General features: G+C 73.3%; 220 protein-coding genes, 1 tRNA gene, 3 rRNA genes and 1 pseudogene (2 of these 225 cut by a window edge). 149 read left to right on the top strand and 76 right to left on the bottom strand.

All coding sequences use genetic code 11. The features are described from left to right. The 3 genes from QDR37_RS13765 to QDR37_RS13755 all read left to right on the top strand — a co-directional run. Positions 1-817, top strand: the final stretch of a protein-coding gene (locus tag QDR37_RS13765) for a polyribonucleotide nucleotidyltransferase (RefSeq protein WP_279714354.1). The gene continues 1,397 nt to the left of window position 1, outside the view; 817 of the gene's 2,214 nt are visible here — the last part of the coding sequence; the start codon falls outside the window, past its left edge; its stop codon occupies positions 815-817. Positions 818-942: 125 nt separating this feature from the next. Further along, complete coding sequence (locus QDR37_RS13760; protein WP_279714353.1) at positions 943-1,887, top strand: aldo/keto reductase; 945 nt, start codon at positions 943-945, stop codon at positions 1,885-1,887. A gap of 276 nt (positions 1,888-2,163) precedes the next feature. Further along, positions 2,164-3,156, top strand: coding sequence for an aldo/keto reductase (locus QDR37_RS13755; RefSeq protein WP_279714352.1), 993 nt, complete (start codon positions 2,164-2,166; stop codon positions 3,154-3,156). Here the strand turns inward: QDR37_RS13755 and QDR37_RS13750 are convergent. After that, positions 3,153-3,740 carry a TetR/AcrR family transcriptional regulator gene (locus tag QDR37_RS13750; RefSeq protein ID WP_279714351.1) on the bottom strand — a complete coding sequence of 196 codons (588 nt, stop codon included), beginning with the start codon at positions 3,738-3,740 and terminating at the stop codon, positions 3,153-3,155. The two genes, QDR37_RS13755 and QDR37_RS13750, sit on opposite strands and share 4 nt — an antisense overlap. A gap of 142 nt (positions 3,741-3,882) precedes the next feature. On the opposite strand from QDR37_RS13750, the gene QDR37_RS13745 reads away from it, so the two are divergent. Further along, positions 3,883-4,485 (top strand): histidine phosphatase family protein, encoded by a 603-nt coding sequence (locus tag QDR37_RS13745; RefSeq protein ID WP_279714350.1) that lies wholly within the window; start codon positions 3,883-3,885, stop codon positions 4,483-4,485. Between the two features lie 9 nt (positions 4,486-4,494). Here the strand turns inward: QDR37_RS13745 and QDR37_RS13740 are convergent, their stop codons facing one another. Further along, positions 4,495-4,971: a GNAT family N-acetyltransferase gene (locus QDR37_RS13740; RefSeq protein WP_279714349.1), complete on the bottom strand. Its 477-nt coding sequence runs from the start codon at positions 4,969-4,971 to the stop codon at positions 4,495-4,497. 38 nt (positions 4,972-5,009) lie between these two features. On the opposite strand from QDR37_RS13740, the gene dapB reads away from it, so the two are divergent. Next, entirely contained in the window at positions 5,010-5,744 is a 735-nt protein-coding gene (gene dapB / locus QDR37_RS13735) for a 4-hydroxy-tetrahydrodipicolinate reductase (RefSeq protein ID WP_279714348.1), read from the top strand. Between the two features lie 28 nt (positions 5,745-5,772). Further along, a complete protein-coding gene (locus tag QDR37_RS13730) occupies positions 5,773-6,186 on the top strand; it encodes a hypothetical protein (protein ID WP_279714877.1) in 414 nt (137 codons plus the stop codon). Here QDR37_RS13730 and QDR37_RS13725 read toward each other — a convergent pair. Beyond that, the gene (locus QDR37_RS13725; protein ID WP_279714347.1) at positions 6,164-7,186 is read right to left on the bottom strand and encodes a TIGR01777 family oxidoreductase; all 1,023 of its coding nucleotides are present in this window, start codon (positions 7,184-7,186) and stop codon (positions 6,164-6,166) included. The two genes, QDR37_RS13730 and QDR37_RS13725, sit on opposite strands and share 23 nt — an antisense overlap. Positions 7,187-7,209: 23 nt before the next feature. Next, the gene (locus QDR37_RS13720; RefSeq protein ID WP_279714346.1) at positions 7,210-7,629 is read right to left on the bottom strand and encodes a thioredoxin family protein; all 420 of its coding nucleotides are present in this window, start codon (positions 7,627-7,629) and stop codon (positions 7,210-7,212) included. A 67-nt stretch (positions 7,630-7,696) separates the two neighbouring features. Between QDR37_RS13720 and thyX the strand changes: the two genes are divergently transcribed. The 6 genes from thyX to QDR37_RS13690 all read left to right on the top strand — a co-directional run bounded on the left by thyX (position 7,697) and on the right by QDR37_RS13690 (position 15,337). Continuing rightward, on the top strand, positions 7,697-8,434 hold the full coding sequence (thyX, locus tag QDR37_RS13715; protein WP_279714345.1) for an FAD-dependent thymidylate synthase: 738 nt from the start codon (positions 7,697-7,699) through the stop codon (positions 8,432-8,434). A gap of 145 nt (positions 8,435-8,579) precedes the next feature. Further along, entirely contained in the window at positions 8,580-9,551 is a 972-nt protein-coding gene (dapA, locus tag QDR37_RS13710; protein ID WP_279714344.1) for a 4-hydroxy-tetrahydrodipicolinate synthase, read from the top strand. Beyond that, a complete protein-coding gene (locus tag QDR37_RS13705) occupies positions 9,551-11,227 on the top strand; it encodes a ribonuclease J (RefSeq protein WP_279714343.1) in 1,677 nt (558 codons plus the stop codon). The genes dapA and QDR37_RS13705 overlap by 1 nt, the downstream gene beginning before the upstream one ends. A gap of 57 nt (positions 11,228-11,284) precedes the next feature. After that, positions 11,285-11,647 carry a metalloregulator ArsR/SmtB family transcription factor gene (locus QDR37_RS13700; protein ID WP_279714342.1) on the top strand — a complete coding sequence of 121 codons (363 nt, stop codon included), beginning with the start codon at positions 11,285-11,287 and terminating at the stop codon, positions 11,645-11,647. Between the two features lie 2 nt (positions 11,648-11,649). Continuing rightward, positions 11,650-12,153 (top strand): SRPBCC domain-containing protein, encoded by a 504-nt coding sequence (locus tag QDR37_RS13695; RefSeq protein WP_279714341.1) that lies wholly within the window; start codon positions 11,650-11,652, stop codon positions 12,151-12,153. Positions 12,154-12,604: 451 nt separating this feature from the next. Further along, on the top strand, positions 12,605-15,337 hold the full coding sequence (locus tag QDR37_RS13690; RefSeq protein WP_279714876.1) for a DNA translocase FtsK: 2,733 nt from the start codon (positions 12,605-12,607) through the stop codon (positions 15,335-15,337). A gap of 32 nt (positions 15,338-15,369) precedes the next feature. On the opposite strand, the gene QDR37_RS13685 is transcribed toward QDR37_RS13690, so the two are convergent. Next, on the bottom strand, positions 15,370-16,497 hold the full coding sequence (locus tag QDR37_RS13685) for a nucleotide disphospho-sugar-binding domain-containing protein (RefSeq protein ID WP_279714340.1): 1,128 nt from the start codon (positions 16,495-16,497) through the stop codon (positions 15,370-15,372). Then, positions 16,494-17,108: a TetR/AcrR family transcriptional regulator gene (locus QDR37_RS13680; RefSeq protein WP_279714339.1), complete on the bottom strand. Its 615-nt coding sequence runs from the start codon at positions 17,106-17,108 to the stop codon at positions 16,494-16,496. The genes QDR37_RS13685 and QDR37_RS13680 overlap by 4 nt, the downstream gene beginning before the upstream one ends. A gap of 113 nt (positions 17,109-17,221) precedes the next feature. Here QDR37_RS13680 and pgsA point away from each other — a divergent pair, with 113 nt between their 5' ends. The 9 genes from pgsA to dapF all read left to right on the top strand — a co-directional run bounded on the left by pgsA (position 17,222) and on the right by dapF (position 24,429). Next, positions 17,222-17,824 carry a CDP-diacylglycerol--glycerol-3-phosphate 3-phosphatidyltransferase gene (pgsA, locus tag QDR37_RS13675; protein ID WP_279714338.1) on the top strand — a complete coding sequence of 201 codons (603 nt, stop codon included), beginning with the start codon at positions 17,222-17,224 and terminating at the stop codon, positions 17,822-17,824. After that, the gene (locus tag QDR37_RS13670; RefSeq protein ID WP_279714337.1) at positions 17,821-18,303 is read left to right on the top strand and encodes a nicotinamide-nucleotide amidohydrolase family protein; all 483 of its coding nucleotides are present in this window, start codon (positions 17,821-17,823) and stop codon (positions 18,301-18,303) included. The genes pgsA and QDR37_RS13670 overlap by 4 nt, the downstream gene beginning before the upstream one ends. A gap of 167 nt (positions 18,304-18,470) precedes the next feature. Continuing rightward, entirely contained in the window at positions 18,471-18,803 is a 333-nt protein-coding gene (locus tag QDR37_RS13665; RefSeq protein WP_279714336.1) for a helix-turn-helix transcriptional regulator, read from the top strand. A 16-nt stretch (positions 18,804-18,819) separates the two neighbouring features. Further along, positions 18,820-19,044, top strand: coding sequence for a DUF3046 domain-containing protein (locus QDR37_RS13660; protein ID WP_279714335.1), 225 nt, complete (start codon positions 18,820-18,822; stop codon positions 19,042-19,044). 257 nt (positions 19,045-19,301) lie between these two features. Then, positions 19,302-20,378 (top strand): recombinase RecA, encoded by a 1,077-nt coding sequence (recA, locus tag QDR37_RS13655; RefSeq protein ID WP_279714334.1) that lies wholly within the window; start codon positions 19,302-19,304, stop codon positions 20,376-20,378. Between the two features lie 5 nt (positions 20,379-20,383). After that, positions 20,384-21,028: a regulatory protein RecX gene (locus QDR37_RS13650; RefSeq protein WP_279714333.1), complete on the top strand. Its 645-nt coding sequence runs from the start codon at positions 20,384-20,386 to the stop codon at positions 21,026-21,028. Between the two features lie 28 nt (positions 21,029-21,056). Next, positions 21,057-22,568, top strand: coding sequence for a tRNA (N6-isopentenyl adenosine(37)-C2)-methylthiotransferase MiaB (gene miaB / locus QDR37_RS13645; RefSeq protein WP_279714332.1), 1,512 nt, complete (start codon positions 21,057-21,059; stop codon positions 22,566-22,568). Continuing rightward, entirely contained in the window at positions 22,565-23,530 is a 966-nt protein-coding gene (gene miaA, locus QDR37_RS13640) for a tRNA (adenosine(37)-N6)-dimethylallyltransferase MiaA (protein WP_279714331.1), read from the top strand. The genes miaB and miaA overlap by 4 nt, the downstream gene beginning before the upstream one ends. Then, entirely contained in the window at positions 23,527-24,429 is a 903-nt protein-coding gene (gene dapF / locus QDR37_RS13635; protein WP_279714330.1) for a diaminopimelate epimerase, read from the top strand. The genes miaA and dapF overlap by 4 nt, the downstream gene beginning before the upstream one ends. On the opposite strand, the gene QDR37_RS13630 is transcribed toward dapF, so the two are convergent. After that, positions 24,378-25,007, bottom strand: coding sequence for a methyltransferase (locus QDR37_RS13630; RefSeq protein ID WP_279714329.1), 630 nt, complete (start codon positions 25,005-25,007; stop codon positions 24,378-24,380). The two genes, dapF and QDR37_RS13630, sit on opposite strands and share 52 nt — an antisense overlap. A 69-nt stretch (positions 25,008-25,076) precedes the next feature. On the opposite strand from QDR37_RS13630, the gene hflX reads away from it, so the two are divergent. Both hflX and QDR37_RS13620 read left to right on the top strand, forming a co-directional pair. Next, positions 25,077-26,501, top strand: coding sequence for a GTPase HflX (hflX, locus tag QDR37_RS13625; protein ID WP_279714328.1), 1,425 nt, complete (start codon positions 25,077-25,079; stop codon positions 26,499-26,501). After that, positions 26,502-27,395, top strand: coding sequence for an AlkA N-terminal domain-containing protein (locus tag QDR37_RS13620; RefSeq protein ID WP_279714327.1), 894 nt, complete (start codon positions 26,502-26,504; stop codon positions 27,393-27,395). Between the two features lie 72 nt (positions 27,396-27,467). On the opposite strand, the gene lexA is transcribed toward QDR37_RS13620, so the two are convergent. Then, positions 27,468-28,142, bottom strand: a complete 675-nt coding sequence (gene lexA, locus QDR37_RS13615; protein ID WP_279714326.1) for a transcriptional repressor LexA — start codon at positions 28,140-28,142, stop codon at positions 27,468-27,470. Positions 28,143-28,335: 193 nt separating this feature from the next. Here lexA and QDR37_RS13610 point away from each other — a divergent pair, with 193 nt between their 5' ends. The 6 genes from QDR37_RS13610 to QDR37_RS13585 all read left to right on the top strand — a co-directional run bounded on the left by QDR37_RS13610 (position 28,336) and on the right by QDR37_RS13585 (position 32,783). Next, positions 28,336-28,878: a LysM peptidoglycan-binding domain-containing protein gene (locus tag QDR37_RS13610; protein ID WP_279714325.1), complete on the top strand. Its 543-nt coding sequence runs from the start codon at positions 28,336-28,338 to the stop codon at positions 28,876-28,878. A gap of 66 nt (positions 28,879-28,944) precedes the next feature. Further along, positions 28,945-30,042, top strand: a complete 1,098-nt coding sequence (locus QDR37_RS13605) for a histidinol-phosphate transaminase (protein WP_279714324.1) — start codon at positions 28,945-28,947, stop codon at positions 30,040-30,042. Continuing rightward, on the top strand, positions 30,039-30,638 hold the full coding sequence (gene hisB / locus QDR37_RS13600; RefSeq protein ID WP_279714323.1) for an imidazoleglycerol-phosphate dehydratase HisB: 600 nt from the start codon (positions 30,039-30,041) through the stop codon (positions 30,636-30,638). Before QDR37_RS13605 ends, hisB begins: the two co-directional genes overlap by 4 nt. Continuing rightward, on the top strand, positions 30,635-31,276 hold the full coding sequence (gene hisH / locus QDR37_RS13595; RefSeq protein WP_279714322.1) for an imidazole glycerol phosphate synthase subunit HisH: 642 nt from the start codon (positions 30,635-30,637) through the stop codon (positions 31,274-31,276). The genes hisB and hisH overlap by 4 nt, the downstream gene beginning before the upstream one ends. Continuing rightward, positions 31,273-32,019, top strand: coding sequence for a bifunctional 1-(5-phosphoribosyl)-5-((5-phosphoribosylamino)methylideneamino)imidazole-4-carboxamide isomerase/phosphoribosylanthranilate isomerase PriA (gene priA / locus QDR37_RS13590; RefSeq protein ID WP_279714321.1), 747 nt, complete (start codon positions 31,273-31,275; stop codon positions 32,017-32,019). The genes hisH and priA overlap by 4 nt, the downstream gene beginning before the upstream one ends. 5 nt (positions 32,020-32,024) lie before the next feature. Then, a complete protein-coding gene (locus tag QDR37_RS13585; protein WP_279714320.1) occupies positions 32,025-32,783 on the top strand; it encodes an SseB family protein in 759 nt (252 codons plus the stop codon). Here QDR37_RS13585 and QDR37_RS13580 read toward each other — a convergent pair. Beyond that, entirely contained in the window at positions 32,682-33,251 is a 570-nt protein-coding gene (locus tag QDR37_RS13580) for a MarR family winged helix-turn-helix transcriptional regulator (protein ID WP_279714319.1), read from the bottom strand. The two genes, QDR37_RS13585 and QDR37_RS13580, sit on opposite strands and share 102 nt — an antisense overlap. After that, complete coding sequence (locus QDR37_RS13575) at positions 33,248-35,077, bottom strand: MFS transporter (protein WP_279714318.1); 1,830 nt, start codon at positions 35,075-35,077, stop codon at positions 33,248-33,250. The genes QDR37_RS13580 and QDR37_RS13575 overlap by 4 nt, the downstream gene beginning before the upstream one ends. A gap of 185 nt (positions 35,078-35,262) precedes the next feature. On the opposite strand from QDR37_RS13575, the gene QDR37_RS13570 reads away from it, so the two are divergent. Next, the gene (locus QDR37_RS13570; protein WP_279714317.1) at positions 35,263-36,039 is read left to right on the top strand and encodes an SDR family NAD(P)-dependent oxidoreductase; all 777 of its coding nucleotides are present in this window, start codon (positions 35,263-35,265) and stop codon (positions 36,037-36,039) included. Positions 36,040-36,048: 9 nt separating this feature from the next. Here QDR37_RS13570 and QDR37_RS13565 read toward each other — a convergent pair whose 3' ends face one another. Next, the gene (locus tag QDR37_RS13565) at positions 36,049-36,708 is read right to left on the bottom strand and encodes a pentapeptide repeat-containing protein (RefSeq protein WP_279714316.1); all 660 of its coding nucleotides are present in this window, start codon (positions 36,706-36,708) and stop codon (positions 36,049-36,051) included. A gap of 191 nt (positions 36,709-36,899) precedes the next feature. On the opposite strand from QDR37_RS13565, the gene QDR37_RS13560 reads away from it, so the two are divergent. The 5 genes from QDR37_RS13560 (at position 36,900) to QDR37_RS13540 (ending at position 40,495) form a co-directional block, all read left to right on the top strand. Beyond that, positions 36,900-37,844, top strand: coding sequence for a ferritin-like domain-containing protein (locus QDR37_RS13560; RefSeq protein WP_279714315.1), 945 nt, complete (start codon positions 36,900-36,902; stop codon positions 37,842-37,844). 255 nt (positions 37,845-38,099) lie between these two features. After that, complete coding sequence (locus QDR37_RS13555; protein WP_279714314.1) at positions 38,100-39,029, top strand: ferritin-like domain-containing protein; 930 nt, start codon at positions 38,100-38,102, stop codon at positions 39,027-39,029. A gap of 107 nt (positions 39,030-39,136) precedes the next feature. Beyond that, positions 39,137-39,340: a twin-arginine translocase TatA/TatE family subunit gene (locus QDR37_RS13550; protein ID WP_279714313.1), complete on the top strand. Its 204-nt coding sequence runs from the start codon at positions 39,137-39,139 to the stop codon at positions 39,338-39,340. A gap of 4 nt (positions 39,341-39,344) precedes the next feature. Beyond that, positions 39,345-40,160 (top strand): twin-arginine translocase subunit TatC, encoded by an 816-nt coding sequence (tatC, locus tag QDR37_RS13545; RefSeq protein ID WP_279714312.1) that lies wholly within the window; start codon positions 39,345-39,347, stop codon positions 40,158-40,160. Continuing rightward, positions 40,157-40,495 carry a twin-arginine translocase TatA/TatE family subunit gene (locus QDR37_RS13540; protein ID WP_279714311.1) on the top strand — a complete coding sequence of 113 codons (339 nt, stop codon included), beginning with the start codon at positions 40,157-40,159 and terminating at the stop codon, positions 40,493-40,495. The genes tatC and QDR37_RS13540 overlap by 4 nt, the downstream gene beginning before the upstream one ends. Positions 40,496-40,499: 4 nt before the next feature. On the opposite strand, the gene QDR37_RS13535 is transcribed toward QDR37_RS13540, so the two are convergent. Beyond that, positions 40,500-41,069 carry a dihydrofolate reductase family protein gene (locus QDR37_RS13535; protein ID WP_279714310.1) on the bottom strand — a complete coding sequence of 190 codons (570 nt, stop codon included), beginning with the start codon at positions 41,067-41,069 and terminating at the stop codon, positions 40,500-40,502. Positions 41,070-41,085: 16 nt separating this feature from the next. Further along, complete coding sequence (locus QDR37_RS13530; RefSeq protein WP_279714875.1) at positions 41,086-41,457, bottom strand: DUF1844 domain-containing protein; 372 nt, start codon at positions 41,455-41,457, stop codon at positions 41,086-41,088. Positions 41,458-41,796: 339 nt separating this feature from the next. Between QDR37_RS13530 and infC the strand changes: the two genes are divergently transcribed. From infC to QDR37_RS13455, 15 genes are all read left to right on the top strand, one after another. Continuing rightward, complete coding sequence (infC, locus tag QDR37_RS13525) at positions 41,797-42,417, top strand: translation initiation factor IF-3 (RefSeq protein ID WP_279714874.1); 621 nt, start codon at positions 41,797-41,799, stop codon at positions 42,415-42,417. Further along, entirely contained in the window at positions 42,417-42,611 is a 195-nt protein-coding gene (gene rpmI, locus QDR37_RS13520; protein WP_279714309.1) for a 50S ribosomal protein L35, read from the top strand. Before infC ends, rpmI begins: the two co-directional genes overlap by 1 nt. Positions 42,612-42,646: 35 nt before the next feature. After that, complete coding sequence (gene rplT / locus QDR37_RS13515; RefSeq protein WP_279714308.1) at positions 42,647-43,039, top strand: 50S ribosomal protein L20; 393 nt, start codon at positions 42,647-42,649, stop codon at positions 43,037-43,039. Further along, positions 43,040-43,834: an RNA methyltransferase gene (locus tag QDR37_RS13510; protein ID WP_279714307.1), complete on the top strand. Its 795-nt coding sequence runs from the start codon at positions 43,040-43,042 to the stop codon at positions 43,832-43,834. A gap of 184 nt (positions 43,835-44,018) precedes the next feature. Further along, positions 44,019-45,062 carry a phenylalanine--tRNA ligase subunit alpha gene (pheS, locus tag QDR37_RS13505; RefSeq protein ID WP_279714306.1) on the top strand — a complete coding sequence of 348 codons (1,044 nt, stop codon included), beginning with the start codon at positions 44,019-44,021 and terminating at the stop codon, positions 45,060-45,062. Then, entirely contained in the window at positions 45,059-47,566 is a 2,508-nt protein-coding gene (gene pheT / locus QDR37_RS13500) for a phenylalanine--tRNA ligase subunit beta (RefSeq protein ID WP_279714305.1), read from the top strand. The genes pheS and pheT overlap by 4 nt, the downstream gene beginning before the upstream one ends. 41 nt (positions 47,567-47,607) lie before the next feature. Next, positions 47,608-48,651 (top strand): N-acetyl-gamma-glutamyl-phosphate reductase, encoded by a 1,044-nt coding sequence (argC, locus tag QDR37_RS13495; RefSeq protein ID WP_279714304.1) that lies wholly within the window; start codon positions 47,608-47,610, stop codon positions 48,649-48,651. Next, the gene (gene argJ, locus QDR37_RS13490; protein WP_279714303.1) at positions 48,648-49,799 is read left to right on the top strand and encodes a bifunctional glutamate N-acetyltransferase/amino-acid acetyltransferase ArgJ; all 1,152 of its coding nucleotides are present in this window, start codon (positions 48,648-48,650) and stop codon (positions 49,797-49,799) included. The genes argC and argJ overlap by 4 nt, the downstream gene beginning before the upstream one ends. A 26-nt stretch (positions 49,800-49,825) precedes the next feature. Beyond that, positions 49,826-50,722, top strand: a complete 897-nt coding sequence (gene argB, locus QDR37_RS13485) for an acetylglutamate kinase (RefSeq protein ID WP_279714873.1) — start codon at positions 49,826-49,828, stop codon at positions 50,720-50,722. Further along, positions 50,719-51,933: an acetylornithine transaminase gene (locus QDR37_RS13480; protein WP_279714302.1), complete on the top strand. Its 1,215-nt coding sequence runs from the start codon at positions 50,719-50,721 to the stop codon at positions 51,931-51,933. Before argB ends, QDR37_RS13480 begins: the two co-directional genes overlap by 4 nt. A 29-nt stretch (positions 51,934-51,962) precedes the next feature. Further along, positions 51,963-52,541: a hypothetical protein gene (locus QDR37_RS13475; RefSeq protein ID WP_279714301.1), complete on the top strand. Its 579-nt coding sequence runs from the start codon at positions 51,963-51,965 to the stop codon at positions 52,539-52,541. 38 nt (positions 52,542-52,579) lie between these two features. After that, positions 52,580-53,503: an ornithine carbamoyltransferase gene (argF, locus tag QDR37_RS13470; protein ID WP_279714300.1), complete on the top strand. Its 924-nt coding sequence runs from the start codon at positions 52,580-52,582 to the stop codon at positions 53,501-53,503. A 52-nt stretch (positions 53,504-53,555) separates the two neighbouring features. Beyond that, positions 53,556-54,983 carry an argininosuccinate lyase gene (gene argH, locus QDR37_RS13465; protein ID WP_279714299.1) on the top strand — a complete coding sequence of 476 codons (1,428 nt, stop codon included), beginning with the start codon at positions 53,556-53,558 and terminating at the stop codon, positions 54,981-54,983. After that, positions 54,976-55,104 carry a hypothetical protein gene (locus QDR37_RS13460; RefSeq protein WP_279714298.1) on the top strand — a complete coding sequence of 43 codons (129 nt, stop codon included), beginning with the start codon at positions 54,976-54,978 and terminating at the stop codon, positions 55,102-55,104. The genes argH and QDR37_RS13460 overlap by 8 nt, the downstream gene beginning before the upstream one ends. Beyond that, positions 55,104-55,730 carry a DNA-3-methyladenine glycosylase gene (locus QDR37_RS13455; protein WP_279714872.1) on the top strand — a complete coding sequence of 209 codons (627 nt, stop codon included), beginning with the start codon at positions 55,104-55,106 and terminating at the stop codon, positions 55,728-55,730. Before QDR37_RS13460 ends, QDR37_RS13455 begins: the two co-directional genes overlap by 1 nt. Positions 55,731-55,775: 45 nt before the next feature. On the opposite strand, the gene QDR37_RS13450 is transcribed toward QDR37_RS13455, so the two are convergent. Together QDR37_RS13450 and QDR37_RS13445 are read right to left on the bottom strand one after the other, a co-directional pair. After that, on the bottom strand, positions 55,776-56,342 hold the full coding sequence (locus QDR37_RS13450) for a hypothetical protein (RefSeq protein WP_279714297.1): 567 nt from the start codon (positions 56,340-56,342) through the stop codon (positions 55,776-55,778). 9 nt (positions 56,343-56,351) lie between these two features. Next, positions 56,352-56,963, bottom strand: a complete 612-nt coding sequence (locus QDR37_RS13445) for a helix-turn-helix transcriptional regulator (RefSeq protein ID WP_279714296.1) — start codon at positions 56,961-56,963, stop codon at positions 56,352-56,354. Positions 56,964-57,054: 91 nt separating this feature from the next. On the opposite strand from QDR37_RS13445, the gene tyrS reads away from it, so the two are divergent. The 21 genes from tyrS to der all read left to right on the top strand — a co-directional run bounded on the left by tyrS (position 57,055) and on the right by der (position 81,577). Then, entirely contained in the window at positions 57,055-58,350 is a 1,296-nt protein-coding gene (gene tyrS / locus QDR37_RS13440) for a tyrosine--tRNA ligase (RefSeq protein WP_279714295.1), read from the top strand. A gap of 1 nt (position 58,351) precedes the next feature. Then, positions 58,352-59,122, top strand: coding sequence for a DUF4184 family protein (locus QDR37_RS13435; RefSeq protein ID WP_279714294.1), 771 nt, complete (start codon positions 58,352-58,354; stop codon positions 59,120-59,122). 376 nt (positions 59,123-59,498) lie between these two features. After that, positions 59,499-61,017, top strand: a 16S ribosomal RNA gene (locus QDR37_RS13430). Between the two features lie 446 nt (positions 61,018-61,463). Beyond that, positions 61,464-64,572 (top strand): 23S ribosomal RNA (locus tag QDR37_RS13425). Between the two features lie 93 nt (positions 64,573-64,665). Beyond that, positions 64,666-64,782: ribosomal RNA gene (rrf, locus tag QDR37_RS13420) — 5S ribosomal RNA — on the top strand. Together the 16S, 23S and 5S rRNA genes form the textbook arrangement of a ribosomal RNA operon. Before the next feature lie 1,293 nt (positions 64,783-66,075). Beyond that, positions 66,076-66,927: a hypothetical protein gene (locus QDR37_RS13415; RefSeq protein WP_279714293.1), complete on the top strand. Its 852-nt coding sequence runs from the start codon at positions 66,076-66,078 to the stop codon at positions 66,925-66,927. Beyond that, positions 66,927-67,946, top strand: coding sequence for an HAD-IIA family hydrolase (locus tag QDR37_RS13410; RefSeq protein WP_279714292.1), 1,020 nt, complete (start codon positions 66,927-66,929; stop codon positions 67,944-67,946). The genes QDR37_RS13415 and QDR37_RS13410 overlap by 1 nt, the downstream gene beginning before the upstream one ends. A gap of 5 nt (positions 67,947-67,951) precedes the next feature. Further along, complete coding sequence (locus tag QDR37_RS13405) at positions 67,952-68,083, top strand: hypothetical protein (RefSeq protein ID WP_279714291.1); 132 nt, start codon at positions 67,952-67,954, stop codon at positions 68,081-68,083. Further along, positions 68,080-68,889, top strand: a complete 810-nt coding sequence (locus QDR37_RS13400; RefSeq protein WP_279714290.1) for a TlyA family RNA methyltransferase — start codon at positions 68,080-68,082, stop codon at positions 68,887-68,889. The genes QDR37_RS13405 and QDR37_RS13400 overlap by 4 nt, the downstream gene beginning before the upstream one ends. Then, a complete protein-coding gene (locus tag QDR37_RS13395; RefSeq protein WP_279714289.1) occupies positions 68,886-69,815 on the top strand; it encodes an NAD kinase in 930 nt (309 codons plus the stop codon). The genes QDR37_RS13400 and QDR37_RS13395 overlap by 4 nt, the downstream gene beginning before the upstream one ends. Beyond that, complete coding sequence (gene recN / locus QDR37_RS13390; RefSeq protein WP_279714288.1) at positions 69,812-71,542, top strand: DNA repair protein RecN; 1,731 nt, start codon at positions 69,812-69,814, stop codon at positions 71,540-71,542. The genes QDR37_RS13395 and recN overlap by 4 nt, the downstream gene beginning before the upstream one ends. Before the next feature lie 49 nt (positions 71,543-71,591). Further along, the gene (locus QDR37_RS13385) at positions 71,592-73,307 is read left to right on the top strand and encodes a CTP synthase (RefSeq protein WP_279714287.1); all 1,716 of its coding nucleotides are present in this window, start codon (positions 71,592-71,594) and stop codon (positions 73,305-73,307) included. Continuing rightward, the gene (locus tag QDR37_RS13380; RefSeq protein ID WP_279714286.1) at positions 73,300-73,998 is read left to right on the top strand and encodes an NUDIX hydrolase; all 699 of its coding nucleotides are present in this window, start codon (positions 73,300-73,302) and stop codon (positions 73,996-73,998) included. The genes QDR37_RS13385 and QDR37_RS13380 overlap by 8 nt, the downstream gene beginning before the upstream one ends. A gap of 21 nt (positions 73,999-74,019) precedes the next feature. Continuing rightward, a complete protein-coding gene (xerD, locus tag QDR37_RS13375) occupies positions 74,020-74,919 on the top strand; it encodes a site-specific tyrosine recombinase XerD (RefSeq protein WP_279714285.1) in 900 nt (299 codons plus the stop codon). 161 nt (positions 74,920-75,080) lie between these two features. After that, positions 75,081-75,971 (top strand): ParA family protein, encoded by an 891-nt coding sequence (locus QDR37_RS13370; protein WP_279714284.1) that lies wholly within the window; start codon positions 75,081-75,083, stop codon positions 75,969-75,971. Between the two features lie 49 nt (positions 75,972-76,020). Further along, complete coding sequence (locus tag QDR37_RS13365; RefSeq protein WP_279714283.1) at positions 76,021-76,824, top strand: segregation/condensation protein A; 804 nt, start codon at positions 76,021-76,023, stop codon at positions 76,822-76,824. Then, a complete protein-coding gene (gene scpB / locus QDR37_RS13360; RefSeq protein WP_279714282.1) occupies positions 76,817-77,494 on the top strand; it encodes an SMC-Scp complex subunit ScpB in 678 nt (225 codons plus the stop codon). The genes QDR37_RS13365 and scpB overlap by 8 nt, the downstream gene beginning before the upstream one ends. Then, a complete protein-coding gene (locus QDR37_RS13355) occupies positions 77,484-78,299 on the top strand; it encodes a pseudouridine synthase (protein ID WP_279714281.1) in 816 nt (271 codons plus the stop codon). Before scpB ends, QDR37_RS13355 begins: the two co-directional genes overlap by 11 nt. A 37-nt stretch (positions 78,300-78,336) precedes the next feature. Next, positions 78,337-79,422, top strand: coding sequence for a prephenate dehydrogenase (locus QDR37_RS13350; RefSeq protein ID WP_279714280.1), 1,086 nt, complete (start codon positions 78,337-78,339; stop codon positions 79,420-79,422). Then, positions 79,398-80,078: a (d)CMP kinase gene (cmk, locus tag QDR37_RS13345; RefSeq protein ID WP_279714279.1), complete on the top strand. Its 681-nt coding sequence runs from the start codon at positions 79,398-79,400 to the stop codon at positions 80,076-80,078. The genes QDR37_RS13350 and cmk overlap by 25 nt, the downstream gene beginning before the upstream one ends. Beyond that, positions 80,075-81,577, top strand: coding sequence for a ribosome biogenesis GTPase Der (der, locus tag QDR37_RS13340; protein WP_279714278.1), 1,503 nt, complete (start codon positions 80,075-80,077; stop codon positions 81,575-81,577). Before cmk ends, der begins: the two co-directional genes overlap by 4 nt. Before the next feature lie 137 nt (positions 81,578-81,714). On the opposite strand, the gene QDR37_RS13335 is transcribed toward der, so the two are convergent. Genes QDR37_RS13335 through QDR37_RS13325 form a run of 3 tightly spaced genes read right to left on the bottom strand, consistent with a single transcriptional unit; the run spans position 81,715 to position 84,497 of the window. Next, positions 81,715-82,938: an MFS transporter gene (locus tag QDR37_RS13335; protein WP_279714277.1), complete on the bottom strand. Its 1,224-nt coding sequence runs from the start codon at positions 82,936-82,938 to the stop codon at positions 81,715-81,717. Further along, complete coding sequence (locus QDR37_RS13330; protein WP_279714276.1) at positions 82,931-83,560, bottom strand: helix-turn-helix domain-containing protein; 630 nt, start codon at positions 83,558-83,560, stop codon at positions 82,931-82,933. Before QDR37_RS13330 ends, QDR37_RS13335 begins: the two co-directional genes overlap by 8 nt. 58 nt (positions 83,561-83,618) lie before the next feature. Next, entirely contained in the window at positions 83,619-84,497 is an 879-nt protein-coding gene (locus QDR37_RS13325; protein WP_279714275.1) for a Rieske 2Fe-2S domain-containing protein, read from the bottom strand. Positions 84,498-84,655: 158 nt separating this feature from the next. On the opposite strand from QDR37_RS13325, the gene QDR37_RS13320 reads away from it, so the two are divergent. Further along, positions 84,656-85,408 carry an SDR family oxidoreductase gene (locus QDR37_RS13320; protein ID WP_279714274.1) on the top strand — a complete coding sequence of 251 codons (753 nt, stop codon included), beginning with the start codon at positions 84,656-84,658 and terminating at the stop codon, positions 85,406-85,408. 8 nt (positions 85,409-85,416) lie between these two features. Here QDR37_RS13320 and QDR37_RS13315 read toward each other — a convergent pair whose 3' ends face one another. Genes QDR37_RS13315 through QDR37_RS13305 form a run of 3 tightly spaced genes read right to left on the bottom strand, consistent with a single transcriptional unit; the run spans position 85,417 to position 88,114 of the window. Continuing rightward, positions 85,417-87,015, bottom strand: a complete 1,599-nt coding sequence (locus QDR37_RS13315) for a long-chain fatty acid--CoA ligase (protein ID WP_279714273.1) — start codon at positions 87,013-87,015, stop codon at positions 85,417-85,419. Further along, on the bottom strand, positions 87,012-87,461 hold the full coding sequence (locus tag QDR37_RS13310) for an acyl-ACP thioesterase domain-containing protein (protein ID WP_279714272.1): 450 nt from the start codon (positions 87,459-87,461) through the stop codon (positions 87,012-87,014). The genes QDR37_RS13315 and QDR37_RS13310 overlap by 4 nt, the downstream gene beginning before the upstream one ends. Then, the gene (locus tag QDR37_RS13305) at positions 87,458-88,114 is read right to left on the bottom strand and encodes a QsdR family transcriptional regulator (RefSeq protein WP_279714271.1); all 657 of its coding nucleotides are present in this window, start codon (positions 88,112-88,114) and stop codon (positions 87,458-87,460) included. The genes QDR37_RS13310 and QDR37_RS13305 overlap by 4 nt, the downstream gene beginning before the upstream one ends. A gap of 152 nt (positions 88,115-88,266) precedes the next feature. Here QDR37_RS13305 and QDR37_RS13300 point away from each other — a divergent pair, with 152 nt between their 5' ends. Both QDR37_RS13300 and QDR37_RS13295 read left to right on the top strand, forming a co-directional pair. Next, positions 88,267-89,433, top strand: a complete 1,167-nt coding sequence (locus tag QDR37_RS13300) for an acyl-CoA dehydrogenase family protein (RefSeq protein ID WP_279714871.1) — start codon at positions 88,267-88,269, stop codon at positions 89,431-89,433. Positions 89,434-89,588: 155 nt separating this feature from the next. Next, positions 89,589-90,821 carry an acetyl-CoA C-acetyltransferase gene (locus tag QDR37_RS13295; protein WP_279714270.1) on the top strand — a complete coding sequence of 411 codons (1,233 nt, stop codon included), beginning with the start codon at positions 89,589-89,591 and terminating at the stop codon, positions 90,819-90,821. A 5-nt stretch (positions 90,822-90,826) separates the two neighbouring features. Here the strand turns inward: QDR37_RS13295 and QDR37_RS13290 are convergent, their stop codons facing one another. Genes QDR37_RS13290 through QDR37_RS13275 form a run of 4 tightly spaced genes read right to left on the bottom strand, consistent with a single transcriptional unit; the run spans position 90,827 to position 94,097 of the window. Beyond that, on the bottom strand, positions 90,827-91,693 hold the full coding sequence (locus QDR37_RS13290; protein ID WP_279714269.1) for an LLM class F420-dependent oxidoreductase: 867 nt from the start codon (positions 91,691-91,693) through the stop codon (positions 90,827-90,829). 35 nt (positions 91,694-91,728) lie between these two features. Then, positions 91,729-92,184, bottom strand: coding sequence for a MaoC family dehydratase (locus tag QDR37_RS13285; protein ID WP_279714268.1), 456 nt, complete (start codon positions 92,182-92,184; stop codon positions 91,729-91,731). After that, on the bottom strand, positions 92,181-92,942 hold the full coding sequence (locus QDR37_RS13280; protein WP_279714267.1) for an SDR family oxidoreductase: 762 nt from the start codon (positions 92,940-92,942) through the stop codon (positions 92,181-92,183). Before QDR37_RS13280 ends, QDR37_RS13285 begins: the two co-directional genes overlap by 4 nt. 54 nt (positions 92,943-92,996) lie before the next feature. After that, positions 92,997-94,097 (bottom strand): alcohol dehydrogenase catalytic domain-containing protein, encoded by a 1,101-nt coding sequence (locus QDR37_RS13275; RefSeq protein ID WP_279714266.1) that lies wholly within the window; start codon positions 94,095-94,097, stop codon positions 92,997-92,999. Positions 94,098-94,248: 151 nt separating this feature from the next. Between QDR37_RS13275 and QDR37_RS13270 the strand changes: the two genes are divergently transcribed. Then, a complete protein-coding gene (locus QDR37_RS13270) occupies positions 94,249-95,736 on the top strand; it encodes an aspartate ammonia-lyase (RefSeq protein ID WP_279714265.1) in 1,488 nt (495 codons plus the stop codon). Between the two features lie 64 nt (positions 95,737-95,800). On the opposite strand, the gene QDR37_RS13265 is transcribed toward QDR37_RS13270, so the two are convergent. Then, positions 95,801-96,559, bottom strand: a complete 759-nt coding sequence (locus QDR37_RS13265) for a hypothetical protein (protein WP_279714264.1) — start codon at positions 96,557-96,559, stop codon at positions 95,801-95,803. 99 nt (positions 96,560-96,658) lie between these two features. Between QDR37_RS13265 and QDR37_RS13260 the strand changes: the two genes are divergently transcribed. The 5 genes from QDR37_RS13260 to QDR37_RS13240 all read left to right on the top strand — a co-directional run bounded on the left by QDR37_RS13260 (position 96,659) and on the right by QDR37_RS13240 (position 101,601). Continuing rightward, positions 96,659-97,240 carry a GNAT family protein gene (locus QDR37_RS13260; protein WP_279714263.1) on the top strand — a complete coding sequence of 194 codons (582 nt, stop codon included), beginning with the start codon at positions 96,659-96,661 and terminating at the stop codon, positions 97,238-97,240. Next, the gene (locus tag QDR37_RS13255) at positions 97,237-97,761 is read left to right on the top strand and encodes a GNAT family N-acetyltransferase (protein WP_279714262.1); all 525 of its coding nucleotides are present in this window, start codon (positions 97,237-97,239) and stop codon (positions 97,759-97,761) included. The genes QDR37_RS13260 and QDR37_RS13255 overlap by 4 nt, the downstream gene beginning before the upstream one ends. Positions 97,762-97,869: 108 nt before the next feature. Beyond that, a complete protein-coding gene (locus QDR37_RS13250; protein WP_279714261.1) occupies positions 97,870-99,555 on the top strand; it encodes an alpha-glucosidase in 1,686 nt (561 codons plus the stop codon). A gap of 178 nt (positions 99,556-99,733) precedes the next feature. Continuing rightward, complete coding sequence (locus tag QDR37_RS13245) at positions 99,734-100,630, top strand: SDR family oxidoreductase (RefSeq protein ID WP_279714260.1); 897 nt, start codon at positions 99,734-99,736, stop codon at positions 100,628-100,630. A 5-nt stretch (positions 100,631-100,635) separates the two neighbouring features. Next, complete coding sequence (locus QDR37_RS13240; RefSeq protein ID WP_279714259.1) at positions 100,636-101,601, top strand: NAD-dependent epimerase/dehydratase family protein; 966 nt, start codon at positions 100,636-100,638, stop codon at positions 101,599-101,601. Here QDR37_RS13240 and QDR37_RS13235 read toward each other — a convergent pair. Continuing rightward, positions 101,598-102,251, bottom strand: coding sequence for a peroxiredoxin-like family protein (locus tag QDR37_RS13235; RefSeq protein ID WP_279714258.1), 654 nt, complete (start codon positions 102,249-102,251; stop codon positions 101,598-101,600). The genes QDR37_RS13240 and QDR37_RS13235 overlap by 4 nt on opposite strands. Positions 102,252-102,471: 220 nt before the next feature. Next, positions 102,472-103,128: an SDR family oxidoreductase gene (locus tag QDR37_RS13230; RefSeq protein ID WP_279714257.1), complete on the bottom strand. Its 657-nt coding sequence runs from the start codon at positions 103,126-103,128 to the stop codon at positions 102,472-102,474. A 73-nt stretch (positions 103,129-103,201) separates the two neighbouring features. Here QDR37_RS13230 and trxA point away from each other — a divergent pair, with 73 nt between their 5' ends. Next, positions 103,202-103,582, top strand: a complete 381-nt coding sequence (trxA, locus tag QDR37_RS13225) for a thioredoxin (RefSeq protein ID WP_279714256.1) — start codon at positions 103,202-103,204, stop codon at positions 103,580-103,582. A 151-nt stretch (positions 103,583-103,733) separates the two neighbouring features. Next, a complete protein-coding gene (locus QDR37_RS13220; protein WP_279714255.1) occupies positions 103,734-104,600 on the top strand; it encodes an aldo/keto reductase in 867 nt (288 codons plus the stop codon). A gap of 70 nt (positions 104,601-104,670) precedes the next feature. Here QDR37_RS13220 and QDR37_RS13215 read toward each other — a convergent pair whose 3' ends face one another. Continuing rightward, positions 104,671-105,933 carry an FAD-dependent oxidoreductase gene (locus tag QDR37_RS13215; protein WP_279714254.1) on the bottom strand — a complete coding sequence of 421 codons (1,263 nt, stop codon included), beginning with the start codon at positions 105,931-105,933 and terminating at the stop codon, positions 104,671-104,673. A gap of 59 nt (positions 105,934-105,992) precedes the next feature. Here QDR37_RS13215 and QDR37_RS13210 point away from each other — a divergent pair, with 59 nt between their 5' ends. The 4 genes from QDR37_RS13210 to QDR37_RS13195 all read left to right on the top strand — a co-directional run bounded on the left by QDR37_RS13210 (position 105,993) and on the right by QDR37_RS13195 (position 109,274). Then, on the top strand, positions 105,993-106,742 hold the full coding sequence (locus QDR37_RS13210) for an NAD(P)H-binding protein (protein ID WP_279714253.1): 750 nt from the start codon (positions 105,993-105,995) through the stop codon (positions 106,740-106,742). A 77-nt stretch (positions 106,743-106,819) separates the two neighbouring features. Further along, the gene (locus tag QDR37_RS13205) at positions 106,820-107,743 is read left to right on the top strand and encodes an alkaline phosphatase family protein (RefSeq protein WP_279714252.1); all 924 of its coding nucleotides are present in this window, start codon (positions 106,820-106,822) and stop codon (positions 107,741-107,743) included. 69 nt (positions 107,744-107,812) lie between these two features. Further along, a tRNA-Pro gene (locus QDR37_RS13200) sits at positions 107,813-107,886 on the top strand. 236 nt (positions 107,887-108,122) lie between these two features. Next, entirely contained in the window at positions 108,123-109,274 is a 1,152-nt protein-coding gene (locus QDR37_RS13195; protein WP_279714251.1) for an AGE family epimerase/isomerase, read from the top strand. A gap of 86 nt (positions 109,275-109,360) precedes the next feature. Here QDR37_RS13195 and QDR37_RS13190 read toward each other — a convergent pair whose 3' ends face one another. Next, complete coding sequence (locus QDR37_RS13190) at positions 109,361-110,020, bottom strand: TetR/AcrR family transcriptional regulator (RefSeq protein WP_279714250.1); 660 nt, start codon at positions 110,018-110,020, stop codon at positions 109,361-109,363. Positions 110,021-110,116: 96 nt separating this feature from the next. On the opposite strand from QDR37_RS13190, the gene QDR37_RS13185 reads away from it, so the two are divergent. Together QDR37_RS13185 and QDR37_RS13180 are read left to right on the top strand one after the other, a co-directional pair. After that, positions 110,117-110,569, top strand: a complete 453-nt coding sequence (locus QDR37_RS13185; protein WP_279714249.1) for a nuclear transport factor 2 family protein — start codon at positions 110,117-110,119, stop codon at positions 110,567-110,569. Beyond that, positions 110,566-111,465, top strand: coding sequence for an NAD(P)H-binding protein (locus QDR37_RS13180; RefSeq protein ID WP_279714248.1), 900 nt, complete (start codon positions 110,566-110,568; stop codon positions 111,463-111,465). The genes QDR37_RS13185 and QDR37_RS13180 overlap by 4 nt, the downstream gene beginning before the upstream one ends. Before the next feature lie 154 nt (positions 111,466-111,619). Here the strand turns inward: QDR37_RS13180 and QDR37_RS13175 are convergent, their stop codons facing one another. After that, positions 111,620-112,843 carry an MFS transporter gene (locus QDR37_RS13175; protein ID WP_279714247.1) on the bottom strand — a complete coding sequence of 408 codons (1,224 nt, stop codon included), beginning with the start codon at positions 112,841-112,843 and terminating at the stop codon, positions 111,620-111,622. Positions 112,844-113,036: 193 nt separating this feature from the next. On the opposite strand from QDR37_RS13175, the gene QDR37_RS13170 reads away from it, so the two are divergent. The 4 genes from QDR37_RS13170 (at position 113,037) to QDR37_RS13155 (ending at position 117,837) form a co-directional block, all read left to right on the top strand. Next, positions 113,037-113,591, top strand: a complete 555-nt coding sequence (locus QDR37_RS13170) for a sugar O-acetyltransferase (protein WP_279714870.1) — start codon at positions 113,037-113,039, stop codon at positions 113,589-113,591. Beyond that, positions 113,588-114,148, top strand: coding sequence for a TetR family transcriptional regulator (locus tag QDR37_RS13165; RefSeq protein ID WP_279714246.1), 561 nt, complete (start codon positions 113,588-113,590; stop codon positions 114,146-114,148). Before QDR37_RS13170 ends, QDR37_RS13165 begins: the two co-directional genes overlap by 4 nt. A gap of 132 nt (positions 114,149-114,280) precedes the next feature. Continuing rightward, positions 114,281-115,780, top strand: coding sequence for an NAD(P)/FAD-dependent oxidoreductase (locus tag QDR37_RS13160; RefSeq protein ID WP_279714245.1), 1,500 nt, complete (start codon positions 114,281-114,283; stop codon positions 115,778-115,780). Between the two features lie 56 nt (positions 115,781-115,836). Then, positions 115,837-117,837 (top strand): aldo/keto reductase, encoded by a 2,001-nt coding sequence (locus QDR37_RS13155; protein WP_279714244.1) that lies wholly within the window; start codon positions 115,837-115,839, stop codon positions 117,835-117,837. Positions 117,838-118,033: 196 nt separating this feature from the next. Here QDR37_RS13155 and sfnG read toward each other — a convergent pair whose 3' ends face one another. Both sfnG and QDR37_RS13145 read right to left on the bottom strand, forming a co-directional pair. After that, the gene (sfnG, locus tag QDR37_RS13150) at positions 118,034-119,173 is read right to left on the bottom strand and encodes a dimethylsulfone monooxygenase SfnG (protein WP_279714243.1); all 1,140 of its coding nucleotides are present in this window, start codon (positions 119,171-119,173) and stop codon (positions 118,034-118,036) included. Positions 119,174-119,303: 130 nt separating this feature from the next. Then, a pseudogene (locus tag QDR37_RS13145) lies at positions 119,304-119,540 on the bottom strand (FMN reductase); the annotation flags it as partial. 54 nt (positions 119,541-119,594) lie between these two features. Between QDR37_RS13145 and QDR37_RS13140 the strand changes: the two are divergent. Beyond that, a complete protein-coding gene (locus QDR37_RS13140) occupies positions 119,595-120,314 on the top strand; it encodes an ABC transporter ATP-binding protein (protein ID WP_279714241.1) in 720 nt (239 codons plus the stop codon). After that, entirely contained in the window at positions 120,311-121,042 is a 732-nt protein-coding gene (locus QDR37_RS13135; protein ID WP_279714240.1) for an ABC transporter permease, read from the top strand. Before QDR37_RS13140 ends, QDR37_RS13135 begins: the two co-directional genes overlap by 4 nt. A gap of 13 nt (positions 121,043-121,055) precedes the next feature. Here QDR37_RS13135 and QDR37_RS13130 read toward each other — a convergent pair whose 3' ends face one another. Further along, positions 121,056-122,159, bottom strand: a complete 1,104-nt coding sequence (locus tag QDR37_RS13130) for a transaldolase family protein (protein WP_279714239.1) — start codon at positions 122,157-122,159, stop codon at positions 121,056-121,058. Between the two features lie 318 nt (positions 122,160-122,477). Here QDR37_RS13130 and QDR37_RS13125 point away from each other — a divergent pair, with 318 nt between their 5' ends. The 6 genes from QDR37_RS13125 (at position 122,478) to QDR37_RS13100 (ending at position 130,085) form a co-directional block, all read left to right on the top strand. Further along, positions 122,478-124,010, top strand: a complete 1,533-nt coding sequence (locus QDR37_RS13125) for a CoA-acylating methylmalonate-semialdehyde dehydrogenase (protein WP_279714238.1) — start codon at positions 122,478-122,480, stop codon at positions 124,008-124,010. Positions 124,011-124,067: 57 nt separating this feature from the next. Then, the gene (gene iolB, locus QDR37_RS13120; protein ID WP_279714237.1) at positions 124,068-124,955 is read left to right on the top strand and encodes a 5-deoxy-glucuronate isomerase; all 888 of its coding nucleotides are present in this window, start codon (positions 124,068-124,070) and stop codon (positions 124,953-124,955) included. Next, a complete protein-coding gene (iolD, locus tag QDR37_RS13115) occupies positions 124,952-126,892 on the top strand; it encodes a 3D-(3,5/4)-trihydroxycyclohexane-1,2-dione acylhydrolase (decyclizing) (RefSeq protein WP_279714236.1) in 1,941 nt (646 codons plus the stop codon). The genes iolB and iolD overlap by 4 nt, the downstream gene beginning before the upstream one ends. 85 nt (positions 126,893-126,977) lie before the next feature. Further along, positions 126,978-127,967: a Gfo/Idh/MocA family oxidoreductase gene (locus QDR37_RS13110; protein WP_279714235.1), complete on the top strand. Its 990-nt coding sequence runs from the start codon at positions 126,978-126,980 to the stop codon at positions 127,965-127,967. 22 nt (positions 127,968-127,989) lie between these two features. Continuing rightward, a complete protein-coding gene (locus QDR37_RS13105) occupies positions 127,990-128,904 on the top strand; it encodes a TIM barrel protein (protein ID WP_279714234.1) in 915 nt (304 codons plus the stop codon). Next, positions 128,901-130,085 (top strand): Gfo/Idh/MocA family oxidoreductase, encoded by a 1,185-nt coding sequence (locus tag QDR37_RS13100; RefSeq protein WP_279714233.1) that lies wholly within the window; start codon positions 128,901-128,903, stop codon positions 130,083-130,085. The genes QDR37_RS13105 and QDR37_RS13100 overlap by 4 nt, the downstream gene beginning before the upstream one ends. 43 nt (positions 130,086-130,128) lie before the next feature. Here the strand turns inward: QDR37_RS13100 and QDR37_RS13095 are convergent, their stop codons facing one another. Further along, the gene (locus QDR37_RS13095) at positions 130,129-130,695 is read right to left on the bottom strand and encodes a dihydrofolate reductase family protein (RefSeq protein ID WP_279714232.1); all 567 of its coding nucleotides are present in this window, start codon (positions 130,693-130,695) and stop codon (positions 130,129-130,131) included. A 73-nt stretch (positions 130,696-130,768) separates the two neighbouring features. Continuing rightward, positions 130,769-131,536: an SDR family oxidoreductase gene (locus QDR37_RS13090; protein ID WP_347882109.1), complete on the bottom strand. Its 768-nt coding sequence runs from the start codon at positions 131,534-131,536 to the stop codon at positions 130,769-130,771. A gap of 118 nt (positions 131,537-131,654) precedes the next feature. On the opposite strand from QDR37_RS13090, the gene QDR37_RS13085 reads away from it, so the two are divergent. After that, positions 131,655-132,590 (top strand): LysR family transcriptional regulator, encoded by a 936-nt coding sequence (locus tag QDR37_RS13085; protein WP_279714231.1) that lies wholly within the window; start codon positions 131,655-131,657, stop codon positions 132,588-132,590. Positions 132,591-132,592: 2 nt separating this feature from the next. Here QDR37_RS13085 and QDR37_RS13080 read toward each other — a convergent pair whose 3' ends face one another. From QDR37_RS13080 to QDR37_RS13060, 5 genes are read right to left on the bottom strand one after another with little or no spacing between them, the layout of a single operon-like run. Then, positions 132,593-133,594, bottom strand: a complete 1,002-nt coding sequence (locus QDR37_RS13080; protein WP_279714230.1) for a fumarylacetoacetate hydrolase family protein — start codon at positions 133,592-133,594, stop codon at positions 132,593-132,595. Then, positions 133,594-134,610, bottom strand: a complete 1,017-nt coding sequence (locus QDR37_RS13075; protein ID WP_279714229.1) for an amidohydrolase family protein — start codon at positions 134,608-134,610, stop codon at positions 133,594-133,596. The genes QDR37_RS13080 and QDR37_RS13075 overlap by 1 nt, the downstream gene beginning before the upstream one ends. Next, positions 134,607-135,749 (bottom strand): FAD-dependent monooxygenase, encoded by a 1,143-nt coding sequence (locus QDR37_RS13070; protein ID WP_279714228.1) that lies wholly within the window; start codon positions 135,747-135,749, stop codon positions 134,607-134,609. Before QDR37_RS13070 ends, QDR37_RS13075 begins: the two co-directional genes overlap by 4 nt. A 25-nt stretch (positions 135,750-135,774) precedes the next feature. Continuing rightward, the gene (locus QDR37_RS13065; protein ID WP_279714227.1) at positions 135,775-136,770 is read right to left on the bottom strand and encodes a cyclase family protein; all 996 of its coding nucleotides are present in this window, start codon (positions 136,768-136,770) and stop codon (positions 135,775-135,777) included. Continuing rightward, positions 136,767-137,744: a fumarylacetoacetate hydrolase family protein gene (locus QDR37_RS13060; protein WP_279714226.1), complete on the bottom strand. Its 978-nt coding sequence runs from the start codon at positions 137,742-137,744 to the stop codon at positions 136,767-136,769. The genes QDR37_RS13065 and QDR37_RS13060 overlap by 4 nt, the downstream gene beginning before the upstream one ends. A 232-nt stretch (positions 137,745-137,976) precedes the next feature. On the opposite strand from QDR37_RS13060, the gene QDR37_RS13055 reads away from it, so the two are divergent. Continuing rightward, positions 137,977-138,993 (top strand): VOC family protein, encoded by a 1,017-nt coding sequence (locus QDR37_RS13055; protein ID WP_279714225.1) that lies wholly within the window; start codon positions 137,977-137,979, stop codon positions 138,991-138,993. Between the two features lie 84 nt (positions 138,994-139,077). On the opposite strand, the gene QDR37_RS13050 is transcribed toward QDR37_RS13055, so the two are convergent. Continuing rightward, on the bottom strand, positions 139,078-139,299 hold the full coding sequence (locus tag QDR37_RS13050; protein WP_279714224.1) for a fibronectin type III-like domain-contianing protein: 222 nt from the start codon (positions 139,297-139,299) through the stop codon (positions 139,078-139,080). Between the two features lie 325 nt (positions 139,300-139,624). Between QDR37_RS13050 and QDR37_RS13045 the strand changes: the two genes are divergently transcribed. From QDR37_RS13045 to QDR37_RS13020, 6 genes are all read left to right on the top strand, one after another. Continuing rightward, positions 139,625-141,175: a GMC oxidoreductase gene (locus QDR37_RS13045; protein WP_279714223.1), complete on the top strand. Its 1,551-nt coding sequence runs from the start codon at positions 139,625-139,627 to the stop codon at positions 141,173-141,175. After that, entirely contained in the window at positions 141,172-142,071 is a 900-nt protein-coding gene (locus tag QDR37_RS13040; RefSeq protein ID WP_279714222.1) for an alpha/beta hydrolase fold domain-containing protein, read from the top strand. Before QDR37_RS13045 ends, QDR37_RS13040 begins: the two co-directional genes overlap by 4 nt. After that, positions 142,071-142,457 carry a DUF6379 domain-containing protein gene (locus QDR37_RS13035; protein WP_279714221.1) on the top strand — a complete coding sequence of 129 codons (387 nt, stop codon included), beginning with the start codon at positions 142,071-142,073 and terminating at the stop codon, positions 142,455-142,457. The genes QDR37_RS13040 and QDR37_RS13035 overlap by 1 nt, the downstream gene beginning before the upstream one ends. Further along, positions 142,454-143,344, top strand: a complete 891-nt coding sequence (locus QDR37_RS13030) for a TIM barrel protein (protein ID WP_279714220.1) — start codon at positions 142,454-142,456, stop codon at positions 143,342-143,344. Before QDR37_RS13035 ends, QDR37_RS13030 begins: the two co-directional genes overlap by 4 nt. A 124-nt stretch (positions 143,345-143,468) precedes the next feature. Beyond that, positions 143,469-144,431: a TIM barrel protein gene (locus QDR37_RS13025; protein WP_279714219.1), complete on the top strand. Its 963-nt coding sequence runs from the start codon at positions 143,469-143,471 to the stop codon at positions 144,429-144,431. After that, positions 144,428-145,402, top strand: a complete 975-nt coding sequence (locus tag QDR37_RS13020; RefSeq protein ID WP_279714218.1) for a sugar phosphate isomerase/epimerase — start codon at positions 144,428-144,430, stop codon at positions 145,400-145,402. Before QDR37_RS13025 ends, QDR37_RS13020 begins: the two co-directional genes overlap by 4 nt. Positions 145,403-145,430: 28 nt before the next feature. Here the strand turns inward: QDR37_RS13020 and QDR37_RS13015 are convergent, their stop codons facing one another. The 6 genes from QDR37_RS13015 to QDR37_RS12990 all read right to left on the bottom strand — a co-directional run bounded on the left by QDR37_RS13015 (position 145,431) and on the right by QDR37_RS12990 (position 151,649). Then, positions 145,431-146,726: an ROK family protein gene (locus tag QDR37_RS13015; protein ID WP_279714217.1), complete on the bottom strand. Its 1,296-nt coding sequence runs from the start codon at positions 146,724-146,726 to the stop codon at positions 145,431-145,433. Then, positions 146,723-147,883: a Gfo/Idh/MocA family oxidoreductase gene (locus QDR37_RS13010; RefSeq protein WP_279714216.1), complete on the bottom strand. Its 1,161-nt coding sequence runs from the start codon at positions 147,881-147,883 to the stop codon at positions 146,723-146,725. Before QDR37_RS13010 ends, QDR37_RS13015 begins: the two co-directional genes overlap by 4 nt. Next, positions 147,867-148,709 (bottom strand): carbohydrate ABC transporter permease, encoded by an 843-nt coding sequence (locus QDR37_RS13005; RefSeq protein WP_279714215.1) that lies wholly within the window; start codon positions 148,707-148,709, stop codon positions 147,867-147,869. The genes QDR37_RS13010 and QDR37_RS13005 overlap by 17 nt, the downstream gene beginning before the upstream one ends. A gap of 6 nt (positions 148,710-148,715) precedes the next feature. Beyond that, entirely contained in the window at positions 148,716-149,666 is a 951-nt protein-coding gene (locus tag QDR37_RS13000; RefSeq protein ID WP_279714214.1) for a sugar ABC transporter permease, read from the bottom strand. Positions 149,667-149,749: 83 nt separating this feature from the next. Further along, positions 149,750-151,060: an extracellular solute-binding protein gene (locus QDR37_RS12995; protein WP_279714213.1), complete on the bottom strand. Its 1,311-nt coding sequence runs from the start codon at positions 151,058-151,060 to the stop codon at positions 149,750-149,752. A gap of 220 nt (positions 151,061-151,280) precedes the next feature. Continuing rightward, positions 151,281-151,649, bottom strand: a complete 369-nt coding sequence (locus QDR37_RS12990) for a nuclear transport factor 2 family protein (protein ID WP_279714212.1) — start codon at positions 151,647-151,649, stop codon at positions 151,281-151,283. Positions 151,650-151,832: 183 nt separating this feature from the next. Between QDR37_RS12990 and QDR37_RS12985 the strand changes: the two genes are divergently transcribed. The 12 genes from QDR37_RS12985 to QDR37_RS12930 all read left to right on the top strand — a co-directional run bounded on the left by QDR37_RS12985 (position 151,833) and on the right by QDR37_RS12930 (position 163,400). Further along, on the top strand, positions 151,833-152,222 hold the full coding sequence (locus QDR37_RS12985; RefSeq protein WP_279714211.1) for a hypothetical protein: 390 nt from the start codon (positions 151,833-151,835) through the stop codon (positions 152,220-152,222). After that, a complete protein-coding gene (locus QDR37_RS12980) occupies positions 152,219-153,232 on the top strand; it encodes a hypothetical protein (RefSeq protein ID WP_279714210.1) in 1,014 nt (337 codons plus the stop codon). Before QDR37_RS12985 ends, QDR37_RS12980 begins: the two co-directional genes overlap by 4 nt. Positions 153,233-153,295: 63 nt before the next feature. Next, the gene (locus QDR37_RS12975) at positions 153,296-154,771 is read left to right on the top strand and encodes a DUF6379 domain-containing protein (protein WP_279714209.1); all 1,476 of its coding nucleotides are present in this window, start codon (positions 153,296-153,298) and stop codon (positions 154,769-154,771) included. 24 nt (positions 154,772-154,795) lie between these two features. Further along, positions 154,796-155,590 (top strand): TIM barrel protein, encoded by a 795-nt coding sequence (locus QDR37_RS12970; RefSeq protein ID WP_279714208.1) that lies wholly within the window; start codon positions 154,796-154,798, stop codon positions 155,588-155,590. A 31-nt stretch (positions 155,591-155,621) separates the two neighbouring features. Continuing rightward, entirely contained in the window at positions 155,622-156,032 is a 411-nt protein-coding gene (locus tag QDR37_RS12965; RefSeq protein ID WP_279714207.1) for a DUF6379 domain-containing protein, read from the top strand. Further along, the gene (locus QDR37_RS12960; RefSeq protein WP_279714206.1) at positions 156,029-157,129 is read left to right on the top strand and encodes a TIM barrel protein; all 1,101 of its coding nucleotides are present in this window, start codon (positions 156,029-156,031) and stop codon (positions 157,127-157,129) included. The genes QDR37_RS12965 and QDR37_RS12960 overlap by 4 nt, the downstream gene beginning before the upstream one ends. A 14-nt stretch (positions 157,130-157,143) precedes the next feature. Next, the gene (locus tag QDR37_RS12955; RefSeq protein ID WP_279714205.1) at positions 157,144-158,181 is read left to right on the top strand and encodes a TIM barrel protein; all 1,038 of its coding nucleotides are present in this window, start codon (positions 157,144-157,146) and stop codon (positions 158,179-158,181) included. A 118-nt stretch (positions 158,182-158,299) separates the two neighbouring features. Then, entirely contained in the window at positions 158,300-159,463 is a 1,164-nt protein-coding gene (locus QDR37_RS12950; RefSeq protein WP_279714204.1) for an FAD-dependent monooxygenase, read from the top strand. Positions 159,464-159,499: 36 nt separating this feature from the next. After that, positions 159,500-161,026, top strand: coding sequence for a hypothetical protein (locus tag QDR37_RS12945; RefSeq protein WP_279714203.1), 1,527 nt, complete (start codon positions 159,500-159,502; stop codon positions 161,024-161,026). 30 nt (positions 161,027-161,056) lie between these two features. Then, positions 161,057-161,830 (top strand): nuclear transport factor 2 family protein, encoded by a 774-nt coding sequence (locus QDR37_RS12940; RefSeq protein ID WP_279714202.1) that lies wholly within the window; start codon positions 161,057-161,059, stop codon positions 161,828-161,830. Positions 161,831-161,838: 8 nt separating this feature from the next. Beyond that, positions 161,839-162,237 carry a DUF6379 domain-containing protein gene (locus QDR37_RS12935; protein WP_279714201.1) on the top strand — a complete coding sequence of 133 codons (399 nt, stop codon included), beginning with the start codon at positions 161,839-161,841 and terminating at the stop codon, positions 162,235-162,237. Next, positions 162,234-163,400 carry a Gfo/Idh/MocA family oxidoreductase gene (locus tag QDR37_RS12930; RefSeq protein WP_279714200.1) on the top strand — a complete coding sequence of 389 codons (1,167 nt, stop codon included), beginning with the start codon at positions 162,234-162,236 and terminating at the stop codon, positions 163,398-163,400. Before QDR37_RS12935 ends, QDR37_RS12930 begins: the two co-directional genes overlap by 4 nt. A gap of 26 nt (positions 163,401-163,426) precedes the next feature. On the opposite strand, the gene QDR37_RS12925 is transcribed toward QDR37_RS12930, so the two are convergent. Beyond that, on the bottom strand, positions 163,427-164,680 hold the full coding sequence (locus QDR37_RS12925) for an ROK family protein (RefSeq protein WP_279714199.1): 1,254 nt from the start codon (positions 164,678-164,680) through the stop codon (positions 163,427-163,429). Positions 164,681-164,843: 163 nt separating this feature from the next. On the opposite strand from QDR37_RS12925, the gene QDR37_RS12920 reads away from it, so the two are divergent. From QDR37_RS12920 to QDR37_RS12910, 3 genes are read left to right on the top strand one after another with little or no spacing between them, the layout of a single operon-like run. Next, a complete protein-coding gene (locus tag QDR37_RS12920) occupies positions 164,844-166,349 on the top strand; it encodes an MFS transporter (RefSeq protein WP_279714198.1) in 1,506 nt (501 codons plus the stop codon). Positions 166,350-166,371: 22 nt separating this feature from the next. Further along, positions 166,372-167,958: a GMC oxidoreductase gene (locus tag QDR37_RS12915; protein WP_279714197.1), complete on the top strand. Its 1,587-nt coding sequence runs from the start codon at positions 166,372-166,374 to the stop codon at positions 167,956-167,958. Continuing rightward, positions 167,955-168,824, top strand: a complete 870-nt coding sequence (locus QDR37_RS12910; protein WP_279714196.1) for a ThuA domain-containing protein — start codon at positions 167,955-167,957, stop codon at positions 168,822-168,824. The genes QDR37_RS12915 and QDR37_RS12910 overlap by 4 nt, the downstream gene beginning before the upstream one ends. Here the strand turns inward: QDR37_RS12910 and QDR37_RS12905 are convergent. Continuing rightward, positions 168,806-169,450 carry a TetR family transcriptional regulator gene (locus QDR37_RS12905; protein WP_279714195.1) on the bottom strand — a complete coding sequence of 215 codons (645 nt, stop codon included), beginning with the start codon at positions 169,448-169,450 and terminating at the stop codon, positions 168,806-168,808. The genes QDR37_RS12910 and QDR37_RS12905 overlap by 19 nt on opposite strands. Positions 169,451-169,538: 88 nt before the next feature. On the opposite strand from QDR37_RS12905, the gene QDR37_RS12900 reads away from it, so the two are divergent. Next, a complete protein-coding gene (locus QDR37_RS12900) occupies positions 169,539-172,355 on the top strand; it encodes an alpha-L-rhamnosidase (protein WP_279714194.1) in 2,817 nt (938 codons plus the stop codon). 78 nt (positions 172,356-172,433) lie between these two features. Here the strand turns inward: QDR37_RS12900 and QDR37_RS12895 are convergent, their stop codons facing one another. The 5 genes from QDR37_RS12895 to QDR37_RS12875 form a co-directional block, all read right to left on the bottom strand. Continuing rightward, positions 172,434-172,916: a heme-degrading domain-containing protein gene (locus QDR37_RS12895; RefSeq protein WP_279714193.1), complete on the bottom strand. Its 483-nt coding sequence runs from the start codon at positions 172,914-172,916 to the stop codon at positions 172,434-172,436. 87 nt (positions 172,917-173,003) lie between these two features. Then, entirely contained in the window at positions 173,004-173,723 is a 720-nt protein-coding gene (locus tag QDR37_RS12890; RefSeq protein WP_279714192.1) for a peptidase E, read from the bottom strand. 82 nt (positions 173,724-173,805) lie between these two features. Continuing rightward, positions 173,806-175,821, bottom strand: coding sequence for a TetM/TetW/TetO/TetS family tetracycline resistance ribosomal protection protein (locus tag QDR37_RS12885; RefSeq protein WP_279714191.1), 2,016 nt, complete (start codon positions 175,819-175,821; stop codon positions 173,806-173,808). Between the two features lie 158 nt (positions 175,822-175,979). Next, on the bottom strand, positions 175,980-176,570 hold the full coding sequence (locus QDR37_RS12880) for a putative glycolipid-binding domain-containing protein (protein ID WP_279714190.1): 591 nt from the start codon (positions 176,568-176,570) through the stop codon (positions 175,980-175,982). Further along, positions 176,567-177,616, bottom strand: coding sequence for a LacI family DNA-binding transcriptional regulator (locus tag QDR37_RS12875; protein ID WP_279714189.1), 1,050 nt, complete (start codon positions 177,614-177,616; stop codon positions 176,567-176,569). Before QDR37_RS12875 ends, QDR37_RS12880 begins: the two co-directional genes overlap by 4 nt. 243 nt (positions 177,617-177,859) lie before the next feature. Between QDR37_RS12875 and QDR37_RS12870 the strand changes: the two genes are divergently transcribed. The 8 genes from QDR37_RS12870 to metE all read left to right on the top strand — a co-directional run bounded on the left by QDR37_RS12870 (position 177,860) and on the right by metE (position 187,543). Beyond that, positions 177,860-179,020 carry a substrate-binding domain-containing protein gene (locus tag QDR37_RS12870; protein WP_279714188.1) on the top strand — a complete coding sequence of 387 codons (1,161 nt, stop codon included), beginning with the start codon at positions 177,860-177,862 and terminating at the stop codon, positions 179,018-179,020. A 59-nt stretch (positions 179,021-179,079) separates the two neighbouring features. Further along, positions 179,080-180,588 carry a sugar ABC transporter ATP-binding protein gene (locus QDR37_RS12865; RefSeq protein ID WP_279714187.1) on the top strand — a complete coding sequence of 503 codons (1,509 nt, stop codon included), beginning with the start codon at positions 179,080-179,082 and terminating at the stop codon, positions 180,586-180,588. Further along, on the top strand, positions 180,585-181,571 hold the full coding sequence (locus tag QDR37_RS12860; RefSeq protein WP_279714186.1) for an ABC transporter permease: 987 nt from the start codon (positions 180,585-180,587) through the stop codon (positions 181,569-181,571). The genes QDR37_RS12865 and QDR37_RS12860 overlap by 4 nt, the downstream gene beginning before the upstream one ends. Positions 181,572-181,668: 97 nt before the next feature. Beyond that, positions 181,669-182,496, top strand: coding sequence for a sugar phosphate isomerase/epimerase (locus tag QDR37_RS12855; RefSeq protein WP_279714185.1), 828 nt, complete (start codon positions 181,669-181,671; stop codon positions 182,494-182,496). 61 nt (positions 182,497-182,557) lie between these two features. Then, complete coding sequence (locus QDR37_RS12850) at positions 182,558-183,757, top strand: Gfo/Idh/MocA family oxidoreductase (RefSeq protein WP_279714184.1); 1,200 nt, start codon at positions 182,558-182,560, stop codon at positions 183,755-183,757. After that, positions 183,754-184,053 carry a putative quinol monooxygenase gene (locus tag QDR37_RS12845; RefSeq protein ID WP_279714183.1) on the top strand — a complete coding sequence of 100 codons (300 nt, stop codon included), beginning with the start codon at positions 183,754-183,756 and terminating at the stop codon, positions 184,051-184,053. The genes QDR37_RS12850 and QDR37_RS12845 overlap by 4 nt, the downstream gene beginning before the upstream one ends. Before the next feature lie 239 nt (positions 184,054-184,292). Beyond that, positions 184,293-185,225, top strand: a complete 933-nt coding sequence (locus QDR37_RS12840) for a methylenetetrahydrofolate reductase (protein WP_279714182.1) — start codon at positions 184,293-184,295, stop codon at positions 185,223-185,225. Further along, positions 185,222-187,543: a 5-methyltetrahydropteroyltriglutamate--homocysteine S-methyltransferase gene (gene metE, locus QDR37_RS12835; RefSeq protein ID WP_279714181.1), complete on the top strand. Its 2,322-nt coding sequence runs from the start codon at positions 185,222-185,224 to the stop codon at positions 187,541-187,543. The genes QDR37_RS12840 and metE overlap by 4 nt, the downstream gene beginning before the upstream one ends. A 46-nt stretch (positions 187,544-187,589) precedes the next feature. On the opposite strand, the gene QDR37_RS12830 is transcribed toward metE, so the two are convergent. Genes QDR37_RS12830 through QDR37_RS12820 form a run of 3 tightly spaced genes read right to left on the bottom strand, consistent with a single transcriptional unit; the run spans position 187,590 to position 191,001 of the window. Continuing rightward, on the bottom strand, positions 187,590-188,435 hold the full coding sequence (locus QDR37_RS12830) for a transglutaminase family protein (protein WP_279714180.1): 846 nt from the start codon (positions 188,433-188,435) through the stop codon (positions 187,590-187,592). A gap of 14 nt (positions 188,436-188,449) precedes the next feature. Continuing rightward, positions 188,450-189,376 (bottom strand): alpha-E domain-containing protein, encoded by a 927-nt coding sequence (locus QDR37_RS12825; RefSeq protein ID WP_279714179.1) that lies wholly within the window; start codon positions 189,374-189,376, stop codon positions 188,450-188,452. Then, the gene (locus QDR37_RS12820) at positions 189,370-191,001 is read right to left on the bottom strand and encodes a circularly permuted type 2 ATP-grasp protein (protein ID WP_279714178.1); all 1,632 of its coding nucleotides are present in this window, start codon (positions 190,999-191,001) and stop codon (positions 189,370-189,372) included. Before QDR37_RS12820 ends, QDR37_RS12825 begins: the two co-directional genes overlap by 7 nt. 116 nt (positions 191,002-191,117) lie before the next feature. Here QDR37_RS12820 and QDR37_RS12815 point away from each other — a divergent pair, with 116 nt between their 5' ends. Beyond that, entirely contained in the window at positions 191,118-192,362 is a 1,245-nt protein-coding gene (locus tag QDR37_RS12815) for a cysteine desulfurase-like protein (protein ID WP_279714177.1), read from the top strand. A 164-nt stretch (positions 192,363-192,526) separates the two neighbouring features. On the opposite strand, the gene QDR37_RS12810 is transcribed toward QDR37_RS12815, so the two are convergent. Beyond that, positions 192,527-193,495: an acyl-CoA thioesterase gene (locus tag QDR37_RS12810; protein ID WP_279714176.1), complete on the bottom strand. Its 969-nt coding sequence runs from the start codon at positions 193,493-193,495 to the stop codon at positions 192,527-192,529. A gap of 118 nt (positions 193,496-193,613) precedes the next feature. Between QDR37_RS12810 and QDR37_RS12805 the strand changes: the two genes are divergently transcribed. Beyond that, entirely contained in the window at positions 193,614-194,690 is a 1,077-nt protein-coding gene (locus QDR37_RS12805) for a DNA polymerase IV (protein ID WP_279714175.1), read from the top strand. Between the two features lie 9 nt (positions 194,691-194,699). Here QDR37_RS12805 and QDR37_RS12800 read toward each other — a convergent pair whose 3' ends face one another. Further along, complete coding sequence (locus QDR37_RS12800; RefSeq protein WP_279714174.1) at positions 194,700-196,418, bottom strand: dihydroxy-acid dehydratase; 1,719 nt, start codon at positions 196,416-196,418, stop codon at positions 194,700-194,702. Between the two features lie 177 nt (positions 196,419-196,595). On the opposite strand from QDR37_RS12800, the gene QDR37_RS12795 reads away from it, so the two are divergent. The 3 genes from QDR37_RS12795 (at position 196,596) to QDR37_RS12785 (ending at position 198,793) form a co-directional block, all read left to right on the top strand. Next, positions 196,596-197,621 carry an alcohol dehydrogenase catalytic domain-containing protein gene (locus QDR37_RS12795; protein ID WP_279714173.1) on the top strand — a complete coding sequence of 342 codons (1,026 nt, stop codon included), beginning with the start codon at positions 196,596-196,598 and terminating at the stop codon, positions 197,619-197,621. Further along, positions 197,618-198,385 carry an SDR family NAD(P)-dependent oxidoreductase gene (locus tag QDR37_RS12790; RefSeq protein ID WP_279714172.1) on the top strand — a complete coding sequence of 256 codons (768 nt, stop codon included), beginning with the start codon at positions 197,618-197,620 and terminating at the stop codon, positions 198,383-198,385. The genes QDR37_RS12795 and QDR37_RS12790 overlap by 4 nt, the downstream gene beginning before the upstream one ends. Positions 198,386-198,472: 87 nt before the next feature. Beyond that, complete coding sequence (locus tag QDR37_RS12785) at positions 198,473-198,793, top strand: hypothetical protein (protein ID WP_279714171.1); 321 nt, start codon at positions 198,473-198,475, stop codon at positions 198,791-198,793. Here QDR37_RS12785 and QDR37_RS12780 read toward each other — a convergent pair. The 3 genes from QDR37_RS12780 to QDR37_RS12770 all read right to left on the bottom strand — a co-directional run bounded on the left by QDR37_RS12780 (position 198,721) and on the right by QDR37_RS12770 (position 202,855). Then, a complete protein-coding gene (locus QDR37_RS12780; RefSeq protein ID WP_279714170.1) occupies positions 198,721-199,317 on the bottom strand; it encodes a dienelactone hydrolase family protein in 597 nt (198 codons plus the stop codon). The two genes, QDR37_RS12785 and QDR37_RS12780, sit on opposite strands and share 73 nt — an antisense overlap. A 33-nt stretch (positions 199,318-199,350) precedes the next feature. Continuing rightward, a complete protein-coding gene (locus tag QDR37_RS12775) occupies positions 199,351-201,189 on the bottom strand; it encodes a serine/threonine-protein kinase (RefSeq protein ID WP_279714169.1) in 1,839 nt (612 codons plus the stop codon). Between the two features lie 193 nt (positions 201,190-201,382). After that, positions 201,383-202,855 carry a sugar porter family MFS transporter gene (locus QDR37_RS12770; protein WP_279714168.1) on the bottom strand — a complete coding sequence of 491 codons (1,473 nt, stop codon included), beginning with the start codon at positions 202,853-202,855 and terminating at the stop codon, positions 201,383-201,385. Positions 202,856-203,018: 163 nt separating this feature from the next. Between QDR37_RS12770 and QDR37_RS12765 the strand changes: the two genes are divergently transcribed. Both QDR37_RS12765 and QDR37_RS12760 read left to right on the top strand, forming a co-directional pair. Continuing rightward, positions 203,019-203,201, top strand: coding sequence for a hypothetical protein (locus QDR37_RS12765; RefSeq protein ID WP_279714167.1), 183 nt, complete (start codon positions 203,019-203,021; stop codon positions 203,199-203,201). A gap of 337 nt (positions 203,202-203,538) precedes the next feature. Further along, a complete protein-coding gene (locus QDR37_RS12760) occupies positions 203,539-204,459 on the top strand; it encodes a patatin-like phospholipase family protein (RefSeq protein WP_279714166.1) in 921 nt (306 codons plus the stop codon). Between the two features lie 76 nt (positions 204,460-204,535). On the opposite strand, the gene QDR37_RS12755 is transcribed toward QDR37_RS12760, so the two are convergent. Together QDR37_RS12755 and QDR37_RS12750 are read right to left on the bottom strand one after the other, a co-directional pair. Further along, positions 204,536-205,660: a Gfo/Idh/MocA family oxidoreductase gene (locus QDR37_RS12755; RefSeq protein WP_279714165.1), complete on the bottom strand. Its 1,125-nt coding sequence runs from the start codon at positions 205,658-205,660 to the stop codon at positions 204,536-204,538. Further along, a complete protein-coding gene (locus QDR37_RS12750; RefSeq protein ID WP_279714164.1) occupies positions 205,657-206,481 on the bottom strand; it encodes a sugar phosphate isomerase/epimerase in 825 nt (274 codons plus the stop codon). Before QDR37_RS12750 ends, QDR37_RS12755 begins: the two co-directional genes overlap by 4 nt. A gap of 110 nt (positions 206,482-206,591) precedes the next feature. Here QDR37_RS12750 and QDR37_RS12745 point away from each other — a divergent pair, with 110 nt between their 5' ends. The 3 genes from QDR37_RS12745 to QDR37_RS12735 are packed head-to-tail and all read left to right on the top strand — an operon-like array spanning position 206,592 to position 208,434. Next, on the top strand, positions 206,592-207,206 hold the full coding sequence (locus tag QDR37_RS12745; protein ID WP_279714163.1) for a TetR/AcrR family transcriptional regulator: 615 nt from the start codon (positions 206,592-206,594) through the stop codon (positions 207,204-207,206). 58 nt (positions 207,207-207,264) lie between these two features. Beyond that, positions 207,265-207,879 carry a dihydrofolate reductase family protein gene (locus QDR37_RS12740; protein WP_279714162.1) on the top strand — a complete coding sequence of 205 codons (615 nt, stop codon included), beginning with the start codon at positions 207,265-207,267 and terminating at the stop codon, positions 207,877-207,879. Between the two features lie 6 nt (positions 207,880-207,885). After that, positions 207,886-208,434, top strand: coding sequence for an AAA family ATPase (locus tag QDR37_RS12735; protein WP_279714161.1), 549 nt, complete (start codon positions 207,886-207,888; stop codon positions 208,432-208,434). Positions 208,435-208,455: 21 nt separating this feature from the next. Here QDR37_RS12735 and QDR37_RS12730 read toward each other — a convergent pair whose 3' ends face one another. Further along, complete coding sequence (locus QDR37_RS12730) at positions 208,456-209,286, bottom strand: oxidoreductase (protein ID WP_279714160.1); 831 nt, start codon at positions 209,284-209,286, stop codon at positions 208,456-208,458. Between the two features lie 358 nt (positions 209,287-209,644). Between QDR37_RS12730 and QDR37_RS12725 the strand changes: the two genes are divergently transcribed. Beyond that, the gene (locus tag QDR37_RS12725; RefSeq protein ID WP_279714159.1) at positions 209,645-211,048 is read left to right on the top strand and encodes an HNH endonuclease signature motif containing protein; all 1,404 of its coding nucleotides are present in this window, start codon (positions 209,645-209,647) and stop codon (positions 211,046-211,048) included. A gap of 39 nt (positions 211,049-211,087) precedes the next feature. Here the strand turns inward: QDR37_RS12725 and QDR37_RS12720 are convergent, their stop codons facing one another. The 5 genes from QDR37_RS12720 to QDR37_RS12700 form a co-directional block, all read right to left on the bottom strand. Then, positions 211,088-211,810, bottom strand: a complete 723-nt coding sequence (locus QDR37_RS12720; RefSeq protein ID WP_279714158.1) for a 2-phosphosulfolactate phosphatase — start codon at positions 211,808-211,810, stop codon at positions 211,088-211,090. A gap of 8 nt (positions 211,811-211,818) precedes the next feature. Further along, positions 211,819-212,646: an ammonia-dependent NAD(+) synthetase gene (nadE, locus tag QDR37_RS12715; RefSeq protein WP_279714157.1), complete on the bottom strand. Its 828-nt coding sequence runs from the start codon at positions 212,644-212,646 to the stop codon at positions 211,819-211,821. A gap of 106 nt (positions 212,647-212,752) precedes the next feature. Then, complete coding sequence (locus tag QDR37_RS12710) at positions 212,753-213,634, bottom strand: biopolymer transporter Tol (protein ID WP_279714155.1); 882 nt, start codon at positions 213,632-213,634, stop codon at positions 212,753-212,755. 11 nt (positions 213,635-213,645) lie between these two features. Next, complete coding sequence (locus QDR37_RS12705; protein ID WP_279714153.1) at positions 213,646-215,607, bottom strand: beta-galactosidase; 1,962 nt, start codon at positions 215,605-215,607, stop codon at positions 213,646-213,648. A gap of 217 nt (positions 215,608-215,824) precedes the next feature. Then, positions 215,825-216,385, bottom strand: a complete 561-nt coding sequence (locus QDR37_RS12700) for a hypothetical protein (RefSeq protein WP_279714151.1) — start codon at positions 216,383-216,385, stop codon at positions 215,825-215,827. A 420-nt stretch (positions 216,386-216,805) separates the two neighbouring features. Between QDR37_RS12700 and QDR37_RS12695 the strand changes: the two genes are divergently transcribed. Next, on the top strand, positions 216,806-216,967 hold the full coding sequence (locus tag QDR37_RS12695) for a hypothetical protein (RefSeq protein WP_279714149.1): 162 nt from the start codon (positions 216,806-216,808) through the stop codon (positions 216,965-216,967). Between the two features lie 20 nt (positions 216,968-216,987). Here QDR37_RS12695 and QDR37_RS12690 read toward each other — a convergent pair whose 3' ends face one another. Further along, positions 216,988-217,188 (bottom strand): hypothetical protein, encoded by a 201-nt coding sequence (locus QDR37_RS12690; protein WP_279714147.1) that lies wholly within the window; start codon positions 217,186-217,188, stop codon positions 216,988-216,990. Positions 217,189-217,666: 478 nt separating this feature from the next. Between QDR37_RS12690 and QDR37_RS12685 the strand changes: the two genes are divergently transcribed. Beyond that, positions 217,667-217,990: a hypothetical protein gene (locus QDR37_RS12685; protein ID WP_279714146.1), complete on the top strand. Its 324-nt coding sequence runs from the start codon at positions 217,667-217,669 to the stop codon at positions 217,988-217,990. Here the strand turns inward: QDR37_RS12685 and QDR37_RS12680 are convergent. Further along, positions 217,987-218,817: an alpha/beta hydrolase gene (locus tag QDR37_RS12680; protein ID WP_279714144.1), complete on the bottom strand. Its 831-nt coding sequence runs from the start codon at positions 218,815-218,817 to the stop codon at positions 217,987-217,989. The two genes, QDR37_RS12685 and QDR37_RS12680, sit on opposite strands and share 4 nt — an antisense overlap. A gap of 663 nt (positions 218,818-219,480) precedes the next feature. Between QDR37_RS12680 and QDR37_RS12675 the strand changes: the two genes are divergently transcribed. After that, positions 219,481-220,152, top strand: coding sequence for a phosphatase PAP2 family protein (locus tag QDR37_RS12675; RefSeq protein ID WP_279714143.1), 672 nt, complete (start codon positions 219,481-219,483; stop codon positions 220,150-220,152). 193 nt (positions 220,153-220,345) lie between these two features. Then, positions 220,346-220,531 carry a hypothetical protein gene (locus QDR37_RS12670; protein WP_279714142.1) on the top strand — a complete coding sequence of 62 codons (186 nt, stop codon included), beginning with the start codon at positions 220,346-220,348 and terminating at the stop codon, positions 220,529-220,531. Positions 220,532-220,552: 21 nt separating this feature from the next. Here QDR37_RS12670 and QDR37_RS12665 read toward each other — a convergent pair whose 3' ends face one another. Next, complete coding sequence (locus QDR37_RS12665) at positions 220,553-220,846, bottom strand: hypothetical protein (RefSeq protein ID WP_279714141.1); 294 nt, start codon at positions 220,844-220,846, stop codon at positions 220,553-220,555. Positions 220,847-220,913: 67 nt separating this feature from the next. Between QDR37_RS12665 and QDR37_RS12660 the strand changes: the two genes are divergently transcribed. Beyond that, the gene (locus QDR37_RS12660; RefSeq protein ID WP_279714140.1) at positions 220,914-221,366 is read left to right on the top strand and encodes a YdeI/OmpD-associated family protein; all 453 of its coding nucleotides are present in this window, start codon (positions 220,914-220,916) and stop codon (positions 221,364-221,366) included. Positions 221,367-221,429: 63 nt separating this feature from the next. Next, complete coding sequence (locus QDR37_RS12655) at positions 221,430-221,723, top strand: hypothetical protein (RefSeq protein ID WP_279714139.1); 294 nt, start codon at positions 221,430-221,432, stop codon at positions 221,721-221,723. Positions 221,724-221,846: 123 nt separating this feature from the next. On the opposite strand, the gene QDR37_RS12650 is transcribed toward QDR37_RS12655, so the two are convergent. Together QDR37_RS12650 and QDR37_RS12645 are read right to left on the bottom strand one after the other, a co-directional pair. Then, positions 221,847-223,883 carry a GMC oxidoreductase gene (locus QDR37_RS12650; protein ID WP_279714138.1) on the bottom strand — a complete coding sequence of 679 codons (2,037 nt, stop codon included), beginning with the start codon at positions 223,881-223,883 and terminating at the stop codon, positions 221,847-221,849. Further along, on the bottom strand, positions 223,880-223,894 hold the 3' portion of the coding sequence (locus tag QDR37_RS12645; RefSeq protein ID WP_279714136.1) for a carbohydrate ABC transporter permease. The gene runs 882 nt beyond the window's last position; the window shows 15 of its 897 coding nt (coding positions 883-897); its start codon lies beyond the right edge, outside the window — the gene reads right to left on this strand; the stop codon is at positions 223,880-223,882. The genes QDR37_RS12650 and QDR37_RS12645 overlap by 4 nt, the downstream gene beginning before the upstream one ends.

Raw genomic sequence — 223,894 nt, 5'->3', positions numbered from 1 at the left:
CGGCTCGACCTCGATGGGGTCGGTCTGCGCGTCGACGCTCGCCCTGCTGAACGCGGGCGTGCCGCTCAAGGCGCCGGTCGCGGGCATCGCGATGGGCCTCGTCTCCGACACCGTCGACGGCGAGACCCGCTACGCGACCCTGACCGACATCCTGGGCGCGGAGGACGCGCTCGGCGACATGGACTTCAAGGTCGCGGGCACCGCCGAGTTCGTGACGGCGATCCAGCTCGACACGAAGCTCGACGGCATCCCGTCGTCGGTGCTCGACGGCGCGCTGCAGCAGGCGCGTGAGGCCCGCCTCACGATCCTCTCCGTGCTGAACCAGGCGATCGACGGCCCGGACGAGATGGCTCCGACCGCGCCGCGCGTGATCTCGGTGCAGATCCCGGTCGACAAGATCGGCGAGCTGATCGGCCCCAAGGGCAAGACGATCAACCAGATCCAGGACGACACGGGCGCCGACATCTCGATCGAGGAGGACGGCACCGTCTACATCGGCGCCGTCGACGGCCCGTCCGCCGAGGCCGCGCGCAGCGCGGTCAACGCGATCGCGAACCCGCACAACCCCGAGGTGGGCGAGCGGTTCCTCGGCACCGTGGTGAAGCTCGCCGCGTTCGGCGCCTTCGTGTCGCTGCTGCCCGGCAAGGACGGCCTGCTGCACATCTCTGAGGTGCGCAAGCTCGCGGGCGGCAAGCGGGTCGAGAACGTCGAGGACGTGCTCGCCGTCGGGCAGAAGGTCCAGGTCGAGATCACCAAGGTCGACGACCGCGGCAAGCTGTCGCTCACGCCGGTGATGGAGGAGCCCGCGGCGGTCTGACCGACCCCGTTTCCAGAGGGAGGACCGCGAACAGGACCGCGCGGTCCTCCCTTTGTCAAGATCGATTCGCAGCATTCCTGGGAGTGGGATACTGCCCGGGTTCAGATTCCTGTGATGGGAGAGCGGTGACGAGTCTCGCTGCAGGTCCGGTGTCGCGCCGCGTCGGCGACACGGGCATGGCGGTCTTCCCGATCGCTCTGGACGGCAGCGTCTTCGGCTGGGCGGCCGACGCCAAGGCCACCGCGAGCATGCTCGACCTCTTCTACGCCGCAGGCGGTGACCTCATCAGCACGGCCGACCACTACGCGGGCGGCCGCAGCGAGGTCATGATCGGCGGCTGGCTCGCCCGGCACCACTACCGCGAGCGCCTCGTCATCGCGACGAAGATCGGCAAGCACCCGGACAACCCCGGGCTGGCGCCCGACTCGATCAGGCGCGCGGTCGACGCCTCGCTCGAGCGGCTCGGCACCGACTACATCGACCTGCTCAGCTTCGACGGCGAGGACCCGTCGACGCCGATCGAGGCGAGCCTCACCGCCGCCACCGAGCTCGTCCGCGCGGGCAAGGTCGCGCACCTCTCGGCCTCCACGTTCAGCCCCGCTGGGCTTCGCGAGGCCGTCGCCGTCGCGCGCCGGCTCGAGATCCCGGGCATCAGCACCCTGCTGCAGGAGTACAACCTGCTCGAGCGCGAGCCCTACGAGACCGACATCGCCCCGATCGCCTTCGCGCAGGACCTCGGCGTGCTCGCCCGCATGCCGCTCGCCTCCGGCTACCTGCGCGGCGACTTCCGCTCGAAGCACGACCGGCCCGCCTCCCCGCTGTTCACCGGCGCGCTCCGGTACGTGAACCGCCGCGGGCAGGCCGTGCTCTCGGTCCTCGACCAGATCGCCTTCGAGGTGGGGCACCACGTCGGCCGTGTCGCACTCGCCTGGCTGCTCGCGAAGCCGATGGTCACCGCGCCGCTCGTGCGGGTGCCGAACGCCCGCGGGCTCGCCGACCTGATGCCGGCGGCCTCGCTCGTGCTGACGCCCGAGCAGGTCGCTCGGCTCGACGCGGTCTCCGACCGCTGACGCCCCCCGAACTGGTCCTGACGCTTCCTGGGGCACCGGCCGTAGGCTGACCGCGAGCCGGATCGGTACGGGTGCTGAGAAGCCCCACCGCTGGGGGGCGGACATCGCCGGCTCACCTGTCGCCGCTGGGGGGCGTCGACACATCTCTTCGGGGAGACCCGGGGGCTGCCGCCGGCATCGGATCCGCTGCGGCAGCCCCCGGCCCCGAGGTTCTCGGGACGCCGCCGCCGCGTCGACGGAGGCCGCCCGTAGGATCTCCCGACAGGAGGCCCTTCGATGACGGTCGACCCGGAGGCCCGGAGCGGTGCCCGTCGCACCGGCGGCGAGGCCGCGGTCGCCGAGGCGCTCGGCGTCGTCACGCGCGCGCAGCGCGACCTCGCGGCCCGAGAGACCCGGCCGCTGCTCGATCCGCCGTCGCCGCCGTTCCGGCTGCGGCCGCTCGGCGACACCGGGCTCGCCTTCCACCCCGTGCTGCTGTCGTCCGCAGCGTTCCCGGATCCCGTCGCCGCCGCGTCCGTGATCGACGGCTACCTGGCGGCGGGCGGCAACGCGCTCGACGTCGCCGACGGCGACGACGAGACCCTGCGCCGTCTCGGCGGCCTGCTCGATGCGGGCGGCCGGCGCGAGCGTCTGCTGCTCTCCGCCGAGATCGGCGCCGCGTCGCTGCCCGCCGCGCGGCTGCCCGCCGCCGTCGACCGCCTGCTGCGCCTGCTCGGCGTCGATCGCATCGACGTGCTCGGCTTCGCCCAGCACGAGCGCGGCGTGCCGATCGAGGAGACCCTCGTCGCCGCCGGCGCGCTCGTCGCGGCGGGCAAGGTCCGGGTGCTCGCGGGCGGCGGCCACGGCGGCGACCGGCTGCTCGAGGCCCGCATCACGGCCGCCCAGCGCGGTCTGCCGCGGTTCGAGGCCGTGCGGCCCGTGTACAGCCTCGTCGAGCGGTCCGGCTACGAGCGGGGCGTGGCACCGATCGCGGTCGGGCAGCGGCTCGGCGTCTTCCCGCGGCTGCCGGTGCCGGCCGCGCTCGCGGGCAGCCGTCGCGGCCTGCCGCGGCGCGTCGTGCGCACGCTGGCGGCGGTCGACGTCGTCGCTACGGAGCGGGCCGTCGCGCCGGCGACCGTGGCGCTGGCCTGGCTGCTCACGAAGCCGCAGGTCGTGGCGCCGGTGGTCCCGGTGCGCGACCCGGCCGGGCTCGCGGCGGCGGTCGCCGCCGCCGGGGTCCACCTCACGAGGTCGGAGGCGACCGCGCTCGACCGCGCCTCGGACGACTAGCGGGACGCCTCGGCGATGATCCGGCCGGCGCCGCGCACGAACGCGCTCGTCGCGGCGATGACGTCGCCCGCGTACGCGCCCGACATCGCGCCGTCGCGCAGCAGGTAGAACTCGTCGGCGGCGGCGCCCGGCTGCGGGTGGCCCGCCCCGCGCAGCTGCTCCTCGAGGAAGCCGGTGAACCAGTCGCGGTGCTCGGCGACGACGAGCCGCACGGGATGCGACGGCTGCGGGAACTCGGCCGCCGCGTGCAGGAACGGGTCGCCGCGGAAGTTGGGGCGCGCGGTGTCGGCCACGACGGCGTCGACGAGGGCGGCGAGCACGCTGCCGGCATCGGGGGAGTCGTCGGCGAGGTCTTCGAGCGCCGTGCGGATCTGCCGGTCGCGACCGCCGACGTACTCGAGGATCAGCGCGTCCTTCGAGCCGTACTGCTTGTAGAACGTCGCCTTCGTGACGCCGGCCTCCGCGATGATCCGGTCGATGCCGACCGCGTTGATGCCGTCGGTGTAGAAGAGCTCGTCGGCGACCTCGAGCAGGCGCACGCGCGCGGTGGAGGGCCGGCGGGCGGTCTGAGGAGGCGTGCTCACGTGTGTCCCCTTCCGCGGTGCAGCCCCAGCACGCTATCAGCGGAGTGGACCGAACGGTCTGTCCTACCCCTTCAGGGGGACGCCCCAGTCCGGGGGCGTCGCGCGCTCCTGCTCAGGACCGCCGCCTACGATCGATGCCGCGATGTCGCAATACCTGTACCTCGTGCGCCACGGTGAGCACCGGGACGCCGAGCACGGCGTGACCGACGGTCCGCTGTCCCCGCGGGGCCGGCGGCAGGCAGAGCTCCTCGCGGCGCGGCTCGGCGGCCTGCCGCTGACGGGCGCCTGGTACGCGCCGACCCGCAGCGCGACCGAGACCGCGTCGATCCTCGGGGCGATGCTCCCGGCGGTCGAGCCGAAGGCGTCCGCGCTGCTCTTCGACTGCGTGCCGTCGGGCCCGAGCCCCGAGTCGCCGCGCGCCTTCGACTCGTGGTTCGCCGCGATCACGCCGGAGGAGATCGAGGCCGGGCGCGCGCAGATGGCCGACGCGGTCGGCGAGTTCTTCCAGCCCGGGGCGCATGAGCGGCACGACCTGCTCATCACCCACAACTTCGTGATCGCCTGGTTCGTGCGCCAGGTCTTCGACGCGCCGGACTGGCGCTGGCTCGGGGTGAACCAGGCGCACTGCGGGCTCACGGTCCTCCGGGTGCGGTCCGGGCGGCCGCCGGTGCTCGTGACGCACAACGACCTCGCGCACCTGCCGTTCGAGCTGCGGACGGGCCTGCCCGACGTGCCGCTCGTCTAGCGGACGCGCTCAGGACCCGGCGACGAGGCGCTTGCCGTACCAGTCGGTCGCGTTGGGGTTGTCGTTGTACGGCGGCACCGGGACGAAGCCGGCGCTGCGGTAGAGGCCGCCGGCGGCCTCGAGCGACCGGTTCGTGTCGAGCACGAGGGTCGCGACGCCCGCCGCGCGGGCGCGGGCCTCGAGCTCGGCGAGCAGCCGCCTGCCGAGGCCGCGACCGCGCGCCCCGGGGACGACGTAGAGGTGCTTCACCTCGCTCCGCGGCCCCGCGTCGTCGTCGGCGAGCGGGCGCATCCCGCCGCAGCCGACGGGGGCGCCGTCGTCCTCGAGCACGAGGAAGACCCCGCGGGGCGGTGCGAAGACGGCCGGGTCGGGTCGTGCCGGCCGGTAGGGGCCGGGCCCCGGGAAGCCGGCCGCCCGCTCGGCGAAGTAGGCGTCGAGCAGGGCCGCGGGTCGCGGGTCGGTGGGGGAGACCTCGCGCAGCTGCACGGAGCAGAGCCTAGGCAGCCTCGGTAGGCTCGCCGCCCGTGACGCTCGCCATCGCCCTGGTCGGTGCGACGGGCCGGATGGGCCGGCTCGTCGCGGACGTCGTCGAGGGGATGGACGGGTACGAGATCGGTCTCGGCCTGCACGCCGGCGACGACCTCGCGCGCGTCGCCGAGGCCGACCTCGTCGTCGACCTGACGCTGCCGCAGGTGTCGCCGCGCGTCGCGCAGGCGGCGGTGGAGGCCCGGCGCCCGCTGCTCGTGGGCACGAGCGGCTGGTCGCGCGACCGGGTCTCCGCCCTCCGCGCGACGCTGCCGCCCGACGCGCCAGGCATCCTGATCGTCCCGAACTTCTCGGTCGGGGCGGTGCTCGGCGGCGTGTTCGCCGAGCAGGCGGCGCGCTGGTTCGACTCGATCGAGATCGTGGAGGCGCACCACGAGGCGAAGGCCGACTCGCCGTCCGGCACCGCGGTGGCGACGGCCGAGCGGATGAACGCGGCGCGCGCCGAGCTCGGTCCCGTGTCGGCGCCGCACACCGACCAGCGGGCACGCGGGCAGCAGGTGGGGAGCATCCCCGTGCACTCGCTGCGCCTCGCGGGCGTGCTCGCTCGGCAGGAGGTGCTGCTCGGCGGCCAGGGGGAGCTGCTCACGATCCGGACCGAGACGACGTCGCCAGTGGCGTACGCGCCGGGCATCCGGATCGCGCTGCAGGCGCTGCCGCGCATCGCCGGGGTCGTCGTCGGCCTCGAGCGGCTGCTGCTGCCGCCGGCGGACTGACGTGCGCGGCTTCGGCGGCGCGCTCCTCATGGGGGCGCTGCTCGCGCTCTACCTCGTGCTCGTCGGGCAGCGGGCGGTCTCCTTCCTCGCGAGCGGCAGCGCCGTGGGGATCGGCATCGGCGTCGCGCTGGCGCTGCTCGCGGTGCTCGGCGCCTGGGCGCTCGTCCGCGAGTTCCGGTTCGGCGCCGCGGCGAACCGCCTCGTGCGCCGGCTCGCGGCCGAGGAGCCGCTGCCGTTCGCCGACCTGCCCCGGCGCCCCAGCGGGCGCGTCGACCGGGGGGCCGCCGACCGCCGCTTCGACACGTACCGGGAGGCGGCGGAGGCGCGGCCGGACGACTGGCGCGCCTGGCTGCGCCTCGGGCTCGCCTACGACGCGAGCGGTGACCGCCGCCGCGCCCGGGCGGCGGTGCGCCGGGCGATCAGCCTCGGCCCGGCGCGGTGACCGCGTCGATCGCCTCGTCGCTCGTGCGGTGCCGCCAGACGAAGCCGTCGGCCTCGAGCCGCTCGGGCACGACCTTCTGACTCGGCAGCAGCAGCTCGCGGCCGAGGTCGCCCATGCCCAGCTCGACGACGCGGCCGGGCAGCCGCAGCGCGTGCGGCCGGTGCAGGTCGCGCGCGAGCCGCCTCGTGATGTCGTCCGCGGTCGCGGGGACCGGCCCGACGAGGTTCACCGGGCCCTCGAGCCCGCTCGTCAGCAGGTGCACGATCGCGCCGACCTCGTCGTGCAGCGAGATCCACGCCCAGTGCTGGCGTCCGGAGCCGACCCCGGCGCCGAGCCCGACCGAGGTGGCGAGGCGCAGCGGCTTCAGCGCCCCGTCGCCCTCGCCGAGGACGACGCCCGTGCGGAGCAGCACCGTGCGGGTCCGCTGCGGCGCGAGCCGCGCCGCGGCCTCCCATGCCTCGACGACGTCGGCGAGGAAGCCCTGCCCCCGCGGCGACTCCTCGGTGAGCGCCAGGCCGGGCCGGTCGCCGTAGTACCCGACCGCGGAGGCGGAGAGGAACACCGGCGGCGGCGACGAGGTCATCTGCATCGCCTCGACGAGCGCCTCGGTCGAGCGCACGCGCGAGCGGAGGATCTGCGCCTTGTACCTCGTCGTCCACGGCACGTGGTTCAGCGAGGCCCCGGAGAGGTTGATCACCGCGTCGACGTTCTCGAGCAGCCGGAAGTCGAGGATCTTCGCGTCGGGCGCCCAGCTGAACTCGTTCTCGGCGCGCGGCGGCCGGCGGACCAGCTTCTGGACGGCGTGCCCGGCATCGGCGAGCCGGCGCTGCAGCTCGACGCCGATCATCCCGGAGGCGCCGCTGATGAGCACGCGCAGGCTGCTGTCCTTCGAGAGCGGCCGGCGCGGCACCGGCCGCGGGACCCGGGCGGTGGGCGGCGCGGCGGCCGCCGGCGTCGGAGCCGGCCTGGCGGGCGGCACCGGGACGCGCTTGCTCGCCATGGCGGCAGCGTAGTCGGCGCGCCTCAGGTGGGCGGCGCCGTCCGGGCGAGCGCCTCGGTGAGCGTCGTGGGCGTCGGCAGCCCCTTCAGACGCGCGCGGAGGCGGCCGTCGCCGTCGAGGACGAACACGGTCGGCGTGAGGGTGACGGCGTAGCGGCCCGCGAGGTCGCCGCGAGCGCCGAGGTCGACCTCCGCCACCGCGATGCCCGGCCGCTCGGCGGCGGCGTGGGCGAGCACCGCGCGGGCACGGTCGCGCTGCACGTCCTGCGGCGACGTGAAGAGCAGCAGGGTGCCGCGGCGGCCGTACGCATCACCCGGCAGCGCCACCTCGGCAGGGCGGATGCGCTCGCCGGAGCCGCGGCGCAGGCCCTGCCCGCGCTGCCACAGCAGGCCGAGGACGACGGCGGCGACCACCCCGAGCAGCAGGCCGATCCAGGCGGTCACGAAGGGCAAGGGTAGGGGGCGTTCCCTGTCCGATCGGGCGTCGGCGCACCCCAATAGGCTCGGATCCATGGACGAGTCCGAGGCCGAGTTCCGCAGCGACATGACCGTCGAGCTCGTCCGCGCGAGCGCCGCCGACAGCGACGTGCTGTTCGCGGCACGGGTCTCGACGCAGGGCGAGCAGACGCTCGAGGCGGCGCAGGGCGCGGCGGGCGACGCGGCCGAGCGCCGCGATCGAGGGCTCATCAACTACCTCATGCGCGACCGGCACGGATCCCCGTTCGAGCACAACTCGATGACCTTCTACGTGCAGGCGCCGATCTTCGTGTTCCGCGAGTTCATGCGGCACCGCATCGCCTCCTACAACGAGGAGTCGGGGCGCTACCGCGAGCTGCGGCCCGTGTTCTACGTGCCCGCCGAGTCGCGGCCGCTCATCCAGGTCGGCAAGCCGGGCGCCTACTCGTTCGAGCCCGGCACCGCGGAGCAGCACGCCCTCGTCGACGCGGCCTCGCGCGAGCAGAGCCTCGCGGCCTACGCGGCGTACCGGCGCATGCTCGAGGCGGGCGTCGCGCGCGAGGTGGCGCGCATCGTGCTGCCGCTCAACCTCTACTCGTCGATGTACGTGACCATGAACGCCCGCAGCCTCATGAACTTCCTCTCGCTGCGCACGAAGCACCCCGAGTCGACGTTCCCCTCCTTCCCGCAGCGCGAGATCGAGCTCGTCGCCGAGCAGATGGAGCAGCACTGGGCGGGCCTCATGCCGCACACCGCGGCCGCGTTCACGGCGAACGGCCGCGTCGCCCCCTGACCTTCGCGGTCCCGGTGTCGTGCCGTCGGCCGTCCGGGACATCCGTCCGCGCTCGTCCGGCCGCAGATGTCCCGAGGGCATACCCATCTGGCCCGCGAGCGGACACCGCCGGGACGCGCCGAGGTGGGGCCGGTAGGCTCCTCGGGTGCCCGAGAACCCCTTCGGCCAGGTGCTCGTCGCCCTGGTGACGCCGTTCACCGCCGACGGCGAGGTGGCGTGGGACGACGTCGAGCGGCACATCGACTCCTGCATCAGCGCGGGCGCCGACGGCGTCGTCGTCTCGGGCACGACGGGGGAGACGAGCACCCTCACCGACCCCGAGAAGGTGCGGCTCGTCGAGGTCGCGAAGGACGTCTCGGGCGGCCGCGCGAAGGTGATCCAGGGCGGCGGCTCGAACGAGACCGCGCACGCCATCGAGCTCTACAAGAAGTCGGCGGCGGCGGGCGCCGACGGCGTGATGATCGTCACGCCGTACTACAACAAGCCGACGCAGGCCGGCCTGCTCACGCACTTCCGCATGGTCGCGGACGCCACGGACCTGCCCGTCATCCTCTACGACATCCCCGGACGCACCGGGGTGCCGATCCGCTACGAGACGATCCTCCGCGCCGCGAAGCATCCGAACATCGTGGCGGTGAAGGACGCGAAGGGCGACTTCAGCGAGGTCAGCCGCGTGCTGAACCAGACCGACCTCCTCTACTTCTCCGGCGACGACGCGAACGTGCTGCCGCACCTCGCGATCGGCGCCTCCGGGCTCATCGGGGTGACCGCGAACATCGCGGCCGCGCCCTACCGCCGCATCGTCGACGCCGTGAACGGCAACGACCTCGCCGCCGCGACCGCCCAGCACCGGCTCCTCGAGCCGCTCGTGCGCGCGGTCATGACGCACGTGCCCGGCACCGTCGCCGCGAAGTACGTGCTCCACGGCCTCGGCCGCATCTCGTCGCCGCGCGTGCGGCTACCCCTGGTCGGACCTGAGGAATCGGAGGCCGCTGTGATCGAGGACGACCTCGCGCTCGTGCGCGACGTGACGGGAGCGGACTTCCGCAACTTCCGTCCGGACCGGAACGCGGCCGCCGGCGGCGCGCTGCCCAAGGTCGCCGGGACGACCCGCTGATGCGCGGCGAGATCGTCGAGCCGCCCGCCCTGCAGCGCGGCACGCTCCGCATCGTTCCGCTCGGCGGCCTCGGCGAGGTCGGGCGCAACATGACCGTCTTCGAGATCGACGGCAAGCTGCTGATCGTCGACGTCGGCGTGCTCTTCCCCGAGACGGAGCAGCCGGGCGTCGACCTGATCCTCCCCGACTTCGCGCCGATCCGGGACCGGCTCGACGACGTCGTCGGGGTCGTGCTGACGCACGGTCACGAGGACCACATCGGCGCGGTGCCGTACCTGCTGCGCCTCCGCCGCGACATCCCGCTGCTCGGTTCGGGCCTCACCCTCGCGCTCATCGAGGCGAAGCTCCAGGAGCACCGCATCAAGCCGTACACGCTGACGGTGAAGGAGGGGCAGGTCGAGCGCCTCGGCCCCTTCGAGCTCGAGTTCGTCGCCGTGAACCACTCGATCCCCGACGCCCTCGCCGTCGCGATCCGCACGACCGCCGGCACGGTGCTCCACACCGGCGACTTCAAGATGGACCAGCTGCCGCTCGACGACCGGCTCACCGACCTGCGGGCCTTCGCCCGTCTCGGCGAGGCGGGCGTCGACCTGTTCCTCGCCGACTCGACGAACGCCGACGTGCCGGGCTTCACCCCGCTCGAGCGCTCCATCGGGCCCGTGCTCGACGAGGTCATCGCGAAGGCGCCGCGCCGCGTCATCGTCGCGAGCTTCTCGAGCCACGTGCACCGCGTGCAGCAGGTGCTCGACGCCGCGTACGCGCACGACCGCAAGGTGGCGCTCATCGGTCGCAGCATGGTGCGGAACATGGGCATCGCCGCCGAGCTCGGCTACCTGAAGGTGCCGGGCGACGTGCTCATCGACGCGAAGCGCGCCGCGACCCTGCCCGACGACCGCATCGTCTACATGAGCACCGGGTCGCAGGGCGAGCCCATGGCCGTGCTGTCGCGCATGGCGAACCTCGAGCACTCGATCGAGATCGGCGAGGGCGACACCGTGATCCTCGCCTCGAGCCTCATCCCGGGCAACGAGAACGCCGTCTACCGCGTGATCAACGGCCTCACCCGGCTCGGCGCGAACGTCGTGCACAAGGGCAACGCCCGCGTCCACGTCTCCGGGCACGCGTCCGCCGGGGAGCTCATGTACGCGTACAACATCCTGAAGCCGAAGGGCGCCATGCCGGTGCACGGCGAGGCCCGGCACCAGGTGGCGAACGCGAAGATCGCGACCGAGACCGGCGTGCCCGAGGACCGCGTGATCATCGCGGACAACGGCACCGTCGTCGACCTGAAGGACGGCCTCGCGACGGTGACCGGGCAGCTCGACCTCGGTTTCGTCTACGTCGACGGCTCGAGCGTCGGCGAGCTCACCGACGCCGACCTGAAGGACCGCCGCATCCTCGCGGAGGAGGGCTTCATCTCGATCTTCGTGGCCCTCGACCCCGCGACGGGCCGGGTCATCGTCGGGCCCGAGATCCAGGCTCGAGGCTTCGCGGAGGACGACGAGGTGTTCGACGTCGTGCGCCCGCAGATCCTCGAGGCGCTCGCCGACGCCGCCCGGAACGGCGCGCGCGACCTGCACTCGTACAGCCAGGTGGTGCGCCGCACGGTGGGCCGCTGGGTGAACACGAAGCACCGACGTCGCCCGATGATCATCCCCGTGGTGGTCAGCGCGTAGCACCGCCGCGCGGCCGCCTCTTGCGGCCGATGACGTCTGGGTCTAACGTGCAACCAAATGGTTGTACAAATCGATGCGGAGCCGTCGCAGGAGGAGATCGACCGGATCTTCCAGGCGCTCGCCGACGCCACCCGGCGCGACATCCTCGTCCGGGTGATCGAGCGCGAGCAGTCCGTGTCCGCCCTCGCGGGGGCGTACCGGATGAGCCTGCCCGCCGTGCAGAAGCACGTCGCCGTGCTCGAGCGGGCGGGACTCGTCGGCAAGACGCGGCACGGCCGCGAGCAGCGCGTGCACGCCGAGCCCGAGCGGCTCGCGCGCGCACGCGGGGTGCTCGACGCCTTCGAGGCGCTCTGGCGGCACCGCATCGATTCGATGGACGCCCTCCTCGCGGAGGGTCCGACGAAGGAACCCAAGGAGTAGCGATGCCCGTCCTCGACGTCGAGAAGGACCTCGACCAGCAGACCATGACCGTCACGGCGGAGTTCGCCGCCGACGTCGCGCGCGTCTGGGCGCTCTACGCCGACCCGCGCCGCCTCGAGCGCCACTGGGGCCCTCCCGGCTGGCCTGCCACGTTCGTGCGCCACGAGCTCGTTCCCGGCGCCCGCTCGCACTACTTCATGACCGGACCGGACGGCGAGCGCGCCCACGGCATGTGGATCGTCCGCGAGGTCGACGAGCCGCGCTCGTTCACCGTCGACGACGCGTTCGCCGACGACTCCGGCGAGCCCGACCCCGCCATGGGCTTCACGCGCATGCACGCCGAGTTCGAGCCGGCGGGGGAGCGGACCCGGGTGCGGTTCGTCAGCACGTTCGAGTCGGTGGAGCAGCTGCAGAAGATGCTCGACATGGGCATGGAGGAGGGCCTCAAGCAGGCCATGGGCCAGATCGACGCGCTGCTCGCGGAGCAGCAGCCGGCGACCGCCTGACCCGCTTCCGTGCGGCGGCACGACCGATACCGCGTGCAGGTGCTCCGTCCCCGTGTCGGTGCAGATCGTCCTTCTGCGCCGACACGGGGTGGACCGCCTGCACGCGGTTCCATGTCCCCTCGGCGGCGCCGGTGATACCACCGCCTGAGCGCCGGCTGCCGATCCGTCCGGGCGCGCGGCCCCGCCGCGCCGCGCCGCCGGAAGCGGAGCGCCTGGTCGACGGGACGTTCGGCTCCGCGAGCCCACGGCCCCCGTGCCCCCCGGAAGAGGGGTGCCCGCTTCGTCGATCCGTGTCCCCCGTCGGCCTACCCTGACCCGCATGGCTGCAAGCACCAGGGGAGGCGCTGCCCGCGCGACCGCTGCGCGGAGCGGCGCGACGACGACCCGCTCGAGGACCACCACCTCGAGTCGGGCGAAGAGCGCCAACGGCACGAAGGCGTACCCGGCGGGGATGGCGCAGGAGACCGTCGCGACGAAGGCATGGCTCGGCGCCGCGCACGTCGCGGGCGGCGCCGCGCGCGCGTTCGGGCCCGAGACGCTCGAGCGGGAGCAGCGCCGGGACGGCCTGCCGTTCCTGCTGCTGATCCTCGCCGTGCTCGGCGGGGCCGCCGAGTGGTTCCTCCGCACGAACGCGATCGTCCGCGGCATCGAGCAGTTCACCTTCGGCGGGCTCTTCGGTCAGGCCGCCTTCGCGCTGCCCGTGTTCTTCGCGCTGCTCGCGCTCTGGCTGTTCCGGCACCCCTCGTCGGTGCACGACAACGGGCGCATCGGCGTCGGCAGCGGCATGCTCGTCGTCTCGAGCTCCGCCATCTGCCAGGTCGCGGGTGGGAACCCGCAGCCGGAGCAGGGCGTCGCGGCGATCCGGGCGGGCGGCGGGGTGGCCGGCTGGCTGCTCGCGTCGCCGCTGCTCAGCGTCGGCAACGCGCCGCTCGCGATCGCGGTCGCGGTGGTGCTGCTCGTCCTCAGCCTCTTCGTGCTCACCCGGACGCCGCCGAACAGGCTCCCCGAGCGGCTCGGCGACCTCTACCGCTACCTCTTCGGGCTGCCGCCGCGGGTCGCGCAGGACGCGCCCGAGGGCGAGGCCGAGCCCGCGCCGAAGAAGCGGCGCGGCGCGAAGGCCGACCAGGAGCCCGAGCCCGACGCCGTCGCGGACGGCGTCCACGCGGGCGACCTCGCGAGCTTCGGGCTGCACGAGAGCGACGTGCCGCAGGGCGACCACGTGCCGTGGTGGCGCCGTGGCCTGCGCCGCCCGGACCCGGCCTACGACACCCCGATCGTCGACGGCGCCGAGGTCGAGGCCGACCCCGTCGGGGCCCTCGGCCTCGACCTCGGTCCGGCGCCCGAGCACGCGCCGCTCGCCGCGCCGCTCTCGCCGGTGGACGCCGGTCTGCCGGACGTGACGCCGGACCCCGGCGACGAGCAGGAGTTCTCCTTCGCCTCGTTCGAGGAGCTCGTCGCCGACCCCGAGCGGTCGGCCGTGTCCGTCCCGACTCCGGCGCCCGCCCCCGCGACCGCGTCGATCGCCGCGCCGGCACCCGTCGCGGCGCCCGTCGACGCCGAGGAGGACCCCGAGTCGGAGTACGCCGCGCAGTCGCCCGTCGGGGAGGACGGCTACACGCTGCCGCAGCCGACGGTGCTCGCCGCCGGCGATCCGCCCAAGGCGCGCTCCGAGGCGAACGACCAGATCGTCGGGGCGATCACCGACGTGCTCGCGCAGTTCAAGGTCGAGGCGAAGGTCAGCGGCTACTCGCGCGGCCCGACGGTGACGCGGTACGAGGTCGAGCTCGGCCCCGGCGTCAAGGTCGAGAAGGTCACCGCGCTGTCGAAGAACCTCGCCTACGCGGTCGCGTCGAACGAGGTGCGCATCCTCTCGCCGATCCCCGGCAAGAGCGCCATCGGCATCGAGATCCCGAACGCCGACAAGGAGATCGTCACCCTCGGCGACGTGCTCCGGTCGCAGGCGGCGGTGAAGAGCTCCCACCCGATGACCATCGGCATCGGCAAGGACGTCGAGGGCGGCCACGTCGTGGCGAACCTCGCGAAGATGCCGCACCTCCTCGTCGCGGGTGCCACCGGCGCCGGCAAGTCGTCCTTCGTGAACTCGATGGTGACGAGCCTGCTCATGCGCGCGAAGCCGAGCGAGGTCCGCATGGTCCTCATCGACCCGAAGCGCGTCGAGCTCACGGCCTACCAGGGCGTGCCGCACCTCATCACCCCCATCATCACGAACCCGAAGAAGGCGTCCGAGGCGCTGCAGTGGGTCGTGAAGGAGATGGACATGCGGTACGACGACCTCGAGTCGTTCGGCTTCCGCCACATCGACGACTTCAACCGGGCGGTCGCGAACAACGAGATCGTGCTGCCGGCAGGGTCGCACCGGAAGCTCGCGCCGTACCCGTACCTGCTCGTGGTCGTCGACGAGCTCGCGGACCTGATGATGGTCGCGCCGCGCGACGTGGAGGACTCGATCGTCCGCATCACGCAGCTGGCCCGCGCCTCGGGCATCCACCTGGTGCTCGCCACGCAGCGCCCGAGCGTCGACGTCGTGACGGGCCTCATCAAGGCGAACGTGCCGAGCCGCCTCGCCTTCGCGGTGAGCTCCTCGACCGACAGCCGCGTCATCCTCGACCAGGTCGGCGCCGACAAGCTGCTCGGCCAGGGCGACGGGCTGTTCCTGCCGATGGGCGCCTCGAAGCCGATGCGCATCCAGGGCGCGTGGGTGAACGAGTCCGAGATCGCCCAGGTCGTCGAGCACGTGAAGAACCAGGCGCGGCCCGACTACCGGCAGGACGTGTCGGAGGAGGCCCCGAAGCGCGAGATCGACGGCGACGTCGGCGACGACATGGAGCTGCTGCTCGCCGCGGCGGAGCTCGTCATCAACTCGCAGTTCGGCTCCACCTCGATGCTGCAGCGCAAGCTCCGCGTCGGCTTCGCGAAGGCGGGTCGGCTCATGGACCTCATGGAGTCCCGCGAGATCGTCGGGCCCTCGGAGGGGTCGAAGGCGCGCGAGGTGCTCGTGCAGCCGGACGGGCTGCAGGACGCGCTCGCCCGCATCCGCGGCCTCCCGGCGAACGGGGCCGCCTCGGGCGGCGGGGGAGCGGCGGCGCCGGTGGCGCTGGACTTCTACGACGAGCCCGACGCCGAGGCGTCCGAGGACGCCTGGGCGCTCACCGGCCGCGACTAGCGCGACGGTCCGCGGACGGCGGGTCGCCTCCCTCAGGAGGCGGCCCGCCGTTCCGTGCGTGCAGCCGCGGTCCGCGCGACGCGCTCGACCTCGTCCGCGGCACGGCGCCGACCGTCGGCCGCGACGAGCTCCGCGCCGAGCCGCCCTGCCGCCTCCGCGAACGCCGGTTCCCCGAGCAGCCGGCGCAGCGCCTCGCGGATGCGGTCGGCGGACGCCGACTTCGGCACGGCGAGCCCGGCACCGGCGGCCACGACCGCCTTCGCGATGCGGGGCTGATCCATCATCGGGTGCATCGGCACGAGGAGCAGGGGCAGCCCGTGCGCGAGCGCTCGCACCGTCGTCGCGTGGCCGCCGTGCGTCACGACGACCGAGGCGGAGGGCATCAGCGCCCCGTGGTCGACGAGCGGCTCGAGCGTCGTGTTCGCTCCCGGGCGCAGCGCCTCGGCCGGGACCGCGCGACCCGTGCCCGCCCGCACGTCCGCCGGGAGCGCGGCTGCCGCGTCGAGCACGCGCTGGAACGCCTCCCGCTGGCCGGGGAAGGCGACCGTGCTCAGCGAGACGAGCGCGAGGGGTCGCGCCGGCCGCGCCGCCGGTGTCGGCACCTCCTGCAGCACGGGCCCGATCACGAGCGCGTTGGCCGGCATCGGGAACGGGCGGCCGAGCCGTGGCGAGCTCGCGACGAGCACGCGATCCGCGGCGGCGAGGGTGCGGGCGGGATCGACCCCGCGCACCTTCAGCAGCGCGCCGATCGGACCGCCGAACCAGCTCCGCACGCCCTCCCAGGTGGAGTGCACGACGACGACGGTGCGGATCCCCGCGGCCTCGAGCTCGGCGAGCGCGCCGACGAGCAGCACGTCGACCACGGCGACCTCGGCGCCGATGCGGCGCGCGAGGGCGACCGCGTCCCGCCCGCGGGCGCGGTCGGCCCAGAAGGCCGGGATGTCGCGGAGCGCCTGCAGCAGCGTGCGGTCCTCCGCCGCGTCGTAGGCGACGCCGGCAGCCTGCTCGAAGCGCAGGCCGTGCGCCTGCGCGCGGCTTCGGACGCGGTCGTCGGCGTGCACGACGACGTCCCAGCCGCGCGCGACGAGCTCGGCGCCGACGCCGAGCAGCGGCGGCAGGTTGCCGCCCATGTCGGTGGTGACGATCAGTGCAGTGCTCATGACCCGTCCTTCTTCCTCGAGGGCGCGCGGCTCCCGGCGAGCAGCGCGTCGGTCATCGCCCGCATCCGGGCGTGCACCGCGGCGACCGGGAGACGCCGGTCGCGGCGGAGGAGCTTCCAGGCGTAGACGTCGGTCGCGACGACCAGCAGGTCGAGCAGCGCGTCGCGGGACGCGCCCTCGGGCGGCAGCGCGTCCGCGAAGACCTCCGCCACCCAGCGGCGGTGCACGACCTTGCCGGCGCTCGTGATGAGCGCGACGCCCGGGTCGTCGTCCTCGCGGGCGAGCATGGCGAGCGTGAAGGCGCCGCGCAGCTCGTAGTGCTGCAGCAGCGCCCGCAGGGCGGCGTCCGCGCCTCCCGCCGCAGGCCGGCGCTCCTCGACGATCTCCGAGCGGGCCGTCTCGCGCGCCTGCTCGAGCAGCGCCTGCCGCGAGACGAAGTGCCGGAGGACCGTCTGCACGCTCACCCCGGCGCGGCTCGCCACCCGTTCGAGCGTGGGGTCGAAGTCGAGCTGCTCGTAGGCGAGATCGCGGACCGCGGCGAGGATGCGCGCGCGGGTGGCCTGCACCGCCTCCTGGCGGGCCGCCATGCGATACGGGCGGGTGGTGCTCATCGTGCGGCCCGGTGTACTCCGAAGCCGTTTCCGTGTCAATGAGCATTCACACGAATACGGGTTCCCGGGCGCCGAGCAGCGGATCCGCCTAACGTGGAGGCCGGGAGGATCGGATGTCGGAAGTGGCACGGCCCCGGATGCTCCGCGCGGGCGACGGACCGGTCAGCACCTGGAACGTGCCGAACCTCATCACGATCGCCCGCATCGTGCTCGTGCCGGTGTTCGTCGTGCTGCTCGCCGCGGACGGCGGCCGTGACGGGGCGCTCCGCTGGGCGGCGGCGGTGCTCTTCGTCGTCGCGATCGCCACGGACGGCATCGACGGCCACATCGCCCGCAGCCGCGGGCTCGTCACCGACCTCGGCAAGATCCTCGACCCCATCGCCGACAAGGCCCTCACCGGCGCGGCGCTCGTGATGCTCAGCGTGCTCGGCGAGCTGCCGGTGTGGGTGACGGCGCTGATCCTCCTCCGCGAGGTCGGCATCACCGTGTTCCGGTTCGCGGTGCTGCGCACACGGGTGATCCCCGCGAGCCGCGGCGGCAAGCTGAAGACGGTGCTGCAGTCCGTCGCGATCACGCTCGCGCTGCTGCCGCTCGCGACCCTCGTCGGCTCGTGGATCGACGTGGTGGACGTCGTGCTCATGGCGGCCGCCCTCGTCGTCACCGTGGTGACCGGCGTGCAGTACCTGATCGACGACCGCCGGGCGAACCGGTCGTGACGCTCGCGGCCGGCGTGCTCGCGCTGCTGCGCGAGCGGGGGCTGACCCTCGCCGTCGCCGAGTCGCTCACCGGCGGGGCGCTCTGCGACGCGTTCGTCTCCGTGCCCGGCGCCTCCTCGGTGCTGCGCGGCGCGGTGGTCGCCTACGCGACCCCGCTGAAGGCGTCCGTGCTCGGTGTCGACGCCGCCCTGCTCGAGCGGGAGGGGCCGGTGCACCCCGACGTGGCGAGAGCCATGGCGGACGGCGTGCGGCGTGCCCTCGCAGTGGAGGGCCGGCCGGCCGACGTCGGCGTTGCGACGACGGGCGTCGCCGGCCCGGAGCCGCAGGGCGGCAGACCGGTCGGCACCGTCTTCGCAGGGGTCGCTGTGGGGGATCGCGTCGTGGCGGTCGAAGGCCGCTTCCCGGGCGACCGCGCCGCCGTCCGGGCGGCCGCGGTGGCGCTCGCGCTCGGCGCGCTGCGCGACACGCTGGCGGAATAGCTTCCGTTTCGATCCCGTTACAGGTCGCGGGTCGCGCGCCCGGTGTCGCCCCCGAGGCATACCGTGGAGCACGAACGCACGGGGTATGGTGTCCCTCCGCTTCGGAGGATGCACCAGTCGCCGAGCGGACCGGCTTCGAACACCACCACGGAGACGAAGGAGGGGACATGGTTCTCGTTCGGCAAGAACTCGGCGACGTGCTGCGGGACTTCCGGCTGCAGAAGGGCCGCACCCTCCGTCAGGTGGCGAGCAAGGCGTCCGTCGCGCTCGGCTACCTGAGCGAGGTCGAGCGGGGCCAGAAGGAGGCCTCGTCCGAGATCCTCGCGTCCGTCGCCGACGCGCTCGACACCCCGGTGTCCGTCATCATGCGCGAGGTCGGCGACCGGCTCGCGGTCCTCGAGGGCATCGACGTCCCCGACACGCTGCCCGCCGACTTCGGTGAGCGCTTCGGCCGCCGTGCCGCCGTGGCCGCCGACCCCTCGGACCTCGTCGTCTCCTGAGCGCGAGGCGCCGCCCGTGAAGGTCAGCGAGTTCCGTCGCGCCGTCGACGAGGAGTTCGGTGAGGCGCAGGGTCGCGTGCTCACGAACGAGCTCGTGATCGACGACCTCGGCGGGCGCACCGCGCAGCAGGCGCTCGACGCCGGCGTGCCCACGGCGCAGGTCTGGCTCGCCCTGTGCGACGCGAACGACGTGCCCGAGGAGCGCCGGCACGGTCGCGGCCTGCCCGCGCGCTCCCGCTGACGGCTCGAACCCGTCTTCGCACGCGTCCGGCGCGTCGCTCGAAGACGCGTTCGAACGGGCGTATCGTCCCTCGGCAGGCGACGCCGTCCGGCCCCCGGACGGCGACGCCGACGCAGTGCCGGAACCACTGTCGGTGGCCGTTCCTAGAGTCGGTCTCGACGGCGGACCTCCCGCCAGCCCTGTCGATCCGGGCCTCGGACGACAGCCGATGGGCAGCCGACGCGCATCTCAAGCGCACACCAGCGAGGAGACTCGAAATGCCAACCACCACCGACCGCGAGAAGGCCCTCGAGACCGCGCTCGCCCAGATCGACCGCCAGTTCGGCAAGGGCTCGGTCATGCGCCTCGGCAGCGACGAGCGCGCGCCCGTCGAGGTCATCCCGACCGGCTCCATCGCCCTCGACGTCGCTCTCGGCGTCGGCGGCCTCCCGCGCGGCCGCATCGTCGAGATCTACGGCCCGGAGTCGTCGGGCAAGACCACGCTCACGCTCCACGCCATCGCCAACGCGCAGCGCGCCGGCGGCATCGCCGCCTTCATCGACGCCGAGCACGCGCTCGACCCCGAGTACGCGAAGAAGCTCGGGGTCGACATCGACGCGATGCTCGTCTCGCAGCCCGACACCGGTGAGCAGGCGCTCGAGATCGCCGACATGCTCATCCGCTCCGGCTCCATCGACCTCATCGTCATCGACTCCGTCGCGGCGCTCGTGCCCCGCGCCGAGATCGAGGGCGAGATGGGCGACAGCCACGTCGGCCTCCAGGCCCGCCTCATGTCGCAGGCGCTCCGCAAGCTGACCGGTGGTCTCAACCAGACGAAGACCACCGCCATCTTCATCAACCAGCTCCGCGAGAAGATCGGCGTGTTCTTCGGCAGCCCCGAGACCACGGCGGGCGGCAAGGCGCTCAAGTTCTACGCCTCGGTCCGGCTCGACATCCGGCGCATCGAGACCCTGAAGGACGGGTCCGAGGCCGTCGGCAACCGCACCCGCGTCAAGGTCGTGAAGAACAAGATGGCCCCGCCGTTCAAGCAGGCCGAGTTCGACATCCTCTACGGCGTCGGCATCTCCCGCGAGGGCAGCCTCATCGACTACGGCGTGGAGCAGGGCATCGTCAAGAAGTCCGGCGCCTGGTACACGTACGAGGGCGACCAGCTCGGCCAGGGCAAGGAGAAGGCGCGCGACTTCCTCCTCAACAACCCCGACGTCGCCGAGGAGATCGAGCGCAAGATCCTCGTGAAGCTCGGCATCGGCCAGAAGGGTCAGGCGCCGCAGCAGGCGCCCGCCGCGGTCGAGTCGCTCGAGCCCAAGCTGCAGTCGCGCCGGGTCGGCGCCTGACGCCGATGGGCGTCCTGCGCTACTTCCCGGGCAGCGAGCCGCCCGAGCAGCGCACCTCGCCGGAGCCGGAGCAGTCCGGCTCCGGCGAGGCCGCCTGGGCGGTGCCCGTGCTCGGCCCCGATGGTGGAGGCGGTGCCGACGAGGCGGCGCACCCCGCTCCTGGAGCGGCCCGAGCCACCCGGCGCGCCGAGAACGTCGCGCTCGCGGCACTCACCCGCCACGACGCCTCCGAGGCCGAGCTGCGGTCGAGGCTGCTCGCGAAGGGGCTCGACGACGACGAGGTCGAGGCCGAGCTCGACCGGCTGAAGGCGGTCGGCCTCGTCGACGACCACGCGCTCGCCGAGCGGCTCGTGCGCTCGCTGCGCGAGCGCAAGGGCCTGGGCGACGGCGCGCTGCGTCCGGCGCTCAGGGCGCGCCACCTGCCGCAGCCGGTCATCGATGCGGCGCTCGCCGAGAGCACGGAGGACGACGAGGTCGTCGCCGAGCGCCTCCAGGACGTCGCCGACGACCGTGCGCGCCGGCTCGTCTCGCTGCCCGACGACGTCGCCGAGCGCCGACTGATGTCGTACCTCATGCGGCGCGGCTACAGCGGCTCCAGCCTGCGCTCCGCGGCCCGCGAGGCGCTCGAGCGAGCGCGTGGGCGGGCCTGAGCCCGTCCCGGTTCCTACACTTCTCGGCATGACCCTGACCGCTGAAGGCCGTCCGGACGTCGTCGTCGCCCCCCGCACCTACGAGGTGCGCACGTACGGCTGCCAGATGAACGTGCACGACTCCGAGCGCCTCTCCGGCTCGCTCGAGGCCGCGGGCTACGTGGCGGCGCTGCCCGGCGACCAGGCCGACGTCGTCGTCCTGAACACCTGCGCGGTGCGCGAGAACGCGGACAACCGCCTCTACGGCAACCTCGGTCACCTCGCCGCCGCGAAGCGGGCGCACGCCGGGCTGCAGATCGCGGTCGGCGGCTGCCTCGCGCAGAAGGACAAGGCGGTGATCCTCGAGCGCGCCCCGTGGGTCGACGTCGTCTTCGGCACCCACAACATGGGCTCGCTGCCGAGCCTGCTCGAGCGCGCGCGCCACAACGACGAGGCGCAGGTCGAGATCCTCGAGTCGCTCGAGGTCTTCCCCTCCACCCTGCCGACGAAGCGCGAGTCGACCTACAGCGGCTGGGTGTCGATCTCGGTCGGCTGCAACAACACCTGCACCTTCTGCATCGTGCCGTCGCTCCGCGGCAAGGAGCAGGACCGGCGCCCCGGCGACGTGCTCGCCGAGGTCCAGGCGCTCGTCGCCGACGGGGCGATCGAGGTCACGCTGCTCGGGCAGAACGTGAACTCCTATGGCGTGCAGTTCGGCGACCGGCAGGCGTTCGGCAAGCTGCTGCGCGCCACCGGTGGCATCGAGGGGCTCCGCCGGGTCCGCTTCACGAGCCCGCACCCGGCGGCGTTCACCGACGACGTGATCGACGCGATGGCCGAGACGCCGAACGTCATGCCGCAGCTGCACATGCCGCTGCAGTCGGGCTCGGATCGGGTCCTGAAGGCGATGCGCCGCTCGTACCGGTCCGACCGGTTCCTCCGCATCCTCGACGCCGTGCGCGACCGGATCCCCGATGCCGCCATCACCACCGACCTCATCGTCGGGTTCCCCGGTGAGTCCGAGCACGACTTCGCGGACACGCTTCGCGTCGTCGAGCAGGCGCGCTTCGCCTCCGCGTTCACGTTCCAGTACTCGATCCGGCCGGGGACGCCCGCCGCGACGATGCCGGACCAGGTGCCGAAGGCCGTGGTGCAGGAGCGCTACGAGCGGCTGCTCGCCCTGCAGGAGCGGATCTCGGAGCAGGGCAACCGAGACCTCGTCGGTCGCGAGGTCGAGGTGCTGATCGGCACCGGCGAGGGCCGCAAGGACGCGGCCACGCGCCGCCTGTCGGGCCGTGCGCGCGACAACCGGCTCGTGCACGTCGGGCTCCCCGAGGGCGCACCCGTGCCGAGACCGGGCGACCTCGTCACCGCGCGGGTCACCGTTGCCGCACCGGCGTTCCTCGTGGCCGACGTGCCCCCGGGCGCGCCGCTGCGGATCGAGCGCACCCGTGCGGGCGACGCATGGGACGCCCGCGAGGCGGCGGCGTGCGCCGTGCCCGTGACCACCGGTGTCCGCCCGGCGGTGTCGCTCGGGCTGCCGGCGTTGCGGCCGCGATGAGCGTCCAGGGCGACGGGACGACGGCCGGGTGGCCGCCGATCGTCGTCCTCGCCGGCGCCACCGGCACGGGCAAGACCGCGCTCTCGCTCGACGTCGCCGCCGCGCTCGCCGCACAGGGCGTTCCCGCGGAGGTGGTGAACGCCGACGCCATGCAGCTGTACCGCGGCATGGAGGTCGGCACGGCGAAGCTCCCGGCCGGCGAGCGCCGGGGCGTGCCGCACCACCTGCTCGACCTGTGGGAGGTGCACGAGGCCGCCTCCGTGGCGCTCTACCGCGACGCGGCCCGGGCGGCGATCGAGCGCATCCGCCGGCGGGGCGCGGTGCCGCTGCTCGTCGGCGGGTCGGGGCTCTACGTCGAGGCGGTGCTCCGCGAGCTCGACTTCCCGGCGACGGATCCCGAGCTGCGCGCCGAGCTCGAGCGGCAGGCCGAGGCGCTCGGCCCGGACGCCCTCTGGCGACGGCTCGCCGAGGAGGACCCCGCCGCGGCCCAGCGGATCCCGTCCGGCAACCTCCGGCGGGTGGTCCGCGCGCTCGAGGTCGTCACGCTCACGGGGAGGCCGTACGCCGCGTCGTTGCCGGATCGGGCGGCGTTCTGGCGGCCCGCGCTCCGCTTCGTGGTCGAGGCGGCGAAGGACGAGCTCGCCGCCCGGCTCGACCGGCGCGCGCGCACGATGTGGTCGGGCGGCCTGCTGGACGAGGTCCGCGGTCTGCTCCCGCGGGGGCTCGCCGACGGCCCCACGGCGTCCCGCGCCATCGGCTACGCGCAGGCGATCGCCGTGCTCGGCGGCCGGATGACCGTCGACGACGGCACCGAGGAGACGATCCGCCTCACCTGGAGGATGGTGCGCCGCCAGCGCGCCTGGTTCGGCCGTGACGAGGGCGCGGTGCGGCTCGAGGGCGGGAACGCCGTGGCGACGGTGCTCGGGGCCCTCGCCGGTGCGCCCGGTAGCCTCGCCCGATGACCGAGCTGCGCTTCACGAAGGGGCACGGCACCGGCAACGACTTCGTGCTCGTCGCCGATCCCGACGGCCGGCGTCCGCTCGCGCCGAGCGAGGTGGCGCGGCTCTGCGACCGGCGCTTCGGCATCGGCGCCGACGGGCTGCTCCGGGCGGTCCGGACCGACGCCGACCCCGAGGGCCAGGCGCGAGCGGATGGCGATGACCAGGTCGTCTGGTTCATGGACTACCGGAACGCCGACGGGTCGGTGGCCGAGATGTGCGGCAACGGCATCCGGGTGTTCACCGCCTTCCTGCTCGCGGAGGGACTCGCGGAGCTGCCGCCGGGCGGCTCGCTGCCGATCGCGACCCGCGGCGGGGTGGTCGTCGTCCAGCGCGTGGCCGCCGGCTTCGCGGCCGACCTCGGTCGCTGGAGCCTCGAGCCCGTCGAGACCACCGTGCGGGTACGCGCGCTCGAGGTCGCACGTCCGGGGCTCTCGATCACCGTGCCGAACCCCCACGTCGTCGTCGCGCTCGCGACCGCGGCGGAGCTCGACGGGGCGGACCTCTCGGCGGCGCCCGAGCTCGACCCGGTGCCCGCCGCGGGCGCGAACGTCGAGCTCGTCCACCCGGCCGACCCGTTGGTGGCCGACGGCGTCGGCCGCATCCGCATGCGGGTGCACGAGCGCGGCAGCGGCGAGACGCTCTCCTGCGGCACCGGCGCCGCCGCCGCGGCCCTGGCGGCGCGGTTCTGGGCGGGGCCGTCCGCACCCTCGGAGTGGCGCGTCACCGTGCCGGGCGGCGAGCTCGGCGTGCGCATGTTCCCCGCCGAGGACGGCGAGCACGTCGCGCTGTCCGGGCCCGCCGAGCTCGTCTACTCCGGCGTCGTCGCGCTGCCCGACGCCTCGACCGCGAGCACGCGGTAGCCGCGGTCGGTGGCGGTGCGGCGCACGGTGAGCCCGTCGGCGGCGAAGCGCTCGGCGATCCACCGCTGCAGCGAGTCGCCGCCCAGCTGCTTCGCCACGACGAGCCACGCCGTGCCGCCGGGTTCGAGCCGGGGCAGCCAGCGCTCGAGCAGCGCGTGCAGCGCGTCCTTCCCGATACGGATCGGCGGATTCGACCAGATGGTGGCGAACCGCACCCCGTCCGGAATATCGTCGGGGTGTGAAGCATTGACTCCGACGCCGGCGATCCGGGCATTCGCGGCGGCGAGCGTGAGGGCGCGCTCGTTCACATCCACGGCCCACACCTCCGCCAGAGGAGACTCCCGCGCCAACGCGATCGCGATCGCTCCCCATCCGCACCCCAGGTCGAGCAGTGCTCCGGCCTCCGGCGGTGAGGGCACGCGATCGAGCAGCACGGCGGTTCCCGCATCCAGCCGGTCCGGGCTGAACACGCCCCCTGCCGTCTCGAGCTCGAACGTCGCCCCCCGCAGATCCACCCGGATCCGCCGGAGCCGCTCCTCGCTCGACGGGCTGGCGCTGAAGTAGTGCTCTCCCGTCACGATCAGTCATTGAACCAACGATTCGGATCCGACGAACACCTCGGATCCATCCACGACGAAAGGTCCCGCGTGACCGACACCTTCCGCCCCACGTCCGACCTCGACGCCGACCTCGGCCCCGAGGACTTCGACGGGGAGCAGTTCGACCTCGAGGAGCGCCAGGCGCTCCGCCGGGTGACCGGGCTCTCGACCGAGCTCGAGGACGTCACCGAGGTCGAGTACCGGCAGCTGCGCCTCGAGCGGGTCGTGCTCATCGGGGTCTACTCGAGGAACCAGGTCGAGGCCGAGAACTCGCTCCGCGAGCTCGCGGCCCTCGCCGAGACCGCGGGCGCCGTCGTGCTCGACGGGCTGCTCCAGCGCCGCCCGCATCCCGACCCCTCGACCTACTTCGGCAAGGGCAAGGCCGAGGAGCTGCGCGACGTCGTCCGCATCGCGGGCGCCGACACGGTGATCGCCGACACCGAGCTCGCCCCGAGCCAGCGGCGTGCGCTCGAGGACGTCGTCAAGGTCAAGGTCATCGACCGCACCGCAGTGATCCTCGACATCTTCAGCCAGCACGCGAAGAGCCGGGAGGGCAAGGCGCAGGTCGAGCTCGCACAGCTGCAGTACCTGCTGCCGCGCCTCCGCGGCTGGGGCGAGTCGATGTCCCGCCAGGCCGGTGGCCAGGTCGGGTCGGCCGGTGCCGGCATGGGCTCCCGCGGACCCGGTGAGACGAAGATCGAGCTCGACCGCCGCCGCATCCACAGCCGCATGGCGCGGCTTCGGCGCCAGATCGCCGAGATGGCGCCGGCGCGCGCCGTGAAGCGGCAGGGCCGCACCCGCAACGAGGTGCCGTCGGTGGCGATCGCCGGCTACACGAACGCGGGCAAGTCGAGCCTGCTGAACCGCATCACGCGGGCCGGCGCGCTCGTCGAGAACGCGCTGTTCGCCACCCTCGACACGACCGTGCGCCGCACCGAGACGCCCGACGGCCGCCCGTACACGCTCACCGACACGGTCGGCTTCGTGCGGAACCTGCCCCACCAGCTCGTCGAGGCGTTCCGGTCGACCCTCGAGGAGGTCGAGGCCGCGGACCTCGTGCTGCACGTCGTCGACGCCTCGCACCCGGACCCGGCCGGCCAGCTCGCCACGGTTCGTCAGGTCATCGCCGAGGTGGGGGCCGCGGACGTGCCCGAGCTCGTCGTGTTCAACAAGGCGGACCTCGCCGACGAGGCGACCCGCCTCGTGCTGCGCGGCCTCGAGCCCACGGCGGCCTTCGTCTCCGCCCGCACGGGCGAGGGCGTCGCGCAGCTGCAGCAGACGATCGCCGCGCTGCTGCCCCTGCCGCAGCACGAGGTCACGGCGCTCGTGCCCTTCGACCGCGGCGACCTCGTCTCGCTCGTGCACGCCCGGGGCCGGGTGCTCGCGACCGTGTACGAGCAGGGTGGGACCCGCATCAACGCGCTCGTCGGCGACGGCGAGCGGGCGGCGCTCGAGCCCTACCTCGTGGGCTGAGTGCGGCTCCGCCGGGCCGTCCGGCTGCCCTTCGTCCCGCCGCTCCTCCCCGACAACCTGTACGGGCACCTCGCCGCCACGGCGGTGCCCGGGGTGGAGGAGTGGCGGGACGGCGCGTACCGGGCCGCGGTCGCCCTGCCGCACGGGCCGGCGATCCTCACCGCCGGGCTGCCGGACGGCGACGCGGTGCCCGCCGTCCTGCTGCTGTCCGACGAGCGCGACGAGCCGGAGGCGCTGCGCCGGATCCGGCAGCTGCTCGACCTCGACCGCGACCCGGGCACGGCCGATGACCTGCTGGCGCGCGACCCGGCGCTCGCGCCGCTCGTCGCCGCCGCGCCCGGCCGGCGCGTGCCCGGCAGCCCGGACGCGCCTTCGATGGTGCTGAAGGCCGTGCTCGGTCAGCAGGTCTCGACCGCCGCTGCCCGCACGCACGCCGGCCGGCTCGCGGAGGCGCTCGGGACGCCCGTCGTCGATCCGGAGGGCCGCCTCTCCCGGCTGTTCCCGGCGCCCCGCGCGCTCGCGGAGCAGCCGGAGCGCGCGGCCGAGGCGCTGCGGATGCCCGCGTCGCGGCGGGGCACCGTGCTCGGCGTCGCCGCCGCGCTCGCCGCCGGCCGCGTGGACCTCACCGATCCGGCCGGCGCCCGGCAGTCGCTGCTCGCCCTCCCCGGCGTCGGCCCGTGGACCGTCGAGACGGTCGCGATGCGGGCGCTCGGCGACCTCGACGCCTTCCCGGCGTCCGACCTCGGCGTGCTCGCCGCGGTGAGACGGCTCGGGCTGCCCGACGGCGGGCGGGCGCTGCTCGCGCACGCCAGAGGCTGGTCCCCGATGCGCGCCGTCGCGGTGCAGCACCTCTGGGCGACGGGGGAGCACCCCGTCAACGCGCTGCCGCGTTGAGCCGGGTCAGCACGGACGCGGGCCTCCGACCGTGGAAGCAGGCGTTCCCGCTGAACGAGGGGAGCGGCCGGCTCAGACCGCGCGGAGGACGGCGACGACCTTGCCGAGCACCTGCGCGCTGTCGCCGAGGATCGGCTCGAAGGCGGTGTTGCGCGGCAGCAGCCAGGTGTGGCCGTCGCGCTGGCGGAACACCTTGACGGTGGCCTCGCCGTCGAGCATGGCCGCGACGATCTCGCCGTTGTCGGCGGTCTGCTGCGACCGCACGACCACCCAGTCGCCGTCGCAGATGGCGGCGTCGATCATCGACTCGCCGACGACCTTGAGCATGAAGAGCTCGCCACGACCGACGAGCTGCCGGGGGAGCGGGAAGACCTCGTCGATCTGCTGCTCGGCGGTGATGGGCACGCCGGCGGCGATGCGACCGACGAGCGGCACCATGGCCGCGTCGTCCACGGTGGCCGCACCCTCGGCGCCGGACGCCGGTGCGCCGCCGCCCACGACCTCGAGCGCCCGCGGACGCTTCGGGTCACGACGGAGGTTGCCCGACAGCTCGAGCTGCTTGAGCTGGTGCGTGACGCTCGAGAGCGAGGCGAGCCCCACCGCGTCGCCGATCTCGCGCATGCTCGGCGGGTAGCCGCGCGAGGCCACCGAGCGCTGGATGAACTCGAGGATGGCCTGCTGCTTCTCGCTGAGCGGCCGCGGGCGGCGGGTGCGCCCCTCCGGTCGGGTCTGCTGCTGCTCGGCCATGGGTTCCCTCCAACGGCGTTCCGCGGCAGGACGGTCCGGCGAAAGCCACTCGATGGTACCGGGCGAGCACGCAGGAAGGCAAACACGTGTTCGACGTTCTCGGCCAGGGAGTGTCGGAGGCGTGTTCGATGCTGCTCTTGCTCGAGCCGGTCTTCGAAAGTATGTTCGAGCACGAGCCGGAGGGGGATTCTCGATGATCACGGTGCAGAACGACTGGATCGAGTACGACGTGCCCGAGCGTCCCGTGCCGGTCCGGGCCGTGGCGGTCCGCGGTGGCGCCGCCTGCGCGCGCCGCGCCCCGATCGCCCCCGTCCGCCCTGTCAGCGCGGCGCCCGCCGTCCGGTCGGTCGTCGCGGTCCGGGCCGTCCCGGCAGGCCCGACGCCCGCGCTTCCCGCCGTGCCGCGGCCCGCGCCGGCCGCCCGCGCGCCGAAGTCGCGCCTGCGGCTCACCCGGCGCGGGCGCTTCGTGCTCGTCGTGCTGCCCGCGCTGCTCGTGGCGACCACGGCACTCGTCACGGTCGCCGGTCCGCTCGCGCAGGCCGCTCCCGAGCGGCAGCCGGCCGCCCGCACCGTCGTCGTGCATGCAGGCGACTCGCTCTGGTCGATCGCGCAGCGCGTCGCGCCGACGCGCGACCCCCGCGACGTCGTCGCGACGCTCGAGCGCGTCAACGCGCTGCCCGACGCCGGCATCCGGGCCGGTCAGGCGATCGCCGTGCCCGCCGACCTGCTGCCCTAGCCCGGGCTGGGTCCGGCTGAGCCACCGCAGGACGCGGGCACGGAGGGGTCTGCGAGAATCACCGGTGTGACGAACCTCGCCGACCTGCCGCTGCGGCCGGACCTCGTCGGGCGCTCGCCCTACGGGGCGCCCCAGCTGAGCGTGCCCGTCGCGCTCAACGTCAACGAGAACACGCACCCGGTGCCCCCCGAGGTCGCCGACGACATCCTGCGCCGCGTCGGTGCCGCCCTCACCGAGGTGAACCGGTACCCCGACCGCGAGTTCACGGCGCTCCGCGAGGCCCTCGCGGGCTACCTCGGTCACGGCCTCGGCGCCGAGTCGATCTGGGCGGCGAACGGCTCCAACGAGGTGATCCAGCACGTGCTGCAGGCCTTCGGCGGTCCCGGCAGGCGGGTGCTCGGGTTCCCGCCGACCTACAGCATGCACGCGATCATCGCGGCCTCGACCGCGACCGAGTGGGTCCCTGCCGAGCGCGACGACGACTTCCGCATCTCACCTGAGACCGCGGTCGCGGCCATCGAGCGCACCGACCCGGACCTCGTGTTCCTCTGCGCCCCGAACAACCCGACCGGCACCCCGGTGGGGCTCGACACGATCGCCGCGGCCTACGACGCGACCGACGGCATCGTCTTCGTCGACGAGGCGTACGGCGAGTTCATGCCCGACGACGCCCCGTCGGCGCTCACGCTGCTGCCCGGGCGGCCGCGGCTGATCGTCTCACGCACGATGAGCAAGGCGTTCGCGTTCGCGGGCGCCCGCGTCGGCTACCTCGCCGCCGACCCCGCGGTCGCCGACGCGCTCCGCCTCGTCCGGCTGCCGTACCACCTCTCCGCGCTCACCCAGGCCGCGGCGCTGGGTGCGCTGGCGCACGCGCCGACGATGCTCGGCATGGTCGACGACATCCGTGAGCAGCGCGACCGGATGGCGGCCGGCATCGAGGGGTTCGGCTACCGGGTGTGGCCCAGCTGGACGAACTTCCTGCTGTTCGGCGGCGTCGCCGACCCGAAGGGCCTCTGGCGGGCGCTGCTCGAGCGGGGCGTGCTCATCCGCGATCTCGCGATCCCCGGCACGCTGCGGGTCTCCGCCGGCACCCCGGCCGAGACCGACGCCTTCCTCGACGCGCTCGCCGCCGTCAGCGCGGCGCCGGTGGGGGTGCGGGCATGAGCCGGGCGGCGCAGCGCTCGCGCACGACGAGCGAGTCGACCGTCGAGCTGTCGCTCGACCTCGACGGCACGGGCGAGTCGCGCATCGCGACGAGCGTGCCGTTCCTCGACCACCTGCTCACCGCGTTCGCGCGGCACTCGCTCACGGACCTCACGATCACCGCGAGCGGCGACACCGACATCGACGTGCACCACACGGCGGAGGACGTCGGCATCGTGCTCGGCGACGCGATCCGCGAGGCCCTCGGCGACAAGCGCGGCCTCGCGCGCTTCGGCGACGCGACCGTGCCTCTCGACGAGGCCCTCACTCGCGCCGCGGTCGACCTCTCCGGTCGCCCGTACCTCGTGCACGGCGGCGAGCCCGCGGGCTTCGAGCTGCACCGCATCGGCGGGCACTTCACCGGCTCGATGGTGCGGCACGTGTTCGAGGCGATCGTGCTGAACGCCCGGATGACCGCGCACGTGCAGGTGCTCGCCGGGCGCGATCCGCACCACATCGCCGAGAGCGAGTTCAAGGCCTTCGCCCGGGCGTTCCGCGCGGCGAAGGCGGTCGATCCGCAGGTGACGGGCGTGCCGTCGACGAAGGGCGCGCTGTGAGCGAAGCCGCCCGGCCCGTCGTCGCGCTGCTCGACTACGGCAGCGGCAACGTGCACTCGGCGGCGAAGGCGCTGCAGCTCGCGGGTGCCGATGTACGGCTCACCGCCGAGCGGAGCGCCGTGATGTCCGCCGACGGCCTGCTCGTGCCGGGCGTCGGCGCGTTCGGCGCCGTGATGCGGGGCCTCGAGGCGGTGCGCGGGCCCGAGCTCATCGAGCGGCGGCTCGCCGGCGGCCTGCCCGTGCTCGGCATCTGCGTCGGCATGCAGGTGCTGTTCGAGCGCGGCGTCGAGGGCCAGGACGAGACCGAGGGCCTCGGCGAGTGGCCCGGCGCGGTCGACCGGCTCGAGGCCGACGTGCTGCCGCACATGGGCTGGGACGAGGTCCGGGTCCCCGACGGCTCCGTGCTGCTCGCCGGCCTCGAGCGCGAGCGCTTCTACTTCGTGCACTCCTACGGCGTGCGCGACTGGACGATGCTGCCGCACGACCGGATCCCTGCGCCGCTCGTCACGTGGGGTGAGCACGGCGGCCCGTTCGTCGCCGCGGTCGAGAACGGACCGCTGTCGGCGACGCAGTTCCACCCTGAGAAGTCCGGCGCCGCCGGCATCCGTCTGCTGTCGAACTGGTTGGAGACCCTGTGACCGACGCCCTGCTCCGACGCCCGCTCGAGCTGCTGCCCGCGGTCGACGTCGCGGGCGGGCTCGCCGTGCGGCTCGTGCAGGGCGAGGCCGGCAGCGCCATCGGCTACGGCGACCCCGTCGAGGCGGCCCTCGACTGGGCGCGGCAGGGGGCGGCCTGGATCCACCTCGTCGACCTCGACGCCGCGTTCGGGCGCGGCGACAACGCCGCCGTTCTCCAGGCCGTGATCGACCGCGTGCCCGAGGTGCGCGTCGAGCTCTCCGGCGGGATCCGCGACGAGGCGTCGCTCGAGCGGGCCCTCGGTACAGGCGCGCAGCGGGTGAACATCGGCACCGCGGCGCTCGAGGACCCGGAGTGGACCGCCGAGGCCATCGCGGTGTACGGCGACCGCATCGCCGTCGGCCTCGACGTGCGCGGCACGACGCTCGCGGCGCGGGGCTGGACCCGTGAGGGCGGCGACCTCTGGGAGGTGCTCGACCGGCTCGAGCACGCCGGCTGCGCCCGCTACGTGGTGACCGACGTCAACAAGGACGGCACGCTCGCGGGTCCGAACCTCGAGCTGCTGCGCGAGGTGCTGCGCCGCACCGGCAAGCCGGTCGTCGCCTCCGGCGGCGTCTCGAGCCTCGACGACCTGGCGGCGCTCCGCGCGCTCACCGACGAGGGGCTCGAGGGCGCGATCGTCGGCAAGGCGCTCTACGAGCGCGCCTTCACCCTCTCCGAGGCGCTCGCCGTCGCGACGGACTGACGCCGGTGAGCGGCACCGACTCCGCCGGTCGGCCCTGGGCGGGGCGATCGTTCGAGGCGAGCCCTTGGGGCGCCGACGACGGCAGCGCGCCGCCCGGGTTCCTCGCGGCCTCCGACGCCTTCCGCGCCGGGCAGGTCGGCCCGGAGGCGGTCGTCGACGCGCTCCGCGACGCGCGGCTGCTCGTGCCGTTGCTCGCGGGGCTCGCGGAGGCGGGCGAGGGGCACGGCGGCCACGTGCTGGACAAGAAGGCGGAGCTCGCGCTCGTCACGGTCGCCGGTCCCGACGGCCGGAACGTGCTGCCGGCGTTCTCGTCGGCCGAGGCGATGCAGCGCTGGAACCCCGCCGCGCGGCCCGTTCCAGCGCCCGCCCGGCAGGTGGCGCTCGCCGCCGCCGCCGACGGCACCGAGCTCGTCATCGTCGATCCTGCGTCGGCGACGCAGTTCGGGCTGCGCCGTCCCGCCCTCGAGGCGCTCGCTCGCGACCTGCCGTGGCTGCCCGCCCCCCGGGATCCGGAGGTCGCGCGGGCCCTGCGGTCCGCAGCCGCGGGGGAGGACGCCGTGACGGCGGTGCGGGTGACGACCGACGACCCGGCCGCGACGCTCGAGGGCGCGGAGGTCCGGGTCGTCGTCGTGCTGCACTCGCTGCTGACCCAGGAGGCGCTGTCAGCGCTGCTCGGTCGGCTCCAGGAGCGCTGGCGCGCCGACCCGGTCGTCCAGCGCCGGGTCGACTCCCTGGCGGTGGGCATCGAAGCCGCGCTCTGCTGACGGGCTCGCGGCCGAGCTCGGGCCGCGCGCCTCGATCCCGCGCCGCGCGAGGGCGGCCTCGAGCACGACGAGCGCCTCGGACACGGTCGCCAGGTCGTGGTCGTCGCACTCGCGGAGCAGGTCGCCGACGGAGGCGGCGCGAGCCGCGCGGGCCTCGAGCAGGGCGCGCTCGCCGGCCTCCGACAGCCGGATGCGGGTGGAGCGCCGGTCGTCGGGGTCGTCGTCGCGGCGCACGAGGCCGCGGGACTCGAGCTCGGCGACGAGCCGGGTCATCCCCGGCGCCGCGATGCCCTCGACGCGGGCGAGGTCGCCCGGGCGGATGCTGCCGGCCGACTGGATCGAGCTGAGGGCCGAGGTGGCCACGTGGCTCAGCGCGTCGGCGGGCGGCCGGAGCCGCCGGTTGATCCGCCCGACCACCCATGCCAGGCGTCCGGCGATCTCCCGGCGCTGCGGCGACCCGGTGCTCATCGAGTCGGCTGCGGCTCGTCGACCGGGTCCGCGGCACGGGCACCGCGCGCGGCGTGGGCGACCGCCACGTGGTGGGCGTGGTCCTCTCCCCGCGCGACGAGCCGCCCCGGGTCCTCGACCTCGTCGGCGAAGACGAACCGCTTGCCGCCGATGAAGGACGCCACCGCGGCGACGACCGACATGATCGCGGCCGCGAGGAACACGATCACGAGGCCGTCGTGGAACGGTAGGGAGATCAGGTTCGGGAAGAACTCCTTGCCGGTGAGGGCGGCGGAGTCGGCCTTGGGCAGCTGCCCCAGGATGCCCGTCGGGCCGAGCAGCGTCTGGATGGGGTTGTAGCCGAGGAACGCCGCGAACAGGCTGCCGACGGGCGGCACGTTCGCGATCGTGTCCGCTGCCGCTGCGGGCACGTGATGGCTCGTCAGGCCGTGGCCGAGTGCGGCGGGCAGCGAGCTCGCGAGGCCCGCGGCCATCAGCGAGAAGAAGATGCCGATGGAGAGGGACGACCCGGCGTTCAGCACGGTGCCCGCCATGCCGGAGGCGGCGCCGCGCTGGTTCGCGGGCACGCTGTTCATGATCGTGGCGCGGTTCGGGGCGCCGAACATGCCCGAGCCGACGCCGTTCAGGAACGTGATCACCGCGAAGGTCCAGTAGTCGAAGTCCACCGGGATGAGCAGCAGGGCGACGAAGGTCGCAGCCGTGAGCACGAGGCCACCGGTCGCGAGCGCGCGGGCGCCCCAGCGGTCCGACAGCGTGCCGGCGACGGGACCGGAGATCAGGAAGCCGACCGTGAGCGGCAGCAGGTAGATGCCGGCCCAGAGCGGGGTCTCCTCGTAGGAGTAGCCGTGCAGCGGCAGCCAGATGCCCTGCAGCCAGATGATCAGCATGAACTGCAGGCCGCCGCGGCCGATCGAGCCGAGGAGGCCGGCGAAGATGGCGGAGGCGAAGCTGCGGATCCTGAACAGCCGCAGCTCGAACATCGGTGCCTCCACCTTCAGCTCGATCCACACGAACGCCACCAGCAGGAGGAGGCCGGCGATCAGCGCGCCGTCGACCCAGGGGTTGAGCCAGCCCGTCGACGAGTCGCCGTAGGGCTGGATGCCGTAGGTGATGCCGGTGAGCAGCGATGTGAGCCCGAGCAGGAAGGCGAGGTTGCCGGGGATGTCGAGCCCGCCCGGGTTGCGGGTCCCGACCTCGTGGAGCGACTTGTACGACCAGATCGTGCCGAGGATGCCGACCGGGACGCTGACGATGAAGACGGCCCGCCAGTCGATGACGGCGAGCACGCCGCCGAGGATCAGGCCGATGAACGACCCGGCGATGGCGGCGATCTGGTTGATGCCGAGGGCCATGCCGCGGCGGTGGGTCGGGAAGGCGTCCGTGAGGATCGCGGTCGAGTTCGCGAAGAGCATCGCGCCGCCGACGCCCTGCGCCACCCGCCAGAGGATCAGCCACATCGCGCCGGCGCCGCTCGTGAAGGGGTCGAGCGACAGGGCGATGGCGGCGAGCGTGAAGATCACGAAGCCGAGGTTGTAGATCTTCACGCGGCCGACCATGTCGCCGAGACGGCCGAAGCCGACGACGAGCACGGCGGTCACGAGCATGAAGCCCATGAGCATCCAGAGCAGGTAGCTCGTGTTGCCCGCGTCGAGCGGGTTCAAGTGGATGCCCTTGAAGATCGCGGGCAGCGAGATGAGCACGATCGAGCTGTTGATCGTGGCCATCAGCATGCCGAGCGTGGTGTTGGAGAGGGCGACCCAGCGGTAGTGCGGGTGGTCCTTGTCGAACATCCCGGTGCGGGTCCGGGCGTCCTTGGTGGCGGTCATCGTGCTCCGGTGGCGGCTGGGATCGGTATCGGACGCCCTCGGCCGATTCGTTGCTTATCGATAAGCAACTTTAGACCCGAGGTGCGTGCTCCCGCCCCTCGACGGGCGCGTGTCCAGACCACATGGAGCGTCACCCGGGGGAGAGGGGCGAGGATCCCGCAGGCGACTCGGGGGAGGAGACGGCGATGACGGGCAACCGGTACGCGTTCGAGGGCAGGACGGTGCTCGTCACCGGCGGGGGCAGCGGCATCGGCGCGGCGATCGCGCGGGCCTTCCTCACGAACGGCGCGTCCGTCGTCGTGGCGGGGCGGCGCGAGCACGCGCTGCACGACACCATCGAGGGCGCGCCGGAGGGCCGAGCGCTCGCCGTGGCGGGCGACGTGGGCCTGCGGAAGGACGCGCAGCGGATGGTGCGAGCGGCCGTCGACCGCTTCGGCCGCCTGGACGTCGTCGTCAGCAACGCGGCCGCCTACGCCTCGGGCGAGCTGACGGAGCTCGGCGACGACGAGTGGGAGCGGCTGCGCTCGACGAACGTCGACGGCTTCCTCCATCTGGCGCAGGCGGCGCTGCCCGAGCTCGAGCGCTCCGCGGGCAACCTCGTCGCGGTGTCGAGCGTGTCGGGCTCCGCCGGCGACTGGGGGCAGGCCGCGTACAACGCGACGAAGCACGCGGTCACCGGCTTCGTGCGCTCCCTGGCGCTCGACTGGGGCGCCCGCGGTGTGCGGCTGAACGCGGTCGCGCCGGCGTTCACGCTCACCGAGATGACCTCGGGGGTCGGCCGCAGCGACGAGGACCTCGCACCGTTCGTGAACCGTGTCGCGCTCGGGCGCCCGGGTCTGCCGACGGACGTGGCGCCCGCCGTGCTCTTCCTCGCGAGCGACGACGCGGCCTACATCACGGGCGCGGTCCTCGCCGTCGACGGCGGCACCTCCGCGAGCACGGGCCAGCCGCACCTCGACTGAGGCTCGGCCTCAGCCCTCGACGACGAGACCGATCGCGGCGGCGAGCAGCGGTGCGAGGCGGTCGAGCTGCGCCCCGTCGACGATCGCGCCGCGGAGGTGCTCGGCGCCGTCGACGCCCTCGAGCTCGGCGCCCCGCAGGTCGGCGTCGGTGAGCGTGGCACCCGCGATCGAGAGCGTGCCGATCCGGCAGCCGGGCAGCGCGAGCCTCGTGATGGTCGAGGCCCGCAGGTCGAGATCGCCGAGCACGCAGTCGGTGAACCGCACGTCCTGCAGCGTCGCGCCGGAGAGGTTCAGGTAGTCGATCCGGCAGCCCGAGACGTCGACCCGCGTCCAGTCCGCGTCGAACAGCTCGGCCGCACCCATCCGGCTCCCCGCCAGCTCGACGTCGCGCCAGGTCGAGCGCGCGGCTCGGAGGCGCGCGGCCGCGATCCGCTCGAGCCGGGTGCCGAGGATCCGGGCGCCGTCGAGCGCCGCGCCGTCCGCGTCGAGTCCGAGCACCGCGCAGTCGTCGAGGACGAGTCCGCCGAGGTCACCGGCGGCCGCGCCGCCCTCGATCCGCACGGCCTCGAGGCGCGCGCCCGCACGCAGGTCGGCTGCCTCGGCGTCCTCGAGCGGCGGCAGGGCGAGTGCCTGCAGACGGGGGCCACGGGCGCGCTGCTGCCGGCTCACCGCACCACCGTACGTGTTCGGGGCTGTTTCTCAGGATCGATGCCCATCGTTCGCAGCGAGCGCACCGAAGCCCAGTCGACCGCCCCGCCCTGGACCCACCACGGCGCTGCGGAGCACCACCCCGGTGCGAGACGACTGCGTGGTCGAGCCGAGGGCCGACGCCGTCCACCCCCCTTCGGCAGGAGATCCACGTGTTCGACAAGCAGTTCATCGCGGGCGCCATCGCGCGCTCCAGCGAGACGGCGCTCGACCGGCGCCGCATGCTCACCCTGACCGGCCTCGCCGGCGCCGGCGCCGCCGCTGCCGCAGTGGCCGGACCGGCCGCCGCGAACGCGGCGCCCGCGAGCGGCGGTGTCAGCGACGCCACCGTCCTGAACTTCGCCCTGAACCTCGAGTACCTCGAGGCGGAGTTCTACCACCGCGCCGTCTACGGCACGGGCCTGCCCGAGAACCTGACGACCGGCACCGGCCGTCGGGGCGGGGTCTACGGCGGCCGCAAGGTGAACTTCACCAACCGCCGGTTCTACGAGTACGCCCGCGAGATCGCCGGCGACGAGTACCACCACGTCCAGTTCCTGCGCGCGGCGCTCGGCAGCGCGGCCGTCGCGCGGCCGACCATCTCCCTCGACTCGGCGTTCAAGGCCGCGGCGAAGGCGGCGGGCCTCGGCGACGGCTTCGACCCCTACGCGAGCGATGTGAACTTCCTGCTCGCCGCGTTCGTGTTCGAGGACGTCGGGGTCACGGCGTACAAGGGCGCATCGCCGCTCATCACGAACAAGACCTACCTCGAGGCCGCCGCCGGCATCCTCGCGGTCGAGGCCTACCACGCGGCCACGATCCGGTCGTCGCTCTACGAGCTCGGTTCGACCGCCTGGAGCGCGGCCGGCAAGATCTCCGACGCGCGCGACAGCCTCGACGGCCGCACCGACCTCGACCAGGGCATCGTCGACCGCGGCACGGGCACGGCGCTGAACGACCCGAACATCGTGCCGACCGACAAGTACGGCGTCGCCTTCAGCCGGACCCCGGGCCAGGTGCTGAACGTCGTGTACCTGAACCCCGGCGCGGTCAGCAAGGGCGGCTTCTTCCCGGCCGGCGTGAACGGCGCGGTGCGCACCTCCACCCAGGAGTCCTGAGCCCGCAGCGCGCGCACGCACCGTGCCCCCGTCCGGCGTTCCGGGCGGGGGCACGGTGCTGCCGGGGGTGCTGCGCGCACCCGGGTCGGAATCCCGTCGGATCCGCACCCATCCGATCCGTCCCGAGGTCCGAACCATTCTCGAGCGGCCTGCGATCCTTCCGAAGCGGAGGAGGCCGAGGCACCGCCCGGTGCCAGCGACGCCGTCGTCGAGCCGAGGACGCCGGCGTCAGTCCCCCTTCGGCAGGAGATCCACGTGTTCGATAAGCAGTTCATCGCGGGCGCCATCGAGCGTTCCAGCGAGACGGCGCTCGACCGGCGCCGCATGCTCACCCTGACGGGCCTCGCGGGTGCGGGCGCCGCGGCCGCCGCGATCGCCGCGCCCGGCGCCGCGAACGCCGCCACGACCACGGGCGGCGTGAGCGACGCCACGGTCCTGAACTTCGCGCTGAACCTCGAGTACCTCGAGGCGGAGTTCTACCACCGCGCCGTCTACGGCACCGGCCTGCCGGACAGCCTCACCACCGGCACGGGTACCCGCGGCGGCGTCTACGGCGGCCGGAAGGTCAACTTCCAGAGCAAGCGGATCTACGAGTACGCCCGTGAGATCGCCGGCGACGAGTACCACCACGTGCAGTTCCTCCGCGCCGCCCTGGGCAGCTCGGCGGTGTCGCGTCCGACGATCTCGCTCAGCACCGCGTTCAAGACCGCGGCGAAGGCGGCCGGGCTCGGCGACAACTTCGACCCGTACGCGAACGACACGAACTTCCTGCTCGCCGCGTTCGTGTTCGAGGACGTCGGGGTCACGGCGTACAAGGGCGCGGCGCCGCTCATCACGAACAAGACCTACCTCGAGGCCGCCGCCGGCATCCTCGCGGTCGAGGCCTACCACGCCGCGACCATCCGCTCGTCGCTCTACGAGATCGGCGGCGCCGCGATCACGGCGGCCGGCGCCATCTCGAACGCCCGCGACAGCCTCGACGGCACGACGGACCTCGACCAGGGCCTGAAGGACTCGTCGGGCAACGCGAACATCGTGCCGACCGACAAGTACGGCGTCGCGTTCAGCCGCACGCCCGGCCAGGTGCTGAACGTCGTGTACCTGAACTCGGGCGCCGTCAGCAAGGGCGGCTTCTTCCCGGCCGGCGTCCACGGCGCCGTCCGCACGTCCACCAAGGAGTCCTGAGCCTCACAGCTCATCGGTGCCGTCCCCGGCACCACCTCCCGGCCGGTCCCGTCGGCCGGCCGGGAGGACCCCCGAACCGCGCGCTCGCGCAAGAGAAGAAGGACCTCATGATCGCCGGACTCACCGGGATGCACCTGCTGATCATCGTGGCGGTCGTCGCCCTGATCTTCGGCGGCGCCAAGCTGCCCGCCCTCGCGCGGAACCTCGGCCAGTCGGCGCGCATCCTGAAGCGCGAGGTGCGCTCGCTGCACGAGGACGACGACGCGCCGGCACCCGTCGCCGAGCCGTCGCGCACCGACGCGCGCTCCTGACCCGATGACGACCGCGACGCGCCTGCCGGGGGCCCGGATGCCGCTGATCGGGCACCTGCTCGAGCTGCGGCGCCGGCTCCTCGTCGCGACGGCGGCGGTCGTGCTCGCCGGCGTCGCCGGCTGGTTCGTCGCCGTCCCCGTGCTCGACGCGCTCCGCGCACCGCTCGTCCGCTTCGCCACGGAGCACCACACCCTCGCGACGCTCAACTACGACAGCATCGGCGGGGCGTTCGACCTGCGGTTCCGGATCGCCCTCTACCTCGCCCTCGTGCTCGCGAGCCCCGTCTGGCTCTACGAGATCTGGGCCTTCGTCGTGCCGGCGCTCACCGGCCGCGAGCGCCGGGTGACCGTCGGGTTCCTCGGCACGGCGGTGCCGCTCTTCCTCGCCGGCTGCGCCTCCGGGTGGCTCGTGGTGCCGCACATGGTGCTGCTGCTCGCGTCGTTCGCGCCGTCCGGCAGCGCCACCCTCGTCTCGGCGTCCGGCTACTTCGACTTCGTGATGAAGCTCGTGCTCGCCCTCGGCGCCGCGTTCGTGCTGCCGGTGCTGCTCGTCCTGCTGAACCGCGTCGGCGTGCTGCCGGGCCGCGCGATCCTCAGGTCCTGGCGCGTCGCGGTGCTCGCCGTCGCGCTGTTCACCGCACTCGTGACGCCGGCGGCCGACCTCCTGTCGATGGGCCTGCTCGCCCTGCCGCTGCTCGCCCTCTACTTCGGTGCGGCCGGCATCGCGGTCGTGCACGACCGACGCCTCGCCCGCCGGACCGCCGCCGCGCTCGAGGAGCGCGAACCCGTGCTGCTCGCCCTCGACGAACCGGAGGCATGATGTTCGACCTGTCGTTCGAGAAGCTGCTCGTGATCGGCGTGCTCGCGCTCTTCCTCGTGGGACCGCAGCGGCTGCCGCAGATCGCGGCGCAGCTCGCCCGCTGGGTGAAGGTCGCGCAGGCCATGACCCGCGACGCCAAGGAGCGGCTGCGCGAGGAGGTCGGCGACGACATCGACCTCGAGGCCCTCGACCCTCGCCGGTACGACCCGCGGCGCATCATCCGGGAGGCGCTGCTCGACGAGCCCGAGCTCGCCCCGATCCCCACCGCCGCGCCGGAGGAGCCGCGCGACCCCGCCCTGCAGCGGGCGCGGACCTTCGACGACGAGGCGACCTGACCGGTCAGCCCCTCGGGCTCGGGCGCACCGTGTAGCGGAGCAGCACCGAGCCGCGCTCGAAGCGGCGCGACTCCTGCAGGTCGAGCGCGAGCCCGAGGCCGTCCGGCAGCGCCCGGGTGCCGCCGCCGACGGTGAGCGGCAGGAGCAGCAGCCACAGGTCGTCGACGAGCCCGGCCGCGAGGGCCGCCGCGGCGAGCGTCGGGCCGCCGATCGAGATCCGGCCGCTCGCCGCCTCCTTCTCGCTGCGCACGGCGTCGACGTCGAAGCGGCGTTCCAGCCGCGTGCGCGGCGTCGTCACCTCGGGGAGCGAGGACGAGTACACGACCTTGTCGGCACCCCGCCAGACGCGCTGGTAGTCGAGCGCGACGGGGTCCTCGTCCTCCGCCATCGGCTGGTCCCAGAACCGCATCACCTCGTACATCCGACGGCCGTAGAGGTACGTCTCCACGTCGCGCTCGAGGTCGTTCACCGCGGCGTGCTCCGCCGCGTCGGGCGCGGCCCACTCGAAGCGCCCGTCGACGCCGTTCGTGTAGCCGTCGAGCGAGCAGATCGCGGAGTAGACGAGGCGGCCCATGCGGGCACGCTACGCGTCAGGTGACGGGGCCGGTCCAGCGCTCGCCGGGACCCTGGCCGATCGGATCCGGGATCACGGACGCCTCGCGGAAGGCGAGCTGCAGCGACCGCAGCCCGTCGCGGAGCGGCCGCGCGTGCGAGTCGCTGATCTCGGGGGCGGCCGCGGTGAGCAGGCCGGCGAGCGCGGTGATGAGCTTGCGGGCCTCGTCGAGGTCGGTCTGGTGCTCGGGGTCGTCGGCGAGGCCGCACTTCACCGCAGCCGCGCTCATGAGATGCACGGCCGCGGTGCTGATGATCTCGACCGCCGGCACCTCGGCGATGTCCCGCGTCGCCTCGGCGATGTCGTCGAGGACGTCGGGGGAGTCCGCCGCCTCGGCCTCGCCGGGGATCTCGTCGGGACCGGGGACGTCGATCGCTGCCACGGCACCATTCTCCCGTTCCCGCGGGACAGGCTCGGGCGTATCCGTCGTGCCCGTCCTGCCGCCTCTGGTACGCTGCTGCGGTTCCGGGCTCGGCCCGGCGGTCAAGTGGAGCGATCCCACCTGCGCACCCGACTCTCGAGGGTGCACGGGTCGAGCGCACTCCCTCCCGGTCTCGGGAGCGTCGGGTGCGGTGCCGGTGCGCGCGTGCGGCCGGCACGAAGGAATCGTCCTGCCTGCTCGTCGGTTGATCCCCGGGAGCGCACGGGAGAGCCGTGCCACCAGCATCCACCGAACAAGGAGCAACGCATCAGCGATCCCCGTACCAACGACAAGATCCGCGTCCCGGAGGTCCGACTCGTCGGACCCGCCGGAGAGCAGGTCGGTGTCGTCCCCATCGAGGTGGCCCAGCGGCTCGCCCAGGAGGCCGATCTCGACCTCGTCGAGGTCGCGCCGAACTCGCGCCCGCCGGTGGTCAAGATCATGGACTACGGGAAGTTCAAGTACGAGACGGCGCAGAAGGCCAAGGAGGCGCGGCGCAACCAGGCGAACACGATCCTCAAGGAGATCCGGTTCCGCCTGAAGATCGACGACCACGACTACGAGACCAAGCGCAAGCGTGCCGAGGGCTTCCTCAAGGCCGGCGACAAGGTGAAGGCGATGATCCTCTTCCGCGGTCGCGAGCAGTCGCGCCCGGACCAGGGCGTCCGCCTGCTGCGCCGGTTCGCCGAGGACATCCACGAGTTCGGCACCGTCGAGTCGAACCCCACGATCGACGGCCGGAACATGGTGATGGTGATCGGTCCCCTGAAGAGCAAGGTCGACGCGAAGGCGGAGCAGAACGCCCGCCGCGCCGCGGCCCGTACCACCCCCGCATCCGCCGATGCCGGGGACGCACCCGCAGCCGAGGCTGCGCCGAAGGAGCAGTAATGCCGAAGCAGAAGACCCATTCCGGTGCCAAGAAGCGCTTCAAGATCACCGGCAGCGGCAAGGTCATGAAGCAGCAGGCCGGCATGCGGCACAACCTCGAGAGCAAGTCGAGCGTGCGCACCCGTCGCCTCAACCAGGAGGCCACGCTGTCGAACGCCGACGCCAAGAACATCAAGAAGCTGCTCGGCAAGTAGTCCGCGCCTCACTTCAGACCATCAGGAGATAAGACATGGCCAGGGTCAAGCGCGCCGTCAACGCGCACAAGAAGCGTCGGGTCGTCCTCGAGCGCGCCGAGGGGTACCGCGGTCAGCGGTCCCGCCTGTACCGCAAGGCGAAGGAGCAGGTCACCCACTCCCTCGTCTACGCCTACCGCGACCGTCGCGCCCGCAAGGGCGACTTCCGTCGCCTGTGGATCCAGCGCATCAACGCCGGCGCCCGCGCGAACGGCCTCACCTACAACCGGTTCATCCAGGGCCTCGGGCTCGCCGGCATCGAGGTGGACCGCCGCATCCTCGCCGAGCTCGCGGTGAACGAGCCCGCCGTGTTCGCGGGCCTCGTCGAGTCCGCGAAGGCCGCGCTGCCCGCCGACACGTCGGCGCCCGCGGCGACCTCCGCCGCGTAGGTGATCGACAGCCCGCGCAACCCCGCCGTCAAGCGGGTCGCGGGCCTCAAGCAGAAGCGAGCCCGGTCCGAGACCGGGCTCGCTCTGTTGGAGGGCCCGCAGGTGGTGCGCGAGGTGCTCGCCCACCGGCCGGACCTCGTCACCGAGCTCTACCTGACCCCGGACGCCGCTGAGCGGCACGCCGCGCTCGCCGACGCCGCCGACCGGGCGGGCGTCGACGTCGTGCTCGCGAGCGAGCCCGCGCTCGCCGCGATGGCCGACACCCAGACCCCGCAGGGGGTCGTGGCGGTCGCGCGCCAGGCGCCGGTCCGGCTGCGGGACGCGATCGAGCCCGGCACCCGGCTCGTCGCCGTGCTCGACGAGGTCCGCGACCCGGGGAACGCCGGCACGATCATCCGCGCAGCCGACGCCGCGGGCGCCGACGCCGTGATCCTCACCGGCTCGTCGGTGGACCCCTACAACCCCAAGGTCGTGCGGGCGACGACGGGATCGCTGTTCCACCTCCGGGTGACCACCGGGGTGGCACTCGCCGACGCCGTCGCCGCGGTGCACGCCGCCGGGCTCGCGGTGCTCGCCGCCGACATGGCGGGTGAGCCGCTGCCCGCGCTCGGCGCCGCGCTCGCCGAGCCGACCGCCTGGCTGCTCGGCAACGAGGCGCACGGGCTCTCCGCCGAGGCACGGGCGCTCGCCGACCGCACCGTCGCGGTGCCGATCTACGGCGACGCCGAGTCGCTGAACCTCGCGACGGCGGCCGCCGTCTGCCTCTACGCCTCCGCCTTCGCGCAGCGCGCCTGACCCCGCCCGGTCTCGCGGATCCGGATGTCCCTCGCGGATCCGGAGATCCTCGACGACACGCCGCAGCGCGAGGCATCGGCACGGCGTGTCGGCGAGCCCTTCCGGAACGGCGCGAGAAGTCCGGATCCGCGTGGGTGCGCGGGCGGGGGAGGGGGCCGCGGCGCCTTCCCTAGACTTGGGGACCGTGTCCGGCGCCCCCTCCATCGATCAGGCCGAGGTCGACGCCGCCGTCGACGCCGCGCTGCAGGCGGTCGCCGCCGCGGCGACGAGCGCCGACCTGAAGGCGGCCCGCATCGCCCACACCGGCGAGGCCTCCCCGCTGGCGCGGCTGAACGCGCGCCTCCGCGACCTGCCCGGCCCCGAGAAGCCGGCCGCCGGCAAGCTCGTCGGCGGGGCCCGAGGCCGGGTCAACGGCGCCGTCGCCGCGCGCGAGGCGCAGCTGCTCGAGGTCGAGCGCGCGGCGCGCCTCGAGGCGGAGCGCGTCGACGTGACCGCGGCGCCCGTCCGGCACCGGCCGGGTGCCCGGCACCCGCTCACGCTCGTCCGCGAGCGCGTGGAGGACGTCTTCGTCGCGATGGGCTGGGAGATCGCGGAGGGCCCCGAGCTCGAGCACGAGTGGTTCAACTTCGACGCGCTGAACATCGACCCGGACCACCCCGCGCGCAGCCCCCAGGACACGCTCTTCGTCGAGCCCGAGGGCGCGCACCTCGTGATGCGCACGCAGACGTCGCCGGTGCAGGTGCGCTCGCTGCTCGACCGCGGCGCTCCGCTCTACGTGCTCGGTCCGGGCCGCGTGTACCGCACCGACGAGATCGATGCGACGCACCTGCCCGTCTTCAACCAGTTCGAGGGCATCGCGATCGACCGCGGCCTGACGATGGCGCACCTCCGCGGCACGCTCGAGCACCTCGCGCGGCTGCTCTTCGGCGAGGCCGCCCGCATCCGGCTTCGCCCGAACTTCTTCCCGTTCACCGAGCCGTCCGCCGAGATGGACGTCTGGCACCCGACCATCAAGGGCGGCGCGCGGTGGATCGAGTGGGGTGGCTGCGGCATGGTCCACCCGAACGTGCTCCGCGCGGCCGGCCTCGACCCGGAGGAGTTCCAGGGCTTCGCGTTCGGCCTCGGCATCGAGCGCACCCTGCAGTTCGCGGAGGGGCTGACCGACATGCGCGACATGATCGAGGGCGACGTGCGGTTCAGCCGCCAGTGGGGGTTGACGGTCAAGTGAGGATCCCGCTGTCCTGGCTCCGCGAGTGGGCCGACCTCCCCGCCGACGCGACCCCCGAGGCGCTCCACGCGGCGCTCGTGCGCGTCGGGTTCGAGGAGGAGACCGTCCACGGCGGCGACCTCTCCGGCCCCGTCGTGGTCGGCGAGGTGCTCGAGCTGGCCGAGGAGCCGCAGAAGAACGGCAAGACCATCCGCTGGTGCTCGGTGCGCGTCGCGCCCGACGGGCAGCGGGCCGCCGACGGCGGCGAGGCGGTGCGCGGCATCGTCTGCGGCGCCCGCAACTTCCTCGTCGGCGACAAGGTCGTCGTCACCCTGCCCGGCACCGTGCTGCCCGGCCCGTTCCCGATCGCGGCGCGGAAGACCTACGGGCACGTCTCCGACGGCATGATCGCGTCGGGCCGCGAGCTCGGCCTCTCCGACGAGCACGAGGGCATCCTGCGGCTCACCGAGCTCGGGCTCGATCCCGAGGTCGGCACCGACGCCATCCGCCTGCTCGGCCTCGACGACGCCGCCGTCGAGATCAACGTGACGCCCGACCGCGGCTACGCGCTCTCGATCCGCGGCATCGCGCGCGAGTACGGCGCCTCGACCGGTGCCGCCTTCCGCGACCCCGCCGACGCCGTCACACCGCCGGACGAGACGGACACGGGCAGCGTGCCGGTCACGCTCGAGGACGCGGCGCCGATCCGCGGCCGCGACGGGTGCGCCGTGTTCGTCACCCGCGTCGTGCGCGGCATCGACCCCGCGGCACGGGTGCCCGGCTGGCTCGCCGCGCGCCTGCGGCTCGCCGGCATCCGCAGCATCTCGCTCGCGGTCGACATCACGAACTACGTGATGCTCGAGCTCGGTCAGCCGCTGCACGGCTACGACCTCGCCCGCCTCGACGGCGGCCTCGCCGTGCGCCGAGCGAAGCCGGGGGAGCGGCTCGTCACCCTCGACGGCCAGGAGCGCCTGCTCGACCCCGAGGACCTCGTGATCGCCGACGGCGCCGGTGCTGTCGGCCTCGCCGGCGTCATGGGCGGCGAGCGCACCGAGCTCTCCACCGGCACGACCGACGTCGTGATCGAGGCCGCGAACTTCGACCCCGTCTCGATCGGCCGCACCGCGAGGCGCCACCGGCTGCCGAGCGAGGCGAGCCGCCGCTTCGAGCGCGGCGTCGACCCCGCCGTCGCCCGCGCCGCCGCCGAGCGCGCCGTGCAGCTGCTCGTCGAGCTCGCCGGGGGCACGGCCGAGCCGGGGCAGACCTGGATCGACCGGTCCCTGCCGCCAGCACCGGTCGACCTGCCCGCCGGGGCGGTCCTCGCCCGCACCGGCGCCGCGATCTCCGACGCCGAGACGCATCAGGCGCTCACGGTGCTCGGCTGCCGCCTCGAGCGGAACGGCTCCGACCTCGTCGTCACCCCGCCCACCTGGCGCCCGGACCTCAAGGAGCGCGTCGACCTCGTCGAGGAGGTCGTCCGCGTGGTCGGCTACGACCGCATCCCCTCGGTGCTCCCGGTGGCGCCCGCCGGTCGCGGGCTGACCCGTGCCCAGCGGCTCCGACGCGGAGTCGGCCTCGTGCTCGCCGCGAACGGCGGTGTCGAGGTGCAGTCGTACCCGGTCGTCAGCGCGGAGCAGCAGGACGCCTTCGCACCGGGCCCGTCGATGCGCATCGCGAACCCGCTCGACGCGACCGCGCCCCTGCTGCGGCGCAGCGTGCTGCCCGGCCTGCTCGACGCGCTCCGCCGCAACCGCGGTCGCGGCCTCGTCGACCTCGCGCTCTACGAGCACGGCATCGTGTTCCGGCCCCTCGACGGCGCGCAGCACGGCACCGCCGAGCTGCCCCCGATCGCCCAGCGCCCGCCCGCCGAGCTGCTCGCCCGGCTCCGCGACGACCTTCCGGCCCAGCCGTGGTCCGTGGGTGCGGTGCTCGCCGGCGAACGGGTGGCGAAGCAGCCGGGCGCACCCGCCGTGCCGACCGACTGGACGGACGCGATCGAGGCCGCCCGCTGGATCGCCGCCGCCGTCGGTGCCGAGCTCCGCACCCGGCAGGCCGTGCACCCGGGGTTCCACCCGGGACGCACCGCCGAGCTGCTCGTCGAGGGCGTGTCCGTCGGCGTGGCCGGCGAGCTGCACCCCGACCTCACCGCCGACGTCCCCGGCCGGGTCGCGGCGGTCGAGATCGACCTCGACGCCCTGATCGCCGCCGCGCCGGCCTCGATCACCGCGCGGCCCATCCCGTCGGTGCCCGCCGCCACGCAGGACCTCTCGCTCGTCGTCGCCGAGGCCGTGGCTGCGGGCGACGTGCTCGACGCCGTGCGCGAGGGCGCCGGGCCGCTGCTCGAGGCGATCGACCTCGTCGACGACTACCGCGGACCCGGGCTCCCCGAGGGCACGAAGTCGCTCACGTTCGCCCTGCGGTTCCGGGCCGAGGACCGCACGCTCACCGCCGCCGAGGCGACCGCGGCGAAGGAGCAGGGCGTGCTGCTCGCGACCGCCCGCACGGGCGCACGCCTGCGGGAGTAGGGCCGGAAAGGCGCCCGACGCCGCCTCGGTAGGGTGGTGCGATGGGGTTCCGGGTCGCGGTCGCGGGCGCCAGCGGCTACGCCGGTGGCGAGCTGCTGCGGCTGCTCGCGCGGCATCCGGACCTCTCGGTGACCGCGGTGACCGGGCACTCGAGCGCCGGCAGGCGCCTCGGCGAGGTGCAGCCGCACCTCCGCACCTACGCCGACCTCGTGCTGCAGGAGACGACGCCCGAGGCGCTCCGCGACGCCGACGTCGTGCTGCTCGCGCTGCCGCACGGGCAGTCCGGCGCGCTCGCGGACGCGCTGCCCGACGTCCGCCTCGTCGTCGACGCGGGCGCCGACCACCGGCTCATCGACGAGACCGACTGGCGCGCCTTCTACAAAGGCGAGTGGTTCGGCGCGTGGCCCTACGGCGTGCCCGAGCTGCTCACGAAGGACGGCAAGCAGCGCGACGCGCTGCGCGGCGCGAACCGGATCGCGGCGCCGGGCTGCAACGCCTCGACCGTGAGCCTCGCCCTCGCTCCCGCGGTCGCCGCGGGGCTCGTCGAGCCGGACGACCTCGGCGCGGTCCTCGCCGTCGGGCCGTCGGGCGCCGGGCGGACCTTCCGCACGGACCTGCTCGCCGCCGAGCTGCTCGGCTCCGCCTCCGCCTACGCGGTCGGCGGCACGCACCGCCACGTGCCCGAGATCCTGCAGAACCTCGCACTCGTCAGCGGGCACCGCGGCACGATCTCGTTCACCCCGGTGCTCGTGCCGATGGCGCGGGGCATCCTCGCCACCTGCACCGCCCGGCTCGCCCCCGGTGCGACCGAGCAGGCGATCCGCGCGGCGTACGAGGCCGCCTACGGCGACGAGCCCTTCGTCACCGTGCTCCCGGCGGGCGCGTTCCCCGCGGTCGAGCACACGATCGGCGCGAACACGCTGCTGCTCGGCCTCGCGGTCGACGCCGCCGCCCGGCGCCTCGTCGTGGTCGCGGCGCTCGACAACCTCGGCAAGGGCACCGCGGGCGCGGTGATCCAGTCCGCGAACATCGCCCTCGGGCTCGACGAGTCCGCCGGGCTCCCGATCGACGGAGTCGCCCCATGAGCGTGACCGCACCCGCCGGCTTCGAGGCCACCGGGGTCGAGGCCGGCCTCCGCAGCGGTGAGGGACCCGACGTGGCCCTCGTCGTGAACCGCGGCCCGTCGGCCGCCGCCGCCGCGGTGTTCACGAGCAACCGCTGCACCGCGAACCCGATCATCTGGAGCAAGCAGGCGATCAAGGACGGCGTGGTCTCCGCGGTCGTGCTGAACTCCGGCGGCGCGAACTGCTACACCGGCATGCTCGGCTTCCAGACGGTGCACGCCACCGCCGAGGCCGCGGGCGAGGCGCTCGGCATCTCGCCCGGCGACGTGCTCGTCTGCTCCACAGGGCTGATCGGCGAGCAGCTCGACACCTCGAAGGTCGTCGACGGCGTCACCCGGGCCGCGGCCGCGCTCGCCGCCGACGGCGGACCGGTCGCCGCCCGCGCCATCATGACCACCGACACCAGGCCGAAGCAGGCCGTCGTGACCGGCTCCGGCTGGACGATCGGCGGCATGGCGAAGGGCGCCGGCATGCTCGCGCCCGGTCTCGCGACGATGCTCGTCGTGCTCACGACCGACGCCGACGTCGAGTCCGCCGAGCTCGACGCCGCACTCCGCGCGGCGACCCGCGTCACGTTCGACCGCCTCGACTCCGACGGCTGCATGTCGACGAACGACCAGGTCACCCTGCTCGCGAGCGGCGCCTCCGGCGTCGTGCCCGATCTCGACGAGTTCACGGAGCGGCTCACCGCGCTCTGCCTCGACCTCGCGCTGCAGCTCCAGGCCGACGCGGAGGGCGCCGGGCACGACATCGCCATCGAGACGGTGCACGCCGCGAACGAGGACGACGCGGTCGCGGTCGGCCGGGCCGTCGCCCGCAACAACCTCTTCAAGGCCGCCGTCTTCGGCAACGATCCGAACTGGGGACGCGTGCTCGCCGCCGTCGGCACCACCGACGCCGAGTTCGACCCCTTCGGCATCGACGTGACGATGAACGGCATCCGCGTGTGCTCGGCCGGCCAGCCGGACCAGCCGCGCGACCTCGTCGACCTCACCGATCGCGCGGTGTCCGTCGTCATCGACCTGCACGCCGGCGACGCCCGCGCCACCGTCTGGACGAACGACCTCACGCACGACTACGTGCACGAGAACAGCGCGTACAGCTCGTGACGGATCCCGCCGCGTCGCCCCGACCCCTGCCGGTGCAGACGACGACGCCCGAGCAGGCGAAGGCGAAGGCCGCCGTGCTGCTCGAGTCGCTGCCGTGGATCGCGCGGTACGCGGGGCGCGTCCTCGTCGTGAAGTTCGGGGGCAACGCGATGGTCGACGACGAGCTGATCGCGGCGTTCGCCGAGGACGTCGTCTACCTCCGCACCGTCGGCGTGCGGCCCGTCGTCGTGCACGGCGGCGGTCCGCAGATCTCCCGGATGCTCGCGCGCCTCGGCATCGAGAGCGAGTTCCGCGGCGGCTACCGCGTGACCACCCCCGAGGTCATGGACGTCGTGCGCATGGTGCTCACCGGCCAGGTGAGCCGCGACCTCGTCACGAGCATCAACCGGCACGGCCCGCTCGCCGCCGCGGTCTCCGGCGAGGACGCCGGCCTCTTCGGCGGTCGCCGGCGCTCGGGACTCGTCGACGGGCGCCCGGTCGACCTCGGGCAGGTCGGGGACGTCGTCGAGGTCGACCCCGCCGTGGTGCTCGCGCAGCTCGACGCCGGCGGCATCCCCGTCGTGTCGACGATCGCGCCGGACCTCGACCGGCCGGGGGAGTCGCTCAACGTGAACGCGGACAGCGCCGCCGCGGCGCTCGCCGTCGCGCTCGGCGCCGAGAAGCTCGTCGTGCTCACCGACGTCCCCGGCCTCTACGCCGACTGGCCGAACCGCGACTCCCTCGTCAGCTCCCTCACCACCGACGAGCTGCGGGCGATGCTGCCCGCGCTCGAGTCCGGGATGATCCCCAAGATGACGGCCTGCCTCGAGGCCGTCGAGGGCGGCGTCCCGCGAGCGGCCATCATCGACGGGCGCACCCCCCACTCGGTGCTCCTCGAGGTGTTCACGGGCAGCGGCATCGGCACGGAGGTGGTCCCGGCATGACGGACACGACGGAGACGACGGGAACGGGGACGACCGGCCGCACCTGGCGGGAACGTCAGGCCGAGGACCTCATGGCGAGCTACGCCCCCGCCCTCCGGCTGCTCGTGAAGGGCGAGGGCTGCTGGGTCGAGGACGACGAGGGCACCCGGTACCTCGACTTCCTCGGCGGCATCGCGGTCAACTCGCTCGGGCACGCGCATCCCGCGCTCGTCGCCGCCGCCGGCCGGCAGGCGGCGCTGCTCGTGCATGTCTCGAACTACTTCGCGACGCCGTCGCAGCTCGAGCTCGCCGAGCGCTTGAAGCGCATCACCGGGGCCGGTGCCGAGGGCCGTGTCTACTTCGCGAACTCGGGTGCGGAGGCGAACGAGGCGGCCTTCAAGCTGGCTCGCCGCAACGGCGACTCCCGGCGCAACCGCATCCTGGCGCTGAGGAACGCCTTCCACGGCCGCACGATGGGTGCGCTCGCCCTCACCGGGAAGCCGGCGCTGCAGGCGCCCTTCGAGCCGATGGTGCCGGGCGTGGAGCACCTCGAACCCACCGTCGCCGCCCTCGAGCAGGCCATGCGCGACGACGTCGCGGCGCTGATCGTCGAGCCGATCCAGGGTGAGACCGGCGTCGTGCCGCTGCCCGACGGCTACCTGACGGAGGCGCGGCGGCTCACCGAGGAGCACGGGGCGCTGCTGATCGTCGACGAGATCCAGACCGGCATCGGCCGGACCGGCCGCTGGTTCGACCACCAGCGCGAGGGCATCGTGCCCGATGCGGTCTCGATCGCGAAGGGCATCGCGGGCGGCGTGCCGCTCGGCGCGCTCGTCACGTTCGGCCGGGCGAGCCGGCTGCTGCAGCGCGGCGACCACGGCAGCACCTTCGGCGGCAACCCGTTCGCGACCACCATCGCGAACGCGGTGCTCGACGAGATCGAGCGCGCCGACCTGCTGTCGAACGCCGCCCGGCGGGGCGAGCAGATCCGCGACGTCGTGCTCGGGATGCGGTCGGACCTCGTCACCGAGGTGCGGGGTCGCGGCCTGCTGATCGGCGTCGGCACCACCGCCGACGCGGCGCCCGCGATCGGCGCCGCAGCGCTCGAGCACGGCCTCATCGTGAACGCCATCAACCCGACCTCGATCCGTCTCGCGCCGCCGCTCATCGTCGGCGACGCCGAGATCGACGCCTTCCGCGAGCGCTTCGCGGCCGCCCTCGCCGCCGCCTGAGGCGGCGGCGAACGAGAGATGGCGTTCCGATGAGGGCATCCGAAGGGGCCGGCTGGCGGGTCGCCGTGAACGCGCCCCGCGCGCTCGCGGTCGCCCTTCACCTGCGCGACCTCGCGGGCGTGACGCACGAGGCGTCTCCAGCTCTCCCTCCGGCGGCGCCGTCGGTCGAGCGTGACCACCACGTGCGCGGCGGCGCCGAGCTCGACGCCGAGTGGAACGCATGGTGGGGTGCCATGCTGCCGCGGAGTGCGGAGGCGCTGAATCCGCTGCACCTGCATGAGGCGATGCCCCCTGCTGACGCCCCGGCGCTCCGGACGCTGCTCACGACGCAGGGTGAGCGGGCGCGGGCTTGGGCGGGGGAGCGCATGCGGGCTCATGTCGAGGCGATGATGCGACAGCCCCTGCCCGTCCTCGAGATCGTGCAGGCCGTCGAGCGCGAGCAGGGACGGCCGACGAGGCCGTTCACGGTCCGGGTCGACGAGGTACCCGTCGCAGGCATCGGCGCCTGGGCCGTCAATTCCACCCACCTGCTGGTGTCGTCGGACCTGCTCCGGAACCGCGAGGGGTTCGTCGAGGCGCTGCTGCCCGTCGTCGAGCGGCTCGCGTGAGCCGCCGTGACCCGCAGCCCGAACAACGAAGGACGAGCATGACCCGACACCTCCTCCGCGACGACGACCTGAGCCCCGCCGAGCAGCGCGAGGTGCTCGACCTCGCCAAGCGCATGAAGGCCGACCGGTGGGGCGCGCAGCCCCTCGCCGGTCCGCAGACCGTCGCGGTGATCTTCGACAAGTCCTCGACCCGCACCCGCGTGAGCTTCGCGGTCGGCATCGCCGATCTCGGCGGCAGCCCGCTCATCATCTCGACCGCGAACAGCCAGCTCGGCGGCAAGGAGACCCCGAGCGACACGGCCCGCGTGCTCGAGCGGATGGTCTCGGCGATCGTCTGGCGCACCTACGCCCAGGCCGGCCTCGATGAGATGGCCGCGGGCACCCGCGTGCCCGTCATCAACGCGCTCTCCGACGACTTCCACCCGTGCCAGCTGCTCGCCGACCTGCTCACCATCGAGGAGCACAAGGGCCGTCTCGCGGGCCTGACCGTCGCGTTCGTCGGCGACGGCGCGGACAACATGGTCCACTCCTACCTGCTCGCGGGCGCGACCGCCGGGATGCACGTGCGCATCGGCCACCCCGAGCGGTACGCGCCGGACCCGAAGATCGTCGACGACGCGCGCCGCATCGCGGAGGGCACGGGTGGCTCGGTCACGCTCGAGCACGACCCGACCGCCGCCGTCCGCGGCGCCGACGTCGTCGTCACCGACACGTGGGTGTCGATGGGCCGGGAGGAGGAGAAGGAGCAGCGCGTCGCCGCGCTCGCCGCCTACAAGGTGACGCCCGCGCTCATGGCGGAGGCGGCGCCCGACGCGGTCTTCCTGCACTGCCTGCCCGCCGACCGCGGCTACGAGGTCGAGCCCGAGGTCATCGACGGTCCGCAGTCCGTCATCTGGGATGAGGCGGAGAACCGCCTCCATGCCCAGAAGGCGCTGCTCACCTGGCTGCTCGCGCGCGCTTGAGCCCTCCCCGCATGCCGGAAGCAGGAGGAGTGCCGTCGCTAGGCTTGGCCGTATGAGCGAGGGGACCGAGGGCACGGTCGCCGGCGCGCTCTGGGGTGGCCGCTTCGCCGCCGGTCCGTCCGACGAGCTCACCGCCCTCAGCCGCTCGACGCACTTCGACTGGGCGCTCGCGCCCTACGACATCGCCGGCTCGAAGGCGCACGCGAACGCGCTCGCCGCCGCGGGTCATCTCGCCGAGGACGACCTGGCGCGGCTGCAGGCGGGGCTGGATCGCCTCGCCGACCGCGTGGCCGACGGCTCCCTGCAGCCGGACCCCGGCGACGAGGACGTGCACGCAGCGCTCGAGCAGGCCCTGCTCGCCGAGGTCGGGCAGGAGCTCGGCGGCCGCCTCCGCGCCGGTCGCAGCCGCAACGACCAGATCGCCACGCTCATCCGTCTCTACCTGAAGGACGCCGCCCGCGCGGTCGCGCTCGGGCTCGTCGACCTCGTCGATGCGCTCGCGAGCCAGGCGGACGCGCACTTCGACGCGGTGCTGCCCGGCCGCACGCACCTCCAGCACGCGCAGCCGGTGCTGCTCGCGCACCACCTGCTCGCGCACGCCTGGCCTCTCGTGCGTGACCTGGAGCGCCTGGGCGACTGGCACCGCCGCGCCGACCGCTCGCCCTACGGCTCCGGTGCCCTCGCGGGCTCGAGCCTCGGCCTCGACGCGGGCGAGGTGGCCCGCGAGCTCGGCTTCTCCGGCGTCGTCGAGAACTCGATCGACGGCGTGAGCGCCCGCGACGTGGTCGCGGAGTTCGCCTTCGTCGCCGCGATGATCGGCGTCGACCTGTCGCGGCTCGCCGAGGACGTGATCCTCTGGTGCACCCGCGACGTCGGGTTCGCCCGGCTGCACGACTCGTGGTCGACCGGGTCGTCGATCATGCCGCAGAAGAAGAACCCCGACATCCCCGAGCTCGCGCGCGGCAAGGCCGGACGCCTCATCGGCGACCTGACGGGTCTGCTGACCACGCTGAAGGGCCTCCCGCTCGCCTACAACCGCGACCTGCAGGAGGACAAGGAGCCGGTCTTCGACCAGGTCGTGACGCTGCAGCTGCTGCTGCCGGCGATGACGGGGCTCGTCGCGACGCTCCGCTTCGACATCGACGCGATGGCGGCGTCCGCGCCGCTCGGCTACTCGCTCGCGACCGACGTCGCCGAGTGGCTCGTGAAGCAGGGTGTGCCGTTCCGCGAGGCGCACGAGATCACGGGATCCCTCGTGCAGGCGGCGGAGCAGCGCGGGCTGCCGCTCGAGGGGCTGTCGGACGACGAGCTCGCCGCGGTGTCGCCGCGCCTCACCCCGGCCGTGCGCGACGTGCTCACCGTGCAGGGGTCGGTCGCCTCGCGCTCCGGGGTCGGTGGCACCGCTCCGGACCGGGTCCGCGAGCAGCTCGCCGCGCTCACGGAGCACGTGCGCCGCGCGAAGCAGGTCCTCGATGGCTGACCCCCGCCGGCCCGAACGACGCCCGGAGCGGCCCTGGGTGATGCGCACGATCGTGGTGCTCGCCGCCGTCGTCGTGCTCGGCGGCGTCGTCTGGGCCTCGATGCTCGGACACCTGTTCTGATCCCCGATCGCGCCGCGTTCGCCCGCCCGGCACCGGAGGTCGCGCCGCTGCTGCTCGGTGCGCGGCTCACCCATCGCACGCCGGACGGCGCGGTCACCGTGCGCCTCACCGAGGTCGAGGCCTATCAGGGGCAGGGCGAGGACCCGGGCTCGCACGCGCACCGTGGCCGCACCGCCCGCAACGCGGTGATGTTCGGCGAGCCCGGCCACCTGTACACGTACTTCACCTACGGCATGCACACCTGCGCGAACGTCGTCTGCCTCCCGCCCGGCTCGGCCGGAGGAGTGCTGCTGCGGGGCGCCGAGGTGCTCGACGGGCTCGAGCTCGCACGCAGCCGCCGGACGACGAGCCGCGGCGACGCCGATCTCGCTCGCGGTCCGGCCCGCCTCGCCCTCGCGCTCGGCATCACGCTCGACGACGGGGGCGCCGACCTGCTCGCCGGCGACGCCTTCACCCTCGATCTCGCGGACGAGCCCGTCGGTACGGTGCGGACGGGCCCGCGCACCGGCGTCTCCGGCCCGGGCGGCGATGCCGCTGCCTATCCGTGGCGGTTCTGGCTCGAGGGCGACCCGACGGTGTCCTCGTACCGGTCCGCGGTGGCACGGCGTCGGGTGGCGAAGGCCTGACGGCTCGTCGTCCGCACCGCGCCGGATGAGGGGCGCGGGCGGAGGTCAGGACCGGACGAGGAGCACGATGCCGGCCGCCGCCGCGGCCCACACCCAGCTCACGAGCGTGCCGACGATGAACCGCTCGCGCACGGCACCCGTCTCGAGCTCGGTGAAGCGCCCGACGCCCTTGATCGCGATGACCACCGCCAGCGCCTCCGGGAACCCGGCGACGATCGCGCCCGCGACGGCCAGCCGCTCGAGCAGACCGATGACCTCGCCGCCGCGCAGCAGCTCGCGGCCGTCGGCGGCGAGCAGCCCGCCGTGCTCGCCCTCGGTCTGGTCGAAGTCGACGCGGTCGAGCAGGTGCCGGGTGACGGGGCTGCCGCCGGCGACCGCGAGCACGAGCGCTCCGACGGTCACGAGCGCCGCGACCGGCGCCGGAGCCGGGGACGCGGGGAACGCGGCGATGAGCAGCGTGAGCGCGGTGACGCCGGCGGTGACGATGGTGAGGGGACGCCGTGGACGCCGCCAGGCGACGACGGCGAGGACGGCGGCGGCCGCGACGCAGAGCACGACGGCGGTCCAGCCCAGCACGGAGAGCAGGACCACGAGCGGCGACACGACGAGCACGCCCGAAGGCTATGCGGGGGCGGCGACGTCGAGCGCCGCGACCAGCCGCACGAGCGCGGGCCGGGCGCGCTGCTCGAGCCGCACGCCGGCGGCGCGGGCGCGGAGGCTCACGGCCTGCGGGGTGATGCCGAGCTCGGCGGCGATGTCGGCCTGCGTGCGGCCGGCCTCGAGGCGGTCGGCGACCTCCCAGCCCTCGGGCGTGCGCCGATCGCGCAGGTCGAGCAGCAGGTCGACGAGCGCCGCGACCCCCGCGGCTCCGACGAGCGCGTCGCCGCCGGTCGCGGCCAGCGCGAAGCGGAGCGGACGTCGCTTCGCCTCGTCGATCGCCGCGCGGGCCGCGATGAACGCGTCGCCCTGTGCCTCACGGGTCGTCGCGGGCAGCGGGGCCCGCACGGGGCCGATGCCGAGACCCACGCTCCAGCCGCCGTCGCGGTGGAGGTCGAGGGCGATGCCGAGGGCGTCGTCGGCCGTGCCGAGGACGACCTGGAACTCGTCACCGGCGGTCCGGTCCGGCCCGAGGACCAGTGCGGGGCCGTGCCGCGCCTCGATGCGAGCCGTGATCTCCGGGACGCGATCGGCGCCGCGGCGGCTCGCCACCTGGTCGACGGTGAGCACGAACACGCACCAAGTCTGCAGGCTTGATCCGAGGAAGTCAAGTCGAGCGGCTTGATCGCCGTGGCTCGTGCCCGAGCCTCACTGGTAGCGTGGCGTGGTGCCGACGCCCGTGCTCTCGCGCCAGCGCAACGACCCCACCTTCGCATCGATCTGGGACGAGCTGCAGTGGCGCGGTCTCGTCCACGTGTCGACCGACCAGGACGCGCTCGCGGCAGCGCTCAGGGCCGGACCGGTGACGGCGTACTGCGGCTTCGATCCCACCGCGCCGAGCCTCCATCTCGGGCACCTCACCCAGCTGCTCGTCCTGCGACGCCTCCAGCTGGCCGGGCACCGGCCGCTCGGACTCGTCGGCGGCTCGACGGGGCTCATCGGCGATCCGCGCCCGACCGCGGAGCGCACGCTCAACAGCCCCGAGACGGTCGCGTCGTGGGTGGCCCTGCTCCGCGAGCAGGTCGAGCGGTTCCTCGACTTCGAGGGCGAGGCCGCCGCGCGCATGGTGAACAACCTCGACTGGACGGCACCGCTGTCGGCGATCGACTTCCTCCGCGACATCGGCAAGCACTACCGCGTCGGCACGATGCTCAAGAAGGACGCGGTGGCGGCGCGCCTCAACTCCGAGGCGGGCATCAGCTACACGGAGTTCAGCTACCAGATCCTGCAGGGCTACGACTTCCTCGAGCTCTACCGCCAGCACGGCTGCACCCTGCAGACCGGAGGCAGCGACCAGTGGGGCAACCTGACGAGCGGCATCGACCTCATCCGCCGCGTCGAAGGTGTCGCGGTGCACGCGATCGGCACGCCGCTCGTCACCGACAGCGAGGGCCGCAAGTTCAGCAAGAGCGAGGGCACCGCGGTCTGGCTCGACCCCGGGCAGACGAGCCCGTACGCCTTCTACCAGTTCTGGTTGAACAGCGCGGACGCCGACGTGGTCTCCCGCCTCAAGGTCTTCACGTTCCTGTCTCGGGCCGAGATCGAGGAGCTCGAGCGCGCCACCGTCGAGCGGCCCGGTGCGCGCGAGGCGCAGCGACGGCTCGCTCTCGAGGTGACCGCGACGGTGCACGGCGACGAGGCGGCCGAGGCGGCGCGGGACGCGTCGGTCGCGCTCTTCGGCGGCGGCGACCTCGCGGCGCTCGACGAGGCCACACTCGGCTCCGCGCTCGCCGAGCTGCCGAGCACCGAGGGCGCGCCCGAGGATCCCGTCGCCGGGCTGCTCGTGGCGACCGGGCTGACGTCGTCGCTGGGGGAGTCGCGGCGCGCGATCGCCCAGGGCGGGGTGTACGTGAACAACGAGCGGGTGCCCGACCAGGAGGCCCGGCTCGGTCCGCTGCTGCACGGTCGGTACGCGGTGCTCCGTCGTGGCAAGCGGACCCTTGCGGCGGTCGTCGCCCCCTGACATGCCGTACACCCCTGCGCACGCCGTGGTCGCTCTGCTGGCGCGCAGGGCCGGGCTGCCTCCCGCCGCCGTGGCGGCCGGGGCGATGGCGCCGGACCTGCCGCTCTTCGTGATGGCCCGCCGCCAGCGGCAGACACACGAGGCGTGGGCGGTGCTCACCCTCGACCCGGCACTCGCGCTCGGGCTCCTCGCCGGGTGGGAGCTGCTCATCCGGCCGGCGCTCGTCGCGCTCGCGCCGGACGCGGTCCGCGCACGGCTCCCGCAGGCCGCGGGACGGCCGGCCCTTCCGCGATTCTCGGGTCGGCTCCTCGCAGGACTCGTCGCCGGAACCGCCAGCCACGTCGTCTGGGACTCCTTCACGCACCCCGGGCGCCGCGGCACCCGGCTCGTCCCCCTGCTCGAGCGATCGATGGCCCGACGACCTGTCGCGGCGTGGCTGCAGGAGGCGAGCTCGGCGGTGGGGCTCGCCGTGCTCGCGGGCGCGGCGATCCGCGGTCGAGGGAGCACACCGCTGGGTCCGGCGGCGTCATCGCCCCTGGGCGTCGCGCGACGTCCCCTCGTCCTCGTCGCGGTCCTGCTCGTCGCGCTGTCCGGGGTGCGCTCGGCGTGGGGGAGCGGCGACCGCGTGGTCCGCACCCTGACCGTGCCGCTCTCGGCCGGCACGGTGCTGCTGGCCGCGATCGGGGCCGTGCTGCCCGTCCTCGAGCGGCGCCGCTCGCGCGACACGCCCGGGACGTCGCCCGCGCTTGCACCGAGCGCCGGATCCACGTAACTTCTCCTCTCGCCCCCAAGCGGTGCGGATGAGCGGAAGCTCTCCGGCCCCAGGTGGGAAGCCCCTTCTGCAGATCGCGGAACCGACGGCGTCAGCCGGCGGAGCGAGAGCGTCGGGACGATCGAGGTGCCCCAGGTCGCCGGAGTGGAAGCTTCGGTGGGTGGTGTGCGGTCGATCTTTGAGAACTCAACAGCGTGCACAATTGTCAATGCCAATAAACCTCGTCGGCCAGGCTCTGTCTGGTCGGGAGATTCCTTTGGATTGATGGATGTCAGTAGACATCCGACAGTCATGATTGAACTCGTAGTCCGCCGGTCGGTTCCCGTCTGGTGGCTGCATCCTGGTTTCCGTTGCTTTCGGGTGGCGGGTCTAGACCTTTATGGAGAGTTTGATCCTGGCTCAGGACGAACGCTGGCGGCGTGCTTAACACATGCAAGTCGAACGGTGATGCGGAGCTTGCTCCGCTGATCAGTGGCGAACGGGTGAGTAACACGTGAGTAACCTGCCCCGGACTCTGGGATAAGCGTTGGAAACGACGTCTAATACTGGATATGACTTGGAACGGCATCGTTCCGGGTGGAAAGAATTTCGGTTCGGGATGGACTCGCGGCCTATCAGCTTGTTGGTGGGGTGATGGCCTACCAAGGCGACGACGGGTAGCCGGCCTGAGAGGGTGACCGGCCACACTGGGACTGAGACACGGCCCAGACTCCTACGGGAGGCAGCAGTGGGGAATATTGCACAATGGGCGCAAGCCTGATGCAGCAACGCCGCGTGAGGGATGACGGCCTTCGGGTTGTAAACCTCTTTTGGCAGGGAAGAAGCGAGAGTGACGGTACCTGCAGAAAAAGCACCGGCTAACTACGTGCCAGCAGCCGCGGTAATACGTAGGGTGCAAGCGTTGTCCGGAATTATTGGGCGTAAAGAGCTCGTAGGCGGTTTGTCGCGTCTGCTGTGAAAACGCGAGGCTCAACCTCGCGCCTGCAGTGGGTACGGGCAGACTGGAGTGCGGTAGGGGAGATTGGAATTCCTGGTGTAGCGGTGGAATGCGCAGATATCAGGAGGAACACCGATGGCGAAGGCAGATCTCTGGGCCGTAACTGACGCTGAGGAGCGAAAGCGTGGGGAGCGAACAGGATTAGATACCCTGGTAGTCCACGCCGTAAACGTTGGGCGCTAGATGTGGGGGCCATTCCACGGTTCCCGTGTCGCAGCTAACGCATTAAGCGCCCCGCCTGGGGAGTACGGCCGCAAGGCTAAAACTCAAAGGAATTGACGGGGGCCCGCACAAGCGGCGGAGCATGCGGATTAATTCGATGCAACGCGAAGAACCTTACCAAGGCTTGACATGCACTCGAAACGGCCAGAGATGGTCGCCCCGCAAGGCGGGTGCACAGGTGGTGCATGGTTGTCGTCAGCTCGTGTCGTGAGATGTTGGGTTAAGTCCCGCAACGAGCGCAACCCTCGTTCTATGTTGCCAGCGGGTCATGCCGGGAACTCATAGGAGACTGCCGGGGTCAACTCGGAGGAAGGTGGGGATGACGTCAAATCATCATGCCCCTTATGTCTTGGGCTTCACGCATGCTACAATGGCCGGTACAAAGGGCTGCAATACCGTGAGGTGGAGCGAATCCCAAAAAGCCGGTCTCAGTTCGGATTGAGGTCTGCAACTCGACCTCATGAAGTCGGAGTCGCTAGTAATCGCAGATCAGCAACGCTGCGGTGAATACGTTCCCGGGCCTTGTACACACCGCCCGTCAAGTCATGAAAGTCGGTAACACCCGAAGCCGGTGGCCCAACCCTTGTGGAGGGAGCCGTCGAAGGTGGGATCGGTGATTAGGACTAAGTCGTAACAAGGTAGCCGTACCGGAAGGTGCGGCTGGATCACCTCCTTTCTAAGGAGCACCTGCACGTCCGCCTCCGGGTGGTCGTGCCAGGCAGGCCACTGCCGAGCCGTTCGTGCTCGGGTGGCTGCTCAAGGGTGGAACATTGACGATGAGTCGCCGGGATGCCGGCGTCCTGCCAGTACGAGCCGCTTCGGTGGTTCTGGAAGAGAGGGCGCTGCTGTCGTGGTGGCGTGTGCACGCTGTTGGGTCCTGAGGGATCGACGCCGCTGGAGCTCGGGAACGGGTGCGGGCGGTTCGGGACCTCGGACCTCGTCTGGTCCGGCTTCGGCCGGGTCCGGGTGGGGTGCCGACCGTAGGTTGAGAACTACATAGTGGACGCGAGCATCTGAACCCGCGCGGCGCTTCTTCGGGAGTGGTGTGGCGGGTTCGAACAGCAATTTTGGTCGAGCTCGGATCTCGTCTTCGGACGGGGTTCGGGCACGATTCTCATGCGTGGTCAAGTTTTCAAGAGCAAACGGTGGATGCCTTGGCATCTGGAGCCGAAGAAGGACGTAGCAATCTGCGATAAGCCTCGGGGAGCCGATAAGCGGGCTTCGATCCGAGGATGTCCGAATGGGGAAACCCCGCCAGGTGCAGCGATGTGACCTGGTGACTCCCGCCTGAATGTATAGGGCGGGTAGAGGGAACGTGGGGAAGTGAAACATCTCAGTACCCACAGGAAGAGAAAACAACAGTGATTCCGTGAGTAGTGGCGAGCGAAACCGGAAGAGGCTAAACCGAGTCACGTGTCAAGCCGGCAGGCGTTGCGTGTCCGGGGTTGTGGGACTCCGCTTGATGGTCTGCTGAGCCGTCGGGCGTATGTGGTGCGGTGTAGACGAACGGTCTTGAACGGCCGATCAGAGAGGGTGTCAATCCCGTAGTCGAAACATCGCTCCCGCGTCGTGGAGCACCCGAGTAGCACGGGGCCCGAGAAATCCCGTGTGAATCTGCCAGGACCACCTGGTAAGCCTAAATACTCCCAGATGACCGATAGCGGACAAGTACCGTGAGGGAAAGGTGAAAAGCACCCCGGGAGGGGAGTGAAATAGTTCCTGAAACCGTTTGCTTACAAACCGTCGGAGCGATCCTTGTGGTTGTGACGGCGTGCCTTTTGAAGAATGAGCCTGCGAGTTAGCGATATGTGGCGAGGTTAACCCGTGAGGGGGAGCCGGAGCGAAAGCGAGTCCGAACAGGGCGAGTGAGTCGCATGTCCTAGACCCGAAGCGAAGTGATCTACCCATGGCCAGGTTGAAGCGACGGTAAGACGTCGTGGAGGACCGAACCCACCAGGGTTGAAAACCTGGGGGATGAGCTGTGGGTAGGGGTGAAAGGCCAATCAAACTTCGTGATAGCTGGTTCTCTCCGAAATGCATTTAGGTGCAGCGTTGCGTGTTTCTTGCCGGAGGTAGAGCTACTGGATGGCCGATGGGCCCTACAAGGTTACTGACGTCAGCCAAACTCCGAATGCCGGTAAGTGAGAGCGCAGCAGTGAGACGGTGGGGGATAAGCTTCATCGTCGAGAGGGAAACAACCCAGACCACCGACTAAGGCCCCTAAGCGTGTGCTAAGTGGGAAAGGATGTGGAGTTGCATAGACAACCAGGAGGTTGGCTTAGAAGCAGCCACCCTTGAAAGAGTGCGTAATAGCTCACTGGTCAAGTGATTCCGCGCCGACAATGTAACGGGGCTCAAGCACACCGCCGAAGTCGTGGGATTCGCATTAGTGACAGGCCTTCGTGGTCCAGTCGTGCGGATCGGTAGGAGAGCGTCGTGTGGCGGGTGAAGCGGCGGAGGAATCCAGCCGTGGACGCCACACGAGTGAGAATGCAGGCATGAGTAGCGAAAGACGGGTGAGAAACCCGTCCTCCGGAAGACCAAGGGTTCCAGGGCCAGGCTAATCCGCCCTGGGTAAGTCGGGACCTAAGGCGAGGCCGACAGGCGTAGTCGATGGACAACGGGTTGATATTCCCGTACCGGCGAAGAACCGCCCCAGTCAATCCAGTGATGCTAAGAGTCCGAAGCCTCCGGTGCCCCTTGTGGGTGCTGGGGGTGGAGCACTCGACCCGAACTGGTGCGGCTAGCGTATTAACAGGTGTGACGCAGGAAGGTAGCCGAGCCGGGCGATGGTTGTCCCGGTCCAAGGGTGTAGGGCGAGGCATTGGCAAATCCGTGCCTCATACAGCCTGAGACCTGATGGGTACCCCTCACGGGGGAAATCGGTGATCCTATGCTGCCGAGAAAAGCATCGACGCGAGGTTCCAGCCGCCCGTACCCCAAACCGACTCAGGTGGTCAGGTAGAGAATACCGAGGAGATCGAGAGAATCGTGGTTAAGGAACTCGGCAAAATGCCCCCGTAACTTCGGGAGAAGGGGGGCCGGAGCCGTGAACGGACTTGCTCCGGGAGCGGTGATGGCCGCAGAGACCAGTGGGAAGCGACTGTTTACTAAAAACACAGGTCCGTGCGAAGTCGCAAGACGATGTATACGGACTGACGCCTGCCCGGTGCTGGAAGGTTACGAGGAGGGGTCAGCCGCAAGGCGAAGCTCTGAATTTAAGCCCCAGTAAACGGCGGTGGTAACTATAACCATCCTAAGGTAGCGAAATTCCTTGTCGGGTAAGTTCCGACCTGCACGAATGGCGTAACGACTTCCCAACTGTCTCAACCACGAACTCGGCGAAATTGCACTACGAGTAAAGATGCTCGTTACGCGCAGCAGGACGGAAAGACCCCGTGACCTTCACTACAGCTTGGTATTGGTGTTCGGTGTGGCTTGTGTAGGATAGGTGGGAGACTGTGAAGCGGGCACGCCAGTGTCCGTGGAGTCGTTGTTGAAATACCACTCTGGTCATTCTGGATGTCTAACCTCGGACCGTGATCCGGTTCAGGAACAGTGCCTGGTGGGTAGTTTAACTGGGGCGGTTGCCTCCTAAAGAGTAACGGAGGCGCCCAAAGGTTCCCTCAACCTGGTTGGCAATCAGGTGTCGAGTGTAAGTGCACAAGGGAGCTTGACTGTGAGACTGACAGGTCGAGCAGGGACGAAAGTCGGGACTAGTGATCCGGCAGTGGCTTGTGGAAGCGCTGTCGCTCAACGGATAAAAGGTACCTCGGGGATAACAGGCTGATCTTGCCCAAGAGTCCATATCGACGGCATGGTTTGGCACCTCGATGTCGGCTCGTCGCATCCTGGGGCTGGAGTAGGTCCCAAGGGTTGGGCTGTTCGCCCATTAAAGCGGTACGCGAGCTGGGTTTAGAACGTCGTGAGACAGTTCGGTCCCTATCCGCTGCGCGCGTTGGAAGTTTGAGAAGATCTATCCCTAGTACGAGAGGACCGGGATGGACGAACCTCTGGTGTGTCAGTTGTTCCGCCAGGAGCACCGCTGATTGGCTACGTTCGGACCGGATAACCGCTGAAAGCATCTAAGCGGGAAGCCGTCTTCAAGATGAGACTTCCATGCCCCTCGAGGGTGTGAGGCTCCCAGTAGACGACTGGGTTGATAGGCCGGATGTGGAAGCACCGCAAGGTGTGGAGCTGACCGGTACTAATACGCCGACGACTTCACCACACATGGTTCAAGAAAGCTGTTGTGTGCTCGCGTCCACTCTGTGGTTCCCGACCGACGGTCACGCACGTGATCCCGTCACAGGGTCGAGAGCGTTACGGCGGCCATAGCGAGAGGGAAACGCCCGGTCACATTCCGAACCCGGAAGCTAAGACTCTCAGCGCCGATGGTACTGCGGGGGCGACCCCGTGGGAGAGTAGGACACCGCCGGACATCATTCAACGACGAGGCCGACTTCGATTCCGAAGCCGGCCTCGTCGTGTTTTCCCACCAGAACAGTGCTTGCGGAGGCGGAACGTGGCCGACGACGACGACCAGCAGCCGGATCGGCCGCGCCGGAACGAGCGCGGCGACCGTCCCGACGACCGCCGACCCCGGCGCGACGACCGAGGCAGCAGCGACCGGGGCGCGTCAGGCGGCGCGCGAGGTGGCTCATCAGGTGACCGTCGCCCGTACTCCGGCAGCTCCGGTCGCCCCACCGGCGGCTTCCGCGATGACGTCCGCCCCGGCGAGCGACGCCGCTTCGGTGACGAGCGTCCCGGCGGCCCGCGCGAAGGCGGCGAGCGGCCGCGACGCGACGCGTTCCGCCCTCGTGACGACCGCGGTGAGGGCTCCCGGCCCGGCGGCGATCGGGGTGGGCGCCAGGGGTACCGCCCACGTGACGATCGCGGCGGGCAGGAGGGCTACCGACCCCGTGATGACCGCGGCGAGGGCTCCCGGTCCGGCGGTGACAGGGGATCCCGCGAGGGTTTCCGTCCGCGCGACGACCGCGGGGCCCGAGAGGGCTTCCGACCGCGCGATGAGCGTGGTGGGCGTGAGGGGTTCCGTCCGCGTGACGACCGCGGACCGCGCGAGGGCTACCGCGGCCGTGATGACCGCGGCGAGGGCTCGCGGCCCGGCTCCGAGCGGGGTCCGCGCGCGGGCTTCCGTCCCCGGGACGACCGGGGCTCTCGAGAGGGCTTCCGTCCCCGGGACGACCGGGGGTCCCGTGAAGGGTTCCGTCCGCGTGACGACCGAGGCGGACGTGAGGGGTACCGCCCCCGTGATGAGCGGAGCCCGCGCGATGAGCGTGGTCCTCGCGAGGGCTACCGTCCGCGCGACGAGCGTGGTGGGGGTGAGGGGTTCCGGCCCCGGGACGAGCGCGGCGGGCGCGAGGGGTTCCGTCCGCGCGACGACCGCGGGCAGCGCGAGGGATTCCGTCCGCGGAACGGTGCCGACCGGGGACGACCTGACCGCGAGGGTCGTTCGGGGGAGGGCTTCCGGCCGCGTGAGGGACGCTCGGACTCGCGCTTCCCGCGAGACGATCGAGGCGCCGGGGCGCCGCGGGAGGCCTTCCGCCCTCGTGACGACCGCCGCTCCGGAGGGTTCGACGGGCCGCGTCGGGACAACGGCAGCCGGCACGTCGCGCGTCCCCGTGACGACGAGCGCCGGGCCGCCTTCGGTTCGGGGCCTGCGCACCGCGAGGACCACGGTCCGCGTCGCGACGAACCGCCGCTGCCCGAGGACGTGCGTGCGGACGACCTCGAACGCTCCGCCCGCGGCGAGCTGCGCACCCTGACGAAGGAGAACGCCGAGGTCGTCGCCCGGCACCTCGTGATGGCCGCCCGCATGCTCGAGGTCGACCCGGCGCTCGCGCACCGGCATGCGATGGCCGCAGCCGGACGCGCCGGCCGGGTCGCGGTGGTGCGCGAGGCCGTCGCCCTGACCGCCTACGGCGTGGGCGACTTCGCGCTGGCGCTGCGCGAGCTGCGCACCTTCCGCCGCATCTCCGGCTCCGACGACCAGATCGCGCTCATGGTGGACAGCGAGCGCGGCGTGGGGCGGCCGGATCGCGCCCTCGAGCTGGGCCGCTCCGTCGATCGCGGCACGCTGCCCGTCGAGGCCCAGGTGGGGCTCGCGATCGCGATGTCCGGCGCACGCCTCGACCAGGGCGACCCGCAGGCCGCGCTCGTCGAGCTGGAGCGGGCGCCGTTCGACCTCAACCGGGTGTTCGTCTGGACCCCGGCGCTGTACGCCGCGTTCGCCACGGTGCACGAGGAGCTCGGCGAGGCGTCCGAGGCCGAGCGCTGGCAGGCCCGTGCCGATCGTGCCGCCGAGGTCCTCGACGAGGCCGAGGCGGAGTCGGACGCCGTCGAGGTGCTCACCGAGCGCATCGAGGAGGCCGAGTCGGACGAGGACGAGCCCGACCTGGCCGAGACCGGTGACGAGGCCGTCGGCGGTCCCGCCGTGGGCGTCACGCCGGACGTCGCGGGCTCGGCCGAGGCCGAGGGGACCACGCCCGAGCCGACGGCCGCCGAGCTGCCGGACGACGGGAACGAGCCGCAGCCCGAGGCGGTCCCGCGGCCCGAGGAGGGCTGATGGTTGCCTTCGGGCGACGGCGCGAGCAGCGGGCGCCGCTCGACGGCGCCGACGTGCTGCTGCTCGACCTCGACGGTGTCGTCTACCGCGGGAAGCACGCGATCCCGCACGCGGTCGACGCCCTCACCGCCATCGCCGCCGACGGCACGCGCGTCGGGTACATCACGAACAACGCGTCACGGCGTCCCGAGACGGTCGCGGAGCAGCTCCGCGGGTACGGGCTGCAGGTCGGGACGGACCAGGTCGTCACGTCGCCGCAGGCCGCCGTCCGCATGCTCGGGGAGCGGCTGCCGGCGGGCGCGCGCGTGCTCGTGATCGGCGGGGACGGGCTCACCACCGCCGTCGAGGGCGCGGGCTTCGCTGTCGTGACCTCCGCGGACGACGCCCCGGACGCGGTCGTGCAGGGCTTCTCGCCCGACCTCGGCTGGAAGGACCTCGCCGAGGCCTCGTTCGCCCTGGCCGACCCGGACCGTCTGTGGGTGGCGACGAACACCGACTGGACCATCCCGGTGGAGCGCGGGATCGCGCCCGGGAACGGCACGCTCGTCTCCGCGGTGCACTCGGCGGTCGGCCGGCTGCCGGTCGTCGCGGGCAAGCCCGAGCGGCCCCTCTTCGACACAGCCGTCGAGCGCTTCGGAGCGGGATCGCCGTTCTTCGTCGGCGACCGTCTCGACACCGACATCGCGGGCGCGAACGCGGCGGGCATGCCGTCCGCGCTCGTGCTCACCGGCATCGACGGGCCGAAGCAGCTGCTCGCGGCGCCCGAGCAGGCCCGCCCGCCGTTCGTGCTCGCCGACCTCCGGGGGCTCACCGAGCCCTACCCGGAGGTCCGGGAGACGCGCGACGGGCATCGCGTCGGCGACGCGGTGGTGCGCGTCCGAGGGCGGGCCGTCGAGATCGCCCGCGACGGCGATCCGCTCGACGTGCTCCGCGCCGCCGCGCTCGCGGTCTGGGGCTCGGGCACCACCGCGTACGCGCTCGACATCCCCGGCGCCCTGCTCGAGCCGCCGGTACGCTGACGCCCGTGGCCGACCCCGTCCTCCCGGTGCCGGCGATCGAGGCCCTCCCGGTCCGCGAGCGCGCCACCGCCTACCTCGCCGTCCACGACGCGCTGCTCGGTCGCCTGCAGGACGACGAGGACGACCCGCGCGGATGACGAGCCGTCTCGACGTCGCCCTCGTCGCGCGCGGCCTCGCCCGCTCGAGGAACGCGGCCGCCAGGGCGATCGCCGAGGGGCGCGTCACCGTCACCGGCACCGTCGTCACGCGACCGTCGGCCCCGGTCGCGGACGACGACGACCTCGCGCTCGACGGGGCGCTGCCCGTCAGCCGCGCGTCCGGCAAGCTCGAGGCCGCGCTCGACGCCTTCCGGCTCGATGTCACCGACCGGCTCGCGCTCGACCTCGGCGCGTCGACCGGCGGCTTCACCGCGGTCCTGCTCGCGCGCGGCGCCCGCCGTGTGGTCGCGCTCGACGTCGGCCGCGACCAGCTCGTGCCCGAGCTCCGCGCCGACCCCCGCGTCACCGTGATCGAGGGGGAGAACGCCCGCGATCTGACCGCGGAGCGGCTCGCCGTCCTCACCGCCTCGAGCGAGCAGCCCGGCGTCGTGGTCGCCGACCTGTCGTTCATCTCCCTCACGCAGGTGCTTCCCGCGATCCGCCGCACCGCGCCGGACGCCGAGGTCGTGCTGCTCGTCAAGCCGCAGTTCGAGGTCGGGCGCACGGGTGTCCAGGCCGGCGTCGTCCGCGACCCCGCCGCCCGGACCCGCGCCGTCCGCGCCGTGCTCGACGCCGCCTGGACGCTCGGCCTCGGCACCGCCGGCATCCTGCCCTCCCCGGTCGTGGGGATGCACGGCAACCGGGAGGTGCTGGTGCTCCTGCAGCCGGGGTCCGGACGGCATCCCGCAGAATGGGAGGGCCCTCTCGCCCGTGCGACGGGCGAGGAGGACGGGAGGCACTCGTGACGCATGAGCCCCGGCACGTCCTCGTGATCGCGCACACGGGCCGTGCCGAGTCGCTCGACGCCGCCCGCACGGTGCTCGAGCTGCTCGTGTCGGGCGGCGTCACCGTCGTGCTGCCCGAGCGCGAGCGGCACGACCTCGGCGCGGTCGCACCGCAGGCGTCGTCCGCGGTGCTGCTCGGCGCCGACGTCGCCGTGCGCGATCTCGAGCTCGTCGTCGTCCTCGGTGGCGACGGCACGATCCTGCGCGCCGCCGAGCTCGTCCGCGGCACGGCCGTGCCCGTGCTCGGCGTCAACCTCGGCCACGTCGGGTTCCTGGCCGAAGCCGAGCGCGACGACCTGCGCGACACCATCCGCCGCGTCGTCCAGCGCGAGTGGGACGTCGAGGAGCGCCTCGCGCTCGAGGTGCGCGCGCTCGAGGACGGCCGGATCGTGCACACCGACTGGGCGCTGAACGAGGTGACGGTCGAGAAGGCGTCGCGCGAGCGCATGCTCGAGGTCGTGGTCGAGATCGACGGGCGCCCCCTCACGAGCTTCGGCTGCGACGGCATGGTGGTCTCGACGCCGACGGGGTCCACCGCGTACGCGTTCTCCGCCGGCGGTCCCGTGATGTGGCCGACGGTCGACGCCATCCTCACCGCGCCGCTCTCCGCGCACGCCCTGTTCGCCCGTCCCGTCGTCGTGCCGCCCACCTCCGTGGTCGCCATCGAGGTGCTCCGTCGTACCGAAGGCAGCGGCGTGCTCTGGTGCGACGGCCGGCGCATGCACGACCTGAAGCCCGGCGCGCGCGTCGAGGTGTCCGCCTCGGATGTGCCGGTGCGGCTCGCCCGCCTGCACAGGGACACCGATCGCTTCACAGATCGACTCGTGCGCAAGTTCGACCTGCCGGTCTCCGGCTGGCGCGGGCCCGCGGAGGACCGCCAACGATGATCGAGGAGATCGGCATCCGCGGCATCGGCGTCATCGAGCGCGCGACCCTGCCGCTCGGCCCCGGCTTCACCGCGCTCACCGGCGAGACGGGCGCGGGCAAGACGATGGTCATCACGGCGCTCGGGCTGCTGCTCGGTGGCCGTGCCGACTCGGGCATGCTCCGGCGCGGCGCCGCGAACGCCGTGGCGGAGGCCCGCTGGCTCGTCCCGTCGGGCGGCTCGCTCGCCGCCCGCGTCGACGAGCTCGGCGGCGAGCTCGAGCCGGTCGACGACGGCCGCGCCGAGCTGCTCGTCAGCCGCACCGTCACCGCCGAGGGCCGCAGCCGCGCGAACGTCGGCGGACGGGGCGTCCCGGTCGGCGTGCTGCAGGAGCTCGCCGACGACCTCGTGGCCGTGCACGGGCAGTCCGAGCAGCTGCGCCTCAAGTCACCCGCCGCGCAGCGCGAGATGCTCGACCGCTTCGCGGGGCCGCAGGTCGCCGACCTGCTCGAGCGCTACACGGGCGTGCACCGGCGCTTCCAGGAGGACCGGGCCGAGCTCGAGCTGCTCACCGCCGAGCGCGACCAGCGCGCCGCCGAGGCCGATGAGCTGCGGGCCGCGCTCGCCGAGATCGAGGGCGTCGCGCCGCAGCCGGGCGAGGATGAGGAGCTCGCCGCGCTCGCGGAGCGGCTGAGCGCGCAGGACGAGCTGCGGCTCGCCGCCGCCACCGCGCACGAGGCGCTCTCGAGCGAGGACATCGGCGCGCTCGATGCGCTGAGCCTCCTCGTCGAGGCCCGCCGAGCGCTCGAGCGCCACGCGGACCTCGACCCTGAACTGGCCCGCATCGCCGAGTCGGTGGCCGAGGTCGCGACCCTCGCCGCCGACGCCTCGGCCGAGCTCGCCTCGTACCTCGGCGGCCTCGATCCCGACGCGCCCGGCCGCCTCGAGCTCACCCAGCAGCGCATCAACGAGCTCGCCGTGCTGCTGCGCCGCTACGGCCCGACGCTCGACGACGTGCTCGCCTACGCCGAGACCGGATCCGTCCGCCTGCTCGAGCTGGACCAGGACAGCGACCGCATCGAGGGCCTCGGCGAGCAGGTCGCCGAGGACGAGCGGCTCGCGAACGACCTCGCCGACCGCCTCTCCGCCGCCCGGCAGGAGGCCGCCGCGCGCCTCGGTGAGGCGGTCACCGCCGAGCTCGGCGACCTCGCCATGGGGAACGCGGCGGTGCTCGTCGACGTGCAGAGCCGCGAGGAGCTCACGTCGACCGGTCGCGACGCGGTGCAGCTGCTGCTGCAGTCCTACCCGGGCGCCGAGCCGCGGCCGATCGCGCGCGGGGCGTCGGGCGGCGAGCTCTCGCGGGTCATGCTCGCGCTCGAGGTCGTGCTCGCGGGCGCCGACCCGGTTCCCACGTTCGTCTTCGACGAGGTCGACTCGGGCATCGGCGGCGCCGCCGCCATCGAGGTCGGCAAGCGCCTCGCCCGGCTCGCCCGCTCGTCGCAGGTGATCGCCGTGACGCACCTCGCGCAGGTGGCCGCCTTCGCGACGAACCACCTGCGGGTGCTGAAGGACGCCGATGGCGGGGTCACCGCCTCGACCGTGGAGCAGCTCGCCGGCGACGCCCGCGTGGCCGAGATGGCACGCCTGCTCTCGGGACTCACGACGAGCGAGTCGGCGCTCGCGCACGCGCAGGAGCTGCTCGACCTCGCCGACGAGGCGGCGCGTCCAGCACCTCGCACCGGCCACTGAGGGTCGTCGCGGCCTGGCGGTGTCCGTGGCGCCGGTACAGTGGAGATCCGTGGTCGACGCCCCAGCATCAGCGCCCGGCAGGACGACGAAGCACATCTTCGTCACCGGAGGAGTCGTCTCCTCCCTCGGGAAGGGGCTGACGGCCGCGAGCCTCGGCAACCTGCTCACGTCGCGGGGTCTCCGTGTCGTGATGCAGAAGCTCGACCCGTACCTCAACGTGGATCCGGGCACGATGAACCCGTTCCAGCACGGCGAGGTGTTCGTCACCGACGACGGCGCCGAGACCGACCTCGACATCGGGCACTACGAGCGGTTCCTCGACATCAACCTGAGCCAGGCCGCGAACGTCACGACCGGGCAGATCTACAGCCAGGTGATCGCGAAGGAGCGCCGGGGCGAGTACCTCGGCGACACGGTGCAGGTCATCCCGCACATCACCGACGAGATCAAGCGCCGCATGCGGCTGCAGGCGAACGACGACCCGCAGCCCGACGTGATCATCACGGAGATCGGCGGCACCGTCGGCGACATCGAGAGCCAGCCGTTCCTCGAGTCCGCGCGCCAGGTGCGGCACGAGCTCGGGCGCACGAACGTGTTCTTCGTCCACGTCTCGCTGGTGCCCTACCTGCCGACATCGGGGGAGCAGAAGTCGAAGCCGACGCAGCACTCCGTGGCCGCGCTGCGCTCCATCGGCATCCAGCCCGACGCGCTCGTGCTGCGCTCCGACCGGCCGGTGTCCGAGGCGAACAAGCGCAAGATCGCGCTCATGTGCGACGTCGACGAGGAGGCGGTGGTGAACGCCACCGACGCCCCGTCGATCTACGACATCCCGATGATGCTGCACGAGCAGGGCCTCGACGACACCATCGTCGAGGCGCTCCGGCTCGAGGCGGGCCCCGTCGACTGGACGCGCTGGAGCACCGTCGTCCGGGCCGTCCACGAGCCGCGGCACGAGGTCGTCATCGGCCTCGTCGGCAAGTACATCGACCTGCCCGACGCCTACCTGTCGGTCACCGAGGCGCTCCGCGCCGGCGGCTTCGCCCAGGAGACGACCGTGCGGCTGAAGTGGGTCACGAGCGACGACTGCGAGACGCCCGAGGGAGCCGCGCGCCTGCTCGGCGACGTCGACGGCATCTGCGTGCCCGGCGGGTTCGGCGTGCGCGGCATCGAGGGCAAGCTCGGCGCGCTCCGCTTCGCCCGCGAGAACGGCATCCCCGCCCTCGGGCTCTGCCTCGGCCTGCAGTGCATGGTCATCGAGTACGCGCGCAACGAGGCCGGGCTGCCGGACGCCTCGTCGACCGAGTTCGACCCGGACACCCCGTTCCCGGTCATCGCGACGATGGCCGAGCAGGTCGCCATCCTGTCGGGCGGCGACCTCGGCGGCACGATGCGGCTGGGGCTGTACCGCGCCGACCTCGAGGAGGGCTCGCTCGCCCGCGACCTCTACGGAAGCGCGGCGATCGACGAGCGGCACCGCCACCGCTACGAGGTGAACAACCACTACCGCGACCGGCTCGCGGGCGCCGGGCTCGTCTTCTCCGGCACCTCGCCGGACCACCGGCTCGTCGAGTTCGTCGAGCTGCCCCGCGACGTGCACCCGTTCTACATCGGCACGCAGGCGCACCCCGAGCTGCGCAGCCGCCCCACGCGAGCGCATCCGCTGTTCCGCGGGCTCGTCGGCGCCGCCCTCGAACGGCAGCGCGCGAGCCGGCTGTTCGAGGACGAGGCGGCCGAGACGCTCGAGCGGGTGGCCGCGGATGCCTGAGACGGGTACGAGCGATCCGACGGCGGTCGCTCCCGTCGAGACCGGGCCCATCGCGGACGTCCCCGAGCACCCGCGCGTGGTCGAGCGGAGGACGCTGCACTCGGGCCGCGTCTGGGACGTCGTCGCCGAGACCTTCGAGTACAACGGCGCCACGATCACCCGCGAGGTGCTCGTGCACCCCGGCGCCGTCGCCGTGCTCGCCCTCGACGACGAGGAACGGGTGCTGCTCATCCGCCAGTACCGGCACCCCGTCCGCGCCCGCGAGTGGGAGATCCCGGCCGGCCTGCTCGACGTCGACGGCGAGCCGCCGCTCGAGGCCGCGCAGCGCGAGCTCGCCGAGGAGGCCGACCTCGCCGCCGAGCGCTGGGACGTGCTCGCCGACTTCCTCAACTCGCCGGGCGGCAGCGACGAGACGATCCGCATCTACCTCGCCCGCGCCGTCTCCGCCGTGCCCGCGTTCGAGCGGACCGAGGAGGAGGCCGACATCGAGGTGCGGTGGGTGCCGCTCGACGAGGCGCTCGACGCCGTGCTCGCGCGCCGCGTGCAGGCACCGTCGCTCGTCGTCGGCGTGCTCGCGGCCGCCGCGTCGCGCGCCCGGGGCTGGGACACGCTCGCGCCCGGCGACGAGCCCTGGCTCAGGCACCCCAAGGCCGGCGGCCCGCCCTGGGTGCTGCAGGACGACCCGTCCTGACCCGACGGTGCTGACACGACCGTGCTGATCGGCACCGCCGCCTCGCGGTTCCTGCGGCACGTCGCCGTCGAGCGCGGCCTCGCCGACAACACGCTCGCGGCGTACCGGCGCGACCTCGCCCGCTACGAGGCGCACCTCGCCGACCTCGGGCGCACCGACATCGAGCAGGTCACGGACGAGGACGTCTCGGGGTTCCTCGCCGCGGTCCGTCGCGACGACGGGATGGCCGCGACGTCGGCGGCGCGGATGCTCTCGACCGTCCGCGGGCTGCACCGCTTCCTCGCCGAGGACGGCGTGGTGCGGGAGGACGTCGCCCGCGAGACCGCGCCACCGAAGCAGCCGATGCGGCTGCCCAAGGCGATCACCATCGACGAGATGGCGCGCCTCATCGCCGCGACCGACGGTGACGACCCCGTGCTGATCCGCGACAAGGCGCTGCTCGAGCTGCTCTACGCGACCGGCACCCGGGTCAGCGAGGCGGTCGGCCTCGACGTCGACGACCTCAGCACCGGCGAGCTCGTCCGGGTGCTCGGCAAGGGCGGCAAGCAGCGGCTCGTGCCGCTCGGCAGCTACGCCCGCACCGCCGTCGAGGGCTACCTGACGCGTGTGCGGCCGGTGTTCGCCGCCCGCGGCGCCGCGACGCCGGCGCTGTTCCTCGGTCCGCGGGGCGCCCGCCTCTCACGGCAGGGCGCCTGGCTCGTCATCCAGGCCGCGGCGGAGCGCTCGGGCCTCACGGCGCACGTGTCGCCGCACACGTTCCGGCACAGCTTCGCCACCCACCTGCTGCAGGGCGGCGCCGACGTGCGCGTCGTGCAGGAGCTGCTCGGGCACGCGTCCGTCGCGACGACGCAGCTCTACACGCTCGTCACCGCCGACACGCTCCGCGACGTGTACACGACCTCGCACCCCCGGGCGCGCTGACCGCGCGGGAGGGCGGCGAAGGGAGCCGAACGGGCGGGTCTACCAGAGCCGTTGCGGCGGGTCGCGGCGCCGCGCGGCGAGCCTCCCCGAACGGGGGGCGAAGGACTCCTAGTGTCGTTCCCCGATCGAGCCGCCCAGAAGAAGACCAAGGACGTCGGGACATGACGCACGCACCCACCCTCGAGCCCGTACGGCTCGCCGTCGACACCGACCAGCCGCTCGGCCCCACCGGGCGCCCGAAGCGCGAGTTCCCGACCCCGCCGGCGCTGCGCGCGCACGGCCCCGCCCGCGTCATCGCTCTCTGCAACCAGAAGGGCGGCGTCGGCAAGACGACCTCGACCGTCAACCTCGGCGCCGCGCTCGCCGACTACGGCCGCAGCGTGCTGCTCATCGACTTCGACCCGCAGGGCGCGCTGTCCGCGAACCTCAAGGTCGAGACCGAGGACGTGCCGACGATCTACGACCTGCTCGTCGGCTCCGAGCGCGACCCGTCGCTCGCCATCCAGCAGACGCAGATCCCCGGCCTTGACATCATCCCGGCGAACATCGACCTGTCGGCCGCCGAGGTCTACCTCGTCAACGAGGTCGCCCGCGAGCACGCCCTCTCGCGCGTGCTGCGCCACGTGGTCGACCGCTACGACGTCGTGCTCATCGACTGCCAGCCGTCCCTCGGGCTGCTCACCGTGAACGCGCTCACCACCGCGCACGGCGTGCTCATCCCGCTCGCCTGCGAGTACTTCGCCCTGCGCGGCGTCTCGCTGCTCGTCGACACGATCGACAAGGTGCGCGATCGCCTGAACCCGCACATCGCCCTCGACGGCATCGTCGGCACGATGTACGACCCGCGCACCCTCCACTCGCGCGAGGTGCTCGACCGCGTCGTCGAGGCGTTCCAGGGCGATGTGCTCGAGACCGTGATCAGCCGCACGGTGAAGTTCCCGGACGCCTCCGTCGCGCGGGAGCCGATCCTCGAGTACGCGCCGGAGCACAGCGCGGCGCACGCGTACCGGCAGCTGGCCTGCGAGCTGGTGGCGCGGGGGTCGGTCGTCTGAACCGCTGCTCCGGCGCGCGGTCGTCCGACCCGGGCGGTAGGAACGTCGTATGAGAAGCGGCGGGGACCAGGAGGTCCCCGCCGCGTTCCGTGTCCGGGTGGGCGGCTTCGACGGTCCCTTCGACCTGCTGCTCGACCTGCTCGGCCGACACGAGCTCGAGGTGACCGAGCTGTCGCTGTCGCAGGTCACCGACGAGTTCCTCGCGCACCTCGGGACGCTCACGGACGGGGACCTCGACGAGGCGAGCAGCTTCCTCGTCGTCGGCGCCACGCTGCTCGACCTGAAGATCGCGGGGCTGCTGCCCGCCGGGGAGGTCGTCGACGCCGAGGGCGCCGCGCTGCTCGAGGCGCGCGACCTGCTGTTCGCCCGGCTGCTGCAGTACCGCGCGTACCGCGAGGCGACGACCTGGTTCGCCGACGCGCTCGCGGTCGAGGCCGCTCGCCATCCACGACCCGGGGGGCTCGACGAGCGGTTCCGGCCGCCTCCGCCTCCCGCCGACCTGCCCGTCGACGTCGCCGCCTTCGCGGCGCTCGCCGCCGCCGCGCTCGCCGAGCGGCCGGTGCCGCAGGTCGCGCTCACCCACCTGCACGCAGCGCCCGTGAGCCTCCGCGCGCAGGCCGCGGAGGTCGTCGCGGCCCTGCGCCGAGCTGGCAGCGTCTCGTTCCCCGAGCTCGTCGCGGGGGAGGAGACGCCGGTCGTCGTCGCCCGCTTCCTCGTCGTGCTCGAGCTGCACCGGCTCGCCGCGCTCTCGTTCGAGCAGCTGGAGCCCCTCGGGCCCCTCCTGCTGCGCTGGAGCGCGCCAGACTGGGACGACACGGTGCTGATGCGGCTGGGAGGCGCGGACGATGACTGAGCGGAGGATCCCGCAGGAGCCGGTCGCCCTGCTGCTCGCGGGGCTGCTCGCCCCCGAGCCGCCTGCGACGCCTGCCCTCGACGGCCCGGGGGATCGGCAGCCCGTCCAGCGGCCGCACCTCGCCGAGGTCGACGCCCGTATCGAGGCGGTCCTCGCCGTCGCCGACGAGCCCCTGCCGCTGCCGTCCCTCGCCGCGGCCGTCGACCGGCCGGTCGCCGTCGTGCGCCAGGCCGTCGAGCGGCTCCGCGACGACTACGACGGCCGCGGCGGCGGCCGCCGCCGCGGCTTCGAGCTGCGCGAGGTGGCGGGCGGCTGGCGGCTCTACGCCCGGCCCGAGCACGACGAGACGATCCGCGCCCTCGCCGACGCCGAGGCGCCCGCCCGACTGAGCCAGGCCGCGCTCGAGACGCTCGCGGTCATCGCCTACCGGCAGCCGGTCACCCGTGGCCAGGTCGCGGCGATCCGCGCCGTCTCGGTCGACTCGGTGCTGCGGACGCTCGTCGCGCGCGGCCTCGTCACCGAGGTGGGCCGGTCGGAGGAGACCGGCGCCGTGCTCTACGGCACGACCGGCGCGCTGCTCGAGGCGCTCGGCATCCGCTCGATCGGCGAGCTGCCCCCGCTCGCCCCGCTGCTCGCCGGTGCGGAGGCGGCGCACGCGCATGCCGGCTGAGGACGAGGGCGTGCGGCTGCAGAAGGTGCTCTCCGCGGCGGGGGTCGCATCGCGGCGCGCGGCGGAGCTGCTGATCGTCGCGGGACGGGTGCAGGTCAACGGCCGCGTCGTCACGGAGCTCGGCACCCGCGTCGACCCGGCCGTCGACCACGTCGCCGTCGACGGCACCGCGGTCGAGGTCGATCCGAGCCGCCGCACCGTCATGCTGAACAAGCCGACGGGTGTCGTCAGCTCGCTCGCCGACGAGCAGGGCCGGCCCGACCTGCGCCGGTTCACGTCCGCGTACGAGGAACGGCTGTTCAACGTCGGCCGCCTCGACGCCGACACCTCCGGGCTGCTGCTGCTCACGAACGACGGCGAGCTCGCCCACGTGCTCGCGCATCCGTCGTTCGGGGTCGAGAAGACCTACGTCGCGCTCGTTCGCGGGCAGGTGCAGCCGCGCACCCTCGCCCGGCTGACGGCGGGCGTCGAGCTCGCGGACGGCCCGATCGCGGCCGACCGGGCCCGCATCCTGCCGGGCGGCAGCCGCCCGGGCGCGACGCTGCTCGAGGTGACGCTGCACTCCGGGCGCAACCGCGTCGTGCGCCGCATGCTCGACGAGGTCGGGCATCCCGTCGAGGAGCTCGTGCGGCGCCGGTTCGGTCCGCTCTCGCTCGGCGACCTGCCCGTCGGACGCACCCGCGACCTCACCCGCGACGAGCTCGGCGCGCTGCTCACGCTCGCCCGGCAGGCGCCGCACGAGGGCGGCCGTCCGGCGCCGGGAGAGCGCCGTCCTCCGCGGAAGCCGGGGCGGACGAGGCCCTGACCGGCCGGAACGCGCGCTGCCGATAGGATCGTCGCTCGTGTCCGCCCGTACCACGGGGCAGGTCCGCGTCGTCGGTTCGGGGCTGCTCGGCACGAGCATCGGGCTCGGCCTCCGTGCCGCCGACGTCGACGTCGTCCTCGACGACGCCTCGCCCTCGACCCTCGCGCTCGCCGTCGACTACGGCGCCGGCCGTCGTGCCCTGCCCGACGACGCCCCAGCGCTCGTCGTCGTCGCCGTGCCGCCGGACCGCACGGCCGAGGTCGTCGCCGCCGAGCTCGCGCGGAACCCCGACGCGCTCGTGACCGACGTCGCGAGCGTGAAGGCCGGCCCGCTCGCCGAGCTGGCGGCCGCCGGCGCACCGGTCGAGCGCTACCTCGGCTCCCACCCGATGGCGGGACGCGAGCGCAGCGGGCCCATCGCCGCCCGCGCCGACCTGTTCCTGGGGCGTCCGTGGGTGATCACCCCGCACGGCCGCAGCACCGACGAGCAGGCCGCACGCCTCGAGGCGCTCGCCCTCGACCTCGGCGCGACGCCCGTCCGCCTGCCCGCTGACCGGCACGACGACGCGGTCGCGGTGGTCTCGCACGCGCCGCAGCTCGTCGCGAGCCTGCTCGCGGCCCGGCTCGTCGACGCGCCCGCGCACGCGACCGACCTCGCCGGGCAGGGGCTCCGCGACACGACGCGGATCGCCGCGAGCGATCCCGCGCTCTGGGTGCAGATCCTCACCGCGAACGCCGAGCGCATCGCGCCCGTGCTCGAGGACCTCCGCGACGACCTCGACGCGGTGCTCACGGCACTCGAGGCGCCGTCCGCGCCGGGCGCGCCGCGCGCGCTCGCCGACCTGCTCGCCGCCGGCAACGCGGGCGTCGCGCGCATCCCCGGCAAGCACGGCACCGACCTGAAGCTCGCCTCCCTCACGGTGCTCATCGACGACACCCCGGGACAGCTCGCGCGCCTGCTCACCGAGATCGGCGAGCTCGGCGTGAACCTCGAGGACCTCCGGCTGGAGCACTCGCCGGGGGCCCCGCTCGGCGTCGTCGAGCTGCAGGTCGCGCCCGAAGCGGCGAGCGAGCTCGTGGCGGACCTCAAGCAGCGCGGATGGCGGGTGGCGGAATGGGCGTGATCGTGGCGGTGGACGGACCGGCGGGCAGCGGCAAGTCGAGCGTGAGCCGGGCGGCCGCGCGCCGGCTCGGCTACGGCTTCCTCGACACCGGTGCCGCGTACCGGGCCCTGGCCTGGGCGGTGCTCGACCGCGGCGAGGACCCGGACGACCCCGCTGCCGTGGAGCGCGTCCTCAGCGCGATCGACGTCGACACCGCCATCGACCCGGACGAGCGCTGGGTGCGGGTCGACGGGATCGACGTCACCGGGGAGATCCGCGAGTCGCGCGTGACCGGCGCCGTGAGCGGCATCGCCCGCGTGCAGGCGGTGCGGCAGCGGCTCAACGAGGGCTTCCGCGCCCGCCTCGCGGCCGCGGAGCCCGGAGTCGTCGTGGAGGGTCGCGACATCACGACGGTCGTCGCCCCCGACGCCGACGTGCGCGTGCTGCTCACCGCCGACCCCGAGGTGCGCGCCGCGCGCCGGGCGCGGGAGCTGCCGGGGGAGCGGCGGCAGGACGTCGCCCGCGCCATCGCGGAGCGCGACGCGAAGGACTCCCGCGTCGTCGACTTCCTCGAGGCGGCCGACGGCGTCGCGACCCTCGACTCCACAGAACTCGACTTCGACGGCACGGTCGACGCCCTCGTCGGCCTCGTGCGGGAAGGGGCCACGGCCCGATGACGGACGAGCGCTACGACGGCGACGACGACCTCGAGGACCGCCTCGCGGACCTCGACGACGAGGCGGCCGAGCGCCGGGCGACGACCCTGCGCGCCGGCCTCGACGACTACGAGCTCGACGACGAGGACCGCGTCCTCCTCACCGAGGGCGACCTCGAGGACGCGCAGGCCGGCCCCGGTCCGGCGCTGCCCGTGCTCGCGATCGTCGGACGCCCCAACGTGGGCAAGTCGGCGCTCGTCAACCGAATCCTCGGCCGCCGCGCCGCGGTCGTCGAGGACACCCCCGGCGTCACCCGCGACCGCGTGACCTACCGCGCCGAGTGGGAGGGTCGCGACTTCACGCTCGTCGACACGGGCGGCTGGGAGCCCGACGCGGCCGGACTCGACGCGGCGGTCGCCGCGCAGGCCGAGATCGCCGTCGACCTCGCCGACGCCGTGCTGTTCGTCGTCGACGCGACCGTCGGCGCGACGAGCACCGACGAGCGGGTCGTCCGGATGCTCCGCAGCAGCGGCAAGCCCGTGCTCCTCGTCGCGAACAAGGTCGACGACGCGCGCCTCGAGCCGCTCGTCGCCGAGCTGTGGAGCCTCGGCCTCGGGGAGCCGTGGCCGGTGTCCGCGCTGCACGGCCGCGGTGTCGCCGACCTGCTCGACCACTCGCTGAAGGTGCTGCCGCTCGAGTCGGCGGTCGCCCGTCCCGAGGCGGGCGGACCGCGTCGCGTCGCGCTGCTCGGCCGGCCGAACGTCGGCAAGTCGAGCCTGCTGAACAAGGCCGCCGGCGAGGAGCGCGTCGTCGTCGCCGAGCTCGCGGGCACCACCCGCGACCCGGTCGACGAGCAGATCGAGCTCGCCGGCCGCGTGTGGCGGTTCGTCGACACCGCCGGCATCCGCCGCCGCACGCATCTCTCGCAGGGCGCGGACTTCTACGCCTCGCTGCGCACCCAGGCCGCGCTCGAGCGCGCCGAGGTCGCCGTCGTGCTGCTCGACGTGACGCAGCCGATCAGCGAGCAGGACGTGCGGATCATCGACCTCGTGCTCGAGTCGGGCCGCGCGCTCGTGCTCGCCTACAACAAGTGGGACCTGCTCGACGACGAGCGCCGCCGCTACCTCGAGCGCGAGATCGAGCAGGACCTCGCGCACGTCTCCTGGGCGCCGCGGGTGAACATCTCGGCCCGCACCGGGCGCCACCTCGAGAAGCTCGTGCCCGCGCTCGAGCTCGCGCTCGACAGCTGGGACACCCGCATCCCGACCGGCAAGTTCAACGCCTTCCTCGCCGAGCTCACCGCCGCGCACCCGCACCCGGTGCGCGGCGGCAAGCAGCCGCGCATCCTGTTCGGCACGCAGGCGGCCACGCGGCCGCCGACGTTCGTGCTCTTCACGACCGGCTTCCTCGACCCCGGCTACCGCCGGTTCGTGCAGCGCCGCCTGCGCGAGCTCTACGGCCTCGAGGGCACCCCGATCGTGCTCAACATGCGCGTCCGGGAGCGCCGCGCCCGGACCTGACAGGCACAGTCGGGACCGCCGCGCCCGGACCTGACAGGCGCAGTCGGGACCGCCGCCAGCGCGAGCCGCTCGGGCTGCTCCGGATCCGTGCCGCTGCGCGCGGGGCGGAGCGGCACGGATCCGGAGCAGGGCGGTGGTCAGGCGGGCGCCGGCGCCGGCTCGCGGTCCATCGCCCGCCAGCTGCGGCGGACGAACGGGTCGAGCGTCACGACGAGGTAGAGCAGCGCGAAGCCGGTGAGCGTCGGCACGAGCCCGACCCGCTCGACGACCAGGCCCGCGACCAGGGCCCCGAGCGGGATCCCGGCCCAGGCGACGGCGTTCACGGCGGCGAGGGCGCGGGCGAGCAGGTGCTCGGGGATCGCGCTGTACTGCGCCGTCGCCAGCAGCGGGTTCAGCGCGCCGGCGAAGAGGCCGCCCACGCCCCAGACGACGAGGACCGTCCAGAACGGCAGCGGCAGCGCGAGGGCGAGCAGGCGCGGGGCGCCGGCGACGAGGAACGCGACGGCGAACGTGCGCCGGCGCGGTAGACGGGCGCCGATCGCCGCGAAGGCGGTGGCGCCGGCGACCGCGCCGATGCCGAAGACCGCGGACACGATCCCGAGCCCCGGGGTCCCCACGCCGGTGGCGCGCGCCCAGACGAGCAGCAGCAGGCCGCCGACCGCGGCGTCGGCGAAGTTCGTGAAGAGCACCATCCCCGCGACCGAGCGCGTGAGCGGGTGCGCGGCGACGAAGCGCAGGCCCTCGCCGACGTCCCGCAGGTACCCGCGGACCCCGGCACCTCCGGCGACCGCGTCCACCCGGGGCACGGCGAGCAGGAGCAGGGCGCCGACACCGAAGCTGACGGCGTCGATGGTCACGACCGGCGCGGCGCCGAGCACCGCGATGAGTGCACCGGCGAGCGCCGCGCCGAGCACCCCGGCGAGGCGTTCGGCGCCGTCGACGAGGCCGGTCGCGCGCTCGAGCGGGGTGCCGGACCGACGCGCGGTCGCCGGGATCAGCACCTGCGTCGCCGCGTCGGCCGGCCCTCTCGCCGCGCCGGCCACGAGCACGAGGCCGAGCAGCAGCGGCACGGGCAGGGCGGCCATGGCGTGCAGCAGGGGGATCAGGCCCATCGCGGCGCCCGCGACGAGGTTCCCGGCGAGCGCCACCCGCCGGGCGCCGAGCCGGTCGACGACCGGGGCGCCGAGCGCCTGCAGCACGACGTAGGGCGTGATCTCGGCGGTGCCGACGAGCCCCGTCAGCACCGCGTCGTGCGTCGACGTGAGCACGAGCCACGGCACCGCGATCTGCGACACCCGGGTGCCCGCGGTCGAGACGACGGCCGCGCCGAGCAGCGCAGGCAGCCCCGCGCGCTCACGCATCAGCGGGAGGCGTCTGCCGCGCCTCGGGGAAGAGCTGGTACTGGACGCTGACGATCGCGCCGCCCTCGGGCAGCGGCACCGCGGGGTCGTGCCGGCGGTAGCGGCCGAGCACCCCGCTGATCTCCCGGTCGAGCCGCCGCGCCTCGTCGGGCGTGAGGGCGAGCTGCACGTCGCTGAAGTCGTCGAGCTCCTGCCACGCGACGGGCCACTCCGGCTCGACGTCGAGCCAGGTGCGCGCGTTGGCGAAGCAGGCCTCGAGGACCACCGCGAGGTAGTCGCGCACGATGGCGTCCGCGGCGTCGCCCGCCCGCGTCGGCTCGACGAGGGTGGATCGCGCCGCCGCCCGCCACCAGCGCTCCCGGCCGCCGCGGCGCTGCTCAGCAGGCACCTCCTCGTCGGCGTCCTCGACGAAGCCGCCCGCGTGCAGCTGCCGGAGGTGGTAGCTCGCGAGGGCCGACGAGACGTGCAGCACCTCCGCGAGCCGGGTGGCCGTGGCCGGCCCGTGCCGCCGCAGCTGTCCGAGCAGCTGCAGCCGCAGCGGGTGGACGAGCGCCTGCAACGCCGCCGGGTCGGTGGCGCGGACACCGGGGTCGGTCAGCGGGTGGTGCTCGTCCTCGGCCATGCCGGGACGCTAACGGATGCAAGGATCCTTTGCAAGGAATCCTTCGATAGGGCAGTCTTCAGCCCGCGTTCGGCAGGAGCACCTCGACGACGTCGCCCGTGACCCGCGCTCGGAACACCGGCTGCGGGCTCGTCGCGGGGCCCTGCAGCACCTCGCCGTTCTCGATCGAGAAGACGCTGCCGTGCCAGGGGCACTCGACGCAGGGACCCGCCGCCTGGTCCTGGCCGAGGGTGCCCTCGTGCAGCGGCCCGGAGAGGTGCGAGCAGACGTTCGAGAGCACGTCGACGCGGCGGCCGCGCCGGAACACGAGCAGCGGCTGCCCCTCCACGGTGCGCTCGGCGAGCTGCCGCTCGGGCAGGTCCTCGAGCGCGCCGAGCGGCTGCCAGCCGGACGGGAAGCGGTGCGGCACGTCCTCCGTGTGGTTCGCCCCGGAGGCCTGCCGGTAGCTGAGGTGGCCCCCGAGGTAGCCGCCGGCGCTGATCGCGCCGAGCCCCGCGAAGGCGAGCAGCTTGCCGAAGCCCTGGTTGCCGGCGCGCCGCGCGAACCAGGAGCCCGAGTAGAGCGCGACGCCCGTCACGTTCAGTGCGGCGTGGACGATGCCGACCCGCTGCTGCTGGATGTGGAGCCGAGCCCAGTCGGTCTCACCCGTGAGCGCCGTCGGCACCGCCGTGAGGACGCCGAACCCGGTGAGCAGCCGCGCGGCACGCTCGGCGCCCGGGACGAGGTCGAGCACCGCGACAGAGGCCCATGCCCCCGTCGGGAAGAGCACGAGCAGCGGATGGATCGGGTGGCCGAACGGCACGCCGTGGAGGACGTCCTCGAGCGCACGGGGCTTCACGACCGCGAGCACGATCGACTTCGCCACGTCCACGATCGGGTCGAGCGCGGCGATGTCCTCGAGCTTCGCGATCGGCTTCAGGATCCGGAGTTCTTTCATGGCTGTCCCCTCGGCTCGGCCGCGCTCCGCCGTCGGAGCCGGTGCTCCCAGGGCATCCCTCCGAGCGGGACCCGTGCAACTCCAGCGGGGAAGTCGGAGGGTTTCCGCAGCCGATGCGCGGCGGAGGCGGGACGGCGCCGATCGCTACGCTCGCCGACGTGGAGCGCTTCGAGGGACGGACGGCGATCGTCACCGGGGCGAGCCGCGGCATCGGGCGCGCGATCGCCGCACGGCTCGTCGCGGAGGGCGCGCGGGTCGTGATCACCGCGCGCAAGGAGCCCGCGCTCGCCGAGGCGGCGGAGCGGCTCGGCGGGCCCGACCGGGTCCGGTTCGCGCCGGGTCGCGCGGACGACCCCGAGGCGCGGGCCGCCGCCTTCGGGCTCGCCGAGGCGGCGTTCGGCCCGGTCGACCTGCTCGTGAACAACACCGGGATCAACCCCGCCTACGGGCCGGCCCTCGAGATCGAGGAGGGCGCGGTGCGGAAGATGTTCGAGGTGAACGTGCTCGGCGCGTTCGGCTGGGCCCGCGAGGCGGTGGCGCGCGGCATGGGGGAGCGCGGCGGCGCGATCGTGAACGTCGCCTCCATCGCCGGGGTCGGTGCGAGCCCCCGCATCGCGTTCTACGGGGTGACGAAGGCGGCGCTCATCTCGCTGACGCAGCAGCTGGCGGTCGAGCTCGCCCCGCGCATCCGGGTGAACGCGGTCGCGCCGGCGGTCGTTCGGACGGCGTTCGCCCGGCCGCTCTACGAGGGCCGCGAGGCGGAGGTGGCGCGGGCGTACCCGCTCGGCAGGCTCGGGGAGCCCGAGGACGTCGCCGGGCCCGTCGCGTTCCTGCTGTCGGACGACGCCGCGTGGGTGACGGGCCGCACCCTCGTGATCGACGGCGGCGGCTCGCTCCCGATGCCCGCCTGACTCCGCGCTCAGGACTGCGGCGAGAACTCGCGGGTGAGCTCGCGCTTCAGCACCTTGCCGGACGGCCCGAGCGGCAGCTCCGGCACGAAGTGCACGACGCGCGGGAACTTGTAGGCGGCGATCCGCTCCTTGACGAAGTCGATGATCTCCTGCTCGGTGGCCTGCGCGCCCTGCTTCAGCACCACGGCCGCGGCGATCTCCTGTCCGTGCACCTCGTGCGGCACCCCGAACACGGCTGCGGTCTGCACCGCCTCGTGCCGCACGAGCACGTTCTCGACCTCCGTCGGGTACACGTTGTAGCCGTTGCGCAGGATCATGTCCTTCTTGCGGTCGACGATCGTGATGAGGTCGTCCTCGTCCATCGTCGCGAGGTCGCCGGTGCGGAACCAGCCGTCGACCACGACGGCCGCGGTCGCGTCCGGCTTGCCGAGGTACCCGGTGAAGAGGTTGTGGCCGCGCACCACGAGCTCGCCGATCTCGCCCCGGGGGAGCACGACGATCGCGTCCTCGCGGTCCGCGTCGGCGATCTCGACATCGACCCCCCAGATGCGCCGGCCGATCGTGCCCGGGTGGATCTCCTCGCCGACGCGGTTGAACGACACGACCGGTGAGGTCTCGGTGAGGCCGTAGCCCTCGTGCACCGAGGCGCCGAACGTCTCCTCGAACGCCTCGAGCACGGCGAGCGGCAGCGGGGCGCCGCCCGAGATCGCGTAGCGCAGCTGCGGGGTCGGCGCACCCGCGGCCGCCGCCTGGAGCAGCGCGACGTACATCGTCGGCACCGCGGTGAAGATGTCCACGCGGTGCTCGACCATCGCGTTCAGCGCCGCGACCGGCTCGAACTTCGGCAGCAGCACGATGGTCGCGCCGCGGCGGAACGCGGTGTTGAGCACGCAGGTCTGGCCGAACGTGTGGAACAGCGGCAGGCCGCCGAAGACCACGTCGTCGTGGTGCATGTCGAACGAGTCGAGCAGCGACACGTTCACGTTCTCGACGATGGCGAGGTGGCTCGCGACCGCGCCCTTGGGTGTGCCGGTCGTGCCGGACGTGTAGAGCAGGGTCGCGGGGGCGAGCGGGTTCGTGGCGACGTGCCGCTCGATCGGCGCCGACTCCCCGGACGCGACGAGGTCCTCGAGGCGGGGGATCGGCACGAGGTCGCGGGTGGCCTCCGGCAGCAGCACCGAGATCGCGTCGACGCCGGTCGCGGCGGCCGCGGGCAGCGCCTCCCCGAGCGAGGGCGCGGCGATGACCGCGAGCTTCGCGCCGCTGTCTCGGAGGACGTGCTGCACCTCCTCGTTCTTGAACAGCAGGTGGATCGGCACGACGACGGCGCCGAGCGACAGCACCGCGTAGTAGACCCTCGGGAACATCGGCACGTTCGGCACCAGCATCGCCACGCGGTCGCCGGGGCCGATGCCGCGGTCGCGGAGCACCCCCGCGATCGCCTTCGTCTGCGTCCACAGGTCGCCGTACGTGACGCGGGACTCGGGACCGGTCTGGCCCGCCCAGATGACGGCGGTGGCGTCGGGGTACCGCCACGCGGCGTCCGCGAGGATCGAGGCCACCGAGAGGGTGGCGTTGCCGGAGCTGCGGAGAACGTCGTCGTTCACGTGAGGTCCTTCTCGGGTTCGGGGAGGGCGAGCTCTCGCTCGATATGCGAGTGAGCGCGTGAAGCGGAGGCCGTCTCTGGCCTCCGCGCGCTCAGCTCGCCCGGGGCCGACCCGGCCCCGGGGTACGCGTGAGCATGTCTCGTCAGGGTCAGGCGAGCCGACTGGTGCGGCGCAGGGAGGCGCCCGGCGAGGATCGGACGGAGAGCGAGACCGTGATCGGACCTGCGCGCGGTCTCCGGTGGCAAGGCATGGCTGCGCGTCGAGCGAGCGCCGAGACGGCCCTCGGCGAGCTGGCCGCGCGGAGGCGAGAAATCGCCTCCGCCCGAGCGGCCACTCGCGTAGTAGATCGTGTTGTTCACGTGACCGAAGACGTCGATGTCGTGCCAGCGCGTGGGGAACGGCCGCGTCCAGCGGTAGCGCTCGAGCGTCTCGGTCGCGTCGCTCATGCCGCCGCCTCCCGCGTCGGTGCGAGGACGAGCGCGAGCGCCGCGGCCGCCCGCTCGGCGCTCGGAGGCTCGCCGGCGATGACGTCGGCGTAGGTGAAGGACTCGACGACGCGCACGAGCACGTAGGCGAGGTCGTGGACGGGCAGCGGCGTCGCCATGCGGCCGGCGTCGAGCTCCTCGTGGAGCAGCCGCTCGGTGACCGCGATGAACCGTCGCTGCACCGGGCTCGACCGCGTGGTGAGGATGCGCAGCGCCCGCCCGGGCTCGCGGGTGATCCAGTCGCGGAAGTAGTCCGCGGCGATGAGGTCGCTGACGACGCGGATGAGCACCTGCTCGACCCGGTCGGCGCCGGTCGCGTCGACGGCGCCCTCGGTCGCGTCGAACGTGGGCACGGCGAGGGACCACAGCACCTCGGCGAGGAGGGCGTCGCGGTTGCCGACCCAGCGGAAGAGGGAGGTGCGATCGACGCCGAGCTCGGCCGCCAGCGCGCCCATGTCGATGCGCTCGCCGGCGAGGAACCGATGGCGCGCGGAGCGGAAGGCCCTGGCGGCGTCCGGGTGGTCCGGCAGGCGCGCGGACAGGGCGCTCGGCACGAGCACCGCACCGAGGCTGCCGAGGCCCGCTCGTCGCGGGGCCGTGTCGACGCCGACCATCGGAATGGATGCTAGCCGCGCGGCATCCCGCTGCTGCAACACATCGCGGAATGATGCGTACACTGCTCGCGCAACGCCGCGGACGAAGCATTGGAGCAGCCGTGACCCTCACCGCCGACGACCCCACGACGACCGAGGCCGCCTCGCTCGAGATGCTGACGGGCGACTTCTACCGCTTCCAGGAGAAGCTCACCGCGGAGGAGCGCGAGCACGTCGCGCGGATCCGGAGGTTCTTCGAGGCCGAGGTGCGGCCCATCGCGAACGAGTACTGGTCGCGCGCCGAGTTCCCGATGCAGCTGATCCCGGGGCTCGCCGATCTCGGCGTGCTCGGGTCGTTCGTGCCCGAGGTGCGGCAGTTCGAGAACAGCGCCGTCTACCGCGGCTGGGTCGCGCTCGAGATGGGCCGCGTCGACGCCGGCGTCGCCACCTTCGTCGGCGTGCAGAGCGGCCTCGCGATGGGCGCGATCGACATCGGCGGCTCGCCCGAGCAGCGCGCGGAATGGCTGCCGAGGCTCGGCACGGCCGAGGTGCTCGGCGCCTTCGGGCTCACCGAGCCCTACTCCGGCTCCGACTCCGCGCGCGGCCTGCGGACCACCGCCCGCCGCGAGGGCGACGGGTGGGTGCTGAACGGCGCGAAGCGGTGGATCGGCAACGCCACCTTCGCCGACGTCGTCGTCGTGATGGCGCGCGACGAGGCCGACGACCAGGTCAAGGCGTTCCTCGTGACCTCCGACAGCCCCGGCTTCACCGCGACGAAGATCGAGGACAAGGTCGCGCTCCGCTCCGTGCAGAACGCCGACATCGTGCTCGACGGCGTCCAGGTGCCGGAGTCGCGGCGCCTCCAGAACATCCGCTCGTTCCGCGACGTCGCGACCGTGCTGCGCCTGACCCGCTGCGAGGTCGCCTGGCAGGCGGTCGGCATCGCGGTCGGGGCGTACGAGGCCGCGCTCGCCTACGCGAAGGAGCGGACGCAGTTCGGCAAGCCCATCGCGTCGCACCAGCTCGTCCAGGACCTGCTCGTCAAGAGCCTCGGCAACATCACCGCCTCCATCGCGCTCTGCATGCGGGCCAGCGAGCTGCAGGACGCCGGCGAGCAGCACGACCAGCACTCCGCGCTCGCGAAGGCCTACGCGACGGCCCGGATGCGCGAGGCCGTCGGCTGGTGCCGCGAGATCCTCGGCGGCAACGGCATCGTGCTCGACAAGGGCGTCGCCCGCTTCTTCGCCGACGCGGAGGCGATCTACTCCTACGAGGGCACCCGCGAGATGAACACCCTCATCGTCGGCCGCTCGATCACCGGATCCGCCGCCTTCGTCTGAGTCCATGGTCTTCGAAGCGCGAGCGCTTCGAAGACGTCGTGGGCAGTCCTGCCCCGGCCCGCGCGAGGGCCGGGCCTCCCGTACCCAGATCGGCTCGCCGGTCCACCACATGCCGAGGCACTGACGCCTCGCTGAAGAGAGAGAGGCTCCTGAAGATGCCTGAAGCCGTCATCGTCGCTGCGAAGCGCTCGCCCATCGGGCGGGCGAACAAGGGCTCGCTCGTGTCGTTCCGGCCCGACGACCTCGCCGCCCTGATGGTGCAGGAGGCGCTCGGTGCGGTTCCCGCGCTCGACCCCGCCCGGCTCGACGACCTGATCCTCGGCTGCGGCATGCCCGGCGGCGAGCAGGGCATGAACATGGCGCGGATCCTCGCCGTGAAGCTCGGCTACGACCTCCTGCCCGGCACCACGGTGAACCGGTACTGCTCGTCGAGCCTGCAGACCACGCGGATGGCGTTCCACGCGATCAAGGCCGGCGAGGGCGAGGCGTTCGTCTCGGCGGGCGTCGAGTCGGTCACGCACTTCGCGAACGGCAGCGCCGACCACATCCCCGGCCAGGACCCGCAGCGGATCCTCAACCCGGTGTTCGCCGAGGCGGGGGAGCGCACGAAGCGCCGCGCGGCCGAGGGCGGCGACTGGACCGACCCGCGCGAGGAGGGTCTCCTACCCGACGCCTACATCGCGATGGGCCAGACCGCCGAGAACGTCGCGAGCCTGAAGCAGGTGAGCCGGCGGCGGCAGGACGAGTACGCGGCACTCAGCCAGAACCGTGCGGAGGCCGCGCTCGCCGCCGGTGTCTTCGAGCGCGAGATCACCCCCGTCACGACGCCGGACGGCCGCACCGTGACGGCCGACGACGGCCCCCGCGCCGGCGTGACCGTCGAGACGCTCAGCGGGCTGCAGCCCGTGTTCCGCAAGGATGGCACCGTCACCGCGGGCAACGCCTGCCCGCTGAACGACGGCGCGGCCGCCCTCGTCATCGTCTCGGACGCGCTCGCGAAGGACCTCGGGCTGACGCCGCTCGCCCGGATCGTCTCGACCGGCGTCACCGCCCTGTCGCCCGAGATCATGGGCCTCGGGCCCGTCGAGGCGAGCCGTCAGGCGCTCCGCCGTGCCGGGATGACGATCGACGACGTCGACCTCGTCGAGATCAACGAGGCGTTCGCGGCCCAGGTCGTGCCCTCCGCCGACGACCTCGGCGTCGACTGGGAGAAGCTGAACGTGCACGGCGGCGCGATCGCCCTCGGGCACCCCTTCGGCATGACCGGCGCGCGGATCACCACGACGCTCCTCAACGCGCTCGCGACGAAGGACAAGACCATCGGGCTCGAGACGATGTGCGTCGGTGGCGGCCAGGGCATGGCGATGGTGATCGAGCGCCTCAGCTGACCGGGCTAGAGCTCCGCGAGGCGCGGCACCAGACGCTCGCCGACGCGCCTCGCGGCGGCCGCCGGGTCCGGCGCGAGGGCCCGCACCCAGACCTGGTCGATCCCCAGCGCGGCGTACTGCCCCATCCGGGAGAGGAACTCGTCGGACTCGGCGTCGTCGCCGGGCGTCGTGAGGGTCTTCCGGATGGTGCCGTAGTCGCGGCCGACGTCGTCGCAGTGCTGCCGCAGCACGTCGAGCTTGTGGCCGACCTCCTCCGGCCCCAGGTCGAACAGGTTGCAGGCGTCGCCGTGCTCGGCGACGAGCCGTAGCGTCTTCCGCTCGCCGCCGCCACCGATGAGGATCGGGGGCCGCGGGCGCTGCAGCGGCCTCGGGTTGCAGATCGTCTCGGCGAGCTCGTAGTACTGCCCGCGGTAGGGGCCGTCGTCGTCGCTCCACATCTGCTCGCAGATCTCGAGCGTCTCGCGCAGCCGCTCGAACCGCTCCTTGAGCGGCGGGAACGGCACCCCGTACGCCGCGTGCTCCTGCTCGTACCAGGCGGCGCCGACGCCGAGCATCGCCCGGCCCTCCGAGAGCACGTCGAGGGTGGCGACGATCTTCGCGAGCAGCCCCGGGTACCGGTACGTGACGCCCGTGACGAGCGTGCCGAGCTCGAGTCGCTCGGTGACCGCCGCGAGGTAGCCGAGCGTCGTGTAGCCCTCGAGCATCGGCTCGGCCGAGCCGCCGAGCGGGACCATCTGGAACCAGTGGTCCATGACGGTCATCGTCGAGAACCCGGCGTCCTCGGCCGCGCGGGCGGTGTCGGCGAGGGTGCGGGCGAGGGAGCCCGGGGCCCCGGGCATGGAGAAGTTCGGGAAGTGCAGGGCCAGCTTCATGAGCCGTACCCTGCACCCCGCCGCTGAGGGGGCCGTCAGGCGGGCGCGAACACCATCAGCGTCTCGGCGACGAGCGCCGGCCGCTCCGTCCCCTCGATCTCGACCGTCACGGCGGTCCGCACCCGGACGCCGGACGGGATCCGCTCGGCGCCCGAGATCGTGGCCGCCGCGCGGATGCGCGAGCCGACCCGCACGGGGGAGAGGAACCGCACCCGGTCGGATCCCGCGTTGATGACGAGCCCGGTGCCGTCGACCTGCAGCAGCTCGAACAGGAACGGCGCGAGCAGCGACAGCGACAGGTAGCCGTGCGCGATCGGTGCCCCGAACGGCCCCGCCGCCGCCCGCTCCGGGTCGATGTGGATCCACTGGTGGTCGTCGGTCGCGTCGGCGAACAGGTCGATGCGCCGCTGGTCGATCTCGACCCACGCGCTCGTGCCGAGGTCGGTGCCGACCGCGTCGAGGAGCGCCTCGGGGGACGCGAACCGGGTCATGCGCGGGGCCCGCCCGCCACGTAGAGCACCTGCCCGGAGACGAAGGAGGAGGCCTCGGCGCAGAAGAAGCTCGCCGCGTTCGCGATGTCCTCCGGCTGCCCGACCCGGCCGACCGGGACGTCCTTGGTCGCGGCGGCGAGGTAGTCCTCGAACGGGACGCCGACGCGCTCGGCGGTCTGCCGCAGCATGTCCGTGGCGATGATGCCGGGCGCGATCGCGTTCGCGGTGATGTTGTAGCGGCCGAGTTCGATCGCGAGGGTCTTCGTGAAGCCCTGCAGGCCCGCCTTGACCGCGGCGTAGTTCGCCTGCCCGCGGTTGCCGAGCGCGCTCGTCGACGAGAGGCTCACGATGCGGCCCCACCTCGCCTCGACCTGGTGGCGCTGCACGGCTCGGGTCATGAGGAAGGCGCCGCGGAGGTGCACCCGCACGACCTGGTCGAAGTCGTCGTCCGTCATCTTGAAGATGAGGTTGTCGCGGAGGATGCCCGCGTTGTTCACGAGCACGGTCGGTGCGCCGAGCTCGTCGGCGACGCGGGCGACCGCGGCCTCGACCTGCCCGGTGTCGGCCACGTCGGCTCCGATGCCGATGGCGCGGCCGCCCGCGTCCGTGATCGCGGCGACGGTGCTCCCGGTCGCGCTCTCCTGCAGGTCGACCACGCCGACGGCCATGCCGTCGGCGGCGAGCCGCTTCGCGATGGCGGCGCCGATGCCGCGGGCGGCGCCCGTGACGATCGCGATGCGCTGCGGTGCGTCGGTCAAGGTGGTGGTCCTCTCTGTCGGGGTGGGGCGGGATGGGCGGGGAGATCCGGGCCGTCAGAAGGCGATGAGCTGGCGCAGCGCGCCGCCCTGGGCGAGGACGTCCAGCGCCCCGTTCAGGTCGTCGAGGCCGATCCGGTCGGACACCAGCCGTTCGACGGGCAGCCGGCCGCTGCGCCAGAGGTCGGCGTACACGGGCACGTCGCGGGCGGGCACGGACGAGCCGAGGTAGCTGCCGACGACGGTCCGTGCCTCGGCGGTGAGCACGAGCGGGGGGATGGCGGCGCGGGCGGCCGGGTTCGGCAGCCCGACGGTCACCGTGCGGCCGCCCGGAGCGGTCGCGGCGAACGCGGTCTCGAAGGCGCGGGCGGACCCGGCGGCCTCGATCACGACCGGGGCGCGGACCCCGGCGGCGCGCAGGTCGTCGGGCAGGTACGCCTCGTCCGCGCCGAGGGCGACCGCGGCCTCGAGCTTCGCGGGCAGCGCGTCGACGGCGACCACCGGGTGCCCGAGCGCGACCGCGACGAGCACCGCGGCGAGGCCGACGCCGCCGAGGCCGACGACCATCACGGGTTCGCCCGGCGCGACGGCCGCGGCGTTCCGCACGGCGCCGCCGCCCGTGAGCACCGCGCAGCCGAGCAGCGCCGCGACCTCCGGCGGCACGTCCTGCGCCACGGGGACGATGGAGCGGCGGTCGACGACGGCATGGGTCGCGAAGGCCGAGGCCCCGAGGTGGTGCGCGACGGGATGCCCGTCGCGGGCGAGCCGCGTGCCGCCGCCGAGCAGCTCGCCCGCGCCGTTCGCGGCGCTGCCCGGCTCGCACGGCAGGCGGCCCTCGGTGCGGCAGGCGGCGCACTCGCCGCAGCGCGGGAGGAAGGTGAGCACGACGCGCTCGCCGATCGCGACGTCCGTCACCGCGCTCCCCGTCGCCTCCACGATGCCCGCGGCCTCGTGGCCGAGCAGCATCGGCACGGGCCGGGGCCGGTCGCCGTTCACGACGGAGAGGTCGGAGTGGCAGAGGCCCGCGGCCTCGATGCGGACGAGCAGCTCGGTGGAGCCCGGTGCGGCGAGCTCGAGCTCGGAGACGGTGAGCGGGCGGCTGTCGCGGTACGGCGAGGGGTGCCCCGACTCCTCGAGCACGGCTCCCGTGATCCGCATGCCGCCACTCCTCGTCGTGCGCCGTCGCGACGCCATCCTAGGCAGCAGGTCTGCATCGTTCTCCGGAACGTTGCAGGCCCGCGGGCGCCGACGCGGCGAAGCGACGGCGCTTCCGCGAACCCTTGCGCGGATGCAGGCATAGCGTGGAGGCGTGACCGATGTCGTTCCCACCGCCCTCAGCCGTCTCGAGACCGACAGCCTCGGCGCCGTCGAGATCCCCGCGGACGCCTACTGGGGTGCGCACACGGCCCGAGCGCTCGAGAACTTCGCGATCTCCGGGCGGCCGATCTCGATCCACCCGCGCCTCGTCGACGCGCTCGCGATCGTGAAGCAGGCGGCCGCCCGGGCGAACCGGGACCTCGGCGCGATCGAGCCGCACAAGGCCGAGATGATCGAGCAGGCGTGCCTCGCGCTGCGCGCCGGGCGGTACCACGACCAGTTCGTCGTCGACGTGATCCAGGGCGGCGCCGGCACCTCGACGAACATGAACGCGAACGAGGTCATCGCGAATGTCGCGCTCGAGCTCGCGGGCCACGAGCTCGGCGACTACGGCGTGCTGAACCCGATCGACGACGTGAACCGCAGCCAGAGCACGAACGACGTCTACCCGACCGCCGCGAAGATCTCGATCGCGATGGCGCTCGAGGACTTCCTCGTCGAGCACGAGGCGCTGCGCGAGTCGTTCGCGAGGAAGGGCGAGGAGTTCCACGACATCCTCAAGGTCGGGCGCACCCAGCTGCAGGACGCCGTGCCGATGACGCTCGGGCAGGAGTTCCACGGGTTCGCCACGACGCTCGGCGAGGACGTGGAGCGCATCCGCGACGTGCTGCCGCTGCTGCGCGAGATCAACCTCGGCGCCACCGCGATCGGCACCGGCATCACGGCGGACCCCCGCTACGCGGGCACCGTGCGGCAGCACCTGTCGGACCTGCTCGGCGAGGAGTACGTGACGGCCGGCGACCTCGTCGAGGCGACGAGCGACACGGGTGTCTTCATGCAGATGTCGGGCGTGCTGAAGCGCGCGGCGATCAAGCTGAGCAAGATCTGCAACGACCTGCGGCTGCTCTCGAGCGGCCCGCAGGCGGGCCTCGGCGAGATCACCCTGCCGCCGCGGCAGGCGGGCTCGTCGATCATGCCCGGCAAGGTGAACCCGGTGATCCCCGAGGTCGTGAACCAGGTCGCGTTCGCGGTCGTCGGGCACGACGTCTCGGTGACGATGGCCGCGGAGGGCGGCCAGCTGCAGCTGAACGCGTTCGAGCCGCTCATCCTGCACTCGATCCTCACCAACGTCTCGTGGCTGCGGGCCGCGTGCCGCACGCTGCGGGTGCACTGCGTCGACGGCATCCAGGCGAACGTCGACCGGCTCGACTCGATGGTGCGGACCTCGGTCGGCGTCGTCACCGCGCTCACTCCGTACATCGGCTACGCCGCGGCGTCGGCGCTCGCGAAGACCGCGCTGCTCACGGGCCGGAGCGTGGCCGACCTCGTGGTCGAGGCCGGCCTCATGGACCGGGAGCGCGTCGAGTTCCTCACGTCGCCCGCGCGGCTCTCGGGGGTCGAGTCGGGCCCGCTGCCCGTGGTCGGGCCGGAGGGCGCCGCGAAGGCGATCGTGACCCCGAGCGAGGCCGACTCGATCTGACCCGCCTCGTTCCCCGGTCGTCGAGGAGCGCCTGCAGGAAGCGTCTCGAGACCCTGCCGGCTCGTCAACCGCCGGAGGGGGAGTGCACTCCGCGGCGCGTCGTGCCGGTCGACCGGAGGCCCGCCGCGTAGCCCTGGCCGCGCCCGTAGCCGGAGAACGAGCGGCGATCGGTGCGGGTGCGGAGCCGCACGTTGTCGTCGACCCAGCCGCGCACCTCGGCCTCGCGCGACGCGACGACGAGCGCGGTGCCGGTGGTGGCCACCGCCTCGTCCCTCGCGGTGCGGAGCCGCGCGGCGGCGCCGTCGCCGAACGACTGCACGAACGCGCACCGGGCGAGGTGCGCGTCCCAGCGCGGCACGAGCCGGTGCCGCGCATCGCCGCGCCACCACGCGCGCATCGCGAGCACGGCCTGCGTGTGGAGCGACTCGAGCAGCGGCAGCGCGAGCGCGACGTCGGAGCGGAAGCCGCTGACGCTGAGCCGCACGTGCGGGGTGCCCTCGGGATCCCACGGGTCCGGCGTGCGGCGGTCGGAGAAGTACGGCACCAGACCGAGCGCCGTCGCGACGCGGCTGAGGCCGAGCACGACGTCGAGGGCGACGGTGCCGCGGCCGCCGTGCACCACGAGCACGCCGGTCTCGATGGGCTCGCGCTGCGCCCGCTTCGCGCCCTCGACGTCGAGGGTGAGCCGGTCGATGGCGTGCTTCGCGAGCAGGCGCTCGGCCTGCTGCCCGGCGGTGTCGCGCTCGGCCTGCGTGGCGCCGGGGTCCTGCGACAGGCGTAGGAAGTGCGCGATGCGCTGCTCGACGGTCATGCTCTCGGCCATGCGTCCTCCTGATCGGGGTGGGCACGGGCGACGGCAAGGTGACCACGGGCCTCCGACAGCGCGGGACGTGGGACACGCCGAGGCCCTAGCGTGAGCGTCGTGGACGTGCCACGGGACGCCGCAGCGGCGCAGCAGTACGGCCGGTCGATCCTCGAGGGCGAGCGGGTGCGGCTGCGGCCGCTCGCCGAGTCCGACCTGCCGCATCTCGAGCGCTGGTGGGCCGACCCCGAGTGGCAGGCGCTGCAGCAGATCGTCGTCCGTCCGCGTCCGGAGGGGACGACGATCGACATGTTCCGCCGCTGGAGCGTCAACGACTCGCCCTCGGGCGCCGGCTTCAGCGTCGAGGAGCGGGAGACCGGCGGCTTCGCCGGCCACGTGACGGTGTGGGGCGCGACGCTGCCGGAGCGCGCGGCGACCCTCGCGATCGTGCTCGGTCCGGACTTCGTCGGCCGCGGTCTCGGCACCGATGCCGTGCGGGTCATGGTGCGCTACGGCTTCCTCGTGATGGGGCTGAACCGCATCGAGCTGCGAGTGCTCGCCATGAACGACCGCGCCCGCCGTGCGTACGCGAAGGCCGGCTTCGTCGAGGAGGGGGTGCGCCGCGAGGCGGTGTTCCTCGGCGGCGGCTTCGGCGACGAGGTCGTGATGAGCGTGCTCCGCGCCGAATGGACGGACGCGTGACGGTCCGCCCCGCCACCGTCGACGACGCGGCGGCGCTCGCCGACCTCGCCGCCGCCACCTTCCCGCTCGCCTGCCCGCCGAGCGTGACGCCCGAGGCGATCGCCGCCTTCGTCGCCGCGAACCTCACCGAGGAGCGCTTCGCCGCGTACGCCGTGGATCCCGATCGCGTCCTGGTCGTCGACGACATCGACGGGCGCCTCGACGGGTACGCGCTGCTCGTGCACGGCGAGCCGGCGGATCCCGAGGTGGCTGCGGCCGTCCCCGTGCGGCCGACGGCCGAACTCAGCAAGCTCTACGTGCGTCCTGCCGGGCACGGCACCGGCGTCGCGGGAGCCCTGCTGGCGGCGGTCCTCGACGCGGCACGGCCCGTCGCGGCGGGCGTCTGGCTCGGGACGAACCAGGCGAACGCCCGCGCGCTGCGCTTCTACGAGAAGCACGGCTTCGCCCGGGTCGGCACCCGGCGCTTCCTCGTCGGCGGCGCGCTCGAGTCCGACTTCGTGCTGCATCTCCCGCTCAGCTGACCGTCCGACGGAGATCCGGCGTCCGGGACGCCTGGATCGCCGCGACCGGGGCCGCCGACGACCGATGCTCCGTCGTCGCGTGAGGGACCGGCACGCCAGGATGAAGCCATGAGCTCCGGCGCCTGGTGGAAGTCCGCGGTCGTGTACCAGATCTATCCGCGCAGCTTCGCCGACGCGAACGGCGACGGCATGGGCGACCTCGCCGGCATCCTCGAGCACCTCGACCACCTGCAGGCGCTCGGCGTCGACGTGGTCTGGCTGTCGCCGATCTACCGCTCGCCCCAGGCCGACAACGGCTACGACATCAGCGACTACCAGGACGTCGACCCGCTGTTCGGCACGCTCGAGCAGCTCGACGCGATCATCGCGGGCCTCCACGAGCGCGGCATGAAGCTGCTCATGGACCTCGTCGTGAACCACACCTCCGACGAGCACCCCTGGTTCGTCGCCTCCCGCTCGAGCCGCCACGACCCGAAGCGCGACTGGTACATCTGGCGGGACGGCCGCGACGGCGCCGAGCCGAACAACTGGGGCTCGCTCTTCTCCGGCTCCGCCTGGCAGCTCGACGAGGCGACGGGCCAGTACTACCTGCACCTCTTCGCCACGAAGCAGCCGGACCTGAACTGGGAGAACCCGGCGGTGCGGCAGGCGGTCTACGCGATGATGCGCTGGTGGCTCGACCGCGGGGTCGACGGCTTCCGGATGGACGTCATCAACTTCATCTCGAAGCAGCCCGGCCTGCCCGACGCGCCCGCCGTCGCCGGGCAGCGGTTCGTGAGCGCCTTCCAGCTGTTCGCCGACGGCCCGCGCATCCATGAGTTCCTCGCCGAGATGCACCGTGAGGTGTTCGACGGGCGCGAGGGCACGTTCCTCACCGTCGGCGAGATGCCGGGCGTGACGACCGAGGAGGCGGTGCGCTACACGGACCCCGCGCGTCGCGAGGTCGACATGGTGTTCCAGTTCGAGCACGTGAGCATCGACCACGGCGCCTCGAAGTGGAACCTGCTGCCGCTCGACCTGGTCGCGCTGAAGCAGTCGCTCAACCGCTGGCAGGTCGCCCTCGCCGAGCGGGGCTGGAACAGCCTCTACTGGGACAACCACGACCAGCCGCGCGCCGTGTCGCGCTTCGGCGACGACGACCCCGAGGTGTGGGCCGCGTCGGCCAAGGCGCTCGGCACGATCCTGCACGGCATGCGCGGCACGCCGTACGTCTACCAGGGCGAGGAGCTCGGGATGACGAACTTCCCGTGGCGGACGGCGGCCCAGTTCCAGGACGTCGAGTCGGTGAACCACTGGCACGACGTGCTCGCGGGCGGCCAGGACCAGGAGGAGGCGTTCCGGGCGCTCGCCGCGGTGAGCCGCGACAACGCCCGCACGCCGATGCAGTGGGACGGCAGCGGCACCGCCGGCTTCACGACCGGCACCCCATGGCTGCCGGTGAACCCGAACGCCTCCTGGCTGAACGCCGCCGCGCAGGTCGACGACCCCGACTCCGTCTTCGCGCACTACGCCGCGCTCATCCGCCTGCGGCACGAGCAGCCGGTGCTCGCCGAGGGCGACTTCGCCGCGCTGCTCGAGAACGATCCGGAGATCTGGGCCTACACCCGGTCGACGGCGACGCAGCGGCTGCTCGTGCTCGCGAACTGCAGCCGGCACGAGCGCGAGCTCGAGCTCGGCGACGGCTGGATCGGCGCGCGGCTGCTGCTCGGCAACCTCCCCGGCACCGAGGAGGCCCTGACCGGCGGCGCCGTGACCCTGGCGCCGTGGGACGCCCGCATGTACCTGCTCGGCTGAGCGCCGGCCGCGATCCCCGGATGCAGGGGATCCACCGGGATGCAGGGGCCGTTCCGGCGATCGGACCTGCAACCGGGTGGATCCCCTGCGTTCCGCGCCGGTGCGGCGGAGCGTCGCGCACAGCCGCTGTCCAGCGGACGCTCGAGGTGCGGGAGTGCGCGCTCCCTAACCTCGACGCATGGCGGACCAGTACACGTTCCAGGACCCGGTGAAGCAGTACCCGAAGCCCGACGACTCCTGGAAGCAGGAGCAGCCCGGTGCGGGACTCGAGGGCCGGATGCACCCGACGCCCGACGCGGGGGAGAAGACGTACCGCGGCACCGGGCGGCTCGAGGGCCGCAAGGCGGTCGTCACCGGCGCCGACAGCGGCATCGGCCGGGCCGTCGCGATCGCGTTCGCGCGCGAGGGCGCCGACGTCGTGCTCTCGTACCTCCCCGAGGAGGAGGACGACGCGAAGCAGGTCGTGCAGCTCGTGTCGCAGGCGGGCCGCAAGGCCGTCGCCTGCCCCGGCGACCTGAAGGACGAGGAGTACTGCGAGCGCCTCATCCGCACCGCGGTCGACGAGCTCGGGGGCCTCGACCTGCTCGCGAACGTCGCCGGCAAGCAGCAGAATCAGGAGTCGATCGCCGACATCACGACCGGCCAGTTCGACGAGACGTACCGCACGAACGTCTACTCGATGTTCTGGCTCTGCAAGGCCGCCGCGGCCGTCATGCCGCCGGGGAGCGCGATCATCAACACCACCTCGATCCAGGCCTACGAGCCGAGCCCGATCCTCGTCGACTACGCGAGCACGAAGGCCGCGATCAACGGCTTCACGAAGGGCCTCGCGGGGCAGCTCGCGCCGAAGGGCATCCGGGTCAACGCCATCGCACCCGGCCCGATCTGGACGCCGCTGCAGCAGGCGGGCGGGCAGCCGGAGGAGGCGCTGTCGTCGTTCGGCACCCAGACGCCGCTCGGGCGCCCCGGGCAGCCGGTCGAGCTCGCGCCCGCGTACGTGTTCCTCGCGAGCGCCGAGTCGAGCTACGTGATCGGCGAGACGCTCGCCGTCACCGGCGGCATGCCGACCCCCTGACGGCCATGCGGATCGTCCTGATCGGGCCCACCGGCCACATCGGCGGCTACCTCGTGCCGCGGCTCGTCGAAGCGGGCCACGAGGTCGTCGCGATCAGCCGCGGCCAGCAGCGGCTCTACCGAGACGACCCGGCCTGGGCATCGGTCGAGCGGGTGACCGCCGACCGGGTCGCGGAGGACGCCGCGGGCGTCTTCGGCAAGCGGATCGCGGACCTCGAGCCCGACGCGGTGATCGACCTCGTCTGCTTCACCGCGGAGTCCGCCGAGCAGCTGCTCGGCGCGTTGGCCGGCAGCGGTGTCCCGCTGCTCGAGTGCGGGTCGATCTGGGTGCACGGCGTGCTGCACGCGGTGCCGGCGCGCGAGACGGACCCGCGGGAGCCGTGGGGCGACTACGGCCTCGGGAAGCTCGCGATCGAGCGGCTCGTGCTCGCCGCGACGGAGCGCGGGGACGTCCGAGGCGCCGTGCTGCATCCCGGGCACATCAGCGGGCCCGGCTGGCCGGTCATCAACCCGGCCGGCAACCTCGACCCGGCCGTCTGGGAGCGGCTCGCTGCGGGGGAGCGCACGGTGCTGCCCGGCAGCGGCACGGAGACGCTCCACCACGTGCACGCGGACGACGTCGCGCAGGCGTTCCAGCTCGCCCTCGAGCGCATCGATGCGGCGGCGGGCCGCGCCTTCCACGTGGTCAGCGAGCGCGCGCTGACGCTCCGCGGCTACGCCGAGGCGGTCGCGGGCTGGTTCGGTGGCGAGCCCCACCTCGAGTTCGTGCCGCTCGACGAGTTCGCCCGGACCACCTCTCCCGAGCACGCGGAGGCGTCCGCCGAGCACCTCCGGCACAGCCCTGCCGCGAGCATCGAGGCGGCGCGCGAGGCGCTCGGCTACGCCCCCCGCTTCACCTCGCTCGAGGCGGCGCGGGAGGCCGTCGAGGCCCTCGCCGCAGCCGGTCGGGTGCGGCTGCCGGCCTTCGCCTAGGCCGCGTCGACCGCCGCGAGGATCGTCGGCACCTCGGTGCGCGTCGTGTAGTCGACGTGCACGTCGGCGAAGCGCACCGCGCGGTCCGCGTCGACGACGAGCACGGTCGGGTACGGCACGTCGCCGGTCTCATCCGCGTTGTAGTCGGCGACGTCGAAGCCGAGGTCGGTGTGCGCCGAGCGGGCCTCGGCGCTCGGCTCGGTGCGGATGCCGTGGGTCCGCACGAGCGCGTTGCCCGGGTCGGACAGCACCGGGAAGCCGAGCTCGGCGGCCTCGGCGATCTCCTGCGAGCGCTCCGGCTTCTGCGGGCTGATCGCGACGAGCGCGACGCCGCGACGGTCGAGCTCGGGCAGCAGCTCGCGCTGGTAGGTGCGCAGCGCGATGTTGCAGTAGGGGCACCACGCGCCGCGGTAGAACACGAGCACGGCCGGACGGCCGGCGAGCACCGCCGAGAGCGTCGTCGTGGTGCCCTCGGGGGTGAGGAGCGTCGAGTCGGGCACGACGTCGCCGACCGAGACGGCGCCGGCGGGCACGCCGCCCTCGACGAGATCCTGCTGCTCGCGGGCGAAGACGTCCGCGAGGCGGGGGCCGATCTGGTCGTTGAAGCCGACGTTGAACTCGTCGACCTGCTCGGCGATGGTCTGCGGCATGCGGCCCTCCTCGATGGCTGTGCCGCGAGCGTACGGACGCCGGCAGTGCCGTCCCTGCGGCGCCGTCACGGGACGAAACGCCGGGCGGGGCGGCAGCGCCCGCTGCCACGGCCCCCGCCACGGATTCGGTCCAGCCGCGGCGTCGCCACGGATCCGGGCCAGGGGCCGGATCCGCTGCCGCCGACCGAATCGGTGGCGGTCGGGTATGCGCCGCCGGGCGCTAGCGCAGCGACGCGAGCGCCGCCGAGATCGTGGTGTCGCCCCGGGTCACCTCGAACTGCGCGCCGATCGTCGAGTCGTCCTCGAGCACCGCGACGAGCAGCGCGGCGACGTCGGCCCTGGCGATGTCGCCCGAGGGCAGTCGCTCGCCGATCTCGACCGCGTCGGTCGCGGGGCCGTCGGTGAGGCGCCCGGGGCGCACGATCGTCCAGTCGAGCCCGCTGTCGCGGAGCGCCGCGTCCGCGTCGCGCTTCGCCTCCACGTAGGCCCGCCACACCGGCTCGGTGTCGTCGGGCAGCGGCTCGTCGACGCCCATCGCCGAGACCTGCACGAAGCGCCGGATCCCGGCGCGCTCCGCCGCCTCGATCGACTTGAGCGACCCCTCCAGGTCGACGGTGCGCTTGCGCTCCGCGTTGCCGTCCGCGCCGCCCCCGGCGCTGAACACGACCGCGTCGGCACGGCCGAACGCGTCGGCGAAGTCGCCGACGTCGCTGCCCTCGATGTCGAGCAGGAAGGGCACCGCGCCCGCGTGCTCGACGTCGGCGCCCTGCTCCGTGCGGCGGATCAGGGACCGGACGCGGTGGCCCTGCCGGCTCAGCGCCTGCGCCAGCAGGAGCGCGACCTTGCCGTGGCCGCCGACGATCGCGATGGTGCTCATGCCGGGCACGATAGCCACCGGGTGCGGCGCATCCGCCGGGAACAACGTCCGCGGGAGCGCGGTTGTTGGTGACATGGCAACGACGACGCTGACGATCGAGAACCACAACGACACGGTCGCCGAGGGCACCGTGCTCATCGACTTCTGGGCGGCCTGGTGCGGTCCGTGCCGCCAGTTCGCGCCGGTCTTCGAGCAGTCGAGCGAGCAGCACCCCGACATCACGTTCGCGAAGGTCGACACCGAGGACCAGCAGCAGCTGTCCGCGATGTACGGCATCACCTCGATCCCGACCCTCGTGGTGTACCGCGACGGCATCCCCGTGTTCGGCCAGCCCGGCGCCCTCCCCGGCCAGGCCCTCGAGTCGCTGATCGAGCAGGTGCAGGCCCTCGACATGGACCAGGTGCGCGAGCAGTGGGCCGCGCAGCAGGCGCAGGCCGAGGTCGCGCAGGCCTGACGGCTCTCGTCCGGGACGAGCGCCGGTGGTACCCGCCACCGGCGCTCCTCCCGTGTCCCGGGCGGTCTCGCCGTCCGGCCGACGCTCAGCACTCGGGCTCCGTCCAGCCGGTGACGCGTCAACTCGGAGCACCACCCGTGGAGGAGGAACCATGACCGACACCACCACCCTCGCTGCCGCATCCGGCACGTTCACGCTCGGCGGCGACCTCACCGTTCACCGGCTCGGCTTCGGCAGCATGCAGCTCACCGGCAAGGGCGTGTGGGGCTCGCCGAAGGATCCCGACGAGGCCCGCCGCGTGCTGCGCCGCGCCGTCGAGCTCGGCGTGAACCTGATCGACACCGCCGACTCCTACGGCCCGTACGTCGCCGAGGAGCTCATCGCCGAGGCGCTGCACCCGTACCGGGACGGCCTCGTCATCGCGACGAAGGCCGGCCTCACGCGCACCGGCCCGAATGTCTGGCCGCCGCTCGGCCGTCCCGAGTACCTGCGCCAGGAGGCCCTCATGAGCCTCCGCCGCCTGAAGCTCGACACGATCGACCTGTTCCAGCTGCACCGCATCGACCCGCAGGTGCCGCTCGAGGACCAGGTCGGCGAGCTGAAGAAGCTGCAGGACGAGGGCAAGATCCGCCACATCGGCCTCTCCGAGGTGTCCGTCGAGCAGCTGCAGGCGGCGCAGGCGATCGCGACGATCGTCTCGGTGCAGAACCTCTACAACCTCGCCAAGCGCGACGCGGAGCCGCTGCTCGACTACTCGGAGCAGCAGGGCATCGCCTTCATCCCGTGGTTCCCGCTCGCGACCGGTGGCCTCGCGAAGCCCGGCGGCAGGCTCGACGAGCTCGCGACCAAGCACCACGCGTCGCCGTCGCAGCTCGCGCTCGCGTGGCTGCTGCGCCGCTCACCGGTGATGCTGCCGATCCCCGGCACCTCGAGCGTCGCGCACCTCGAGGACAACATGCGGGCCGCCGAGCTCGACCTGTCGGACGACGAGGTCGCGGAGCTCGAGCGCGCCGTCTGAGTCGCACCCGTGCTGAGGGGAGGGGCGCCGGCCTTCCGGTGCCCCTCCCGTCGGCGCAGCCCGTGTCGGCTCAGGCGGCGATGCGCTCCGGTCGCAGGCCGTAGACGAACACCGTCGGCAGCAGCCGCGTGATCGGGCTGCGCAGCAGCGCCCGCACCGGCGCGGGCGGCGAGAGCGGGCGAGCCGAAGGCTTCAGGGTGAGGGCGAGCACCCGGTCCTGCCCGAACGCCTGGATGCGTTGCGTCAGCACGGTCGCCCACTCGCGGCGGCGCTGCACGCGGTCGAGCAGCGCCGGGTTCAGGGTCCTCGCGAAGCGGTCCGGGTCGGCCTGGGCCTCGAGCAGCGGCAGGCCGAGCAGGTTCGCGGTCGCGACCGCGTCGCCGACGGCGAGGTTGATGCCGATGCCGCCCATCGGCGACATGGTGTGCGCGGCGTCGCCGATCGCGAGGATCCCGGGCGCCGACCACTCGCGGAGCCGCTCGATCGTGACCGAGAGCAGCTTCACCTCGTCCCAGTCGCCGATCGCGTCGAGCCGGTCGCGCATCCACGGCGCGATACCGCCCACCCGCTCACGGAACGCGGGCAGCCCCGCCGCCCGGATCGCGGCGTCGGAGCCCTTCGCGACGATCAGCGCGACCTGCCAGTAGTCCCGCCGGTTGATCGCGACGACCGCCCCGCCGCGGCCGAGCACACCCCGCAGGTCGCTGGGGTCGCCCTCATGGCGGGCGATGCGGAACCAGAGCACGTCGATGGGGGAGCCGAGCTCGACGATCCCGCCCGGCAGCTCGGAGCGGAGCACGGAGTGGCGGCCCTCGGCGTCGACCGTGAGCACCGCCCGCAGCTCGTGCTCCGCGCCGTCCTTGCGGTAGCGCAGGCCGCGCACGCCGCCGCGATCGCGGACCACCCTTGTCGTCTCCGCCTCCATCAGCAGCGTGAACGCGGGGTACTGCCGCGCGTGCCGCACGAGGAGGTCGAGCAGATCCCACTGCGGCGCGAGCGCGACCGTGTGGAACGGGTGACGCCGGTTCACCTCGGCGAGCTCCTGATGCACGAGGGGCCCCTCGGACGTGCCGAAGTCGATCGCCGACATCCTGCCCCGCACGAGCGCGTCGAACTCGTCGAGCAGCCCGAGCTGCTGCAGCACGACCTGCGTCGACGGGTGCACGGTGTCGCCGCGGAAGTCGCGGAGGAAGTCGGCGTGCTTCTCGAGCACCACGACCTCGACGCCGGCCCGCGCGAGCAGCAGCCCGAGCATGACCCCGGCCGGCCCACCGCCCGAGATCGCCACCGTCGTCGAGTCCGGCGCCGCGCCCGCTTCCGTCGTCGCGTCCATGGGACCTCCTCGTCCGTCGCCATCCTCCCGCCGATCCGCCCTTCTGGGAGCATCGGTCCATGCGGATCTGCGTGCTGGGCGGGACGGGGACGATCGGGCGGCTCGTCGTGGCGGAGCTGCGGGAGCGGCAGCACGCCGCAGCACCCCTGTCGCGGAAGGGCGGCGTCGACGCGCTCACCGGCGCCGGCCTCGTCGAGGCGATCGCCGGTGCCGACGCCGTGGTCTCCTGCCTGAACATCCCGACGGTGTCCGCGGGGAAGGCGATCACGTTCTTCTCGGCCACGGCCCGGAACGCCGCGCGCGCGGTGCTCGAGGCCCGCGTGCCGCATCTCGTCGACCTGTCGATCCTCGGCGTGGAGCGACCGGACGTGCAGGCGGGCTACGGCTACTACCGCGGCAAGGCCGCGGAGGAGCGGACGCTCTCGGCCTCCGGCGCCCCGGTGACGCTCGTGAAGACGGCGCAGTGGTTCGAGCTGACCGAGACGCTGCTCGCGGCGCGCGTCGGCACCCTCTCGGTCGTGCCCCGGTTCCCGTCGCAGCCGATGGCGGCGGCCGCGGCCGCGGCGGTCCTCGCGGACGTCGTCGAGGCCGGACCGGGCGGCCCGACACGACTCGCGGCCGGTCCCGAGCCACGCGACCTCGCGGACCTCGCGGCGACCGTCGGCGCCCGCCGCATCCCGCGGCAGCGGGTGCTCAGGGTGCAGCTGCGCGGCGCAGCCGGCCGGATGCTCCGCTCCGGCGCGCTGCTGCCCGGGCCCGACGTGCCGCGGCTCGGCCCGACGTTCGAGGAGTGGCTCGAGCACCGCTGACCCGGTCGGCCCGGTCCTTCCGACGGGGCCGGAGGTCCTGCACCGCAAGCGGCCGCGGCGCGCGTACCGTCGGTCCGATGACCGCCCCTCTGCGTCGTCGCATCGCGCGGCGCTCCGTGCTGACCACGATGGGCGTCGCCGCCGTGGCCGCTGCGCTGGTCGGGTGCGCCCCGTCCGCCGCGGCCCCGGCACGGACGTCCGCTGCGGTGGCGAAGCCGTCCGCCGCTCCCGTCTCGACGCTCGCGCCGCGCACGAGCCCCGTGCCGCGACCCGCGCACGTCGTGATCGTGATCGAGGAGAACAAGGCGTACGACGAGGTCGCGTCGCAGTCGTTCCTCGCGCGCGCCGCGAAGCTCGGCGTCACGTTCACCGACTTCCGCGCGACCCGGCACCCGAGCGAACCGAACTACGTCGCGATGTGGTCCGGCTCGACCCACGGCATCGACTCGGACGCCTGCCCGGTCGACCTCGGGTCCGCGCCGTCCTTCGGCTCGCAGCTGCTCGACGCCGGACGCAGCGTCGCCATCTACTCCGAGGACCTGCCGAACCCGGGCTACCTCGGCTGCACCGCCGGCGCGTACGCCCGCAAGCACAACCCGCTCGCCGACTTCTCCGCCACCGCGGGCGCCGCGCACAACCTCCCGTTCTCCGCGTTCCCGACCGACTACGCGACGCTGCCCGACGTCGCCGTCGTCGTTCCGAACCTCGACGACGACATGCATGACGGCTCGGTCTCGGCCGGCAACGCGTGGCTCGAGCAGCACCTGAGCGGCTACCTGGACTGGGCGCGTACGCACGACTCGCTGCTCGTCACCACGTTCGACGAGGACGACAAGACGGCGAACAACCGCATCTACACCTCGATCGTCGGCCAGCGGGTGCAGCCGGGCACCGACGGGACGCCCATGACGCACTACCGGCTGCTGCACACGCTCGAGGCGGCGTTCGGCCTGCCGCCGCTCGGCGAGCCCGGAGCGGTGGTCACGGGCATCTGGCGCTGAAGCGGGGGGAGCCCGGCGGTCGCTACACTGTCGGAGGCTCGTCGCGGCATCACCCGGGACGCGTCGCCACGGGCTGTGGCGCAGCTTGGTAGCGCACTTGACTGGGGGTCAAGGGGTCGCAGGTTCAAATCCTGTCAGCCCGACCGTGCAGGGCCTGATCAGAAGAGGGTTTCACTCTCGCTGGTCGGGCCCTTTCGCTGTCCGAGGGGCGTTCGGTGCGTCGTGAGTGCACCGGTTCTCGCGGACACTTCCGGCACAGCCTCTGAAGCGTCTGCCTGTCAGCGTCGTCGAGCAGGCTCGCGACGCGCCGGCGGTCCGGCGGCCATGAGTGCACGCCGGACGGGCGCGCGATGTGAACGGCCCGAAGAAGGGACCACGCATGGACGTGAACAACGTCGCCTGGTGCGCGCAGGAGGAGCAGCGCCTGCTGGCGTTCCCTCGCGCGCTCGTGAGGCCCGACGGGGACGCGGTCGTGCTGGACTTCGACGGCAGTGACACCGGGCGATCGGCTCCGACGTACCTCACCGGCCGGACCGCCCATGTCGCCGCGCTCGCCGGCTATCGGGGCTCGCCGACCGCGGCGCGCGACGCTCACCGGCTGCGGCTCCGCCTGATCGAGCAGGGACCGCACGGGTGGACCGATGACCCGCCGGTCGGGGAGGCGCCCTGGTCGCTCTACGCGCTGAGCTTCGTCATCCTCGCCGCTGCGACCGGTACCGGGTCGGGTTCACCGGAGGCGTCGACGCTGCTCCAGCTCGCGCTGAACCGGCTCGAGAACGACTTCTGGGACACCGACCGCGGGCTCCCCGTCGACCGCGTGCGCCGTGATGGCAGCCAGACCGACTACCGCGGGCTGAACGGGGCCATGCACCTGACCGAAGCGCTCTTCGCCGCGTGGGCGGCGACCGGGGACGACCGGTACCGCGATCGCGCGATCGGGATGTGTCGGTTCGTCATCGACAGCGCTCGATCGCGGGCGTGGCGGATCTGCGAGCACTACGACGACCGCTGGAACCCGCAGCCCGACTTCAACCGCGACGCGCCGGACCATGCGTTCCTGCCGTTCGGCTCGACACCGGGACACGGGTTCGAATGGGCCCGCCTCATCGCCCAGTCCACCGATCTACCAGGCACAGAGGGGTTCCACGACGCCGCGGAAGCGCTCTACCGCCGTGCCGTCGTGGACGGCTGGCACCGGCTCGGCAGCGGCGGGTTCGTCTACACCGTGGACTGGAGCGGCTCGCCCTGCAGCACGCGGGAGCTGCATTGGGTGGCCGCCGAAGCGTTGGCGGCGGCCTCTGTGCTCGAGCGCGTGCTCGGGACGGCATCGAGCGTGGCCGGGGACGCGGACCGGTGGCTCGATCACATCCGGAACCGCTTCGTCGATGAGCGGCACGGCTCATGGACGCAGGAGATCGGGCGAGCGCCGGCGCCGAAGCCCGACCTGTACCACGCCGTGCAGGCGATGCTGATCCCACAGCTGCCGGTCGCGCCGAGCCTGCTCGCGGCGGTCCAGGAACGGCGCGGTTGATCGCAGCGGTTCGCCTTCCGAACGCACGGTTCGAGAGCGTGAAGGCGACCTCCGTGTGCCGTGCTCCGCCTCGAACAGGAACCGGGTCAGAGCAGGTTCGCGATGAGGGTTCGGGCGATGAACCGGCCGTACTCCTCGGGGCTTCGGCCGCGCTTGCCGACCAGGCTCTCGTACAGCTCGGCGGTCGTGCAGGCGAACATCACGTCGGCGGCCTCGCTGGGTGTCAGTCCCGGACGGAGGAGTCGCTTGGCGATCAGCTGCCGCGCGTTGTGCAGCATCCGCCGATACCGCGCGTCGTCGACCTCGCGCAGCAGGGCGGCCATGTCCGCATCGCCGCTCGCTGCGGCATCGCGGATGAGCAGCACGATCGGGGCGTCCAGCGGGCCGACCTCCGCGGCGAAGCGGCCGAACTGCTCCATGAGCGCGACCGCATCGGTGGCCGTCGTCTGGGCGAGGTCGGAACGCTGCTCCGCGGGGAGGGTGCCCACGCCGAGCAGGCTCTGCTCCTGGATCGCCCGCACCAAGCCGGCCTTGCCGCCGAAGTTCTTGTACACCGACTCGGCGGACACACCGGCAGCCCGCGCGATCTGCGCGATCGTCGTCCCCCCGAACCCCTGAGAGAGGAACAGCTCTCGGGCATGCGCGAGCACCCTGCCGCGCGACTCCTCGGCGAGCTCCCGCCGCCGCCGCCCGTCGTAGGGCCGCCTCCCACTCGGCGCCGCTTCACCGTTGACCTCGCCGATCACGCAGATGTAGCCTCCAATCAATACAGCCTACTGTAATGAAGACGGACCTCAGCAGGCTGAGGGTCCCGTCGTCGAAGGCGCGAAGGGGTCCTCACCGTGGTCGAGCTCCCAGATCTGAACCGGGTTCCAGACGGCCCGGTGCGGCGCATGTTCGCCGCTGCCCGACGCCACGACCTCGACGCGATGGTCGCCGAGTTCGCCGAGGACTACGTCAACATCACCCCCAACCATCCCGGTCGGGACTTCGTCGGACGTGATCAGGTCCGATCCAACTGGTCCGCGCTCTTCGCCGGGATCCCCGATCTCGCTGTGGAGGTCAGAGACGCGGTGGCGGCTCCCGACGGCACGGTCTGGGTCGAGTGGACGTCCCGGGGAACGCGACGCGACGGCGTGCCGGTCGAGCAGGCCGGCGTCGGCATCTTCACGCTGCGCGAGGGCCGGCTCGCTGCCGTGCGCTTCTACCTCGAGCCCGTCGAGCGGGACTCCGGGGACGTTGCCAGGGCCGTCCAGAGCGTGGTCGGTGCCGATGGGCGCGACGCGCCGTCATGATCCTCGTCGTCGGCGGGACCGGTGACCTCGGCGGCCGTGTCGTCCAGCGGCTGCGCGCGGAGGCGCGGCAGGTGCGCTGCCTTCTGCGGTCCGGCAGTGACGACACCGGGCTCCGTGCGCTCGGGGCGCAGGTCGTTCGCGGTGACCTCACCGAGCGCGCCACCCTCGCCGCTGCGTGCGAGGGGATCGACACGGTGATCGCGACGGCGACCGCGATCACGAGGCGCCTCACCGGGAGGAGCTCGGCGACGGTGCGCGCCGTCGACGAGGAGGGCATGCTCGCACTGGTGGACGCCGCCGAGGAGGCCGGGGTGGCCCGCTTCGTCTACGTCTCCTTCGCGGGTGCCGGTACCGGTGGCGGCGTCAGCACGCCCCTGGAGCGGGCAAAGGTGGAAGTCGAGCGGCGCATGGCTCGTTCAGCGATGCGGCCGGTCGTCGTCCGGCCGGACGGCTTTCAGGAGGTGCAGCTGTCGCCCGTAGGTCGGTTCGATGTGGCTTCGGGGAAGGTGGCGCTCATCGGCAAGGGCGAGACGACGCGGCGCTGGGTGGCGACGGAGGACGTCGCCGCGCTCCTCGTAGCGCTCGCCTTCGAGCCGGACCCGCCGAGCTCGATCGAGTTCGGTGGACCCGAGAGCCTCACGATGAACGAGGCGGTCGCGATCGCCTCCGAAGCCGCCCGCCGTGCGATGACGGTGCAGCATCTGCCGCGCCCGGTCGCACGCCTCCTCGTGCGCGTGCTGGCCCGGCCCAACGACGCGCTCGCATCAGCACTCGGAGCCGGGCTGCTCGCCGATCTCCGCGAGGCCACCTGGGACGACGGGGCCCTGCGCGTGCGGGGCATCGACCCCACCCCGGCGAGTCGGTTCATCCGGGGGCAGGTGCGCACGGCGGTCTAGCGGCGGGTCCGTCCCCTGGTCGGGCGGTCGTCGACAGCCGCATGTCGTCGAGGGAGCGGTGATCCGGCGGTCCGCTGCTCCTGGCGCGGATCGGCGCGTCGTGCCGGCCCGCACGGGGTGTGGCACGACCCCTGCCGGCCCCGCGCCTGCTTCCTCACTCCGTCGTCGGCGTCCGGATGGCTTTCGCCCCCGGTGCGTGGCGTGCCGCGCCGGCGAAGACGACGGTGACGAGCGCGGTGGCGAGGACGACGAGCAGGGCGTTCCGGATGCCGACCGCGCTGCCCAGGAAGCCCAGCACGGGCGGCCCGATGAGCGAGGCGGCGTAGCCGGCGGCGGCCACCGCGCTGGCCCGACGGGCGGCATGGCGCGGGTCGTCGCCGGCCGCGGACATCGCGACGGGGAAGCCGAGCGCGGTGCCGATGCCCCAGAGCAGCACGCCGAGCGCGCCCGCCACGATGTTCGGGGCGAGGACCACGGCGAGGATGCCGGCCGCGGCGAGCAGGATGCTGACGCGGAGGACGGGGGCGCGGCCGAACCGGTCGATGAACCGTCCGCCGCTGAAGCGCCCGATCGCCATCGCGAGCCCGAACAGGGCGTAGACGATCGAGCCGATCGCCGCGGTGCCCCGGAAGCCGTCGACGACGATCAGCGGGAGCCAGTCGTTGGCCGAGCCCTCCGCGAGGGCCATCCCCAGGATGACGACCATCAGCGCGACGACGCGCGCGTCCATCCAGCCGGCTGCGGTCCCCGGGGTGGCGCTGTGCGGCGATGCGTCCAGCGCGGCGACGACGCCGCTGTCCGCGGGCAGCTGACGCACGAGCCAGAGGGACGCGCCCGCCCCCAGGGCCACGACGACGCCGAGGTGCAGCAGGACGGGGACCTGCGCCGCGTTGCAGAGCAGCCCGATCGCGCCGCCCAGGAAGACGCCGAAGCTGTAGCAGCCGTGCAGCCCGGGCACGATCGAGCGACCCGCCCGCGCCTCGAGCGCGACGGCTTCGATGTTCTGGCCGATCTCGCCGGACCCCATGCCGTAGCCGAAAATCGCGAGGCCCAGCGCAATGAGGGGCCCGAGGGCGATCACCGCGCCGACCGCGACCACGACCAGGCCACCGAGGATGAGCCCCATCCCCAGCGCCACGAGCGCCCGCGCGCCGATGCGCGAGACCAGGAGCCCACCGAACGAGATGCCGAGGACCGCGCCGATCGACAGGCCGAAGATGATCAGCCCCATCTCCGCCGTCGAGGCGTGCAAGCCGTCCCGCATCGCCGGCGTCCTCGAGACCCAGCTCGCCATGCCGATCCCCGTGATGAGGAAGGCGGCCGCCAAGGCGAGGTGCAGGCGCCGGAGGGAGGCTGCAGCAGGGGTCGGAGCGCTCATTGGATTGGTCCTCGAGTAGGTTCCCGGCCGCGTGCACGGGGTGTGTACGATCGTACACTGCGGCGTGTACGATCGTACGCATGAAGGGTACGGCATGACGGAGCAGCAGCCCACCGGCGCGACGACCGAAGAGAACACGGAGACGACCCTGTTGGACACCGAGAAGGACTGGTTCGAGGGCGACACCCGCACGATGCGTGAGCGGATGCTCGCCGGCGACCTCTACATCGGCGGCACCGACCCCGAGAGCGCTCGGGTCGCGCAACGCGGCGCGCAGCTCGCGCACGCCTACCACCAGGCTGCCATCGCCGACGAGCGCCTCGCCCGACCGCTGCTCGAGGCACTGCTCGGCACCCTCGGCGAGGACGCCTTCGTCAAGCCGCCGATCTACGTCGACTACGGCGAGAACATCCATCTCGGCGCCCGCAGCTTCATCAACTCCAGCTGCACCGCGCTCGACGTCGCGCCCATCACCATCGGTGAGGACTGCATGATCGGACCCGACGTGCAGCTGCTCACCCCCACCCACCCCATCGACCCGGCGCCGCGCAGGGCGCACCTCGAGGCCGCCCTGCCGATCACCATCGGGAACAACGTGTGGCTCGGCGGCGGTGTCATCGTCTGCCCCGGCGTGACCATCGGCGACAACAGCGTCATCGGTGCCGGCTCCGTGGTCACGCGCGACATCCCGGCGAACGTGATCGCCGTCGGCAGCCCGGCGCGCGTGATCCGCAGCATCGACGGATGAGCGCCGTCCCGCCGCCCGCCAGGCGCACCGATCCCGAGCGCCGCGACCGCATCATCGACGCGGCGCTCGAGGTGATCGCCCGGGACGGTGTCGCCGGCACCTCGCATCGCAGGGTCGCCGCCGCGGCCGACGTCCCGCTCGGCTCGATGACCTACCACTTCACCGGGATGGACGAGCTGCTCGACGAGGCGTTCACGCGATTCGCGGACCGAGCCGCTGACGGCTTCGCCGACCGATTCGGCGCAGCCACGTCTCGGGAGGAGGCGGTCGAGGCCGTCGTGGCGCTGCTCGAGCAGGACCCCCTGGCCGACGCCCACGACCTCGTGCTCACCCACGAGCTCTACACCCTCGCCGCCCGCGACCCGCGGTACCGGCGCATCACCGAGCACTGGCTCGAACGCAACCACACGACGCTCACCCGCCACTTCGACCCGACGACGGCCCGGATCGTCGACGCCCTCATCGAGGGCGTGACGCTCCACCGAGCGCTCGGCGCACCCCGCTCCCGGACGACCGAGGCGGTCGAGGCCGTCCGGCGAGCGACCAGAGCGGGCTGAACGACGGCAGCAGGCGAGGGCACCTCGACGACGGTGCCGTCACCCAGAGCACGGGCCTCCCGCGGCGTTCACCCTTCGGTGACGGGGCACCCGTGCAGGTCGAGGGCCACTCGCGACCGATAGCGTCGCGGCATGGAGCCTGTCGACGTCGCGATCGTGGGCGGCGGGCACAACGGCCTCGTCGCCGCCGCCTATCTCGCCCGGGCCGGGTTGTCGGTGACCGTCTTCGAGCGGCTCGAGCACACGGGCGGCGCAGCGGTCTCCGAGCGCGTGTTCGCCGGCGTCGACGCGCGGCTGTCGCGCTACTCCTACCTCGTGAGCCTGCTGCCCGACCGGATCCGGCACGATCTGGATCTCGCGGTGCCACTCGTGCGGCGCCGGTACTCCTCCTACACCCCGGTCGGGAGCACGGGGCTGCTGATCGACACGGCGGATGAGGAAGCGACCGCGGCGTCGTTCGCGCGGATCGGGGCGGCCGGCGACGTGCGCGCCTTCCGGCACTGGCAGGAGGACATGGCAGCGGTCGCCGCAGCCGTCTGGCCGACCCTGACGGAGCCGCTGCTCTCCCAGGACGCTCTTCGGGACCGGGTGGGCGAGCGGCTATGGCACGACGTCTTCGCCCGACCGATCGGCGAGACGCTGCGGGAGCGATTCGACAGCGACGTCCTCCGAGGCGTGCTCGCGACCGACGCGCTGATCGGCACCTTCGCCTCCCTCGACGACCCGACGCTCGTCCAGAACGCGTGCCTGCTCTACCACGTGGTCGGCGGCGGCACGGGGGACTGGGACGTCCCGGTGCACGGCATGGGCGCGGTCACCGACGCGCTCGCGGAGGCAGCGAGGAGCGCGGGCGCCCGGATCGTGACCGGCGCGGACGTGCTCGCGATCGACCCGGACGGCACCGTCGAGACCGCCGACCGGGCGGTCCGGGCAGGCCGCGTGCTCGTGAACGCGGCGCCCGCCGAGCTCTCGCGGCTGCTCGGCGAGTCCAGCGGCCAGGCGCCCGAGGGGGCGCAGATCAAGGTGAACATGCTGCTGCGGCGCCTCCCGCGCCTTCGCGATCGCACGGTCACGCCGGAGGAGGCGTTCGCCGGTACCTTCCACGTCCACGAGACGCTGTCGGAGCTGGAGTCGGCGCATGCGGCCGCCGTCGCGGGCAGGCTGCCCGACCCGGTTCCGGTGGAGCTCTACTGCCACACGCTCTCGGACCGCTCCATACTCGGCCCGGAGCTGGCCGCGTCGGACGCCCAGACGCTCACCGCGTTCGCGCTGCAGGTGCCGCACCGGCTCGGCGTCGACCGCGCGACGGCCCAGGCGGCGGTGCTCGCGTCCCTCGACTCCGTGATCGCCGAGCCGATCGAGGCGCTCCTGCTGCCCGGCGAACACGGCGAGCCGTGCATCGAGACCCGCACCACCGCCGACCTCGAGGCCGAGCTCCGACTGCCGGGCGGCAACATCTTCCACGCCCCGCTGGCGTTCCCGCACCGATCGGCCTCCGGCGCCGAGGGCGAGTGGGGCGTCCGCACCGCGCACGAGCGGATCCTCCTCTGCGGCGCGGGCTCGACTCGCGGCGGCGGCGTCTCGGGGCTCGGCGGCTTCGCGGCGGCGCAGGAGGTGCTCACCTCCCGGTGAGCGGACGGCGTGGAGCGAGGGAGCAGCAGGGCGATGGAGGCAGGGGAGACGTGGTCGTGAATGGACAGCTGCGCTGGGGGATCCTCGGCACGGGCCGCATCGCCCACACCTTCGCCGCCGCGCTCGGTGAGACGGACACGGGCGTGCTCACGGCGGTGGCGAGTCGGCGGCAGGCTGATGCGGACCGGTTCGGCGACGAGTTCGCCGTCCCCAGCCGGCACGGGTCGTACGAATCGCTGCTCGCGGACCCCGAGGTCGACGCGGTCTACATCGCGCCCCCGCATCCCCTCCACGCGGAGTGGGCGATCCGAGCCGCGGAGGCGGGCAAGCACATCCTGTGCGAGAAGCCGCTCACCCTGAACCACCCCACGTCCATGGCGGTGGTCCAGGCGGCGCAGCGCAACGACGTCTTCCTGATGGAAGCGTTCATGTACCGCTGCCATCCCCAGACGCAGCGACTCGTCGACCTCATCCGAGACGGGGCGATCGGGCAGGTGCGGCTCATCGAGGCGACCTTCAGCTTCCGAGCGCCCAGCGCGCCGGGATCACGGCTCTACAGCAGCGCACTCGGGGGCGGCGGGATCCTCGACGTCGGGGGCTACTGCACCTCCATGGCGCGGCTCATCGCCGGTGCAGCGAGCGGTGCGGCGGCGTCAGCGGATCCCATCGAGGTGCACGCCGCGGGGCACCTCGGGGAGACCGGCGTCGACGAGTACGCAGCAGCGCTGCTCACCTTCCCGGGCGACATCATCGCCCGGGTCTCCACCGGTGTCGCGGTGAACCAGGAGAACGTGGTCCGGGTCTACGGCACCGAGGGGGACATCCTGCTGCCGTCGCCGTGGTTCGCCGGCGGCGAGCGGGAGAGCGTGCTGCACGTCACTCGGGCCGGGCAGACGCAGGTGGTCACCGAGCAGCACGCCAAGAGCGCGTACGCGTTCGAAGCCGACGTCGTGGCGAGGAGCATCGAGGCGCGGCAGGCGCCGTGGCCTGCGATGACGCTCGCGGACTCCCTCGGGAACATGAGGACCCTGGACCGGTGGCGTCACGCGATCGGCCTCGAGTACCCGCAGGAGCAGCTGCAGCACCAGACGGCGCCCACGAGCGGACGCCCGCTCCGGCGCCGTCACGGCAGCACCATGCCCTACGGCCGGATCGACGGGGTGGAGAAGCCCGTCTCGCGTCTCGCGATGGGGACGATGATCGAGGACGCCGAGCTCCCCGCGGTGCAGGGGCCGGTGCTCTTCGACGGCTTCTTCGAGGCCGGCGGCACCTGCTTCGACACCGCCCACCTGTACCGGGGCGGGCAGTCGGAGGAGGTGTTCGGGCAGTGGATGCGGAGCCGCGGCGTCCGCGACGACGTGGTGGTGCTCGGCAAGGGTGCGGCGACGCCGTACTGCGATCCCGAGAACCTGACCCGGCAGCTGCTGCTGAGCCTCGAGCGGATGCAGACCGACTACGTCGACCTGTACATGATGCATCGCGACAACGAGGCCATCCCCGTCGGAGAGTTCGTCGACGTGCTGAACGAGCATCGCCAGGCCGGCCGGATGCGCGCCTTCGGCGTCTCGAACTGGTCGCTCGCCCGCGTCGAGGAGGCGAACAGGTATGCCGCGGCGCACGGGCTCACCGGCTTCGCGGCGCTCAGCAACAACTTCAGCCTCGCGCGCCTCGTCGAGCCGATCTGGCCCGGCAGCATCGCGACCAACGACGCAAAGTCCCGCGCCTGGTTCACGAGGACCCAGACGCCGCTGTTCCCGTGGTCGAGCCAGGCCCGGGGCTTCTTCGCCAACGGCTCCCGCGACGACACGAGCGACCCCGAGCTCGTGCGCTGCTGGTACTCGGACGACAACTTCGAGCGCCTCGATCGCGTCCGCGTGCTCGCCGAGCAGCGGGGCGTGCGCCCGATCACCATCGCGCTCGCCTACGTGCTCGCCCAGCCGTTCCCGACCTTCCCCCTCATCGGGCCACGGTCGTTGCACGAGCTGGAGACCTCGCTCCCGGCGCTCGGCGTCGAGCTGACTCCGGACGAGGTGGCGTGGCTCAACCTGGAGGGCTGACAGCGCGGCCGGTCGCCGTGGCGCCGCCTGCCGCCCCGCTGCGACGATGGCCGCACTCCGCCTGAGGCAGATGCGGGAGCTCGCGGGGGGACCGCTCTTCCCTCGGCCGCCCGCCTGATCGCGAGCGGTTCGAGGCGTTCGCGATCACTGCCGGGACCGCAGCAGGCGAGGTCGGCCTTCCCCTTCAACCGGCGCGTCAGGCCGGCTGCAGGCTCCCGGTGCGGACCGCTTCGGCCTCGAGCTCGCGGACGATGGGCAGCACCGTCGCCCCGAAGTGCTCGATGTCGTCGATGAAGTGGAGGAATCCGAGCAGGAAGAGGTCGACGCCGTGCCGCTTGTACTCGACGATGCGGCGCGCGATCTGCTCGGGCGTCCCGATCAGGCCGGTGCGGAAGCCGTCGTTGTACTGGACCAGGTCGCGGAAGGTCGAGTCCGCCCACATCCCTCGCCCGTCGCCGGTCGACCGTCCCGCCTGCCGGACGGCTTCGCGGAACCCTTCGACGGCGTCCGGGTTCGCCTTGGCGATGATCTCCTCGAGGACGTCCTGCGCCTCGCTCTCGGTGTCGCGGGCGACGACGAACGCGTTCAGGCCGAACCGCACCCGGCCCGCGCGGCCCGCGCGCTCGGCCTCCGCGGTGACCTCGCGGTACTGCTCGTCGAAGCCGTCGAAGTCCTTGCCGTTGCTGAAGTACCAGTCCGCGACGCGGCCGCCCATGCCGCGCGCATCCGTGGAGTTGCCGCCCATGAAGATCTCCGGGTGCGGGCGCCCTTCGACCGGCCACGGCTTCGGCTGCATGTTGAAGTCGTGCACCCGGTAGAAGTCCCCGTTGAACTCCACGCGCTCCCTGGTCCACAGGTCGCGCACGACCCGGATGAACTCCTCGCTGCGGCGGTACCGCTCGCCGTGCTCGAGCCACGGCTCGCCGAGACCGGTGAACTCGCCCTTGAACCAGCCGGAGACGACGTTGATGGCTGCTCTGCCGTGCGACAGGTGGTCCGCGGTCGTGATCCACTTCGCCAGCACCGCCGGGTGCCACAGCCCCGGATGGATCGCGGAGATGACCTTCAGCCGCTCCGTGTTCAGCAGCAGACCGAGCGAGAAGGAGGTCGACTCGTGCTGCTGGTCCGCGCCGTAGGAGGCGGTGTACCGCACCTGCGACAGCGCGTAGTCGAAGCCGTTGCGCTCGGCGGCCTGCGCGAGCCGGACGTTGTAGTCGAAGCCCCAGTCGGTCCGCTGCTCGATGTCCGAGGTGACGAGGCCTCCGGAGACGTTGGGGACCCAGTAGGCGAACCGCAGCTGGTCGTCGGTCGTGGCCTGCAGCGATGCATCCGTCATGACGCGACACCGTAGAGGCGGCGTCCCGGGTCGCGCCGGATTGTTTCGACTCGTGACCCCGCCCGGCGACGATGCGGCCGAGGCGGAGGCCACGTGAGATCCGCCGTCGAGCGAGGGAAGCCCGCTTCCCTCAGAACGTGTCCGGCCTCCCGACCGCGACGAGCGGCGGGCGCGGCCGGAGGTGCGCGGCGAGCATCGGTGCGGTGCGGTCCGCCGCGGTGTCGATGCGTTCCCGCAGCGCCGGGGCGCGGATGCCGGAGGCGTCGAGGTCGCCGGCGTTGGCGAAGATGCCGAGCGGCAGGGTGAGGGACTGGAAGAAGGCGAACAGCGGTCGCATCTGGTGCTCGACGACGAGGGCGTGCCGGTCGAGCGCGTCCAGCACGGTCTTGACGGCGGTACGTCCGGCTGCTTTCTTCCAAGCATGGTGAACGCGCTCGCAGTGGAGGCGCGGGGGCTGACCGTGGTCCGCGGGCGGCGGGAGGTGCTGCACGACCTCTCGCTGGGGGTTCCAGCGGGCTCGGTGGTCGGGCTGCTCGGGCCGAGCGGCAGCGGGAAGACCACGCTGATGCGGTCCGTCGCAGGGAGCCAGCGGATCCGGAGCGGCACCCTGCGGGTCCTCGGGCTCACGGCTGGTTCGCGCTCGCTCCGGGCGCGGGTCGGGTACGCGACGCAGGCGGGCAGCGTCTACGACGATCTGACCGTCGAGCAGAACCTTCGGTACTTCGCCCGCGTGCTCGGCGCCCCGGCCGGGGATCCGTCCCGGGTGCTGGCGGAGGTCGACCTCGAGGACCACGCGAACCGGATGGTGGGCCGGCTGAGCGGCGGCCAGCGCAGCCGCGTGTCCCTCGGGGTCGCGCTGCTCGGGACGCCGGAGCTGCTCGTGCTCGACGAGCCGACCGTCGGGCTGGACCCCGTCCTGCGGGCGGACCTCTGGTCGCTGTTCCGGCGACTCGCCGACCGCGGGGTGACGCTCCTCGTGAGCAGTCACGTGATGGACGAGGCCCGCCGGTGCGACCGGATCCTGATCCTCCGCGAGGGGGCGCTGCTCGCCGATGAGACCCCCGAGGGGCTGCTCGCCCTCACCGGCACCGAGGACGCCGAGGACGCCTTCCTCGCCCTCGCGGGAGGGAAGGTCGCATGAACCCACGGCTGACAGCGGCGACGACACGGCGTGTGCTCGAGCAGATCCGGCACGACCCGCGCACGGTCGGGCTGCTGCTCGTGGTCCCGAGCCTGCTGATCGGTCTGATGGCCTGGATCTTCAACGACGGGCGGCTGTTCAGCGCGGTGGGTCCGGACCTGCTCGGTCTCTTCCCCTTCATCATCATGTTCCTCATCACCAGCATCACCACGCTGCGCGAGCGGCGCTCAGGGACGCTCGAACGCCTGATGACGACACCGCTCGGCAGGTTCGACTTCATCGTCGGCTACGCGATCGCCTTCGGACTGCTGGCGGTGGTGCAGTCCCTCATCGCCGTCGGCTTCGCCGTCTGGGTGTGCGGGCTGAGCGTGCAGGGGAACGCCTGGCTGCTCGTGCTCGTCGCGGTCGCCAACGCGCTGCTCGGCACGACCCTCGGGCTCTTCGCCAGCGCCTTCGCCGCCACGGAGTTCCAGGTCGTGCAGTTCATGCCGCTGCTCGTGTTCCCGCAGGCGCTGCTCGGGGGGATCTTCGTGCCGCGCGACCGCATGCCCGACGTGCTCCGCGCCATCTCCGACTGGCTCCCGCTCACCCACGCCATCGAGGCGTTCCAGCACGCAGCAGGCACCACGGACTCCGGGTCCGTGCTGCGCGAGGTCGCGGTCGTGCTCGCCTGGGCGGTCGCCTTCACGGCCCTCGGCTCCGTCACGTTGCGTCGCCGGACGGCGTGACGGAGGGGCGAGGTCACACCGCCGGGATGAGGATGTCGCGCACCAGGGCGTCGAGCTGCGCGTCGGCCTCGAGGAACTGCCGCAGCGTTCTGACGGTGGCGCCGAAGCGTTCGAACTCCGCGATCGTCATCCCGTCCTCGTCGTAGGCGCGGACGAACTCGGGCACCCGCTCCCGCAGGGTGGCGATGATCTCGGGGTCGACCGGCTCGTCGATGGCGTGCGGGCGGACCGGGATGCGGTTCTCGTTGATGCGCGCCTGCCAGTCGAACGGCGGGGACACCACGAGGTCGCCGCCCTGCAGCTCGCTCCACTGCAGGCTGTTCCGGAAGGCCGCGCAGAGGAGGCGGACCCGGTAGCCGCGTTCCTGGTAGAGGCGGTACGCCTTCTTCAGCGCGGCGACCCCCGCCCATTCGAAGTAGCCCGGCTCGATCAGCACGCGCTTCTTCGCGGCCCAGGCCTTCAGCCAGTCGTCCAGGCGGCCGGCCATGATCGTGCAGACGGAGCCGAACTCGTGCATCGGCAGTCCCTCGGCCTCGCGGCGGGCGAAGCCGCGCTCGATCGCTTCGGCGACCTGCACGGCCTGCGCGACGGTGAAGGACACGGTCGCGTTGATGCTGACGCCGCGGTAGGTGGCCTCCTCGATGGCTTCGATGCCGGTCCTCGTGGCGGGGATCTTCACGATGATGTTCGGTGCCAGCCCGGAGAAGCGGACCGCCTGCTCGGTCAGCGCTGCGGCGTCCCGGTGCAGCCGTGGATCGGTCTGCACGGACAGCCGCCCGTTGCGCCCGCCGCTCGCCTCGAACGCGGGCTCGAGCAGCTTCGCCGCCTGCACGGAGAGCGCCTCGACCGCACGCCAGCCGAGCTCGGACTCACCGGCGGTCGGATGCTCGTCCGCGAGCCGCCGGATCCGGGGTCCCCACTCGTCGAGGTGGGCGGTGATCGCCGTGCAGGCGATGACCGGGTTGCAGGTCGCGCCGACCGCGCCGAAGGCGATGGACTGCTCGAGCTCGACCGGATCCGCGGAGTCGTTCCAGAGCGCCGTGGGCGTCGTGTCGGCGGCGAGGCGGAGCGGGAGCGTGTCGGTCCGGTCAGGTCCCGGGTGCGTGGAGAGCGTCATCGTTCCTCCGGTGTACCAGGTGGACGAGCACGTCCGCCGGGCGCCCGACCCCTCGACGAGGCGGATCGGGGCGTCGCCCGCCGGGACCGTACGCTCGTCCCTGTCACGACATCCAATCCGAAGCCGGCCCTCGAGGCCGTCCCCGCGCGACGAGGCGAGTACACCGAGGTATGACCGACCTTCCCTTCAGCGCGCGCGACGTCGAGCCGGCCGCCACCCGCGGGGGCGGGCTCGCGCCCCTCGGCGGCCTCGACACGGGCGATGTCCGCCCGCTCGCCCGCTGACCCCCGCGCCCGATCCCGATCAGGAGACACCCTCATGACCGTCACGCAGCCGGACCTCCTTCCCGGCGGCACCGCCGCCCTCCCGACGGTGCCCCACTGGATCGGTGGCAGGACGGTGGAGAGCACCGGCGAGCGCACCGCCGACGTCTACGACCCCGCGCTCGGGACGGTCACGAAGCGGGTCGCGCTCGCCGGCGAGGGCGACATCGCGGCGGCCGTCGCGGCGGCGAAGGCCGCGTTCCCCGCCTGGCGCGACACGTCGCTCGCCAAGCGGCAGGCCGTCGTCTTCCGCTTCCGCGAGCTGCTCGAGTCCCGCAAGGGGGAGCTCGCGGAGATCATCACCGCCGAGCACGGCAAGGTCGTCTCCGACGCGCTCGGCGAGATCACCCGGGGGCAGGAGGTCGTCGAGTTCGCCACCGGGCTCGCGCACCACCTCAAGGGCGAGTTCTCGGAGCAGGTCTCGACCGGGGTGGACGCCTACTCCATCCGCCAGCCGCTCGGGGTGGTCGGCATCATCTCGCCGTTCAACTTCCCGGCGATGGTGCCGATGTGGTTCTTCCCGATCGCGATCGCGGCCGGGAACACCGTGATCCTGAAGCCGAGCGAGAAGGACCCCTCCGCGGCGAACTGGCTCGGGGCGCTGTGGACGGAGGCGGGTCTGCCGGACGGCGTCTTCAACGTGCTGCACGGCGACAAGGTGGCCGTCGACGGGCTGCTCGCGCACGAGGACGTCCGGTCGATCTCGTTCGTCGGGTCCACCCCGATCGCGCGGTACATCTACGAGACGGCGGCGAAGCACGGGAAGCGGGTGCAGGCCCTCGGTGGCGCGAAGAACCACATGCTCGTGCTGCCCGACGCCGACCTCGACCTCGTCGCCGACTCCGCGATCAACGCCGGCTTCGGCTCCGCGGGGGAGCGGTGCATGGCGATCTCCGTCGTCGTCGCCGTCGAGCCGGTCGCCGACGAGCTGGTCGCCAGGATCCGCGAGCGCATGAGCACCCTGCGGATCGGGGACGGCCGGCGGTCGTGCGACATGGGGCCGCTCGTGACGAAGCAGCACCGCGACAAGGTCGCCTCGTACGTCGACATCGCGATCGAGGACGGGGCCGACGTCGTCGTCGACGGGCGCGACGTGCAGGCCGACGGCGACCCGAACGGGTTCTGGTTCGGCCCGACGCTGCTCGATCGGGTGCCGACCACCTCGCGCGTCTACCGCGAGGAGATCTTCGGGCCCGTCCTCTCGGTCGTCCGCGTGGCCTCGTACGAGGACGGCGTCGCGCTCATCAACGCCGGCGCCTTCGGCAACGGCACCGCGATCTTCACGAACGATGGCGGCGCCGCCCGGCGGTTCCAGCACGAGGTGGAGGTCGGCATGATCGGGGTGAACGTGCCCATCCCCGTCCCCGTGGCGACGTTCTCCTTCGGCGGCTGGAAGGACTCGTTCTTCGGCGACACGAAGGCCCACGGTGCGGAGGGCGTGAAGTTCTTCACGCAGCAGAAGGCGATCACCTCCCGATGGCTCGACCCGAGCCATGGCGGCGTCGACCTCGGCTTCCCGCAGAACTGACAGGGCCGCGGCACGGACCGGACGCCGGTCCGTGCCGGCGCATCCGGAAGGACGTCGATGACGGTGAACGAGTGGCTGTTCCCACGAGGCTCGCTGGCGCGCGACGGCTGGGAGTCGGTGGTGGACGGCTCGCTGCCCGGCTGGCAGCACACCGGGCTGCGCGTCGCGCAGCTGGACGGCACGATCGCGCTGCCGGCGGCGCCCGTCGAACGCATGGTCGTGCCCCTCGCCGGTTCGTTCACCGTCACCGCCGATGCGCACCGCTGGACGCTCGCCGGCCGGGCCTCCGTGTTCGACGGGCCGACGGACGTGCTCTACCTCGGCGTCGGCACCGGCGCCCGCATCGAGGGTGAGGGCCGGGTCGCGGTCGCCGAGGCTGCCGCGACCGCGGTGCTGCCGGCCGTCCACCTGCCGCGGCGCGACGTCCCGGTCGAGATCCGCGGCGCGGGCAGGTCCACCCGGCAGGTGCACAACTTCGGTACCCCTGGCGCGCTGCCGGCCGAGAAGCTGATCGTCTGCGAGGTCGTGACGCCCGCCGAGAACTGGTCGTCGTACCCGCCCCACAAGCACGACGAGGCCACGCCCGGCGAGAGCCGGCTCGAGGAGATCTACTACTTCGAGGCCGCCGTCAGCCGCGGGGTGGCGGCGCCGCGAAGCGCCGCGCCCTTCGGGCTCTTCGCCGCCTACTCGTCGCCCGCCGGCGAGATCGACACCGATGCCGTGGTGACCACCGGCGACATCGCGCTCGTGCCGTTCGGCTACCACGGCCCGGCCGCCGCGGCGCCCGGGTACGACCTGTACTACTTGAACGTGATGGCGGGACCGGACCCCGAGCGCGCCTGGCGGATCAGCGACGACCCCGCGCACGGGTGGGTCCGCGACACCTGGCTCGGCCAGCGGTCCGACCCCCGCCTCCCGTACCTCCCGAAGGAGCACGACGCATGACGAGCACGCTGCCCACCGCGACCGGCGCGGACGACGCGCCCCGGACCCGCACGATGACCGTCGCGCAGGCGCTCGTGGAGTTCCTCGCGAACCAGTGGACCGTCGACGGCGACGTCCGCGAGCGCACGATCGCCGGCACGCTCGGCATCTTCGGCCACGGCAACGTCGCCGGCCTCGGCCAGGCGCTGCTGCAGTCGCACCTCGCGCAGCCCGGCCTCATGCCGTACCACCAGGCGCGCAACGAGCAGGCGATGGTGCACCAGGCGGTCGGCTACGCCCGCATGCACCGCCGGCGCGGCACCCTCGCCGCCGCCGCGTCCGTCGGTCCCGGCGCCGCGAACATGCTGACGGGCGCGGCGCTCGCCACCGCGAACCGGCTGCCGGTGCTGCTGCTGCCGAGCGACACGTTCGCGACCCGGGTCGCCGACCCCGTGCTGCAGCAGCTCGAGCACCCCCACGACCTCGGGCTGCAGGTCACCGACGCGTTCCGTCCCGTGTCCCGCTTCTTCGACCGCGTGCAGCGGCCCGAGCAGCTGTTCTCCATCGCGCTCGCAGCGATGCGGGTGCTCACCGATCCCGCCGAGACGGGTGCCGTGACGATCGCGCTGCCCGAGGACGTGCAGGCCGAGCGGCTCGAGGTGCCCGTCGAGTTCCTCGAACCGCGTGAGTGGCATCTCCGCCGCCCCGTGCCGGAGCCCGGTGAGCTGGCCCGCGCCGTCGCGGCCGTCCGCGCTGCCCGGGCGCCGATCGTCGTCGCCGGCGGCGGCGTGCTCTACTCGGGCGCCGAGCAGGAGCTCGCCGCCTTCGTCGAGGCGACCGGCATCCCCGTCGGGGCGACCCAGGCCGGGGTCGGATCGCTGCCGTGGGACCACCCGCAGTACCTCGGCGGGATCGGCGCGACCGGCTCGACCGCCGCCAACCGCATCGCGGCGAGCGCCGACCTCGTGGTCGGCGTCGGGACGCGCTACAGCGACTTCACGACCGCGAGCCGGACGGCGTTCCAGCGGCAGGGCGTGCGGTTCGTCAACATCAACGTCGCCCCGTTCGACGCCTACAAGCACGGCACGCGGCTGCCCGTCGTCGCCGACGCGCGCAGCGCGCTCGAGGCGCTGACGGCAGCGCTCCAGGGCTACGAGGTCGCGGCCGGTCACGCCGAGCGGGTCGCGTCGGAGAAGGCCTCCTGGGACGCGGTGGTCGACCGGGCGCTCGCCCCGAGCGGCGCCGAGCTGCCCGGCCAGCCCGAGGTGATCGGCGCCGTGCTCGCCGCGAGCGACCCGACCGACGTGCTCGTCCAGGCCGCCGGGTCCCTGCCCGGCGACCTGCACAAGCTGTGGCGGGTGCGCGACCCGCTCGGCTACCACGTCGAGTACGCCTTCTCCACGATGGGCTACGAGATCGCCGGTGGCATCGGCGTCCGCCGCGGCGCACCCGACCGCGACGTGCTCGTGATGGTCGGCGACGGCTCCTACCTGATGCTGCACACCGAGCTCCTCACCGCCGTCGCGGAGGGCATCAAGATCGTCGTCGTGCTCGTGCAGAACCACGGCTACGCCTCCATCGGGAACCTCTCCGAATCCGTCGGCTCGAACCGCTTCGGCACGAGGTACCGCACCCAGGACCCCGTGACCTTCGATTTCCTCGACGAGCAGTACCTCCCGGTCGACCTCGCGGCGAACGCGCGCTCCTACGGCGTCGACGTGCTCGAGGTCCCGCGCGGTCCCGGTGCGGCGGAGCGGCTGACCGAGGCCGTGCGCGCGGCCAAGGCGGCCGACCGCATCACCCTCGTGCACGTCGAGACCGACCCGCTCGTCCCCGCACCGGACGGCGAGGGCTGGTGGGACGTCCCCGTGGCCGCGATCTCGGAGCTGCCGAGCACCACCGATGCGCGGACCGCCTACGAGCGCGGGGTCGCGCGGCAGAAGCCGCTGCTCGGCTGAACGACGTCGCAGCTCCCCGGCACCGCGTCGGCCCGGCCGGGCCGCCGGCGGGAGCACACGGTCGGTACGTCCCAGGAGGAGGACCATGATCAGCTTCGCCATGATCGGCGCCGGACGGATCGGCGCGGTGCACGCCCGTTCCATCGCGGCGCACCCCGACGCACGCCTCGTCGTCGTCGCGGATCCGATGGAGGACGCCGCGCAGCGCATCGCCGCCGGGCACGGCGCCCGGGTCGTCGCCGACGCCGGCGCGGTGTTCGACGACCCGTCGGTCGACGCGGTCGTGGTGGGCTCGCCGACCCGCTTCCACGTCGACCACGTGCTCGCCGCTGTGGAGGCCGGCAAGGCCGTGTTCGTGGAGAAGCCGATCGACCTCGACCTCGCGCGGGCCGACCGCTGCATCGCGGCGGTGGGCGACCGGGCCTCGCGGGTGATGGTGGGCTTCAACCGGCGGTTCGACCCCGCGACGGCCGACCTCCGTGGCCGGGTGCTCGCGGGCGAGATCGGGCCGCTCGAGCAGCTCACCATCGTGAGCCGCGACCCCGCGCCCGCCCCCGCCGCCTACCTCGCGGGGTCGGGCGGGATCTTCAAGGACATGACGATCCACGACCTCGACACGGCCCGCAGCATGCTGGGCGAGGTCGCCGAGGTGAGCGCGGTCGGCCAGCACCTCGACAGGTCCGTCGAGGACGAGTGGGACGCCGCGGTCGTCACGCTGCACGGCGTCTCGGGGGCCGTCGCCACGATCATCAACTCCCGGCACTCCGCCACGGGGTACGACCAGCGCATCGAGGCGTTCGGGCGCGACGGGTCCCTGCGCCAGGAGAACGTGGTCGAGACCGCGGTCCAGGCCTTCACCGCCGCGAGCGCCGGGGCGACGAGGCCCTACCTGCACGACTTCCTCGAGCGGTACGCCGCGGCATACGCGGCGGAGCTGGACGCGTTCATCACCGCGATCGAGGCGGGCGTCGCACCCTCGCCGACCCTGCTCGACGGCCGCGAGGCGCTGGCCCTGGCGGAGGCGGCGACGGAGGCCGCCCGGACCGGCCGCCGCGTCCGCGTGCAGAGCCGCTGACCCTTCACGAACGGATCGACACATGACCATCGACATCGCCGGCGCGCCGGTCAGCTTCGGCGTCTTCGAGCTGACGGACCCCGCGGCCATGGCCTCCCTGCCCGGTCCCGACCGGGTCTGCGAGGTCCTCGCGGGTGCCGGCTACACCGGCATCGACCTCGGACCCGTCGGCTTCCTCGGCACCGGAGCCGAGCTGGAGGAGCGCCTGCGCCGGTTCGGCCTCGGCCTCGCCGGCGGCTGGATCGACCTCCCGTTCAGCGACGACGAGCGCTTCGCGGCAGCGCTGCCCCTGCTCGACGTCGCCCTCGCCGCGTTCGCCGCGGGCGCCGCGGCCCCGTCCCCCCGGCCGCCGAAGCCGACCCTGGCCGACTCCGGCGACGCGTCGCGGAAGGCGAGCCCCGGGGGCGGAGCCGGTCTGTCGCTCACGGGCGAGCGGCTCGAGCGGTTCGCCGGCAACGTCCGGACCGCCGCGGCGCGCATCCGTGCCGCCGGCTTCGAGCCCACGTTCCACCACCACGTGGGCACCTACGTCGAGACGCCGGACGAGATCGACGCCTTCCTCGCCGCGACGGACGTCGACCTCACCTTCGACACCGGGCACCTGCTGCTCGGCGGCGGGGACGCGCTCGCCGGATGGCGGCGCTGGGCCTCCCGGATCAACCACCTGCATCTCAAGGACGTCGACCTGTCGGTGCTCCAGGCCGTGCAGGCGCGGCACGGCGACATGGTCGACGTCTGGGCGTCCCGCGCGTTCGTCCCCGTCGGCGACGGCGACCTCGACGTCGGCGCGATCGTCGACGCCGTCCTCGCCGACGGGTTCGACGGCTGGCTCGTCATCGAGCAGGACGTGCTGCCGTCCGCGTCCATCCGAGTCGCCACGCTCGAGCAGGACCAGGTCCTCAACCTGCAGCGCCTCTCGGCCCTCCTCGCGCGATGAGCACGAGGATCGGCGTCGGTCTCATCGGCGTCGGCTGGATGGGCCGCCTGCACGCGCGCGCCTACCGCGCCGTGTCGGAGCACTACCCGGAGCTCGACGCCCTGCCGGTGCTCGTGTCCGCCGCGGACGAGGTGCAGGCGAACGTCGACGAGGCCGTCCAGCGCCTCGGGTTCGCGCGCGGCACGACCGACTACCGGGAGGTGCTCGCCGACCCGCAGGTCGACGTCGTCTCGATCTGCGCGCCGAACCTCCTGCACCGCGAGCTGGCCCTCGCTGCGGCCGCCGCCGGCAAGCCGTTCTGGATCGAGAAGCCGATGGGCCGCGACGCGGGGGAGAGCGCCGACATCCATGACGCGGTCGAGCGCACCGGTCTCGTCACGTGCGTCGGGTTCAACTACCGCAACGCGCCGGCTGTCCAGAAGGCCCGCGAGCTCATTCGGTCCGGCGCGCTCGGCCGGATCACGACCGTGCAGGTCCGACTCCTCGCCGACTACGCCGCCGATCCGCGGGGCGCGCTCACCTGGCGGTTCCTCCGGGACCGGGCGGGCAGCGGCGTGCTCGGTGACCTGCTCTCGCACGGCGTCGACCTCGCCCAGCTGCTGGTGGGACGGGTGGCGTCCGTCACCGCGGCCACCGAGACCTTCATTCCCGAGCGGCCGAGGCCCTCCGGGGCGGCGGCCAGCCACTTCAGCGCCGGGGCCGGCGCACCCGGTGCCGTGGAGAACGAGGACTGGGCCGCGATGCTGGTCCGGTTCGGCAGCGGGGCGCTCGGCACCTTCGAGGCCTCCCGGGTCGCGGTGGGACCGCGCGCCGAGTACGGCGTGGAGGTGTACGGCACGCAGGGTTCGGTCCGGTGGAGCTTCATGCGCTTGAACGAGCTCGAGGTCGCGCTCGGGTCCGGGCGCGTCGACCAGGGGTTCACCACCGTCATGGCGTCGGCCGGGTTCGGCGACTTCGCCCGGTTCCAGCCGGGTGCGGGCACGTCCATGGGCTTCGACGACCTCAAGACGATCGAGGCCGCGCACTTCCTGCGGTCCGTGCTCACGGGGGAGCAGCGCGCGCCGTCGGTCGCCGACGGGCTCGCGACCGCGCGGGTCGTGGCAGCCGCGGAGGCGAGCGCGGTCGACGGCCTCTGGCACGAGGTGCCGCCGCCCGTGGGCCGCACGACGTTCGATCGCTAGCGGTGCGGGCCGGTCGCCGCTCGTGCGGAGCGGCCACCACTTCTCACGAGGGAGCCGACCGCGCGACGTCGAGCACCATCCGGACCTGCTGACCGGCCTGCTCCACGGAGCGGAGGGTGAGGCGGCGCGACGTGATCCTCCGGGGGAGCAGGGGCGCGCCCGCTCCGAGGGTCACCGGACACATCGCGAGGTGGATCTCGTTCAGCAACCCCGCGTCGTCGAACTGGCCGACCAGGTCGCCGCCACCGACGATCCAGACGTCCCCGTCTCTGACGGCGAGCATCTCGTCGTGCACCCGGCGCACGTCGCCGTGCACGAACCGCACGTCCGCTCCGGGCAGCGCCGGAAGGTCCCGATGGGTGAAGACCCAGCAGGGCCGGTCGCCGTACCACTGCTGCCACTTCTCCGGCTGGTGCACGAGGTCCTCGTGCTCCAGCACCCACTCGTACGTGGTCCGGCCCATGGCCATCGGGCCGACGCCGGCGATGAACCGCTCCCAGGACCCGTCCTCCGCGCCGCCCGGGACCTCGAACAGCCAGTCGAGCGAGTCGTGCTCGTCCGCGATGAAGCCGTCGAGGGTGCAGGCGGTGAAATAGATCACCTTCGCCACAGCAGCAGGTATAGCCCCGGGCGGTGACGCCCGCGGCACGCCCGGCGAGGGGCGCCGGGTCCGCGCCGCGGCGCTAGCCGGCCGGCGGCCGTATCGCGTCGGCGATGCGCTTGTGCGAGACGTGGCTCGTGAGACCCCCGTCGACGACGATCTCGGCACCCGTCGTGAAGGACGACTCCGCCGAGAGCAGGTGGACGACGAGCGGAGCGACGTCGCTCGGGGTCCCGGAGCGCCCGAGCGGGGTGTCGGCGAGGGCGGCCGCGGTGAACGCGGGGGACGCGGACTCCATGAGGGGCGTGTCGATCAGGCCGGGGAGGATCGCGTTCACCCGGATCCCGTCGGCGCCGAACTCGAGCGCGGCCACGCGTGAGAGGCCTCGCAGCGCCCACTTGCTCGTCGTGTAGGCGGCGGCGACATGACCGGCGAGCCCGGCGACCGAGACGACGTTCACGATCGAGGCCCCCGGCCGCATCAGCGGCCGGAGCGCCTGCATCCCGAGCAGGGGACCGGTGACGTTCACCTCGAGGGCGCGGTGCCAGGCGGCCGGGTCGACGTCCGGCAGCCGCTCGCGCGAGGCGATGCCGGCGTTGTTGACGAGGCCGTCGACGCGGCCGTCCCGCTCCGCGATCTCCGTCGCGAGTCCGGCCCACGCGGCCTCGTCGGTCACGTCGAGGTGCCGGTACGTGATGCGCTCCCGCTCGAGCCGCCGGCCCTCCTCGTCGCGCACGTCGGTCGCCCACACGACCGCGCCCTCGGCGGCGGCGAGCTCGGCGTCCGCCCGGCCCATGCCCCGCGCGGCGCCGGTGACCACGACCACCCGCCCCTCGAGCCGTCCCGTCACGATGCTGTCCTTCCCCTGTCGTCGGCTGCATATAACGAGATGTGATGAGCATCGGGGCGCAGCCCGGTCCCGGCGCTACCCTTTGCGGTCACCGGCACATCCCGCATCGATCGGGCTGATGACGCTCCTGGAGGGGCTGGCGATGGCGAAGACGCCGATGGCGCGGCTCGAGCTGAACCTGCTCGTCGCGCTCGACGCGCTGCTCACCGAGCGCAGCGTGACCCGCGCGGCCGAGAAGCTGCGCCTCAGCCAGCCGGCGCTGTCCGCGTCGCTCGCGCGGCTGCGGGTGCACTTCGACGACCCGCTGCTCACCCGTGACGGCAACACGTACCGGCTCACCCCGCTCGCTGCGCGGCTCGCCGACCAGACCGCGGTCGCGCTCGACGCGGCCCGCAAGGTGTTCGCGAACGAGGCGACCTTCGACCCGGCGACGTCGACCCGCGAGTTCACGGTCTACGGCTCGGACTACGCGTTCGCGACGGTCGGCGCCTCCGTCGCCCGCGCGGTCCGCGACGAGGCGCCGGGGGTGCGCTTCCGGTTCGCCTACCACTCGCCGGCGATCGTCGAGGACCCGGTGAACTCGCTGCGGACGGTCGACGGCATGCTGCTGCCGCACGGCTTCGCCACCGGCATCCCGTGCCTCGACGTCTACGAGGACGAGTGGATGTGCCTCGTGGCCGCCGACAACCCCGACGTCGGCGACGAGATCACGATGGACCACCTGCGCGCGCTGCCCTGGGTGTTCACCTATCAGAGCCGCAGCGCGTTCACCCCCGCGGGCCGACAGCTGCAGATGATCGGCATCGAGCCGCGCATCGACGTCGTCGTCGAGGGGTTCCTCGTGCTGCCGTTCTTCCTCATGGGCACGAACCGGATCGGCATGGTGCAGCGGAAGGTCGCCGAGCGCTTCGTCGCGGGCGGCGAGCTGCGGATGCTCACGCCGCCCTTCGACGTGGTCCGGCTCGCCGGCGCGCTGTGGTGGCATCCCATGCACACCGACGACCCGTCGCACGTCTGGATGCGCGAGCAGTTCATCCGGTACGGGCGCGGCTGACCTCACCCCGCTGCGGCGCGGCGCCGGGCGGCAGGGGAGCCCGGTCGCGGGCGGGCCCGGCCGATCGCGGGCACCTCGACGGGCCGCCCCACGCGGTTCGTGATGGAACCGAGCCGTTCGACCGTCATCGTGACCTCGTCACCCGGCTGCAGCGGCGACGGCACGAGGCCCCCGGCACGACCCCACAGCTCGCCGAGGCAGCCGGTGCCGGCCGTGCCGGAGCCGAGCACGTCGCCCGGCACGACCCGGGCGTTGCGGGAGGCGTAGGCGACGAGGTCGCGGAACGGCCAGCCCATGTCGGCGAGCGTGTCCCGGCCGATCTCCTCGCCGTTCACCGCGACGACCATCTCGAGGTCGAGGAAGCCGTCGGCGTCGAACCGGTCGGCCAGCTCGTCGACCGTCGTGATCCACGGACCGAGGGTGGTGCCGAAGTCCTTGCCCTTGCACGGCCCGAGCGGCACCCGCTGCTCGCGCGACTGCAGGTCGCGCGCCGACCAGTCGTTGAAGATCGCGAAGCCGAACAGGTGCCCCTGGGCGTCCTCCGGGGCGAGGCTGCGCCCGTCGCTGCCCGCGACCCCGCCGAGCACGGCACCGACCTCGAGCTCGAAGTCGAGCCGCTCCGTCGCGGGCGGGACGACCGTCTCGCCGCTGCCGAGCAGCGAGTGGGGGTTCGTGAAGTAGAACCGCGGCGCCTCGTACCAGACCGGCTCCACGCCCCCGATCCGGCCGTCCACCGCGACGGCGATGCCCTCGACGTGCTCCTCGAACGCGACGAAGTCGCGCACGGACGGCGGCACGATCGGCGCGAGCAGCTGCACCGCCGCGACCGCCGGCGCGGACTCCGGCACGGCCGCGGCGACCCGGTCCCCGAGCTCGCGGGCCTGGTCGAGGCCGCCGCGGATCACGTCGAGCGTCGTCGCGCCCTCGGGCAGGTCGACGAGGCGGTCGCCGACGACGATCCCGTCGTGGTCCCGGCCGTGGAGCCGCCATCTCGCCAGTCGCATCAGCGGGTCTCCGTCCTCGTCCGGGCGAGCAGCCCGGCGGCGTTGTCGCGCAGCAGCGCGTCGAGCGCGGACGCGTCGAGGCCCGCGGCGCGGGCGCTACCCACCGGGTCCTCGTCGCCCATGTCGAAGGGGTAGTCCGAGCCGAGCACGACGCGGTCGGCGCCCGCAGCCGCGACGAGCGCCTGGAGCTGCTCGGGGGAGTGGGTGAGGGAGTCGAACCAGAGCCGCCTCAGGTAGGTCGAGGGCGGCTCGGCGCACGACCGGGAGTCGGGGCGGGCGTGCCACGCGTGGTCGCTGCGGCCGATCGCGGTCGGCAGGTAGCCGCCGCCGTGCGCCGCCACGACCACGAGGCCGGGGAAGCGGTCGAGCACGCCGCCGAAGATGAGGTGCGACAGCGCGACCGCGTTCTCCGCGGGCTGCCCCACCGTGTTCGACAGGTAGTAGCGGTCGAGGCGCTCGTCGAGGCTGCAGCCGAACGGGTGCAGGAGCAGCACCGCGCGCGACGCCTCGGCGGCCGCCCAGAACGGGTCGAGCCGGGGGTCCGAGAGCTCGACCCCGGGCGCGAACGACGAGATCTCGACGCCGGCGAGTCCGAGCCCGAGCGCGTGCTCGAGCAGGACGGGGCAGCGCTCGGGGTGCTGCAGCGCGACGAGGCCGAGGCCGACGAGCCGCTCCGGCGCCTGCGCGACGAGGTCGGCGACCGCCTGGTTCGCGGTCCGCGCGACGTGCTCGGCGAGCTCCTCGCCGGCCCACGGGTAGTAGTGGGACGGCGAGGGGGACACGACCTGCACGTCGACGCCGGTGGCGTCCATGTCGGCGAGCCGGCGGGGCAGCTGCGTGAGCCGCTCGAAGCGCTCGCGGATCATGCCGCCGGAGACCCGCGACGACTCCGGCCCCTGCCGGCGGAGGTCGAGCTCCTGGGCGGCGCGGAAGCCCTGGGGGTCGCGCTCGGCGACCTGCGCCTGCAGCGCGGGGAGGAGGACGTGCGCGTGCACGTCGACGATCGGCGCGCTCATGCCGGCGTGCTCACGAGCTCGGCGACACGGCGCATGAGGCCGGGCACGTCGCCGTCCCGGTCGTGCTGCAGCTGCCAGTCGGCGAGCTGCATCGAGGCCTCGACGACGGCCTTCGCGCGGGGGAGCCGTCGGTCGGTGAAGCGCTGCCAGAGCCCCTCGTCGACGGCGTCGCCGGCGAGCAGCAGCTCGGCGAGCACGAGGGCGTCCTCGAGGCCCATCGCGGCGCCCTGCGCGATGGTCGGCGGGCAGCTGTGCGCCGCGTCTCCGATCAGCACCACGCGGCCGCGGTTCCACGGGCCGTCGATGAGGTGGCTCGTGAACCACGTGTAGTTCACGGCGGCGTGCTCGTCGAGGGACTCGCGGATCTCGTCCCACGGCCCGTGGTACGCCTCGGCCAGCCGTCGCATGGTCGCGACCTGCTCCTCGGGTGACAGCAGCGTGCGGTCCTGCGCGTCCTCGACGAGGTAGGCGTAGATGCGGTCCTCGCTCGTGGGGCAGTAGCCCGCGATGTAGCAGGGACCGCCGTAGACGAGGTCGGTGCGCGTGACGTCCTGCGGCCGCGGCACGAAGGCGCGCCAGATGCCCATGCCGTTCCGCTTCGGCTGCACCTCGATGCCGAGCAGCGCCCGGACCGTGGAGTGCAGGCCGTCGGCGCCGATCACGAGGTCGTAGCGGTCGCGGTGGAGGCCCTGCCCGTCGCTCCAGGCGAGGTCGACGCCCGTGTCGTCCTGCTCGAGGTGCTCCACCTTCGCGTCCCAGCGGACGCGGGCGCCGACCGCCTCGGCGCGGGCGACGAGGATGCGGGCGACGTCGGGCCGGTAGGCGCCGATCGTCGCCGGGTAGTCGGGGCCGCCGGTCTTCGCGTCGGGGATGACGGCGAGCACGGTGCCGGCGGGGTCCGGCGCGCGCAGCCCGAGCTCGTCGAAGGCGTAGGAGTGCTGCTGCACCTCCTCCCAGACCCCGAGCCGGTCGAGGGTGCGCACGGCGTTGCCCTGGATCGTGATGCCGGAGCCGAGGGCACCCACATCGGGCTTCGCGTCGAACAGGTCGACCTGCACGCCGCCCTCGGCGAGCAGGATCGCGGCGGCGGCGCCGGCGAACCCGCTGCCGACCACGGCGACGGACGAGACAGCGGTCATGGGGTGCTCCTTCGCATCCAGTGGGTCACTTCAGGGCGATCGGGTTCACCGGGGCGCCGACGGCGCCGGTGAAGGGGATGGGCGCGGCGACGAGCAGGAACTCCCACACGCGGTCCGCCGCGCAGTCCGCGGCGAGCTCGTCGAGATCCCACAGCTCGCCGATCGTGAGCCCCATGTTCGGGATCGCGATCTGGTGCAGCGGCTGGAACGCCTCGTCGAACTCGTTCGGCCGGACCTCGAAGCCCCAGGTGTCGGTGGCGACGGCGGCGACGTCGTGCTCGTGCAGCCACCCCGCGGTCGTGAACGACAGGCCGGCGCTCGGCCCTCCGGCGTAGCCGTTCCAGCCCTCACGGCGAGCGCGGGCGAGCCGGCCGGTGCGCACGAGCAGCAGGTCGCCGCGGCGCACCGTGCTCGACGGACCCTGCGCGGCGATGGTCGCGTCGAGGTGCTCGCCCGTGATGGCGAAGCCGTCGGGCAGCTCGCCGGAGGGCTCGAGGTGCCGGCCGACGTCGAGGAGCACGCCTCGGCCGGTGAGCACCGCGGCCATGTGCTCGATGCCGGTGACCTGGTCGCCCTCGCTCGTCACGGTGCGTCCGGCGGAGCGGCCGTTCCACGCCTTGCCGCGGTCGAAGATGTGGCCGAGGCCGTCCCACTGGGTGGAGGCCTGCAGCGGCATCGCCACCACGTCGTCGGCGCCGCCGAGCCCGTGCGGGAAGCCCTGGGTGCCGAGCTCGGCGTCCGACCCGGTGTCGAGCATCGTGTGTACGGGGTTCGAGCGGCGGCGCCAGCCGTTCTGCGGTCCGTTCGTGTCGAAGCGCTGCGAGAGGCTGAACGCGCGGCCGCGGCGGACGAGGCCGGCCGCGGCGGCGCGGTCGTCGTCGGTGATGAGGTTCGCGGTGCCGAGCCGGTCGTCCTCGCCCCACCGGCCCCAGTTGCGGTACGCGTCGGCGGCTCTGGCGATCTCGCCGGCCGGGTCGCTCCGGTCGAGGGCAGCGGGGTCGGTGGTCGGGCGCTGCGTCATCGGGCCTCCTCCGCGATGCAGGTGACGCGCTGGGTGCCGAGCGCGGTGATCGAGCCGGTCATCCGGTCGCCCGGCTTCAGGAAGACCCCTCGGGCCTGCCCGTTGCCGGCGGGGCTGCCGGTGAGGAGGAGGTCGCCGGGCAGCAGCGGCAGGATCCGCGAGGCGCTCGAGACGAGCGCGGGCACATCGAACAGCAGGTCGTCGCTCGTCGCGTCCTGCATCGTCTCGCCGTTCAGGTCGAGCCGGATCGCGAACGAGTCGGGGGCGGGGGCGTCGCTGCGCGGCACGGCGAACGGACCGGTCGGGTTGAAGCCCCGCGCGTTCTTGCCGCGGTACCAGTCGGTGCCGATGGCGGGCATGTCGCGCCGGAACACGAGGTCGCGGGTCGTGATGTCGTTGACGATCGTCCAGCCCCAGACGTGCTCGAGCGCGTCCTCGCGGGAGACGCGGAACGTCTCCCGCCCGATGATCGCGGCGAGCTCGAGCTCCCAGTCGTGCCGGTCGCTGTAGCCGGGCAGGACCAGCTCCTGGTCCTCGCCGACGACGGTCTGCGGCAGACCGATGAAGAAGTAGGGCTCTCCGTGCGCCGCGCGGTCGTCCATGATCCTCGCGATCTCGGCGCGCGCCTGCTCCTCGCTGCGCGGGTCGTCCTTCGGGCGGTGGGCGAGGTCGAGATCGATCACGTGGGTGCGGTAGTTCGCGCCCGTCTGCAGCACCTGGCGGGGCTCGACCGGCGCGGCGAGCACGACGTCGTCGAGGGCGAGGCCGCCGTCCGGCGCCCGCGTCGCCCGCACCTGCTGCTCGAGGGCGTCCCACCGCTCGAACAGCTCGTTCAGCGATGCCGCGCCGAGCCCGGCCAGGTCGAGCGGATGCACGCGGCCGTCCGCGAGCACGCCCGGCTCGGGCGGCGCACCGGGAGCGCGCCGGAAGCGGACGATCGCGAACGCCGGGAGCACGTCGTGGTCGAAGGGCATCGTCGCTCCTTGTCGGGGGCCGGCACTGGCGGTGCCTCCATGCTGTGCGGCGGAGCGGCATCAGGCCAGACGGTGTCGCCTATGCCCAGCATCAGTGCTGCTGATGCCGTGCGTGGACGATGAAGCATCACGGGAAGTGATGGAGAGCATCGCCGATCCCGTCTTCCCTGATGCTCCTCGGGTCAGCACCCTGGACGCGGACCCGAAGACGACCCATCCGGAAGGATCGATGATGATCAAGCTGCTGTCCCACCTGTCCTTCGTGGCGATCACCTCGCCGGACGTCGAGGCCTCGGTCGAGTTCTACGAGAAGCAGGTCGGCCTCACCGTCGTCGACCGCATCGGCGACGACGTGTATCTGCGCTGCTGGGGCGACTACTACCGCTACTCGGTGGTGGTGAAGCCCGGCGCCGAGCCGTCGCTCGACACGATGGCCTGGCGCACCTCGAGCCCCGAGGCGCTCGAGGAGGCCGCGAAGGCGATCGAGGCGAAGGGCGTGCAGGGCGAGTGGTTCGAGGGGCAGGGCATCGGGCGTGCCTACCGCTTCGTCGGACCGCAGGGCCACTCGATGACGCTGCACTGGGACGTCGAGCACTTTCACGCGACCGGCGACGACGCGTCGATCTACCCCGACCGGCCCTCGCGCCGCAGCCGGCACCTCGGCGCCCCGCGGCAGCTCGACCACGTCACGATCGCCGCGCGCGACGTCGACGCCTTCGTCGCCTGGTACACCGAGGTGCTCGGCTTCCGCTTCATGGCCCGGACCGTGCTCGACGAGGCGCCGATCTCGGTGTTCTCGGTGCTCACCACGAACGAGAAGTCGCACGACCTCGGTGTCGTGCTCGACGGCTCGACGCGCGACGGCCGCGTGAACCACTACGCGTTCTGGGTCGACCAGCGCGAGGACCTGCTGCAGGCCGCCGACGTGCTCATGGAGAACGGCACGCCGATGGAGTACGGCCCGTCGATCCACGGCATCGGCGAGCAGAACTTCCTCTACTTCCGCGAGCCGTCGAGCCTCCGGATCGAGATGAACACCGGCGGCTACCGCAACTACGTGCCCGACTGGCAGGCGAACACCTGGAAGCCGTCGCAGGGCTCGAACAACTTCTACCGCAACAGCGCGATGCCGATGTCGATGACCGAGTCGTTCCCGCCCGCCGATGGCCCGTCGGCGACGGAGGAGGGCGTGCCGGACGAGATCAAGGACGCGCTGCTCAACCCGTACGCGCAGCACGGCCGGGGCTGAGCGCCGTCGCGCGGTAGCCGTGGCGTCGCGCGGTATGCATGCCTACCGCGCGACGCCACGACCACCGCGCGGGGCGCGGCGCCGTCAGGTGAGTCGGAGCGGGAGCGTCGTCGCGCTCGTGCCGTCGGTGACGGTGATCGTGAAGTCGCCCGGCTCGACGACGAAGCGGCCGGCGGGGTCGTTCGTCCAGAAGCCGAGGTCGAACCGGAGCGTTGTCGCGGCGCCCGGTTCGAGCGTCACGCAGCGGAAGCCGCGCAGCCATTGCGCCGCCGGGGCGAGGGAGGCGACGAGGTCGCGGACGAGCACGACGTCGTCCCCCTAGCGATCGCCCGTGTTGCGCACGATCGTCTCCACGACGATCCCGTGCCCGCGAGCACCTCGTCGAGCGGCACCTCGGCGCGGTCGAGCGACGCGCCGTCGAGCTCGAACGTGGTGTACGAGCGGCCGTGCCCGAACGGTCGAGCTTGTCCCGCCACGACATCCGGGCGAGGAGGGCCTCGGGATCGACCTGTGTACACGACGTTCCTCCCTCGCTGACCGGACTTCTTCGTCTGGTCGTTGGACTTCTGCCGATTTTATGCAAATATCGGAGCGCCCACCACCAGCAGCGTCGCGAGCCCGGAGGACCAGCATGACGAGACCGTTCCCGGACGAGGTCGACGTGGCGATCGTGGGCAGCGGCCCGACCGGTGCCGCGTACGCCCGCGTGCTGAGCGAGCGCAGCCCCGGCACCCGCATCGCCCTCTTCGAGGCCGGCCCGCAGCTCGCGGATCCGCCCGGCCTGCACGTGAAGAACATCGCCGACGACCATCTCCGCGCCGAGGCGCAGCGACGGTCGGAGGGCCTGCGGCCGCACACCGTCACGGCCTCCGGCCAGGGCTACGCCGACCCGAGCAAGCGGGTGGTGCGGCCGGGCACCCAGGTGCTGCAGGACGGCTACCAGCTGCCGGGCGAGGACGGCCTGCCGGCCGGCGCGATGTCGACGAACGTCGGGGGGATGGGCGCCCATTGGACCGGCGCCTGCCCGCGGCCGGGGGAGTCGGAGCGCGTCGCGTACCTGCACGACTTCGAGGAGCTGCTGAACGAGGCCGACCGGCTGCTCGGCGTCTCGGCGAACCCCTTCGCGGGTGCGCCGTACTCCGACGTGGTGCGCGACCGGCTCGGCGCCGAGTTCGATCACGGCCGCGCCGCCGACCGCACCGTGCGGCCGATGCCGCTCGCCGTGCACCGCCGCGACGACGGCGCGCTCGTCTGGAGCGGCTCCGACGTCGTCTTCGGCGATGCCACCCGTGCGAACCCCGACTTCGCCCTGTTCCCGGAGGCGCTCGTGCGCCGCGTCGTCGTCGAGGACGGCCGCGCGACGGGTGTCGTCGTCGCCGACCGCACCGACGGCACGGATCACCAGGTGCGCGCCCGCTTCGTCGTCGTCGCTGCGGACGCCCTGCGCACCCCCCAGGTGCTCTTCGCCTCGGGGGTGCGCCCGCAGGCGCTCGGCCGCTATCTGAACGACCAGCCCCAGATCGTGTTCGCCGTGCGGCTGCGCGACGTGGCGCCCTCGGCGGTCGAGGACGAGGATCCGCGCGGCCGCACCGAGATCGTCGGCGAGGGTGGCGTCTCGTGGGTGCCCTACACCGACGCGGAGCCGTTCCACGGCCAGGTGATGCAGCTCGACGCGTCGCCGATCCCGCTCGTCGGCGACGACGAGCCGAGCCCCGGCACCATCGTCGGCCTCGGCTGGTTCTGCGCGAAGGACCTGAGCCCCGAGGACCGCATCGAGTTCAGCGATGACGAACGCGACGAGTGGGGCATGCCGAAGCCGCGCATCCACTACGTCCTCTCGCCGAAGGACCGGGCGACGATCGGGGCGGCGAAGGTCGCGATCGTCCGCGCGGCGTCCGTGCTCGGCGAGTTCATCGGCGACGCGCCCCTCGAGCTCTCGCCCGGCGCCTCCCTGCACTACCAGGGGACGGCGCGCATGGGGGAGACCGACGACGGCGCCTCGGTGTGCGGGCCGGACTCGCGGGTCTGGGGCGTCGACGGCCTCTACGTCGCCGGCAACTGCGTCATCCCGACGGCGATCGCCTGCAACCCCACGCTCACCTCCGTGGCGCTCGCCGTCCGGGGGGCGCGCGACATCGCCGAGCGCGTCGCGGCCGGCGCGCGGACCGAGGTCCTCGCGTGAGCACGGTCGCTCCGGCGACCGAGGAGGTCGTGCTCGAGGCCGCCGGGCATCCGTTCCGCGTCCGCCTCCACCGGCCGGACGCGCCGACCGGCGCTGCCCTCGTCTGGGCCCACGGCGGCGGCTTCCTCGGCGGCTCGCTCGACATGCCCGAGGCCGACGAGACCGCACGGCTGCTCGCCGACCGCGGCGTCGCGGTCGTCTCGGTCGGCTACTCGCTCGCGCCCGCGGACCTGCTGCTCGCGCTGCCGGACGAGGAGCGCGGTCCGAACGTGCCGAGCCGGGCACGGATCGAGGCCGAGATCGCGGCATCGGGGCCGCGCGTGCGCTACCCGGTCGCGTCGCTGCAGCTGCTCGCCGCCCTCGACTGGACGATCGAGCACGCGACCGACCTCGGCGCGACCGGTACCCGGGTGGCGATCGGCGGCGCGAGCGCCGGCGGCAACCTCGCCGCGAGCGCCGCGCTCCGGGCGCGCGACCGCGGCACCGTCGTGCCCGCCGCGCTGCTGCTCTGCTACCCGGTGCTCCACGCCGAGCTGCCGGCACCCAGCCCGGATCTCGCCCGTGCCCTCGCGCTGCCCGACGGCTCGGCGCCGCCCGAGCCGCCGCGGGTGCTCGAGCTGAACTACGTCGGCGACCCGGCGCTGCTCGCGGAGCCGTACGCGTTCCCCGGCGGGCACGACGTCAGCGGGCTGCCGCCGACCACCGTCGTGAACGCGGGTCGCGATCGTCTCCGCGCGTCCGCCGAGGCCTTCGCCGCCGAGCTCGCGGTCGCGGGCGTCGATGTCGCCGTCTCCCAGGAGCGCGACGCCGATCACGGCTACCTGAACCACCCCGGCCATCAGGCCGCGCTGCGCACCGTCGCCCGCTTCGTCCGGGCGCTCACCGAGGAGGGCTGATGCTCGACGAACCCATGATCCAGACCGGAGGGTTCCGGAACACCGACGGCGGCTTCGAGCTGCGGCTGCGGCTGCCGTACTACCGCGGCCTCTGGGCGAACCTGCTCGAGGGCGCCACCGTCGAGGTCGACGGTGAGGGCTTCCCGGCCGACGCCGTCCGCTGGACGATCGGCGACCGCTCCTTCACGATCGCCGACCTGCGCGAGCCGAGCGACCTCCGCTGGCCCGTCGACCGGCCCGCGGTGCTGTCCGTGCCCCGCGACGAGCCCCTCGCCGTGGGCGAGCACGACGTCACCGTCGAGCTCGGCATCCGCATGTCCTACATCCCCGAAGAGCTCCAGCCCTCGATCTGGATCGAGCAGCGGAAGCTGGTGATCACCCGATGAGCGCACCCGCGTGGGAGTACGGCGTCTCCCTCTACAGCTACACCGGCGAGTTCGGCGTGACGAAGACCCTCGACGACGTCATCGAGGACGTCGCCGACCTCGGCGCGACGGGCCTCGAGATCCTCGGCGAGGCGCACGTCGAGGACTACCCGAACCCGCCCGCAGCCTGGGTCGACGCCTGGTTCGCCCGCAACGAGCGGCTCGGGCTCACGCCCACCTGCTACGGCTCGTGGATCGACACCCGCCGCTTCCCCGGCCGCGACATCACGGAGGACGAGGCGGTGGAGCAGCTCGAGCTCGACCTCCGGCTCGCCGCCACGCTCGGCTTCCGGTACCTGCGCCCGAAGCTCGGCGTCGTCACCGCCGACCTCGAGCCCCATCCCGTCTGGGAGACCGCGACCGAGCGCGTGCTCGAGCTCGCCGCCGAGAAGGACGTCGTCATCTGCCCCGAGATCCACTGGCCGAGCGTGATCCGGTCGAAGGTCGTCGACGACTACCTCGCCTTCATCGACCGCACCGGCACCGAGCACTTCGGGCTCCTCATGGACACGGGCGTGTTCCAGAAGTCGATGCACGGCCGCCGCGGGGGCACCCCGATGCGGATGGGGAACGGCGGTGGCCGGCCCCCGATCACGCCGGTCGTGCCGGTCTCGGACCTCGAGGACGTGCTCGACAAGGTGGTGCACGTGCAGGCGAAGTTCTATTGCGTCGATGACGACCTGCAGGACCACTACATCCCGTGGGCCGAGTTCCTCGAGGTGCTGCACCGTCGCGAGTGGCGGGGCTACCTCTCGAGCGAGTACGAGGGCGACTACGCCACCGGCCGGGCCGCCGACCAGCTCCGCCGCCAGCACGCGCTGCTCCGCTCCCTCAGCGCGACCCTCTGAACCCGTCCGCCGCACGCTCGAAAGGCAGCACCATGGCGCCTCCGATCCCCCTCGTCCCCGGCCGGCGGGCCGTCCTTCCCCCGTCCGCCGCCGGGCTCGACGCCGCCTGCTCGAGCGAGCGGGCATGACCTGGCGGAAGTGGTCCTACATGGACCACTGGGTGACGGAGACGCCCCAGGGGCCGCAGCCGCCGTCGTTCAACCGGGCCTACATGGACCGGTACATCAAGCAGCTGTCGTCCCTCGGCTTCACCGGCTTCGACACCTTCTTCTTCTACCTGCCCGTCTACGCCGGCATGTACGGCTCGGTGAAGCGGTTCGAGGAGCACCTGCAGGACAACGGGTTCGAGAAGATCACCGGGATCTTCTCCGCCTATCCCTCGGCCACCCGCTGGGCCGCTCCGCACGTGCGGGAGACCCACGACCGCATCGTCGCGGACAGCGAGAGCATCATGCGGATGATCGAGGGGCTCTCGGTCGAGAACTTCATCGTCATGCCGACCTCGACCCACTGGCAGACCGAGCCGGTCACCGACGAGACGATCAAGGTCGTCGCCGACCTCTGGAACCGCGTCGGCCGGATGACGCTGCAGCACGGCATCCGGACGACGTGCCACTTCGAGTTCTGGGGCGCGATCCGCACCCGGGAGCAGCTGGAGACCTTCTTCGAGTACACGGACCCGGAGCTCGTGTTCGCGTTCATCGACACGGCGCAGCACACGATCGCGGGTGTCGACCCGGTGCAGCTGTTCCGCGAGGTCAGGGACCGGGTGACCGGCTTCCACTTCAAGGACACGCACGACGTGGACCGGCAGGAGCAGTACCGCACGCCGCCGGACCCCGAGCTGCAGGCCCCGTACACGCAGCGGTGGTTCTACGAGATGGGCACCGAGGGCGGGCTCGTCGACTTCCCGGCGCTGATGCGCGAGATCGTCGCCTCCGGGTACGACGGCTGGCTCACGGTCGAGCACGACAAGGCCGAGCTGGGCGGCGGCAGCTACGCCGAGGCCACGGCCGTCGCCAAGCACTACATCGACACCGTGCTCGCCGAGGCCGAGCGCGCCGCCCGAGGGGAGGCGACCCGATGAAGGACACCCTGCGCTGGGCCTACGGGCTGAACCAGTGGAACTTCCGGCTCGACGTGTTCGTGCGGCACGAGGACCACCGGCGGGCGCTCCAGACGCTCGCCGCGACCGGGTTCGACGCCGTCGAGCTGCCCTCGGGCACGGGACGGTGGGACAACATCGCGCGACCGGAGGTGATCCTGCGGAACCACGGCACGGCCGAGGCGTTCCTCGAGTTCCTCCGCTCGTCGGGGGTGCAGCAGGTGTCGAGTGTCTTCTGGGACCCGAGCGCGCCCGCCGAGGAGGAGGAGAACTACGCCTTCCGGTTCGCGCGCAACCCCGCGGACTCGGACGCGATCGTCGAGTGGTCCGTCCCGATCGTCGACTTCACCTCCGCCGTGGGCGCGGAGCAGCTCGTCGTCCGTCCGGCGCACTCCGCCTGGATGGGCGCACCGCTCGCGCCCGAGGAGTACGCGGTGCTCGGGGCGCTGTGGAACCGCGTCGGCCGGCGCGCGGCCGACGCCGGCGTCGGGCTCGCCCTGCACTACGACTGCCTCTCCGCCGTGCACACCGCGGAGGACGTCGAGCGGCTGCTCGACGCGACGGACCCGGAGCTCGTCGGCTTCGCCCTCGACACGGCGGAGCTGACCATCGGGGGCATCGATCCCGTCGCCTTCTACGAGGCGCACGCCGACCGGGTCACGCACGTCCACCTGAAGGACACGCGCCACCGGGATGCGGGCGAGGAGTACCGCATGCCCGGCGCCGAGAGCACGATGCTGAAGGGCGGCGCGGGACGACGCATCGAGCGCTGGTTCTACGAGCTCGGCACCGAGGGCGGGCTCGTCGACGTCGCCGGCCTCGTCGACGCGCTCCGCGCGCACGACTACCGGGGCTGGGTCGTCGTCGAGAGCGACCACGGGGGCAACCCCGCCGAGCTCGTGATGCTGAACAGCTGGTACCTGCAGCACGAGCTCGGCATCGCGAAGGCCTAGCGGGGGCCGGCGCGGTCGCGGTCGGCGGTCAGACCAGCTCCTGGATCCGGACCGCCGACCCGATCGGCGTCCCCGCGCCGAGCCACAGCTGCAGCGACTGCGGATGGAGGAGGCGCCGCGCGACGAGCAGCGCGCCGCCGAGGGTGGCGATCTCGAAGTCGGCGGTGCTCGGCCGGATGACGAGGCGGCGGGCGGCGAGCTCGATGGTCTGCTCGAGCACCGCCGCCTTGAAGGTGTCGAAGAAGACGTCGGTGCCGCGGAGCGCGCTGCCGCCGAGCACGAGCGTGCCGGGGTTGGCGAAGTTCACGAGCCCGGCCACGGTGAGGCCGGTGAGGCGTGCGGCGCGCCGCACCGCGGCCATCGTCACCGGCTCGCTCGCGGCGATCGCCTTCGCGAGCTCGTGCCCGGCGATGCGCCCCTCCGTCGCGAGCAGCTCGGCGAGCATCGCGCTCTCGCCGCGCTCGGCGGCCCGCGTCAGGATCCGGCTGAGCCCCCAGCCGCTCGCCACCGCAGCGAGGCAGCCGATCCGCCCGCAGCGGCAGACGGCAGTCGGGTCGTCGGTCACCCGGAAGTGGCCGATGTCGCCCGCCGCTCCCGTGTCGCCGCGGTGCAGCCGGCCGTCCGTGACGAAGCCGCTGCCGATGCCCTCGCCGATCTCGACGTAGAGCAGGTCGCGGACGTCGTCCGGCTGGTCGATCGCCCACTCGCCGAAGGCGCGGAGGTTGTCGTCGTTGTCGACCCACACCGGCGCCTCGTAGCGGTTGCGGAACCAGCCGCGCACGTCGTAGCCGTCCCAGCCGTGCATGATCGGCGGCGCGACCATCCGCCCGCTCGCGAAGTCGACGGGGCCGGGGAGCCCGAGCGCGACGCCCCACACCGGTCGGCCGCGGCCGGCGCGCTTCAGCAGCGCCTGGAACTCGCGCTGGACGACGGGCAGGACCACGTCGGGTCCGTCGAGCACGTCCGCGTCCGCGACGCTCCGCGCGAGCGCCGTGCCGTCGAGATCGCTGAGCGCCGCGTGCAGCGCGTTGTCCGCGAACCCGGCGCTCAGGATCAGTCCCGCTTCCGCCCGGAAGCGGACGGTGCGGGAGGGGCGTCCGCGCTCGGCCTGCGCGGTGCCGCCCTCCTCGAGGATCCCGAGGTCCATGCCCTCGCGGAGGCGCTCGTTCACGACGGTCCGGCCGAGGCTCGTCGCCTGCTCGAGATCGGGTCGCGTGTTCGCGACGCCCGTGCGGATGAGGTCGACGATCTGGGCCAGCAGCAGGATGTCCCGTCCCGACGGGGGAGCGGCGCCCTCGCGTCGGTCGAGGTTGGTGCTGGTCATCGGGCGATGCTATCCACGCGGTTCTCCCGCGACAGCCCGATCGCGCCGCTGCCGTGTCCGTCCGGGCCGAGGGCGATCGGCGCGCCGCCCTCGGCGGCGGATCGCGCCGCCGCCTCGAGCACCCGGAGCACGTGGAGCGTCTCCGCGGGGTCGACGGGCAGCGGGGCACCCGTGCGGAGCGCGGCCGCGAGGAGCCGGTAGAACTCGCGCGCGTCCGTCTCGGCCGGCTCGACCGGCGTCGTCTCGCCGGGCAGGGGCACCGGGCCCGGCGGACCGCCCGCGTGCCGCACGACCTGGAAGGAGTCGAACGAGCCCCAGCGCGGGTCCTCAGGGCCGACCCCGTGGAAGATCGCCGCGAACTGCCCGTCCGAACCGGTCGAGACGAGCGCCGCCTCCGTGCCCTGCACGACGAAGCCCGGGGTCGGCCACGACGTCAGGGCCCCGAGATGGAGGTGCGTGCGCGCGCCGGAGACGTGGCGGAGCGCGAGGAACCCGTCGTCGACGACCTCGGTGCCGGGGCGCCGGCGGTCGAGCTCGGCGCTCACCGCGGCCACCGGCCCGAGCAGCGCGACCGCCTGGTCGACGAGGTGGCTGCCGATGTCGGCGAGGGGGCCGTCGACCGTGCCCGGTCGGGCGCGCTCCCGCCAGTTGTCCCAGATGCGGGCGCTCCAGCGCACGAGCCACGCCTCGTAGCGGAGCACCTCGCCGACGTCCCCGCGGCGCACGGCCGCCGCGACGGTCGCGTAGTCGCGGTCCCACCGCTTGTTCTGGAAGGCCACGACGGGCACGCCGGCCGAGCGGGCGGCGGCCTGCAGCCGCTCGACGCCCTCCACGGTGGGCGCGAGCGGCTTCTCGATCACGGTCGGGATCCCGGCGCCGATCAGGGCGAGCCCGAGCCCGACGTGCGCGTCGTCCTGCGCGGTGACCACCGCGAGGTCGATCCGCGCGGGCGCGGCGAGCAGCTCGTCGACGCTCCGCAGCACCTCGGCATCCGGCAGCGCCTCGGCGGCCGCGCTCGCGGCGCCCGCCGACCGGGCGACCACGGTCGGCACCGTGTACTCGGGCAACGATGTGAGCAGCGGCAGGTGCAGCCCGCGCGCGATGCCGCCGAAGCCGACGATCGCGGTGCGGAGCGGCCCGTCAGCTCTTGAGGCCACCGGCGTAGCCCTGGATGAAGCGCTTCTGCGCGAAGACGTAGAACGCGAGGATCGGGACCATCGAGATGATCACGACGGCGAAGATCAGGTTCCACTGCGACACGAGCGAGCCGACGTAGTTGTACATGACCACGGGGAGCGTCTGCCAGTCCGAGCCGTTCAGGAAGATCAGCGCGGTGAAGAAGTCGTTCCAGACGATGAGGCCGGCGAGGATCGCGACGGTGCCGGTCGCCGGCGACATGAGGGGGAACACGACCCGCCAGAAGACCTGCAGCCGGGAGGCGCCGTCGATCGTCGCGGCCTCCTCGTACTCGAGGGGGAGGCGGCGGAAGAACCCGCCGTAGAGGAAGACGGCGAGCGGGAGCAGCTGCCCCGTGTAGATGAGGACCATGCCGAGCGGCGAGCCGACGAGGCCGAGGTTCCGCGCGCCGATGTAGAGCGGCAGGGTGCCGAGCTGCGTCGGCAGCACGATCGCGACCATGAAGACGTAGTAGGCGCGCGTGCTCCAGCGGCGGGTGCTGCGGGTGAGCACGTACGCGGCCAGCGACCCGAACACGACGAGGCAGAGGACGCTGCCGGCGGTGATGAGCACGCTCGTGACGAGGCCGAGCAGGATGTTGCCGGACGAGGCGCCGGACGGCGACAGCAGCTGCGCGAAGTTCGACAGCGTCGGGGCGGTCGGCGGCGCGAACGCCGGGGTGGTGAGGACCTGGTCGCCGGTCTTGAAGGCACCGACGATCAGGATCCAGAACGGCGCGAGCAGCAGCAGCGCGGCGAGGATCGTGACGATCTCGAGGACGAGGGTCCTCTTCGTGTAGGTGAACATCGCGGCTCAGTCCCCGATCTGCGAGCGATCACGGGTGATCGACTGCTGGACGACGGTGAAGACGAGGATCAGCACGGACAGCACCAGCGCCATCGCGGCGCCGAAGCCGAACTGCTGGTACGTGAAGGTCTGGTTGTAGATCTCGGTCGCGAGCGTCTCGGTGGCGTGCGAGGGACCGCCTCCGGTGAGCGCCATGACCTGGTCGAACACGCGCAGGCCCTGGATGAGCGTCAGCGTCGTCGCGATCGCGATCGAGGGCTGGATCATCGGGACGGTGACGCTGCGGAACCGGCGCCAGACCCCGGCGCCGTCGAGCGCGGCGGCCTCCTCGAGCTCGGGCGGCACGGTCGCGAGCCCCGCGAGGTAGGTCACCATGACGAAGCCGATGCTCTGCCACACGAGGACCACGAGGATGCAGACGATCGCGAGCGACGGGCTCGCCAGCCAGGCGGTCTGCAGCGACTTCAGGCCGACCGCGCCGAGGATCTGGTTGAGCGGGCCGTTGAAGTCGAAGATGAACTTCCAGATGAACGACACCGCGACCGGGCTCAGCACCACCGGCATGAAGACGAGGGTGCGCAGCAGGTAGCGGGTCTTCAGCGTCCGGTTCAGGGCGAGCGCGAAGAGCAGGCCGAAGACGTTCGTGAGCACGACGAACCCGAACGCGAGCACCAGGGTGTTGACCAGGGCGCCGATCAGCTCGGGCGTCTTGAAGATGTTCACGAAGTTCGTGATGCCGACGAAGTCGAACGTGCCGACGCCGGTCCAGTTCGTGAAGGCGAAGAAGGCGCCGGACGCCGTCGTGATGTAGACGGTGACGATCGTGAGGACCAGCGCCGGCAGCGACCACCACCAGTAGCCGTATCCGACCCGCTTCGACCGGCGCCTGCTCGGGATCTGCGCGGTGGCGCCGCGTCCCGGAGCGGTCGCGCGGACGCGGCTCTGCGTCGCTGACATCGGGTTCCTCGTCTTTCGTCCGGTGGTCCGTACGGAAGAGGCCCGGGGCGGCGTCGTCGCGCCACCCCGGGCCTCGGAGGGGATCAGCCCCAGTCGGTGTCGAGCTGGTCGAGCACCTGGGCGACCGTCTTCTGGCCGGTCAGGATGCCCTGCACGCCGGCGCCGAGGTCGTTCGAGATCTTGCCGTTCGTCCACTCGATCGACGGGAAGGACCGCACGTTCGGGGACGTGAGGATCGAGGCGACCGGCTTGTAGGTGTCCGGCAGCGCGCTCGCGTCCTTCGTGCCGACCGGGTAGCCGACGCCGACCGAGACGACCTTCTGGCCGTCGGGGCCCGCGATGTAGCTGAGGAACTGCTGCACCAGCTTCGGGCTCTTCGTCTTCGCGCTGGCGGCGACGACCTGGTCGGAGCTGACCGATGCGTAGGTCGTGCCCGACGGCGACGGCAGCGGGAGCACCGTGAGGTGGACGTGGCCACCGGAGGCGGCGTTGACGCTCGCGGCCGCGCCACCGGGGGCGAAGAAGCCGAAGAACTGGCCCGAGCTCGCGCCGTTCGTCAGCGCGTCGAAGCCCGCCCCGGTGGCTCCGGGCTGGAAGCAGCCCTGCTTGTACATGGTCTGGATCGCCTCGAGCGCCTGCTTCCAGCCCGCGGTCGTGGCGAACTTGACCTTGCCCGCCGCGCGCTCGGTGTTCCAGTTCTGGTCGGGTCCGTAGACGGTGGAGGTCGCGATGATCTGCGCGAGGATGCCCGGGTTCGGGGGCACCGCGCCGGCGAGGCCGAAGAGGCTCTTGCCCTTCGCCTTGGCCGCGGCGCAGCCGGAGAGGACGTCCTGGAACGTCGACGAGTCCGTCAGGTTCACCCCGATCGACTTCGCGGCGTCGGCGTTCCAGATGATGCCGTTCAGGCCGCTGCCGCGGGAGACCGCGTAGGTCTTGCCGCCGTACTGGAACTGGCTCAGGCCGGCCGGCTTGAGCGCTGTCGTGACGGCCGGGTCGGTGATCGGGAGCAGCAGCCCGGCCTTCGCCCACGGCTGGATCGCGTTCACCTGGCCGATGCCCGACTCGGCAGCGAAGACGTCGGGGGCGTTGCCGCCCTGCACGCGGGTGGCGATCGCCTGTCCCACGCTCTCCGCGGGCAGCTTCTGGATCGTGATCTTGACGCCCTTGTGGAGCTTCTCGAACGCGGTCGCGACCTGCTCGAGGGAGTTGTCCTTCGTGTTCGCCTCCGAGAACGCGAAGGTGAACGACTGCGGCTCCTTGGCGCTGGAGCCGCCACCGGAGCCGGAGCCGGAGCCGGAGGCGCCGCCCGAGCAGGCGGCGAGGGAGACGCCGACCGCGGCGACAGCGGCGATCGCTGCTGCGCGGCGGATGCGCGTCGTCGTGGACTGTGACATGGCCAGCCTTCCGTGAGACCTCTTCGTCTGACCGGCCGCGGCAGGACGTGCGGCCGAGTCCCCTGGCGGGACGCCGGTCACTCTCCCAGAGGTTTCGCTCGAAATCAACATAATAGTTGTCGATCCGCGGCATAAGCAGGACCACTGATCCCGAGGCCTCCCGGATCCCCGGAATCCCGGGGATCCAGTGCGGCGGGATCGCCGTGCGTGATCGAGGCCATCAGAACATCGGATGCGCGTTCGCGGACGTCGCCGGCACCGGCTGCAGCACGTCCCAGTGCTCCACGATCCGCCCCTCCGCGATGCGGTAGAAGTCGGCGACCGCGGTGTCGGGGGCGCCCGGTCGCGACGCCCGCACGTGCACGACCGCGAGGTCGCCGTCCACGAGGAGGCGCTGCACCTCGAACCGCGCGCCGACCGCCTGGAACGTGGGCTCGAGCGCCTCGACGGCCGCCTCCGGGCCGTCCGGCAGGCCCGGGTTGTGCTGCACGTAGGCCGAGGCGACGTAGCGGGCGAACGCGGTGCGGGGGTCGCGCTCGGCGTAGAAGATGCGGGCGAAGTCCGCCACGAGCTCGCGGTTGTCCGTCATGGTCCGGCCTCCTCGCCGGCTCGCGCCCCCGTCGTCGCGGGCGCGTGCTGCGGGGAGCGTAGTCCGTCCCGGGCGGGACCGCCGATCCGGCCGGCCACTTGCGCGGCGGCACGGGCGGCGGGCTACAGTCCGTTCCGCTGGTTCCGAGCAGAAGGGGCGGCCGATGGCGCGACGGGGCGGATCGTGACCCTCACCGAGCACGCGCTGCGCGGTGCGGTCCTGCGCGCCGGGTCGGTCAACCGGCTCCCCGTCGGGCTGCCCTGGTACCGCAGCCTGCCGCTCTCAGCGGTGCGCGACGTCGAGCTGCTGCTCGACGGCACGGCGGTCCCCGGCCTCCGGCTCCGCCTCGAGCGCGGCGCCGTCGAGGTCGCGGCGCTCGGCGCCATGCGCGACACGACCTGGTTCCTCCAGGACCGGCAGGTCCTCGAGTGGGGCGCACCGGTCGAGTCCGCCGCCGTCGGAGTCGTCCTCCGGATCCGGCTGCAGCTGCCGAACCTGCTCGGGCCGGACGGTGCCCCCGTGCAGGTGCTGCAGGAGGTCCGCGGCCGCGTCGACGTCGAGGGCGCCGGATGAGCGCGCCGCCCCGCCTCGCGGCGACCCTCTTCTCGTTCACGAACGAGCTCCTCGCGGCCGAGCACCCGCCGGACGCGCTGCTCGACGGCCTGCTCCGGGCCGAGCCCGACGTCGCCGTCGAGATCGATGCGGCGCAGCACCTCCGCTCGTACCCGCTGCTCGACCTCGACGAGGTGCGTCGCACCGCCGCGGTCGTCGCGGCGGCGGGCGGCAGCGCGTCGCTGCTCGGCGCCGGCGCGGACGTCGCGCCCGGTCCCGGCCCTCTCGCCTCCGACGATGAGCGGCTCGCGCAGCTGCGGTCGCAGGTCGCGGCCGCGTCGGCGCTCGGTGCCGAAGGCCTGCGCATCCCGTTCGGCGTGCTCGGCTGGGACGTGCTCGCCGCCGCCGCCGCCGATGCCCGCGAGGCCGGCGTCCTGATCCTCGAGGAGGTCCAGGGACCCGCCGATCCGGCCGGGGGCGCCATCGCGTCGCGCATCGACGACCTCGAGCGCACGGGTGAGACGGCGGTCCGGCTGCTGCTCGACACGAGCGCCCTCATGTCGGGGCTGCCGCCGAGCTACGTCGACGCGGTGCGCGCGGAGGGGGTCCCCGGCGAGCTCCTCGACCGCCTGGCGGACGCGCTCGCCGAGCGGCGGGTCGCGCCGGTCGTCCTGCCCGCGCTCGGGGACGACTCGCTCACCCCGGCGGCGCACGCGCTGCTGATCACCGCCCTGACCCGGTTCGGTGCCGCCCCCGCGTCGGCGTGGCTGCCGCTCGCGCCCTGGATCGCCGCCGTGCACGTGAAGTGGTGGGACCTCGAGTCGGCCGCGCGCGACCTCGCGGGGGAGGCGGGGGCGGTGATCGACGGACTGCTGGCGGCCGGCCTGCCGGGGACGGTGTGCAGCGAGTGGGGCGGGCACGAGTGGCAGGGGCTCGAGGTCGCGGCTCGGGACCAGGTCGCCGCGCACCTCACGCTGCTCCGCAACCGGTTCCGAGCGACTTCTCCTCACTTCGGTACAAAACCGACATAAACACTGCTAGCCTCCGAACGTCACACGGCGACGACGCCGGCCGATCAGGAACAGGGGATCCCCATGCCGAACGGACTGATCGACGACGCGAGCCTCCGGACCCATCCGGACGGACTCGCGCTGTCACTCACCATCCCCTGGTACCGGAGCCTGTGGCTCTCGTCGGTCGGCACGCTGCAGGTGACGATCGACGGCGAGCCGGTGCCGCAGGAGGACCTCGCCTTCGAGCTCGACGGCGACACGTACGCGCTCGCGGAGCTCCCGCAGCAGAGCGAGGTGCTCTGGTACCTCCAGTCGCATCCGCTGCTCATCGTGCGGCGCCCGCAGCGGGCCGCGCTCGGCGAGACGCACGACGTCGTGGTGCACGGCGAGCTGCGGCTGCCCTACATGCAGATCGCGCCCGGGCAGGACGGCGGCCCCGGCCTCTACGTGCCGAACGTGGTCCACCAGCAGCTCGCGCTCACGGTGACCGACCGGGACGCGCCCGCACCCGCGCTCGAGACGGTCGAGGCGCCGCCGCCCGCGGCCGACGGCGACCCGTTCCGGCTCGGGCTCACCCTCTACTCCGCGAGCGCCGAGTTCCGCGCCGGCTGGTTCGACTTCGACGGCCTGCTCGACCGGGTCGCGCAGCTCGGCATCGGTCCCGGGATCGAGATCGTCGCGTCGCAGATGCTGCCCACCTACCCGGTCCTGTCGGACGACTTCATCGCGCGCTGGCGCGGGGCCTTCGACCGGCACGGCTTCGAGGCCTCGTCGTTCGGCGCGAACCTCGACATGGGCCGCCGGCGCGACCGCGACATGACGCCCGACGAGGAGTTCGAGTTCAGCGAGCTGCTCTTCCAGGGCGCGAAGCGGCTCGGGTTCCCCCTCGTGCGCATCCAGAGCGCGAAGCCGGAGCTGCTGCGCCGCCTCCTGCCGGTCGCCGAGCGCCTCGAGCTGCAGCTCGCCTACGAGATCCACGCCCCGATGGGGCCGAACGACCCGACGATCCTGAAGGTCCGCGACACCTACGCGGAGCTCGGCTCCCCGCTGCTCGGCTTCGTCGCCGACTTCTCCTCGACCATGCACGCGATGTCGCCGACGCTGCTGCGCGCGGTGCGCCGCGCCGGGCTCGACGACGAGGCCGTCGACCGCCTGCAGGCGATCTGGGCGACCGACGCCCCGATGCGGCAGCGGCAGGAGGAGTTCATCGGCTACCTCCGCGGCCGCGACTTCGATCCGGGCCGCCTCGGCGCCTTCGCGCACCTCGCCTTCAACATGCACGGCCACGTCGACCCGCGCGAGTGGGCCGACATCATGCCCCAGATCCTCCACGTGCACGCGAAGTTCTACGACATCGACGAGCACGGGCAGGAGCCCGCAATCGACTACCCGGAGCTCGTCCGCGTGTTCGTCGACGGCGGATACCGGGGCTACTGGTCGAGCGAGTGGGAGGGTCACGCCTTCGCCGAGCTCGGTGAGGTCGACCCCCTCGTGCTCGTCCGCCGACAGCACGACCTCATCCGCGCGAGCATGCGCGCCGCGCTCGCCACCGCCTGACCAGGGCCGAACAGGAAGAAGGCCATGTACCGACTCGCACCGAACATCGAGCTCCTCTTCACCGAGGCCGGTGCCTACGAGGACCGCGTCCGCGCCGCGGCGGCCGCCGGCTTCGACGCCGTGGAGATGTGGGGACCGACCGGCGTCGACGCCCCCGCCACACCGAAGGATCTCCCGGCGCTGAAGGCGGCCCTGCAGGAGACCGGCACGGCGCTCACCGCGCAGCTCGCCGAGCCTCGAACGCAGTTCATGATCCCGCCGTGGGACCACTCGGAGTTCTACCGGAAGCTCGACGAGGGCGTCGCGATCGCGCAGGAGCTGGGCTGCCCGCGCATCGTCGTCGGCAGCGGCACGGGCTTCGGCGGCTGGAAGCGCCAGGTGCAGCTCGACAAGCTCGTCGAGATCTACCGGAAGGCGATCGCGCAGATCGACGGCTCCGGGATCACGCTCGTGCTCGAGGCGGTGAACGTCCGCGTCGACCACCCCGGCTCGCTGCTCGACCGCACCGCGGAGTCCGCCTACGTCGCCCGCGGGGTCGACTCCCCGTTCTTCGGCATCCTCTACGACCTGTACCACTCGACGGTCGAGGGCGAGGACGTCGCCGCCGAGCTCGCCGGCGCGGGGGACCTCGTCACGTACGTGCAGATCGCGGACGCGCCGGGTCGCGGTGAGCCGGGCTCCGGCGCCATCGACTGGCCGGCGGCGCTCCGCACGCTGCGCGACTCCGGCTACGACGGGCCGATCGGCCTCGAGTACTACCCGACCACCGAGTCGGCCGCGTCGACCGCCCGCATCCGCGAGCTCGCCGCGCAGGCCTGACGTCTCCGGACGAGGAAGGAAACACGAAGCCGTGATCCCCGACCGCATCATCGAGCAGGGCACGCTCACGACCGACGGGGGCCGCGCCGCCGTCGAGGTGCGCCTGCCCTGGTACCGCGCCCTCCCGGCGTCCTGCATCTCCGAGGTCGCCCTCGCCGTCGACGGCGTGCGGGCGCCCGCCGACTCGCTCACCTGGACGATGAACGGCGAGACGCACGCGATCGCCGAGCTCGCCACCCGCGCCGACGACTGGTGGTTCCCGCTCGACTCGGCCGTCGTCTCGGGCGAGCTGCCGGTGGAAGCCGGCGGCGAGCACCGCGTCGACGTCGAGCTGAAGCTCTACATCCCGTACATCATTATCGGCGACGGGGAGGTGCTCCGGATCGAGGAGCACGACACGAAGACGATGGCGGCCGCGAGCACGAAGGAGGCCGTCGCGTGACCACGCTCGGCTCGCCCATCCAGGGCGTCACCCTCTACAGCTTCACCCGCGCCTTCCACGGGCGCGAGTACGACCTCGAGGGCCTCATCCGCAAGACGGCCGCGGAGGGTTACGGCCCCGGGCTCGAGGTCATCGGCTTCTCGAGCTTCCGCGGGTTCCCCGAGATCGACGACCGCTTCGCCGGCTGGTTCAAGGACCTCGTGGCCGAGGTGGGGCTCGTGACCACCTCGCTCGCGATCAACGCGGACATCGGCATCCACCGCGACCGGCTGCTCGACCAGGACGAGCTGATCGAGTACATGCGGCGCCAGATCGAGGCCGCGGCGAGGCTCGGCTTCCCGATCGCCCGCGTGCAGATCTCGATCGAGCCCGACTCGATGGAACGCCTCGCGCCCGTCGCCGAGCGCTACGGCGTGACCCTCGCCCTCGAGGTGCACGCCGACCAGTACGCCTCGCACCCGCGGATCCTCGCGCTGCGCGACCGCTACGAGCAGGTCGGCTCGCCCTACCTCGGCTTCACCGCCGACTGGGGCGCCACGACCGTCGGCTTCGCGCCGTCGCTCATCGAGGCGTACCGCCGGCGCGGTGCGTCCGAGGACCTGCTCGCGAAGGTCGTCGACCTCTGGAACGAGTTCTCCGAGGCGGGGCCCCCGAAGGACCAGGCCGACCACGGGCAGCGGTTCGGACGCTTCATCGCGCTCGCCGCGCAGAACGGCCGTCCCGACCTCGGCGTCGACTTCGGCATCAACGGCACCGGCCTCTTCGGGCCGGCCAGGGTGGACGACTGGCTCGAGATCATGCCGTGGATCCGTCACGTGCACGGCAAGTTCTTCGGCATCGACGAGTCCGGCGAGGAGCCGTCGGTGCCGGTGCGCGACCTCATCCGCCTGCTCGTCGAGCAGGGCTACACGGGCGCGATCTCGAGCGAGTACGAGGGCTGGCACTGGAACTCCTGGCAGAGCCCCTTCGAGATCATCGCCGGCGAGCAGGCCGTGCAGCGCTCCGCCGCGGAGGCCGCCGGCTCCCGCATGATCACCGACCCCGCCGAGGCACGGGCGCAGCTCGCGGCGCACCTCGCCCAGCCCGTCCACTCCTGAGAGGCAGCACCCGCATGACGGACGACACCGGCATCGCCGGCACCGGCATCAAGCTCGGCGTCACCCTCTACTCGCTGACGAGCGAGTTCGCCGCCGGGATCTACACGCCCGAGACCCTCATCAAGGCCGCCGCCGACGAGGGCCTCGGGCCGGGCATCGAGTTCAACATCGCCCAGCTGCTGCGCACGTACCCCGACGTCGACGACGACTTCGTGCGGCTCTGGCGCGACTCGATCGAGCGCTACGGCCTCGAGCCCTCCGCCATCGGCACGAACCTCGACATGGGCCGCCGCAAGGACCGTGACATGACGCCGGACGAGGAGCACGAGTTCCTCGCCCGGCAGCTCGCGACCGCGCACACCCTCGGCTTCTCGCGCGTCGTCATCCGCTCGCACGGCAAGGAGCTGCTGAAGAGCCTGCTCCCGCTCGCCGAGCGCTACGACCAGCGGCTCGGCTACGAGATCCACGCGCCGTCCGGGCCGAACGACCCGCACGTGCTGCAGATCCGGGAGATGTACGACGAGCTGCAGTCCGACCGGCTCGGGTTCACCGCCGACTTCTCCTCGACGATGCACTCCCTCTCACCGACGCTGCTCGGCCAGCTGTCCCGGATGGGCATGGACGAGCGCCACTTCCCGGTGATGGACGAGATCTGGCACGAGCCCACGCCGATGCACGTGCGCAACCAGAGGTTCGAGGACTACCTGCGCGGCGAGGGCGTCGACCCGACGGGCTTCGGCCCGTTCACCCGGCTCGCCTTCAACATGCACGGGCTCGTGCCGCCGGAGGAGTGGCTCGACATCATGCCGCGCATCTTCCACGTGCACGCGAAGTTCTACGACATCGATGAGGCCGGGAACGAACCGGCCATGGACGTCCCGCGCATCGTGCGCCGGTTCGTCGAGGGCGGCTACCGCGGCTACCTCTCGAGCGAGTGGGAGGGCCACGCGTTCCAGGACCTCGGCGAGGCCGATCCCATCGACCTCGTGAAGCGGCAGCACGACCTCATGCGCCGCGCCATCGAGGAGACCGTCGCGGCCGTCCCGGCCTGATCAGGAACCGGGACGCGATGTCCTCCGCGACCATCACCGACACCGCCGAGCAGGCGGTCGATCGCGGGCCGGGGCTCGCTCAGGAAGGAGCTCGGAGTTGCTCGGAGAGGACCACACCATGGGAGCGCCCCTGAAGATCCTGATCGTCGGTGCCGGCATCGGCGGTCTGACGACCGCCTCGGCCTTGGCTCGAGTCGGCGCTCGTGTCGAGGTCATCGACGACAAGCCCGAGATCAGCGTCGCCGGCGTCGGCTTCGGCCTCCGCATCAACGGCCTCCGAGCCGTGCGCGAGATCGGCCTGCTGGAGAAGGTCCTCGAGATGGGCCACCCGGCGCCGGGGATCGACAACTACGACTCCGACGGGAACCTGCTCAGCACCATGAGCTACGGCACCCGGGATGAAGGCCTCCCGGGCTGCGTGACGATGTCGAGAGTCGCCTTCCTCGGGCTGGCCGCGCAGCACGCCCTCGACAACGGCTGCACCTTCCGCATGAGCACCACCGTCACCGATGTGGCACAGGATGACGACAAGGCCGCAGTCACCTTCAGCAGCGGCGACCAGGCCGACTACGACCTCGTCCTGGGCTTCGACGGCGTCAACTCGCAGATCCGCCGCGACTACTTCGGCGAGAAGCACGCTCCCCGCCCGGTGGGGGGTGTGGCCTGGCGTGCCGGGCTTCCGAATCGCCGCAGGATCATGCAGCCGATCATCTGCCAGGGCTACGGCGGCAAGATCATGCTCACGCCGCTGTCCGAGGACACCATGTACATGGTCCTCACGGTCGCGGAGGAGGGGCGCCCGCGGTACGACCCGGAGCACATGGCCCAGGTCATGCACGACCGTGCAGCCGCCCTCACCGGAGGATCCGAGTTCCTGGCGGACGCGCTGGAGGACGTCCGTTCCGCCGAGCACGTCGCCTACACGCCCTACTCGACCGTGTGGGTGCCCTACCCGTGGTTCCGCGGCCGCGTGATGATCCTGGGCGACGCGGCACACACCATGACCCCGTACCTGGGGTCGGGAGCCGCCATGAGCATCGAGGACGGAGTCGTCCTCGCCCAGGAGCTCGCGAAGGAGCAGACCCTGCTCGATGCGCAGCTCGAGTTCATGAAGCGCCGCCTGCCGCGCGTCCGTGCGGTCCACGACCGCTCGATCGAGTCGATGCTCGAGGAGTTCGACTCCGTCACGCCCGAGGCGTACCGAGCTCGCATCGAGCACCTGCGCCACGACGAGCCGATCGCGAACGAGTACGCGAACCGCCTGCTGCGGATGCCCTACTGACCGGCCGGACCGGCCCTCGCTGTGAAGGAGATGCTCGTGCCGAGCACCGATGGATCGTCCCCCGCGGGCTCCTCCAGGTCGGCGTCCCTCACCCGACTGCTCGTGGTCGACGCCGGCGACGAGAGCGCCTTCCGACCGCTGAACGGAGTCGGAGGCATCCCCGGGCCGGTCGCCGGCCACCCGCAGTTCCCGGACATGACGCCCCTGTGGCGCGAAGCGGGGGTCACGGTCGTGCGGTCGTTCGACTGGGTCTCGCGGCTCGACACGCGAGGCGATCCGAGGAGCCTGTTCCCCGACTGGGACGCTCCCGTCGACGATCCCGCGAGCTACAACTTCGCGGCGACGGACGCGTGGGTGGAGGCCGTGCACGCGATCGGCGCCGAGGTCATGTTCACGGTGGCCAGCTCGATCCCCTCCAACAAGCTCCCCGCACACGACCTCGACCTGTACGGCCGCGTCGTCGAGCACATCGTGCGCCACTACTCGCAGGGGTGGGCCGGCGGCCCGTCGAAGCCGATCCGCATCTACGAGTTCGGGGACCAGCCCGACCTCGGACAGCTGCACTTCGCGGGACGCCCCGAGGAGTTCTACGCCATGTACCGGGCGTTCTGCGAGGCGGTGCGGCGCGTCGACCGGTCCCTGACGGTGGGCGGTCCGGCCAACGCGTTCCCCCTCGAGGCCGATGCGCCGTACCGGGAGGGCTTCCTCGGGTTCGTGCGCGAGCACGAGCTGCCGTTGGACTTCTTCTCCTTCCTCTGGTTCACGGACGGCACTCGCGATCCCCTCGACTACCGCTACGTGTCCGCCGAGCTGCGCGCCCTGCTCGACCGCCACGGCTTTCCCGACACCGACCTGACGCTCTGCTACTGGAACTACCTCGCCGTTCCCAGCAGCTCCGCGCCGGCGGCGGAGAAGGGCGCGTTCCAGGCGGCGACGGCGATCCATCTGCAGGACACCGTCATCGACCATGCCTTCTTCTTCCGGGCCGACAGCGGGCGCGACCCCCACTACGGCTTCGTCGATCCGGGCGGCGTCGGAACGGCGGACGGCGGGCCCGACGAACGCTCCCGCGCGCTCGCCCTCGCCGGACGAGCGCTCCGGGGTCACCGCCTGGCGGTCACCGGCGGGGACGAATCGGGTCTCACCTGCGCCGCCGGTCGAGACGGGGACGTGGTGCGCGTGCTCGTCGCCAACTACGTCGCCCCTGATTCGGCGCTCGTCGAACGGGCGGAGGACCGCTTCACGTTCCGCATCCCCATCGGCGCTGAGCGCATCGAGCTCGGCCTCACCCTGCCGCCGCAACGGCGGGAGCTGGCGTCGGCGGGAGTCGGATCCGTCCGCGTCGAGATCCGGAACCTGCCCTGGGCGGGCCGGACGGTGAGCGCCACGCGCACCTCGACGACGGGAGACGTCGACGGCCCTCTCGATCTCCGGGTGTCCGACGCGGGCGGCGTGCAGCTCGACCTCGACCTCGCACCGCAGGCGGTGGTCCTCGTGGAGCTCCGCGCGCCGGCACGACCCGATGCGCCGCACCACGGGGACGCCGTCGGCGTCCCCGCCTGATCAGGAACCGAAACGAAGGAGTTCTGCAGCATGACCGACACCGTCGACACGACCTCGCTCGAGGCGGAGGTGGCGCGGCTCCGCGAGGAGCTCGCCGCCACGACCCTGCTCGCCCGCCGCGCCGCGGACCGCGGGGAGGTGGAGAACCTCATGGGCCGCTACATGTTCCTGCACAACGCGTTCCAGGACGAGCGGATCATCCCGCTGTGGGTCAAGGAGGGCACGCCCGGCATCCGCGCGCAGTACACGAACGCGGGCGTCTACACGACGTGGGAGAGCGTCACGAGGTACCACCGCGGGCGGCCGTCCCCGGTCGGCAAGCTCATCCTCCACACCACCACCACGCCGGTGATCGAGGTGGCCGGCGACGGCGAGACCGCCCGCGGCGTCTGGCTCATGGCGGGCACCGAATCCGGCCTCACCGACCCGAAGGTCGCGGAGGAGTTCCCGGACATGTACTCGCCGAAGGAGGTGCTCGGCAAGAAGGTCTGGGCGCACTGGGTGTGGTGCAAGTACGCGATCGACTTCCTGAAGCAGGACGGCGAGTGGAGGATCTGGCGGTTCCGCTGCTACGAGCTCGCCCGCGCGCCGTTCGAGGAGAACTGGGTCAGCTTCGGCGAGAAGAACCAGGGCGCGTTCGACCTCGACCTCATGTACTTCGGCGACGACGGGAAGCCCGTCTTCATGCCGCCGGCGGACGAGCCGGTCCGCGACACGAACCACCCGTACAGCCCCGCGACGGTGCAGCAGCTGCAGCCCGTGCCGCCGGAGCCGTACGCCACCATCACCGACATCGACGAGTAGGCGAGGCGATGGCGACCCACAACTCCCTCTTCCAGGCGAAGGACGTCCGGCGGCTGCCGGACGGCATCGCCGTCTCCGTGCAGCTGCCCTGGTACCGCAGCCTCTGGCTCTCGGCGGTCGACGGCGTCGAGATGACCGTGAACGGCGTGCCGGTGCCGAAGGACCGGCTGCGCTTCGAGCTGCAGGGGCACTCCTACCGGATCGAGGAGCTGCCCGAGCAGTCCGAGACCCTCTGGTTCGTCGCGGACCGGCCCGACGTGGTCGCGCACCTCGACGAGGTGCCGCCGCCGGGCGAATCGGTCACCGTCGAGGTGGTGCTGACGATGCGCCTGCTCTACATGCAGATCGCGCCGCAGCGCTACGTGACGAACCGGGTGCCGGTCGAGCGCGAGGTGGTGCTCGCATGACCCTGCGCGTCGCGATGATCGGCTACGGCTTCATGGGCGCCGCGCACTCGGTCGGCTGGCGGCAGGCGCCCCGCGTCTTCGACCTCCCCGAGCAGGTCGAGACGGCGGTCGTGGTCGGCCGGAACCGGGCCGCCGTCGAGGAGGCCGCGCAGCACTGGGGCTGGGCCGAGGCGGCGACGGACTGGCGCGAGGTGATCGCCCGGGACGACATCGACGTCGTCGACTTGGTGACCCCGGGCGACTCGCACGCCGAGATCGCGATCGCCGCGCTCGACGCGGGCAAGCACGTGCTCTGCGAGAAGCCGCTCGCCAACTCGGTCGAGCAGGCCGAGGCGATGGCGACGGCCGCCGAGCGCGCCCGTTCCCGCGGCGTCCGCGCGATGGTCGGTTTCACCTACCGGCGCGTCCCCGCCGTCACGCTGCTGCGGGACCTGATCGCCGAGGGGCGGATCGGCCGCGTCCAGCAGGTGCGCGCCGCGTACCGCCAGGACTGGCTCGTCGACCCGTCGGTGCCGCTCGGCTGGCGCCTGCAGAAGGAGCACGCCGGCTCCGGCGCGCTCGGCGACATCGGCGCGCACATCGTCGACATGACCCAGTTCGTCACCGGGCAGCCGGTGCGGGCGGTGTCCGGCTCCATCGAGACCGTGGTGACGGAGCGGCCCACCGTGGGGGAGCGGATCGGGTTCACCGGCACCGCGACCGGCGACACCGGTCCCGTCACGGTCGACGACCTCGCGATCTTCACGGGACGGCTCGACGGCGGCGCGCTCGTCTCCTTCGAGGCGACCCGCTTCGCCACCGGCCGCAAGAACGCGCTCACGATCGAGGTCTCGGGCGACCGCGGCGCGCTCGCGTTCGACCTCGAGCGGCTGAACGAGCTCCGGTTCTACGACCGCACCGCGCCGGGGCCCCTGCAGGGGTTCACGACGATCCTCGTCACCGAGGCGGAGCACCCCTACGTCGCCGCGTGGTGGCCGGCCGGCCACATGCTCGGCTACGAGCACGGCTTCACGCATCAGGTCGTCGACCTCGTGCGGGCGATCCATGACGGCACGGATCCACACCCGACCTTCGCGGAGGGCCTCTCGGTGCAGCGGGTGCTCGCAGCCGTCGAGGCGAGCGCCGCCGATCGATCCGCCTGGACCGAGGTCGCCGCGCCCTGAACCCGGGCCGGTCGCCGCTTCGTGGGTCAGGCGACCTGGGCGATCCGCTCGATGCTCGGGCGCCCCGCCGCGAACCAGCGGGGAAAGGTCGCCTCGAAGAGCTGCTCGATCGCGAGGGCCGCGCCGCCGCGCAGGGGCTCGTCGGCGTCGCCGTGCGAGCGGACGATCGCCAGGTCGCGGGTGGCGAGGGGGAGCGAGAGCTCGTACACCCGCTGCCGCACCTGCGCGAGGAACGTCTCGCCCGCCGCCGAGACGGCGCCGCCGACCACGATCACGCTCGGGTTGAACATGTTGACGAGGGCCGCGAGCGACTCGCCGACCCGCTGCGCGGCGTGCTCGACGAGCGCGATCGCGAGGGCGTCGCCGTTCATGGCCGCGACCGCGACGGACTCGGGCGTCAGGGTGCCGAGCGCCGCCAGCGGACCGCCGGCGCCGTTCGCGACGGCCCGCTCGGCCTCCCGGACGACCGCCCAGCCGCCCGCCTCCGCCTCGAGGCACCCGCGCTTGCCGCATCGGCAGGGCTCGACGGAACCCGGGAGGCGCACGTGCCCGACGTCGCCCGCCGCGCCGTTCGCCCCGCGGTGGATGCGGCCCCGGGTGAGGAGGCCCGCGCCGATGCCGGTGCCGATCTTGCAGTAGATGAGGTCGATGTCGTCGTCGCCCCGGCGGGTGCGCTCGGCGAGTGCGAGCAGGTTCACGTCGTTGTCGACCCAGACCGGCGCGCCGAAGCGCCGTGCGAACCGCCCTCGCACGTCGAAGCCGTTCCAGCCGGGCATGATCGGCGGTGCCACCGGCATGCCGTGCTCGAAGTCGACCGGCCCGGGGACGCCCACGGCGGAGGCCCAGACGTCCGGGGTCCCGGCGTCGTCGAGCAGCCGGTCGAGCATGCCGAAGGCCACCTCGAGCGTCTCCTCGGGTCCGCGGGCGATGTCCCAGGGGCGGTGGTCCGACGCCACGATGCGGCCGTCCAGGTGCGCCAGGCCGACCCGGAGGTGGAGCGCGCCGAGCGCGCAGATCGCGATCACACCCTGCTCCGCCCGGAAGCGGAGCCGGCGGGGCGCACGGCCGCCGGAGGAGGGCCCGAACTCGCCGTCCTCGAGGAAGCCCATCTCGATCGCCGCGTCGACGCGCTGCGTGACGACCCCGCGGCCGAGTCCCGTGAGCCGCCCGATCTCGGGGCGCGTCCCGGCCTCCCCGGTGCGCACCAGGTTGACGATCCGGAGCAGGCTCACGACCTCGTCCGTCTGTGCGCCGAAGCGCAGGGCCGATGCACGGGTCATGCTTGATTCTGACAGAAGTAGCGCTGCTGCGGACAGATCGAGCAGCAGGGAGTTTCGTTGATTTCCGACAGAAGCCGCACTACGATGGAGGCGACGTCGGGGCCTGCGGGCCCGTACCCCGCCGGGACCGGCCGGGGTCACAGTCGGTCGCGTCGACCACCCGATGGGGTTCCACCGCGTCATGATCCTCTCCGCGCCGCGCTTCCGGGTCCTCCTCGTCGCCCTGCTCGCGGTGTCGTTCCTCGGCGCGCTCGACAACACCGTGGTCGCCACGTCGCTCGCCACGGTCGCCGGGCAGCTCGGCGCGCTCGAGCACATGAGCTGGATCGTCGTCGGCTACACGCTCGCGAGCACCGTGCTCCTGCCCGTGCTCGGCCGCATCGGCGACTCGTTCGGCCCCAGGCCCGTGTTCCTCGCGTCGCTGCTCGTCTTCGTGCTCGCCTCCCTGGCCTGCGGGTTCGCGCAGGACATCGTCTGGCTCATCACCGCCCGCGTCGTGCAGGGGATGAGCTCCGCGGGGCTGCAGCTCATGTCGCAGACCATCACCGCGCGGACGACGACCCCGCGGCAGCGTCCCAAGTACATGGCGATCATCGGCGCCGCGTTCCCCGTGGCGATCCTCATCGGCCCCGTGCTCGGCGGCCTCATCACCGACTACTGGGGCTGGCCGTGGGTGTTCTGGGTGAACGTGCCCGTCGGGCTCGTCGCATTCGCGCTCGCGCTCGTCGCCGTGCCGCACCTGCCGGGCGATGACCACCGGATGCGCTTCGACGCGGCCGGGGCCGTCACCATGACGATCGGCCTGGCCGGGCTCGTCATGGCGGCGACCTGGATCGGCGACGCCGCGCTCCGGCCGGCTGCCGCGCTCGCCGCCGGCATCGCCGTCGTGGCGCTCGCCGCGTTCGCCGTGGCGGAGTCGCGGGCCGAGACGCCCATCGTGCCGCTGCACCTCTTCGCCCACCGCACGGTGGCCGTCGGCACGGCGGTGTCGGCCATCGTCGGTGTGGGGCTCTTCTCGATCACCTCGTACCTGCCGACCTACTTCCAGATGGCCTACCGCACCACCGCGACCGTGTCCGGACTCGTCCCGATCGCGACCGTGTTCGGCATGCTCGTGTCGAACCTGCTCTCCGGCTGGCTCGTGAGCCGGACGGGGCACTACCGCGCGTTCCCGCTGCTCGGCACGGCGCTCGGCGCGATCGGCCTCGCCGTCATGGCGGCCCTGCCCGTCGGCATGCCCCTCGTCGTGCCGATGGTGGTGATGGCCGTCGTCGGGCTCGGGACCGGCGCCTTCATGAGCCTCATCGTCGCGGTCGTGCAGAGCGCGGCGCCGGCCGGCGAGATGGGCGCCGTCACCGCCTCCGTGAACCTCGTGCGCTCGGTCGGCTCCACCGTCGCCACCGCGATCATCGGCGGGGTCATCGGCTTCGGGGTCGCGGCGCTGCTGCCCGCCGGCATCGATGCGGCCGAGCTCACGCCGGCCGCGGTGCACGCCTCGCCCGCCGCCCTGCAGGCGCAGGTCGCGGAGATCTACCGTGGCGTGTTCGCGCCGGTCTTCGTCGCGCTCGCCGTCACCTACGCCCTCGGCATCGTCGCCTCCGCGCTGCTGCCGGCGGGCCGGCTGCCCGACACCCACGTCGAGGCCGTGCCCGAGTCGTCCCTCGCCTGACCCCAGCCGCAAAGGAGCAGCAATGACCTCTTCGCCCACCGTCGCGGTGGTCGGCAGCGGCCCGATCGGATCCGCGTACGCGCGCATCCTGCTCGAGTCCGTCCCCGACGCCCGCGTGGTCCTCTTCGAGGCCGGTCCGCGCCTCACCGATGTGCCCGGCGAGAGCGTGCGGAACATCCCCGACCCGGACGCGAAGGAGCTGGCCCGCGAGCGCTCGCAGGGCCCCCAGGCCGGATCCCACCGGGCGTCGCTCGGCATCCCCGAGGCCGCCGTGGTCGAGGGCATGTTCACCGCCCGGGGCGGCACCCACCTCCTCGACTTCGGCGGCCCGGGCTCGGCGCACGCGCCGACCTTCCCGGCGGGCGCGGCCTCGACGAACGTCGGGGGGATGGGCGCGCACTGGACGTGCGCGACGCCCGCGCCGTCCTTCAGCGAGCGGATCCCCTTCCTCCCGGACGACGACTGGGAGGCGCTCGTGGAGGAGGCCGGCCGCCTGCTCCACGTGCAGAGCGCCGCGTTCGCCGACTCGGGCGTCGGGTCGGCCATCCGGGCACTGCTGCAGGAGGAGTTCGGCGCCGAGCTGCCCGACGGGTACGGCGTGAGCACGCTGCCCGTCGCCGGCGACCCGCAGCCCGACGGCTCGATGCGCTGGGCGGGCGCCGACGTCGTCCTCGGCCCGCTGCTCGAGCCGGGACCGCTCGCCGACCGCTTCGAGCTGCGCGACCTCACGCTCGTCCGCCGCATCGAGCACGAGGACGGCCACGTGACCGGCGTGACCGTGGAGGACCTCCGCACGAAGGAGACGTCGTTCGTGCCGGCCGACCTCGTCGTCGTGGCGGCCGACGCCTTCCGCTCGCCGCAGCTGCTCTGGGCCTCGGGCATCCGCCCTCCCGCGCTCGGCCGCTACCTCACCGAGCACCCGATGGTGATCTCCACGGTCGTGCTCGACGAGGAGCGCATGCGGCGCCACGCGACGGAGGAGCAGCTCGCCGAGGAGCTCGCCCGCCGCGCCACGAACCCCACGGATCCCGTCGCCGCCGTGAACCGCATCCCGTTCTCCGAGCCGGGCCATCCCTTCTCGCTCCAGGTCATGTACGCCGAGAACCCGCCCTTCCCGCTCGACCCCGAGCACCCCGCGGCCGGGAACCGCTGGGGCTACGTGAACATGGGCTACGGCATGCGCAAGCAGCCGCGCTTCGAGGACGGCGTCACCTTCGACGACGACGAGCCCGACTACCGCGGCTTCCCGAACATGACCATCCGGTACGAGCTCACCGAGTCCGAGCAGGCCGAGATCGCGGCCGGCACCGAGCACCTCCGGCGCGCCGGCCGGGCGCTCGGCACGTTCATCGCGGAGCCGCGGCTGCTGCCGAACGGATCGAGCCTGCACTACCAGGGCACGATGCGGATGGGGGAGCACGACGACGGCACCTCGGTCGCCGACCCCGACTCCCGCGTCTGGGGCTTCGACAACCTCGTCGTCGGCGGCAACGCCCTGATCCCCACCGCCACGACGATGAACCCGACGCTGATGAGCGTCGCGATCGCCGTGCGCGGGGCGCGTGCCGCGGCCGCCCGGCTCGCCGAGCGCGCGGAGGCGGTCCGATGAGCGAGCGGCTGCAGGTCCTGATCCTGTCGGGGCACATGACCCGGGAGCACGACAACGAGCACCGCAGCTTCCGGCAGCACAACGTGTGGCTGACGCAGCTGCTCGAGGACACCGGCCGCTTCCGAGTGCGGGTGATCGAGGACCCGCGCGGTCTCGGTACCGAGGTGATCGACCGCTACGACGTCGTGATCGTGATCTTCGAGGGGCGGGACGGCTACTTCGACAAGGCCGTCGGGTTCGGGGAGGAGACCGACGCCGCGCTGCTGCGCTTCGTGCACGAGCACGGCAAGGGCATGGTCTGGTTCCACGGGTCCGCCGCCCAGGAGGACGACTGGGGCTACCCCGAGGAGTACAACGTGATGCGCGGCGCGAAGCTGAGCCAGAAGACGAGCCTTCGGCCGCGGCCCTGGGGCGAGGCGCAGCTCGACACCGCCGAGCCACGCCACCCGATCACCGAGGGGATCAGCGCGCGCTGGACGGTGACCGGTGACGACATCCTCACCGGCGTCGAGGTGTACGAGGGCACCCGCGTGCTGCTCACGACCTTCGACGACCTCGAGTCGTACGAGAAGGCGCCGGTCTGGCCGATGTCGCACTACCCGGTCAACATCCCCGAGGGCGACAAGGCCCGGATGTACGGCGTGGACACGGACCAGCCGCTCGCGTGGATCAACGAGTACGGCGCCGGCCGCTCGTTCACGATCACGATCGGCCACGACATCGACACGTTCCGCCGGATCGAGTTCATCCGCCTGTTCCCGCGCGGCGTCGAGTGGGCGGCGACCGGCGAGGTGACGCTGCAGGGGCCCGACCGCCGCGGTGAGCGGCGCTTCCTGCCCTGGCCGTACTACAACGGCGAGGGCTGATCGCGTCGGGCGGCGCCTCCGGGCTCCGCCCCGGCGTCGGCGAGCAGCGCGACCGTGCGCCGAACGAGCGCCCTTCGCCGTCGTTCGACGGCGAAGGCGTTCCGGCCCTCAGGGCGGTAGGGCGGGGCGTGGAAGACCTCGCACATGCCGAGGACGAGCACGACGAGGTCGTGCGCATCCAGGTCCGGGGGGACGAGCCCGTCGCGCTGCCACCGGACGACCGCGTCCTCCGGGCGGGGAAGATCGACCAGTCGCGCGTCCGCCTCCTCGGAGGGCGCGTCCGACTCGAGGTGCGACCAGCGCAGCAGCCGCACCGTGTCGGGGTGGTCGGCCATGAAGTCGAAGAGCCGCTCCGCCCAGCCGGCGGGACCGTCCGAGCCCGTGATCCGGACCGCGCCGAGCTCCTCCACGGCCGAGGCGACCGCCGCTGCGAAGAGCGAGCGCTTGTCGCCGAAGTAGGCGTAGATCCGCTCCTTGTTGATGCCGGCGCGCGTGGCGATGCGCTCGACCCGGCCACCGCCGAAGCCCGCGGCAGCGAACTCGGCCCGCGCCGCGCCGAGGATGCGCGACCGGCTGCGGGCCGCGCGGTCCGTCTCGGCCGGCGCGCCCGCGACGTCGTCCGGCATCCGGGCCTCCTTCGCGTTGACGTGCCCCTCCGGTGCCGTTAGCTTAGCCGCCAACCAACCGGTTGGTCAGTCCCTCGAAGGAGAGCCGATGCCCTCGTCGCCCCGCGTCGACGTCACGAAGCTGGAGCACCGGGCCGACTCGCCCTTCGTGCCGACCGCCGTACCCCGGCTCAGCTGGGTGACGAGCACCGACGTGCGGGACTGGCGCCAGGCCTGGGCCGAGATCGAGGCGGGCGGGCAGGTCGTCCGCCTCGACGCGGACGCGTCGGTGCTCGTGGCCTGGCCGTTCGCGCCGCTCGAGCCGGGGGAGGAGCGGACGGTGCGGGTGCGCGTCGGGGGCGTCGACGGGACGGTCTCCGAGTGGAGCGAGCCGCGCACGGTCGCTGCCGCGTTCCTCGCCGAGGGTGCCTGGACCGCGCCGCTGATCGCGCTGCCGACGCCGGAGCGACAGGGACAGCCCGGGCTGCTCCGTGCCGAGTTCGACGTCGACGCGCCGGTCGAGCGGGCGATCCTCTCCGCGACCGCCCACGGCGTCTACCAGGTCGAGATCAACGGCACCGCGGTCGACGAGGACACGCTGAAGCCGGGCTGGACCGCGTACCAGTGGCGCGTGATCCAGGACACCACGGACGTCACCGCACTGCTCCGGCCGGGCCGGAACGCGATCGGCGTCCAGCTGACCGCGGGCTGGTTCGCCGAGCGGTACGGGTTCGGCGCCGACGCGAAGCCGTTCTACGGGGACCAGCCGAGCGCCGCCCTCCGGCTCGAGCTCCGCTACGCCGACGGCCGGTCGCAGGTCGTCGCCACGGGACCGCGTTGGCGGGGCCTCGCCGGCGGTCCGGTGCTCGCGGCCGGGATCTACGGCGGCCAGCACGAGGACGCGACGCACGCGCTGCCCGGTTGGTCGGAACCCGGCTTCGACGACCGCGACTGGGCGCCGGCCGAGGTCGGTGCGACGGTCGTCCCCGTGCCGCGGTCCGCCCCGCCGGTCCGCGCCGTGGCCGAGCTGCCCGTCGTCGCGACGTCCCTCGCCCCCTCGGGCGCCACGATCCTCGACTTCGGCCAGAACCTCGCCGGCCGCGTCCGCATCGCCGCCGACCTGCCCGCCGGCACGACGATCACCCTCCGGCACGCGGAGGTGCTCCACCAGGGCGAGCTCGACCGGCGCTCGCAGCGCGGCGCGGCGGCCACCGACGTCTACGTCGCGCCCGGCGGTCCCTTCACCTGGGAGCCGCGCTTCACCTTCCACGGATTCCGGTACGCGAGCGTCGAGGGGTGGCCGGGCGACGTGCCCGTCGATGCGTTCACCGCCGTCGCGCTGTCGAGCGATCTCGAGCCGACCGGTGCGTTCGCCTCGTCGCATCCGCTCGTCGACGCCCTGCACCGCAACGTCGTCTGGAGCACCCGCAGCAACTTCGTCTCCCTGCCGACCGACTGCCCGCAGCGCGACGAGCGGCTCGGCTGGACCGGCGACATCAGCATGTTCGCGCCCACCGCGGCCTCGCTCCTCGACGTCGACGGCTTCCTCGCGGGCTGGCTCGCGGACGTCGCCGTCGAGCAGGAGGCCCTCGGCGGCACCGTGCCCTTCGTCGTGCCGAACGTGTCCGGGGTGTTCATCTCGCCCACCGCGGCCTGGGGCGACGCGGCGACGATCGTGCCCTGGACCCTCTACGAGCGCTACGGCGACACGGCCGTGCTCGAGGCCCAGTACCCGAGCATGACGAGCTGGGTCGACCTCGTCGCCCAGGCGGCCGGGGAGAACCACCTGTGGGAGGGCGGCTTCCAGTTCGCGGACTGGCTCGACCCGACCGCGCCGGCCGACTCCCCGACGGACGCCAAGGCCGACAAGGAGCTCGTCGCCACCGCCTTCCTGTTCCGGTCGGCCGACATCGTCGCGCGCACGGCCGAGGTGCTCGGTCGTGCGCAGGACGCCGCCCGCTACCGGCGCCTGGCCGACGCCGTGCGTGCCGCGTTCCTCCGGGAGTACGTGGCGCCGTCGGGCCGTATCGTCTCGGACGCGCAGACCGCGTACGCGCTCGCCATCGTGTTCGGGCTGGTGCCCGACGAGGAGCGGCGCCTCGCCATGGGGCGCCGCCTCGCGAAGCTCGTGCGCGTGAACGGCTACCGGATCGGCACCGGCTTCGTCGGCACGCCGTTCGTGCTCGAGGCGCTCGCAACGACGGGCCAGCAGGCCGCCGCCACGAGGCTGCTGACCGCGACGGAGTGCCCGTCGTGGCTGTACCCCATCACGATGGGGGCGACCACGACGTGGGAGGCCTGGGACGCCCTGCTGCCCGACGGCACCCCGAACCCGGCGAGCACCTCGTTCAACCACTACGCGTTCGGCGCCGTCGTCGACTGGCTGCACCGCGGCCTCGCCGGTCTCGCGCCGGCCGAGCCGGGCTACCGGTCGCTGCGCATCGCGCCGGTGCCGCTCCCCGCCTTCGACCACGCGGAGGCGACCCACCGCACGCCCTACGGCACCGCGACCGCCGGCTGGCGGCGCGAGGGCGACACGGTGCACGTCCACGCGGTCGTGCCGGCGAACACCCGCGCGACCGTGCGGCTGCCGGACGGCTCGGACGCGTTCGAGGTCGGCAGCGGCGAGCACACCTGGACCGTGGACGCACCGCTGCCCGCGTCCCCGCGGCTGCCCGCGCTCTCACTCGAGACGGCCCTCGGCGACATCATCGACGACCCGGCGGCCCACGCCACCGTGCTCGACGTCTTCGACCGGCACGCGCCCCAGGCGGCGCGCACGCTGCGCACCCGCAGCCGCTGGGAGGACGGCCTGCCGCTCTCCGTCGAGTTCTTCATCCTCCCCAAGGCCGTGCAGGCGGCGATCGACGCCGACCTCCGCGCGGCGAGCGCGGCCGACCCGGCCCCCGCGTCCGTCCCGTCCTGACGGCACGCCGACCCGCCTCGAGGTGTTCGAGCGGCGAGCGGACCCGGCCGCATCGCTCGCCGTCGTCCGGGAAGCTCCCTAGGCCCGATTGCCGGCCGCGGCGAGGTGGGCCCGGAGCGCGCGCACCACGAGGCGGTGGTCCTCGACCTCGGGCAGCCCCGAGACGGTCGCCGTGCCGACCGGGCCGACGCCGCGGACGAGCACCGGCACGCAGCCACCCGCGGCGGCGAAGCGCGTCGGATCGAGGCTCGAGGCCTGCGCGAAGGTCGTGCCGCGCTCGCGCCACAGCTGGCCGACCGCGAGCGAGCTGGTGCCGCACCGCTCCACGACGCGCACCTTGCGGCGGATCCAGGAGTCGTTGTCGGCGGACGAGCCGGGCAGCGCGGCGTGGAACACCTGCTGCGCACCCTTCCGCACATCGACCGCGACCGGCAGGCCGTCCGCGCGCGCGAGGTCGAGGAGCCGCATGCCGAGTGCGAGCGCGTCCTCATGGGTGAAGGAGGCGAGCTGCAGCTCGGCCTCCTCGGCGACGATCTCCTCGAACGACGGGTATCCGTCCACGGCGCGTCCTCTCGTCCAGGAGGCGTACGGGGCGTCCCGCCCGGTCGCGGGCAGATCGTCCCACACCGGGGCCGGAGGCTCCGCTGATCACCCGGCGAGGAGCCGCGGTTCGATGCGGTCCTCCTGCACGGCGCCGCCCTCGAGGTGCACCCGGTACGCGAACGCGTCCGGGCGGTCGCTCACCGCGGCGACGAAGCGATCGCCGGCGAAGTGGATCATCACGCCGTCGTCGGTCGCGTACCCGTCGGGCAGCTCGCCGCTCGCGATGAGCCGCTGGAACAGCGGCCGCCGTCGCTCCTCGCTGTCGTAGTGGACGCCGCAGGAGTAGGGGAGGAGGCCGAGGCCGTCGCGGAACGGCTTCAGGTCGACGCCGAACGAGTCCGTCGGGCCGCCGACGCTCCAGCAGATCGCGCCCGCGCTCACCCCGGCGAGCACGATGCCCGCATCCCACGCCTTCCGCAGCACGTGATCGAGGCCGTGCACCCGCCACACCGCGACGAGGTTCGCGACGGAGCCCCCGCCCACCCAGATCACGTCCTGCGCGAGCAGGTGCTCCTCGATGCCGAGGTGGTTCGGCAGCGGGAACAGCTGCAGGTGCGACGCCTCGACCCGCGCCTGGCTGGCCGCGTCGTAGAAGGCCGCGATCCCCGTGGCCGCGTCGCCCGTCGCGGTCCCGAGGTAGGCGATCCTCGGGTTCGATCGCTCGCGCAGCGTCAGGGCGTACTCGATCGTCGGACCGAACCGGGGGCGGTGGCCGTCGTCGCTCACGTACCCCGCGCTCCCGGCCACGATGTGCCTGCTGCTCATGGGCGCAGGGTATCGAGCGCGCCCATCACGCCCTCCGCCGCTCCGGGACGCTGCGGGGGCCGGCGGAGGACGTCGCGGCCGCTCACCGAGGCCGCGCACGGAACCAGCCCTCCCGGTCGGACGGGTCCGGCCCGGTGCGGGTCCTCGCCCAATCGCGATCGACCCGGACGGCGCGGTGGGAGTCGAACCGGCTCGTGAGCGCGCCCTCGCCGCCCGTCAGATCGGGCAGGGCCTGCAGGACCGTGCCGAGCCGCGCGGTCGGGAGGGTGCCGCCGAGGTGCCGGTAGCGCCCGGTCCCGTCGGTCAGGTCGACGACGCCGTCGCAGCGGGTGAGCAGCTGCAGGGCCGCCCCGAGGTGGACCGCCGGCACGTCGAGGTCGAACCGTTCGAGGGGCTCGCAGACGTGGGTGCCGGCCTGCCGGAGGCACTCCGCCAGGACCACGGGGGCGAGGTGCCGGAAGTCCGCCGTCACGCTCGACATCGCCTTGTCGAACCTCTGATGGGCGTGGCTCTGCCGCGGGAAGTACCGCGACGCCGTCATCGTGACGGCGACGCCGAGCACCGGCCATCCGTGCGGCCCCTGCCGGAGCGCGTCGCGGACGCCCTCCTCCGTGGCGGCGACGAAGGACTGCGGCAGGAGGCCCCGCTGCACCCCGGGCGAGAACACGACGTCGCCCGAGTCGGGCAGGCGCGTGAGCGTGAGCCCGACCGTCGCGAGGTAGGGGTTGCCGTTCACACCGAGCGTCTCCACCGCGTGCCCGTCGCCCGAGAGGCGTTCGATGCAGGCGACCGTCGAGTGCGAGAAGCGGGCCGCGACACCGAACCGCTCCTCGAGCAGGGCTGCGATCACCTCGCGCTGCACCTCGCCGTGGGTGCGGACGCGCACCGACTCCCCGTCGACGTGCAGGTCGAGCAGGGGGTCCTCGTCCGCGAGCACCCGCAGCGCCTGCATCACCCGGATGCGGTCGCCGGGGTCGACCGGCTGGACGTCCGCCTCGAACGTCGCCCCGGTGAGCCGGGCTGCGCCGCGCGCCGGGGGAGGCGCGCCGAGGACGTCGCCGATGCGGAGGCCGGTGAGCCCCGTGACCGCGGCGAGCTCGCCGCTGCAGGCGGCCTCGCGGTGCTCCGTGCCGCCGGGCGTCTCCACCGTGATGCTCGTGATGCGGTCGGTGCGCTCGCCGGTGCCGAGTCTGTCGCGCACCGTGATCTCGCCAGCCCAGAGCCGCAGCCAGGTGCGACGCGTCGCGGCGGTGCGGTCGACGGCGAACACGGTCGCCGCCGGTGCGCCGGCGACGCCGGGCGGGCTCGCGAGGAGGTGCTCCACCGCCCAGCGGAGGTGGTCGATGCCCGCGCCGGTGACCGCCGAGCCGGAGAGCACCGGGAAGAGCCTCCCGCGGTCGGTCGCGCGCCGCAGGGCGTCCTCGAGCTCGAGGTCCTCGACGGGACGGCCGTCCACCCAGCGTTGCAGGAGCCGGTCGTCGGTGCCGACGACCGGCTCGAGGACCCGAGGGTCGTGCCAGGCCCGCCGTCCGATCTCGGCCGCCGCGCATCCCGGCAGCCGGACACCGGTGAGCGGGACGACATCCTGCGTCAGCCGCTGCCGCACGTCCGTCAGCACCCGTTCCGGATCCGCCGAGCCACGGTCGATCTTGTTGAGGAAGAGCAGTGTCGGGATGCCGATCCGGCGCAGGCTCCGCCACAGCGTGACGGTCTGCGGCTGCACGCCCTCCACGGCGGACAGCACGAGGATCACGGCGTCGAGGACGCCGAGGGACCGTTCGACCTCGGCGACGAAGTCCGAGTGCCCCGGGGTGTCGATCACGCTGACGTCGACCTCCCCGATCCGCACCGCGGTCACCGCCGCGCGGATGGTGATGCCCCGACGCCGCTCGATCGACATCGAGTCCGTGCGGGTCGTCCCGGCGTCGACGCGGCCGAGCGAGGCCGTGGCGCCCGTGTCGAAGAGCAGGCGCTCGGTGAGGCTCGTCTTGCCCGCGTCGATGTGCGCGACGACGCCGAGGTTGAGCAGCCGGGGCGCCGCCCCGGCACCGTCAGGACGGCGACGCGCGCCGAGGCGGCGGGTGTGCTGATGCAGCACGGAACTCCTTGATCGTCGGCGGATGCGCCGACGTCAGGAACTCGCGGAGGAAGGGGCGGGCAGGCGTCAGCGCTGGTGGGCGCGGACGGCTGCAGGCATCGCCGGGTTCCTCTCGGTCGTTGGGGCTTCCGGCACGGTAATCGCATCTCCCGGAGGGATCAAGGGCGGGAGCGGCGCGCGATGCCCGGGTAGTCGAGCACGAGGCCGGCGCCGTCGTACGTGATCCGCGCGGCGAAGTCGAACGCCGGTGCGGTGTAGTCGAAGGCCGGCGGCCCGTCGCCGGTCCCGCCCGCGCGCACGTAGCGCTGCTCGAGACGCCGCACGTCCGGGGCGTGGACGGGCACGAAGGCGGCCGGTGCGTTCGCCGCCGCACGGCCGGCGACGAGCAGACGCCGCACGGGCAAGGCGTTGGTGAGGGCGGACGCCTCGAGGTCCACGTCGAGGCAGCCGTCGAGCTCGTCCGTCCGCACGCCGTCGACGGTCCAGCTCCCCGCACCGTCGTGGACGAGCGCGAGGGTGCGCTCCGGTTCCGAGGCCACCCGGGTGCGCACGTGGACGCGTTCGGTGAGGCCCCGGCCGTCGAGGCGGATCTCGTAGGACTGCCACCAGGCGGCGCCGTCCTCGACGGCCGTGGTCGACCCGACGACGAGCCACCCGCCGGGCTCGCGGCGGAGCGCGACGCTCTCGAACCCCGACCGGCCGCCGGAATGGATCCACGCCGCCGTCGCCGGCAGGTCGTCCGGGATCATCCGCGCTGGGCCCGCGGCGCCGCGCTCTCCCGGACGATCAGGGTGGGCGAGCTCGGGGAGCGGCTGACCGCCCGTCCCTCGATCGCCGCGAGGAGCACCTCGAGGCTCGACCGGGCGAGCGCGGGGAAGTCCTGCCGCACCGTGGTGAGCGGCGGCCGGAAGTAGTCCGAGCCCTCCACGTCGTCGAAGCCCACGACGCTGATGTCCTCGGGGACCCGGAGGCCGCGCTCCGCGACCGCCCGGATCAGGCCGAGGGCGGTGTGGTCGCTCACCGCGAAGACCGCCTCGGGGAGCCTGCCCTCGTCGATGAGGCGGAGCGTCGTCTCGTACGCCCACCTCGGGCTCCAGTCGCCCTCGAGGTACAGCCCCGGCGACAGCCCGGCGTCCTGCAGCGCCCCCTCCCAGCCGCGCCGGCGCGACTGGGCGTCGAACCACTCGAGCGCGCCGCCGAGATGGGCGATGTCGGTGTGGCCGAGATCGATGAGGTGCTGCGTGGCCAGGCGGGCGCCCAGCTCCTGGTTCTCGGAGTAGGTGACGACCTCCGGCGTCGAGGACACGCCCGCGGCGATCATCTCGACGGGCACCCGCACCCGGGCGTTCCACACGGCGGCGGCCATCGACACGAGCGGCGCGATGACGACGACACCGGCCACCCCGGCGTCCTCGAGCGTCTCGAGCGCGTGCTCGACGGAGCCCTCGTACGGCTCCTCGACCGTGACCACGGCCGTGCCGTAGCCCTTCAGCCGCGCCTCCTTCTCGAGCGCGACGAGGGTCCCGATCGGCCCGAGGCGGGGTGAGTCGCTCGTGACGATGCCGATGCCGGTCGAGCGGTTCGTGACGAGGGCGGTCGCCATGCGGTTGCGGCGGTATCCGACCTCCTCGATCACGTCGAGGATGCGCTGCCTGGTCTCGGGGCTGACGTCGCTCGCGTTGTTGATGACGCGGGAGACGGTCTGGTACGAGACGCCGGCGAGGCGGGCGACGTCCGTGATGCTCGGCTTCCGCTGCGTGGCGCCGCGGGGTTGTTGTGCCGGTCCGCCGATCACTGCGCTCCTCTCCGCCGCACCGTCCGCAGGCTCCGGCACGGCCCGTCGTCGGGCCGGCGCTCGGCGGCCTCCTCATCCTCGCAGGTGCCGCTCGCCGGGCACCGGTCAGCCGCTCATCGACCCACGCCACGCCGTCGCGCGACACCCCTTGACAAGGAGACCGTGAACGTTCACGCTACTCGACACGTGAACGTTCACGAAGGCGAAGCGGCCACCTCGGCGCTGAGGGACAGGAGAATGTCGATGAGACGTGCAATCACGACGATCGCGGCCACAGCGGCCGTGCTCACCGGCTTGGTGGGATGCACCTCGGCCGGGGGAGCGGGCGCGACGAGCGCGAGCAACCCCGCGGTCAAGAAGGCGGAGGCGGCGCTCGCGTCACTCAGCTCGGGCGGGGTGCAGAGCAAGGGCCCGCACGGCGAGACGGCGGCGCAGGCGAGCTCCGCGAACCTCACCGCGGGCGACATCGCCGCGATCAAGGCGAAGCACGCGAGCGCGGCGATCGTCATGCACTACGGCGGCAACGACTGGGCCACCGCGCAGATCGCCGGCCTGAAGAGCGAGTTCGCGCGGCTCGGGATCCGGCTCGTGGCCACCACCGACGCGAACTTCAAGCCCGACCTGCAGGTCTCGCAGCTGCAGACGGTCATGACGAAGAAGCCCGACATCGTCGTCTCGATCCCCACCGACCCGGTGGCGACCGCCTCCGCGTACAAGGCCGCCGCCGCGGCGGGCGCGAAGCTCGTCTTCATGGGCAACGTCCCGAACGGCATGACCGCCGGGAAGGACTACGTCTCGGACGTCTCCGCGGACAACTACGGCAACGGCGTGGTCTCCGCGTACGAGATGGCGAAGGCGATCGGAGGCGAGGGCAAGATCGGCGCGATCTTCCACCAGGCCGACTTCTTCGTGACGAAGCAGCGCTACCAGGGCTTCACCGACACGATCAAGAAGGAGTTCCCGAAGATCCAGGTGGTCGCCTCCACCGGCATCGCCGGCCCGGACTTCGCCGGTCAGGCGCAGGTCGCGGCCAGCGCGATGCTCACGAAGCACCCGGATCTCAAGGGGCTCTGGGCCGTGTGGGACGTCCCGGCCGAAGGGGTGATGGCGGCCGCGCGCGCCGCCGGCAACCAGGACCTCAAGATCGCGACGGAGGACCTCGGCACGAACGTGGCGATCGCTCTCGCCAAGAACAAGCTGGTCGTGGGGCTCGGCGCCCAGCGCCCCTTCGACCAGGGCGTGACCGAGGCGCGGCTCGGCGCGCTGGCCCTGCTCGGCAAGAAGACGCCGGCCTACGTGGCGGTGCCCGCGCTGCCCGTGGACCACTCGAACGTGCTGAAGGCCTGGCAGCAGGTCTACCACGCCGCCCCGCCGTCGTCGGTGGCGGGCTCCTTCACCAAGTAGTCCGCCGGATGCGGCGCCGCACCAGCGGCGCCGCATCCGCGAACAGAGGAGCAGCCGACATGACGCAGGCGGTCAACGCGGTGGAGACGCGCAGGATCTCCAAGAGCTTCGGCCCCGTCACGGTGCTGACGGACGTCGACTTCGCCGTCCGTCAAGGCGAGGCCCACGCCCTCGCCGGCGGCAACGGCGCGGGCAAGTCGACCCTGATGAAGATCATCCAGGGCGTGTACCAGCCCACCTCCGGCGAGATCCTCATCGAGGGCGAGCCGGTGAGCATCACCTCGATCCAGGACGCGAAGGCGGCCGGCATCGGGATGGTGTTCCAGGAGTTCAGCCTCGTGCCGAGCCTCACCGTCGCGCAGAACATCTTCCTCGGCGTCGAACCGATGCGCGGCGGGCTCGTCGACGACCGGGAGGGGGTGCGGCGCGCCCGCACCGTGCTCCAGGAGATGGCCGTCGACATCGACCCCAAGGCCGAGGTCGGCCGGCTCGGGACGGCCTACTGGCAGCTCACCGAGATCGCGAAGGCGCTCGCGCAGAACGCCCGCGTGCTCATCATGGACGAGCCCACCGCGAGCCTCGCGAAGCACGAGACCGAGGCGCTCTTCGCCCTCATCGAGCGGCTGAAGGCCCGCGGCATCTCGATCATCTACATCTCGCACCGCATGGACGAGATCTACCGGGTCGCCGATCGGATCACCGTGCTCCGGGACGGCCGCACGCTCTTCACCTCGACGCTCGCCGACACCACGCCGGCTGAGATCGTCGAAGGCATCGTGGGTAAGAAGATCGAGGGCGAGCTGACCTACCGGTCCCGCGAGGCCGCGGCCGCGTCCGAGGTGCTGCTCGAGGTGCGCGACCTGAACGCGGGACCGCGGGTCCGCGACGTGTCGTTCGCGGTGCGGGCCGGGGAGATCGTGGGACTCGCCGGCCTCATGGGCAGCGGCCGCACCGAGCTCGCCAGGGCGCTGTTCGGCATCGACCCCATCCGGAGCGGCGAGGTCCTGATCCGGGGCGAGAAGGCGAACGTCTCGTCGCCGGATCGAGCGATCGCCGCCGGGCTGGCGCTGATCCCGGAGGACCGGCGCGACCAGGGGCTCGTGCTCGACCACTCGGTGCGGGAGAACCTGCTGCTGCCGCTGCTCGGCCGCATCCGGCGGGGGCCGCTGCTCGACCTCCCGGCCGGCCGGGTGCTCGCGCAGTCCCTGATCGAGCGCTTCGGCGTGAAGGTGGCGCATCCGGGACGCCCGGTGAGGCTGCTCTCCGGCGGCAACCAGCAGAAGGTCGTGCTCGCCAAGTGGCTCGGGACCGACCCCAGCATCCTCATCCTCGACGAACCGACCGCGGGCGTCGACATCGGCACCAAGAGCGAGATCCTCGACCGGATCCGGGGGCTGGCCGACGAGGGCCGCGCGGTGCTCATCATCTCGTCCGAGTACCCCGAGCTGCTCGCGGTCAGCGACCGCGTCCTCGTGGTGCGGGACGGCTCCATCGTCGAAGACCTTCCGCGGCGGGACATCGCGGACGAGGAATCGCTTCAACTCGCAGTGCAGGGAGTGCAGTCATGACCAAGACCGAGCCGAGCGTTGTGCTCGAACCGACGCCACGCAGCGCGCGCGGCGGCTTCTTCCGCGACCTCGACTGGCGCCGCTACGTCATCTACATCGGCTTCGTCGTCGTCTTCATCTTCTTCGCGGTCCTGCTCGGCAACCAGGGGTTCCTGTCGCCAAACAACCTGCTGAACATCCTCAGCCAGACGGCGACGATCGCCGTGATCGCCGTCGGGATGACCTTCGTCATCTCGGCCGCCGAGATCGACCTGAGCGTCGGGTCGGTCGCGGGCCTGTCGAGCGTGACGGCCGCGATGACCGTGTCGGCGTTCGGCCTGGTCCCGGGCATCCTCGCCGGCCTGCTCGTCGGGGTCGTCGTCGGATCGATCAACGGGGCCCTCGTCAGCCTCCTCGGCATCCCGTCGTTCCTCGTCACCCTCGGGATGCTCGGCGTCGCCGCCGGGACGGCGCAGTACATCACCAACTCGGCGCCGGAACCGATCCTCGACGACACGTTCAACAACCTCTTCGGCTCGGGCAGCATCGGTCCCGTCCCGGTGCTCGTCATCTGGGCGGTCGTCGCCGTCGCGGTGGGCGCGGTCGTGCTCGGCCGGACGCGGTACGGCCGCCAGGTGCTCGCCACGGGCGGGAACCGCAGCGCGGCGCAGTACACCGGTATCCGCACCCGGCGCATCACGTTCACCGTGCTGCTCGTCTCGGCGGTCGTCGCCAGCCTCGCGGGCATGCTCTACGCCGGCCGGCTGCAGTCGGGCCGGTTCCAGTGGGGTGAGGGGGACGAGCTCTCCGCCATCGCCGCGGTGATCCTCGGCGGCACCAGCCTCTTCGGCGGCGCGGGGACGGTGGTCGGCACCGCCTTCGGCGCCCTGCTGATCGGGCTCATCAACAACGGCCTGGTCCTCGCCGGGCTCGACAGCAGCCAGCAGCAGATCATCCGCGGCGCGATCATCATCCTCGCCGTCGCGCTGGCGAAGAAGAAGTGACCCGTCCGTCGTCCCCGGCGAGGCGTCGCGCCTGCGCCGGTCCGGTCCGCGCGCCGTCGCGCGGAGCCGAGCACCGCACCAGCACGAAGGAGGAACGATGAACATCGGCTACTGCACGATCACCTGGGGTGGCGTCGTCGGCGAGCCCACCGGGGTGACGAGCGTCAAGGACCTCTTCTACCGGGCGAACGGCTCGACGACCGACGCGATCCGGGAGATCGGCGCGGCGGGGTACGCCGGGGTGGAGATGTTCGACGGCAACGTCGCCGACTACGCCGAGCGCCCCGACGCGCTGCGCGGCGCGCTCGACGACGCGGGGCTTCGCCTCGTCAGCGTCTACACGGGCGCCAACTTCATCTACGCCGACATCCTCCCCGACGAGCTGCACCGGATCCGCCGGGCGGCCGAGCTCGCGGCCACGTTCGGAGCCGAGCGCCTCGTGGTCGGCGGCGGTGCGCGCCGGGCGGCGGGCACCCAGGACGACGACTACCGCCGGCTCGGCCAGAGCCTCGACCGCGTCACGGACATCGCGGAGGAGTTCGGCCTGACGGCGAGCTACCACCCCCACCTCAGCACCATCGTCGAGAACCCGGACGAGCTCGAGCACGTGCTCCAGCTCACCCGCATCGGGTTCTGCCCGGACACCGCGCACCTGGCCGCCGGCGGCGGCGACCCGGCCGCGCTGATCCGGCGGTACCCCGACCGGCTGCGGCACGTGCACCTGAAGGACCTCCGTCCTGACCCGTTCGCGTTCCTGCCGCTCGGCCAGGGCGTGATCGACCTCCCCGACGTGATCGCCGCGATCCGCGAGACCGGCTACGACAGCTGGCTCATGGTCGAGCTCGACGCGTACGAAGGGGACCCCGCCGAGGCGGCCCGCATCAGCAAGGCCTACCTCGACCGCCTGCTGGCAGCGCAGCACTGAGCACCCGCACCGCACCCGCACCCACGGCCACGACCGCGGCCCGTATCGAAAGGAATCGAACGTGAAGGAACTCAACGTCGGGCTCATCGGGGCCGGCTTCATGGGCAAGGCGCACTCGCTGGCCTACGCCGCGATGCCGATGTTCTTCTGGCCCGCACCGGCGATGCCCGTCCGGAGGACCATCGCCGAGGCGAACGAGCAGCTGGCCGAGGAGGCCTCGCGCCGGTTCGGCTTCGAGCGGTCCACCGGCGACTGGCGCACCGTCATCGACGACCCGGAGATCGACGTGGTCGACATCGCCACGCCGAACCACCTGCACGCCGAGATCGCGATCGCCGCGGCACGGGCGGGCAAGCACATCATCAGCGAGAAGCCGCTGGCGCGCACGAGCGAGGAGGCGCGGGCGATGTACGAGGCCGTGGTCGAGGCCGGCGTCGTCAACATGGTCGCGTTCAACTACCGCCGCACCCCCGCCGTCGCGCTGGCGAAGCGGTTCATCGACGAGGGCGCGATCGGCACCGTCACGAACTTCCGCGGCACCTACCTGCAGGACTGGAGCGCCGACCCGGACTCGCCGCTGTCGTGGCGCTTCCAGAAGGCGATCGCCGGCTCCGGCGCGCTCGGCGACATCGCGACCCACGTGATCGACATCGCCCGCTACCTGGTCGGCGACTTCGCGCAGGTGAGCGCGCTGCTCTCGACGTTCATCACCGACCGGCCGCTGCAGTCCGGCGGCGCGGACTCGCTCGGGACGACGCGGGGCGGCGACGGGCCGCGCGGCCCCGTGGACGTCGACGACGAGGTCATGACGATGATCCGGTTCGCGAGCGGTGCGGTGGGCTCGATCGAGGCGACCCGCAACGGGCACGGGCGCAACAACTACATCACCTTCGAGGTGCACGGCACGAAGGGGTCGATCTTCTTCAACTACGAGCGACGGGACGAGCTCCAGGTCGCGTTCGCCGACGACCCGGGCGACCGCCGCGGGTTCCGGACGATCTACACCGGTCCCGCGCACCCGAACGGCAGCGCGCTCTGGCCGATCCCGGCGCTCGGCATCGGGTACGGCGAGACGAAGATCATCGAGGCGCACGACTTCTTCACCGCCATCGCCGAGGGCACGGAGGTGAGCCCGAGCTTCCGCGACGGCTACCAGACCGCGCTGATCGACGACGCCATCGTCGAGTCGGGGGAGAGCGGCGCCTGGGTGCCTGTGCCGACGGTCGACGTGCCGGCCCCGACCGGAGCGGTGTCGTCGTGAGCCCGGAGCCGGTGACGCTCCTCGTGACGCTGCAGGCGCGCGCCGAGGCCGGGAAGCGGCTGCGGGACGAGCTCGCGCTGCTCGCCGCCCGGAGCCGGGCGGACGCGGGCTGCATCCGGTACGACGTGCTCGAGGAGACGGACGTCGCCGACCGGTTCGTGCTCTGCGAGGAGTGGCTCGACGAGGCCGCCCTCGTCGAGCACAACACGTTGCCGCACGTGGGTTCCTTCCTGGCGGCCTCCGGCGACCTGCTCGCCGGGCCGATGCAGGTGAAGCGGCTCCGCCGGGCCTCCTGACCGGCGGCGCTCTCCCGAAGGCCCGGCCGGGGCGCAACCCGCGCTCCGGCCGGGCCCTTCCGCGCAGCGGCGCAGACCCACCGCCGTCACGCTCCGTCACAGGGGTGACAGGACGCCTCCGCCTTCCTACGCTGGCCCGCACCACCCGCTCGTCGGGTGCAGCGACAGCCGAGCCCGGCGCCCGCGAACCGCCCTGCAGGACCGCGGGGCGGCTCCAGCGTGTGGGAAGGGGCGAAGCGATGGCGGATCCGAGGGTCACGCACTCGTTCGAGCTCTACCCACCGCGCAGCGCCGCCTCGGGCGCGGCGCTCCCGGGGGTGATCGACACGCTCGCGGCGACGCAGCCCGAGTTCCTGTCGGTGACCTACGGGGCGTCCGGATCCACCGTCGCCGCCTCGCTCGACCTCGTCCGCACCGTGGTCGAGCGCACGCCGGTGGACGTGATGGCGCACCTCACCTGCGCGGGACGCACGCCCGCCGAGATCACGGCCACCGCCCGTCGGCTCCTCGATCTCGGCGCCCGTCGGTTCCTCGCGGTGCGGGGCGACGCGGCCGCGACCGGAGCGCCGACCGGGCTGCGCACGGCCGCGGAGCTCGTCCAGCTGCTCCACCGGGTGCAGGCGGAGCGGCGCGAGTGGTCCGAAGCGACGGTGCCCGACGCGCTGGCACCCGAGCAGCAGGAGGATCGGGCGCGCGTCGCCGTCGCAGCGTTCGTGAACGGGCATCCGGGGGCCCGATCGCGCGCCGGTTCCCTCGACGCGCTGCTCGCCAAGCAGGTCGCGGGCGCCGAGCTCGCGATCACGCAGCTGTTCTTCCACGCGGACGACTACGCCGCGTTCGTCGCCCGTGCCCGGGCCTGGGGCATCACGATCCCGATCGTGCCCGGGCTGCTGCCCGTCACGAGCCTCGCGCGGCTGCGCCGGATGCTCGAGCTGTCCGGCGAGGACGAGCCGACCGATCTCGCGATCGCGCTCGAGGTGGAGCCGACCGAGGAGGGCCGCCACGAGATCGGGGTCGCCGCCGCCGTGCGCTTCGCGGAGGCCCTGCTCGCTGCGGGCGCTCCCGCCCTGCACCTCTACACCCTGAACCGCACGGACGCCGTCCTCGACGTGCTCGACCGCCTCGGCCTCGGGGCCGCGCGAGCCGCCGCTGCAAGCAAGGAGCCGAAATGACCGATCTCCCGATCGCCACCGTCCTGGGCTACCCCCGCATCGGGCGCCGCCGCGAGCTGAAGCACGCCCTCGAGGCGTACTGGGCCGGCCGCATCGACGCGGCCGAGCTCGAGCGTCGCGCGGCGGCGTCGCGCGCAGCGGTCCGCCGCCGGCTCGTCGAGCTGGGCCTCGACGCGGCCTCCGGCGTGCCGGAGAGCTTCAGCCTCTACGACCAGGTGCTCGACACGGCGCTCGCCGTCGGCGCGGTGCCCGGCCGCTTCGGTGCAGCGGCTCCAGGCGCGCTCGACACGCTCTTCGCGCTCGCGCGCGGCACCGACGAGCAGCCGCCGCTCGAGATGACGAAGTGGTTCGACTCGAACTACCACTACCTGGTGCCGGAGATCGACGAGAGCACGACCTTCACTCCGAATGCGGACCGTCTCGCCGCGCTCGTCGGCGAGGCCGTGGCGGAAGGCCTGGTTCCCCGGCCGGTGCTCGTCGGCCCGGTGACGCTCCTCGCCCTCAGCAAGGACCCCTCCGCGCGCACCGCTCCGCTCGAGCGGCTCGACGACCTCCTCCCGGTGTACGCGGCCGTGCTGCGCGCGCTGGCCGACGCGGGCGCCGAGTGGGTGCAGCTCGACGAGCCCGCGCTCGTGTCCGAGAGCCTGGCCGCCCGCCCCGCCGAGCTCGCCGACGCCGCGGCCCGCACCTACGGGGTGCTCGGCGCGGCCGACGGCCGCCCCTCGCTGCTCGTCGCGGCGACCTGGGGCACGCTGCCGGCGCCGGCCCTCCGGGCGCTCGCGACGAGCCCGGTGGAGGCCGTCGCGCTCGACCTCGTCCGCGGCGACCTGCCCGTCGCGCTCGATGACGAGGTCCGGGCCGGCCTCGCCGCGAAGACGCTCGTCGCCGGCGTCGTCGACGGGCGCAACGTGTGGCGCGCCGACCTCGCGGTCGCGCTCGACCGGCTCGACGCGGTCGCCCCGCTCGCCCGCCGGCTCGTCGTCAGCACCGCGGCCTCGCTCCTGCACGTGCCGCACGACGTCGACGACGAGCCCGACCTGCCGGCCCCGCTGCGCCGCCGGCTCGCGTTCGCCGACCAGAAGGTCCGGGAGGTCGCACTGCTCGCCCGCGCCGTCGAGCGGGGACGGGCGAGCATCGCGGAGGATCTCGCCGACAGCGACCGCGCGATCGCCGAGTGGGCGGCGGTGCCGGGGGTGCGGATCCCCGCGGTCCGGCGCCGCGTCGAGGCGGTCGGGCCGGGGGAGCGCTCCCGGGCGCCGTACCCGCAGCGGGTCGCCGCCCAGCACGGCCTCGGGCTGCCGCCCCTGCCGACCACGACGATCGGCTCCTTCCCGCAGACGGACGAGGTGCGCCGGCTCCGCGTCCGGCTCGCCAAGGGCGAGCTGACCGCCGAGGCCTACGAGACGGCGATCCGCGACGAGATCGCCCGGGTGATCGAGCTGCAGGAGGACCTCGGGCTCGACGTCCTCGTGCACGGCGAGCCCGAGCGGAACGACATGGTCCAGTACTTCGCGGAGGCGCTCGACGGCTTCGCCACGACGGTCCACGGCTGGGTGCAGTCGTACGGCTCCCGCTGCACGCGGCCGTCGATCCTCTGGGGCGACGTGACCCGGCCGGCACCGATCACGGTGCGCTGGTCGAGGTTCGCGCAGAGCCGCACCCCGCGTCCGGTGAAGGGCATGCTGACCGGGCCGGTCACGATCCTCGCCTGGTCGTTCGTGCGCGACGACCAGCCGCTCGGCGCCACCGCCGACCAGGTCGCCCTCGCCCTCCGCGACGAGATCGCCGACCTCGAAGCGGCGGGCATCCGCATCGTGCAGGTCGACGAGCCCGCGCTGCGCGAGCTCCTCCCGCTCAGCCGCGCCCGCCAGCCCGAGTACCTCCGCTGGTCGGTCGGCGCGTTCCGGCTCGCGACCGGCGGCGCCGCCCCCTCGACGCAGGTGCACACGCACCTCTGCTACTCGGAGTTCGCCGAGGTGATCGACGCGATCGACGGCCTCGACGCCGACGTGACGAGCATCGAGGCGAGCCGCAGCCGCATGGAGGTCGTCGACGCCGTGCGCGAGTCCGGCTTCGCCCGCGGCATCGGCCCGGGCGTCTGGGACATCCACTCGCCACGGGTCCCGGGCGAGCAGGAGGTGGCGTCGCACCTCGCGGTGTCGCTCGCCGCCGTCCCCGCCGACCGGCTCTGGGTGAACCCGGACTGCGGGCTGAAGACCCGCGGGTACGAGGAGACCGTTGCGTCGCTCACGAACCTCGTGTCCGCCGCCCGCGCCGCTCGCGCCCGCCTCACGGTCGCCGAGGGCGAGCCGGCCTGACGGGGTCGCGGGCGCAGACGACGGCGAGCGCGGCTCCCGGGTGGGCTCACCCCTCCCGGGTGATCTCGACCTCCACGAACAGCTCGCTGCCGAACGGTCCCGCGTAGACGCCGCGGAGCGGTGCGACGTCCGCGTAGTCCCGCCCCCGACCGACCAGCACGTGCCGGTCGCCGACCGGGATGCCGTTGGTCGGGTCGTACCCGTGCCAGCCGCCGTGGCAGTACCACTCGACCCAGGCGTGCGACTCCCCGCGGGTGGGGACGCCGAGGGGCGCGGCGGGGTCTGGGTGCAGGTACCCGGAGACGTACCGGCTCGGCAGGCCGACCGAGCGCAGCGCGCCGAGCGCGAGATGCGTGATGTCCTGGCAGACCCCTCTGCCCTCCCGCCAGGCGTCCGCGGCCGTCGAGGTGACGCCGGTGACCCCGGGCAGGTAGGTCATGCGGTCGCCGATCGTCTCGCACACGAGGCGCGCCGCGACGCACGGGACCGAATCGCCCGCCGCCTCGTGCGCGAGCACCGCCACGTCGACGGGCGGCTCGGTCAGCGTCGTCTGCTGCAGCTGCTCGACGACCGGGACGGAGACGTCGGCGGCGCGGCGGACCTGCTCCCAGTCGCAGTCGTGCCCCTCCTGCCGCGGCCGCCTGATCTCGACGGTGCTCGTCGCGGTCAGGGACAGCTCGCGGTGCGGCGTGAGGATCTCGAAGGAGTTCACCCGCGTGCCCCAGTAGTCGACGTAGGCGTGCGACGACGAGACGGGCTCGATCTGGAGGTGCGCGGCGAGGACGAGCTGCTCCGCGTCGGTGGCCGGCAGCATCCGCGCCTCGTTGTACGAGGCCGTCACCTCGCCGCCGTAGCGGTACCCGGTGAGGTGCCGGATGTGCAGTCGCGTCATGAACGGCCCTCGCGTCAGTACTCGCCGACCCAGACCGGCAGGTCGTTGGTGGGGAAGTAGCGCCGCCGGATCGCCTCCGACGCCGCGGAGGTGGCCGCCTGCACCGAGTCCATGTGCGCGCCGAGCTGCTCGAGGATCTCGGCGGGGGACCGGAACTCCAGCTCGGAGCGGATCTGGCCGAGCACCCGGAGGGCCTGGTCGGAGATGCCGGCGCGCTCGGTGCGGGGCTCCAGCTGCCGCAGGCACGACTCGGCGCGGAGGACCGCGAACAGGATCGACCGCGGGAACAGGCGATCGACGGTGAGGAACTCGGCGGCGGTCTCCGGGGAGGGCATGCCGCGGTAGGTGCGCAGGTAGGCCTCGTAGCCGCCGCACGAGCGGAGGATCGTGGTCCAGCTCGGGCCGTTGTGGCCGGTGAGGGCGTGGGTGGCGAGCAGCCGCGCGGTCATGTCGGCGCGCTCGATGCTGCGGCCGAGGGTGAAGAAGCGCCACACCTCGTCACGGCTGGCGGCGCTCTCGATGATCCCGACCGCGAGCGCCGTGCGCTCCCGGACCCAGGCGAAGTACGCCGCGGGGCGCCGGGTCGCCGAGATGCGGGCCATCTGCGCGGTGGTGGTGTTCAGGCACTCGTAGAGCTCGGTGCTGACGATCTCGCGGGCGCGCCTCGCGTTCTCGCGCGCGGCGGAGAGCGCGTAGGCGATGGACGCCGGCTGGGTCGTGTCCGTCGCCAGCAGGCGGAGGACGTCGCCGCGGGTCAGGGGCGCCGGGTCCGGCGTCGCCGAGCCCATCACACCGAGGAGCGCCCGGCAGGCCTCGTCCTCCTCGACCCACGGGTCCTCGAGCAGCAGCTGCAGGTGCACGTCGAGGATGCGAGCCGTCCCGTCGCCGCGCTCGATGTAGCGCCCGATCCAGAACAGGCTCTCCGCGATCCGGCTCAGCATCGCGGGCCCTGCTGCTGCTGCTGGACCTGCCGGTGCTGCTCGCCGTCGACGGTCCGGCCGTCGAGCGGCGCGTGCTCCGGCTCCCGGGCCTCCCGCGAAGCGGGAGCCGCGCGGCGAGCGGCCGGGACGTCGTCGCGGCGCGGCTGGGCGTCGTCCGGGTCGGTGCCGTCGAGCACCCACGTGTCCTTCGACCCGCCGCCCTGGCTCGAGTTCACGACGAGCTGCCCCTCCGGCAGCGCCACCCGCGTCAGGCCGCCCGGGAGCACCCACACGTCACGACCGTCGTGGACGGCGAACGGCCGGAGGTCGGCGTGCCGCGCACGGACCCCCTCGTCGACGAGGGTCGGGATCGTGGACAGCTGCACGACGGGCTGCGCGATCCACCCGCGCGGGTCGTCGACGAGCCGCGTGCGCAGCCGGTCGAGCTCCTGCCGCGACGCGGCCGGCCCGATCACGAGGCCCTTCCCGCCGGAGGCGTCGACCGGCTTCACCACCAGCTCGGGCAGGCGGTCGAGCACCTCGGCGAGCGCCCCCGGCTCCTCGAGCCGCCAGGTGTCGACGTTCGGGAGCACCGGCTCCTCCGCGAGGTAGTAGCGGATGAGGTCCGGCAGGTAGGTGTAGACGAGCTTGTCGTCGGCGATCCCGTTGCCGACCGCGTTCGCGATCGTGACGTTGCCGAGGCGCGCGGCGAGCATGATCCCGGGGCTGCCGAGCGTCGAGTCGGCGCGGAACTGCAGCGGGTCGAGGAACTCGTCGTCCACCCGCCGGTAGATCACGTCGACGCGGGTGGGTCCGTCCGTCGTCCGCATCCACACGCGGCCGCCGGAGCAGAAGAGGTCGCGTCCCTCGACGAGCTCGACGCCCATCAGGCGGGCCAGCAGCGTGTGCTCGAAGTAGGCCGAGTTGTAGACGCCGGGCGTGAGCAGCACGACGGTCGGGTCGACCGCCCCCGGCGGGGCCGCCGCGCGCAGGGCCTTCAGCAGCCGGTTCGGGTAGTCCTCGACCGGCCGGATCCGCATCGCGGCGAACAGCTCGGGCAGCGTCTGCGAGATGACCCGCCGGTTGGAGATGACGTAGCTGACGCCGCTCGGCACGCGGATGTTGTCCTCGAGCACGCGCCAGGCGCCCTGCTCGTCGCGGATCAGGTCGACCCCCGACACCTGGATGCGCGCGCCGTTCGCGGGGAGCACGCCGGCGGCCTGCCGGTGGAAGTGGGCGGACGAGGTGATCAGGGTGGAGGGGATCACGCCGTCGCGCACCGCCGCCTGCGCCCCGTAGGCGTCCGCGAGGAACGCCTCGAGGGCGAGCACCCGCTGCCGCACGCCGGCCTCGACGCGGGTCCACTCCTCGGCGTCGATCACCCGCGGCACGGCATCGAGCGGGAACGGCCGCTCCTCGCCCGCGAAGTCGAACGTGACGCCCTGCGCGAGGTAGGAGTCGGCCAGCGCCTCGGTGCGCCGGCGCAGGTCGGCCTGCGTCATCCCCTGGAGCGCAGCGGCGACCTCCCGGTAGGCCTTCCGTGCCACCGGGGCGGCGCCTCGAGCCCCGGGAGGCGCGGCGAACATCTCGTCGAAGGCGAGCGCAGGAGCCTCCGACGGGGCGTAGCCGTCGAACAGGTCTCCCATGTCGGGAGCGTAGCGAGGCGCGTGTTGCGCCGGTGTTACCGCGTGCCGACGGCCATCGATGCCTCGACCGGCATCGGCCATGCTTGACGAGCACCGACACCGCGCAGGGAGAAGCGATGCTCACGATTCCTCAGGATCTGGATCTCGACCGGCTCCGCGCGGCCTTCCCCTCGCTGCAGGGCGGCACCGCCTACTTCGACAGCCCCGGTGGGACCCAGACGCCGATCCCCGTGGCCGACGCCATCCGCGACGCCCTGATCGCCCCGCTCGCCAACCGGGGCGCCCTCACGGCGGCAGCCCGGAACGCGGACGACATCGTCGAGGCGTGCCGGGCCGCGTTCGGCGACTTCCTCCACGTCCAGGCCGACACGGTCGTCTTCGGCCGCAGCAGCACCGCCCTGACCTTCGACTTCTCGCGGGCGCTGGCGCGCACCTGGCGCCCCGGTGACGAGGTCGTCGTCACCCGCCTCGACCACAACGCGAACGTCGAGCCGTGGGTGATCGCGGCGGAGCGCGCCGGCGCGACCGTGCGGACGGCCGACTTCGACCCCGCGACCGGCGAGCTGCCGGTGGGCGCGGTCGTCGAGCAGCTGAGCGACCGCACCCGCCTCGTCGCCGTCACCGCGGCCTCGAACCTGATCGGCACCATGCCCGACGTCCGCGACATCGCCGACGCCGCGCACCGGGTGGGAGCCCTGGTGTTCGTCGACGGTGTGCACTACGCCGCGCACGCGCTCGTCGACGTCCCCGCACTCGGTGCCGACCTGTTCACCTGCTCGCCCTACAAGTTCATGGGACCCCACTGCGGCGTCCTGACCGCACGGCGCGACCTGCTCGAGGACCTCGTGCCGGACAGGCTCGCCACGTCGGCCGACGTCGTCCCCGAGCGGTTCGAGCTCGGCACGCTGCCCTACGAGCTCATGGCCGGTGCGACCGCCGCCGTCGACTTCCTCGCCGCAGCGGTCCCCGGGGACGGCACCCGCCGGGATCGGCTCGCCACGTCGGTCGAGGCCTTCGACCGCCACGAGACCGCCCTCCGGCAGCGCATCGAGGAGGGCCTGCAGAACTTCCCGCGCCTCACGCTGCACTCCCGCGCCGCCCGTCGCTCGCCGACGCTGTTCGTCTCGCTGGACGACCGGCGGGAGCACGCGCTGTCCGAGTTCCTCGCGCAGCGCGACATCAACGCCCCGAGCGGGCACTTCTACGCCCGGGACGCGTCGCGCCACCTCGGCCTCGGCGACGCGGGTGCGCTCCGGATCGGTCTCGCGCCGTACAGCTCGGCTGCCGACGCGGACCGCCTGCTCGCGGCCATCGGCGACCACCTCGACGGCGACGGCGGCCCGGCCGGCGCGGCGCGCTGAGGCGGGGTCCCCGCCTCCTGGATCAGCAGCGGGGCGCGGAGGTGCCGAGCGGGCCTCGGGGGATCTTCGGTCCTCACACGCTCCCGCCGGCGCCCGGCATCCGGCCCCCACCGATCCGCACCGTGCACGAGCGCGCCCGGATCCGAGTCCGGGGACGCGCCGATTCAGTCCGACTCGCCGATCGCGTCGAGCTCGGCGCGCATCGCGATCAGGTCGCGGGCGTGCCGGTCGAGCCGCACGTCCTCGTCCGTGACGAGGGGGAGCGGCTCCACCGGCTCGGCGCGGCCGTCGTCGCCCGGCACGACGAAGACGCTGATGCACCCGCCGATCCGCGCGTACTCGCCGATCATCGGGTCGGCCGCCCGGACGTGGGACGCGACGTGCACGCTGTGCTCGCTCGTGTGGATCACCCGTGACTCGACCTCGACGAGCGAGCCGACGGGGATCGGACGGTCGAACTGGATGCCGCCCGCGTAGACGCCGACCGTGCGCCGCTTCGTCCATGAGGCCGCGCACGCCTGCGCGGCCTCGTCGATCCAGCGCATCACCGTGCCGCCCTGCACCATGCCCTCGCCGTTCCCGTCGCCCGGCGCGGTGAGGAAGCGCAGCAGCAGCCGCGGCGCCGTGCCCTCGCCGGTGTACCGCTCCGCCGCCATGGCGCTGCGGATGCGAGCGCGGCCGCGCACCCGCTGCTCCGCGCGGTCGGTGAGGTCGAGCTCGGCGAGGCTCGACGGCGACCAGGCCGGCACCGGGCGGGGGTCGCCGTCGTCGTCGATCGCGACGTAGACGAGCAGGCAGGAGGTCGCCCGCACCGGCTCCCCGCCGCGCGGGTCGGCGACGTCGACCGTGACGAGCACCTGCATGCTGGTCCGCCCCGTCGCGATGATCCGGGCGCCGGTCTCGACGACGCTGCCCACCGGGATCGGACGGCGGAAGTGCACGTTGCCCACGTAGGCGGTGGCGCAGATGGAGCCGCTCCACCCGGCGGCGCAGGCGAAGCCGGCCCGGTCGATCCACTCGAGCACGTGCCCGGCGGCGACGGTCGTGCCGTCGATGCCCGCCTCGTCGCGAGGGGCGAGGAAGCGGAGGACCGCGTGGTCGCGCTCGGCGCGCTCGGTGCTCGGCAGCTGCATCCGCGTCCTCCTCGGCGCTCGGCTCCGCACCGGGGAGCGCGTGCCTCTCGAGCCTACGGCGGGGGAGCCGACGGGCCGAACGGAGGCGCGGCGACCGGAGAACGAGCACACTCGTGCCATGGACGAGGTCCGCGACTGGGTGCTGCACGTCGACCTCGACCAGTTCGTCGCCGCGGTCGAGGTGCTGCGCCACCCCGAGCTGGCAGGGCTGCCGGTGATCGTCGGCGGCCGGGGCGACCCGACCGAGCGGGCCGTGGTGTCGACCGCGTCCTACGAGGCGCGGCAGAAGGGCGTCGGGTCCGGCATGCCGCTGAAGGTCGCGGCTCGCAGGATCCCGGACGCGGTGTTCCTGCCGGTCGATCGCGAGGCGTACGAGGCGGTCTCCGCGGAGGTGATGGCGGTGCTGCGGGCGCAGCCGGGAGCGACCGTGCAGGTGCTCGGCTGGGACGAGGCGTTCGTCGGCGTGACGACGGACGATCCCGAGGCCGTCGCCCGCGCGATCCAGGCCGCGGTGCTCGCGCGGACGCGGCTGCACTGCAGCGTCGGCATCGGCGACACGCTCGTGCGGGCGAAGGTCGCCACCGGCTTCGGCAAGCCGCGCGGCGTGTTCCGCCTCACGCGCGACGACTGGGGCACCGTCATGGGGGCGCGGCCGGTGCTCGAGCTCTGGGGCATCGGGTCGAAGGTGTCCGCGAGGCTCGCGAAGCTCGGCATCGGGACCGTGGCCGAGCTCGCGTCGGCGGACCTCGACGCGCTCGCGACGGAGTTCGGCCCGCGCATGGGGCCCTGGTACGCGGAGCTCGCCCGCGGCGAAGGAGCGTCGAGCGTCGACGACACCCCCTTCGTCGCGCGGAACCACAGCAGGGAGACCACCTTCCAGCGCGACCTCGTCGAGACGGCGGACCTCGAGCGGGCGGCGCGCGGCATGCTCGACCAGGTGCTCGACGACGTGGCCGCCGAAGGCCGGCCGGTCGTCGGCCTCGGGGTGAAGGTGCGCTACGCGCCGTTCAGCGACAAGACCTTCACGCGGCGGATCGCTGCGACCTCGGACCGCGTCGCGGTGACGGAGGAGGCGCTGCGCCTCGTCGCGCGGATCGAGCCGGGCCGTCCCGTCCGCCTCCTCGGGATCCGTGCCGAGATGGCGATGCCCGACGACGCGCGCAAGGGCCACACCCCGACCCGCAGCGGGTGGTGACGGCGCGGCTCAGTGCGATTCGCGGCTGACCCGCGGGCCGCTCGATCCGACGAGGAAGTCGAGGTCGGCGCCGGTCTCGGCGCCCTGCACGTGGTCGACGTAGAGCCGCTCCCAGCCGCGGCGCGGAGCCGCGAACCCGCGCACCGTCGCCTCGGTCGGCAGTCGGCGGGCGAGCTCGTCGGCGGGCACGTCGAGGTCGATGCGGCGGGCGCGGACGTCGAGCACGATCCAGTCGCCGGTGCGCACGAGGGCGAGGGGGCCGCCCGCCGCGGCTTCCGGCGCGACGTGGAGCACGACGGTGCCGTACGCGGTGCCGCTCATCCGGCCGTCGCACACGCGGACCATGTCGCGGACGCCCTGCTCGAGCAGCTTCTTCGGCAGCGGCATGTTCGAGACCTCCGGCATGCCGGGGTAGCCCTTCGGCCCGCAGCCCCGCAGCACCATCACGCTGTCGGCGTCGATGTCGAGGTCGGGGTCGTCGATGCGGGCGGAGAAGTCCTCGATCGAGTCGAAGACCACCGCGCGCCCGCGGTGCTGCAGGAGGCGCGGCGACGCCGCGGCCGGCTTGATGATCGCGCCGGCCGGCGCGAGGCTGCCGCGGAGCACCGTGATGCCGGCGTTCGGCTGCAGCGGGTCGCTGCGCGGCGTGATCACCTGCGGGTCCCAGATGCGCGCCTCGTCGAGGTGGTCGACGAGGGGGCGCCCGGTGACGGTGAGCGCCTCCGGGTCGAGCAGGTCGCGCACCTCGCGGAGCACGGCGAGGAAGCCGCCGGCGCGCTGCAGGTCGTCCATCAGGTACTGCCCGGCCGGACGGAGGTTGACGAGCAGCGGCACCTCGGCGCCGATGCGGTCGAAGTCGTCGAGCGTCAGCTCGATGCCGGCCCGGCCCGCGATGGCGAGCAGGTGCACGACCGCGTTGGTCGAGCCGCCGATCGCCGAGAGCGCGACGATCGCGTTGTGGAAGCTGCCCTTCGTGAGCAGGCTCGACGGGGTGCGACCCTCCGCCACGAGGCGCACCACCAGTCGGCCGCTCTCGTGCGCGGCCTTCAGCAGCCGGCTGTCGATCGCCGGCGTGCCCGCGAGGCCGGGGATCGTCGTGCCGAGCGCCTCGGCGACGAGCGCCATGGTGGAGGCGGTGCCCATCGTGTTGCAGTGGCCGCGGGACCGGATCGTCGCCTGCTCCGACTCGAGGAACGCCTTCTGGCTGAGCGTGCCGGCGCGCACCTCCTCGCTGAGGCGCCACACGTCGGTGCCGCAGCCGAGGGGCTCGCCGCGGAAGGTGCCGGTGGCCATCGGACCGCCCGGCACCACCACCGCAGGCAGGTCGACCGAGGCGGCGGCCATGAGCAGCGAGGGGATGGTCTTGTCGCAGCCGCCGAGCAGCACGACGCCGTCGATCGGGTTGGCGCGGAGCATCTCCTCGGTCGCCATCGCCGCCATGTTCCGCCAGAGCATCGCGGTCGGCCGCACGTTCGTCTCACCGAGCGACACCACGGGCAGGTCCAGCGGGATGCCGCCGGCCTCGTAGACGCCGTTCTGCACCGACCGGGACACCTCGTCGAGGTGCGCGTTGCAGGGCGTGAGGTCGGACGCGGTGTTCGCGATCGCGATCTGCGGGCGGCCCTCGAAGGCGCTGTCCGGCACGCCGCGGCGCATCCACGCCCGGTGGATGTAGGCGTTGCGGTCGTCGCCCGCGTACCACTGCGCGCTCCGCAGCGAGGACTCCATCGTGCTCCCGCCTCCGGGGCGCGGGCCGCCGTCCGGAACCTCGGCCAGACTAGCGAGGGGCGCGCACGCCGCCGCTCTCCGTGCCGCGTCCGTCGCACCGCCGTCCCGCACCGAGGGGATCCGCATGACACCGCCGTCCGTCGCCTCCAGCGCACCGCGGCGACGGGCTCCGGCCCGATGAGGGCGCTCGTGCTGCCCGGGCCCGGCGTCGCGGAGGTCCGCGAGGTCCCGGAACCGGTCGCGGTGCCCGGCGAGGTCGTCATCGACGTCCGCCGGGCCGGCATCTGCGGCACCGACGTCGAGTTCTTCACGGGCGAGATGGCCTACCTCCACGACGGGCACGCGGCGTTCCCGATGCGCATCGGTCACGAGTGGACGGGGATCGTCACCGAGGTCGGGGAGGGGGTCGACCTCTCCTGGAGGGGGCGCCGGGTGACCGGTGACACCATGCTCGGCTGCGGCGTGTGCGCCCGCTGCCGGGACGGCCGTCAGCACCTCTGCGAGACCCGCACCGAGCTCGGCATCCGCGGCGGCCGCCCCGGCGCCCTCGCGGAGCGGCTCGCCTTCCCGGCGCGGCTGCTGCACGCGCTGCCCGGCGGGATCGACGACGCGCTCGGCGCCCTCGTCGAACCCGGGGCGAACGCGCTGCGTGCGGTCCGTGGCGCGGCGCTGCGTCGCGGCGACCGGGCGCTCGTGCTCGGTCCCGGCACGATCGGCCTGCTCGTCGCGATGTTCGCCCGTGCCGCCGGCGCCGAGGTGCACCTCCTGGGCCGCGACGAGCCCTCCCTCGCCTTCCCGCGCACCCTGGGCTTCGACGGGGTGTGGACCGAGCACACGCTGCCCGACCTGCGCTGGGACGCCGTGATCGACGCCTCGAACGCCCCGGCCCTGCCCGCGACGGCGCTCGAGCTCGTCGAGCCCGGCGGACGTGTCGTCTGCATCGGTCTCGCGGGCAGCCCCAGCCTCGTCGACAGCCGTGCCCTCGTGCTCAAGGACGTCACCGCCGTCGGCGTGCTGAGCGGCTCGGGTGGCCTCGAGGGCGCGATCGAGGCGTACGCCTCGGGCGTCGTAGACCCCCGACCGCTGGTCGCCTCGGTCGTCGGCCTCGACGGCCTTCCGGCCGTGCTCGCCGGGACGCGCCCCGACGGCGCGGGCCCGGGCCCCAAGATCCACGTCGACATCACGAAGGAGCGCACCGCATGACGACAGCCGAGTTCGAGGGCCTCGCCGCGATCGTGACGGGCGGGGCGAGCGGCATCGGCGCCGCGACGGTCCGGCTGCTGCTCGAGCGCGGCGCGCACGTCGCCGCGCTCGACCTCGATCCGTCCGGGGCTCCCGAGGGGGCCCTCCCGCTGCAGGCGGACGTGCGCGACACCGCCGCCGTCGACCGCGCCGTCGCCGTCGCGGCCGAGCGCTTCGGTGGCATCGACATCCTCGTGAACAACGCGGGCATCGGCGCCGCCGGCGACGTCGCCGGGAACGACGACGCCGAGTGGGCGCGGGTGCTCGACGTGAACGTGGTGGCGATCGCCCGGGTGACGCGCGCCGCGCTGCCGCACCTCCGCCGCTCGTCGCACGCCGCCGTGGTGAACACGTGCTCCTCGGTCGCTTTCGTCGGCGTGCCCGACCGGGCGCTCTACAGCGCGAGCAAGGGCGCCGTCGCCGCGCTCACGCTCGCCATGGCCGCCGATCATGTCGGCGAGGGGATCCGTGTGAACGCCGTCGCGCCCGGCACCGCCGACACCCCCTGGGTCGGGCGGCTGCTCGCCGCCGCGGACGACCCCGAGGCCGCCGCGGTCGCCCTGCGGGGACGGCAGCCGCTCGGCCGGCTCGTCGCCCCCGAGGAGGTCGCGCACGCGATCGCCTCGCTCGCCTCGCCGCTGGCGGCGTCGACGACGGGAGCCGTGCTGCGGGTCGACGGCGGGATGACCTCCCTCCGCGTCCCGCCGCGGGCGCCGACGGCGTGACCTCCTCGTGTCCGCCCTCACCCCTGCGGTGACCACGACGGCGCGGCGACGAGGCCGGGGGAGCGAGGGTCGATCGTCCAGCCGAGCGTGACGATCACGCCGGTCCTGGTGGCCGACCTGCCCGCGGGGGAGGAGCGCCCGCCGGTCTGCGGGCACGTGATCGGCCATCCGGACGGGCGGGTGCTCGTCGACACCGGCCTCACCGCGCTGCACCCGCTCGTCGCCGACATGGATCCGCGGCTCGTCCCGCTCGATCAGCAGGACCTCGACCCCGCCGGCACCTCGTACCCCGCCTTCTGCGCCCCGGCGTCGACCTCCGGCAGGAACGGACGGGCTCAGCGAGGAGCGACCGCGCGAAGCAGCTCGAGCGACCGCTCGATCACCAGCCGGGTCGCGTCCGCGTCGTAGCCCGGCAGGCTCTCGTCGAGGAAGAGGTGCTGGTCGCCGGGGTAGGTGAACACCGCGGCGGTGCCGGGACGCGCGAGCGCCACGAGCTCGCGGGCCGCGTCGAGATCGCCGTCGCCGGCGAACACCGGGTCGTCGGCCTTGCCGTGGATCTGCACCGGCAGCCCGTCCGGCCAGGGGCCGATCGCCCACTCGCCGGTCACGGGCAGGCAGGACTCGTAGAGGAGCGCGCCACGCACGCCCGCGCGGGTCTGCGCGATGCGCTGCGCCGCCATCACGCCGAACGACATCCCTGCGACGACGACTCCGGGCGCCGCGGACTCGATCGCGGCGTCGGCCCGCGCGTCGAGCACCTCGTCGCCGATGCGTCCCGCGAGCGCGAGCCCCTCCTCGATCGAGCCGGCTCGGGCGCCGTCGAACAGGTCGGGTGCGATCACCTCGTGGCCGCCCTCCTCGAGCCGGCGCGCGAACGCCCGCACGCCGTCGGTGAGCCCCTGCACGTGGTGGAAGAGCACGATCTGCGCCATCTCGGCCTCCTCGACCCGGCGGCTAGTCCCGCGTCATGCGGGGGTGCCGGTGGTCGTGTCCGTGGGGGTGGGGGTGGCCGTCGGGGTGCTGGTGGTGGTGTCCGTCGGGGTCGGCGTGTCCGTGGGGGTCGGTGTGTCCGTCGGGGTCGGTGTGTCCGTGGGGGTGGACGTGTCAGTGGGCGTGGGCGTGTCCGTGGGGGTCGGCGTGTCCGTCGGCGTCGGCGTGTCCGTGGGGGTCGGCGTGTCCGTCGGCGTGGGCGTGTCCGTGGGGGTCGGCGTGTCCGTCGGGGTCGATGTATCGGTCGGCGTGGGTGTGCTCGTCGAGCTGGACGTGTCCGTCGGCGTGCTCGTGGGGCTGCCCGTCGGCGTGCTGGTCGGGCTGCCGGTCGAGCTGCTCGTGGGGGAGCCCGTCGGGGACCCGGTCGGGCTCCCGCTGCCGGAGGTGGACCCGCCGGTGCTCGAGCCGGACCTCGAGGTCGCCCCGGCGAGCGTCACGCCCCCGCCGCCCGACGCGGGCCCGGTTGTCGAGAACGGGTGGGTCAGCAGCAGGGGGACCGCCGCGGCCTGGCCGGCCGTGCCCGGCTTCTCGGTGGGCGCCGGCGGCGTCCACGGCACTCCGGGCACCGTCGTCACGGGCGCCGCCATGCCCCGGATCGGGGCGGCCACCGCTCGCTGCTGCGGGGTCGCCGGAGCCGAGGCGGCGGCGAGCGCCCAGACCGCGGCGACGGTCAGCGGAGCGACGAGGGCGGCGCCGAGCGGCAGCGCACGACGGACGCGCCGCCGGCGAGCACGGCTGCGGAACGAGTCGCCGGCGACCGCTCTCGTCGCGCCGAGCCCGACGAGAGCGCCGCCCGACGGGCGGTTCAGGGCGAGGGCGGGGGCGGCGGCCACAGCGGCGGCAGCCGTGGCGGCGGCAGCGGCGGCGACCGTCTCCGGGGTCCGCCCGTGGTTCTGGTCGGCGAGCGCTGCACGCGCGACCAGGATCGCGTTCTCGTCGGCCCGGGGGCCGGGCGCCGTCAGCGGCACGGCAGCGGGCGCGGCGGGGCGGGGATCGATCATCGCGCCGGCGAGGGGACCGCGCAGGGTGGCGGCGACCTCGGTCGCGGGAGGCCGCTTCCAGGGATCGACCGCCGTCATGCGCGCGAGCAGCTCGGCGAGCACGGGAGCGGCGTGGCGGGGCAGGGGCGGGGCGCCGACCAGGCGCGCCGTCATGCCTCCGTCGGGCGGGACCGGGAACGCCGGGGCGCCGGTGAGGCTCTCGATCAGCACGAGCCCGAGCGCGTACACATCGCTCGGCGGCCCGACCTTCCTGCCGGCCACCTGCTCGGGGCTGAGGTACGCGGACGCCGGGCCCTCGTCGTCGGCCGGGGCGACTCGTCCGATCGCCAGGTCGCCCAGCTTCGCGGCGATCTCGCGGGGTCCGCGCACCGCGCCACCGGGCACGAGCACGTTCGTCGGCGTGACGTCGCGGTGCACGACGCCTCGCGAGTGCAGCACCTGCAGGGCCCTCGCGATGTCGGCCCCGATGCGGCGCACCGCCTCGGGCGCGAGCCGCTGGGCGGCGAGCAGGGTGCGGAGGTCGGCGCCGTCGACGTGCTCCATGACGAGGTAGCGCGACCCGTTCTCCGGCGCCTCGCCGGCGTCGAGCACCGCGACGAGCTGCGGGCATTCCGCGGCGGCGAGCAGCCGGATCTCGCGGCGCAGCCGTGGCAGGTCGATCTCCGTCGCGACGTCGTGGTGGAACACCTTGACCGCGACGGACCGGCCGAGCCGGAGATCCGTGGCGCGATGCACGACCGCCCTTGGACCCTCTCCGAGGACCGCATCGAGCCGGTACCGGCCGTCGAGCACGGGATCCGGCTTCTCCGTCAACGCACACCTCCGGTCGAGGACCCGCGACGTGGCGTGCACGCCTCCCCGCGGGCGGAACTGCGCCCTTCCTAGCCGCTCGACGCCTCGATGGCTAGGGACTACGTGGACGTGAGGCCTGGTCGTGATGCTGCGCCCCGACGGGAGCGCAGCCTGCTCGCGGTCGCCTCGCAGGTTCAGGCCGGCTCGCTGCGGCTCAGCGCCCCGCGCCCACGGTCGACGGCTCGCCGGGGTCCTTGAGGTTCACGGGACCCTCGAACAGCTCGATCGTCTCATCCGCCCCGTGGCCCTTCGTCTCGGGCAGGAACCGGTAGACGAAGAACGCCCCGATCGCGCAGAGCACGGCGAAGATCACCATCACGAGCGGCAGCCCGATGCCCGCCTGCAGGATCGGGAACGCGAGCACGAGCGCGTAGTTCGCGAGCCAGTCGATCGCGGCGCCGATCGCCGCAGCCCGCCCACGGACGGCGGTGGGGAAGACCTCGCCCTGGATGAGCCAGCCGGTGCCGCCGATGCCGATCGCGAACGCCGAGATGAAGAGCGCGAACGCGACCATCACGATGATGAGCCGCGCCGTGCCGCTGGTGAAGGCGGTGCCCGCGGCACCGACCAGCAGGAAGACGATCATCGAGGTGTAGGCCCCGATGGCGAGCTTGCGCCGGCCGACCTTGTCGATGAACCGGAACGCGAAGTAGGTCGCGATCACGTTGACCACCGCGAGGATGCCGGCCGCGATGACGCCGGAGACGGCCATCTGCACCGGGTCGCCCTTGCCGCCGATGTACGGGGTGAGGAGGGTGGGCCCGTAGTAGAAGGCGACGTTGATGCCGGTGATCTGCTGGAACACGAAGAAGATGCAGACGACCATCAGCGCGCGCTTCACGGCAGGGGTCCACGCCGAGCCCGACCGCAGCTGCTCGCGGGCCTTCTGCACCTTGGCCGCGTCGCGGTGGACCTGCTCCTTCGTGACCTCGATGTCGAGCTTCTTGAGCGCCGTGACGACGTCGTCCTCGCGCCCCTTCTCGAGCAGCCACCGCGGGGACTCGGGCATCCGCGCCCGCAGCACCAGCGAGATGATCGCGGGGATGAAGCCGACGCCGAGCAGGATGCGCCAGTCGACGGTCTTCGCGGCGCCGGGAGCGAGCTTCAGCACGACGATCGCGACGACGTAGGCGGCGAGGATGCCGATCGTGATCATCCACTGCTGGATGATCGACAGGGAACCGCGGCGGTTCTTCGGCGCGAACTCGGAGATGTAGGCGGTCGCGATCGCGGAGTCGGCGCCGATCGCGATGCCGATGATGATGCGGCCGATGATCAGCGTGATCGCCTCGGGCGCGAACGCCGAGATGAGCGAGCCGATCGCGAAGAGGATCGAGTCGGCGAGCAGCAGGGACTTGCGGCCGAAGCGGTCGACGAGCGGGCCGGCCGCGAGCGCCCCCGCGAACGACCCGAGCGAGGCGCCGGCCACGACGATGCCGGTGCCGATCGGACCGAGCTTGAACGGCAGGAACGCGAGGGCGGACCCGATGTTCGCGGAGTCGAACCCGAAGAGGAACCCGCCGATCGTGGCGAGGACCGCGAGGTAGATGTAGAGGCTGCCGATGTCCTGCCGGTCCAGCTGAGCGAGTACGCCGCCTTCATCGATGTCGCTGCTTCGCGCCGCCATGCTTCGCACAGTAGGACTGTCGGGAAGTCGTAACCTGTGCGCCCGCTGTCCGTTCCCGAGGTGCCCGATGGATGCCCGCGTGGATCGGCGCCGGTCGCGAACATGCGCACGAAATGGCCGTCGGGGCATGCAGGACCCCGGGCGGCGGGGCAGGATGCAGGGCATGACGCCGCCGCGGGAGGGTCTCGGTGCGGTGCTCCTCCGCCTGGCGAGGCGGCACGGCTCCGACGGGGGCGCTTCGATCGTGCGCTTCGCCGATGTCAGGAACGCGGATCCGCTCGCCGTCGCCGAGGCCGAGCACCGCTACCAGCACCGCGACGACGAGGACCACGTCGAGCGGGGGTGATCCCGCAGGGCCCGGAACCCGCTGCGGTGGGGGCGGCGGGCTCCGGGCCTCCCAGGGGAGGGTGGGAGCGATGTTAGAAGCCACGAACGCGGGCGCGGCAGGCCCACTTCAGGTGCCGCGGCATCCGACGGCACGCGGCACGACATCAGGCCCGTCCCTTGCGAGCAGGTCTCCCGCTGTGCGACGGTGCCCCTGATCGTCATGCACCGGCAGGAGGTGAGACCCGTGACCGCACCGCCCGTACCCGTCGTGGGTGCTCCCCGCCGTGCACGATCGAGCGGCTGACGGACGCCGCTTCCGGGGGGCCGCACCACGCGATCCGCGAGAGGCGACTCCGATGAGCGCAGCACCTGACTTCTTCCCCCTCCCCGAACCCCGCTCCCTGCCGCCCTTCGATCGCGGGCGGGCGCTCGTGCTCGGCGGCGCCGGCGCCGTCGGCAACGCCTGGGAGATCGGCCTGGTCGCCGGTCTGCTCGAGGGCGGTCTCGACGTCACGGACGCCGATCTCGTCGTCGGCACCTCCGGCGGCGCGACCGCTGCGATCCAGCTCACGAGCGGGCGGTCGCCGCGCGACCTGCTCGCCGACATCCTCGACACCGCCACCCCGCGGCCCACCCCGCCTCCGGCCGCCCCTGCAGGACCGGCGGTCGATCACCTGGCCCGCACCGGCGCGATCATCGCCACGGCCTCGGACCCGGCCGACATGCGCAGGCGGATGGGCGCAGCCGCGATCGGGCTCGACCCGGACGGCTCGGCGTCCGCGCGCTGGCGCTCGATCGTCGCCGCGCGGCTGACGGGCCTCGACTGGCCCCAGCGGGCGGTGCTGATCCCGGCGGTCGATGCACGGACCGGCGACCCGGTCGTGCTCCACTGCGGAAGCGGCGTGCAGCTCGTCGACGCCGTGGCGGCGAGCACCTCGAGCGGTGCCGCGTACCGCGTCGGCGAGCGCCGCTTCCTCGACGGCGGCTACCGCCGCAACGAGAACGCCGACCTCGCCGCCGGTGTCGCCCGGGTGCTCGTGCTCTCACCGTTCGGCGGCCGCACGCGGCATCCGGAGGAGTGGGGCATGCAGCTCACGGCGCAGGTCGAGGGACTGCGGAAGGGCGGCAGCCGCGTCGAAACCGTGTTCCCGGCGGACGATGCGGCCCACCTGTTCGGGCCGGACGCCGGGAACGTCGCCCTCCGGCCCGCAGCGGCGCGCTCCGGCCGGAGCCAGGGCCGATCGCTCGCGGAGCGGCTCGGCCCGTTCTGGCGCTGAGTCCTTCGAGCGGCGCTGAACGACAGGCGCCCGGGACCCGCGTCGGGATCCCGGGCGCCCGCCTCCGTCGTGGTGCCTACAGCGTCGCCGCGAACGGGTCGAAGCCCTCCGGCAGCAGCGGCACCGGCGCGACCGTGCTCGCGACGTCGACGAAGCGCCCGGAGAGAGCCGACTCCTGCGCGGAGAGCAGCACGTCGAGCACGTGCAGCCCGAGCTCGCCGGAGGCGACATGCGGCCGGCCGGCGGCGATCGCCCGCACCATGTCGAGCACGCCGAGGCCGCGGCCGACCTCGGCGCCCTGCTCCTCGACCTCGATCCACGGCTGGTCGGTCGACTGCCCGTCGCGGAGCACGCCGAGCGGCTTCACGTAGGCGGTGCGCCCGGAGAACCGGTTCGGGTCCGGCAGCACGATCGAGCCCTCGGTGCCGTGGATCTCGAGCACGCCGTGCCGCTCGAGCGCCGAGTCGAAGCTGAGCAGGCTCTGCGCCTGGGCTCCGGCCTCGAACGCGGTGAGCACCTGGATGGTCGACGGCACCTCGACGGGGAACGTGCTGCCCGCATTCGGCCCCGTGTGGATCTCGCGCTCATCCCGGGCCTTCATGCCGAGCGCGCCGACCCGGGCGACCGGGCCGAGCACGCTGACGAGCGCTGAGAAGTAGTACGGGCCCATGTCGAGCAGCGGGCCCGCGCCGTGCGCGAAGAGGAACCCGGGGTTCGGGTGCCAGAGGTCCGGCCCCTGCGTCTGGAAGGCGGTCTGCGCGAAGAGCGGCTCGCCGATGGCGCCCGCCTCGATCGCGCGCCGCGCGCTCTGGAAGCCGGGACCGAGGAGCGTGTCCGGCGCCGAGCCGATGCGGAGGCCCGCGGCGTGCGCCTGGTCGACGAGCGCGACGGCGGCCGCGCGCTCCAGCCCGAGCGGCTTCTCGCTCCAGACGTGCTTCCCCGCCGCGATCGCGGCCGAGGAGACCTCGATGTGCGCCGCAGGGATCGTGAGGTTCACGACGAGCTGCACGTCCGGGTGGGCGAGCACGTCCTGCGCCGTGCCGGACGACGGCACCCCGTGCTTCTCGGCCTGGGCCCGCGCCCGGTCCGTGTCGAGGTCGCCGACGACGAGCACCTCGACGTCGGGGAACGAGTCCAGGTTCTCGAGATAGGTGTCGCTGATGACCCCGGTCCCGATGACGCCGACGCCGACGGCGCTCATCGGATGTAGCCGCCGTCCTTGAGGAACGCGTAGGACGCGGCGATGTCCTCGAACACGTCGCCGGGGGCGTGGTCGTACTCGATCACGGCGTACTGCAGCGCGGTGGCGGCGTGCAGCGACTCGACGAGCGGCACGTCGCCCTCCCCGGCGCGCCGCTGGTCGAGGCTCGACGAGGCGAAGGCGGGTGCGTCGGGCGCGAACGGGTTGCTCGGCGGCACGACGCCGTCCTTGATGTGCTCCGCGACGAGTCGCTCGCCGATGCGGGCGACGAGCGCCGGCACGTCCTGACCGCCGGTCAGGGCCCAGAAGAGGTCGAGCTCGATCGCGACGCGCTCGTCGGTCAGCGCGAGGAAGCGCTCGTAGGCGGGCCGGCCGTCGAACTCGGCGAGGAACTCCTGCGCGTGGTTGTGGTAGCCGACCGTGAGGCCGAACGATGCCGCGACCTCGGTGAGCCCGTTCAGCCGGTCGGCGATGTCCGTGACGCCGTCCTCCGTGATCCAGCGCTGGGCCGGCACGAACGGATCGATGACGGTGCGGATGCCGATGGTGGCGGCGGCCTCGAACACGACCTCGGGCTTCGGCGTCGGGATCGAGCCGTCCGGCGTCCAGAGCTCGTCCGAGAGCAGCGGCGCGTGCCCCGTGGGCGAGGCGAGGCCGGCGGCGTCGAGGGCGGTGCGGATCTCCTTCGGGCGGCCGACGAAGTCGAAGGCCTCGACGTTCCTGAGGCCGATGGCGGCGAGTCGTTCGAGCGACCCGTTCATGTCGGCCGAGAACTGCTCGGCGAGGGAGTACAGCTGCACGGAGGCTTCAGGTCGGGCCACGTCGTCCTTCTTCTTCGAGGTCGGGTGCACCCGGTCGGACGCACGGTGCGGTGGAACCCGAGGCTACACGAAAACATCCAACCGGAGGTATTCGGCGGTAGGATGCAGGGATGGGCGAGGAACCACGCGAGGCGCCGCGGGCGCGCGGCACCTATGCGAAGGGCGTCGCCCGACGCCGGGAGATCCTCGACTCCGCGATCGAGGTGTTCGCCCAGCGAGGCGCCGATCGGACGAGCCTCCGCGCCATCGCGCAGGAGGTCGGCGTGACGCACGCCGCCCTGATCCACCACTTCGGCACCCTCGAGGCCCTGCTCGTCGAGGTGTACCGCGAGTCCGCGCAGCGGCTCGAGGGCGAGCAGCCGGCGTCCGACGACGTCTCGCCGGTCGAGCTGATGCGGCTGTCGGCGGAGCGGAACCGCGACGTGCCCGGCATGGTGCAGCTGTACACGACGCTCGTCGCGTCGGCGCTCGAGGAGGGGCACCCGGCTGCGCGCGCCTTCGCCACCGAGCGGTTCGCGGACGTCCGGCGCCGCCTCGCCGAGCAGATCCGGGCGCGGCAGGCGGACGGCCGGCTCCGGCCGGATCTCGACGCCGACCAGGTCGCGGCGCTCGTGATCGCCGCGTCCGACGGACTGCAGACGCAGTGGCTGCTCGAGCCGTCGGTCGACCAGGTCGGCGCCCTCGCGCTGCTCGACCGGCTGCTCGGGGAGGCGCCGGCCGGCTGACGGGCGCACCGACGTCGCCGACGTTGACGGCCGTCGTCCCGACCACGAGGGTGGCGGGGTGGGCAGCATCGTGGTGCAGGAGTTCATCAGCCTCGACGGCGTCATCCAGGGCGGAGGCGGTCCGGACGAGGACCGCGACGGCGGCTTCGACCTCGGCGGCTGGGCGATGGACTTCGACGCCGCGCACGACCGGGCGGACGAGGGCGGCCCGGTCGTGATCGGCTGGGAGCGCGGCATCGCGGCGCTGCTCCTCGGCCGCCGCACCTACGAGATCTGGGCCGGTGCATGGGGCGTGTGGCCCGAGGACGCCGAGGGGCAGATGGGCGAGTTCACGCGGCTGTACAACCGCATCCCCAAGTACGTCGCCTCGCGGACGCTGACCGAGGTCGGCTGGCGGGGCTCGCAGCTGCTCGGCGACGACGTCCCCGGCGCGGTCGCGCGGCTGAAGCACGAGATCGACGGCGAGGTCCGGGTGTGGGGCAGCTCGGTGCTCGTGCGCACGCTCGCCGAGCACGACCTCGTCGACGAGTACCGGCTGATGCAGTACCCGGTGGTGCTCGGCACGGGCAAGCGGCTCTTCCCGGACGGGTTCCCGCGGACCTCGCTCGCGCTCGCCGAGACCCGCGCGCTCGGGTCCGGGGTCGTGATCAGCACCTATCGGCGCGAGCACTAGCCGGCGATGCGCCCCGCGCTCGTCCTGCTGAACGGGGTGCCCGCGAGCGGCAAGTCGACGCTCGCGCGGGCCTGGTGCGCCCGCCACGCGGACCGGCTGCCGCTCGCGCTCGACCTCGACGTCCTCCGCTCGATGCTCGGCGGTTGGCGCGATGCGCTGCCCGAGGCCGGCCTCGCCGCCCGTGCGATGGCGCTCGCCGCGATCGGGGTGCATCTGCGCGCCGGCCGCGATGTGATCGTCCCGCAGTACCTGCGGCGCGAGGAGTTCGTCGTCGAGCTGCGCGACGTCGCAGAGGGCGTCGGCGCGACGTTCGTCGAGGTCGCGCTCGTCGTCGACGCGCGGACCGCGGGGGAGCGGTTCCGCGCCCGGGCGCGCGGGATGAGCGACGCGACCGGGAACCCCCACGGCGAGCTGGAGGGACCCATCGACGCGGTGGTGCGCGGGTTCGAGCGGTTCCTCGCGACGCGACCCGGCGTCATCCGGGTGACGGCGCCGGGGAGCGACGGCGTCGATCTGCTCGACGCGCTCGTCGCCTCGGCACGCGCGAGCGCCTGAGCGCCTCCGGGGAGCGCCTCGTCAGTCGTCGAAGTCGGTGCTGCGGCTGAGCGACGCCCACTCGTCGACCTCGTCGCGCAGGGCGTCGAGCGCGGCGCGGAAGCCGTCGGACGCGTCGTTGCCGAGCAGCAGCATGTACGGCGGGAGCTCGGCCTCGACCGCGGTGATGAGCGCTTCCGCCGCCTTCGCGGGGTCGCCGGGCTGCGTGCCGTGCGCGGTGTCGTGCTCCTTGCGGCGCCTGCCGGCCGTGTCGGCGTAGTCCGCGATCGGGGTCGACGACTGCGTGAGCGAGCGGCCGGCGAAATCCGTGCGGAACCCGCCGGGCTCGACGACCATGGCCGTGATGCCGAGCGGCGCGACCTCCTTGCGCAGCGACAGGGTGAGCGCCTCGATCGCCGCCTTCACCGCCGCGTAGTAACCGGACCCCTCGGGGGAGATGCGCGCGCCGATGGACGAGAGGTTGACGATGGTGCCCGAGCGACGGGCGCGCATGCCGGGCAGAACCGCCTTGATCGTGCGGACGGTGCCGAAGACGTGCGTCTCGAAGAGGCGCCGGACGTCCGCGTCGTCGCCCTCCTCGACCGCGGAGCGGTACCCGTAGCCGGCGTTGTTCACGAGCACGTCGACGCCGCCGAAGCGCTCCTCGGCGGCGTGGACCGCCGCGGCCACCTGCGCGTCGTCGGTCACGTCGAGGGCGACCGCGAGGGCCGAGTCGGGGTGCGTGTCGGCGAGGTCCTGCACCGCCGCCACGTCGCGAGCGGTCACGACGACGTCGTGGCCGTGATCGAGCGCGGCCTGTGCGAAGGCACGGCCGAGGCCGGTGGAGCAGCCGGTGATGAGCCAGGTGGACATGGCTGTCACGCTACGACCGCGGGGCGCCGCCAACCTGAGGCCGGCGGTCGGGGTCCCCGCGCGGTTCCGGGTCGAGGACCCCTCCTCGACGCGGCCGGTGCGGGGACCCGTACCGTCGCTCCCCGGACGCCGTTGTCCAGGTCGCATCGTGATCGCCGGCAGTCGAACCCGGCTGATCGCGAACAGCATCGCCGATCGATGCGCTCCAGCAAGGGACCTAGGGCCGTGTCGTGAGAACGATTCGGTTGCGATTCGCCGTGGCGGCGCTGTGAACAGCGCGTCCCCTGGGGAGGAGTGGGTGTCCGTTCGTATACGTATTCGAACCGGGAATGTCGGTGGCCGTTGATGGGATCGGCGCATGGAACACGGATCCCCTGGTGAGGAGCAGAACCAGGAGTCGCCGCCGGGTGAGGGCGCGCAACTCTTCGACCGACTGAACGAGGGGGTCAGCGGCGCCGCTCGGGCGGTGCATCTCGCGGAGGCCCTGCGGGCGCAGGCGGTGCTCGCGCTGTGGGACGCGGTCGTCGCCGACGAGCACGAGCGTGGCATGTCGACCCAGCCCGGTGGCCGCGCGGAGCGCGCCTTCGCGGTCCATCTCGCCGGCCTGCTCTCGGTGTCGCGCGGCTGCGCGATCCGATGGCTGCACACCTCGCTCGCGATGCGCGACGGGCTGCCCTGCTCGTTCACCGCGTTCCTGTCGGGCGAGTTCGGCTGGCGGTCCGCCGAGTCCGTCGTGCAGAACGCCGGCGGGCTGCTCGGGCCGTCGCGAGCCGAGTACGACGAACGCGCCGCCGCGCTCGCCGCCGACACCGTGCCGCAGCGGCTCGACGCGGCCCTCGTCCGCCTGCACGACGCTCTCGATCCGGACGAGGCCACCGAGCGCGCCGCGAGCGCCTTCCGCTCGCGCCGCGTGTCCGCGCGCCCGGGGCCCTGCGGCGAGGGCCGGCTCACCCTCACCGGCCCCGAGACCGACATCGCCGCGGTGTACGAGACGGCCCGTCGCGCCGCCGTCGCCGCGCACCGGGTGGAGGGCGAGGACCGGCCGATCGGCGTGCTCATGTACGACTCGCTGCTCGACGTCGTGCTGCACGGCCTCGCCGTCGCTCCGGGCGAGCTCGACCTCCGTGGCGCAGCGCCCACGCCCGCCGATCCCTTCCAGCGACTCGGCGACCCCCGGGTCCCGCAGCGCAAGGCGATCTCCGCGGAGATCCTGGTCACCGTGCCCGCGGCCACCGCCACCGGCATCGGGAACGCACCCGGGCGTCTCGCCGGCTGGGGCTCGCTCGCGGCCGCGGAGGTGCGGCGCATCGTGGCCGCTGCCCGCTTCTGGACCCGCGTCGAGGTCGATCCGGTCGACGACGCGATCCTCGCGTTCGACTCCGCGCAGCGCACCATCCCCACCGCGCTCCGGCGGCTCATCCAGGCCCGGTCCGAGACCTGCGACGAGGTCGCCGGCTGCCCCGTGCCCGCCCTCCACTGCGACATCGACCACGTGATCCGCGTCGAGCACGGCGGCCGCACCGTGGCGATCAACCTGTCGGCGCTGTGCCGGCCCGGGCACCAGACCAAGGACGACGGCTACGTCGACGTCGAGCGCACCGCCGACGGCGGCCTCGTCTGGCGCACCCGCTGGGGCGGCCGGTTCGTCACGCGGCCCGCGACCCGCATCCGGCCGAAGCCGCAGGCCGACGACCAGACCCGAGACGCGGAGAGTGAGGCGGACGAGGATGACGGCGTCATGCCCTGGCACATGGCGGCCTGACCACGGGTGCGGCACGGCCGCGCGGGTGGCGGCTCGGACTCACGCCGCCACGAACCACCCGTCCTGCAGCACGGGCATCATCGTGCTCGCCTCCCGTTCGCCGGCGATCCTCACGTCCTCGCCGAACCCGGCCACGACCAGCTCGCGTCCGCTGGCGCACGACCGCAGCCCGTCGATCGAGAAGGTCGCCCCCGCCGCCGCGCCAGCGACGGCCTCAGGGGAGCGTTCGGCGTCCGTCGCCAGTGCCGCGAGCACCGAGCCGGCGCCCCAGAGGTCCTCGACGGCCCAGCGGAGCGAGCCGTCGGTCCACCGCTCACCGGCCGCGATCACGGCGAGCGACGTGCCCGGCTGCTCGAGATGCCGGTCGGCGAACCGCGCGACCGCGCCGGCGTTCCGCAGGCAGGCGGCGATCACGGTCGCGCCCGCGTCCGAGAGCGCGGCGGCGATCGTCGCGCCGTTCGGTGACGGCAGCACCAGGCGCTCCACGGCGGATGCGCGCTGCAGCGAGGCGGGGGAGAGGCTCGGCCGATCGAGGCTCCTTGCGCTGGCGAGCACCGCCTGCTCCCGCTCCGCGGTCGCGACGGCCCTCGCGTCCCGTGCGGCGATCGGCAGCACCGCGATCCCGCGCTCGACCGCGACCGACACCGTGGTCGAGAACGAGAGCACGTCGACCACCACCGCGAGCACGCCCGGACCGGCCGCGATCGCCCGCGCTCCCTCGAGGCCGTACTCGAACCGGACCCGGAACGCGGCCTGGTCCACCGGCGCACTCAGCCCTGCTTCCACCAGTCGTCGAACGGCGTGACCGGCAGGTGCCGCTTGTGCTGCGTGACCCGCCACCAGCGCTCGATGCGGTCCGTCGCCTCCTGCGGCACGTCGCGGCCCTCGAGGTAGGCGTCGATGTCGGCGTACTGAACGCCGAGGTTGTCCTCGTCGGTCTGGCCGGGGTGGTCGTCGAGCAGATCCGCGGTGGGCGCCTTCGTGTACAGCCGCTCGGGCGCGCCGAGGTGCTTGAGCAACGAGGCGCCCTGGTTCTTCGTCAGGCCGGTGAGCGGCGTGACGTCGACCCCGCCGTCGCCGTACTTCGTGAAGAAGCCCGTCAGCGCTTCAGCGGCGTGATCGGTGCCGACGACGAGCGCCACGTGCTCGCTCGCGATGGCGTACTGCACGACCATCCGGGTACGGGCCTTCGCGTTGCCCTTCGCGAAATCGCTCATCGGCCGCCCCATCGCCGACTCGTACTCGTCGGCGAGCGCGTCGACCGAGCCCTTGATGTTCACGGTGCGCACCTCGTCGGGCGCGATGAATTCGAGCGCGGTCTGCGCGTCGTCCTCGTCGGCCTGCACGCCGTACGGCAGACGCACGGTGATCAGCGTCGCCTCGAGGCCCTGCTCGCGCGCGCGCTCCGCGGCGAGCTGGCAGAGCCGCCCGGCGAGCGTGGAGTCCTGGCCGCCGCTGACCGCGAGCACGAAGCCCTTCGTCCGCGACGCCTTCAGGTAGTCGACGAGGAAGTCGCGCCGGCGAGCGATCTCGGTCTCGGGATCGACCGTCGGCACCGCGTCGAGCTCGGCGAGGATGTCTGCTCTCGAAGTCGGCATGGCGCCACCATACGGCGGGCGCCCAGGCGGACGCTGCGCACCTCCGCGGCCCGCAGCCGACCGGCAGCGGGCGGGGACGCGACGGCCGCTGCAGGCGGGGCCCCTGCTACCGCTGCTCGAGCGGGTAGGCGCAGTAGGCGAACCGCCTCGAGTCGGGGGACCAGCTCGGCACGTTGATCGTGCCCTGGCCGCCGAAGAGGTCGATTCCCGCGAGCTCGGTGGACCAGTCGTCCGCATCGACGACGCGCAGCCGCACGTCGTGGTCGGCCGGGTGGCCCTGCGTGCCGGGCGGGAACACGAGATGCACCCCGTGCCGGCCGTCGGGGGAGAGGTGCGGGAACCAGTCGACCGTCTCGCTCGCGCGGAGCCGCTCGACCTCGCCGCCCTCGACCGGCACCCGCGCGAGCTGCGCGTGCCCCGGTGCCTCGGTGAACGCCTCGGTGTTGAACAGCAGCCAGCGGCCGTCCGGGCTGAACTCCGGGCCGTCGAGATGGCGGTCGCTCGTCTCGAGGATGCGGGTCGGGCCGCGGCCGCCCGTGTCGAGCAGAGCCAACCGTCCGGGGTTCGCGAAGTCGCCGTCCTCGATCGCGACGTAGGCGAGCGTGGCGCCGTCGGGGGAGACGCCGTGCAGGAAGTGGGCGTCGCCGTCCTCCGGCGTGACCCGCGCGACGGCACCGCCCGCGATCGAGCCGCGATAGATGTGGAAGTCGTCCGCGCTGAGGAACACGGTGCGGCCGTCGGGGGCGAGCACGTGATCGTTGTTGATGGGCGGCAGGCCCTCGAACGGCACCCGCTCGAGCGCGCCGCTCGCGAGATCGAGCCGCCACAGCAGCCCGTCGCCGTTCACGTACAGGGCGTCGCCGTCGAGCGACCAGTTCGGCGCCTCGAGCAGCACGTCGTCGCGCTCGAGCACGAGCGAGGTCGTCCCCGATGCGAGGTCGAAGATCCACACCTGAGCCCGCTGATCGGGTCGGAGCGTCCGTGGCATGTGGCTTCCCTTCAGTCCGCTCGTCCGTCGTCGGCCGTCGCTCCCGTCGGAAGGACGGCGGATCCGTGGGGCTCGAGCCGGGTCCCCGCCGCCTCGACCTCGTGGTCCGTGTGGTTCAGCAGGAACAGCCGGTCGCCGCGTCGTACCGCTTCCACCCCGTCGGGCGTCTCGGGCACGCCCGGCTCGACACCCGCCTCCGCGAGCACCCGGTCGACCACGGCCCCGAGGTCGTCCGGCGCCGTGGCGACGTACCAGGCCGCGCCGGCGCCGGAGCCGTTACGGGTGATCGCAGGCAGGCCGTCGAGCATGCCGCCGGCGAACGTGCTGAGGACCTCGGCGCCCGCGACCCGGACGACCTCGCCCCACTCCTGCGCGGACCCGGCAGCGAGCCCGGCGAGCTCGAGCGCCGGCACCGGGCCGCCCGTGACGGACGGCTCCGCGGGCGGCGCGAACTCCTCGATGCGGATCCCGAGCACGTCCCGGAGCGCGCCGAGGTAGCCGCCGAGCAGCACGTGCAGGTGCTCGTCGAGGATGGCCGTCTGGTAGCCGACGACGAGGGTGCCGCCCCCGCGCACATAGCCTGCGAGCCGGTCCTGCGCCGCCTGCGGCAGCACCTGCGTGCCCGCCGCGATCACGACGCGGTAGCCCTCGACGTCGCCGTCCGGCCGGACGAAGTCGACGAGCACCCCACGCCGCCACAGCTCGCGGTACCAGCGCAGCAGCAGCCGCTGGTACGACAGCTCGGCCGGCGTGGCCGCCTGCTCGAGCGCCCACCAGCTGTCCCAGTCGAGCACGATCGCGACCGGTGCCGTCAGCCGGGTGCCGACGAGGTCCGACAGCCCAGCGAGCTCCTGCCCGAGCGCCACGGTCTCGCGGAAGATCCGGGTGTCCTCGCCGCCGTGCGGCAGCATCGCCGAGTGGAACTTCTCCGCTCCGGCGCGGGACTGCCGCCACTGGAACTGCATGACGCCGTCCGCGCCGCGCGCGACGGCCTGCAGGCTGAGCGCGCGGTACATGCCGGGAGGCTTCGGCGCGTTGCGGCGGCGCCAGTTCACGGCGCTCGTCGACTGCTCCATCAGGATCCAGGGCTTGCCGCCGCCGAGGGACCGCATGAGGTCGCGGGTCATCGCCGCGATCACCGGCGCCGCCGGGTCGGCGGGGTCCACGTAGTGGTCGTCCGAGACGAAGTCGAGCAGCGCGGCGTGCCGCCAGTAGTCGAGCGGCTTGAAGAAGCCCATGAGGTTGGTGGTGATCGGCACGCCGGGCGAGACCTCGCGGAGGATCGCCGTCTCCGCCCGGTACACCTCGAGCCACGCGTCCGACGAGAAGCGGTCGAAGTCGAGCAGCTGCGTCGGGTTGCGGAACGTCGGCGCGGTGCGCGGTGGACGGATCTCGTCGAACGACGAGTACGCCTGCGACCAGAACGCCGTGCCCCACGCCTCGTTCAGGGTCGCCACGTCGCCGTAGCGGTGCTCGAGCCAGCGGCGGAAGGCGGCAGCGGACTCGTCGGAGTAGTCGCGGTGCACGTGGCAGCCGAGCTCGTTGTTCACGTGCCACGCCTCGAGCGCCGGGTGGCTCCGGTAGCGCTCCGCCACGGCGCGCACGAGCCGGTCCGCGTAGCGCCGGTAGGTCGCCGAGCTGGGGGAGTAGTGCTGCCGCGACCCGACCGAGAGCACCACGCCGTCCTCGGTGACGGGGAGGACGTCGGGGTGCTCGTGCACGAGCCACGGCGGCGGTGACGCCGTCGCGGTGGCGAGGTCGACGCGGATGCCGCCGGCATGGAGGCGGTCGAGCACGTCGTCGAGCCAGCCGAACTCGAAGCGGCCGTCCTGCGGCTCCAGCGTGGCCCACGAGAAGACGCCGACCGTCGCGATGGTGACGCCCGCCCGCTGCATGAGGCGGACGTCCTCGTCCCACACCTCCGCGGGCCACTGCTCGGGGTTGTAGTCGCCGCCGTACCAGAGCCGGTCCACGTCGTTCCCTTCGTCGTGCTGCTCGCAGCGCCGCGTGTTCGGCGCCCCGCGGTCCTCTGCGAGACGGGGACGAGCGCGTCCCCCTCGCATCGCGCCGTTCGATTGAACCGCGGGCGGGGACGCGGAACCTGGGCGACGAGGCCCGAGCGGAAGCGGAGACGACGGCGCCCCGGCCTCGCAGGTGCGAGGGCCGGGGCGCCGGATGCTGCCGCGAGGCCTACTGCGCCACGTTGGCGCAGGTGCTCGTGCTGGTCGTGGGGTCGACGTACACGACGGTGCAGACCGTGCCGCCGATTCCGGCGCTCGGGCCGGCCGTGCCGTCCGTCACGGCCGTGGTACCGCCAGTGGTGCCACCGGTCGTGCCCGTCGGGGTGGTCGTGGTGCCCCCGTCCGTCGTGCCGACGATGCTGGTCGACGGGTTCGCGTCCGTGGTGCCCGCGCTGCCACCGGTGCCGTTGGAGGGCGTCGTGGTGGCATCGCCGTTCGGGATGCAGTACGTGGGCAGGCCCGACGTGTCCGAGATGGTGGGCGTGTTGCCGGCAGCTGCCGCACCGACGGTGCCGAGGTCGTTCTTGTGGGTGCCGTTCGTGTACGACCAGGCATTGGTCGCCGACGAGCTGACCTTCAGGGTCAGGTACGGGTTCTTCGCGCTGCCGGTGGCGTGGCAGAACGAGACCTTGCCGTCGACGGTCGCGGCCGAGGCGGGAGCCGCGGTCGCCACGACGGCGACGGTGGAGAGGGCGAGAGCGCCGAGCACGGCGACAGCGCGGGAGCGCATGGGCATGGGGATCGTGTCCTTGGGGAGGGGACGGCGCCGGGGAGCGCCGACCGGCTGGGTGACCGGTTCAACTAGCGCCAGTGAACTCCTCGTGTCACCCCCGACGCGCGCCCCAGTTCGGGTGTCGGGGCTCGGCTCGACCTGGACGCTCGTGCCGGGTGCCGGGTGCCGGGTGCCTGGTGTCTGGTGCCTGGTGCCTGGTGCCTGGTGCCTGGTGCCTGGTGCTCCGGCCCGGCGTCGTCGTCACGGTCGCCCTCCAGGCGGTGCCGGTGCCCTCCAACTCCGAGCACCGGGCGCGGCCGCCGAGCACCACGGTCCTCACGGTCCGGGCGTCCAGGGGTCTTCCACCCGGCGCCCCCGCGCGCCACACTGTGCGCGAGCGGGCCGCGACGGTGCGGCCCCGCCCGGAAGGAGCGCGGCATGCGCTGGAACGTGAGCCCAGGCCGGTCCGACGACGAGCGGATCCACGTCTTCGACCAGACGAACGAGCTGTTCGACCCCACCGCCACGGCCGACAGCGCGCGGCGGGCCGATGCCGAGCCGCCGCACGGCTTCGGCGTCCCGCCGATCGTCTCGCTCTAGATCTCACCCACCACGCCGGTTCAGCGCAGCACCGCCACGGGCGCGGGCTGCGGCACCGGCACGGGGGCTGTGTCGCCGGGCATGCCGCCGGACCGCGCCGCCGCGGCTGTCGCGAGCCCGACGAGGGCGCCGACGAGCAGCGCGCCCACGAGCGCGACCTCGACCGTCGCCAGCACCTCCGGACGCGTGCGCTGCGGCACGTGCGGCAGGTGTATGTGCATCGCCATCACGATCGCCCCGCTCCCGGCGCGGATCCTGCCCTTCTCCCGCCGCCGCCGCCAGGGTCCTTCGGTCCCCTCGACGGCGGCGGGGCGTGCCCCTCGGATCGCGCCCGTGCGCCCCGCGTAGCGTGCCGCCTGGCCGCCCGAGCTGGAGGGCTCGGGCGCAATGGCCCGAGTGGACAATCGCCGCGCGGCGGCGCGCCGTGTCGGACCGTTGTGCCGTGCAGGGCCGGCGCTACGCTCGCGACCTCCCTGATCACGCCGCAGCATCAGGCCCCTCCGAGGAACTCCCATGTGTCACTGCCGCCACTCCTGCTCGACCCCCGGCTGCTCCTGCGGCCACAACTGCGACAGCTGCGCGAACGCGCACGGCCATCGCGACGCGGCCTGACCTCGGTACGTGCCGCCTGTCGCTCGTCGAGGCGGCGCCGGGCCGAAGGGGCTAGCCTCGCCGGACCCCATCCGGATCGAGGAGCCCATGAGCGCTGACACGAGCGGCGAACGACCGATCTCCTACCTCGCCCTCGAGGCGGGAGTCCCCGTCCTCTCGTCGGGCGGTGCCGAGCTCGGACGGGTGGCGACCGTCGTCCAGGACGACGGGCTCGACATCTTCACCGGCATCGTGGTCGAGACGGCGCGAGGGCGTCGATTCGTCGCCGCGGACCACGTCGGTGCGATCACCACGGCCCGCGTGGAGACGGACCTCGGCGACGACGCGGCGGACCACCTGCCGGAGCCGGACGGCGCGCCGGTCGTGAAGGTCGACCCGGCGGACGCCGAAGGCGGCGGCCCGCTGCTCTAGGCGCCCCGGTCGGCCCCGCCCGGCGCGACCTCGGCGAGGAACCGGAGCAGCTCCTCGTTCAGCCGGTCGGGCCGGTCGATGTTGACGGCGTGCCCGCAGTCGTCGATCACGATGGCGCGGCCACGCGGGTTGCCCGCGATGGCGGCCGCGGCGTGCTCGCACGGCCAGAGCTGGCTGTCCCGCCCGGCCACCATGAGCACCGGGCACGCCGCGCGCTCCGCGACGTCGCGCCAGTCCTGCAGCGAGTGGTCGACGAGCAGCCCGGCCGTCTCGGGCGCGGACCCCTGCCGGTACCGCGGTGGGCCGCCGAGCCGCTCGACGAGCCGCGCGATCGCCGGCGCCGACAGCTCGGCCGGCCGCCCCCGGCCGGTGGCGGGCACCCCCGTCGCGAAGACGTAGGCGTTGCGCTCGTCGAACCCGTAGAACCCGTACGGCCAGTCGGCCGTGTTCAGCATCCGTGGCGTCTGGTCGACGACCACGACGCCGGCCAGTCGGTCCGTGCCCTGCTGGTCGACGTACGCCCAGATCACGTTGCCGCCCATCGAGGCGCCCACCAGCGTGACCGACGGCTCGCCGAGCACGTCCAGCAGCTCGGCGAGGTCGCGGCCGTGCCGCGCCATCCGCTGCCCGAACATGGGCGTCTCGGATTCCCCGTGCGCGCGCCGGTCGAACGCGATCACCCGGTAGCCGGCCGCGAGCAGCGCGTCGCGGGTGAGCACCCAGGCGCTGGCCGGTGCGCAGTAGCCGTTGACGAGCACCACCGGGTGCCCCGAGCCCTCGTCGTCGTAGGCGAGGCGCACGCCGTCGGAGGTGGTGAAGCGCTGCACGCGGTCCTCCTCGCGGGTCGCCGGAGCGGGCGGAACGGACCGTAGCACCGTGCCGCTCGCCAATCGGAAGGGTGCGACGACGACGCAGCCGGCCGCCCCGACGACGCCGCAGCAGACGAGACCGGACGATGCGGGTTCGCCCCGGCGGCACGGTCGTCCCCCCCCGCCCGCGCGCGGCACGAAGGGCGCGCCCGCTCCGCGCCGGCCTGCCTGCGCGGCCGGACGAGCCGGTCGCGGAGCAGCGAGCGCACGGGTCCGGGGAGCCCGAGGGGGAGGGGCCGGGGGAGCCCTTGCGCGTGAGCCGGGGGAGCTCTGGGGGGCGGACCGAGGGGAGTCCGTGGGGGAGGAGCGACGCCGGCCGCGGCTGGGGGGAGTCCTGCGGCCGGCGTCGCTGTTCGAGCGGCGCGCTCGGGGGGAGGTGCGCGCCACCCGGCACCACCGGCCGGGGGGAAGTGCCGGCGGTGCGGTTGTATTCGCCGAAGCGGGTACTTCGGAGGCGATGGGTACCGCCTGGTGAAGACGGTAGCAGGAGTGCGGACAGAACGATCTGTCTGTCCCCATATCCACGTACCCCCAGTTCGAGGCGTCGATCGCGATCGAGCGGCGTGTCGGCGGCCGGTCCGTGCCCGAAGCGTCCAGCGGGCGTCCGGTTAGGCTGCGTCGATGCGGTCGGGTCGGCTCCGTCGGGTGCGGCCCGCTGTCGCGCTCGGCGCCCTCGGCACGATCGGGGCGTGCTGCCTCGCCGGTGCCGGCGTCGCGGCGCTGCCCTCGTCGCCCGGCCTCGCGATCGACGCGGGATGGGCCGCGCTCGCCGCCGCCGCGGGGGTGCCGCCCGTCGTGGCGGTCGCGGACGTGCTCGCGGCGCTCGGCGCCTCGCCCGTGTCGGTGGTCCTCGACGCCGCGGTCGCCGCCGTGGTGCTGCTGCGGGCCGGTGTCGCCCCGGCGGCCTGCCTCGTCACCGCGTCGACGGCGAACGCGGGCGTCGTGATGCTCACGAAAGCGCTCGTGCACCGGCCCGGGCCGGTCGTCGCGTTCGTCGGGCCCTACGGGTCGTTCCCGTCGGGCCACACCGCGTTCGCCGCTGTCCTCGCCACCTCCTGCGTGCTGCTGCTCGGCCGCCGCGCTCTCCCGTGGGCGGCGGGCGCCGTCGTGGTGATGGCGCTCTCGCGCACCGTCCTCGCCGCGCACTGGCTCACGGACACCGTCGTCGGCGGCGTCGAGGGGGTCGCCACGACGGTGCTCGTGTGGTGGCTCGGCGGCGTCGTCCTCCGCCGGGTCGCGGCGCGTCCCGATCGCGACGCGGCCACGGCGCCCGACGCGCCGGGGCTGGGATAGCCTGCCCGCACCGCCCGGCGCGCCCGTCCCGGCAGCCGCTCGCTCCAGGAGTCCCGTCATCGCCGCCCCGACCGCCCCGCCGCCCGGCTGGTTCACGCGCCCGGGCGACCGCACGGGCCGGCTGCACTACTGGGACGGCACACGCTGGACCGGCGCCACGCTCACCGGGAGCGGCACGGCGAAGCCCAGGCCCGTGCGGCCGCACGAGCGGGCCGATCCGGCCGCGGTGCTCACCGCGTGCATCGTCGCCGTCGTCTTCGTCGCGGGCTTCGTGACGCTCGTGATCACGCTGAAGGGCGGCATCGCCGCGATCGCCCTGCTGCTCGTGCTGGTGCCCGCCTGGTTCTCGTGGCGTCGCCGTCGCGCGCGGCGCCGCTAGGACGTCGCCCGTGCGTCGGTCTCAGCGTCCGGGGCTCCCGCGGTCCGTCCCGCCGTGCGTGCGACTCGCCCGCTCGTGGCGGCCCTCGTTCTGCTCGAGGTAGCGCTTCCACGCCGCCACGGCGGCCGCGTCGCCGTCGGGGTAGTAGCCGATCAGCTCGCGGCCGGCGGAGGTCGGCGCCCAGGTGACCGCCCGGAAGCAGGTGCGCCCCGCGATGCGCAGCCGGCGGATGACCGCGACGGGCTCGGCGTGACCGGGCACCGCGAGCAGCCACTCGACGGGCCGCGCGAGGCGACGCGGATGCCACTCCACCACGGATCGCAACGGTACTCGAAGACATGTTCGAATGCGCAGTCGCACGCCGTGCTGCCACGCTGCTGCCGTGAGCGACCCCGTCCGGTACCGCACGACCATGGCCCTGAGCGGGAGGAACACCGGCATCCCGGTGCCGCCCGAGGTGCTCGAGGCGCTCGGTGGCGGCAAGCGGCCCGCCGTCACCGTGCGGGTGAACGGCTACGAGTACACGAGCACGGTGGGCGCGATGGGGGGTCAGGCGCTCATCCCGTTCTCGTCGGAGCGTCGGGCCGCGAGCGGCATCGGCGGGGGTGACGAGCTCGACATCGAGCTCGCCCTCGACACCGCCCCTCGCGAGGTCGCGGTGCCCGACGACCTCGCCGCGGCGCTCGCCGAGCGGGGCGCCCGGGAGGCGTTCGACCGGCTGCCGCCCAGCCATCGGAAGGCGCACGTCACGGCCGTCGAAGGCGCGAAGGCGCAGGAGACGCGGGCGCGGCGCGTCGCCGCCGCGGTCGAGAAGGTCCTCGGACCCGGGGCCTGATCGGGGGCGTGCGGGACACGCCGACAGGCGGGTGCCTCAGGGGCGGCGGCTATGGTGCCGTCGATGTCCGACCGCGTGCTGCAGCCCCAGGACCATGACGACGGCACGGTCACGGTGACCGCCGCGATCCGCGTCCGCGTGCGCGACCCGCTCGACCTGCGGGTCCGCGTGGCGCTGCCGCACGTGAACGAGGACGGCGAGGTGTTCGTCGGCGACGACGGCGCCCGGGCCGCGCTCGCCCGGGCGGTGTCGATCGTGCTCGACGCGGCCCCGTTCGAGGCGCTCGGCATCGAGCTCGTGAACAACCAGGTGTCGGCGCCGGGCGCGACCGCGTTCCATCCGCACCTCCCCGGTTAGGGCGCGGCCGGTCGGCCGCCGTCTGCAGGGGATGCGCCCGGATGCAGGGGACGTCGGGCCGTTCGGGCCTGCACGCCGGCGGATGCCCTGCATCCGGGCAGCGGGGATGAGCGGGCCGGCGCGCTAGCGGACCCACTCCGCGGCGAGCGCCTCCGCGACGCGGTACGCGTTCGCGACGATCGTGAGCGTGGGGTTGACGCTGCCGTTCGTCGGATGCAGCGACGAGTCGCAGACGACGACGCGGCGGGAGCCCCAGAGCCGGCCGAACGGATCCGTCGCGCCGGCGGCGGGCGAGGCGGCCATGCGCGCGGTGCCGCAGGAGTGCTCGCCCGCCGCCGAGGCGGTGGCGCCGGCCCGCTGTCGGCGCACGTCGTGCGCACCGGCGGCGAGCAGCCAGCGCTCGCCCTGCGCGGCCATGCCGTCCTCGACCTCGACGCTCGTGCGGTGCACGAGCTTGCGGAGCGCCGCTCCCGGGCGCCCCCACCGGTCGCGGGCATCGGCGAGCGTCACCCGCGAGGTCGGCATCGGGATCTCCTGGCCCATGCCGAACACGCCGAACTGCTTCGCCCGGTCGCCCGACATCCAGTCGCGATGGCCGGCGCCCCAGCCGGGGACTCCGGGCGGGGGAGCGGTCGCGTGCGTGAGCGGCAGCAGGCTCATGAGGTCGACGAGCACGCCGCCGCCCCAGGGGATCGTGTCGCCGTGCACGTGGTCGAGGGTCGCGACGGAGTGCCCGGGGCCGACGTACGGCTTCACGGGCTCGTCCATCCGCGACAGCATCGTGACGAACCGGTGGTCGTGCAGGTGCCGGCCGACCTGGTCGTTGCCGAGGCCGCTCGCGAGCAGCAGCCGCGCCGTCTCGACCGCCCCAGCGGCGACGACCACGACGTCGGCCGTGACCTCGAGCTCGACCGGCGCTCCTGCGCTCGCACCGGCGACGAGCGTCACGCCCGCGCGGTCGACGCCGTCGCGGACCTCGAGCACCTCGGCGTCGTAGAGCACGGTGCAGCGCCCGGTGGCGACGGCCCGGGGCAGGAAGGTGTTGTGCGAGCCGTTCTTCGCGTTCACGGGGCAGGCGTGTCCGACGCACTGCGGGCAGCGCACGCAGGCGGGGCGGCCGTCGTGCGGCACGCTGTTCAGCGCGAGGGGGATCGGCCCCCAGCCCCAGCCGAGGCCCTCGGCGGCAGCGGCGAGCACCTCGCGGGCGCGCTCCGTGCCGAACGCCGGCATCGGGTACGGCGCCGACCGCGGGGTGCGGCCGGTGAGCCCGCCCTCCTCGCCGGCGACGCCGAGCTCCCGCTCCGCCCTCGAGTAGTACGGCTCCATCGCGTCGTAGTCGACCGGCCAGTCCGCGAGGCTCGCCCCGTCCGGGTTGCCGTACTCGCTGCGCATGCGGAAGTCCTCGGGGAGGAAGCGCCAGGCCATGCCCTGCCAGATGCGGGTGCCGCCGCCCATCGCGAACGCGTTCAGCCCGTACAGCCACGAGTCGTCGGTGCCGTCGAGCAGCCGGTCGCCCTCGGGCAGCTGCGCGACCCGCGGATGACCGGGACCCGGGCCGACGGTCACGCCGTAGACGGCGGCACGCTTGCCGTGCAGATGGTCGCCGCGGAGGGCGGCGTTCGGGAGGCGTGGCGCGCGCTCGACGACGAGCACGGTGCGGCCCGCGGCCGTGAGCACCTGCGCGGCCACCCCGCCGCCCGGCCCGCTGCCGACGACGATCGCGTCGTAGGCCCGGGTGACGCCGGAGGGGCCGGCGTCCGGCACGAGGTCGGGCTCCACGGGCGTGACGCCCGGGGGCACCGCGCGGAAGCCGACGAGCTCGAGGCCCACCGGTTCCGGGTTGTCGGGGGAGGCGGCGTAGAAGCCCTCCCAGCAGAGGCGGCGCAGCGCGGCGAACTCGCGCTCGGCCTCCGGGTCGTGCTCGAGTGCGGCGAGCAGCGCGTCCTGGCGCTCGGTGTCGAGGCCCGCGAAGTCGCCGCCCGCGAGCCCGTCGAGCCGGTCGGCGAGCGCGACGAGCAGCGGACGCGCCCAGTCGAGTTCCGCGCCGGCGGTCTCGAGGTAGCGGCCGACGCCGCCCGCCCAACCGCCGGCGCGGCGGCCGGCCGGGATCACCCGGTCGACCGCCGCGCGGAGGGAGGGACTGATCGTCCTGTCGGTCACCGGCCCGCGAG

The sequence above is a fragment of the Amnibacterium sp. CER49 genome, from assembly GCF_029846255.1.
Taxonomy (GTDB): domain Bacteria; phylum Actinomycetota; class Actinomycetes; order Actinomycetales; family Microbacteriaceae; genus Amnibacterium.
Note: the sequence above shows the minus strand (reverse complement) of the source record. Positions and strands in the feature narration are given on the sequence as shown.

Coding starts and splice junctions, on each gene's coding strand:
- QDR37_RS13135 (WP_279714240.1), top strand. CDS start 120,311: ATGAACCCACGGCTGACAGCGGCGACGACACGGCGTGTGCTCGAGCAG.
- sfnG (WP_279714243.1), bottom strand. CDS start 119,173: ATGACGGATGCATCGCTGCAGGCCACGACCGACGACCAGCTGCGGTTC.
- QDR37_RS12795 (WP_279714173.1), top strand. CDS start 196,596: ATGAGGGCGCTCGTGCTGCCCGGGCCCGGCGTCGCGGAGGTCCGCGAG.
- QDR37_RS12900 (WP_279714194.1), top strand. CDS start 169,539: ATGCCCTCGTCGCCCCGCGTCGACGTCACGAAGCTGGAGCACCGGGCC.
- QDR37_RS13230 (WP_279714257.1), bottom strand. CDS start 103,128: ATGAGCACCATCGCGATCGTCGGCGGCCACGGCAAGGTCGCGCTCCTG.
- QDR37_RS12970 (WP_279714208.1), top strand. CDS start 154,796: ATGTACCGACTCGCACCGAACATCGAGCTCCTCTTCACCGAGGCCGGT.
- QDR37_RS12825 (WP_279714179.1), bottom strand. CDS start 189,376: ATGCTGAGCCGGATCGCGGAGAGCCTGTTCTGGATCGGGCGCTACATC.
- QDR37_RS13055 (WP_279714225.1), top strand. CDS start 137,977: ATGATCAAGCTGCTGTCCCACCTGTCCTTCGTGGCGATCACCTCGCCG.
- QDR37_RS13030 (WP_279714220.1), top strand. CDS start 142,454: ATGAGCGCACCCGCGTGGGAGTACGGCGTCTCCCTCTACAGCTACACC.
- QDR37_RS13000 (WP_279714214.1), bottom strand. CDS start 149,666: ATGTCAGCGACGCAGAGCCGCGTCCGCGCGACCGCTCCGGGACGCGGC.
- recA (WP_279714334.1), top strand. CDS start 19,302: ATGCCAACCACCACCGACCGCGAGAAGGCCCTCGAGACCGCGCTCGCC.
- QDR37_RS13125 (WP_279714238.1), top strand. CDS start 122,478: ATGACCGTCACGCAGCCGGACCTCCTTCCCGGCGGCACCGCCGCCCTC.
- QDR37_RS13065 (WP_279714227.1), bottom strand. CDS start 136,770: ATGACGCAGCGCCCGACCACCGACCCCGCTGCCCTCGACCGGAGCGAC.
- iolB (WP_279714237.1), top strand. CDS start 124,068: ATGACGGTGAACGAGTGGCTGTTCCCACGAGGCTCGCTGGCGCGCGAC.
- QDR37_RS13400 (WP_279714290.1), top strand. CDS start 68,080: ATGACGAGCCGTCTCGACGTCGCCCTCGTCGCGCGCGGCCTCGCCCGC.
- QDR37_RS12800 (WP_279714174.1), bottom strand. CDS start 196,418: ATGGAGTCCTCGCTGCGGAGCGCGCAGTGGTACGCGGGCGACGACCGC.
- QDR37_RS13085 (WP_279714231.1), top strand. CDS start 131,655: ATGACGCTCCTGGAGGGGCTGGCGATGGCGAAGACGCCGATGGCGCGG.
- QDR37_RS13370 (WP_279714284.1), top strand. CDS start 75,081: ATGACGCACGCACCCACCCTCGAGCCCGTACGGCTCGCCGTCGACACC.
- QDR37_RS13285 (WP_279714268.1), bottom strand. CDS start 92,184: ATGACCCGGTTCGCGTCCCCCGAGGCGCTCCTCGACGCGGTCGGCACC.
- QDR37_RS13685 (WP_279714340.1), bottom strand. CDS start 16,497: ATGAGCACTGCACTGATCGTCACCACCGACATGGGCGGCAACCTGCCG.
- QDR37_RS12860 (WP_279714186.1), top strand. CDS start 180,585: ATGACCAAGACCGAGCCGAGCGTTGTGCTCGAACCGACGCCACGCAGC.
- QDR37_RS12675 (WP_279714143.1), top strand. CDS start 219,481: ATGCGGTCGGGTCGGCTCCGTCGGGTGCGGCCCGCTGTCGCGCTCGGC.
- QDR37_RS13240 (WP_279714259.1), top strand. CDS start 100,636: ATGCGGATCGTCCTGATCGGGCCCACCGGCCACATCGGCGGCTACCTC.
- QDR37_RS13170 (WP_279714870.1), top strand. CDS start 113,037: ATGCGTGAGCGGATGCTCGCCGGCGACCTCTACATCGGCGGCACCGAC.
- QDR37_RS13435 (WP_279714294.1), top strand. CDS start 58,352: ATGCCGTACACCCCTGCGCACGCCGTGGTCGCTCTGCTGGCGCGCAGG.
- QDR37_RS13695 (WP_279714341.1), top strand. CDS start 11,650: ATGCCCGTCCTCGACGTCGAGAAGGACCTCGACCAGCAGACCATGACC.
- QDR37_RS13335 (WP_279714277.1), bottom strand. CDS start 82,938: ATGCGTGAGCGCGCGGGGCTGCCTGCGCTGCTCGGCGCGGCCGTCGTC.
- QDR37_RS12770 (WP_279714168.1), bottom strand. CDS start 202,855: ATGGCGGCGCGAAGCAGCGACATCGATGAAGGCGGCGTACTCGCTCAG.
- QDR37_RS13575 (WP_279714318.1), bottom strand. CDS start 35,077: ATGACCGCCACCAAGGACGCCCGGACCCGCACCGGGATGTTCGACAAG.
- QDR37_RS13700 (WP_279714342.1), top strand. CDS start 11,285: ATGGTTGTACAAATCGATGCGGAGCCGTCGCAGGAGGAGATCGACCGG.
- QDR37_RS13310 (WP_279714272.1), bottom strand. CDS start 87,461: ATGAGCGACGCGACCGAGACGCTCGAGCGCTACCGCTGGACGCGGCCG.
- tatC (WP_279714312.1), top strand. CDS start 39,345: ATGACGACCGCGACGCGCCTGCCGGGGGCCCGGATGCCGCTGATCGGG.
- QDR37_RS13060 (WP_279714226.1), bottom strand. CDS start 137,744: ATGCCCTTCGACCACGACGTGCTCCCGGCGTTCGCGATCGTCCGCTTC.
- QDR37_RS12935 (WP_279714201.1), top strand. CDS start 161,839: ATGGCGACCCACAACTCCCTCTTCCAGGCGAAGGACGTCCGGCGGCTG.
- miaA (WP_279714331.1), top strand. CDS start 22,565: ATGAGCGTCCAGGGCGACGGGACGACGGCCGGGTGGCCGCCGATCGTC.
- QDR37_RS13160 (WP_279714245.1), top strand. CDS start 114,281: ATGGAGCCTGTCGACGTCGCGATCGTGGGCGGCGGGCACAACGGCCTC.
- QDR37_RS12790 (WP_279714172.1), top strand. CDS start 197,618: ATGACGACAGCCGAGTTCGAGGGCCTCGCCGCGATCGTGACGGGCGGG.
- iolD (WP_279714236.1), top strand. CDS start 124,952: ATGACGAGCACGCTGCCCACCGCGACCGGCGCGGACGACGCGCCCCGG.
- QDR37_RS12730 (WP_279714160.1), bottom strand. CDS start 209,286: ATGTCCACCTGGCTCATCACCGGCTGCTCCACCGGCCTCGGCCGTGCC.
- QDR37_RS13540 (WP_279714311.1), top strand. CDS start 40,157: ATGATGTTCGACCTGTCGTTCGAGAAGCTGCTCGTGATCGGCGTGCTC.
- rpmI (WP_279714309.1), top strand. CDS start 42,417: ATGCCGAAGCAGAAGACCCATTCCGGTGCCAAGAAGCGCTTCAAGATC.
- QDR37_RS12980 (WP_279714210.1), top strand. CDS start 152,219: ATGAGCGCGCCGCCCCGCCTCGCGGCGACCCTCTTCTCGTTCACGAAC.
- QDR37_RS13325 (WP_279714275.1), bottom strand. CDS start 84,497: ATGAAAGAACTCCGGATCCTGAAGCCGATCGCGAAGCTCGAGGACATC.
- QDR37_RS12695 (WP_279714149.1), top strand. CDS start 216,806: ATGCGCTGGAACGTGAGCCCAGGCCGGTCCGACGACGAGCGGATCCAC.
- QDR37_RS13580 (WP_279714319.1), bottom strand. CDS start 33,251: ATGAGCACCGGGTCGCCGCAGCGCCGGGAGATCGCCGGACGCCTGGCA.
- QDR37_RS13215 (WP_279714254.1), bottom strand. CDS start 105,933: ATGGACGCGACGACGGAAGCGGGCGCGGCGCCGGACTCGACGACGGTG.
- QDR37_RS13195 (WP_279714251.1), top strand. CDS start 108,123: ATGGACGTGAACAACGTCGCCTGGTGCGCGCAGGAGGAGCAGCGCCTG.
- QDR37_RS13690 (WP_279714876.1), top strand. CDS start 12,605: ATGGCGCAGGAGACCGTCGCGACGAAGGCATGGCTCGGCGCCGCGCAC.
- QDR37_RS13005 (WP_279714215.1), bottom strand. CDS start 148,709: ATGTTCACCTACACGAAGAGGACCCTCGTCCTCGAGATCGTCACGATC.
- QDR37_RS13410 (WP_279714292.1), top strand. CDS start 66,927: ATGGTTGCCTTCGGGCGACGGCGCGAGCAGCGGGCGCCGCTCGACGGC.
- QDR37_RS13475 (WP_279714301.1), top strand. CDS start 51,963: ATGAGGGCATCCGAAGGGGCCGGCTGGCGGGTCGCCGTGAACGCGCCC.
- recN (WP_279714288.1), top strand. CDS start 69,812: ATGATCGAGGAGATCGGCATCCGCGGCATCGGCGTCATCGAGCGCGCG.
- argJ (WP_279714303.1), top strand. CDS start 48,648: ATGAGCGTGACCGCACCCGCCGGCTTCGAGGCCACCGGGGTCGAGGCC.
- QDR37_RS13110 (WP_279714235.1), top strand. CDS start 126,978: ATGATCAGCTTCGCCATGATCGGCGCCGGACGGATCGGCGCGGTGCAC.
- QDR37_RS13730 (WP_279714877.1), top strand. CDS start 5,773: ATGGGGGCGCTGCTCGCGCTCTACCTCGTGCTCGTCGGGCAGCGGGCG.
- QDR37_RS12990 (WP_279714212.1), bottom strand. CDS start 151,649: ATGACGGACAACCGCGAGCTCGTGGCGGACTTCGCCCGCATCTTCTAC.
- QDR37_RS13235 (WP_279714258.1), bottom strand. CDS start 102,251: ATGCCGCAGACCATCGCCGAGCAGGTCGACGAGTTCAACGTCGGCTTC.
- QDR37_RS13140 (WP_279714241.1), top strand. CDS start 119,595: ATGGTGAACGCGCTCGCAGTGGAGGCGCGGGGGCTGACCGTGGTCCGC.
- QDR37_RS12780 (WP_279714170.1), bottom strand. CDS start 199,317: ATGGCGCAGATCGTGCTCTTCCACCACGTGCAGGGGCTCACCGACGGC.
- QDR37_RS13365 (WP_279714283.1), top strand. CDS start 76,021: ATGAGAAGCGGCGGGGACCAGGAGGTCCCCGCCGCGTTCCGTGTCCGG.
- metE (WP_279714181.1), top strand. CDS start 185,222: ATGACCGATCTCCCGATCGCCACCGTCCTGGGCTACCCCCGCATCGGG.
- QDR37_RS12915 (WP_279714197.1), top strand. CDS start 166,372: ATGACCTCTTCGCCCACCGTCGCGGTGGTCGGCAGCGGCCCGATCGGA.
- QDR37_RS13175 (WP_279714247.1), bottom strand. CDS start 112,843: ATGAGCGCTCCGACCCCTGCTGCAGCCTCCCTCCGGCGCCTGCACCTC.
- QDR37_RS12655 (WP_279714139.1), top strand. CDS start 221,430: ATGTCCGACCGCGTGCTGCAGCCCCAGGACCATGACGACGGCACGGTC.
- QDR37_RS13210 (WP_279714253.1), top strand. CDS start 105,993: ATGCGGATCTGCGTGCTGGGCGGGACGGGGACGATCGGGCGGCTCGTC.
- dapF (WP_279714330.1), top strand. CDS start 23,527: ATGACCGAGCTGCGCTTCACGAAGGGGCACGGCACCGGCAACGACTTC.
- QDR37_RS12765 (WP_279714167.1), top strand. CDS start 203,019: ATGACGCCGCCGCGGGAGGGTCTCGGTGCGGTGCTCCTCCGCCTGGCG.
- QDR37_RS13480 (WP_279714302.1), top strand. CDS start 50,719: ATGACGGACACGACGGAGACGACGGGAACGGGGACGACCGGCCGCACC.
- QDR37_RS13275 (WP_279714266.1), bottom strand. CDS start 94,097: ATGCGGATCACGGGAGCCGTGCTCGAGGAGTCGGGGCACCCCTCGCCG.
- QDR37_RS13290 (WP_279714269.1), bottom strand. CDS start 91,693: ATGAAGCTGGCCCTGCACTTCCCGAACTTCTCCATGCCCGGGGCCCCG.
- QDR37_RS12950 (WP_279714204.1), top strand. CDS start 158,300: ATGGGAGCGCCCCTGAAGATCCTGATCGTCGGTGCCGGCATCGGCGGT.
- QDR37_RS12760 (WP_279714166.1), top strand. CDS start 203,539: ATGAGCGCAGCACCTGACTTCTTCCCCCTCCCCGAACCCCGCTCCCTG.
- QDR37_RS12910 (WP_279714196.1), top strand. CDS start 167,955: ATGAGCGAGCGGCTGCAGGTCCTGATCCTGTCGGGGCACATGACCCGG.
- QDR37_RS12725 (WP_279714159.1), top strand. CDS start 209,645: ATGGAACACGGATCCCCTGGTGAGGAGCAGAACCAGGAGTCGCCGCCG.
- QDR37_RS13535 (WP_279714310.1), bottom strand. CDS start 41,069: ATGGGCCGCCTCGTCTACTCCGCGATCTGCTCGCTCGACGGCTACACG.
- scpB (WP_279714282.1), top strand. CDS start 76,817: ATGACTGAGCGGAGGATCCCGCAGGAGCCGGTCGCCCTGCTGCTCGCG.
- QDR37_RS13250 (WP_279714261.1), top strand. CDS start 97,870: ATGAGCTCCGGCGCCTGGTGGAAGTCCGCGGTCGTGTACCAGATCTAT.
- QDR37_RS13020 (WP_279714218.1), top strand. CDS start 144,428: ATGAAGGACACCCTGCGCTGGGCCTACGGGCTGAACCAGTGGAACTTC.
- QDR37_RS13045 (WP_279714223.1), top strand. CDS start 139,625: ATGACGAGACCGTTCCCGGACGAGGTCGACGTGGCGATCGTGGGCAGC.
- QDR37_RS13380 (WP_279714286.1), top strand. CDS start 73,300: ATGCCTGAGACGGGTACGAGCGATCCGACGGCGGTCGCTCCCGTCGAG.
- QDR37_RS13220 (WP_279714255.1), top strand. CDS start 103,734: ATGACCGACACCACCACCCTCGCTGCCGCATCCGGCACGTTCACGCTC.
- QDR37_RS12880 (WP_279714190.1), bottom strand. CDS start 176,570: ATGATCCCGGACGACCTGCCGGCGACGGCGGCGTGGATCCATTCCGGC.
- QDR37_RS12700 (WP_279714151.1), bottom strand. CDS start 216,385: ATGCGCTCCCGCGCTGTCGCCGTGCTCGGCGCTCTCGCCCTCTCCACC.
- QDR37_RS12925 (WP_279714199.1), bottom strand. CDS start 164,680: ATGACCCGTGCATCGGCCCTGCGCTTCGGCGCACAGACGGACGAGGTC.
- QDR37_RS12805 (WP_279714175.1), top strand. CDS start 193,614: ATGGACGAGGTCCGCGACTGGGTGCTGCACGTCGACCTCGACCAGTTC.
- QDR37_RS12975 (WP_279714209.1), top strand. CDS start 153,296: ATGCCGAACGGACTGATCGACGACGCGAGCCTCCGGACCCATCCGGAC.
- QDR37_RS13745 (WP_279714350.1), top strand. CDS start 3,883: ATGTCGCAATACCTGTACCTCGTGCGCCACGGTGAGCACCGGGACGCC.
- QDR37_RS13180 (WP_279714248.1), top strand. CDS start 110,566: ATGATCCTCGTCGTCGGCGGGACCGGTGACCTCGGCGGCCGTGTCGTC.
- QDR37_RS13025 (WP_279714219.1), top strand. CDS start 143,469: ATGACCTGGCGGAAGTGGTCCTACATGGACCACTGGGTGACGGAGACG.
- pgsA (WP_279714338.1), top strand. CDS start 17,222: ATGTCGGAAGTGGCACGGCCCCGGATGCTCCGCGCGGGCGACGGACCG.
- QDR37_RS13305 (WP_279714271.1), bottom strand. CDS start 88,114: ATGGTCGGCGTCGACACGGCCCCGCGACGAGCGGGCCTCGGCAGCCTC.
- QDR37_RS12735 (WP_279714161.1), top strand. CDS start 207,886: ATGCGCCCCGCGCTCGTCCTGCTGAACGGGGTGCCCGCGAGCGGCAAG.
- QDR37_RS12865 (WP_279714187.1), top strand. CDS start 179,080: ATGACGCAGGCGGTCAACGCGGTGGAGACGCGCAGGATCTCCAAGAGC.
- QDR37_RS13245 (WP_279714260.1), top strand. CDS start 99,734: ATGGCGGACCAGTACACGTTCCAGGACCCGGTGAAGCAGTACCCGAAG.
- QDR37_RS13610 (WP_279714325.1), top strand. CDS start 28,336: ATGATCACGGTGCAGAACGACTGGATCGAGTACGACGTGCCCGAGCGT.
- QDR37_RS13725 (WP_279714347.1), bottom strand. CDS start 7,186: ATGGCGAGCAAGCGCGTCCCGGTGCCGCCCGCCAGGCCGGCTCCGACG.
- QDR37_RS13080 (WP_279714230.1), bottom strand. CDS start 133,594: ATGCGACTGGCGAGATGGCGGCTCCACGGCCGGGACCACGACGGGATC.
- QDR37_RS12940 (WP_279714202.1), top strand. CDS start 161,057: ATGACCGACACCGTCGACACGACCTCGCTCGAGGCGGAGGTGGCGCGG.
- nadE (WP_279714157.1), bottom strand. CDS start 212,646: ATGCCGACTTCGAGAGCAGACATCCTCGCCGAGCTCGACGCGGTGCCG.
- QDR37_RS12815 (WP_279714177.1), top strand. CDS start 191,118: ATGCTCACGATTCCTCAGGATCTGGATCTCGACCGGCTCCGCGCGGCC.
- QDR37_RS13705 (WP_279714343.1), top strand. CDS start 9,551: ATGCGCGGCGAGATCGTCGAGCCGCCCGCCCTGCAGCGCGGCACGCTC.
- QDR37_RS13300 (WP_279714871.1), top strand. CDS start 88,267: ATGCTGACGGGCGACTTCTACCGCTTCCAGGAGAAGCTCACCGCGGAG.
- QDR37_RS12955 (WP_279714205.1), top strand. CDS start 157,144: ATGACGGACGACACCGGCATCGCCGGCACCGGCATCAAGCTCGGCGTC.
- QDR37_RS13650 (WP_279714333.1), top strand. CDS start 20,384: ATGGGCGTCCTGCGCTACTTCCCGGGCAGCGAGCCGCCCGAGCAGCGC.
- QDR37_RS13355 (WP_279714281.1), top strand. CDS start 77,484: ATGCCGGCTGAGGACGAGGGCGTGCGGCTGCAGAAGGTGCTCTCCGCG.
- QDR37_RS13205 (WP_279714252.1), top strand. CDS start 106,820: ATGACCGCCCCTCTGCGTCGTCGCATCGCGCGGCGCTCCGTGCTGACC.
- QDR37_RS12905 (WP_279714195.1), bottom strand. CDS start 169,450: ATGCCGGACGACGTCGCGGGCGCGCCGGCCGAGACGGACCGCGCGGCC.
- argC (WP_279714304.1), top strand. CDS start 47,608: ATGGGGTTCCGGGTCGCGGTCGCGGGCGCCAGCGGCTACGCCGGTGGC.
- QDR37_RS12710 (WP_279714155.1), bottom strand. CDS start 213,634: ATGCCACGGACGCTCCGACCCGATCAGCGGGCTCAGGTGTGGATCTTC.
- QDR37_RS12920 (WP_279714198.1), top strand. CDS start 164,844: ATGGGGTTCCACCGCGTCATGATCCTCTCCGCGCCGCGCTTCCGGGTC.
- QDR37_RS12820 (WP_279714178.1), bottom strand. CDS start 191,001: ATGGGAGACCTGTTCGACGGCTACGCCCCGTCGGAGGCTCCTGCGCTC.
- QDR37_RS12685 (WP_279714146.1), top strand. CDS start 217,667: ATGAGCGCTGACACGAGCGGCGAACGACCGATCTCCTACCTCGCCCTC.
- rplT (WP_279714308.1), top strand. CDS start 42,647: ATGGCCAGGGTCAAGCGCGCCGTCAACGCGCACAAGAAGCGTCGGGTC.
- cmk (WP_279714279.1), top strand. CDS start 79,398: ATGGCGGGTGGCGGAATGGGCGTGATCGTGGCGGTGGACGGACCGGCG.
- QDR37_RS13105 (WP_279714234.1), top strand. CDS start 127,990: ATGACCATCGACATCGCCGGCGCGCCGGTCAGCTTCGGCGTCTTCGAG.
- der (WP_279714278.1), top strand. CDS start 80,075: ATGACGGACGAGCGCTACGACGGCGACGACGACCTCGAGGACCGCCTC.
- QDR37_RS12810 (WP_279714176.1), bottom strand. CDS start 193,495: ATGCAGCTGCCGAGCACCGAGCGCGCCGAGCGCGACCACGCGGTCCTC.
- thyX (WP_279714345.1), top strand. CDS start 7,697: ATGGACGAGTCCGAGGCCGAGTTCCGCAGCGACATGACCGTCGAGCTC.
- QDR37_RS12890 (WP_279714192.1), bottom strand. CDS start 173,723: ATGAGCAGCAGGCACATCGTGGCCGGGAGCGCGGGGTACGTGAGCGAC.
- QDR37_RS13680 (WP_279714339.1), bottom strand. CDS start 17,108: ATGAGCACCACCCGCCCGTATCGCATGGCGGCCCGCCAGGAGGCGGTG.
- QDR37_RS13015 (WP_279714217.1), bottom strand. CDS start 146,726: ATGACCAGCACCAACCTCGACCGACGCGAGGGCGCCGCTCCCCCGTCG.
- argH (WP_279714299.1), top strand. CDS start 53,556: ATGAGCGAGGGGACCGAGGGCACGGTCGCCGGCGCGCTCTGGGGTGGC.
- lexA (WP_279714326.1), bottom strand. CDS start 28,142: ATGGCCGAGCAGCAGCAGACCCGACCGGAGGGGCGCACCCGCCGCCCG.
- QDR37_RS13755 (WP_279714352.1), top strand. CDS start 2,164: ATGACGGTCGACCCGGAGGCCCGGAGCGGTGCCCGTCGCACCGGCGGC.
- QDR37_RS13570 (WP_279714317.1), top strand. CDS start 35,263: ATGACGGGCAACCGGTACGCGTTCGAGGGCAGGACGGTGCTCGTCACC.
- QDR37_RS13550 (WP_279714313.1), top strand. CDS start 39,137: ATGATCGCCGGACTCACCGGGATGCACCTGCTGATCATCGTGGCGGTC.
- QDR37_RS13460 (WP_279714298.1), top strand. CDS start 54,976: ATGGCTGACCCCCGCCGGCCCGAACGACGCCCGGAGCGGCCCTGGGTG.
- QDR37_RS12995 (WP_279714213.1), bottom strand. CDS start 151,060: ATGTCACAGTCCACGACGACGCGCATCCGCCGCGCAGCAGCGATCGCC.
- QDR37_RS12690 (WP_279714147.1), bottom strand. CDS start 217,188: ATGCACATACACCTGCCGCACGTGCCGCAGCGCACGCGTCCGGAGGTG.
- QDR37_RS13130 (WP_279714239.1), bottom strand. CDS start 122,159: ATGACGCTCTCCACGCACCCGGGACCTGACCGGACCGACACGCTCCCG.
- QDR37_RS12830 (WP_279714180.1), bottom strand. CDS start 188,435: ATGACGCGACTGCACATCCGGCACCTCACCGGGTACCGCTACGGCGGC.
- QDR37_RS13665 (WP_279714336.1), top strand. CDS start 18,471: ATGGTTCTCGTTCGGCAAGAACTCGGCGACGTGCTGCGGGACTTCCGG.
- QDR37_RS12855 (WP_279714185.1), top strand. CDS start 181,669: ATGAACATCGGCTACTGCACGATCACCTGGGGTGGCGTCGTCGGCGAG.
- hisB (WP_279714323.1), top strand. CDS start 30,039: ATGAGCCGGGCGGCGCAGCGCTCGCGCACGACGAGCGAGTCGACCGTC.
- argF (WP_279714300.1), top strand. CDS start 52,580: ATGACCCGACACCTCCTCCGCGACGACGACCTGAGCCCCGCCGAGCAG.
- QDR37_RS13035 (WP_279714221.1), top strand. CDS start 142,071: ATGCTCGACGAACCCATGATCCAGACCGGAGGGTTCCGGAACACCGAC.
- trxA (WP_279714256.1), top strand. CDS start 103,202: ATGGCAACGACGACGCTGACGATCGAGAACCACAACGACACGGTCGCC.
- QDR37_RS13165 (WP_279714246.1), top strand. CDS start 113,588: ATGAGCGCCGTCCCGCCGCCCGCCAGGCGCACCGATCCCGAGCGCCGC.
- QDR37_RS12755 (WP_279714165.1), bottom strand. CDS start 205,660: ATGAGCGCCGTCGGCGTCGGCGTCATCGGGACCGGGGTCATCAGCGAC.
- miaB (WP_279714332.1), top strand. CDS start 21,057: ATGACCCTGACCGCTGAAGGCCGTCCGGACGTCGTCGTCGCCCCCCGC.
- QDR37_RS12840 (WP_279714182.1), top strand. CDS start 184,293: ATGGCGGATCCGAGGGTCACGCACTCGTTCGAGCTCTACCCACCGCGC.
- QDR37_RS13330 (WP_279714276.1), bottom strand. CDS start 83,560: ATGGCCGAGGACGAGCACCACCCGCTGACCGACCCCGGTGTCCGCGCC.
- QDR37_RS13070 (WP_279714228.1), bottom strand. CDS start 135,749: ATGACCGCTGTCTCGTCCGTCGCCGTGGTCGGCAGCGGGTTCGCCGGC.
- QDR37_RS13295 (WP_279714270.1), top strand. CDS start 89,589: ATGCCTGAAGCCGTCATCGTCGCTGCGAAGCGCTCGCCCATCGGGCGG.
- QDR37_RS12870 (WP_279714188.1), top strand. CDS start 177,860: ATGAGACGTGCAATCACGACGATCGCGGCCACAGCGGCCGTGCTCACC.
- QDR37_RS13075 (WP_279714229.1), bottom strand. CDS start 134,610: ATGAGCGCGCCGATCGTCGACGTGCACGCGCACGTCCTCCTCCCCGCG.
- QDR37_RS12930 (WP_279714200.1), top strand. CDS start 162,234: ATGACCCTGCGCGTCGCGATGATCGGCTACGGCTTCATGGGCGCCGCG.
- QDR37_RS12745 (WP_279714163.1), top strand. CDS start 206,592: ATGGGCGAGGAACCACGCGAGGCGCCGCGGGCGCGCGGCACCTATGCG.
- QDR37_RS13100 (WP_279714233.1), top strand. CDS start 128,901: ATGAGCACGAGGATCGGCGTCGGTCTCATCGGCGTCGGCTGGATGGGC.
- QDR37_RS13265 (WP_279714264.1), bottom strand. CDS start 96,559: ATGGCCGAGAGCATGACCGTCGAGCAGCGCATCGCGCACTTCCTACGC.